Source organism: Aquella oligotrophica (assembly GCF_002892535.1).
Classification (GTDB): Bacteria; Pseudomonadota; Gammaproteobacteria; order Burkholderiales; family UBA11063; genus Aquella; species Aquella oligotrophica.
Genome location: NZ_CP024847.1, coordinates 173,015 through 403,700, shown reverse-complemented (window position 1 = coordinate 403,700; position 230,686 = coordinate 173,015). Strand labels below are relative to the sequence as shown.

The following is a 230,686-nucleotide window of genomic DNA, read 5'->3' as shown; positions in this document are numbered from 1 at the left end:
GGTTTATTCCGATACTGATAATCAGCCTGCAAAATAACCCACCATAAATCTTCCCACTTAGTAAAGTAATTAATATAGTAATTACCAAAAACAGCCTGCATTGAATTAAATATATCCGCATATTTAACGCCATATAGATATGCTTTCTGCGGGTCAATATCAATATACATTTCTGGTGTATCTACATTATAAAACTGTGCTGCACTTGACACCGCAGGATAATTATTCTGCAAATATTGCACTAACTTCACTGAATCATCATGAATCTGCTGTACAGACACTGGCTGAGTAGCTTGAAGATAAAAAGTTACACCACCCGTAGGACTCATTCCCCGGATTGGCGGTTGGTTAAAGGCAAATCCAGTGACATCTTTGATACTCTTATCAATCGCATTAACTTTTGCAATTAATGGATTAATCTGTGTTTCTGGTGTAGTTCGATCTTCATAGGGGTCAGTAATAATACTCAACGTTGAAGTATTTGTTTTAGTTGAACTATTATCAACCACGTCATTTCCACCAAGAATGGCAACTTTGTTAATTCCGGGAATTTTCATCGCTGCACTTGCTATTCTTTCGGTTTGCTCAAGATTGTAATTCATTGAACCAGCTGGCGCAACATGGGTGGTATTATAAAAATAGCCCATATCTTCCAGCGGAACTAACCCTGTAGGAATATGCATAAATAAACCAATTACCAAAGCCAAAACAACACCCCAAATAGCCATTGCAATCTTAGCATTGTCCATAATCTTGGTAACTATATGCATATAGCCATCACGCAACTTGTCAAAAGCCCGATTGAACCAGTCAAAAAACTGCTCCAGCCATTTAGCAAGTATAAAGGTTGGTTCTTTTTTATGTCCATGACTTACACCACGCAGGAAAATAGCACACAACGTAGGTGTTAACGTCAAGGCAACAGTCCCAGATAATAATACGGATATGGCAATAGTCACTGCAAACTGTTGCATTAATACCCCGCTAAACCCACCGAGAAAGGCTACAGGAACAAATACAGCATTTAACACTAAAACAATAGCAATTACTGGCGCAGCAACCTCTTCCATTGCCTTAATTGATGCCTCGACCGAACCAAGCTTCTCTTCGGTCATCAGACGCTCAACATTTTCCAAAACGACAATTGCATCATCAACTACAATACCAATCGCAAGTACCATCCCAAAGAGGGTTAGCGTATTAATCGAAAATCCAAGCGCAAATGTTCCTGCAAATGTTCCTATGATTGACACGGGAATCGCAATCACCGGGATAATCGTACCCTTAATGTTCTGAATAAATAACATTACAACAAAAAACACTAGGATAAATGCAGTAATCAAGGTAGAAATTACTGCCTCAACCGACAAAATTACAAATTCAGACGAATCATAATGATAGTAATATTTCATCCCAGCAGGCATGTGTTTACTTATATCAGTCAACACCTGATTAATAGCTTTTTTCACCTGAATCTGATTTGCACCCGGTACCAGATAAATGGATATAGCAGTTGCTTCAAGGCGTTTTACCTTGCCTGTTGCTGGATCTTTAATATAAGTATAAAAATACGTATAATACTGTTCTGCATCAAGCTTAACTTGTGCTACATCTTTAAGTTTAACGACTTGAGCGTTACTTTCATTTGTTCGTAACACTATATTCTGGAATTGCGACTCATCGGTAAAATACCCAGGAGAGTTAATCATGAAATTATACTTTTCATTACCACTCATCGGTGCCATGGCATTCATACCAATTGCATATGGCCAGTTTTGATCATTGACTGCGTTTGCAATGTCTTTTATTGAGATTTTATAATATTGCAACTTATTAGGATCTAGCAATGCTCTCATTGCATACTGACGTTGCCCAATAATACCAACCACTCCAACACCGGGAATCTGTTCTAGTACTGGATAAATATAGCGTTGTACATAGTTACTGATATAGAGCTTGCTTGGATTACCATCGTCTGAATAAAATGGAATAACCATAAATAGATCTGGATTCTTCATGCGCATCACAATACCTTGCGCCTGAACTTGCGATGGCAGCTGAGGTAGTGCAGTATTAATCCGATTTAAGGCATCCGCTTCAACTGCTTCAAGATTAGTTCCTGTTTGGAAATAGACATTTAGTGCCATCTGGCTACTACCATTAGCACTAGAAGACTGCATGTAAATCATGCCAGGGACACCTGACATCTGATCTTCAATCGGTGCAGCAACAGCATTAGCGATAGTTTCGGAATTAGCGCCCGGAAAGTTGGCAGTAATATTCAAAACCGGAGGAACAATATTTGGGTACTGCTCAATTGGCGATACCATCATGGAAACCAGTCCAGCAAGAACAATAATGATGGAAATAACCATCGAAAGAACTGGACGCAAGATAAAAAATCTACAAAACATTATTCATACCCTAACCGCTAATGCACAACTTATTCAACACTGTTAACTTAAACCATACGCCCAATGATTAATATGTTTATATGGTTTATTATACCTACAACACTTAAGCAAGGATTTCAAGTCCAATTACTAAAACTTGATACCCAAAGCTTAAAGATTCTAGTATGACTAATATCAATATTTATCTTTGTAGATATTTGCAGATTCATATATTTGCACAGGCTGATGCTTATTAGCCTTAAATGCTGAAGCATTATCCTTATTCGGCGTTACTTGCGCAGGCACAGATTTAACTAAACCTGATTCACTATCTTTAATCATCTCAGACTGATCTATAGTTTTATCAATTTTAGCCTCATCGCCAGCTAACACCTTAACTCCACCTGCAGTCACAACTTGCATACCATCTTCAAGCCCAGAGCGAATAATCCATAAAGTGCCCGTCATTAAACCAGGTGTAACATACTGTTTAGCAATCTTGCCATTTTTAACGAGATAGACATAAGCACCCTTATCATCCCTAAACACGGACTCTTGTGGTACAGCATATGAATTTTTATACGCTACACCATGTAAATAGATATGAACAAACTGTCCAGCAAGAAGCTGACTCTTAAGCTGTTTATTATCTACATAGGCTCGCATATTCCAAACACCATTTTGCAAACTAATTCTGGTATCTGTAAATTGTACATATCCAGAGTTTGGCATAGTAGTGCCATCAGCAAGCTGTAGATCAACGCGGAATTTGTATGAAGGAGGCACCGACATTGCGCCCTGCTGGATTGCATTTTGAATAGTCAAGCGGTCATTTTCAGGCATTGAAAACATGATGTACATATCATTTACCGAATTAATCTGATTTAATACCGTTTGATAAGCATTAACCATATCACCCACAGTAACTTGGCGTTCTGCAATATAACCATCTGCCGGTGAACGTACTACTGCATACTCAAGATTCAATTTTGCCTGATTAATATTTGCTTTATCTGCATCCACTAGACCAACTGCACCTTGCCAATTAATTGTTGCTGTCTCTAAGTCCTGCTTAGACACAGCATTAATTGCATATAATTTTACATAACGGTCATAAATTGATTTGTAATTTACCATCGCTGCATAATCTTTGGTAAGCTGTCCCTGATAGTTTTGTAGGTCCAGCTCAAATGGACGTGGATCAATTTGATACAAAGGCGTATCTTTCTTCACATAAGTACCCTCGGTATAGTACTGTTTGTAAATTGCACCACTAACTCGTGGAATAACCTGAAAATCAACAACCCCTTGCACCATTGCTGGGTAATCGTACACATAAGGCACATCATAAGCCTTTACTACTTGTACATCAACATGCTTTGCTACTTCAGGTTTTGCGGTTTCTTTTTTTGAGCAGCCACCTAAAACAACTCCTGCTAACATCATTGGGATAACTATTTTCTTCATGTATTTACATTCCAACAAAAATGACAATTGACACGTCTAAATAAAACTATTGTAAATCAAATATTTGACTCAAGGCACCACCAGATAAGATAAGTCTGCAACACTTTTTCAAGACAGAAACAATCACAATTCTATCATAACTTATGCGCTATGTTACAATAATCGACTAGAAAATTCTTTTATTTACGGGAAAAAATGTCAAAAATTCAAACTTTAGATAAATTTGCAATTATTGCAGGGTTAGCCGGAATATTTATTTTACCCCAATTAAATAATGTTCATTATGATCCACAACCTCAATTTTGGGCTGAAATTACTGCAGCATGGGCAATGTTAGGCATGTTTATTATCATGCTATACAGCTTCAAAAAAATTTCTATTCCAACCATAACAGTACCTCTCGCATTATTTGGAATTTACCTTGCTAGTCAATCTTTCTTTGTAACAATTGATTTTCCGGGTCTTAGTTATGTAACTGCCTTAGAGATGTTTATCTGCATCTTATTCGCTATTGCCATTAGTAGTTATAAAAATCGCTACAGCCTGAGTCATTTAATGCAAATCTTCTGCTATATAATGCTAATCGGCTGTATTCTCCAAACCTTAATAGGATTTATTCAATATACTGGTAGTGCTGCACACTTTGGTGATTTGATTTTTTATGATTCTGATCACCCAACTACTAATATTTTTGGGCATTTCGGGCAAAGAAATCATTATGCTCACTACCTAACCTGGGGTACTTTTGCAATTATTTACCTATACATACAAAAAAAACTACCTACAAACGTATTTTATACGCTAATCACTTGGTTGACCTTTAGCATAACCATAGCAGCATCCAGAAGTGTACTTATTTACTTTCCCGCCGCAGTAATGATTTGCTTTATTTACTTTTGTCTAAAGCGCGACCTTCCAAGCAAAAAGTTGTTAGTTACAATTATAGCAACAACTATAATCTTATTTGCAATGGAATACTTATATCCACTGATACACCATGTTTTTACAAGTCAAAATAATATAAGTTCTGGTCTGGAGAGAATAAGTGCGGACAGCGGAACAGGACGAAGGGGTGTAGAATGGGCTAAAGCATGGCTAGTATTTACCGACCATCCTTTCTGGGGCATAGGCTGGAATGAATATGCCAAAGAAGGTGTATTATTACATCATTTATTTCCCAAAGCCCCACCCAACGATGGATTATTTACCAACTGCCATAATCTAATATTACAGCTTCTAGCCGAAACTGGCATAATAGGAACGGCAATTACCATCTTAGGAATTATAATAATCATTTATCGAAGTATCAAAAATGAGGCTTCAATTGCTATGATAGTCCTTATGTGCATGTTATCAACTACTCTAATTCATAGTTTAAATGAATATCCACTATGGTATATGTATTTTCTTGCCGGATTTATCATGTTTTTATCAATGGATAAACCATTATTTTCAATTAATAGTAATCTAGTTGCTGGTATAAGCGCACTCCCATTATTATTTACAATTTATATCATGATTAAGGGTAGCTTTATTTTTGATAGAATGGTTAATTATTATGATACCCCTGATAACCAAAAAGACTTTATCAGTAATGCGGAATATCTGCAAAATCTGGTTGATCACAATATTTTTTGGTCGTATTTTGCAATTTATACACTAGATAACTACATCAACGTGGATACAGCATTCAGCAATGCTTTGTTTCCAACATCAATACAACTTAAATACACCACCCGGTTTGATCAGTTTCATCCCTACCCGGATACACTCATCAAGGAAGCCATGTTACAATGGAATATTGGAAATAAAGAGAAGGCAAAACAACTGGTAAATTTAGCAGTACTAGCCTTTCCTGTTTATAAAAAAAGCTTTCAAGAAACTTTAAAAGCCAAGAAATATTTACCACTAAGAGAATTAGTTAAGCCATAAAGAACAAAAGAGCCCCAGATTTTCTGTGGCTCTTTTTCTTAGAAAGTGTGTGAAAAACCTACCGCACTAGTACCATTATTAATCCATTTAGAGCCATTTTGGGCAATTGCATTTGGTCCGGGATTAGTGCCAGAACTTGACATAGTTGTATTCTGAGCAGCACTACCATACCATAATTGACCATAATTGACAAAAGCAATCGTCCGAGGGGTTATATTCCAGTCAAGCTCAGCTATTACTTGCTGATAACCAGTACCACCAATTTGATTATTGCCGCTAATAATATCCCATGCAGAACCACCAGCCATCATATTATTACCCATAACATAACCTATTTTTGGCGTCCAATTATCCAAGTGCCAACCAAAGCTGATACCCATTTCTGCTGTAGATAAAACTGCTTGGTTTAAAGCACAATAACCATTAGCACAACTTGCCTGATTGATATAATTAGAATTAACCCCATTTGCGGAAGGATTCTGAATCCAGAAGTTATTCATATTACCCTGACCAGGAATAGACCACCAACCGATACCTTGGGTAATTTGCCCACCGATACCGACAAACATATTATCCGGATCATTATACATAAGCTCAAGCCTGCTTACATAGGAATTTACTCCCTGTGAAACTTGGTTTGCACCAATATAACCAGCCTGGCTTCCACCCATTGTTTGGTAAATCCCCGAATTTGTCCAAAGCTGATTATTCCAAGTAAGAGAAAAATAGCCTGGAGTATAAAATATACCACCACCGATAATTGGTGAATTATTAAAGCCATTCATATCGCCAGCATAAATTCCATTTGCATTGGCACCACCAGTATTAAAATTACCATCTAGATTGGCACTATAATATACTGAAAACTTGGTTGATGCCCATGTTGGTGAATCATAACGAACTGTCTCAGGTAATACCTTTAATACCCGATCATAAGTACCCATAACGTTGGCATTAGCACCGTTATAGATATCTATGGCACCAGTATTGGTACGGAAAGTATTGGAAAGATTTCCAATACGGATTCTACCCCATCCACCCTGTAGCCCAATGTATGAGTCAGAAGATGCCAGTGTATTTTTAGCGCTAGTAATAGTTGCAGAACCCAAATTCGGATTGTTTGGATTTTTAGTACCCCACCCCGAACCAGTAGTATTTTGATAGGCTTCCCCGGTAGTTATATTTAAAAACTGCTCTACCTGCCATACTGCCGCCGTTTGTCCATATACATTATCCGTTCCACGGATTCCAAAATATGAGCCATAATCCTGCACCGACGTAGTACTCGGCTGCACCTGATTACTGCTTGGGAATGTATCATTTTCCAACGCTGCGGCAACCCTACCATATAAAGAAACATCAGCAAAAGTCGAAAAAGGGCAGCAAACCCCCAATAAGAAATAATATCTTAACTTCATTGACTCCCCCTCAAACACTGTGAAACATAAAGAGTCATCTATATCACAGTAAAATTATTAATCAAAATTATAATTATTATTTATTATTATATCATTAAATTTTAAAATAGTATTAGGCAAAAATAAAGCTTATTATCTATGAGAATAATTTGTTCAACCTGATGGCAAAATGGCAGAATCAATAAAAATAGCTGCATATATATGCAGCTATTTTTATTATAATAATCTAAAAAATTACATTCCAATTCCATGGCTAACAAGCAGTGTTTGACCAGTAAGTGCATTTGTTTCAAAGCCAGCAAGGAATAATGCTGTATTAGCAATATCATCAACGGTAGTAAATTCACCATCAACGGTATCACCAAGCATTACTTTTTTGACTACCTCATCCTCACTAATCCCAAGTGTAGCAGCTTGCTCTGGAATCTGTTTCTGAACTAGTGGTGTCAATACAAACCCAGGAGCTATCAGATTAGAACTAATTCCATGTTCTGCACCTTCTTTAGCAATAGAGCGAACAAAACCAAGTAAAGCATGTTTAGCCGCCACATAGGCAGATTTATTTTTAGAAGCTTCAATTGAATGAATTGAACCCATTACGATAATTCTACCACCAGTTTTTTTCTCAATCATCTTTTGCATACATGCTTTTGACGTCAAAAAAGTCCCATTCAAGTGAATATCCAATAACTTCTTCCATTTGCCAAAATCAAAATCAACAATTGGAGCAATGGTCTGAATACCAGCATTACTAACTAAAACATCTACTTTACCAAATTTAGCAACTGTAGCGTCAACTCCTGCATTCACCTGTTCTTCACTGGTAACATCCATTGCCACAGCCAAAGTTTCAGTATTATATTTTGCTTTGATTTCGTCAGCCACAGCCTGCGCTTGAGACAAATTCAAATCAGCGATGACAACCTGAGCGCCATGTTCCGCAAATTTTTCTGCTACACCCTTGCCTAAACCAGATGCCGCACCCGTTACTATTGCGACTTTACCTTTAACATTTCCAATCATAATTTGCCTTTCTTAAATGTTAATTGCTAATGGCTTACCACCATCTACAGTATATACTGTAGTTCCCTCACGATGTGTTTTTTCCCATTCATGAGCCTTCTCTTGGATAAGCTTCATTGTATTTTCATAACCCTGCTCCCAATGCAGGTGCGCTGTCTCCGCACTAAAATTATAATCTTTGCTATTTAACTCGGTTCCTTTAGGTGAGTGATAAATCACATGTACCAAATCGAGCCTATGTGCGAGTCCAAGCTTCAAAATTTCTCTAATTTTTGTCTCTTTTTTCACTTCTGGTGGTAATTTCTTACCCAGAAAATTTATTGCATGCGAAAGATTTTGCGTTGTTGCATGTAATGCACTTGTACGTTTAGAATGAGAAGAAAATTGGATATCCTTGATTCTTTCAAGCATTCCATCCATCGTATGTGGTAATGGTCCATGTGCTGAAAACAAATCAAACATAAAACAAAGCACATTTTTCATGCTTTCTTCATTATGAGCAAACTCATCCAGTACCAAAGATAATGGCGTATTTGCATAAACTCCGCCATCAACATAATAGCGGCCATCAATTTCAACTGCCGGAAACCCAGGGGGTAATGCCCCTGATGCCATAATGTGTTCAACCGTTATTTTCTCTTTAGCATTATCAAAAAAAACGAAATCTCCAGAGGCCAAATCAGTTGCACCCAAGCAGAGGCGTACATGCCCTTGATTTAAATATTCAAAATCAATAAGCTCATTTAATGACTCTCTTAAAGGTGTAGTATCATAAAAACTCAACTGATCTGGAGTCTGATTAGATAATAAAAAAGGATTAATTAGCCTTGGTGTATAAAAACCAGGACGACCAATTAAAGAAACCATTGCGCCCCAAAAGTTATGAACTTTAGCAACTCCAGCAAATGGAAAATTCGGAACCGGAACACTGCTAGTTACTCTATTCCAAAACTCCTTTAATCGTTCAATTCTTTTCTCGGGTGGGTTACCCGCCATTATTGACGCATTTATCCCCCAATTGAGATACCCACGATCATATCAGCCCGATAACCGCATTCATATAATGCTTCTACTCCCCCAACCTGAAAAGTTCCAAGTGCTCCGCCACCCTGAAAGACATAGACAATTTTCCGATTATTATGATTTTGCTGATTATAGTTCATGACACTTCTTTACTTTGAAAGGAATTATTATTTTCTTACATAAGTATTATACTACTAAGAAAATTTCATTACATAAATTTCATTACAATTATAAACTTATACTTCAATCAAGAATAACTAATTAATAAAAGGATTACTTTTCAGTACCGGCGATAGTAAGCTCGAAAGCCTGCATTACTCTAGCGACTTCAATTTCATTTAACTCATAATAATTACCACGCTTTAGTCTAGGCGGTAAATCAATTACACCAAAGCGGGTACGAATCAAACGGCTAACAGTTAGTTCAAAATGCTGGAACATTCTTCTAACTTCACGATTACGCCCTTCAAGTAAAACCACTTTATACCAGTGATTTTTAGCATCACTATCCTGACGCTCCATTTTTATAACTTCCTTGAATTTAGCCTTTCCATCATCAAGCTCAATCCCACTCTTTAATTCACTAATTTGCTCATTAGTTAACGGATCACCATAAATCCGTACCGCATACTCACGCTCAACTTCGTAGCGTGGATGCATAAAATGATTAGCCAATTCACCAGAAGTAGTAAAAATCAACAATCCGCTGGTATTATAATCTAACCGCCCGATTGCCATAAAGCGACGATTATTTAAAAGTGGGATTCGATCATAAACAGTTTGCCGACCTTCAGGATCATCTCTAGAAACTAATTCCCCTTCAGGTTTATGATAGATTATTATCCGCGCAAGCCTATCTTGCCATTTAATGCGTACAGGTTTACCAAGTACTTCCACCCGGTCTTTTTGAGTAATTTGCTGCCCAAGTTCAGCAGTTTTACCATTAACTAATACTTTTCCGGATGCAATTAGTGCATCACAATCACGCCTAGAAGCAACACCCGACATAGCAAGGGCTTTACCAAGCCTTTCACTATACACCTCTTTTGATTCAACCCGCTCATCACGAATCCGCTGTGAAGTAATTTTTTCCTGCTGATTCTGACGATATAGTTTCACCCGTTTCGCATTTCTGCGCTGCGGATTAGCATCATTATCAAAAGATTTACTTTCAGTAGTTACTGGCTTACGGCGTTTACCTTGCCTTTCCTGAGTTTTTTTTGCTTCTCGCGAAGCAGTTGCCAGATCTTTTACTTCAGTTTTTTCCCGGCTTACTTTTGCACCTTTAGGTTTAAAAGATTCCTTCATCATTTCCTGAAGTCTTTGTTTAAGATTTAATTTCATTAGATTCCTTTTTCGTAACTACTTAGCCATAAATGCCATGCAACTGCCAAAATATGAGGGAAGAACAAGACACAAAGCGCCGCCGTGTACATAAGAAGTACACAAGAAGCTTTGTACCGCAGTTATTACCTTATAGTGAGAGCAGTTGCTTTGTTGACTATTTGCCAAATATATTCTGTATAACTCCGGTAACCGCCTTGCTGGCACCATCAATAACTTGATCACCACCCTGTTGCCCAACAGATTGCCGGATTTGATTACCTACCGCCTGATTAATTCCTTGACTAACCGCATTTTTAATCTGGTCACCACCATTGGTAATTGCATATTTTATCAACTGCTGGGTAATTGAACTCCAGTCAACCGATAGACTTGGATCTTTAAATGACCCTTTAACCGTTGCCGGGAAGGTAAGTTTCTTAAATACAGGGTTAATCCCTGATACTAACAACTGCGAGCTTACATTGTAATTAAGCGTTTTAGTAGCCAAATTCACTGAACCACCACCGTTGGCGCTTAGACTTGGTCCGCTTAATTTAAATGCTGAAGGATTAACTAGCCCATTTTTGATTACAGCAATGGTCACAAAACTACCAAGATCGGTTTTCTTGCTATAATCTTTAGGTCCCGGCGAAGTTGCCTTAACTACTTCAGCCTTAACCTTATCCATAGCCTGATTAATCTGCACGGCATTGCCAAGTTGACGTAAAACATCACCATTTGGGTTGCTACCACTAATGGTACGATCCATATAATGAACCTGTTCATCAACACTAAAGCCAAGTAAGGTAACATTTCCGACCTGTACTGACTGGCGACCATTTAAGGTCGACATTTCCCCATTTGCGGCAATGCTTGAATTACCCTGAATCTGGATATTCTTCAATGGTACCTTAAACCCATTTACATCACTAAAATCAGAAACATCGAGTGCATCAATAGTTATATTTTCAGTTACCGCAAGGGGCTTAAATGAAGTAACATTTACATTGCCACTAATATTGGTATTAGATACTTTCAGTAACATCTGACTAAGATTCATGGCTGTTTGGCTACCAGCAAAATTAGTCCGTAAAGCCACCTGATTAAGCCTAGCTTTATTTGGAATATCCGGCGGTGTCATTCCCATTTGCTGCATAACCTGATTTGCTGAGAAAGTAGGTAGATTAATATCACCAGAGACTTTTGGATTGGCAAAATTTTGAACCTGAACCCCATTACCTGAACCAGCAAAAATTCCACCTGCTTTGAAATTATAGCCACTTAAGGTCATATTATTCATATCACCCTTAAATCTGCTATGAAAAGCAAATTTATTTAGTAGCGGCTTATTCTTACGATCAGCTGCTGCAATATTTAAACCATCAAGTGTCTGATTGAGGTTGAATTCTGGCAGATTAATATCACCTGTAATTGCCGGATTACTAAAATTCTGGATTTGCACGCTACTACCAGAACCACTAACTAAGCCACCAACCTTGAAACTATAGCCACTCAACGTCATACTATTTAAACCACCATTAAATTTACTACTAAACGCAAATTTATTCAATAATGGCTTGTCTTTACGTTCTTTAGTAGCTACATTCAGGCTATCCAGTACTTGATTAAGGTTAAATTCAGGTAAACTAACATCACCCACAATCGCTGGATTTTTGAAATTTTTCACCTGTAAATTACCACTTGCCTGCATAATATCCGCAAGTTTAAAATGATAACCATTCAAACGCAGATTATTCATATCACCACTAAATTTGGCACTAAACGCAGCACGGTTTTTTAAAAGTTTATTATTCTCAAGCTCACGTACCTGAACTGGCGATTGATTCATTAGAGCTTTCAAATCCATTTCACTAAGATTTACATCACCACTAAAGCTAGGTGATTTATCTAAACCTTTGGCTACCAGACTAACTTTACCTTTTAACGCATCGCTTAGATTAAAACTAAAATTATCCAGTTCCAGATTCTGCTTAGTACCAGAAACTTTACCATCAAAGGTAATATTATTTAGAATGCTTTTACCTTTACGCTCTTTAACTGCTATATTTAAATCATTCAATAATTTATTCGCAGCTAGCTTACTTACTTTAAAGTCACCACTAAATTTGGGATTACCAAAGTTAGCAGCGGTAAATGTCATTTCACCGATAGCATCATCATTATAATTAAACTTAACTTTTGATAGATCAATTAATTCAGCCTTAGAATCATACTCAATGCCACCACCAAAACCACTATCAACCATTAGGTTTGCTTGCTTGATACTTTGGTGAATTTTGCCATCATAATCATCATAACTAACTGTCAAATTAGACAGCTTCATGCCACTCAATGAAACATGAATTGCTTGCGACTCGCCGCCACCAGTACCACCAGCTGTGCTTGGTTCGCTAACAGGAGTAAATGTCCAGTTATTTTTTCCATTTTGCTGAGCTAATGACATAGTGAGACCATCAACCACTAAATTTTTCACCACCAAATGATTATAAAGTAAAGGAAATAAACCGACGGCCACATCGGCTGATTTAACCTGAAGCATATTTGCCGGACTAAAACCACTTTCATTAGATAGGCTAACATCATTCAACTTTAACCCCAAATTTGGATAAACTGTCCAGCTAATATCACCAGCCAAAGTCAGTTTTCGTCCAGTTGCTTCATGGGCTGCCTTCTCAATAAGTGGTTTAAAGCGGTTTGGATTTACAAGAGTAACAACACTTACAACCGTAAGAACTCCAACCCCAACTATACTTACAACACTAATTAGGGAAATTCTTATAATTTTTTTATAATTCATAATAATCTGCTTCGTCTTTCAAATCTTTAATAGTAACTGCTCTTGCTGCATATTCTCTCAGTTACAGGAGTTTACATAGCATGAGTAGTAACCTTTAATATTACTGGAAATCAGTTACCAACTGTTTATAATTACCCTTTTTCCAGAATTTATATAAGCTCAATTTATTTAGATGCAAAACAATAGTCTTATCCTTTTGTGGCACCCAAAGCTTTAAATACCGAATTTTACCACTTTGCAGTAAGCCAAGTACAGTACCTAAATGTCTATCTAATAGATTAAGGTTCTCAACCCACGCAAAACTATCCTGATAACAAAGCGGGAAGTACGCTTTATCAATTAGGATTGCAGCATTAGAATTGATAAAGTCAGTCTCGACAAAAAAACTTCCACGTTCCGGCTTGATAATTTGATTAATTTCCGAAGGTAACTGCTTATATTTTTTATCCCAGAACCAAACACTATTTACTGCTACTAAGCCTTCTTCCTCACGTTTAGCCTCTAGCTCAAAATTATGAAATAGCATCTGGACTTCGTTTAAAATACGATGCAATAACAAATAATTATCACCACTAGGCAAATATTCATCAATATTGCAACCGATTATATCAACTATCGGACAAGTTTTAAAATGTTTCACCGAAAATGGTAATTGGGCCAACCATAAATGCTCATTAATATAGCTAAAATAAACATCATCCTGATTAAAATGTTGGTTCAATATACTAAGCAGATTAAGACTCTCCACTTCATTTAGCTGGAGGATATCACTTTCAGCAATTAATAAGCGGTCACGATCGGCACGAAGATTAGTTGGCTCAAGGAGGATATAATTGCACCCAACCGGCAGACCTAACTTTTTAGCATAGTTTTCTGCAAGCGAGAGTTTGTTATCAGAAAAATCATGCCCATAAATCAAATCACTATAGCTAAAATCATAATCAGTCTTTTTTGATTTAGCAATGATTTTAGTGATTGCATCGAATTTTGCCCCATGAAGTATATATTCAAGGTCGTCAACTTCGCCCCAGATCAGTCCGGGAATGATTAGATTAAGCTCGCTCATATTTCAATCTCACCATCAAAAACATGAATCGCTTCTCCTGTCATCAATAGACCAGCATCCGTCCAGTTAATCTCTAATTCCCCACCCGGCATAATAACCTTCACTTTTTGTCGAACTAAGCCATCGCGAACCGCAACTGCCGCAGTGGCGCATGCACCACTACCACAGGCAAGGGTTAGTCCACTACCGCGTTCATAAGTACATAACCTTAGCTGCCCCTCGTTTTCAACAAACATAAAATTAACGTTAACACTTTCCGGGAAAATTGGGCTTTGTTGAAGCATGCTACCAATTTTAGTCAAGTATTCATTATCTACAAGTATTTCCGGCGTAGCAATACGAATGACCGCATGCGGGTTACCCATAGAAGCGGCAGTAAACTGGATTAATTGATTATCAAATTTAAACTCATAATTACTGGCTTCGAATAGATTTAGTGGTATATTCTCGGGCTTAAAGTCTGGATTCCCCATATTAACTTCTACTACCGACGGATTAATTATCTGCCCATCAATTACTCGTGTATTTGTTTGTAATTTCACCTTACTTTTATTAGATAAACCTTGCAAATGAAGAAAACTAATAAAGCAACGTGCACCATTTCCACATTGACCAGCTTCACTACCATCACTATTATAAATTCGATAAAAAAAATCACTTTGCCCATCGCTTGCAGGCTCAACAACTAATAATTGATCGCAACCAATCCCAAATTTACGATCTGAAAGTTTTTGAATAATTTCTGTTGTTAGTTCCAAACTCAAATCAATGTTATTAAGAATAATGAAGTCATTCCCTAAACCATGCATTTTGCTAAATTTTATCTTCATATTTTACTACCCCTGACAATTTTTTGTAACGCAATCGGGGTTACTAGCGAAGTAATTATCACCATGATCAGGATGGCTGCAAATATTTCTGGAGAAAATACCCCTAGTTCTTTTCCGGTCAAGGCAAAAATCAAACCAATCTCACCACGTGGAACCATTCCAAAACCAACCAATAGACGATTAATTGACTTGGGGAGAAGAAACCCACTTGCAACTTTGCCAAATATTGCAACAATACTGATAGCCAGCCCATAGAGGATAATCTGTAGATTTGCTACAGCAATAATATCAACTTGCATCCCCGCATACACAAAAAATATTGGCACAAACGCATGGTTTAGCGGCTTTACCAGATTACTTAGGCGTTCTTTATGATAATGGCTAAAAATATCAGTCTTGAAATCGCGATAACTACCATCGTGGTCGTCCATTTCCAGAAGGCGGTTATACCAGTATGGATGCTGGCTGCGGCGAAAGGTTATCTCATCTATTATCAAACCAGCTACAAATGCACCAATAATCGAGGCCAAGCCGATAAGAGAGGCTGTCCACGCCCAGAATAAGCAAAAGGATAATAAAATTGCCAGAACCATTGGCTCATCATTACTAATCCGTAAAATCTGGTTAATAATATGGGGCGTAATTTTCCGTGCCAATACCAAAGTCATGAAGAAAAATGCAGTAACATTTAAAAGGATTAGACCAATTGAAGAATAGCTAGCTTCTCCAGCGATAACCAAACCTGAAACAAAGGCTAATATTATCAAGCCAAGAATATCATCAATTATTGAAGCGGCTAGAACAATTTGACAAGCCGGGTTATTGATGATACCCAAATCTTTGAATACCCGAACAGAAATCCCGGTAGATGTAGCAGCCAAGGTTGCAGCAAGAAAAAGATTCAGCTTTATATCATGGCTAGACAATAATAAATCCCCTAATAACCAGTAGCCTAAACCAAAAGGAAGTAAAATCCCAATGATAGCAGTTAGCAGCCCATGCTTACCAACCTTAAAAAGATCAGAAACACTTGACTCTAAACCAATTTCAAACAACAACAGAATACTACCAATATCAGCAAAAAAAGCAATTAACTGACTATTAACTACCTGCGGCCAAAATCCAAAACCATAATGAGCAAAAATAGCAAATATCATCCCCAAGCCAAGCTCACCAGTAACTGCTGGCAAACCAACTTTGCGCACAATCCACGAAAGTGAGGCTCCACCAATAATCAGGGACAAGACTAACAACATCTGACTTTGATTGCCATGGGATGGAGAAGATGTCGAATTTGCATAAACACTCCACACACTAGCCAGGATTAAAAAAAGTAATATTTTGAATTTTTGCATATTAATAATAAGTTCTCCATTTCAGAGAGTTATTATACTAAATAATTATAATACCCCATACTTACAAAACAAAAATGTAGCTCTATAACGTCAAATTGAGGTACTAAACGCCCTGCATCAATACGTTTGATATACCACATAGTTCTGGCATATTCACTGCCAATTATGGAGTTTTCATTTATTTAAACATACCCATCAATTGACTGCCTAAATGATACAAAAATATTATCTTTGAATAAGTAATAAGTGCTAGAATAATGGAATCAATTTTAATGAATAAAAAACAGGGGCTTTATATGTTTAATCCTGGTAAAAATTTCGATGAATTTTTCACCAATCTGGCAACTGCCAATCAAACTTGGTTTCAAAACCTTCTAAATATGTCTGCACAAAAAACTACTGAAACACCACCAAATCCATTCTTGGATATGTATCAAAAATTTTTTGACAATACGCGCTCATATCTTGAGTCTCAGAATAAGTTTTATCAAGAACAACTATGCTTGTGGGGAAACTTCTGTGATCAAAATCAAGCTGCGGTAGAAAAAGAACATAAGAAACCAGCAGATCGTAGATTTGCAGACCCAGACTGGGAAAATAACCCCTTCTTTTCATATTTAAAACAAAGCTACCTAAGTATTTCACAGAAGTTGTTTGACTTTGTCAGTAATTCAGAAATGGATGAAGAGACTAAATTTCGGATGCAATTTTTTATGCGTCAATATATCGATGCCATTTCACCATCTAACTTTGCTTTAACCAATCCTGAAGTAATCAAAACAATGATTGACACGCATGGCAAATCACTAGCTGATGGTATGCGTAACATGATGGATGACATCAAAAATGGTTATATTTCAATGACTGATGAGTCATACTTTGAAGTTGGAGTAAATCTAGCAACAACACCTGGTAAAGTAATTTTCAGAAATAGCCTAATTGAGTTAATCCAGTATACCCCGACAACTGAAAAAGTATATGAAACACCATTGTTAATTGTTCCTCCATGTATTAATAAATATTATATCCTTGATTTACAAGAAAGTAATTCAATGGTTAAATACATGGTTGATCAGGGCTATACCGTATTTTTGGTATCATGGAAATCAGCTGATGCCTCAATAAAAACTTACCGTTGGGAAGAATACATCGAGCACGGTATAATCGCAGCTTTGGATACGATTAGAAAAATTTCTGGCAAAGAAAAAATAAACACCCTAGGTTATTGTGTTGGTGGGATTATCCTTACAACTGCAGCAATTGTCCTTAAAAATCGTGGTCTAGACTGGATTAATAGCATGGGACATATGACAACTATGCTTGATCATACTGAACCGGGTGATATTAAAGCCTTCTTGGATCGTGATTTGATGAAATTACGTGAAGCCAAGAAACAAGTTGGTGGCGTAATGTCAGGACGAATTATTTCACAAACCTTCTCAGCATTACGTGCCAATGAACTAATCTGGAATTACTGGGTAAATAATTACTTATTAGGTAAAACGCCGCAAAAATTCGACTTATTATACTGGAATAACGACACCGTTGATTTATCATTACCAATGCATTCATGCCTAATGGAAAGACTATATATTGATAATGCACTTGTGAAAGATGAATTTGAGGTTGGTGGTACGATTATGGATCTTGACGTAATTGACTATCCTGTCTATCTATTTGCTGCACAAAAAGACCATATTGTGCCATGGACTTCGGCTTATAAGACTGTATGGTATATGAAAAATGCCAAAATTCGCTTTGTACTAGGAGCTTCAGGTCATACAGCTGGAGTAGTAAATCCGGTAACTACTGACAAGCGTAATTATTGGGTAAATGATAATCTAGACAAAGATCCGGCAGCATGGTTCCATAATGCTTCTGAAATGCCAGGTAGCTGGTGGAAAGACATGAACCAATGGTACGCGGCATTATCTGGCAAACAGGTAAAAGCATCAAAAACCTTAGGTAGTAAAGAATTCCCAGCAGTAACTGATGCGCCTGGCGAATTTGTAACTGCAAAAGCATTAAGCATTATTGAAGCAGAAACAGCCTAATAATAGCATAAAAATATTTTATTCATTGTTTTAAAGGAAATTTACTTATGACAAATGTAGTAATCGTAGCCGCTAAACGTACAGCAATTGGCAATTTCAATGGCACATTAGCAAAAGTTCCTGCTTCTGACCTAGGAGCAGCAGTAATCAAATCTTTACTTGAAGAAACAGGCGTAAAACCTGAGCAAATCAGCGAAGTTATTTTAGGTCAAGTATTAGCAGCCGGAACTGGTCAATGCCCTGCACGCCAAGCAGTTATCAAAGCTGGTCTACCAAAAGAAGTCCCAGCAATGACTATTAATAAAGTATGTGGCTCTGGTCTTAAAGCAACTCATTTGGCAGCTCAAGCAATTATGGCTGGTGATGCAGAAATCGTTATTGCTGGTGGTCAAGAAAATATGTCATTATCACCACATTTATTACTTGGTTCACGTGATGGTTTCCGCATGGGCGACGCTAAATTAGTTGACAGTATGATCTTTGATGCATTAACTGATTCTTACCAACATTACCACATGGGTATTACTGCTGAAAATATTGCAGAAAAATATAATATCAGCCGTGAAGCACAAGATGCTTTAGCTACAGCTTCACAAAATAAAGCTGAAGCAGCTCAAAAAGCAGGTAAATTTGATGCAGAAATCGCACCAGTTACGATTCCACAACGTAAAGGTGATCCAGTTGTATTTGCTAAAGACGAATTTATCAAACCTGGTGTAACTGTTGATGCTCTAGCTAAATTAAAACCAGCATTTAAAAAAGAAGGTGGTACAGTAACGGCAGGTAATGCATCAGGAATTAATGATGGTGCTGCTGCAGTTATGATGATGAGTGAAGCTAAAGCTAAAGAATTAGGCTTAAAACCACTAGCATATATTAAAGCTTATGCTTCTGCTGGTTTAGACCCTGCGATCATGGGTATGGGACCATACTACGCGACACAAAAAACTCTTGCTAAAGCAGGCTGGAGTGTTGCTGATCTTGATTTAATCGAGGCAAATGAAGCTTTTGCTGCTCAAGCTGCTGCAGTTAATCAGGAATTGGGTCTTGATCCTGCAAAAGTAAACGTTAATGGTGGTGCAATTGCTCTTGGTCATCCAGTTGGAGCCTCTGGTGCACGTGTATTAGTTACCTTACTCCATGAAATGAATCGCAGTGATGCTAAAAAAGGCCTAGCAACATTATGTATCGGTGGCGGCATGGGTGTTGCTCTTGCTGTAGAAAGAAAATAAGGACACTTAAATGGCATATGTTATTACTGAATCATGCATCAAATGCAAATATACTGATTGCGTTGATGTATGCCCGGTTGATTGTTTCCGTGAAGGTCCAAATTTTTTGGTAATTGAGCCTGATGAATGTATTGACTGCACGCTTTGTGTTGCTGAGTGTCCGGTAAATGCGATTTATCCGGAAGATGAAGTACCTGAAGATCAGCAGCATTTTATCGCGCTAAACGCTGAATTATCTCAAAATCCAGCATGGAAACCAATCACTGCCAAGAAAGCAGCGCCTGCTGATGCTGATGAATGGAAAGACGTAAAAGAAAAATTCCATCTTCTAGATCGTAATGGTGCATGATTTTAAAAAACCCTCAAACTGAGGGTTTTTTATTTTTGCCTATTGTTTTTTATGCAAAAGCTTATGAATTGACGGGTTTAATATCCAAAGAGTTATTGCAACCGTAATAACCCCAAGTAGAGTATCAATCAAACGGTGAGTAGCGATTAAATACCCATCAGGTATCATCAAATTCATCATAACCGTAACCATAACAGTTAATATAGCGGTATATGCACCATAATGCCGCGCCATAGATATAACTATAAAAAACATTATTGGCAACATCATAAGCGCAAGTATCAATTTATCACTAATAAGTAAGGCAACTAAAACTGCCAATAAACTACCAAACAAAGTCCCTGTCAAACGATGACTCATTCTAGACTTAGTAAAATCATGATCCGCTTTCAGGATTAATAATGCCGTCATTGGAATCCAGAAACCTTGCGGCATTTTAAATAAGTAAGAAATGGCATTTGCAATTGATACCGCTATAGTTAAAATCAGGCTAAAAACAAGATTACTTTGATAGTTAATAAACACCCCTTTAAAACTAAATTTATATTTAGTCACTATCGGTGTAATCTGACCAAATGGTCTGGCATATATAAGAGCAATAATAGCTAGAGATAGGCTACCAATCGCTAGTGAGCAACCATTTAAAGCCGCAAGATGCAGTGAATTACTGGGTGCTCCGCTACCAATTATAAATAAATCAACAGTAAATAAGATTATTGCAGCAGATAAGTGCTCAGCCGAACTAGTAAGTCCAACTAGAGGGACTAAAAGAAGGATTCCAATTGCAGTAGCAATAAACGAATTCCCAACATAACAACCAATAGCAGTTGTAAAACCAGCACCAATTGATAAGATCAAACTAGCCTTTACCCGGTTTAGAATATTTACCCGAATGCCAACCGTTTGAACCAACGCAGCAATAAAAACACCAATCATCGCAAAAATTGCGGCATCATTCTCAGGTTTAAATATAACTTGCATGAGACTAAAGACAACTGCAAGAATACCAGCTTGCGTTGCTAGAATTATTACATCTTTGTCCCAAGCCAAAAATTTACTTTGATAATTAATTATTTTTCGCATGATCTAATCCAATTCAGATATTCAAGCCAGTATTCTACCCGAATTAAACAATTAATAAGTTAAAGTTCGGAATAAAACCAATGCGATTGTACTATTCTTTACTACAAGTTAGACTAAAATCAATTATAATATATATGTTTTTGGGGATAAACATGACTCTACATATATCAGATAAAGAAATCAAAGATTATTTTAATAAAATTATCATTCCAAGCTTCTTGCCACTAGTAGAATCAACTATTGTTGCAGTGATCTGGGATATTAGCGGAGAGCTGGTTGTAGCAACGAATCGCTATGCAGAGAAATTTGGCTTTAAAAACTGGGAGGAGATGAAAGGGCGGAATATTCATAACCCGCAAGCACAAGAGTTTCCAATTCTAAATTCTAGCAGCATTGAAAATACCCAATATGCATTAGATATTATTCAGCAAATTGTCAACTTGCGCGAACGAGTATTTGTAGAAAAAATGCCCGTAAGTGCTGTAATAATTCACCCGTTTACACGAGTCTTTAGTACCACAATTATAATCTACCAAACTCCTGTTTTTCATTACAGTGGAGAAATCGTTGGCGCACAAATGACTATTACCGACTTTAATATGTTTGGTGTTAATGATTATCTCTCGGGCTATCAGGATAAAGCGCTGGATGTACCATCCATAATAAAAAAATCTGATGAATTAAAAATTCCTTTGAGCCGCCGTCAGCATGAAATTCTATTTTTATTGACTATTGGACTCTCACAACGTGAAGCAGCTGCCATTTTAAATATCAGCCGTAGTTCAATAGCTAAAACCCTAACTGAATCAATCTGCCCAAAATTTGATATCTACGATGCCAATACCAACACGCTGATTGAGAAAGCACGTAAAATGAATATACATAAATTTATCCCGAGTAGTTTATGTAAACCATGGGTAATTGTACTTGGTGAAATGCACGCAGAATAAATAGCCACTACAGCTACTAGTGTAAAAACGCTATTTTATAAATTTTCAACTTCTGAAATAATAATGCCATACAATGAATTTCAGGAGAGAAAAATGAAAAAATTACTAATCGGAATCCTTTTTGCTAGCAGTCTAAGTTCAGCTGCTTTTGCTGCTGACTATTATAGAGATGGTGGGCAAGACGACTATCATTATGTTAATCAGTATGAGGCACGTGGTCGTGCTGAAGGTCGTTACTGGGAAAATCAAGGACGTAATGAAGGGCAATATTGGCAAGCGCATAACTATCAGCATCAACATTACTATCAGAATGATGAACATAATCATTACTTTGACTGATATTTACGAGATAAACATCCAGAAATTAGTTCCTAGATGTCGAGCTAGTATAACTTTCCTGCCCTTTACGTTGCTGGACAAAATTATAAACCTGCTGAAGCATCTGGTAACGCTGCCATTTTGCCTGACAACGATATGATTTATCTGATGCATTACAACTTGGTACTAATTTATAATTACTTACTTGCTCAACATATTTAATCAGCTCATCAAATGGCATTAATGATTGGGTAGATTTCTGTTTTAGCATAATCAAGATTGCTGTAGCGGTAGTAGTTCGCCCTGCCCCACCCTGACAATGCAGATATACCCACTGCGAAGGATTTGATTTTAGACGCTCATCGTATAAGGCAAGTAAGCGATCAACATTATCAGGAGACATAGCTAAATGATCTGTTGCGGTTATCCGATAATACTCTTGATTATATTTAGCAACAAGATCTGACTCACTTTTTATATTACTAGTTAGGCACATAGTTGGACTATTCATATCGGGAACATGCTTCAGATTATTACGATAGAACTTGATATATTTATCATTTGCTAAGTCATTATATAAAATCTGATGCTCATCTTTAAGAATTGTATCTTGTGATTTACCAAAATTCACATTATCATACGGCAATGCAATGTAAGAAAAAGGAATCCCGTCATTAAAGCCATGATATTCAGCCCGTAAATCTACATCAATGACTTTTCCTTTATTTTGGATCGCATTTATAAACTGAGATTCGCTAAACTGGGCACTCGCAATAATTTTATAGTTATCCAGATAACGTAACTTTGGTGGTAATTTCTGATTTAGGTATTTATAGTTATTTAATTGAAGATATGCTGGATTGGCAGCATTTAGATAACTTTCACCCAGAAGAGGAACTTTACAATCCTGAGTTTCTCGAGCAAAACTCGGGTAACTAAAGATTATTGACAATAAGATAAAAACTAATTTGCTTTTCATATTAACTTTACACTAAAAATTATCATACCCGTTCTTTGTTGGCATCAATATTAATTGATTTATTTAAACCAGAAGTTGAGGCCTTTGCAGAATTACTTGCATTTATTATTTGCTGAAGAGAGTTTACATTACTATCCGTACAAGCAATAAGAGTTGTTATTGAAATTACCAAACTGATTATTACGCCAAATGTTTTCATTACTGTTCTCACTATTAATCTGTTTATAATATTTATTTGTGTTAATAAACATTATAATAGCATTATGCTAGGCAAGAAATCGTTCCAAATTTGCATAAGTTATTCCCATTTTTGCAAAACCTCCAAAACCATTGTGAGTAATGATTTTATTATTGGAACATCACTAGTTAAATCATGTAAGGGAGGCATCACATATAGCGTATTATTAATTGGGCGTAAATATATTCCACACTGAATACCAAGATTAAATATTTGTGAAATAGCGGAAGCAGGAAGATTTAAATCACAAGCAGCTACTCCACCAATTGCCCGCGGATTGATGATAAAATCATATTTATTGCTGAAATCCTGCATCATTTTTAGCAACCCTAATTCATTCTGTTTAATCTCTATTAACATATCCGAATTAGCTAGATGATTTAAATAAGCATTGGCAACACTAGCGCCAAGCGTATTACAGCTATGAGTATGCGAATGTGGGAATAGCTTACGATAGTACCTAAAAATATCGGTAATTTTTTTATTAATCACTACCGCACTCATTGGAATAACTCCAGCGGTGAGATTCTTGGCAAAACAAACTATATCCGGCTCAAACCCAAGATAGCTAACACAAACTGAGTAGCAGGCAAGGCGCCCAAGTCCAACCATGATCTCGTCAGCAATAATATAAAGCCCATACTCGCGAGCCAAATGAATAAGTCTTGATAAAAAATCCTTACTAATAATTTTTAATCCATTAGCACCCTGAATAATTGGCTCAATAATTAGTGCACAGCATTTACTAGCATGCAAATTAAAAAACTCGCGATATAACGCCTCATCAAAATCTGATTCATGCCATAAGTCATCATCACAGGAACTAACATAAGTGAGATTTGGAATAAAGAAATTTTGCGTAAGTAAACCCTGATAATTCTTTTTATAAGCATCTATCCCACAAACGGAAAGAGTTAGCGCTGTTTCCCCATGATAGGCACCGGATAAAGCGATAAAATGATTTTTAGCTTGTTCACCATTTAATAACCGGGCTTCATATGCCAATTTCATGGCAATTTCTATTGCTGAGCTACCATCCGAGGCATACATTACCTTATCCATCTGTGTAAATATACCTAGAAGACGACTGGATAATTCCTCGATTACTGAATTAGTTGCGTTTGCCGGAATATGATGTTCAAATAAACTAGCTTGATGAGCTAAAGCATTAGTTACAATTGGATGGCAATGCCCTAACGGTTTACACCACCAACTCGAAACCCCATCATAAAGTTCTCTCCCATCTACAGTATATAAATATGAGCCTTTGGCACGAGTGATATTTAATAAGTTTGTTTCATCTGGAATAGATGCGGGTAACCAAGTACTTAGCATAATTACTGTAGCCCAAAAACTTGATTAAATTTTGCAGTGGGTTCAATACCCCCACCATAGTTTATTGTTGCTAACAAATCACAACTAAGCATTTTTTCGAGTGTTGCGATATTTTCTACCAGATATGGCATTGCCTCATCAAGACAATTAGCTATAAATCCTACGGGTTTTAAGCCATGATTAAGTAGGACATGATTAGTTAATAATACATGATTTAAACAACCAAGCTTTACTCCAACTACCAAAATTATTGGTAGTCCTAATCTTTTTAATAAATCAAGATACGTTTCCTGATAATTTAATGGAACCATTAGCCCACCTACCCCTTCAACGATAATAATCTCAGCCTCACTTGCTGCAATTGAAAAATTTATTTTGTCCGCAATAATCGCTGAATTTAAATCCACATCTTCATTTATTGCCGCAATATGTGGTGCAATTGCCTCCTTAAAGCAAAATGGAGTAATTTTATCAATTGTCAATTTAACATTACTTGCCTGATAATGAGCATAACTATCGGAATTAACTACTCCTAGTGGCGTTTCTAAAACACCTGATGCAATTGGCTTCAGTCCAGTTACCTTTTTCTCGACTGTTACCAGATATTCAAGTATCCGACAACAACTATAAGTTTTACCAATTTCGGTATCAGTTCCAATTACTGCAAAAACCTGTTTATTCATAAGTTTTCCTTGCTACAATTAATAAATAATAATAACTTAAACGAAATTTCCCGCCATCTCTCATATCTGGATAATTTATGGCAAGCTTTGCCAGACGCTCTTTACCGCCAATACCTCGTTGCTGCGATTTTTGTGGCAAGGTTGTTCCGGTTAATCGAAAATGACGGAATAATTCCAGCATGCTTGCAAATTCATAATCATCAGACCAAATAATACTCTCTAAAACCTCAAAACCATTGCTCCGACATAACTCAAAATAGTCATCTTCATGGCAAAAATGGCGGATATGTTGATAGTCATCAATCTGTTTGTATGCCAGATCAAGCTGCCATAAGGAGGGATTAATTAAGGTTGTAAATAATAAATGACCGTCAGATTTAATTATCCGACTTAATTCGCTAAATGCCTTATTTTTATCATCAAGCCACTGCAACATCAAGCTTGAAATTACTATTGAATATGCCGAGTTGGCAAAAGGCAGGTTGGCTACATCAGCACAAACGAGATCGTTATGGTTACACGTACTTTGTTTTAGCATATTTAGACTAAGATCAACATTAACTAGATTATCTGGTAGCTGGCATTTGTCATGGCTAAATGTCCCCGGTCCGCTGCCAAGATCAAGCACTCGCCCAGAAGTATGATATTTACTAAATTTATCAATAAGTAATAGTGCTGGCTTTTGCTGAATGATTGCATGATCAAGGTAGCTACTGGCAGCTTTATTGAAATTAGCTTTTAAGCGTTGCTGAGTCTGTAGATTCTGAATTTGCTTAGCCATTACTACCTTCCAGACTCAGGATATGATTATTAAAAAGCTGATTAAGTTGATGCTTATCGAATAGCAAATGACTTGAGTTAGCTAAGGTAAATGAATTATGGCGTGATTGATTCATTTTTACCAGAATATCCTCGCTAGAGTTTATCCAAATAATTTGGTCAATAAACTTTGCACATCCCTCACGTAAATCAGTTGCCAGAAATATTGATAGCAGATTCAATAAGCGCTTATGATTGGTATTTGCCCACCATTTCTTGTAATCCACTTCCTTGCTAATTGGGTATGGATAAGCAAAAAACCTTGATAAATAAGTCATAAAACTATCAAATGAAGAGCTAGATAAACGAGTAAGTAGCGATTCATAATCTTGGTGACTAACTCCCTGCCAATTTTCTTTTGTCATGAAGCAAGGAGTACTATTAAACAAAATCACTTTATCGGCTAACGGTATCGCAGATAATTCCATTGCTTTTAATACTAGCAGTCCACCCATTGAAAAAGCAACGATATAATTTGCCATATATTGTGATTGAATTTGAATTAGTTTATCCGCCATCATCTCAAGAGTATAGTCTTCGCCAAACTGATTAATGTCAATAAACCTATATTCGCCAAATAATCCGCTAATTCCCTTTAATGGTAGCTCATTAAAGCCAAATCCACCGATCAAAAGTAATTTCAAGTTATTAGCTGACATATGACAAGCCTTGCTGTATTTCATAACATAAGTTAGATATATCATCGTAAGTATGAGTAGCAAGTAAAGATAGTCGGATACGTGGACTATTTTTTGCTACTGTCGGATAACGGATAAATCCAGCAAGAATCTTTTTATCCTGCAAATACTTTGCCAGATAAGATAATTGCGCAAGTGAATAGCCATCGATCAATTGGATTGGCGAATAATTTATGTCACGATACATTAATTGGATATTCAGATTTTTTACTTGGGCTTTGAAAAAATCAATATTTGCCAATAATTGCTGGCGTAATTTAAACCCTTCTCCACTCTTTATGATAGTAAGTGCTGCATTACTTGCAGCATGAATAGCCGGAGGCAAGCAAGTAGTATAAATCTGGGCACGAATACTTTGCCGGAGATACTCAATAATCCATTTATTTCCACCAATAAATCCCCCATGTGAAGCAAAAGTTTTACCTAATGTCCCAATGTATAAATCAATATCTTTTGGTAAAAAACCTATTTTCTCAATCTGCCCAAAACCATTTTTACCAATAACACCAACCCCATGTGCATCATCGACCACTAAAAGCAGCTGATCTTGAAAGTCTTTCCGAAGTTGAATCAATCCCGCCAAATAGTCTGAGCTACCATCCATACTAAAGACACCCTCACTAATCACCAAATGAAGTAAATCCGGCAACCTAGAAATTTTACTCCGTAAATCAGTAATATTATTGCCATCAAAGCGTGCAAAACGTGATTTACTAGCAAGTACACCATCAATATGGGAAGCATGACAATTTTTATCAAGCCAGATCATCGTATTAGCATTAGACAATGACTTATATAATGAACTATTCAGGCTAAAGCCACTATTCATAACTAAAACATCTTCCAATTGCAGCCATTGCGCGAGATTCTGTTCTAGAATATATTGAGCTTCAGTATAACCACTAAGGCTAGCGGCACCAGTACTCCCAATACCATAATCATCACAAGCTATTTTGAATGCTTGCTTTAATTCTGGATGCGTACTTAAACCAAGATAATCATTGCTAATAAAATTATGATAGCTTTGCCCTTCGCGAACTATAACTTTACTAGAGCTTGAACCGCTACGTGGATAACGGTTACGAATCAATGGCAATTTATTGATTGCCTCGTCTATCTGTCTATTCCACGCTGGTGCTAGCATTATTTAACCCAAGTTTGGCAAAAAGCAGCTGGTCTTTACTCTGGCTAATATTTGGGGTAGTCAACAATTTCTCGCCACAGAAAATTGAATTAGCACCAGCCATAAAACAAAATGCCTGCTCAGCATCAGAAAGTTTATTGCGCCCAGCAGATAAACGGATTCGGGTTAGCGGAAAGTAAATTCTAAGCGTAGCAATCAGGCGAATTAGCTCAATCTTATCAAGATTTGCTTTGGAAGCTAATGGCGTACCATCAACTGGGACCAAACAATTTACCGGAATCGAATCGGGTAACGCAGGCATATTTAATAATGCAGCAATAAAGCTAATTCGATCTGCGCGCGATTCGCCCATGCCGATTATCCCACCACAACAAACTTTAAGCCCGGCTTTAGCAACATTCTCTATGGTCGCCAAACGATCATTAAAGCTTCGGGTAGTAATCACTTCAGAATAATACTCTGGTGAAGTATCGATATTATGATTATAATAGTCAAGCCCTGCTTGTTTCAGTTCTTGCGCCTGAATCTCACTAAGCCCACCAAGAGTAGCACAAGCTTCAAGCCCACTTTCCTTAATAAGCTTTACGTATTCAATAACTGTATCAAGCACGCGCTGATTCGGACTCCGATAACCCGCCCCAAGGCAAACCCGGCTAGCACCATTAGCTTTTGCCTCTTCAATCTTGCTTCTAACTATTTCCAATGGTAATAGTGGGTTATTTTCGACTGCCGTTGAATATTTGATGCTTTGCGCACAATAACCGCAATCTTCCGGACAACCACCAGTTTTGACGCTTATCAATTTACACATTTCGATATCAGCAGCAAAATTTTCACTATGAATTTTATAGGCTGTAGCTACCAGTTCAAGTAATGGCTTAGTATAGACTAGAGTTATTTCATCTTTTAATTTTTTCATCAAACAATAAACCTCATAAATTTTCGAATATTCATTATTTTTTATAAAATATTAGCAATATAATTTTTATTAACTCGCCATATTACGCTAAAAATAGTACAATAATGCGAAATCATTAACGAAAATAAATAATTTTAGCGACAAAACTATAAATTTTATAAAATTTAACAATGACCAAACAAATCACTCTTGCCAGCAACTGTTTTAATCAAATTCGCCATTTGATCATAAGTGGACAATTAAAGCCAGGTGAAAAACTAAAAGGCGAATATCTAAAGGAATTACTTGGAGTCGGGATGAGTCCAATCCGGGAAGCTTTGGCAAGGCTTGCTAATACCTATTTAGTAGAATTAAAAGATAAAACAGGATTCAGGGTTAGTTCCTTATCGATAGAAGAAGTTAGAGACGGTCTTATGGCCCATGCCAAAATTGAATGTTTACTCTTAAAAGATGCTATCAATTTCGGTACTACCGAATGGGAAGCTCAGATAATGGCTAGCTTATATAGCCTATCTAAGGTTGAGAGCAATGATATGCTAGTACAATATGAATACTGGGCACAACTAAATAGTGAATTTCATAATAAACTTTTGGCAACAGCCAACTCACCTGCGCTTTGGAAAATAAGAAATGAATGTGAGGAATTTAAAGACTGGCTAACTAACCTAGCTAATATTGGAAATTTAAATCGGCAAATTAAGCCAAGCCATGCCGAACATGCAGCTCTTGCCAAATTATGTATTAACCGAAAAATAGATCAGGCAACTGAATTATTATATCGACATTTGACTAAAGGGATTGAACAGATTACAAAAACTCTATCCAATAACAAGATTATCAGTTAGAATCTGATTTATCTATTGATTATAAAACGCATATAAAATGCTTCTTTCCAAACTCAGAAATGTCCCAGTTGCCTATAATGGCATTGCAATCAGCTGCATTACACTTGCTAGTTTTTATCAACTACAATACTTAAACCGACTTAGTAATTTGTTCCTAATCACCGGAGTTGTTATATTTTTGATAGAAACCACAAAATATTTGATCCATTTTGATCTACTTAAGACTGAACTAGACAATTATCTGTCTGGCGGCTATCTACCACTATTCAGTATGTTTCTGGCAATATTGGCGAATAAACTACATAGCCATTATGAAGTCGCCATCTCCTCTATACTCTGGTATAGTTCATTTATCCTACACCTAAGTTTGCTAATGTATTTTGCAACACAAGAAATTAGAAACAAACAGTTAAGCTTAATTTTACCCAGCTGGTTTATTCCACCAATTGGTTTTATTGCAATTGGGCTTTCAGCATGGACTGATACACAAATAATAATTAGCCATTATATCTATATTTTCGCACTAATTCTAATCGTCCCTATAAGCTTAGCAATTATCTTACGGCAGGTTATAACTCCACTATCTCCCGCTGAATTATATTCAACTGGGATTTATGCTGCACCACTGAGCTTATTATTACTAGCATTGAGTAAATACACTATAGTTAGCTATCAAATATTACTTATCACTAGTTTATTCTACCTAAATCTATTATTTAATGTATTTAGCGTTATTGGTTTAGTTATATGTCTTAGACGTAAGTTTTCAGTAGGATTAGCAGCATTTACTTTTCCTTTTGCAGTTTCCGGGATGGCAAATTTACAGTTAACTAGCAAATTTGGTTTATCTGCTCTAATTAGTGAATGGTTGTCCATAGCAGTTGCGACAATAATGACTTGTTATATAATAATTAGAGAGATTTATTTTAGCGTACAAACAAAAAAGGCAGCCTAAAAGGCTACCAATTTACGTGCTATAATAAAATATCACTAATTACCGTAATAAGCTCCCGGAATGGCTGCGACGTAACCCGACTGCCCACTCACACCAGACTCTTGATAAACTCCAAGAACATAGTTCTGATAAACTGTATCACTCGTTGTAACACTGGAACCCGGATACCAGACATTAGTCCAAGTTGAAGTTGGATTAAACGTTCCATTTGCATTACGTTTTACATTAATTAATGAAACATATAAAGCCCCATTAGCTAAACCACTTCCTGCAAGATTGTAACCACCATTACCATCAGAAGTAATACCTTCAAAATGTGCTACTGCAGATGGCTGATTAGCATAAGTATAGGAAGTCCAATTACTAAATGTTTTGGTTGCACGATTATAATCAGCAACAAAAGCATATGTTCCAGGAGCATTGCCTTTTATATCCGGACTACCATTACCATAACCTCCGGCAACAGTATAGCTTTCACCACCATTCCACCAGATACCATATAAAGAAGTATATCTAGAACCAGGGTAGTTTACTGACTGGTATGACTCGGTTTTTATATCATAAATAAAAGCATTTCCTGCCGTCGCTAGAGAAATATAATTTCCTACAATCAAGCCTCCCATAATACTGTGAGGAACTGTACTTAACACTGTAGAGTTTTGTGGATCCTGAGCAGAAGGAAACATTAAAGTTTGCCAGTTTGATGAAGATTGAGTATTAGAAACTGGACCATTATAATAGAAACCATATTGAGTACTCGAACTCTCTATGGTATATGTACCAGTAAGTTGAACATTACCATTAAGTCCATTATCTGCACTGTAAACATTCGTTCCTGCTGTAGGTGATTCAGTAGATCCCGGGTAATCATATACATAATAGCTTCCTCCACCAGTCACTGGACCTACATAAAGAGTACCATGATTAAAACTCTCGATATCATAGCTACCCGTAATATAAACATTATTACTAGTACCAACCTGACGAATCCCAGTTAGTCCAACAAAACCACCCGGAGGGAGGCTACCTGAATAATTTAAAGTTGCATATTGAATGCCTGAGCCAGAAGATGAGCTTCCACTACTACATGCTACCAATAACCCCGCGGCAAGGGTAGATAATAACCCCAAATTTTTTAGTTTCATATAAAAGCCTCCAATAAATTGTACAACTGAAATTGTAGCATAATTCATAAAAATAAAATTCTGCCAAAATGGATAATTTTCTATTTTTATCCAATGAAAACCAACAAATACAACGATTAGCACAAAGTCATTCACTGCAAATGCTGCAATATTACCACAATTTTAGACTAGTTCAATTCGTTTAGAGTAAAATAATAAACTGATCAAACCAATTATAAATGCAAATAATAATACAAAAGGAGGTCCATTATCATAATATGCATGACGGATGAAATGGGACAAATCCAGCATTAGAACAGATAAAGGACCTAAGACCGAATAAGTAAAAATATATGCAAGATAACGGCTAATTAGCCAACGCCGCTGCTTTATATCCTTTACATGATAAAGATACAATGGAGTCACGCGAATAAATACCCCATAAATATAAGCCATTGTATATGCAGTAAGCGAATACATATAATGATCCTGATTATTTCCTAGAAATAACCAGAGTATAGCTACAACGATACCTACCAAAAAAAATGCACGAATTATCTGAAATGGCTCAATAAAACGGATAACAAGCGTGACTGTATTTGTTCCAAGAAAAGCAAAGCCTGCCATAAAAAGCACAAGATGATTTACTTCACTAATTGACCAACCAAGTCCTAGATGTAACAAAGTAGGCACACGGAAAATTACTACAAATATCAATAAAACATGACATAGTACTATTGTTGAACGCAATAAAATATTTACTCCGTCATGTTTTATTGTTTCCACAAAATTCCATACCGTAAAACTATAAAATGATTTCTGTTTTAATGGATACATAAAACGTGCAAAAGCAAGCATCATAGCAAAGCCAGCTCCAATTATCGTCTGTAATTCCCAAGACTTGTCATTCACTACAAACCCAATATCGTGTGTTACCAAAAGGCGATTAAAAAAGATGCAAACTAGCGTACCAAGCTCACTAGAAAACACTATAAAATAGTATAAAAAACTATGATATTTACGCGACAGAGAAAGACTTGCAAAATTCACAATTGATGCAATCTCCAGCCCCATAAAATAGCCCTGTAATACCCGCACCAATACAAATATGACGATAGCATATTTAGACGGAATTGCTCCTGAAATTGCTATAAAAATAAGCAAATAGCCTGCCCCAATAAATAATAACCTTCTATAGGGATGAAAGCCATTTTTTTTAGTCGCCATATTAAAATGAATAAAACCAAGAACTTTAGCTAGTTGACTAAAAAATAATATAATTGAGAAAACTAACCCAGCCTGATAAAAGTGAATGCTAGGTAGTAGAGTGGGAGTTAAATAGATGGCGTAGCCCATATACAAAGCCATATCATACATATCAAGATATATCGTTGAGAAAACTATCCAGAGACTTTGCTTCTCAAATTCTCGAAATGGTGCTTTACGTAACAATGATAAGGTATAGCTTAACATAAATCAATTGACTCATTAATATCAAGATAGCCATTATAGCCTGAACTATCTCATTATTGAAATGTTGTTTTGATTTAGATTCCATTTGGTCGCGATAATCAAATTTGCCACCAATAAAACCAAATAAATGATAATATACTTATGTTCAAATTTTTATAAGCTATGGATAGCATCCGAATCAAAATGGAATGTAAAAATGATAAAATCAACACAATCAAAATTAGCGGGACTCCTCTTTGGGATAATTCAAATAATAATGGCTCAAGATTTATATAGCAATTTAATCAACATTAATGGGCATCAAATCCACTACTACCAAACTGGAACTAGAGGTGAACCAATAGTATTATTGACTGGCTATGCCACAACAAGCAACTTCTGGAGCAAAGAGTTTATTAGTTGCCTAGCAACTAATCACAAAGTGTATTTATTCGATTATCAAGGAATAAACACAGCGAGCACGTATGATGTAAGCAAACTTTCAATTAAATCAATGGCTAGTGACGTAAACCAGCTAGTTAGTAAACTTAATCTAAAAAATGCCCAACTTCTTGGTTGGTCAATGGGTGGAGCAATCGCACTAGAAGCAAGCTTTCAATCTCCAAATCTATATCAAAATTTAATTTTACTAGCGCCAGTACTGCCTACAGGTGGGAAAACAAAATTAATTCAACCGATGCCTGAACATGCACCATTTAAAACAGACAGTGATGTTCTAAACTATGTACTTAATAATAATCTATATAATTACCAGACCGATAACCTAAAGTATTATAAGTCACAATTCATTCAAAGTAAACTCGAAGAAATTTTCCCTGAAAAGCTGGTGCGCGATGCTCAAGGTAAAGCAATGGGTGAATGGGTAGTTAATTTGGCTGTGGGAGAACAATTTAAAATTGCAACCACACCTGCCACATTTTATTTGCCAACAAATGACACAATTATTAATCAAGATACTGCACTAGCCATAGCTAAAGAATATCCAAATGGAACCATTATCAAAGTCAAAAATAGCGGTCATGCAATAGCATTACAAACCCCAGATACTTTATGTACAAATATTAAGGAGTATTAATTCAAAAAATTCAGAGTTCAGGACTAAAAACAATAATACTAAATAAGACTACACTTTTTCCTGATAGGGATAATACTCTTTTTGATTCGCAGAGTTTCTCTACTGCGAATTATGCTATGAAAATTTACTTAACAATGGGTTTAGCTAAGTTTATGAATAAGAACCTGACATCATTAAACTAATTCTGTAAAGGAGTCTACCATAAAGGTGAGATATAAATCAGTTCAGCGGTTTTATCAACAGTCATATTTCTGGTAGCTTCATTTAAACTACTCTCGACCAAAACGGATGGTTGGCAGGTGGCAATAATTTTGTTATACTACAGCGAATAAAACTAAATTTTGCCGTGGAGAAATAAATGATTAAGCAAATGATAATTAGTAAAATGAAGCGTAATGAAATTGATTTTGCAATTGATTGGGCAGCCAAAGAAGGATGGAATCCCGGATTACATGATGCTGAATGTTTTTATCTTGCCGACTCAGATGGTTTTTTTGTGGGAAAAATTGATAATCAAATTATAGCCATTGGCTCAGCAGTAGCATATGATGAGAATTTTGCTTTTTGTGGCTTATATATCGTAAAAGAAGAATATCGTGGGTTTAATTACGGTATGGATTTGACGCTTGTCAGACTTAAGTACCTTGGAAATCGAATAACTGGAATTGATGGGGTTTTAAACATGGTAGATAAATATAGCCAAATTGGTTATAGGACAGTTTATGAGAATGCTCGTTATCATCTGCTAAAAACTACTGATTACCCCATCAATCCAAAAGTGATTGAACTGAATCAACTTGATTTTCAAGTGATTGCTGATTATGATCGACAATATTTCCCCGCGCCTAGAAATAATTTTTTACAGGCATGGATTAGTCAGTCAGGTGCAATAGCCCTTGGCTTTATTGAAAATGGTAAATTACTTGGCTATGGTGTATTACGTAAATGTATTGAAGGCGCCAAAATTGGTCCATTATTTGCTGAAAATGAGAAAATCGCCCATTATTTATTGCAAGCACTCGTAACAAAGTCAGATGTTACTAATATCTATATTGATATACCAGAGCCAAATAGTGCAATCAAACAGTTTATCACTGAATATAATCTTAATCAAGTATTTGCAACTGCGAGAATGTATCGAAATGGGAAACCAGAATTAGAACTGGATAAAATATTTGGAATTACAACGTTTGAATTGGGCTAATCATACTTAACTCTAAATTAGATCGGATTATAAATATCTATAAACTCAGCATCAAGTAGTAGTTCATCTTGTATGTATTTAGTTAAGGCTTTAATACCATACCGCTCAGTCACATAGTGTCCGCCAGCAACAAACAAAGTATTACTTTCTTCCGCCAAATGTTTTATTGGTTCTTTTACTTCACCAGTAAGATAAAGGTCAACTCCAAGATTTAATACTGTTTCAAACATTGAGTCTGCTCCACCTGTGCACCAAGCAATTTTATTTATTCTCTTTTCGGAATTGCCAAACCATAAAGGTTGATGTCCAGTTTGTAGCTGGTACAATTGGATAAATTCAGTAATAGATTGCTCGGTAGATAATTCACCAACCCATATTAACCCCTGCTCGCCAGCAGTAAAAAGTGGTTTAATTCCCAATAGCTGTCCCAATTGAGCATTATTACCATATTGTGCATGATTGTCTAGTGGTAAATGATAGGCAATCAGATTTATATTGTTTTTGATTAATTTGGAGATTCTTTGATATTTTATTCCAGTTATTGGATAAGGAGACTTATTCCAAAATATCCCGTGATGAACAAGAATTGCATGAGCTTTTTTTTCAATGGCATAGTCAATCAACTCCTGACAAATAGAAACACCAGTAACAATCTTTGAACTAGTATTAATCCCCTCAATCTGTAAGCCATTTGGGCAATAGTCACTATAGCGTTCAATTGACAATAACTGATCCAGTTTAAGAACTAGTTCTTTGGTATGCATAAATAACTCTATAAAAATAAAAACCCCACCGAGGTGGGATCTTTATATGAAGAAAGTAATTTTTTAGATCTATCTAATTACAGATCTTTTGCATGATTAGCTAGGTAATCAGCAACCCCTTGAGTTGATGCTTTCATACCTGCTTTACCTTTATTCCAACCTGCTGGGCAAACCTCACCATGCTCTTCGGTAAACTGAAGCGCATCAACCATACGCAACATTTCATCAACATTACGCCCTAGTGGAAGATCATTTACAACCATATGGCGTACAACACCATTTTTGTCAATCAAGAATGACCCGCGGTATGCAACGCCACCAGCTGCTTCAACCCCAAAACTCTGGCAAATTTCGTGTTTGATATCGGCAACAAGTGTATAACCTACTTGACCAATACCACCCTGGTTAACAGGTGTATTACGCCATGCTGCATGAGTAAAATGTGAGTCAATAGAAACACCGATTACTTCAACATTTTTAGATTTGAATTCAGCCAATCTGTGATCAAACGCGATTAATTCAGAAGGGCAAACAAACGTAAAATCAAGAGGATAAAAGAAAACTACTGCATATTTACCTTTGGTAGCTTCTTTAAAATTAAAATTATCAACTATCTCTCCAGAACCAAGAACTGCAGCTGCAGTAAAATCTGGTGCTTCTTGACCCACTAAAACTTGTGGAAAATAGAAATTTGTATCGCAACAATCCATTTTATGAACTCCTTCACATAATATCCGATAATTAAACTCGGACATTATTCTATCACTTTTAATAAAGGCATTATCCAATTAATCATTTTGCAGCGCAACATAAAATAATTACCAAATCCATTCTTACACAGCATTTTCAGCGCCTCTACCACTATTTTCGCACCATATTTTGAAGAATAAAAATCAAATATATATTGCAAATCTAGAAAATGTAATGTATAATACTGCCACGTGTTATTGATCGTTTAATACAACAAGCGATATTTTATATATAAAAAATTGTTTTCTAAGGAAATTTCATGAAAAAACTATTGGCTATTTTGATTGCTGGTGCTTTCGCTACTTCTGCTTTTGCTGCTGAGGCTTCTGCTCCTGAAGCTGCTGCTAAACCAGCTGCATCTAAAGCTCACAAAAAATCACACAAATCTAAAAAATCACACAAAAAAGCAGCATCAAAAGAAGCAGCTTCTAAATAATTAATATTTTCTTAAGGTAAATTGAATGAAAAAATTACTAGTTACTCTAATCGCTGGTGCGGTTGCTGTGTCTGCATGTTCATCTGATAAAGCTCCTGCTTCTAACAACGATTTAGTTGTTGTACAACACAAAGCATCTTCTGGTCCTGCTAAAAAACATCACCATAAGAAAAATGCTTCTATGAATTCATCTAAAGTTGGTAATTAATCTACTTTAAATCATGGATTAAAAACCGAGAGTTTATGCTCTCGGTTTTTTAATTTCATAAAGTGATATTGAATATTTTATTTATAAATTATAAATTTGGAAAAACATATGCAACGGATTCCAATGACCCAAAATGGGGCAAAACTACTCGAAGAAGAGTTGATTCGTTTAAAAGGTGCAGAACGAAGTGCTGTTATTCAGGCTATTGCTGAAGCTAGAAGTCATGGCGATATATCCGAGAATGCTGAATATGACGCAGCTAAAGAAAAACAAGCATTTATTGAAGCCAGAATCGCAGAAATTGAAGCAAAATTGTCCAGAGCAGAAATTATTACACCAAGTCAATTAAATAGTGATGGTCGGGTAGTTTTTGGTGCAATAATTGATTTGCTAGACATGGAAAGTGAAGAAGAGGTAGAGTATCAAATAGTTGGTGATGACGAGGCGGATATTAAACACAAAAAAATTTCGGTAAATACCCCTGTAGCAAGAAGCCTAATTGGTAAAATCTGTGGTGATGTAGTTGAGGTAAAAGTTCCAAACGGAATTAAAGAATATGAAATACTAAACATCAGGTTTGAATAGTTGTAGAAATACAACACCTCCATAAAAAAACAGCTTTTTTTCGCCTTAAATGGGCCTAAAAGGTGAAAAATTCAGAAAGTATATGTTATATTATTGTCTATGAGGGTAACTCGATCAAAGTTACCATGTTATGTAGCAGGGACTATAACCCAGTTGATTGTAAATGAAGGAATTAAATATGAAAAAGATTTTAGGTTTGTTACTAGGTTTGACGGCAGCTTCAGCTTTCGCTGACAATGGTTTATATGTTGGCGTTGGTGCAGGTTTGGGTTGGAATGATATAGCTTCTCCTGCAATGGCTTTTCGTTTAGATGGTGGCTATCAAATTACTCCAGGTTTTGCAATTGAAGTTGGTACCACAGGGATTACTCAATCTGGTGGTGCTATCAATGAAAATGTTCAGATGTATGATTTATCACTTAAAGGTATTTTACCTCTTGGCGATATGTTTGACTTATTTGGTCAAGTCGGTGGTGCTTACCAAACACCAGGTGCAATGAGTTATGGTTCTGGTAATTTGACAACAAATTACCCTATTAATAATGCTACATCAGCTGGATGGCAAGTATTGGTAGGTGGTGGTTTTGATATCAATCTTACTAAATCTGTAGCATTCAATGTAACTGATCTATACTATTTTGGTTCTAATAATGCTCTTGGAAACTCAAATGCATTGCTTGCTGGTATGAAGTTTGCATTCTAAGCATAAAAGCATAATAAAAAAAGATGAGTTTTATTACTCATCTTTTTTTATATCTATATCACTGTTGATTGACGTACCAAATTTATTCATATAAAGATTTATTATCTTTACCTCTAGTTCTTGTTGAAGAAGATATTTTTGTAATAGTGCAGAATGAGTAGTAATTATCACTTGCGAATTTAAGCTGGCTTCAGTGATTAATAATGCCAAGGGCTCAATTAATTCCGGATGAAGACTCATTTCTGGTTCATTTAATACCATAACACTTGGCGGTCTTGGGCTTAGTAATGCAGCTAAAAGACATAAATAACGAATTGTCCCATCAGAGAACTCCCTTATTGTAAGAGGACGCAAAATTCCATGCATTTCAAATAATACATCAAAATTAGCATTTCCATAAGAGTCTCGAATAATTAATCTAGAACCGGGAAATGCCATCTCTATAAAATAATGAAGTCTTTCCTCATCTCCAATTTCAAGTATTGTCTGTAATGCTGCAGCAAGATCATTACCATCATCGGCAATCACCGGGGTTCTGGTACAAACTTGTGGATAACGAATAATAGAATCTTCATTTGTATTAAAATTATGATAAAAACGCCAGTTAGATAACTCCAATGCCAAAGACATAATCTCTGGATATTTATGTGGATCTTTCAATTGAGATAAAACTGATTCAGAAAAATTAAGGCAAAATGGGTAGCTCTGTCTATTTCCTTCCACATCAGTTATAAATGCAGTATTTTGCTTACGCTCAAGGACTGTTGTAGAGGGTCTACGTTTTTGCCCAAGCCAGACAAACTCTTCCTTAATTTCTGGGTCGAGAGCAAACATGCTTGGTGGAATATTGGGAGGAAAGCCACAAGCAAGAGAATATGAAAAAGCATCGGTTTCAACAGCAAGCTGAAGCCTAGTTTCTTCCTTGTTAAAATTAGCTCTTCGTCGCTCACCTGCCCACATTATAGATGGCATACCACCCTCCTTAGCCAAGGATTCAGCAAAGCGTCCTCGAGGTGTTTGAGCAATTAGTCGAATTGCCTTGTAAATATTACTCTTGCCAGAACCATTTGGTCCTGTAATCAAATTAATTTGTGAAGATAATTCCAGCTCTACCTTTTGAAGAGAACGATACCCCTCAATACTTATTTGTCGGATTGCCATGAATCTAACCATCCCGACAGAAATCTACGAGTTGCTTTTTCTAAAGCAGGCGAATACTGTCTGGTTTGCATCCTTAAGCTTTGCAAAGTTACATTATTAATACCATCTAATTCATGTGCATTACCAATAAACCAGCGCTCCATACCTCTTGCATTTACTTCAGGGTGAAATTGAAGCCCAAGGATATTATTTCCAACAGTAAAAGCTTGATTTTTACAAATACTAGTTGAAGCGTGTAAAATAGCTCTATCTGGTAAATCAAACGTATCTTGATGCCAATGGAGAACCTCAATATCTTCAAGATGACGAAAATAATCATGTTCAGGATGTGACAAAATCTTTACTCTACTCCACCCCAACTCAGGGCGAGTATTCATCTTAACTTTAGCACCCAATGCAGTTGCCAGCATCTGTGCACCCAGACATACAGCTAAAATAGGTAGTCTTAGTGCTAGTCTATACCTTAAAACTGAAAGCTCATCCCGAATAAAAGGAAAATCAGCATCTTCATAAACACCAATAGGCCCCCCATCAATACCAATAAATCAGCTGGATTATCACTTAACTGAAGAAAGTCGTCATAGCCCGCATCAAAGTATTTAATTTTATAGCCATAATCAAGCAGGACTGGTTCAAAAGTACCCAAATCTTCATAAGTTATATGTCGTATAACATGTGCAGTTTTAGTCATGTGCTTTTCCCGAAAAAGGCATCATCTTAAAATAGTAGAAGCAGGCGTAAAAGCCTGCTATCTATTATACTTGATTATAAAAAGAAAGTTGAATTATTTTTTCTTTTTTGGCATATATAAATCAGTTATCGAACCATCAACAATCTCACAAGCAAAGGCTACTGACTCGGATAAAGTCGGATGAGCATGTACAGTCAAGGCAACATCATGGATATCACAATCCATTTCAATTGCAAGACAGGTCTCAGCCAATAATTCACCAGCTCCAGCACCGACAATTGCAGCTCCAATTATCTTATGCGTATTTTTGTCTGTAATGATTTTTGTAAAACCATCATCACGACCATTACCAAGTGCGCGTCCAGATGCAGCCCATGGGAATTTGCCAACCTCAATTTCTAACCCCTGAGCTTTCGCCTCAGTTTCAGTTACTCCAACCCATGCCACTTCAGGATCAGTATAAGCAATTCCAGGAATAACTCTGGCATCAAAGAATGATTTCATACCCGCGCAGTTCTCAGCTGCAACGCGTCCTTCATGAACGGCTTTATGGGCAAGCATTGGTTGACCAATTACGTCTCCAATTGCATAAATATGAGAAACGTTGGTACGCTGTTGTTTATCGGCAGGAATAAAGCCATTATCTTGTACAATTACTCCAGCTGCTTCAGCTCCAATAGTTTTTCCATTTGGTCTGCGTCCCGCTGCAACAAGAATTTTATCAAATTTCTGAGGCTCCGTTGGTGCTCCCGGACCCTCAAAAGTAACCCAGATTCCATCAATTTTTGGTTCAACTTTAGCGCACTTAGTTTTCGTAAGAATAGCTTCATAGCGTTTTTTAACTCGATTTTCAAGGACTTTCACTACATCTCGATCAGCACCTGGGATCAAGCCATCGCCAAGTTCAACTACAGTAATTTTACTGCCTAGTGTAGAATATACCTCTGCCATTTCAAGCCCGATAATACCACCACCGACAACCAACATTCTTTCTGGAATATTTTCTAATGTCAATGCTCCGGTAGAATCAATCACTCGTGGATCATCGAATGGGAATCCCGGTACTTTGAAAGAATGTGAGCCAGCTGCAATGATTGCATTTTTAAAGCGCACAGTTTTTTTACCTTCTGCGGTATCTACTTCAATGGTGTATGGTGAAGTAAATTTCGCTAGCCCCTGAACCTTCTGAACTTTACGTTGTTTTGCTAATCCATCAAGACCCTTAGTCAATTTGCCGACTACACCAGATTTAAAATCGCGAATCTTATCAATATCAAGTGCTGGTTTACCAAAAGAAACTCCGTGATGACTCATTTCATCTGCTTCATTTATTACTTTTGCAACATGCAATAAAGCTTTTGATGGAATACAACCAACATTGAGACAAACGCCACCTAATGTAGGGTGCTTCTCGATTAATACTGTATTTAAGCCTAGATCAGCTGAGCGGAACGCAGCAGTGTAACCGCCTGGACCTGCACCAAGCACTACAACATCACAGCTAATTTCACCAGCAACAGGAGCTGGGGCAGTAGCAGCTTGTGGAGCTGTGATTTCTTTAGCTGGCACTTCTTTTGTTGCCGGAGCAGGATCAGCTGATTTAGTCTCACCAGCAGCTTCGACTTTAATAATTACATCACCTTCATTTATTTTTGACCCGACTTTAACTAGGACTTCAGTTATTGTTCCTGCTTTATCTGCAGGGACTTCCATTGTTGCCTTGTCTGTTTCAAGCATAATCAGATTATCATCAATGTTTATTTTATCGCCAATTTTTACATATACTTCAGCAACATTTACATCACTGTGTCCACCAATATCAGGAACTCTGATTTCCAAGATGCTCATATAAAACCCTTAATTTAAAATAAATAATTAAAATGAAAAACTATGCTAAGTTATATACTAACCGCAGGACTTAATAAATCATTACCGGTAAAAAGTTTCCAAGCCCATAAAAAGCTAACACCAGACAAAAAGTCAGGCTAATTGCAAAATGCATCAAGATAGCCACCTCGATTTTACCTGATTTTCTATATATATATCCATATGCACCGCCCACAAAGCAGCTAAAAAACCCAATAAAAACCCCAAATTTAACATGGAATAAGCCATAGACTATACTCACTATCAGAATTGCTACCCACCCCAAACTTGGTCCAATTTTGATACGAATAACTTGAATTAGCCAGTTTTGTAAAATACCGCGAAATAGTACCTCTTCTGCAAAGGCAATTAAAAAAGCGTTTAAAACCAAAGTACTTAGATGTAAGCTATCTATATTAAAATCCATAAAAAAGTATAGTAATATAATCAAAGGAATTAATAATACGATATAAACAAGGAATAAAATTGACCAAGCAGAAGTAAATACTTCTTTCCAATATTTTAAGGATAGTTTAGGGTTAAACTGATACGCAGCCAGCAGAATCGCTGCTAAAATCTTTTCAAAATTAAGGTTTATGACAAAGCGCTGCTGAGATTTTAATAGTTCTAATTGTCCAGACCAGCTTAATATTCGCCCGTCATAATCTTCACTAAATAATGCCCAGAATACAAGCATAAGTAAAATTATTCTTAGTACGGTACTTTTGTCGCCATCCCTCTGAATAAAATGATAACCCGCAAAAGTTAAAATCATGATAATAATTACAGAAGAAAAGCTGATTTCATTTAGATAACTAGCATAAACTGCAAGCAATAAAGTACCAGCTACTGCATATACATTTGGCAATATCCAGAGGCTTAATATTAAAATGGCAAGAAATAAGGAAAGTAAAAAATTATCCATAGCTTCTAAGACTGAATAACTTTCTCAATTTTTTTATCAGTAAGCATATGCCCGATTGCAAAAGCTATGCATAGTCCGATTACCCACCAGAATAAAATTACCGGATTCATTTCTTGTGTCCAAGCGCCAAATTCACCACCAATCCACGCTCCAATCGCCCAAGAAATTCCCATGTTTAACGATACCAATGTTGCTGAATAACCATGTGGAGCAAAAGTTGTTGCTGCGGCTAGCAATACTGGTAAAGTTAGCAACTCACTTAATGAGAAGAATGTATAAAAACCTATAATATAACCTGAGCTACCAATATAATGGGGATTTGCTCCGATTGCCTTTACAAGCGGCAATAAAACTAGACTCCCGGCAGCAACCAACACATAACCGATTGCCAATTTACGACTAAGGGTCAAGTCACTACCTGTCTTATTTTTAAACCATTGGTAAAAAGTTGCCACAATTGGTGAATAGATGATAATCAATAAACCATACATTCCATAGTACCATGTAGATGGAATGGTAAAACTTCCAATTGCTCGATCAATATTTTTATCTGCATATAATGTAAGCAATCCATACGGCAACACATAAATAACATTCCAGAATATATTGCTCACACAAAGACCAAGGTATACTGCAACTTTTTTCTTTTCTACTACTGTCCAAGGCACTTTTACATGCTCAGACTTATGTAGTAAATTTCCAACATCTTTTAGGCTTCGGTTTTTTGCTACCTGAAAATTAAGAATGCCAATTAACAAACCAAATGCAGCCATTGCAAATGCATAATCATAGCCATATTTTTCCTGAACTACCCCGCCAATCATTGGCCCCAAAAAGCCACCAATATTAATCGACATATAAAATATTGCAAAGGATGATTCTTTGCGGGAGGTTTCACTCGGTTTGAAGAATTCTCCAACCATAGCACTGATGGCTGGTTTCATCAAACCACAGCCAACGATTAGTAAAGCCAACCCAAGGTACATCGCTTTTACGCCGGGAAAGGCCAGCGAAGCATGTCCACACATCATAATGAAAGAACCCAGCAAAACAGCCAGCTTTCTACCGATAACTTTATCTGCTATAACACCACCAATTATCGGTGATACATATACCAATGCACCATAATATCCCACTAACCGCAAAGCATCTGCCTGGCTCCAACCAAGACCGCCTTCGGTTACTTTTGCTGCAGCATATAGTACAAGTAAGCTTTGCATTGTATAAAAGCTAAATCGCTCCCACATTTCTACTGAAGATAGAGCAATAACACCACGAGGGTAACTAAACTTTGCCATAATCAAGACCTTCCAAATAAAACAAGAAAGCTAGATTCCCACATACAACTTTGTATCGCAGCTAATCTATCAATAAATCTGTTCAAATAACAAAAATGTAAAGCCAAGTATTGCCACCCTAGGGTAGCAATTCAGAACTTTAAATGGTTCGAACAGAGTAATTTGGAATTATAATACATCTGATGAGCTCACATAATAACATTTTACCACTCAGGGCTGGTATATTAAATTAGGTATGATAATCCTGAAATATTTGACACGACTTTACGCTTAAAAAGTACTATTAACTTAGATATAAGACTTATCCATTAAAACTGCTACAATATGTTTGCAAGGATTGAAAGTAAGATACGCGGTTTACATTAAAAGTAAGTAAGGACATTATGACAAAGTTATTGCGGCATAGAGCAAGCAGTTATACTTAAATAAAATTAAGGGATTGCTTCAATTTCATAACTTTATCTTCAAGTAATAAGCGATCTTTACCAGTTAAAGATAAATGCCCCATCTTGCGGGCTTTTTTAGCTTCCAACTTCTCATACCAATGAAATTTGGCATTACTATCGGCACATAGCTTAGCAAAAGCATCTCTATTATCAAGCCAAACATCGCCCAAGAGATTTAGCATCGCACCAGGAATCTTAACCTCGGTATCGCCTAGAGGTAGCCCACAAATCGCTCTTAGTTGTTGTTCAAACTGTGAAGTTATGCACGATTCAATAGTAATATGCCCCGAATTATGTGGTCTTGGAGCAATCTCATTTACCAGTATCCGGTTATCGATAGTTATAAAAAACTCGATTGTCAGTATGCCAATATAATCAAGTGCTTCAACCATTGAAATTGCAGCATTATTTGCCCGACTCAGAATATCTGCACTTAAATTTGCGGGGATGTAGCTAATATCAAGGATTCCATCACGATGATAGTTTTCAATGAGTGGAAAGCATTTTGCACCAGTCTGATTCCGCGCAACAATAACTGAACATTCATACGCCAGATCAACCAATTTTTCCAAAATACATTCACCACCAAGCTGTTGATAAGCCACCACTAACTCTGCTAAATCCTTCACACGAATTTGACCTTTGCCATCATAACCAAGTGTAGTTGTTTTTAAAATAGCTGGAAACATATCTGTTCCAATTAATTCTATATCATCTTGATTATTTATAATCTTAAATTCGGCAGTTTCCAAGCCAATTGAACGGAAGAATGATTTTTCGTTACCTCGATTCTGAGCAATTCTAATCGAATTTTCATCCGGATAAACCTGACAACCAAAATCTTTGAGTAGCCTAATTGACGCTGCGGGTACGTTCTCAAATTCAGTGGTAACCACTCGACTAAGTTTAGCTAGCTCTAGTAATCCATCCTGACTATCATAAGGCTTAGTTATATGGTGATTGGCAAATGGAGCTGCTGGACAATCTTTACTAGGCTCAAGAATAGCAACCTGATAACCCATTTGCCTTGCTACCATCGCAAGCATCCGTCCTAACTGCCCACCACCAAGGATACCAATACACTCCGTTGGTAATATTGTCTGTTGTCTAGCTACCATTTATTCAACTTCCGGCAATGTCATATTAAGCACTGTTTGTGCTTGCATTTTACGAAATTCATGTAATTTTACGGCAAGTTCTGGTTTATAACAAGCAAGAATCTGCACCGCTAAAAGCCCGGCATTAGTTGCACCAGCTTCACCAATTGCCAACGTCCCAACAGGGATTCCTTTTGGCATTTGTACGATAGAATATAATGAATCCTGCCCTTTCAAGTATTTAGAAGGAACTGGAACCCCAAGTACTGGAACAATAGTCTTCGCAGCAAGCATTCCTGGCAAATGAGCGGCTCCACCAGCTCCAGCAATAATCACTTTTAAGCCATGGGTTTCAGCTGCTTCAGCATATTCAAAAAGCAAATCTGGCGTGCGGTGTGCCGAGACCACCAATGCTTCATAATTAACCCCAAAATCTTTTAAAACTTTGACTGCATGCTCCATCACATCCCAGTCAGAGTTACTTCCCATAACAACACCAACTTCTATCATTGATTTTCTCCTTTAGCCTTTAGCTAGGTTTTGCAACCATTGTGGTACTACCACTACCTTTTTATTTCTATCCAAAAATGCAAGGCGTATTATAGCATTGGCAGCTACCTCACCCTCGTTTTTAGTAACCTGATAGTTTAAGCGCAATTTCATCGGACTTAAGAGTTCAAGATTCATCTTAACTGTAATTTTTTCACCATAAAAGCATTCTTTACGATAATTACATTGTAATTCAGCAACAACTAACCCAGTTCCTAAACCATCGACATCAATTTCACTATAACCGCTTTTACGTAAAAATCTTACTCGGGTTTCATGTAGATAATTAAGTAATGCCAGATGATCCATATGATTACCATAATTAATATCACGAATTGTCAGAAAATATTGCTCCTGATACACTTTTTACTCCAAATAATTAAACAACTACGCGTGAAATCCGCTCATTAAACCCAACTAAAACCTCATAAATTATCGTATCAAGCTTACTGGCTAGTTCTTCTATTTTTAATTCTTGATCACCTTGTTTACCGATCAAAACTACTTCATCACCAACATAGGCTTCACCATTAGAACCAATATCGACCATAAACATATCCATACAGATAGTCCCAGAAATCCGATAACGCTTATTCCGAATTATTACTTCGCCAGAATTAGATAGTCCACGTCGATAACCATCACCATAACCAATAGGAATGGTAATAATCCGTGTCATTTCAGAAGTATGATAACGGTGATTATAACTGATTCCAACCCCTTTATTTACTACCTTAAAATAACTAACTCGACTTTTCAGACTAAAACAGGGGCTAATTTCGGCTAGATTACCTGTAATTAAATTTTCACCCGGAAAATAGCCGTAACTAAGAAGCCCCGGACGCACCATATCAAAATAGCTGGAAGGATGATAACATACGCCACCAGAATTAGCTAAGTGGCAGATTACTGATGGTTTTCTGACTTTTACCGTTTCTACAATTGCACTAAATGAAGTAATTTGAGCCTCAGTTACCCATTTATCTGTGGCTTCACTCATTGCTAGATGCGAATAAACGCCAGTTAATATCAATACGCTACTAGCTAAGACAAAATCAAGCAAAGGATTAAAACTCTCCGGGCGAATACCAACCCGATTCATACCAGTATCTACCTTTATCTGAACCTTACATTTTTTATCATATTTAAGACAATATTCATGCACTAGTGTGGCTTTATACATTGAAGAAATAGTAATTTCAAGATTATTCTCAACTAACCCACGAATCTGTTCTTCATCTATCGCACCAAAAACCAAAATCGGCTTACTAACCCCGCTTTGCCGTAAACTAATCCCCTCATCAAGACAGGCAACTCCAAAGTAATCAACCAAAGGTTCTGCAAGCTGTGCCACAGATATTAATCCATGACCATAAGCATTTGCCTTAATAGGTAATAATAATCTAACCCCCACTCCAATTTGCTTACGAATCTGGACTAGATTATTCTCAAATATTTTCTTATTTATCTCAATCACTGTAGGATGCATCTGACTACCCAATAAAAAAGGCGAGTTATAATTTTAACTCACCTTTAGTAATTCTACAAGCTAATTAGATTGAAGTACATTTAGCCAAAGTAATATTTCCAACTGAGTCAACTTTACAATCAACCATTTTTTTAGAACGATCATCAACAAACACTACATCTGTTTTTTTGTCTTGATATTTTTTACAGTGCATATCTTTAACTTTATCTTTGCTAATACCATCATCAATATGCTGACCATGGCATTCCATTTTTGTGCTATCAAAATCAACTGTAGTTACTTTTTCAGCAAATGCAGTAGAAATACAAGAAACCGCAGCTAAAGCAATCAATAATTTTTTCATAATTTTCCTCTAGGTAAAAATGTTAATAGTATAATATTTGAAGGCTAACATTATATACTATTTTACACATTCATTTTCGGCAAAAAAATGCCAACTATAATTTTTATTTTCTGATGCTAATACAATGGATAACACTCAAATATTTTTTCAAGCATTCATCTACCTTCTTGCCGCGGTTATAACTGTACCGATTATTAAACGCCTCGGACTTGGCTCGGTATTGGGTTATCTTCTAGCCGGAATCATAATTGGACCTTACGTATTTGGTTTAGTTGGCAATCATACCGAAACCATCATGCATTTTGCCGAATTTGGTGTCGTTATGATGTTATTTTTGGTTGGACTAGAATTACGCCCATCAATGCTTTGGGAATTAAGAAAACCCCTCCTCGTAACCGGGGGCTACAGGTTATAGTTACAACTCTAGTAATCACAATTCTTGCCATTTTATGTGGCTTACCATTAAATTCAGCATTTGCTCTAGGAATGATATTTACCTCCTCGTCAACTGCAATAGTTCTCCAAATGCTACAAGAAAAAGGCTGGATAAAACTCGATGCAGGCAACACAATTTTTGCAGTACTACTTTTTCAGGATATTGCAGTAATCCCAATGTTAGCAATATTCCCCTTACTTGGTAATCAGGTAGCAACTACAACACCAGATAAACTTTCTCATCTACAACAAGCACTATTGATAACCATAATTTTATTTGCCCTTATCCTAGGCAGTAAATATCTATTAAGACCAGTTTTTAAATTCATTGCAACTTCAAAACTAAATGAAGCGTTTACTGCCCTGGCACTTCTTCTGATTATTGGAATTACACTTGCAATGAACTACGTAGGGTTATCACCAGCCATGGGGGCATTTATAGCTGGAGTAGTCCTTGCTGAGAGCGAATATCGGCACGAACTGGAAGCTGATATTGAGCCATTTAAGGGCTTACTACTGGGGTTATTTTTCATCTCTGTTGGAACCAATATTGACTTTACAATAATTGCCAATCACCTAGTTTTAATATTTATCCTTGTTGTGGCATTGATGGTAATAAAATTCTTAGTGTTATTTATCCTAACTAAACTAATCTGTAAACAAGGTAAAGATGTCTGGCTGATTGCCTTAACATTGGCACAAGGTGGCGAATTTTGTTTTGTACTAATTTCATACGCTAGCCAAAATAATATATTTGCAACTGAGTTAGCCCGAGAACTGGTTGCTGTTGTAGCAATATCAATGCTATTAACACCATTAATCATGATTATTTATGAAAAATATATTACTCGATTACTAGCACCAGCAAATCAAGAATTGGCGCCAGATGTAATTAATCAGGAAAATCCAGTAATTATTGCTGGTTTTGGCCGCTTTGGACAAATCATTGGACGTTTTTTGCTGGCAAATAAAGTAAAAAGCACCATATTAGATATTGATCCAAATCAGGTAGATACGGTACGTAAATTTGGACATAAAGTTTTCTATGGTGATGCAGAGCGGCTTGATCTACTCGAAATAGCAGGTTTGGCTACTGCAAAGCTACTAGTTATTGCAATTGATGATAGCATTAAGGCTCTAAAAATAGCAACACTGGTAAGACAAAGTTATCCTAATGTCAAAATAATATTAAGAGTTAGAAGCCGAACTGATGTATATGAGGCGCTAAATCAGGGATTTAAACCTGAAGAAATTTACCGTGAAACTTTTGATAGTGCATTAAATACTGCTATTGCCAGCTTTAAATTTCTTGGAGCAAGTAACAAGCAAGCAGAATTAGCTGCGAATGACTTTAGACAGCTAGATATGGAGCAATTACTAAAAATGCAACCTTACTATACTGGAAAAATGAATGACGACTACATCACTCAAGCCAGATTAAATAGTGAACAATTGGAAAATATTCTGACCTTAGACAATGAAGAAATCAATGATCCAAATATAGAGCCAATTTTAGCAAATAAGTCATCTGGAGAATAAAGCATGATTAAGAAACTACTCCCTTTTTGCCTATTGATAAGTGTTTTCAATACATATGCTGAATGCAATTATCAGGCTAGTGTAACTAGCGATTTTGCTTGGCGTGATAGCTTATCCGAATATAAAAGTCCAAACTACCGTGATAGCTGGGGACCCAAGCCAGCTAGTTATCCAGCACCACAAATCCCAGCCGATTGTGACCCTGTCAAATGGCAGCAACAAAGAATTGTTGCCGTTGCCGAAAAATATATTGGCCTACCTTATAAACATCATCATATCCCCGAATTTGACAATGGAAGTGGTGCTGGACTTGATTGTTCCAATTTTACCTCATGGGTATATAATTATGGTCTTGGCATAAAGATAAATAGTGATATTTCAAAACAGGCAGATACCGCAGGTCGGATACTATCTCCGAACGAGCCGCTACAACCTGGGGATTTATTATTTATTCGCACCATTGATGATAGCCGAATTTCCCATGTTGTGATTTATATTGATCCAAACCATATTATTGATGATCATGGTAGTGGCGTTAAAATCCGTGAATTTAAAGGCTGGTATAAAAATCATTTTGCCTATGCCCGTAGAATTATAAATTAGCCTATATTTTAAGAAAGAATTTTGATGAAAAAGATTGTATTATCTTTGTTATGTTTTAGCTTACTTGGATGTATTCAGACAGAAAGTGGCGAGAAGGTTGGAATCCCAACCAAGCTTGGCAAAGAAGGCTTTTGGTGTCGGAATATAGTTGGGAGTATAGTTCGTGGTGGACTCTCTAATGGCGATGGCGCAATGGCAGGTAGTTTTGATTTTTATGTAACTAACTCTAGTGCAAGAGAAGTTATTGAAGAAGCAATGAATACCCGCCAAGAAGTTAAAATTCATTATCATAAAGATAAATTTTTGATTTCATTCTGCCTTGATAAATCAAAATATCTAGTTGATGATGCTGAATTATTAAAAAAATAAGCACAAATCTATCTACCTCAAAATTGAAAGATCTTGAGGTATGCTACAATCTTGCCATAAAATAAAATGGATAATATATTCTATGCTTTCGGTAAAAAATCTTACTTTGGCCTATGGCAATAAAAAACTTCTTGATAATTCTAGCCTACAATTATATAAGAACCAGATCGTTGGACTGGTCGGACAAAATGGAACAGGGAAAACCTCGTTTTTTAAACTGATTCTCGGGGAAAATCATCCTGAATCTGGTGACTGCACAATTCCTGCTGGCACGTTAATCAGCTACATTGAGCAAGAAATAGAAGATGTTAATATTGCGATTATAGAATATGTATTAAATGCCCACCATATTTATCGCGAAGATCATACCGATCTACCCGAATATTACCAGCTAAGGCCACGAGCAGAAAAACTATTGGTAAATCTTGGATTCAAACCAGAAGATGCCGAACGTCCACTAAATGAATTTTCGGGTGGTTGGCAGATGCGGGTAAATCTTGCCAAAGCGCTATTTTGCCCAAGCGATTTGCTATTACTTGATGAGCCAACCAACCATTTGGATATTGAAACGGTAATCTGGCTTGAAAATTGGCTAAAAAGCTATCAAGGCTTAGCAATTATCATTTCTCATGATAGAGAGTTTCTTGATAATGTTACCCAATACACTGTCCATGTTGCCAATCAAAAATTAACCCTCTATAATGGCAATTATTCAACTTTTGAACGTACTCGCGCCGAACAGCTGGAGCTAGAACAAAAAACTGCTGCCAAAACCCAAGCGAGAATAGATCATTTGCAGAGTTTTGTTGACCGCTTTAAAGCCAAAGCAACCAAAGCCAAACAGGCGCAAAGTCGAATGAAAATGATAGAAAAGCTGCGTTTCTCGCCAACCTTTAATAGTGAACGTAATTATTCCATCGATTTTTTCACTCCCGAATATACCTCTGACCTTCTTTTAACAGTTATTGATGCAAAAATTGGCTATCCGGATAAGACTTTAATAGATAAAGTAAATTTGCAAATCTTTACTAGTGACCGGATCGGGTTACTTGGGCGTAACGGCAAAGGGAAAACTAGTCTTATCAAGGCTATTATCGAAGGTGGTAGCCTACTATCCGGTGATGTCGAGATGAATAGCAAAATCAGGATTGGTTATTTTGCCCAACAAACCATCGAAGTACTAACAGATAATGATACTCCGTTTAGTATTATCCATAATACCAATAAAACGATGCGCGAACAGGAAATTTATAATTATCTCGGACGCTTCGGTTTTAACGCTGATAAAAGTAAAGAATCTGTTGGCAAATTCTCTGGTGGTGAAAAAGCCCGTTTGATTCTGGCGTCAATAATCTTGACTAAGCCAAATATATTATTTCTGGATGAGCCAACCAATCATTTAGACATGCAAATGCGCGAGGAGTTAGCAACCAGCTTACAGGAATTTGAAGGAGCAGTAATACTGGTATCACATGATAAATTTTTGCTACAAGGTGTTGCCGATGATTTTTATCTGATAGAAGATAATAAATTGCTGCCATTTTCTGGTAGCTTGGATGATTATGAAAGCTATCTACTAAAAAAAGAAGAATCGCAAACTAGCAATAAACTCAAGCCATCAATGGAGAAAGAAAAGCCTAGCGATGTAGCGGCTACATTTAAGCAAGCCAATAAATTACGTCATGATATTCTACAGACCGAGAAACTCATGGAAAAATTACAAGGTCAGCTAGATAAGCTAACTACCGAGTTGGAGCAGGCGAATCAGAATGGTAATTTAGAAGAGTTAGTTACGATTAATAGCAAGCAGGAACAAGTGAACCTTGAATTAAATAAGGCTGAAGAGGAATGGCTTGACCTTCAATCTCAACTGGAAAATTTATAGACCATTAATGTATTCCAGATACTTATGCTGTAACTCTACTATCAATTTATCAGTTTCAATAAACTGATACTTATCATGCTGACCAAGCCAAATGCCAGCCCATTCAAAGTTACCACTATTTTTTGCCATTGCACGTAGTCTTGAACTGGCATAATGCTGTGCTGGATAATTAAAATCTGGAAAATCAAGGTAGTTAAATAGCTCATTCTTAATACTTCTTACCCATTTGCCAGTAATTCCTTTGGTTAATTCAGTTGCCAAGCTCGGTTTATTCAAGATAAAACTTTGCTGTTCATAGCTTATCCCAGCACAATCACTTAGCATAAATAACGTTCCTAACTGAAGAAAATCAGCTCCAGCATTCCAGTATTGATAAATATTTTGTAGATTTATACCGCCAGCAGCGACTAAAGGAAGCCCAAGATTAGATTCTCGAATTTGCTTAGTTAGCTCTAGCGTAGTAAACTGATTTGCATTTGTAGTTGATAAAAAACTCCCTTGATGACCACCAGCCTCACTACCTTGTATGATCAAGGCATCAACATTATGTTTTTTAGCTAGATACGCCTCTTCAAGATTTGTAACAGTTGCTAATACAGATATACCATTTTGTTGAAATGATGCAGTTACTTCTGGTGAAAATAGACCAAAAGTTGTACTAACTGCTGGAATTGCGTACTTTATCGCCAGTTCAAGATAATCATTAACATGAAGCGTTGGTGGAATAATAAAAGACTCTTCTAATGATAAACCTAGCCTATTCTCTGCCTCAATGATCCTTTGTGGCTTTGGAGAAATAATAGAAGTCTCACGATAATCTTCAACAAAAACATTTAATATTACTGGAGCAGAAGTTAAATTACGGGTTTTGATTATAAAGTCTTCTAGACTCTCCTTACTAAGATAACCCGCGGGAATACTTCCCAGAAGTCCGCTATTTGATACTCTAGCGACCAATTCAGCTGTAACAACTCCACCTGCCATTGGTGCCTGAATAATTGGATACTTAACTTTAATCAACTTTGTACGCCCTCTAATATTTTCAAAACTTCTAGAACTCATCACAAAAGAGCCTGTTTTATAGGGATATAAGCATGGATAAAATCATCATTCTATGCTAAAATACCGGGTTTGAATTTGAGAATATTTACTAATGCTGCGATTATTAATCAGGATACTTATCACTTTATTTGTAATTTCTATTGCAAATAATGCATATGCTTGTGGTACTGGGACACAATGGCTATGCGAAATAGGTCATGGATTAGTCATGGCTGAAAGTCAGGGTAAAAATGCCATTTTGGTAAGTGGCTATGCTTACCATACTTCTATTGCCGCTCATTGGCCGATTGGGGTATCAGAACAAACGCCTCAAGACCCGCAAGGACTTAATGAAATTCCTTATGGTCTAGGTTATGGTCGCTCTTGGTATAATACAGACACACATGAAGAATACACCCTTTTTGCAATCGCTTTTTCTGACTCTTACTGGAAACCAGAAGCCCATGTTGGTTATATGTATCAAAAATTCCATCCAATAATGGATAGTGATAATTTTGAATGGGGCTTGGGATATAGCCCACAAATTCTGGTTAAACCATCTTGGACTGGCGACTCACCAATTATTTTGCCATTTATTGGATTAACAACTTCTTTACGTTATAAGAACTTTGAAACCAATGTAACTTGGGCAAATGTGATTTTTATGAATCTAATGTTTAAATTTGATTAAATTCTGCTCGTTCAATAGTATAGACTGAAATTGGATCAGTACGCCCACGAAGAACATGCGCACCAAGATCGGTAAAATTAAACTGATCTCTGACAGCAGCAACTGTAGCCTCGCTAATTAACAATGGAACTTTCAACTGCTTCGTAAATTGCTCAAGCCGCGAAGCAACATTAACCGTATCACCAATTGCTGTATAATCAATTCGCTTCTCCGAACCAATGTTTCCAATTACCGCCAGCCCCGTATGAATCCCAATCCCAATATCAATTTGGGGCTTCCCTTCCAGTAACCACCGTTTCTTGAGTGTAGCTAATTCATCCTGCATTTCTAGTGCCGCTTTGACAGCATGGTATTCCTGCAAAGGGTCATCTAATGGAGCACCAAACTCAACCATGATGCCATCACCAAGAAATTTGTCTAACATTCCATGATTTCTAAAAATCACATCAACCATCACTGAAAAATACTCATTTAGTAATGAAACAACCTGCTCTGGATTTGACTTCTCAGATAGCTTAGTAAACTGTCGGATATCCGAAAATAGCAGAGTGATTTTTCTACGTTCCCCACTTAGTTTCACACTATCCTCAGACTTTATTATTGATTCCATAATATGTTGCGAGACATAGCGAGTAAAGCTTAGCCTAAGTCGTTCACGCTCCTGTAACCCCTGTGCCATATTATTAATTTCCCTTGCAAGCTCTGAGAATTCATCATCTCCGGAAATATTTATTTTCTGGCTAAGGTCACCTTTGTCGATTGCTTTTACTCCCCGATGCAACTGGTCCAATGACTCCGTTTCATGTCGCGAAAGAAACCAGCCCACAACTAAAGCTAAAACAAGAGTTATTCCAAAAGAAAATAAACCAAAAATAAATAATCTATTAAGCTTTGCTGTTATCATTGATGCATAAATATTAACCCCAACCGTAGCAAGATAGTTACCCTTACTATCTAAAATCGGAGCATACCCCATCAGCCAGTCACCCCACTCATCAGTAATAAATCGCGATGGAGAATATAATTGTTTCACATGTTTATTTAATTTTGCTTTAACCACTTCACTGGCGATCTCGCCCGGTGGCGAAAAATCTTTGCTATTACTTTCCTCTGCATCTACCAGATAGGAAAATTCATCACTTTTTAAATCTACAGGTTGTAGGATATAGACATATTTGACGTAAATATCATCTCTTCGATTTATATCACGAACCGCCCTAAGCTCCTTCTGAATTTCAAGATAGCCACTGGAGTATTGGCTAGGATTTTTCTTTAGCTGAAGTAGTGAATTAAGATCAACAGATGCAGCACCTGTAGCCGCAATAGACGTAGCTTTACTATGTAGCTCTTTTAATATGAGCTTTTTTACATGAAAATAGGTAATACTTAATCCAACCGCAGTACTTACAACTGCAGTTCCCACTAAAGAAATATATAGCTTACTTCTATACTTCATGCTTATCTGGTTCTAATTTGAATTGATATTTGAATATTGTATCATAAAAGATTAATGTAACAACTGACATTATATGGCAATATTTAAAAACCTGGAGGTCAAATGAATTCTTATCTTGAGAGTCGTATATTGACCAAGAACCAAGATTAGAGAAGAGTGTATCAATTATCTAATAAAAAAACCTACAGCATTTTACTGTAGGTTTTTTGGTGTGATTTACATACCCTAAAAAGAATAACTGAGTTTATATAATCAAAAGATTACTTTTTAACAGCAGTTTTTTTAGCAGCTTCAACAGTTGCTTTAGTTGCAGCATTGATATTATTATTTGCAAACTCACTAACTTGAGCAGCAACTTTATTCATCGCAGCTAAAGCCTGATTTGCATTATTAATCCAGCCTTTAAGAGCATCTGCGGCAAAATTTGAACCATTAGGATTTAATTGTGATGCACCTTCAACAGAGCTAATAACCGCTTGTTGCATATTATGCATGCTATCTTCAGCTGCTTTGCTGATTTTAGCTTTAACTTCATTTACAACTTCATAAACATCACGAGCAGAAGCAAGATTTTTTTCTACTGCTTGAGTAGCCATAGCATTAATACGACTAAACATTTCTTTAGGATCGCTTACACTAGTCAAACCTTTAATTGCTTTTGAAGTTTCTTCAAGAATTTGACGTGAAGTTTCCAATTGTATGTGTGTTAATTTTTCTACACTTGTAATTGAAGCAGATACTAAATCCATTGCAGTATCGATAGCTTTTTGAGTTTCAGCTGTAAATTGTTCATTTTTTTTCAACATTTTTATATCCTCCAGAATTTGAAATTACTTTCGGGTAATACGCATTATTATGCTATAATCCAAATATATAATGTATATTACTCTCCTACAGGCAGTATTATTGTGCACCGCAACATAATTTGTCAAGTTATTTTTTTATTAATATTTTTCGGCTATATGAATCAGTTATGAAAAAACCTAGTGAGACAAGGATTATTAAGAAATATCAGAATCGCAGATTATATGATACTGCGACCAGTACCTATATTGTATTGGAAGATATTAAGCAAATGATTATTGATGGTGATACCGTCATCGTTACCGATGTAAAAACTGGAATTGATGTTACGCGCAGTGTATTGTTACAAATAATTCTAGATGAAGAGGCAAACCGAACTCCGATTTTTTCAAATGACTTTCTGGTGCAAATAATCCGCTTTTACGGTAAATCATTTCAGTCAGCAATTAGCCCATTTCTTGAACAAAGTATTGACCTATTAAGGCAAACCCAGAAACGATTTTACACACAACTAAAGGCAACCTACCCTAAAGAATCACTGCCATCAAGTATGGAGTTGTGGAAGACATTTCTGCATGATCATGGTCCGCAACTACAACAGAACATTTTTGACTACATAAGTAATAGCACAAGTAATTTTCTTCAAATGCAAGAACAGGTACATGAGCAATTTAGTACCCAAGCAGAAAAATTCATCAACATGATGCAATTTCCGTTTAATAAAGGAAGCAAATAAATAAATGGCACGCATTGGTTTTGTATCTTTAGGATGTCCCAAAGCACTGGTTGACTCGGAAAATATCCTGACCTCACTAAAAGCTGAGGGTTATGACATTGTTAATAGTTATGAAAATGCAGATCTAGTAGTTGTCAATACATGTGGATTTATTGATTCAGCAGTAGAAGAATCTATGAATGCGATTGGCGAAGCATTAAATGAAAATGGCAAAGTGGTTGTTACTGGCTGCTTGGGTGCCAAAGAAGGCATTATTGAAACTCAGTATCCAAATGTATTAGGTGTAACTGGTCCTCATGCCACACAAGAAGTATTGAATCTTATACATAAATACGTACCAAGACCTCATGATCCCTTTACTGACCTCGTTCCACCACAAGGTGTAAAACTAACTCCAAAACATTATGCCTATCTGAAAATTTCAGAAGGGTGCAATAATACTTGCACCTTTTGTATTATCCCAACCATGCGGGGAAAGCTCGACTCATATCCGATTGGGGATGTTCTTTCCCAAGCTGAAAAGCTGGTAGCTGCCGGAGTAAAAGAACTACTAGTAGTATCACAAGATACTGGCGCATACGGAGTGGATAAGAAATATATTACAGGTTTTTATAATGGCAAACCTGTAAAAACTAAATTTTTAGACCTCTGCAAAGAACTTAGCAATTTAGGTGTTTGGGTGCGTCTTCACTATGTATATCCATATCCACACATTGATGAAGTTATTCCATTAATGGCTGAAGGCAAGTTACTACCCTATCTTGATATTCCTTTTCAGCATGCAAGTCCAAAAGTTCTGAAAGCAATGAAACGTCCAGGTAATGTAGATGGATTGCTGGAGCGGATAGCTGCATGGCGTACGGTATGTCCTGAACTTGCAATCAGAAGTACTTTCATCGTTGGGTTTCCCGGTGAAACAGAAGAAGATTTTCAGATGCTACTTGATTTTCTGGATAAAGCCCAGCTTGAAAAAGTTGGCTGTTTTAAATATTCAGAAGTCGAAGGTGCCCCTGCCAATCAATTAGAAAGCCATGTTCCGGAAGAAGTGAAGGAAGATCGCTATCAAAGGTTTATGCAACATCAACAAAAAATCAGCTTTGGGAAACTCCAGGCAAAAGTAGGGCAAATCATGCCTATGATTATTGATGAGGTTAGCCGAAAATTAATTACAGGACGAAGTAAATATGATGCCCCAGAAATTGATGGACTAATTTATATTAAAAATCTTGGTCAATATCCAGATATTCAGCCAGGTGATATTATTGATGTGGAAATTCTGGCAGCACAAGATTATGATCTTTTTGCCAAACCAGTCTAACTTCTGGAAATATTAATTGAACAAATAAGTTTGGAATAGATGCGCATGCAAACCAATTTTATTGAGCGGCAAAATATTTACGCTGAATCATACCGGATTAGTTATTCAAGCTGGGGAAATCCTGATGCAAAAAAAACACTTTTATGTCTGCATGGGCTTAACCGGAATGGGCGTGACTTTGATTATGTTGCGGAATACTTTCTAAAATTTGATTACTATATTGTTGCACCCGATTTACCAGGTCGCGGAAATAGTAGCTATTTGCAAGATGGTCGAGGTTATAATTTAGACAGTACCATCGCTGATTTAACGGCACTAATCGAACAACTTGAATTAAAAAACATTGATTGCATCGGCACTTCTCTTGGCGGAGCCATGGGTTTGATGCTTGCAAGTATGCCTCAAAATAAATTCAACAAGCTAATTTTAAATGACATCGGCGCAGAAGTTGAACTCGCAGGAATTATCCGCATTGCTACTTATAGCGGTGAAGATCTTGATTTCAGCAGCTTTGAAGAGGCTTGTAATTATTATCGTCAATATTCGTTAAATGATGGCATTTATGATGATAGTGTATGGCTTCACATGTTTAGTCATTCATTCCAAAAAAATAGCAACCGTCGCTGGGAGTTAAAGCGAGATCGAAAAGTAGCAGCAAGTTTGGCAGAGGGAATGCTTAGCAATGGGAATATTGATCTTTGGGAGTTCTGGAAAAGAATAAGCCATCCAACGCTGATTATTCATGGTATTAACTCTGACTTATTACTTGAATCAACCATTGAAAAAATGCAGCATCTCCAACCGCAAACAAAGGTTCTGACTATTGAAGATGCTGGACATTCACCATACCTATATCGACAAGAACATCTTAAACGTATTGCCCAATTTTTAATGAGTTAGAAAATGCCAGCATGGTTTTATGATTTACCCGTACTAGCTGCTTTATTTCTTATTTACATAATCTTTGGCTGCATCAGTATATTCGGCTTCTGGATTCGCCGAAAATTCCTAACTAAACGAAAATCTTTCAAAATAATCAGTATTGCTCAACAAACTAGTCTAACCTTTGGTACACTATTTATGGCATTCTGGATTGCAATTAATTGGCAAACTCTGGATGAACTAGCTCTTGCCAGTGAAAATGAAGCACACGCAATATTAAACATCTATAGCATTAGCAAAACTATCCATGATGAAAACTCACGTTACGAAGTACGCCAATCCATCATCAATTATCTAGATTCGGTTATAAATGATGAATATAAGTTCCTTGAACATGGACAGATTAGCAATCAAACCGAAGCCCAGTTTGGCAAACTAATGCAAACCGTATATAGGGACATCCCTACCGAAACCATCCAAGATCAAATGTCCTACCAGCAAATGTCAAATGCATTGAATCAACTGGTTGGCTATCGCACAGAACGGCTTGATTTTGTAAATGGTGAACTAAATGGAGTCTTATTAATTTTTTTCATTATTCTACTAATACTAATCTGTTTCTGGAATGGATGTGTCAGCAATCGTAGTAATCGTAATTTTAGACTGACTATTCTCGCTTTATTTAGTCAAAATTTGATCATCCTATCATCAGCATGGCTTATTCTAGAGATTGATCGCCCATTCCAAGGACACTTCCATATAGGGAATACATCGTTTGTCTCGGTTGCAAATGAAATCCGTAAATTAAACTTTTAGCACTTAATTAACAATTCTAGACGTAAAAAAGTGCTACTTGCATAATTTACCATGAATAATGCTTTCTATGTAGCAGAATCAAAAATAACTACAAGAAGATAATTCATATTTTGCACACCATTTAAGCTTGGCAGGCAACTTAATATTACCAAATAAAAGATAAATAACAGTAGCTACAAATAGGAGGGAAGTAGGTGGATTTACAAAAATATAAGAAAAATTTAATTTGGCTACTCATTGCTTTATTATTCATAACTCAGGCATGTACCGATATTTATTTACCAGCCTTACCAGATATGGCTCGTGAATTTGGCGTCAACCCAGATAAGATGAATCTGAGTATTACTGTTTATGTTTATACCCAAGCATTTTTATTTCTTATTATGGGTGTTATCAGTAATCTATTTGGACGTAAGAAGACAATAATTTACTCCTTGATCGTATCTATCGTAGCTTCTTTTCTTATTGCAATTAGTAGCAATCTATACCTAATCGTACTCTTAAGAGCATTGCAGGCAATTGGTAGTGGTGCGGTATATGTAGTTTCACGCCTGATTATCAAAGAAGTTTATGATCGCGAAGAACAGATTCATATTACCGGATTATTTGTATTGGGGTTAGTTATTTCACCTGCGATAGCTCCAGTACTTGGTTCCTTGATTATCGGTATTTTTAACTGGCGCAGTTGTTTTATTGCGATTGGGTTAAGTTTAGTAATCCTTGTGCTCATAAGTTTAAGACTAATTCGTGAGAGCAATTTACACATGGAAGAAAACCGGAAAAACTTTCATATCAGCAAAATAATTAATTCATATATCTGCGTGCTAAAGAGTCAGGTATTTATTAAATTTGCTATCGTAATTGGTGGCGCATTTGCCTCATTTTATGCGTTTATTTCTATGTCAAGCTATATGTATATCAACGAATACCATGTTAATCATACTTATTATTCCTTTATATTTACCGCAATTGCTATGGGATATTTATTAGGAAATAAGATAATGCTCTACTTAAATAAACGCGGAGTGTCACCAAGAAAAATTGTTCAAGCTGGAATAGTTATTGCACTTATTGCTAGTTTAATCATGATAGTTAGCCTTATTTCCGATACCAAGCTAATGGTTTTAGCTATTATTTCAATGGGTGGATTAATTACGCGAATCTCAACTGCATTTATAAATCCGCCGATTCAGGTAGAGGTTACCCACTATTTCAAAGAAGAGAGCGCAATGGCTATCGGACTACTCAGCTTCTTACAGTATATTTTTGCTGGTTTTGGTTCATGGTTTGTAGGTAAATTACCATTAAATCCAAGCCATAGCATTGTAGTTAGTTCAATATTTTTTGCATCTATGTCTTTGCTAGCATTTATATCTATTGCCCATAAAGATTTTAAATAATTCCAGTCATCTAGGCTGGATCACCATATATAACTCTATTTTAAAGGTAGTTCAATGAATAAATTAGTTATTGCAATTATAGTAAGTCTGGGTCTTGCCAGCAGTGGTTATTTCGTTGGTAATGGAATAAAGTATTTCCGTAATTTTGATCGTTCGGTAGAAGTAAAAGGTCTTGCCGAACAAACTGTAAAATCAGATTTGGCAACTTGGAGTATCAATTTTGCGGTCAGTGGTGATACTTTGGCACCATTAAATAAAACCATTAGCCAGAATCAGAAACTAGTTACTGATTTCTTGCTGCAAAATGGTTTTAAGCAGCAGGATATCCAGCAAGGAACTATTAGCGTTATCGATAATTGGGCAAATCAATACGGAAACAATAATGAGAAACTTCCGCATTACCAAATAAGTAATAGCGTTAGCGTTACTACCAGCAATGTTGATTTGGTAGCAAAAGTCAGTCAGAATGCGGGTGAACTGGTAAATCAAGGAGTAATCGTAAATAATAATAGTATCAGTTATTTCTATAATAGTCTTAATACCATCAAGGCTACGATGCTCGATCAAGCGACCCAGAATGCCAAACAGGCAGCAGAAACTTTTGCTAAAAATACCGGTAGTCAGGTTGGTAAGATTAAATCTGCATCCCAAGGCGTATTTACCATTTCTTCCCCAGATGGTGCGATTGTCAATGATACTCAGAATATTAGCAAAAAAGTACGGATTGTAACCTCAATCCAGTTTTTCTTAAATTAAGCCATGCGTAAGATAATTATATTTTTGATGGTACTATATAGTATTAATACTGAAGCTTTAGGTCGTGAATTTCCAGCAAACACTATTTACGCTATCTTAAAATCCGTTAATTATCCACAAATTACAATTCAGGAGATCCCTAGTAATTGGGGTAGCTCTATGTTAGGATTATTCTTCTTATCATCGGCAACGATGCAAATGACCCCAGCCTCAGTTTTAAGAGATCAGGATAATAATAATCAAGTACAAAATTACATTTATAATATCATAAATCAGCCTGTTGCCATCCAACCAGACTATCAAGGTCGGGTTTGGTTAATTTGGTATCTTACGGATAATGAAACCCAATGGGTGATTAATAACAAGTATAATATCTGGAAATAAACTATCCTTGTAGGAATATACATGCAAATCAAAAAATACATGTCAATATTAGGACAATTAACAGCCCTTTCAATTCCTTTAATCGCCTGTTCTCAGGGAGGAAGTAGCAGTTCCACTATAGCACAAATTAATTATCCGCTTGTAACTATAGCTAACCCGAATAATCCAAATGACCCACTAACTGGGATTGGTTCGATTGACTATATATATCAAATTGGAAAATATGATGTAACGATTAGCCAGTATGCAACATTTCTAAATGCTGTTGCCAAAACTGACAAGTATTTTCTCTACGATGAAAGAATGGCAACCGATCTTAATTCAGCCGGAATAACGAGAAGTGGTAGCGAAGGTAACTATAGTTATACAGTGATGGATAATGGCGGCTATAGTGGTAATCGCCCGATCACGTATATCACGTGGTTTAATGCTGCGCGTTTTGCTAACTGGATGGCTAATGGTCAGCCAGTCGGAGTAGAAGATAGTACGACTACTGAAAATGGTGCATATAATCTCAATGGTGCAATTACGGGTGATGCTATTGCTAAAAACGTAATTAATCCCAATACTGGTAAAGCTCCAAGTTATTATATCCCAAAATACAATGAGTGGTATAAAGCAGCTTACTATAGCCCCAAACTCAATAATGGTGCTGGTGGCTATTATCTTTATGCAACTGAAAGTAATGCTGCACCGGGAAATGTAATTGGCGATAAACCAAATCAGGCAAATAATTTTCCGTCCTCAACATTTAGTGTTACGCAATCACCAACTTATTTATATGCAACTCAAAACTATCTAACTGATGTTGGAGCATTTACTAATAGTAGTAGCTATTATGGTACCTTTGATCAAAATGGCAATGTTTATCAATGGAATGATCTAGATGGTAATCCCGCGCCATATCGGGGACTTGCTGGTGGCTACTGGTTTTCCGGTGCTTATTCAATGCAAGCTACGATATATAATACCAATGTGCCAGATAAAACCGATAATGGTGTTGGCTTTCGTCTTGCCAGTCCAGCACAATAACTATTTATGTTGAGAGTTCAAATGAAAATATCCAGATTTTTTAATCGCTATAATTCCAGTAAAAAGGCTATTTTGCTGACATTAGTCGGATTTTGTCTTGTTCCAGTCCAAGCACAGGTTATTTATGATATGGTTGTCATTGGTAATCCTGGAAATAGCAATGATAAAACAGGTTTTGGAGGGGTTGCCTATACCTATCAAATTGGCAAATATGAAGTAACTATTGGACAATATACTGAATTTTTAAATGCTGTAGCAAGCGAATCTGACCCCTATGGACTATGGAATTCAAGTATGACTATCCCAAATATTCAGGGAATCGGTCGTAGCGGTAGTAGTGGCAATTATTCATATAGCGTTATGAACACAAGTAGTGAAAGTGACATTAGCAGTAACAATATGCCTGTTACTGGAGTAAGCTGGTTTAGTGCCGCTAGATTTGCTAACTGGATGGCTAACGGACAACCCAATGGTAATGAAAGCGCTGGTACAACCGAAAATGGGGCATATACGCTAAATGGTAAAAAATCTGGTACTACAGTTATTAGAAATACAATTAATCCAAATACCAATGCAGCCCCAACATACTATATCCCAACTGAAAATGAATGGTATAAAGCGGCATTTTTTAATGGTCGGGATTACTATGTTTTTGCGACCCAACATAATACTACACCGTCAAATATAATCGGAGATAGCTCAAATGCAGCAAATTTTCTCTCCGATGCCACAACTGGCTATTCAGTACCGCAATCAATGTTATATTCTTCAAGCCAAACTTATCTGACTAATGTCGGTACTTTCATAAATAGCATCAGCTATTATGGTACTTTTGACCAAAATGGTAGTGTTTGGGAATGGACAGACATGGATGGTAGTGTTTCTTATTATCGCAGCATTAAGGGCGGAGCATGGACATCAACACCACCATATTTGCAATCATCATATCGTTTAGTGACAGTACCCTCAACAATAAGTGTAAATTCTGGCTTTCGTTTGGCTGGTTCAATCTAGGTTTTCTAAGGAAATTTTATGAAAAAAATACTAATATTAATTTGTACAAGCCTAATAATCTCGGCAAATGTTTCTGCCAAAGAACTAACGCCGCAACAAAATCAGAAAATTCAAAGCGAGATCACTGCCGCAATGACTAAATCAGTAAAATGTTGGAATAATGGCGATCTAGAATGTTTTATGGATGGCTATGTACATAGTGATAAAACCCTGTTTATTTCTGGTGATAAATTTATTTATGGTTGGCAAAATTCTTATGATCACTATAAGAAAAAATATGGTGATGATAAAAAAGGGATGGGGCATCTGCAAATTACGGTAGAAGATATTAACCCAATTGATAGTACTCACGCTTATTTAACTGGTAAGTGGCATCTAACAACTGAGAGTAAAGAATATAACGGCGTTACCTCGTTGATTTTTGAGAAAATTGGTAATAAATGGCAGATTATTCTGGATCATTCCAACTAAGGAAAATTATTCATGATTCAAGGCATAAATCATATAACTCTAAGCGTAACAAATATCACACGTTCTTTTGACTTCTATCGCAATATAATTGGACTCAAGCCTCTTTGCCGTTGGCATCAGGGCGCATACTTTCTCGCTGGAGAAACATGGTTCTGCCTTAATCAGGAAATGGAAAAAAAGCATATTCGCGAGGATTATACACATTTTGCTTTTGATGTAAAAGAAGAGGATTTCAATAATCTAAGTCAGCGAATTATTGATTCTGGCGCGCATATCTTTAAATCAAATAAATCTGAAGGTGCATCACTATATTTTTGTGATCCCGATGGGCATAAGCTAGAACTACATGTTGGCTCATGGCAAACTCGACTTGCCAGCAAAAGAAATTCTGTCGGTAGTTGGGAACAAGTTGAATTTTTTATCGATGAATAAATGCCTCAAATAAGTAGGAGTTTACAAACTAAGCTTGGTCAGATTGGGATTAATAATCTTGATGAATTAATGGCTATCGGTTATTTGGAGGCTTTTAGCCGATTAAGATTATTTTTATCTGGAATAAGCTTTAAGGAATTATTTATACTTTATTCGCTTATTAAGCAGATTGAATATAAAGATCTGACTGAAGATTTAAAGTCAGATTTGATTAAAGAATTTAGAAAATTACCTCCACGCCATAAACCACTATCCCCTGAAACAATTAATAACTATCTTACAATAGCCGAAGAATTGGCACATCAGGCAAAAAGTGCGAGTGAAATTCCGATTGGTGCGATTATTGTTGAGAATAATCAGATTATCGGAAGGGGCTTTAACCAGACCCGTAGTCATAATGATATTCTTGCTCACGCAGAAATTCAGGCTATCCGCGAAGCACAAGATTTTAAACAGAATTTTCGTCTGAATGATTGTGATCTATATGTAACTATTGAGCCGTGTCTAATGTGTAGTGGCGCAATAATTAATAGCCGAATCTGTCGTTTGATATTTGGGGCGAGAGAACCTAAAACTGGCGCATGTATAAGCCAGTTTCAAATATTTAATAATTCCAATGTAAACCATCACTGTGAAATAATTGGTCCAGTTGATCAGGATAAATATAGCCAGCTATTAGTAGATTTCTTTCAATAATAACTAATTATTTGATTCGTTCAATACTTAGTTCTGCAATATGAAATAAAACATCACGATAGTTATTATCTGGCAAATCTTTTAATGCATCTTTTGCCTTCAATACATAATCATGCGCTAGCTTCCGACAATAATCAAGACTATTACTATCAAGCACCAAATTAACTATTTTCGCAATATCTGCTTCTTTTGGCTTATCGATTGCCGCGGTAATTAATGATTTAGTATTTGCATCCCCAGTTGCTAATAAAAATATCAGTGGCAAGGTTACTTTACCTTCAAGTAAATCATCACCAACATTTTTACCCATTACTTCCGAGCTACTATTATAATCGAGAATATCATCAACTATCTGGAACGCTGTGCCAAGGCAGATGGCATAATCGGCCAATTTATCTTCAATGTCTACCGTCGCGCCGCTAACAATTGCGGCTACACGTGCTCCAGCTTCAAATAATCGCGCGGTTTTACTTTCGATTACCTTAAAATACTCCACCTCAGTTAAATCACTACGCCCAATATTTAATAACTGTAATACTTCGCCCTCAGAAATAACATTAGTGCTATCTGCCATGATTTTAAGCACTTTAAGTGAATTACTTTCAACCATTAACTGAAATGCGCGAGTATAAATAAAATCACCCACGAGAACACTGGCTGCATTACCAAACATCGCATTTGCGGTTGCACGTCCACGGCGTAAACCAGACTCATCAACTACATCATCATGTAATAGAGTTGCAGTATGAATGTACTCTATCATTGCCGCCATTTTATAGATTAATTCAGAAGAATTGCCAAGCATTCTGCCACACATTACTGTAAGTAACGGGCGAATCCGTTTGCCACCAGCCGAAATAATATACTCACCAACCGTATTAATTAGAGGAACTTGTGATCCCAAATCCTTTCTGATTACTTTATCAACAAATTCCAGCTCTGATTTTACTAACTCTTCAAACATTCTTTATGCACTTTGTAACTGATTAAAATCTAATTCCTGATTATGCCACTGTTTTAACGTACTCCGATGACCAACGCTAATTACCACGCTTGCTGGTAATTTATCTTGAAGTAGCTGATATAGGTGCTGCTCCATTTCTTCATCCAGTGCTGAGGTAGATTCATCGAGATAAATTACGGTTGGAGCATTTATTAAGATCCGAGCAAAAGCCAGGCGCTGCTGTTCGCCTAATGATAGTATTTTACCCCAATCACTGATTTCATCGAGGCGACTGGCAAGATAGGCAATACCACACTCACGTAGGACTACTTTTAACGCTTCATCATTCGGTAAATTCTCAATTAATGGATAACAAATGGCTTCACGCAATCTGATTGCTGGTACATATGGACGTTGCCCAACAAATAACTCATTGCTAGCTACATCTGCAACCCTTATTTCACCGGTAGAATACGGCCATAATCCAGCTAGTGAGCGTAGCAAAGTGGTTTTTCCACTACCTGAACGCCCGCGTATCAATAAGCGATCGCCAGCAGATAATTTAAAATTTATGCCTTGCACTAGATTTTTACCATTCGGTAAATTAATACTTAAATTACTTACCAGTAATAATCCATTCTGGTCCGGTAATTTCTCTAGCCCATGCAAATTTGTAGCATTAACTACTGATTCTTCAAAACCGTATAAACGATCCATTACCGCACGCCAACCAGCAAGTGAACCGTATGCATCTAAGAAATAGGATAACGCATCTTGTACCCGACCAAAAGCCGACATAGTTTGCATCAAATCACCAAGAGTCATCCCTTTGGCAAGATAGCGTGGTACATTCACCAAAAGAGGAAATAAAACTGAGGTTTGCCCATAAGCGAAATTAAAACCATTAATTTTTAGTGTTCGTTTAACTACGCGCATAAAGTTATCAACAACATTATGAAATTTCCCAGTTAAGCCAGTCTTTTCCTGTTGCTCACCGTTATAAAAGGCAATTTCTTCACTATATTCACGAATCCGCAATAAACCAAAACGAAAGTCCGCCTCATATACTTGTTGACGAAAATTAAGCTTAATTAATGGTTTACCAATTTTAAATGTGATGTACGTGCCTAATCCAGCATAAAGAACAGCTAACCAAACCATATAGCCCGGAATATATAATTTATGCCCCAATAGAGTAAAATTAAAATTACCCGATAAATGCCACAAAATACCAACAAAAGAAAACAAGCTTACTATCGATGTTAATAGCCCAAGGCTCAAATCTAAGGATGAACCAATAAAACTACCAATATCCTCACTAATACGCTGATCTGGGTTATCAACCTTCTCGGTAAATCTACTCTTATAATATGCTTGATTAGATAACCAATTATTCAAGTAGCGATCTGTCATCCAACGACGCCAACCAATTTCCAGATGTTTACGAATGTAAAACGATATTAATTGTACCACTACGTTGAAGAAAGCAATCCAGCCAAATTTTATTACTAGAGGTGTAAAGAGCTTTTTATCATAACGCTGTAATGCATCATAAAATGAGTTATACCAACTATTTGCAACTACTGTAATATAAACATAAGCCAAATTTAATGCAATAACTGCAATAATTTGTGCATAAGCTTTATATTTTTGCTCGCTAGTCCAATATGGTTTTGCCAGATGCCATGCGTCTTTGATCCAGTCAATTGCTTTTCGATTGTATCCACTACGTCCATTACTTGGTTGCATATATCGGTCCTGATCCTATAGAAACACCATCTGCTGAATATAAATAATATGTTGCCTGAAAAACATAGATACTACCTTGCAATGTCACACTACAAGCATTAAAAGTAATTGTACCTGACTGTGCTGCCGCACAGGTAGAATAGCTAACTACCCCATTGAAACAAGGATTATTCTGGTTAACATTTTGCCCACCATTGACAAAACTTCCTTGAATTATTGGTATTTGACCAGAACCTATATTCAAATCATAAAAGACAGTAGTTGATTCCTGAACAATAAAGGTTAGCTGTTCAGGACCATTACTGATGCAAGCATTGGCGCCACCATTAGATAAATTGCCAATCCCTGGCGTAAAGGTCCCAGTAAAAGCCGTGCCACCAATAGGCATATTTTGTCCATCCGTACCAGCACCACACGCAATTAATACTATTGCAGTTGTCAGATAAAATAGTTTAACCATTGCTGATTTCATTTTATATTCCCCTTATTAATTAATTTGAAAGTCGCCAAAATGACAATGCAATAATGAAATTGCCGTAATTGCTGCTGTCTCCGCCCGTAAGATTCTTTTACCCAAGTTAAGATTATGAAACCCAGCTTCATTAGCAAGCCTGATTTCACTCTCAGTAAATCCCCCCTCTGGACCAATAAGCAAGGAAATTGATTGCGGATTATTAACTTTAGCCAACTTACTTGCAGCGTGATGTGGTGATAAAATATAATTTATCTCACTTTTATCTTCATCTATAACAGTAGCAAATTCCTTTATTTCAGAGACTGTTGCTAACTTAGCTCTTCCGCACTGTTCACTAGCTGCAATTATTATTTTCCGCCAATGCTCAAGTTTACTTGCTTCGCGTTCAGCCTTGATTCGCTGAGTTTTCTCGGTAATTACAGGAATTATTTTTTGCACACCGAGTTCAACAGCTTTTTGAATAACCAGCTCTAGTTTATCATTGGAAATCAGGCTAATCATAAGCGTAATTATAAAATTAGCTTCAGTCTGATTTTTAACTTTATTGTTAATCACCACCGAAGCCTCACGCCGACCTAATTCCACGATCTTAGCGTGGTAATCATGTCCATCATTATTAAATAAAGTAATCTCTTGCTGTAGCTTCAGACGTAACACAGTAATATGTCGAACCACATCAGGAGGTAGCGAGACTTCATCTCCGACATTTAATAAAGTATCAACATAAAAACGCGGCATCTGACTAACTACCCATATGATCCAATTGTTCCGTTATCCAGCTTCTAACCTTTGAAGTAAGATCGGTTGGGTCATTATCATCTGGATAAATAGGCTTGCCAATTTTTACCGTTACGATTCCGGGATAAAACCAAAAACTATTTTTTGGTAGGCAATAACCAGCATTATGAGCAACAGGAATTATAGGAACCTCCATCTTGATTGCCAATTTAGCAGCACCATATTTAAATGGTTTACGTGCTTTTGGCTTAACTCTGGTACCTTCTGGAAAGATACAGATCCAAAATCCTTGCCGAAAACGCTCATTACCCTGCTCAATTACCTGCTGTAAAGCATCTTCTCCTCGACTGCGATCTATTGCAATTGGCGAACACATCCGTGCCCCCCAACCAAAAAGCGGTATTGATAAAATCTCTTTTTTCATAATCCACACTATCGGCGGAAAAATGCAATTAAACGTAATAGTTTCCCAAGCAGATTGATGATTTGAGACAATAAGTGCAGGTTTATCTGGAATATTCTCTAAACCGCTTACCTGATGTTTGACTCCAGCAACATGCTGTAATAAAAAAGAGAAATAACGGACAGAGCTATTAATTATTCGATGCTTCTGCTGTCGGTTTAATGGCCAGATAAATAACATCACCACATTATAAACTGGAAGTGCTGCTACCGCTAGAAGCCAGAATATACATGAACGAATTACAATAAATGGGGTCAGCTTATTCTTCTGCATTTTCACGCTGCTCTTTTTCAATAATATATTCACTAGCTTCAAGCAAATTTTCAAATACCAGAGTACCCAAAGGTAATTTTTCTTTCATTAGCGTTTTTTTACCATTGCCAGTTTTGACAAGTAATGGAATACCTCCAGCATTACTGATTGCCTCAAGATCACGAATACTATCACCGATCATCATTATATTGGAGATATTATCGACATTAAACCGTTCACAAATATCAAGTATCATTCCCGGCTTAGGCTTACGGCAATTACAATTATCTTCTGGAACATGTGGACAAAAAATAATCGCACTAATGCTACCACCTGCTTGATCTACCAGCTGATGCAATTTAATATGAATTTCATTCAGTTCTTCCATACTAAAAAGCCCACGTCCAACACCGGATTGATTGGTACAAACAATCACATTAAAGCCAGCCTGACTTAAATTGGCAATTGCCTCAATACTACCAGGCAAAAGCTCAAATTCATCAACATTTTTGATGTATGCTTCACTATCGTGGTTTATTACACCATCACGATCAAGAAAGATTAATTTCATTTAATGGTCACTTTCTGGAAAATTCCGGACATAATTACGATAATTCAGCAAAGTTGCAGATATAATTAAAGCGAACTTGTGCAGCTTGTAATAAAGCCAAACGGTTGTTTCTTATATCTGAGTTCTCATCCATTACCATTACATTTTCAAAGAAAGCGGCAAGTATTGGTCCAGCCTTTAGCAACCCATTGAAATAATTTTTATATTCCTCATCAATTGCTGCATTTTGATTAAATTTAAATAAAAATTCAAATAACTTCTCATCATACTGATTTTTTTCAGATATACTGGAACTAGGCTCACCTAATTCAGTGCTAACATTTTTCTCAAGAATATTCTTAATCCGTTTATTTGCCTGAATTAGTTCGGTTGCTTTAGTATCTTGACCTAAATCACTCAGATAAGGTAAAAGCTTATCTAGTCTTGTCAATGATTTATCAATACCTAAATCGTCGCGTTTAAATTGATAAGATAATGATTTTAACGCGGCTCTAACAACTGGAGTTGAATAACCACCTACGCTAGTTAAATAATTCTCTGCTCGTTGGAGAATAAACTCATACAATTCAGCAATAATTTTAGCATCAAAATTTTTATCTTTAAATGCACTAAATGTAATCTCAAGTAGAGATTTCAAGTCAATTTTATGTTTAAGTAAAATCCGTACGATACCCAAAGCTGCCCGTCGTAAAGCATACGGATCTTTATCTCCGGTTGGAATCAGCCCAATTCCCCAGATCCCAACTAGGGTTTCTAGTTTATCGGCTAATGACATAACTATTGCCAAGTTACTGTCTGGCAAATCATCGCCACTAAAGCGTGGGTAATAGTGTTTTTCTATCGCATTCGCAACTTCTTGGGTTTCTCGATTAAATTCGGCATAATACTTACCCATTATACCTTGAAGCTCTGGAAATTCACCAACCATTTCTGTTGCCAGATCAGCCTTTAACAAGTATGCAGTGTGCGATGCCAGATTTTCATCTACACCTAACGATGATGCAATCCCAGCAGCTATCTGTTGCAAGCGCTTAATGCGTTCAAGCTGACTACCCAATTTATTATGATAAACGACCTTTGCCATCTTACTGACAAACTCTTTTAATGGTGTGCGCTTATCAAATTCAAAGAAGAACTCAGCATCAGCCAGACGCGCCGATAAGACTTTCTGATTACCTTCGATAATCACCTGTGGATCTTTAGAGATTAGATTGCTAACAAAAAGAAATTTATTAGTTAGCTTGCCATTATTATCAAGTAAAGCAAAATACTTCTGATTTTTTGCCATCGATAAAATCAAGCACTCTTGCGGTACGTTAAGAAATTTCTTATCAAATTCACCAACTAAAATTTCTGGCCACTCGACTAATGCCGTTACCTCATCAATTAAGCCATCTATTGGACTAATGGTAAAGCCTAGCTCACTAGCTTTAGCAGTTAACCCTTCGCTAATCAATTTTTTACGTGCATTAAATTCAGCAATTACCTTACCACTCGCTTCAAGCTTAGTAAAATACTCGCTGGCATCAGCAAAAATCACTGATTCCTTAGACATAAAACGATGACCATTAGTCTCATTATGGCTTTTAACACCAAGAGCGGCACAATCAATAACCTTGTCATTAAACATTACAGTAAGTCCATGCACAGGTCTGACAAAGGTAAAATCATTATCTCCCCAACGCATCCCTTTAGCAATCTGAACCTTTTTTAAGCCATTTAAGATTGTTTCCGGTAAAACCTCATCCAGAGATTTGCCTTTAACTAGCGAAGTAAAATAGAAGTAACCATCATCACGTTGCTCCAGATTTTGCCAATCGGTGCCACATGATTTCGCAAAACCAAGTAATGCTGGCTGTGGATTACCATCTTTTAGCCCCATACTAATTGCTGGACCTTTACGGAGTAAAGTCTGATCTTTTTGTATCGAATTAACCCCATTTATAACGCAACCAAAACGGCGTGGAGCTACAATTACCTTTAAGCTACTATCATCATGTAAAAAACCAGCAATCTGCTCGCGAATACTCTCGGCAAATGGATTACCAATATTTTGTTCAAGATTTATCGGAGGTAACTCCTCAGTTAAAAACTCAATTAATAAAGTACCGCTTAAATTTGTCATCTTAGATCTAATTCCTTTATTTGATATCAGCTTGCTGATTAAAGCATTTTTATAATTGCATAATTTTACACTATTCAATGACTATACGCTTAACCTTAGAATCAGTATTGTAGTTTTATGTATAGTTATTTGTTTAATACGAAGATAGAATGGAAGAAATGAACTTTGAAAATAAATCCATAGGTTAGGATTGCCAAATTAACGTATTAGTCTGTTTGCTAAGGGAGAGAAAAGCAGGTGGCTTTCAACCACTCAGCTTTTCCGAATAAAGGCAAGATTATGTCAATTAATCCTTTAAATAATCATAAACTACTTCACCAAACCCTAAAGTTAAATCAGCAATTAAATGTGTTCCACTAATAACTTTTCGCACTGGCAACTTCGCAACAGGTGCTAAAGCATGTTCAAATAGCTGTAGTGCAGCAGGTCCAGTCCAAGCACCATGCACCGTTACATCTTTTAGGAAATAACGAACCAGTTGACACAAGCTTGCTTCCTTACCATTTGCATGTGGAATTATTTTTATCAGATAATTTGGTATTTCGGTCAGATTTTTATGCATTTTAGCAATATCAAGCGGCTGGTATTTGAACCCCATTGTCCCAACAGCAACAGTAACACTGTTATAGTGCAAAGTTCCAAGCAGAGTATCCACATCAATTTCCAACTTTGGACTAGCATATTTCTTTGGAAAACCCCAGATCTCACGACCTGCTGCAATTGGTGCTAAATCATCTAAAAACATCATGTGAGAATAAGTACCAGGCTTACCATCAAACTCTACCTCAATAACTTGCCCAGCTTCGGTAAAACTACCAAACCCATGAGCATCTGGCATTTTCATAAATTCAAATTTGACTATATTACTCGTTACCTTTAATGGCTCAGGAACAACTGCTTGAAGTGCATCAAGGTCTGTCTCATAAGCAATAATCAGATATTCGCGATTCCCAAAAGAGTAATCAATCTGCAATGCACTTGGTGAAGTAAGTGGCATAGCAAAAGCATTTTTTTTAATATCAGCAATTTTCATCTAATTTCCTTTAGTACGTAATGTAATACAGATAATCTAAAAGCATTTTAACATATTTCACAATCTTCATTCCTATATAAAAAGCCGTTGCAACAAAAGCTACCCATGATTGTGATATTCGTTATAAACGCATAATTTCTATTGACAATTTTCAGATAGATGCCTCAAGTGCAATTTGTAGCATTTTGGTAAAAGAATTTTGCCGCTCCTCACTAGTAGTAGCTTCATGTGTTACCAAAGAATCTGAAATAGTTAATAAACACGCGGCATGTTTATTCAATGCCTTAGCATTAGCAAATAAAGCAAATGCTTCCATCTCTACGCAAGCGCAACCATATTCCCGGTTAATGTCAATATAATCTTCAAAACGCTCACGATAAAATACATCTGAACTGTGAATGCGAAGCTCTCTTACAGGAGTATTAATACTAGATGCAGCAGCTAAAATTCGTGCATTCAGTGCATCTGATGGCTCAATAAATGGTTTATCATACCCACCTTGTACTTTAGCGTAGCTTGATTCACTCCAAGCGTCTTTAGCCAAAACCACCTCATATAATCCAAGATCGGCACTATATGAACCAGCTGAACCAACTCGTATTATGTTTTCAACCCCATAAAAGGAATATAACTCATAAGAATAAATCCCCATGCTAGGCATGCCCATACCACTACCCATTACTGAAACTTTATGTCCTTTGTACTCTCCAGTATAACCGAGCATATTACGTACACTATTAATCTGTATAACATTACTTAGATAACTATCAGCAATCAATTTGGCTCTTAGCGGATCACCCGGCATGATAACTGTTTTGGCAATTTGACTAATATCAGATAACTCAATGTGTGGGGTAGGTATTGGCATTTAAATTGCTCCAAAAATATATTGTTTTATTCAAGCAGTTTATTATACTACCATCGCTAATTTCCCTGGAAATAATTCATCTACTATGCATGACCAAAAAACTCACGTTTTTTGTATAAATGTTATACGTTTTTATTAATTGACGATTCCACTACCAATATAGCAAAATACTGTGGATAAAAACTAAAACACTAAAATAAACAACTAAAATATAAAATAACGAGGGAGTGAATAATGAAAAAAAGAATCATAGCGGTATGTGTATCATCAGCAATAAGCACGCAAGTTTTTGCGCATGGCTGGCAAACATTACCCTTAACCCGAGTAGATTATCTATACCAAACTGATCGTGGAGCTGTTGGATATGAACCACAATCAGTTGCTAGTAACCTCATAGCTGGCGGTAGTTCTACTTATGCGCAAATAACTGGGTTTAGTGGCGGACCACTAGGCTTCTTCAAGAAAAATCATGCGATACAAAACGGTAATCTATGCTCAAATGGACACGCAGCATGGTCAAGACTCCTTGAGCCACTTCCTGCTAATAAAATAACTAAAGTAAGTAATGGACAAACAGTAAATTTTGCGTGGACGAAAACGGCAGCGCACACGCCAAGTAATCACTTTACTTTTATTACCAATTATAAAGCTGGCGAGTATAACCCAACACCAAGCTGGCAAGACCTACATTATCTATCAGGTTGTGATGCGGCTGGAACCAGTAAGGGAACGGATAATTACAATTGTAAATTACAGCTTGCCAATCAACAATTACAAGGCAAACAGGTAATTGTCAGTATCTGGCAACGTGTTGATCCGGTCGGGGAAAACTTTGTTTCATGTGCAGATGTCGAATTTGATGGAGGTGGAGTAGTAGTTACACCTAGCTGGAATGCAATTGATAGCAAGTCATGGATTTCTTCAATCAGTCAGCCTAAGGCAAATGAGCTAGTAACGTTCAAGCTAACTAAAAATAATAGCGTAATTGCAAGCTACTCCCTATCAATAACTGCGAATAACCTTTCAAAATGGGATAGCATCCTTGCTGCAAAAGTTAATAATGATACTAGCTTAAACGCCTTGGCTGCCATTGGTGTACTAAACACAACTACTGGCGCAGTTACTTATGATGAAGCAAATCAAAGCAAAGATTATGTTTACATCAATAAGGGTGTCGCGGAATCAAATGCGGTTTATGGCTATACTTTAACTAAACAAAATGATCCAAATCCGGTAACAGTCTCATGGTCAGCAGTTGGCTATAAATTGACAGACTGGTTACAAACAGTTAAGGCTGGTGACAAATTAAGTTTTGCACTTAACAAGAATGGTGTAGAAACAGATACGATTAGTAATATTAGTGTTACTAGCGTAGCCAATGCTGAACAAAACCTAGCTACTGCAATCAATAATTACACTTTCAAAAATAGTGTCCAGGTGAAAGCTGGTATATTAAGTAATGGTACAGTTGTCTTTAATAGTGGTGGTCAGAATCAGGTATATGTCTATAAATCATCGGATAGCACAGATGAATGGTCATATGTAGTCAGAAATACCCCGGCAAGTAGTGAATGTAGCACAGTATCAACATGGAGTAGTACCAGTGTATATACAGCCGGTAATCAGGTTTCTTATGACGGCGTAATTTATAAAGCCAGATGGTGGACTAGTGGAAACAATCCTGCCGAAAATAATGGGGTTGACGGTTCTGGTAAAGTTTGGGGTGTAGTTAGTAATTGCTCTGGGACTACCCCAACGCCCACTCCTACCCCAACACCTAGTCCGACTCCGGCGCCAACTCCAACGCCTACACCAAGCCCTACACCAGCCCCAGGTAACTACCCAGTATATCCGAGTGGAACAGGCTCCTATGCTGCTGGCAGTATTGTTCAAGGAGCTGATGGTAACATTTATGAATGTAAACCATGGCCTTATACTGCATGGTGTAATGGTGCTAGTTGGGCATATGCACCAGGAACTGGTTCAGCATGGCAATCAGCATGGACAAAACGCTAAGAAATATTTAGCTCAACTCTTAAATACCGGATTAATTAGTCCGGTATTTTTTATTGAAAATAAATAATTCAAACTTGTTATAATCTGTAGTTAAAATTAAATTGTCTTAAATATCCAAACTCATTTATTAAGAAAGAAATGCATATGAATAAATATCTTACAATGCTGATTGCTACTTCAGCGATACTAAGTGCAAATAGCTATGCAGCTCCTGCAAGTAAACCAGTTCAAGCTTGCCTTACTACTAATTATGGGAAAATAGAGCTACAATTAGATCAGGCTAAAGCTCCTCTATCTGTGGCTAATTTCGATCAATATGTAGAATCTGGGTTCTATAAAAATAAGATTTTCCATCGTGTAATTCCTAATTTCATGATTCAAGGTGGTGGTTTTGATAAAGATATGAATCAGGCTGCAACCAGAGCGCCAATCAAGAATGAAGCTAATAATGGTCTTAAAAATGATAAATATACCATTGCTATGGCACGTACTAATGATCCAGATTCAGCAACTGCACAATTTTTTATCAATGTTAAAGATAATGATTTTCTAAATTACACTCCAAGTAACCCAGGCTATGCAGTTTTTGGTAAAGTTACTAAAGGTCAGGATGTAGTTGATAAAATTGCTTCGGTTAAAACTGGCTCAAAAGGAATGTATCAGGATGTACCAAATAGCCCAGTTACGATTACCAATGCCACATTAAGTGCATGTAAATAAAAGTTGGGTTATCACCCAGCTTTTTTTGATTAAATTTAGATATGAATGGTTTTTTACTAGTACTGTGTAATACCCCAAATAAAGAAACAGCGCATAAGCTAGCCAAACTTTTACTAGTAGAAAAGCTCTGCGCCTGTGTCAACATTCTGCCGCAAGTTGAATCACTATATCTTTGGGATAATAAACTTGAAGAAACAACTGAAGTTAGCATGCTAATTAAAACCACTAAAGATTGTTATCCAGAACTCGAAAAAGCAATAAAAGAAAATCACCCATATGATGTCCCAGAAATTATTACTCTGGATATTGCAGCAGGATTACCGGAGTATTTAGGCTGGATAAATCAATCAACCACAAAGTTACAATAAATAAGGATTAATCAGTGCATCAATCACCAATAATAAATGAATTAAAGCAAATCTTAAATCAACGCATTGTTTATCTTGATGGTGCAATGGGTACCATGATCCAAAGCTATAAGTTGACTGAAGCTGACTTTCGTGGTGAACAGTTTTTAAATCACTCGCATGACCTAAAAGGCAATAATGATCTACTAGTACTAACCCGCCCGGAAATAATTAAGGAAATTCATAAGAATTATCTATTAGCTGGTAGTGATATTATTGAAACTAATACTTTTTCGGCTAATCGAATCTCACAAAAGGATTATGGGCTTGAAAATCTGGTAACTGAAATCAATACTGCTGCGGTTAAAGTAGCCCGTGAAGCTTGTGATGAGGTAATGGCAGAAAACCCAGCGCGTAGATGTTATGTAGCTGGCGCAATTGGTCCAACTAATGTGACGCTCTCGATTTCACCGGATGTTAATCGTCCCGAATTTCGTACCCATACCTTTAATCAATTAAAAGAAGTTTACTATCAGCAAACTCGCGCATTAATCGATGCTGGTGCAGATATTTTATTACCTGAGACTTCTTTTGATACATTAAATATGAAAGCCTGTCTGGCAGCTATCCAGCAAGTAGAAAGAGAAAATGACTGTAAATACCCGGTGATAATTTCGGTTACCATTACCGATCTATCAGGTAGAACCTTATCCGGGCAAACTATCGAAGCTTTTTGGTATTCAGTTGCTCATGCTAAGCCACTTGCTGTTGGAATAAACTGTGCACTAGGTGCTAAAGATATGGCTCCATATGTAGCCGCTTTAGCTAAAGTCTGTGATTGCTATGTCAGCTGCTACCCCAATGCAGGCTTACCAAACCCATTAGCACCAACAGGTTATGATGAAACTCCAGAAATGACATCCGAATATGTTTACGATATTGCTAAACATGGCGTACTGAATATCCTAGGTGGCTGCTGTGGAACAACGCCAGAACATATTGCCGCCATTGTTGCCAGAACCAAAGCCTGTGAAGCACATAAATTAAATACCCCAGCGAGTTATACAACATTGTCTGGCTTAGAGCCATTGATAATCAATAATAGCGAAATCCATCAATTCTATATGGTGGGTGAGCGAACCAATGTTGCTGGTTCACCAAAATTTGCCCGACTAGTGCGTGAAGGCAATTTTAGTGAGGCATTGGAAATTGCCAAACAGCAGGTACAAAATGGGGCTAATGCAATTGATATTAACTTTGATGATGGTATGCTGGATGCTATCGAATGTATGACCAAATTCCTCAACCTAGTAGCTTGTGAGCCAGAAATTTGCCGGGTACCGATTATGATTGACTCGTCAAAATTTGAGGTAATCGAAGCCGGCTTGCAATGTGTACAAGGTAAAGCAATTGTAAATTCAATTTCACTAAAAGAGGGCGAAACAGAGTTTCTACGTCAAGCCAAGATTATCCAAAGCTATGGTGCAGCTGTTGTTATTATGGCTTTTGATGAAGAAGGACAGGCAGTTAGTCAGGAGCATAAGGTAGCAATTAGTCAAAGAGCTTATAATTTACTCATCAAAGAATTAGACTTTAATCCAGCCGATATTATTTTTGATGTAAATATCCTGACCGTTGCAACCGGAATCGAGGAACATAATAGTTATGGTGTGAGCTTTATCGAGGCAGTTCGCGAAATTAAACAAACCTGTCCGCATGCGCTAACTTCTGGAGGTGTTTCCAATCTGTCTTTCTCGTTTCGTGGTAATAATGTAGTTCGGGAAGCGATGCATGCGGTATTTTTATATCATGCAATCAAAGCTGGTCTGGATATGGGGATTGTCAATGCCGGAATGCTAACCATTTATGATGAAATTGATCCGCCACTACGTGAAGCATGTGAGCGGGTGATTCTAAATCTGGATGATAGCGCAACTGAGGATTTGCTTGACTTGGCAGAAAAGTATAAAGGGCAAGCCACCGAAACGGTACAGATTGATGCATGGCGAAGTGATCCACTTGAGGAGCGGATTAGTCATGCTTTAGTAAAAGGTATTGATACTTATATTATCGAGGATACTGCCGAAGCACTCACCAAATATGGCACTCCACTGAATGTAATTGAACAGCCGCTAATGAATGGCATGAAAATTGTTGGACAACTCTTTGGCGATGGTAAGATGTTTTTGCCACAAGTAGTTAAATCCGCACGAGTGATGAAACGAGCAGTTGCCTATCTTGAGCCGTTTATGGAAGAGATTGCCAAAGCTAGTGAAGCCGGGGTGCAGGAGAAAAAAACTATCATCATGGCAACAGTCAAGGGTGATGTTCATGATATTGGTAAAAATATTGTGTCACTCGTACTACGTTGTAATGGTTATGAAGTGGTTGATCTCGGCGTAATGGTAAGCTGTCAGGCAATCATGGATGCGGCGCGTAAACATAATGCGGTAATTATCGGCATGAGTGGACTGATTACCCCATCACTGGATGAGATGATTTATAATGCCCAGCAATTTGAAGAAAATGGCTTTACCATTCCGGTACTTATCGGCGGAGCAACTACTTCTAAACTCCACACTGCTGTGAAAATCATGCAGCATTATAGCGGTGCAATTGTCCACATCAATGATGCTTCCCTTGTTGCCGAAGCCTGTAGCAAACTACTTAATCCAGCAACTTATGATAGCTACATTAACGATGTGCGTGCGCAATATGCCAAACTTCGGGATGATCATTATACTTTGCAGCGTAAGACCGAATTACCCTCATTTGCTGAAGCATGCAATAAAAAATACCGTTGTGATTGGTCGCAAACAGATATTGCAATTCCCAAACAATTAGGCGTACATCCAGTTAGTATTGAGCTAGCAGAGATTGCTGAGTATATCGATTGGTCGCCTTTATTCTGGGCTTGGGGCTTTAAAGGCACGTATCCGAAAATCATGGATAATGAAAAATATGGTACTGAATGCCATAAAATCTACGATGATGCGCAAAAAATGCTTTCAACAATTATTACTAATCGACTATTTGAGCCAAAAGCAGTAATCGGCTGGTGGCAGGCAAACAGTATTGATCAGGATGTAATCCTTTATAATACAGATAGTAGCATAGCTGATAAATTATGTTTCCTCCGTCAGCAAAACGATAAGGAAGTAAATTATTCGCTGGCAGATTATATTGCCCCTTTTGATTCTGGCTATAAAGACTATCTCGGTGCGTTTGTCGTAACTATGCATGATGTTGAAAAATTAGCTGATCAATACGAAAAGGCTAATGATGATTATCATGCAATCATGGCAAAAGTGCTGGGCGATCGACTAGTTGAAGCATTAGCTGAATGCCTGCATAAAAAAATGCGTGAATATTGTGGTTACGGAATTGGTGAAAATCTATCCAATGAAGATTTGATTTATGAGCGTTATCGTGGTATTCGCCCCGCACCCGGTTATCCTGCTTGCCCAGAACATACTGAGAAAGCCAAAATTTGGCAGCTACTTGATGCCGAAACCCACACGGGTGCAAAACTTACTGAAAATTTTGCCATGTATCCGGCTAGTAGTGTGTCTGGTTATTACTTCAATCATCAGGAATCAAAATATTTTGCAATTGGTAAGATCTCACGTGATCAGGTTGAAGATTATGCTACTCGTAAACAAATGCCAATTGAAGAAGCTGAGAAATGGTTAGCCCCAAATCTTGGTTATTAACGCTAGCAGTCTTTCCTTTCTATTAACATCGTTTATATCAACGAGTATATTAAAAAAGCATCAGATAAATTCTGATGCTTTTTCCGAAAATTATTATTAATTATTGTATTTTTGAATAATTTTCTGTCGTATATACCGGAGTTGGCGTTGAGCTAGTGATGTTCCACAAACCAATTCCATTTAATCCCCAATCATAAGGCTTATCATTTAATTCATTTTCTTTAAATATTAAGCCACTAATTTGAAGATAATTTCCACTATTAAAGGTAATATTCTTATTATCCACTCTTAATGAATTATTCCCAACTCCATGAATTCCAAATTCGGTCTTAACAGAATCATTATTATTATAATGATAGGCAATCATATTTACACAGAAAGCTTTCCCATTTGCCAGTCCTAGATAGCTGGTATTATAAGTATCCATATCAGGTTTTTTAACCCAGTTAACTTTATGTAACCCAGCCTTGATCTCAGCTGAATAAGTACCTCTAACCCTCGTCCAATCTTTAGAGGGTAAACCAGTATCCTTTTTATCTGTAGCATCTTTTACTGGGTATATAAAGACATTGGTATCAGCTTTAATTCCAAATTCCTGATAAAATCTAGCACCTTCACGGCTTACGTACTTATTATCAGCCAAATCAACAACATTTCTATTGCGCCCAATATCATTTCCACTAGCACATAATTTATTTACATCATCAGAATTCAAGTCAGTGGCAGTATTTCCGGTTTGATCTGCGGTTTTTAGCTGCTGCGATTGTTGATCAAAATAAATTCCAGAGACGGCATAACGTTTAATAACTCCACCTGACATGACATATGGGATATCAATTGAGGTATTAATATAAGTAGCTTCGTGGCGTTGCGAATCATACTTAACCACGCATCTTGCACCTAGTGTGGCTACTCCGGCATTATTACCAGAAGATCGATTTACTTCATTAAATGTAAGGTTATTTATAATGCAGCTTCCCGGATGAATAGTTCCCTGATTATTAAGCACAAAAGTATTTTTATCTAGTAAAGGACGCTCAGAATTAAAAACCACATTAACAAAACTATATAGTTCAGCATCATTTATTGGTGAAAAATTAGTTTTAATTTCGCTAGTTAGCTGAGCAAAGAGTCGGTTATAGGTTTCATTTAATACTAGCACTGCCTGTTTAAAGCCCTCAAACCCAGTTGCCTTGACATCATGTAAATCAAGATTACTTAACTGAATGTTAGCACCACTAGCATAACGATAAGCAAGTTGAGCTAGCTGGATGTTATAAAGTTTCTGGTATGAGCCAAATATCTTGCTTTGGTATAATAAAATTTGACCGTTAAAATCGTGAATTTTAGCCATAAAATCAGGATGCGCTGCAATATTCACAAGAGCATTAAGATAATTTTGTTTTCCCTTATTTAGCTTAACCATTATTTCCCCACTACCACCACTACTTTTAAAATTCGTGCTAAAGGCATTGAATAAATCAGAAGAAGTTCCCACCTTGCTAGTTCTATAATTAATCATGGCATCAAGTGCGAGCAAGGTATCTTTACTTTTCCCTTGTTGTTGTGCATACGCATAGAGCTTTTCAAGTTGTCCAGAAGTTATAGAGTTCCCAAATACCCGTTGCGTTGCAAGATTACTATATTTACTTGTAACCTCGTTGGCTAGATTGTCAATTTTTGATAAACCGTTTGCCCAATCATTCATCATATTACTAGCATAAAACTGTGACAGTGTAGTCGCTGTTGTTTCAGAAATTCCGATTGCAGTTTCAAGATTGGTATAAATTTTATCCAATTTTTTATTCATCTGCTCTAGCGTCTCAAGCGTTTGATCTTTTTGCTCACCAAAAATCGCAGTGATTATTCCATCAATTGCAAAATTTGAGATAAATTTTAAAGGACCAAAAGGCAAATCAAGAGCTGCACTGGCAATTCCTTTAGCAACATAGTCAACAGTTTCTCTAGCATCCGTAGGTAAACCATTTTTCGAAGCAACATTGCTTTCAGTATGAGCACTTTCAGATGTAACCGAAGCATTATTAGCCCCTCCCACATTACTTGGCATACATGCAGTTAATGAAGTAGACCCGATAATCATTAGTGAGCAGATTAATTTATTCAGTTTCATAATGTTTCCCTTGTTTACAATTAAACTCTAGCGATTTGCTATAGGAGTTATTTTATTGGTTTGCCATTTTTTCTGGTATCGTCAAATTTGACTAGGTACTTCACCTTGACGAATACAACCGATAACTAATAGGTTATTTTTAGATTTTGCTGAATTAGTCGCTTAAAATGAAAAATTTGAAGTATAATATAAAGTATTACAAATCATTTGAGGGGGCATATTTATGCAACAATTAACCGCCATTGAAAGACGGGATTATATAAATAATGTCTTGATCCCATGGTTTAAGCCATTAATTGAACAGCCGATATATTCATGTATTTATAATGACAATCTAGAAGTAGTAATTTGTACCCAAAAATCGGCACAGGGCTTAGGCTTCTCACAGTGGGAAGAAGTCGTGGGGCTTGGCTACAAACAATCAAGTGAATTAGCGAGAAAGATTTGTGGCGATAAGTACACCGACGAGAATCAACAGGAAATTATCAAATACGCACAGCTGATACTAGATTTACAGGCAAAAGTCTTTCAGGAACGGCAAGTTGTCACATTTTTTGACTTACTTCCATATAATAGTACATTCCAATCACATATCGTTATTTACACCCCAATTTTTCATCCCAATGGCGAAGTAGTCGCGCTTCAAAGTTTCTCGCATGAATCAAAGTTTTTTGGTTTTCAGGAGCACTTTTTTAAAATGGCAAGTGAACCTCTTGCAAAAGAATATCCGCTACATAAAGATTTGTCAAGACGGGAACAGGAAATAATGTTTTTACTGGCAAACGGACTTTCACAAGAACAAATTGCAAAAACGCTTAGCTTAAGTCGAAGTACTATCGCATCAATAATCGCAAATCAGCTAAGTGAGAAATTTAATATACCGGGAGCAAATACTCAATTATTGAGTAAAATAGCTATTGAGGCGGGTTATTTTCAGTACATTCCAGAATCATTATATCGCCCGTTTGTTGTCTCGCTACTACCAGAATAAGTAACTCTAATAACTGGGATACTAATATTAACTTTTAAGGATAAAACTATGCCATACATTAATCTGCAAATAACCAAAGGTGCGACTAAAGATCAGAAAAAGCAAATTGTTGCCGAATTTAGCCAAACACTGGTTAATGTCTTGGGTAAGAAGCCGGAACATATCCATATAGTGATACAGGAGATCGAGCTAGATGACTGGGGTTATGCCGGGCAGCTAACTAGTGAACTACGGAAAACGGAATAAAGCTATCGACTAATTATATTTGCGCTAAAAGGATTAAGAAACTATGACTAAACAGGTAAAATTTTACACTAAAGATGTTGCTGGGAATATTATCCCAATAGAAACCAACAAAATTTATGCTGAATTTTCAACTGGCGAAACCCTCACTATCGAAGTTCCTAAAGAGCATAAAATTAATGATCTAGTATTACGCAGCTATTATGGCAATGATGAGTTATCTAGTCCTAAACCGGGCGAAAAATGGATAAGCTCACGGATAGTAATTGCACCGGGCGCAACAAATGTAGTCGGTATCTCGGTGGTTACTGAGGAGGTAACCTGTTGTGATGATAAACCGAAATGATAAAGCAAATTTACGAAATGCCATATTCCCACGATCTAGTAAGCAAGTATTATAATTCATAAATTAAATTTTTATGAATTTTATTAAAAAATGCGCTATAAGCAAGTTAGTATGAGTTATAATGAAATAGATAACCAAATATCATGAACATCCACAAGTAATTATTGGTAATATATTATGATTAAGAGAATAAGCTCCATTCTATTTATTTTTTGCATTAACTTTGCTTGGTCTGTAACGATAGAAAGCAATAGCAATAATCAGAAAATAATATCATCAACTCCTAAATTAACGGTGGCGAAAACTAAAATACAACAAGCAACACCAATCCTTAATAGCTACAAATATGACCTCAAATTTACTTTCTTAAATCCAACGCCACCAAATGAAGCAATAAAGACTGATTTATTAAACTTAATTAAATCTGTATTTAATAACGTTTTTTATTTTTGGGGTATTTTCTCATTCCTAACATTAGCTACTTTATATTTTCTACGTGATTGTCAAAGCAGAAAATTGATAGATAAAATCCGGTTAAGTCAGTTAAACAATGAAAAAGCAGGCTTTATATACAAATCACTTCTTGAATCTAAAAATAGTATTGTTTTACTTAACGGTAAATGGGGTGCTGGCAAAACTACTTTTATTAAAGAAAATCTGATTAATTGCCAATTATCCCAGTCAGTCCCTTTTGTATATCTAAACTGTTCTGAATTTGAAAACTATCGTAACCTAGTTGAACATATAATTATAGAAAGCCAACCAAACAGTTTAATAAAATTTTTGTTTAAAATAAATCTTATTTCCCTATTAATAAAACTATCTTCAGTTACCCTGAAAGATTTTATTTGGTCTGGCAGAGTGATAATTTTTGATGATGTTGAACGGATTGTCAAATTAAATAATATCCATGTAGAGGCTATAATCAGCTTAATCTTCTACCTACAGGAACATAAAAAATGTAAAATTATTTTGACAGCGAATGAAGATGAATTAGCTGAGAATAAAGCTTTTGCAAGTCTGAGGGAAAAGATTATTTGTGATACCTATAATATTTCTAAGAAATTTGATGTAATATATCCTGACATAATTCGTGAAATACTAAGTAATGATCAAAATCAAGAAATAGAAGCAATCTTACAAGCAAATGATAAAAATGATAATATTAAAGCAGGAATAAAATTCATTTATGATATTACTTCTAATATCAGAATAATTAAACATCAAATCAATAACATAATCAAAGGACTAAAATGGTGGAATGAAAAATCTTTTGCAGAAGAGTATCGCCCTAAATACGTCAAACATCTCTTTGGTAAAGATGGATATTATACTGAATTATTTTATTTATATATCAAAAACCCTCATTATTTGGATATGCTTGCTAAATTAGGATGCGTATATCTGGAAATAAAAAAATCTAAAAAAATAGAAACTATTCAAAATAACAATTATATTTCACCTTATCCAAAGAATAGTATTCATGATTTAATTGCGCAATTAAATTTTCCTAATTCAAATAATGAGTTACAAGGAAATGAAAAATCTGAAAAACAGGAAGCCTACGTTAATAAATATACACAGGAAAGAATTGATGAATTATTTAATGACATGCTGACCATTTTTGATTTTGGACTAGTTAGTAAAACCCTTATTACTGACAAATTTGGTAATGAAGACTTTCTTTAAAAGACTTTAGCAACAGAATGTTGTACAAAATAGCAGAAGATCAAGATGCAGCACAGCTGTCTTTGAAAGCTGTTACTATTATCAAAGAGCTGTTTGAGTCTAAAGATAAAGGCAATTTACTTGATTTTATTGAGCATTACTTTATACTTGAAGAGGAGCTAAATGATCTTATGATAAATAAAATCATAATAAATGCAAACCAAACAGAGAAAAATAGTAATCAAAACATAACAGAAAAAGACTTCACAGAAAATCTAACAAATTATATAGCCTACTATCAAGATAAATCAAAATTTAAAATTCCACAGAAATCTTGTTTAGGCTATGTAGTACTCAATACTTTAATTTTAAGATATTTAATTAACTCATCACCTTCTGATATTGAATTAATAAAAAAGATGATTAGAGATAGGTTGAAAGATTCATATAAATATGATAACCTCTTAGCTTGGCTCAAAAATAATATAAAAAATAATGAAAAATATTTTGATAATTTATTGAAGCTGTTTGACGAAATTTCTAAAGATTTAAGTGATAATTCAGAATTATTAGAACATTTTTATAATCTTTATTTTAATTTTGCAAAAAAAATTGATTCAGAGATTAACTTTACTCAAAAAGAAAAAATTATTGATAATCTAATTCGTCTTATTGATTTTAATAAGCCGGAAACAGCAGCGTCAAAGATTACTCAGATATATGATAAATACAACTCAATAAGTTTAAAATTGTTAAGAAACAAAATTCAGCCGTTAAATCATAGTCAATTGAAAAACCACTTAGCTACAGATTTGCAAGAACTTCTATTTGATAAAAAACCAGATTAAAAGATTCATGATAGGAATTCTAAGTCTGAAAATGTAAGCTGGAGTTCTTTCAATAGTTTATTCAAGGTCGAAAATTTTAAATCAATTTCTGCACGCTCGATTCTACCCAAAGTATTAACATTAATCTGACAACGCCAAGCTAACTCTTCCTGAGTAATGCTTTTCTTCATCCTAGTTAATTTTATAAATTGCCCTAATTTAACACTTATATCATCAGCCATTATTATATTTCTTGAGAGATATTATATAGCTAATAAATGTAACCATATTATCAATCAATATCAAAACACTAAAATGGTGAATACAATTATATTTAAAATGTTATTAACCATTAAAATGGTGTAAAATAATATCTGTACCAATTATAAGACAAATAATAAGAGAAGAAAATTATGAATACTCGATTCCTATACATAACCACAATTTCAACTATAATACTACTAGCTTGTAATGGCGGTAGTAATAACCAAAGTTCGGCTCCAGCACCAACTCCAAACCCATCACCTACACCAACTCCGGTTCCTACCCCTGCACCCGCACCAGTACCGAGCCCAGTCTCGCCGACGCCTAGTCCAACACCACCATCGATGGCTACATATTCATATATGATTTCATCAAATGGTAGGGCTACAACAACAAAAATGAACTCAGATGGAAGCTTTACTAATGAATATAATTGGAGTACTTTTTTTGATTTACCAACCGCAATTACCTTTATCAATGGATATGCATATGTAGTTAATTCTGCTAATAGCGGCAGTTTGTTGATAAATTCCGTTTCACGATGCAATACGAATGGGCCAATGCATACACTCTCAGGATGTGAAACCGTTGCCAATGGATTTAACTGGCCACATGGGCTAGCCTTTACTAAAGATTATAACTATGCTTATATTACCAATATAAATAATAGCACTACTTCTTTAAACAGTGGCTATATTTCAAAATGTAGAGTAAATAAATTAACTGCTTCTTTAGAAGAATGTTCTACCACTGCCACCGGGTTCAATTTCCCATGGAATATCACCACCGTAGAAAACAACGCATATATTAGTAGTCCATATACGCGTTCATCATATACTAACACTGGTTCAATTTCAAAATGTCAAATCAACACTAATGGAAATTTAATCCAGTGCGCAAATCTCCTAAGCAATCTTAATCAGTCCACAGGTATTTCTATTTATAATAACTACCTCTATTATACAAGTATAGTTAATAATTCAACGGGAGAAGGAAAGATAACCTCTTGCCAGATTCTGGGAGATGGTTCTTTAAATGCATGTAAAACGGCAGTAAGTAATCTCTATACGCCAATAAATATTGTCTTCAACAATAATCACGCATACATAATAACAAATAAAAACAATTTGTATCCCAGTATTTATATTTGTGACGTGAATATTGACCAAACACTATCCAATTGTAGTGGTTTTTCATCGTCGGATCAATATCAGGCAATCGCTTTTAAACAAATAATCGGATTATAAAGGTATAACAAATACCTATTTAAATAATACTTTCACCTAGTTTATACGCAAAAGCCCGATCATACAATCGGGCAAATATTCTCTAAAGAGCAATAATCATCATAGCGTAAGCTATTAATTCCAAAGATAAAGATATTCAGGATTTGCTTCCAAATTATCGCTTAGCGTACCATTATTATTTACTATTTTTAACCAGCCATTATCAGTTTTACCCGGTACAATTGGATTATTATTGATATGTACAAAGTGAATTCCCTGACTAGCTGGAGATTGGGCATTCGGTGTCTGAGTGTAGGTAATCCCACAAGCTTCTATTGTAGTTCCCGGGGTTAATGTATTTAGCGGATTTGGTACTTCCTGCAATGGCTGTGCCTGGTCATAGCCTGTAGCAAAGACATTATCAGCTGCAATATCATAAAGACTTTTACTACCAGCCTCAGCTAATGGCAGTACCAGTATATGGGTATGTGATAACTCTACACCCTGCATAATATCATTACTACTTTCATACCATGGAGTATCAGTAACTACACCAACTAACAATTTACCACCATTAGCAGTACAGCTCGCTGCATCAGTTTCAAATCCGGCAGGTACGACCGGAGTTGGTGTTGCTGGCGTAGATTCAACAGCAGCTATTGTATCTGTTGTCATTGGATGGTTTTGCTGATTAAATCCTTGGTTACCAACATTATTATTACATGCAACTAAAGTTAAAACTGAAGTAAGAAGAATCGTGATTTGTGCGAATTTTTTCATATGAAACCCCTTGAGTTAAAATTTATTTTTTGCTTACACCGATATTTTACTAAACCAACACCTGTGTGTAAATAACCAATGTCACACATATATTTGTGTAATTTTGCACATATGAAAATTTTTATGATAGATAAAGCCAAAGGGGAACTACCAGACTTCTTTTATAACGTATTCTTTTATACTTAGGCAGGAAAAATTCCCTTTCATATCTGAAGCAACCATGATAAACAGACGTATAGATTATTGCATTTAGCTCAGGTTTAAAGTATAATTCTGTAATAATATAAGAGGAAAGCAATCATGAGTGATTTAATTTATGCAGCCATCTATGGCTCAGTGGTTCTGGTATTATTTGGCGTAACGGGAACTTTTCTATACTTAGCCCAAAAACAAAAATAAGACAATACCAAGCTAGAAGATAATAATAAACCCGGTAAAACTTTACCGGGTTTATTATTTCTAGTCCACATCATGATTCTTTATTTTTGTTATTAATTGCTGATTCAGCCACTGCTGGGGTAGATTCAGCTTTTATTGGAACCGAAGTAGCTGCCGATGGCGGATTATTATTTTTCTTAGGTAAATACAATGGTCCTTTATAACCACAGGCAACTAAAATACCAAGCGAAGAAATTATAACAACAAATAAACGTATCATATACTAATATTAAAGTCAAATACTGTCAGGAGAAGGCGTAAAAGCATCAGAATAGAAATCTGTCTTACCCAATTGCAATTGTGAGCGGGCAACAACATAAAGATTTTCTATCATCGCAACATTTCCGCAGGCGTATATTTCATAGTCACTAAGATCTGTAAAATTCTCCACAATATAATCTGTAACCATACCAGTATAATATTCAGAATGATTACCTTCATTTATACATAGTTTAGCTGTGAAGTTCAATTCTTTTGCCCACTTTTCAAGGAATTCAGTATGATAAAAATCTTCAGCTGTATAATTACCCCAAATCAACTCTATCGGTCGTTGATTGTTAGTAGCTACCATATACTCCAAAATTGATTTTATCGGAGCAAAGCCAGTACCAGTACAGACCATCATTATTTTCTTGTCGCTATTTTTCAGTGTAAAGCTGCCTAGAGGTCCGGTGAAACGCAATATCTGCCCGACTTTTAACTCATTCCATACAGCTTCGGAGAATGCCCCACCTGGGCGAAACCGAATGTGCAATTCTACGCCCCCAGATTCGCTTGGGCTATTAGCCAAAGAATAGCTGCGGTTTTTACCGTTATACATAATATCAATGTATTGTCCGGCATAAAAATTAAACTGCTGATTAGCTGGTAGCTTTAATTTTAAAATCGCAACGGTACCAATTTTATCAATAGCTTCAATTTTTGCAGGCAAGGTACGGATTGGAAAGCCATTAACAAACCCAGGCAGATCTATAATAATATCGCTTTCTGCATGAGACTTACATAATAAAGTATAACCTTCAGCAATTTCTTCATCGGTCAATACTGCTTTATTATATTCAGCTAGACTTATTTCGCCACTAGTTATTTTGCATTTACATGCAGCACACGCACCATTTTTACAGCCATGTGGAAAATTAACCTTAGCCGCCAATGCTGCATCTAAAATAAAATCCTCTGCTTCTGCATTAAACTCAATATTGCTGGGAGTAATTGTTACTTTGAACCCCATTTTAAATACCTTACAAAATTAATAGACTATTGCCGATATTTTAGCATAATTTAATACATTCAACCTGAGCATTGATTTATGTTTTGAATCAATCAGAGCTTTTGCGCTATAATACAACTTTCCAATAACCATAAAATACAGAATAAAATGGACTTCTGTATTAATATAATTTTAAATTGATTAATAATATGCCAAAACTACTTATCATTTCCGACCCAATAGACAAGTTTAATATCAATGGTGATACAACCTATCTCCTCATGTTAACGGCAAAAGATCTTGGCTATGAAATTTATAATTGTCAACCGAAAGAATTATTTCTGGAAAATAATAAGCCCTATGCAAGCGTCAGAACCTTAGAAATAAATCATGGTACAAGTTTAATTCACAGCACATTAGACTGGGTAAATGTAATTGAGGCTAATGAGCATGTGAATTTACAGAACTTCGATATTATCATGGTACGCAATGACCCACCATTTGATATGGAATATTATTACCTAACCCAAATACTTGAATTTGCAGAAAAAGCTGGTGTTAAAGTGGTAAATCCTGCTGCATGTCTGCGTAATTTCAATGAAAAACTAGCTATCCTTAACTTTCCGGAGTTGATCACTCCAACACTAGTTAGTAGAGATAAAAAAGTTATTTTTGACTTCATTGCCAAATATGGTAATTGTGTTGCAAAACCAATAGATATGATGGCAGGACGGGGCGTATTTAAAATTAGTCCAGAAGATCCCAATCAGGCAGCAATTTTAGAAAACCTTACTGACTACTACTCTCAAAGCATAATGGTGCAGAAATTTATCCCCGAAGTAGTACTCGGAGACAAACGAATATTTATCGTTAATGGAAAAATCATTGATTACTGTCTATACCGGATACCTCAAAATGGTCAAATTCGCGGCAATCTGGCTGTTGGTGGCAGAGGAGAAGTACACCGACTTGTCGAAAGTGACTATGAAATAGCTATGCCAGTTGCAAAATGGTTATCGGCACACAATATCTCTTTTGTGGGAATAGATGTAATTGGCAAATGCCTGACTGAAATAAATATAACCAGCCCAACAGGAGCCCAGCAAATCTTTCGTGATACAGGAATCAATGTTACCCGTATCCTACTGGAAGGATTAGCTAAAATAAATTAAATCTTTTCTTACCTGAGTATAATTTAAAGCTAATAAAACCAGTAACGTTAATGGTATCAGAATATCGCTAATTAGAATTGTGCCAGCATTTCCCGGGTTATAATTGTGCAAGAGAATAATTTGCCTAATATGCCCAAATGCTGCGCCCCATAAGAAAATAGCTGTAGCAGTAGTGACTGCAGCACGATAACTCCAAGAGGCAAATGCCGCAATTATTCCTGTAACCCCTAATGCAAGATTAGCAAGCCCAACTTCAAATTCAAAGGAATTAGCCTGCCAACCAATCTGCTGTGAGGCAATGGCCGGGAAAAAAGCATGCATAATAAAGCCCCAAACCCCAGATAATCCTACTGCCATAAAAAGCATTAGTGTAAACAAGCGCTTATGGGTTTGCCCACCACTGAATAATGACAATACAATAGCGGAAATATACATTATGATCGGAAAATTTTCGAGAAAAAGCTTAATTGTCTGTTCAAGCATGATAACCTCCATGCCATTTACTTCAGGACTTTGAGTAGATAAATTCCAAATTGACAATGTTATTTTATGTAAATTTGAAACTTATTGATAAACATATTGTATAATAATTGAAGCAACTTAGTTAAATTATTGATTATTTTATGTAAATTTATATTTATTTAATTCAAAAAATTTATAACATGTAACTGTTTAATATTGAACTATAATTATTTTTTAACATACGTGTAAATTTACAACATATACTATGGAAAAACCCTTGTTTAATCTGCCCGCGTATTATTATTCCCGATTCTATCACTGTTTATTACCTATATTATCCAAATTACCTGTATCCCAGCAAATCAAAATTGCTTCGCGCGGACGTTTGTTTTTTATGCAACAATTTAGTAAACAGAAATTTATACAAACCGATACATTCTCCGAGAATAATCGGTTAAGCAAAACATTATGGGGAATTAAATTTCGCACACCATTAGGTAATTCGGCAGGCATGTTTAAAAACGGTGAAGGTTACGACACAGTTGCCAAATTAGGTGCTGGATTCTACATCGGTGGTACATCGACAGCTAACCCTCGAAATGGTAATAGTAAGAATGGCATTGACTTACCATTTATTAGCCTGCCAAAATCTGGTGCAGCAATCAACTGGCTTGGATTACCTAATCTCGGTGATGATAAACTACATAAAAAAATCATCACAGAGAGTAAGCTCGCTGATTGTCCAATTGGTTGGAGCGTAATGCGTTCACCAGATTACGCTGAAAGCGAAGGAATCGAGCATTTAATAAATAGTCTCTGGCTTTATCATGACAACCCACAAATTGATTTTCTTGAATTAAATGAAAGCTGTCCAAATATAAAAGCTGGCGGCGGAAATATAATTCCCAGAATAGAGCAAATTAGTATTGCTTTCCTACAAAAAAGACAGCGTAAATTACCGATTATTTTGAAAATCTCGAATGATATTGATGAGAATGCCTTAGTCGAAATCATTCATAGTGCAATCAATTTAGGTTTTGATGGGATAAATCTTGGAAATACATCAACAAACTATGTGGATTTAAGACACTGGATTGATTTAGATGATCGTAAATTATTTGATTATTTTACCCAAACGTTTGGTGGTGGAGTAAGCGGTAAAGTCTTAGGTAATAACTCCCTAACTTTATGTGCAACGGCGGTAAATGAAGTTAGGAGAATTAAGCCGCAGCAAGAATTTCACGTTATTCGTAGTGGTGGCATTAACTCCCCAGAAGATATAGTAGCGTCAGAAAAAATCGGTGTCTCATTAAACCAATGGTACACCGGATTCTTTGATAACTATACTCGATATGGTAATAATGTTTACAAAAATTTATATGCAGGCAAATAACTCTAAATAGTGTGAATGAGTTATGCCTTCGGTATTAATTCATCATCAAGTTTTTGTGCACGTAAATAAGCCGGACGTTGACTGATTCGCTCCCAATACTCTACAAATTCTGAACGTTTCTCTATCATGCCAAATTGCATTCCCCATCCAATACTTAACCCGACATAAACATCAGCAGCAGTGAATCTGTTACCAGCTATATATGGGTTATCCATAAGTGCCTTAGAAAGAGCATTTAGGGTAATCTCAAAATTCCCAAAGCCAAGCATTCCTTGTTTTTCAGCAGGGATATTGATATCCAATCCTTTTAATGCAGTAGCTTGCTCCAGTGGACCAGCCGCAAAAAATAACCAGCGATAATAATTCCCCTTCTCTTCAGGTAGCGGTGCCAAACCTGCATCAGGAAAGGTTTCCGCTAGATAAGTACATATTGCAGCACTTTCGGTTACAACCTCTTCTCCATACTGAATAGCCGGGACTTTACCCATTGGATTAATAGCAAGGTATTCTGGAGACTTCATTGCAGCACCATACTCAATCACCTTAGTTTCATAATTAATACCCAATTCTTCAAGCATCCAGCGGACAATCCGACCTCGAGACCTTGGATTTGTATAAAACACCAATTTCTTTGACATAATTTTCTCCAATAAAAATTCAAGTAGAATAATCTATTTTGCAGCTATCCAGCTACCATGCAAACCATGTGGTACTCTCCGTGGCAATTTAACTCTAGCAATTTCCTGCATATTTTTTGCATTTAAAACTACGAAATCACTACAATCGCTAGATTTACAATAAACAAATAATACCAAATAACCATCATCTTCATCATTCGAGCTATCTCTCGCGGTGACAAACGTTGCCTCGCCAATCTCAGTATCAGCTCCAAAATCCGTATAGATAAACTTATTATTAACCAGATCATATTTTATCAGCAAATTAAATCCACCTGCATTATCAGGTTTCTTAGCAACCAGATAAGCAAACTGATACTTTTGTGCACAATAATCAAGATTATAACTAGGAAATTCAACTATCAGACTATCACACAAACATTTATGCTGATAGTGTAAAGTTTCAAGATCAATACTTCCACGATATAATGCTGGTGGTATGTTATTTTCATTTAATGCTGGATTTAAATTTAATTTCTTATGTAACACCATATCAAAGATGATCTTATTATCTTCCTCATAGGCATTAACAAAGTGATAAACAAAGAAACTTGGAATGTTTTCTATTCTGGAGATAGAATAATCACTGCGCTTAACTAAAATAATAGTTACTGACTTATCTGGATAAAAGGCAAAGAACGGCTCGGAACCATCATTCCCCGCAACATTAAAAATTGCTGGCATATCAAAGATAATGATATAGTTTTCAGTAATTAGAAAATCATGAATCATGGTATTCTGAGGCTTCTCAACATCGACCGATTTTATTAGCTGGTAATCTTGATTAAACTCATAGAGCGTCAGAGGAACTCCATAAGTATTGTAAATAAACATATAAATTTGCCCGGTCTTAGGGTCTACCCGGTGATGCGCATTCACATTAAATGGCGAATCTCTACCATCGGGCTGGAATTCGCCGATAGTTGCAAGGTTATTATCTAAAAGGTATGCTGGCGTTGTCTCATACAAAGCAAGTAAATTATTGCCCCACTTTACTATATGAATGCTAGCACTACTTTTACCTGTCTCATCAGTTTTTACATATTTGGGATCAGGAGGGATCGGTAATGCAATGCCACCATAAAGTGCTTTACCAGCCTTCAATTCTGCTTGTAACCCATTCGTCTTGACAAATGCATTCTTATAGCTAACTTTGCCATCTTTAATGCTAATTCGATGTATCATACCATCACCATCAATTGGATAAGTATAAGTATATGGAGTAAAGTATGGGTTTGGTCCATTACGTAAATATTGACCATTTAACTGTGTAGGAATTTCTCCTATCACCTGAGGATCATGAAGTTCAACCTCATCAAGTACTGGCTTATGCCCACCTTCCAAATACGGAGAATTAACTGGGGGTAATTTACGGACATTGGACCAAAAATTCCAGCCCATAATCCAGCCCTGCATTTTTTTATTAAGGAAGAAAGCCAATCCAAGACAAGCTGTATTGAAAACATACCCCAAAACCACGAATTAGCATAAATTTTCTCGGGGATAAATACGGAGGGCAATGCAGAAACTGTCATCATTATTGCCCACATAAGAGTCAGATAATAATTGGTTTTAATAAATAACGGACTTTTCCAAAAAGCGACCTCAACTTCTTCCCTAGCATACTGCAATGTAAAGGGACGTTTCATAATTAAAGACAACCAGACTATTATAGCCAATGCAAGATTAATCACGGCTGCCGGATGAGTTATAGCCCAAGGGAAAAAATCAAAAATACCATTTAATGCAACCAAGATAAAATAAATCGCTGAAGCTAATGGTAACCAAAATCCTTTTTTTAATTGATGCCAGTCAAGAATAACCATCGTTGCTAATGCAGCCAAAGATGCCTCAATTATTTCTTTTGTCGTTGATGCATATAACTCTGAAAATACCACCCATGGAATAAAGCCAAATAATACGGCCAATTTTTTATGCATTCTTTACCCCTCTAAAAAAAGTAGTGTTTTTCGAGATTTATAAGCCAATCATTTTGAGTTAATAAACAGGTATGATCAGGATTATGCTTACTACTTGGTTCCCCTATTCCAACGATATTTAATCCAGCAGCCCTAGCTGCCGTTATTCCAGAACCGCTATCCTCAAATGCAAGGGCTTTATCTGAGTCAACCTCATGCAATCGAATTGCATTCAGATATAAAGATGGATCTGGTTTTCCATATTGAACGCTATCACGACTAAATAAGTAACGACATTTATCTCTGATTTTTAGGGTACTAACCGTATGTTCTACCAATTTACTAGGAGAATTACTCACTATACTTTGGGAAATACCTTTCTGATGAAAATACTCAAATAACTTCAATGACTGAGCGATGCCATGATCAGTGGTGATTCGTTCAATTACATAATTAACCGCCAATTGTTCCCACTCTTTAAATATATGTGATTCAACCTTTTGTTCCTCAGTTTCAAAAAGCAATGAAAATACAGTTTCATTACTTAAACCAGTTGGGTCAATCCTAATTGAGCTAACAACTAATGGATACTTGCTAACAATCATTTTTGTAGCATACTCTGAAGATTCATTATGAAGAGCTTCACTATCGACAAGTGTTCCATCCATATCCCAAAAAATTGCAGATATCTTTTTTCTCATACACTCTTTCTTCTTAAATTCAGAAATTCAGGATTAACCCGATTAATATCAAGCCAATGCACATCAAAAGAAACATTGATCCATAACAATATGATAAATATTATCGCTTACCAAAAAATTGATACAAATACAGCAAGTTATTATAGCTTAATTTGTAGATAAAGACAGGTTTCAATAAATCATTTCCCCTTATCGTGAGTTGCAAATTATCTTCCTAAAAAACCCAAAGAACACCCAAATGCTGACTTTTAGGGCGATAGTTTTAATTTAAATTTCTTATTAATCTGCGTATTTGCAATTAATAATCTGCTATGATAGAATTACGAATTAGATAATTGTAAAAAGATATATAGAAGATGAAAAGATTTATTATGATGCTTAGTTTATTAGGTGGGTATGCCTATGATATACAAGCAGATGAAATTAACAGTCCAACGGTTAATTCAAGATTAGCCTCAAGCTCTGAATTTCCCGAAGAAAACTCTTTCAATAATGATGGCAAGGGTATTAATAGTAGTAAGCCAAAAACACAAAAAAATAACAATAACTAAAAGTTATTACCTACCCTGATAAATAATCCCACCACCTACATTCTAAAGCTATAAAAAAACAATCATAATTTTAGTTTAATATATGTTTTAAGACATAAAATGAAAAAAGACCACTCTGAAGGAGAAGTGATCTTTTTATAAAATAAACCTGGTTTATTAGAAACCGAATTTAACACCACCTTGAATGTTTCCGCTAGAGAAAGCAGTGCTACCAGTAGCGCCCCAATATTCAAGAGAAAGAGCCCACTGTTTAGACAAATTCCACTCAGCACCCATACCATATAAAGCGCCTAAGTTTTGAACAGAGATTGCAGTTCCGCTAGGATTATTATCATAACCAGCGATACCAATACGACCATAAAGATCAAAAGTTTCACCTAGAGGAATAGTACCACGTACAGCAAAATCAGTCAAACCATATTGAGCAACACCAAATGGAACGCTAGAACCAGCTGGAGTAGCACCACCATAGTTAATCCATGCATTAGTGTAACCAACTTCAAGACCAAGGTAACGATTAACGTTCACACCGAAGTTAGCACCAAGGAAATAACCACCACTTTGACCTACTGTACCGTTAGATGCACCAGTGCTGCTGCTGTATGAAGTATTCATACCAATGTTACCAGTAAGGTAAACTGCATTATCAGCGTTACCTGCGAAAGCAGCAAAAGAAGCCAAACCTAATATCGCGCCTAAAATTTTTTTCATAATTCTATTTCCTTTTTGTATTTTGTTCAGACTAATTTATACAATTAGACAACCATTCATTTTTGCTTTGTTTGCCACATCCCTTGCTGTGACTTGACAATAATAGCCAAAAACTACAATTGCCGTTTCCTCTGACGATATTATAAAATAATCACTGACTTAAAACCAAGTCTAGCCATCAAATCTACTGACACTTCATAAATATTTTTTTAAATTTAAATAAATAAATTGAATCAAATTAGTATATTACACAACAAAAACTCGCTGTTGCGTTTTACTACATAATAGCGCAGTTTATTAATCAAATAGCCAATACTTCATGCTTTCCAACCGTTTTCGCCACCATTAAACCATAAAAGCTCTTAGCTAAAACGGCTCCAGATTAGAGATAATAATCAAAAATCTCAATATGCTATAATCACGAGCTAATATTTTTTGTTACGAGTTGTACTTCAGATGATTTTTGATAAACAGTTTGACATAATTGTGGTTGGCGGAGGACATGCTGGAACTGAGGCTGCTCTAGCAACCAGCAGGATGGGCTTAGAGACTCTTCTCATTACACACAATATTGAAACCCTTGGTCAAATGTCATGTAACCCATCAATTGGTGGAATAGGTAAAGGACATCTGGTAAAAGAAGTTGATGCCTTGGGTGGTGTAATGGCCATCGCCACAGACCATGCCGGAATCCAATTTAGAATATTAAATTCAAGCAAGGGACCCGCTGTCCGAGCAACTCGCGCTCAAGCTGACCGAATACTATATAAGGCATATGTAAGAAGTACTCTTGAAAATCAAGCAAATCTGACCTTATTCCAACAAGCAGTCGATGATTTATTGATCGAAAAAGATCAGATAACTGGTATTATGACCCAGAGCGGAATCATTTTCAAGTCCAAAGCAGTAGTATTAACTTCAGGAACTTTCCTTGGTGGGCGAATTCATATCGGGCTTCAGAACTATACTGGAGGAAGAGCTGGCGATCCGGCTGCAGTACGCTTGTCAGAACGGTTACGTGATTATGAACTGCCTGTTGGAAGACTAAAAACAGGAACTCCACCGCGGATTGATGGCAGAACCATTGATTTTAGCAAACTTGAAGAACAGCCAGGAGATACACCCACGCCCATATTTTCTTTTCTAGGTAATCAGGAGATGCATCCAAAGCAGATTCCGTGCTGGATTACTCACACCAACCCACAAACACATGAAATCATTCGTAGTGGCTTTGATCGCTCACCAATGTTTACTGGTGTAATTGAAGGTGTTGGTCCACGTTATTGCCCATCAATAGAAGATAAAGTAAACCGTTTTGCGGATAAGGAATCGCATCAGATCTTTCTTGAACCAGAAGGGTTAACTACCAACGAATACTACCCTAATGGTATTTCAACATCGTTACCGTTTGATATTCAACTAAAACTGGTTCGCTCAATGAATGGACTCGAAAATGCACATATATTAAGACCTGGTTATGCAATTGAATATGATTACTTCAATCCAACATATCTAAAATCAAGCCTTGAATCAAAGCTCATTTCTGGATTATTTTTTGCTGGGCAAATAAATGGTACTACCGGATATGAAGAAGCGGCGGCACAAGGCTTATTGGCAGGTATAAATGCAGGGCTAATGGTGAAAGAACAAGAAAGCTGGTGTCCAATGCGAAATGAAGCTTATCTTGGGGTTTTAGTTGATGATTTGATAACCAAAGGAGTTAACGAACCATATCGTATGTTTACTTCACGTGCTGAATACCGCTTACAGCTACGTGAAGACAATGCTGATTTCCGGTTAACAGAAATCGGACGAAAACTCGGAGTAATCACAGATCAGCAATGGAATACCTTTTGCTATAAACAAGAAACTATCGGAAAAGAAACTGAGCGATTAAAGAAAATTTTTGTTTATCCTGAAAACATTAATGGTACCGAATATGAAGCATTATTCGGCAAACGGATTGATAGAGAATACTCAATGCATGATATGCTAAAACGTCCAGAATTTGACTATCAAGATTTATCAAAGCTACCGGGGTTTATTCCACTAGAATGCAATGATACTCGCATAACTGAACAAGTAGCAATCCAGATAAAATATGCAGGCTATATCGCCCGCCAGAATGATGAGGTAGGTAAAAACCTCCAGCTTGACCAACAAAAGATTCCTTCTAATGTTGATTATGATAAAATAAGTGGGCTTTCCGCAGAAGTTGTACAAAAACTCAAACATCATCAGCCGGAAACATTAGGACAGGCATCACGAATCTCAGGAATTACGCCTGCAGCTATCTCACTCTTACAAGTTTTTGCCAAAAAAGGTTTCCCACGCTTATGATACACCAACACGTGAAAAAAATAAAACGTAAACACATTCGAGAAATTGCGATATATGGGATTGTCGGACTTACAGCTCTCTTTTTTCAAGATTTTGCTTATTGGATTTTACACCGTTATTTCCACGTCTTTCCTTCTGTTTCAATGATTTTAGGAAGTGCAGTGGGAATGTTTATCGCCTACTATGGGCATATTAAATATACTTTTAAAAAGCATCGCTTTTCGAAACGTGAATTTACCAAATTTATGATTACATCAATAATTGGCATGTGTATAAATGTTGGTGGAGTCCGGATCCTAACTAAGATATTCATGTTAGCTCCAGAATATGGCGTGATTCCAACGTTTATCACACCATTTATCAGCTTTTTAATCAGTAAGTTCTGGGCATTCCGTTAAAATTAATCTTTAGGCTTTATCCGCTCAAAGCACTCTTCAATAAATTTAATTAAAGCCTCTAAATTTGCAGATTTATTTTCGGCATCCCGAATCAGAAAATATGGAATTTCACTAAAGGTATACTCTGGAAAAACTTTTACTAACCCTTGACTGGCGGTATCATTTAATAGTAATGTATCCCATAATCCGCCAATCGCATAACCACTATTTACAATCTGGTGGATATTAAGCCCTTCATTACTAAGAATTCTACAGCTATGATTATCAAGCGCAATCTGTTCACCTGTTTTTATATGATTGGCATATAAAACTTTTGTGACAGTGTCATCGCTATTTATCATACCTATAACCGTGTGCGAAGCTAACTCTGCCATTGATTTTGGTAACCCATAACGCTTCACGTAGTCCTTGCTCGCATAAAGCTGAAAATGCGCTTTATGAAGTAACTTTATTTTTACTACTTGTGAAGTTGGTGGATTAGCATTAACTGCCAAATCAAGATTTTGAGTTACCAAATCAACTGCTGAACGTTGATAGATAATATCTAAGGAAATATCGGGATTTTTTGCCATAAATTCACCAATATAAGGGGAAATTACATAAAAAGACATCGCTGGTGGCAAGGCAATCCGGATTCGCTCTTTCAAATTTCCTTCACTAGTACGTAAATTTCTGATTATATTATCAATTGAAAATTTATAACCTCTAACACTTTCATATAACTTATGCCCGGCAACAGTTAATTCAATATTTCGAGTGTTACGCTTTAACAACTGCATACCTAAGGCCTGCTCTAATGCCTGTATTCTCCTTGTTATCGTAGGCTGAGAAGTATTATAGTCCTTTGCGGTCTGGCTAAAGCTACCTAAAGCAACAAGTTTCACAAACATTAATAAGTCATCATACATTATTCTGCCTCTTTGAGTAAATAATAAAGGTTACAAATATAAACAGATTTAAACTGATTAATTTATTCGCACCAAGGTTACCATTATGGCTTTAATTATTATTTTTAATAGTATTATAGCATTAAGCAGCAAGCACTAGCAGCCTCAAGTATTATTCATACATTTTGCGCAGATAAGATGCTTAAAACAGGGTATAATATACAGCTATGAAAAAAAAACTTCTACTAAGTATTCTCTATTTTTCTCCAATCTTTACGACATATGCTGTTGACTTATTTGAAGCATATCAGAAGGCTTTGGTTTTTAATGCAGACTATTTAAAAGCTGTTGCAACTAATGACGCTGGACAAGAAAACCCAAATATTTCGCGTGCGGCAATATTACCACAAGTAAATGCAAATGTTACTTTAAGTGAAAACTATGTCTCAGGTGCAGGGATGTACGCTTTCTACCATCAACCAATATACGGAGCACAATTAAATCAAGTTGTCTTTGATTTTAGTAAATTTTCTACATATACACGCAGTAAATTTTCTGCCCAATTATCAACGTTACAGTTAGAAAATGCCCGACAACAATTAATGGTTGATGTTGCCCAAGCTTATTTTGATGTTCTTTATGCAGAAGATGTTTTATTAGCGACTCAGATGACGGCAAAAGCATTAGAGCAACAATTAATTCAAGCAAAAGAAGCATTTCAGGTTGGCACCGTACCTGTGGTTGATGTTAATGATGCTCAAGCAGCATATGATGCCTCTATGGCACAGGAGCTTCAGGATGAAAACAATTTAATTTACAAGAAAAATATTTTTCGCAATCTCACCGGGCTTAACCCAGATTTGATTCAACCATTGCAAACTGATATTGAGCTGAAATTACCAGTTCCACAAGATTCAAACCTCTGGGCACAAATGGCAGAAAGTGGCAATTTAAACGTAAAAATAGCCAATAAACAACTAGTCATGGCAAAACAGGATATTAGTATTGCCAGATCAGGTCACTTGCCAACAATAAATCTTCTAGCACAATACATGTATCAAGATACTGGTTCTATAGATAATACAAATGCAACCAGCAATCAATTGCAATCAATAATAAATGTTGCCGGAAGCCCTATTTCGAGCTATACTGTTGGCTACGTTGGCTTACAGTTAAGTGTACCAATTTATTCAGGTGGTGAAGTAAACGCAAAAACTAGACAAGCTGCGGCAATATTTGAATCATCGCAGGAACAATTAACCAGCGTTCAGCGTCAAACAGATCAGAATATTCGGAATGCATACTGGAACGTCGCAAATGGGGTAAGCTTTGTGCAGGCGCAAAAAGCAGCCTTAAAATCCGCAAAAACCAAAGTTGACTCAGATAAACTTGGCTATCAAGTTGGTATTCGGAACAGTGTGAATCTAGTTAACGCACAAAAAGACTACTTTCAAACATTCAAGGAATATCAACAATCCAGGTATAAATATCTGTTATCTGAAGTTCAACTACAGTATTTAAGTGGCATGATAGACGAAAGATTTCTTCAACAGATAAATGCAAATATTAAACAATAGATGCAAATTAAGTAAGGCGGTATTAACCCGCCTTACTTAATTTTGATAGCTTTTCTGATTTATCAGAAAATAATACAAAATACTGACTAGAATAACAAAACCAACTAGATTACCTGGTTGCTGCTCTAAAATACCCTGATCCTGCATGTAGCCAAATACTGTCAACAACGCCATATAAGCAAACATCGACCATGATGAAAGTGCCGCCATCACAGATTTTGAAAATCCCCGATAATAAACCGAACAATAAATTACAAAAAATACAACATGAAGAACTAGTGACAATACTAGAGGCAAAAGTCCACACTGTACCAGCAAATAACTTACTGCAATATATGCGATATAGCTACACACAACTCCACCAGGCATACGAAAAGGTCTGACTTCTTCAGGATACATCTTTCTAAGCTTACAAAAAGCAATCGGAACAGCCAAGCATGAAATTAACTGAAAGACAGAGACAACAATCATAATTTTGTCCCAATTATCAAAGAAAACCACTAGTATCATACAGAAAATTAAAGTTGCTGCAATAGAAAGGCGTGAAATGCCATGAATAGGATGCTCTTTGGCAAATACTGAAGGCATTTGTCTGTCTTCCGCCATTCCAGTAAAAATCCGAGCACTAGACCCGACAAAAACAATACCAGTTCCTGATGGACTAATTGCAGCATCAACATACAATATAATTGCAATCCAATTAATGCCTAGTATAATTGCTAATTGGGCTAATGGAGAATTAAAGTCAAGCACATGCCAGCCACTGATAATACTTGCTGGTACTACTGCTCCTATAAAAGATATCTGTAGCATTAGATAAATAACTAGGCAAATTATAACTGAGCCAGCCAATGCAAGAGGTATATTGCGCTGGGGGTTTTTTAATTCCTTAGAAAAAACAGTGATCATGCTAAAGCCATAAAACGAATAAAATATCCCACACGTTACAACAGCCGTAAACATTTTGTCATAACCATATGGTGCAATAGTACCTTTATAGGAGCTAAAGTTACCGGGGTGAAATGCAGCTGCCATAAAAATGATCGCAGTTAAGGCAGGAACAGTCAGCTTAATTACCGTAATGGTATTATTAGCCTTCGTTAGAAGCTTAATTCCCCAATAATTAAGTAAGCCATAAATAAGCATTAGGAGGCAAACTAAAGCAATACCAAACATCGTAAAATGATTATTATTAAATACATTCTCACTCATCGAGGGAAAAGCTTGAGCCAGATACTGAATAGAAGCTTCAGCTTCTGCCGGAATAGTAATGATGGTGGCAAACCAGTTTGAAGATGAAATTATAAAACCGTAATCACTATTATGGGTTAAAGTAAGCAAGCGTGCAAATAACCCAGTTTCTTTTGAATAAAAAGTAGCAATTTCCGCAAGTAATAGTGCTATTAAAAGAGCAAGAAATGCACCAATGATCCACGAACCGATGGCAACTGGACCAGCAAACTTTGCTGCCTTATAACTGGCAAAAAGCCAGCCACTTCCGACAATACAACCAACGCCAATGGCAATTGCCGAAAACAGACTTGGCTGCTTTCCTGAAGATTCAATATAAGCCATCTAATTTTCCTAATAAATATGGTTAAGCTAATAATTGTAACTTAAAATGGTTTTTAACTTCGGAATAGCTATAAAATAAGTACACTATATCAGATAAATTAAATCATATTTTGTTGTTAATCCACTACAAAAATAGTATATTACATTTTAAGAAATTGGATGACATATATAGTCATAGCAAATAAAATTGATCATTAGGATTTGTTAATTCTACAGGAGGTTGCACATCGTAGCATGCTTACATTTAAAAGAGTAAGATCATATTTAAAATTAAAAAGCAAGAGCTAAATCGATATTAATTTATATTTTAGAATTACTCTAGTTTAAATTATATTTATTTGATACTATTTTAAGATAAAACCCAATCTAATCTTTACCAGTGGAAGTTATGAAAAAAATTATCATCTTAATTCTAATTATTAGCACATTGGCATTAATGACTATTAGTATTAATAAAAAAGTACCTAAAGCTAAGCTTGCAACAATAGAAAATTCTGAATCAGAAGGAATTGCCAAGGAACCAGAACTACTATCTTCGATAGAGTGGTTGAAGCGTTATCCACAGCTAAAAAATGTGCCGACAAATAGCCAGACAGCGGTAATTGATAAACTGCGCGTATCTGAATCAATATCAGAGCTTATCGGTCCAATTGATAATCCATACGGGGTAAGGAATGATATATTGGCAGCGATTCTTGAGATAGTACCAGAAAGTAATCCAAAAATGCTTAAAGCTGCAATAAAAACCGCATATTATGAAAACTTATTATTTTATTCTACTACAGATAGTCAACGATTAAATCACTTAAAGCAATGGTCTTTGGCAAGTACATGTATGTCTTATTACGACAATAGTGGTGATATACAAGACTCTTTAAAGATTGGGAGCACCATTTCGGATCTTATGAGAAATCAATTCATTAGAAAAAAATATATTTCAAATCTAGAACAGACTACTTTTGCTTGGAAGCCATTAGGAACTGGTTTAGGTGGGAGTGTTGAAGATGAACGTTGCCAAAATGAGGAGTATTAAAATGAAAACATTATATAAAGTGATTCTTTGTTTGGTTTTTAGTTTTTGTATGTCAGGTGGTTATGCTGATAAAGTTCCCCAATTATATATATTACATATTAATGGGGTTGATACTACGCTAGATAATACAAAAAATAACATTAAAGCATTAAAAAATACTAGCAAAGTAAAAGACGTTAATAATGCCATTGTATGGGACGTGGTATATAACCCAACCAGAAGTACCGACATTGAGTCCGGCACAATTAAATGGGCATTAAACCTGTTTAATAATGTTCTGGATGTTTTTTATCAAAAGCAGCATCAGGGTGAATTAAAAAATATAAGCCTTGAGATCTATACCAAAATGTATATGGCACTGGTGGGATTAAATTATACAAAAGACAGTAAACAGTATATTAAACTACAAAATACTTTGCAGCCTTCATATGCAGCTTATCTTGATAAAATAGGTGGCAGCAACAGTGAACAGATTAGACAGAGTTTTCATAATATTGTATCGCCACCACTACCTGTGGCACAAAGCCTTATCCGACTAATTAATAAAGATGCCAATAACAATTATGACTATAGTAAAAGCCTGGATTCAGTACTTTTAATCCCACATAGCCAAGGTAATTTATACGCTAATTATCTTTATCAATACTTAACCGAAGTTGAACATATGAATTCAAAACGTATTGCCATTTATGGTATCGCTAGTCCTGCCAGCTATAATCTTGGAGATTGGCCAGTTAAGGATGAAGAGTGGGAGGCTCAGGATTTGATGGAGGTTATTCAGCCAGTAGATTCTTATATAACAAGTTGCAGCGATAAGGTAATTAACTCCTTAGCTGCCGAACAGGTGTTTAATAATTACACTGACGTATTAAGTTTTATACGTAACCTTGATTTTGAACCCGCTCTGAAGTGCAACTATTCCGGTCAGGTAACTCAGGCAAATAACAGTAATCTGGGACATCTACTAACTGGATATTATCTCAAAGATCCTGGAATGAAGACTCAAATAGCCAAAATGCTCAATTATTATGCCTATCAGCTTAATTTTTATATGCTGAAAGATGTCATTGCCAATATGGAGGAAAGCTCAGGCAAGTATAATCAATTTCCACATACAACAACTCTTGTGGCTGGATTTATTCGTGATTCATTGCAAAAATTGACCGATACAAGTGGCAAACAGATTTGTAATAATGATCGTTGTCGTCCTGATGTCAGCAGAATTATGACACCTATCCTTGATAGCTATGTGGAAAGTTATGGTTTCAGCTTTGGTAATTTCCCAGCTAGGCTTACTCACTACGCATTACTTCCAAACCAGATCGCAAACCCAGAGTCTGCTTATAGTGATACTGCCAAATATCTGGTACTAGAGTCTAAAAACCCAATTAATGCTGTTTTCTGGCCATATTTAATTTATCCCGCGAGTAATGTACAAGGACTTGGAGTGATTAATATTTACCAAGATGGCATATTGATTGGTTGCGATTACAAATATATCAGTTTAAATAGTCAAATTGATAACCGATTTGATGGCTTATACAAAGTATTTACCAGCAACAATCCACTGATTGCTGACTTTCAATATTGTGCCTCAACTTTTTCAAACCTGTGGCTTGGTAAAAATTGGTTAATAAATGGTATATATCAGAAGCAAGCTACGGTTTCCAAAAGTCTAGAGTTAAAGTCAATGAAACTGACTCCGATCGAATATGATAAAGCTGACACTACATTTAGGCAAGAGGTTAGTGGCACTGGCATACCGAATAAATTGATACAAATAAAAGCTTATGGAGCTATGTAGCAGTTAATTTTGATGTTGTTTATTGATTGGGTGAAGCAAGGCTGTAATCCTACAAATAGCTGCTATATGTAACATTTTAACCGGTTGGTGTAATTAATACTATTCCAAAGTCAACTAGATTGCTAGAAATCTATGCTCTGCTAGCGTATTGCGCCAGTAATTAGCAAGCACAGAACACAAAACTTCAATATATCATTGGTATTTTTCAATAAATAAAACCGTTACTATATAAATCATATTTATTACAAGCTAATTTTATTGTAAGGCAGATGATTGATAATGTTAAAATTCTGATTAACAAGGTTAGCAAAATTTTTCGGGAATAAGTATGCAGTATTGGTTAATGAAATCAGAGCCGGGTGAAGTTAGTATTGATGATCTACAAAATATGCCTGAGCAAAAAGTAGAATGGTTTGGAATCAGGAATTATCAAGCACGTAACTTTATGCGCGACCAGATGAAAATTGGAGATTTGGCAATTTTCTGGCATTCATCGTGTAAAGAACCAGGTATTTATGGAATAGTCGAAATTTGTTCTGATGCTCATCCAGATAGCCTGCAATTTGATCCAAATAGTGACTATTATGAACCGAAATCTACCACAGATAAAGCTGTATGGTGGTGTGTGGATGTTAAATTTATCAAAAAAACTAGATATATTTCGATACAAGAACTACGAACTTATCCAGAATTAGAGGAAATGCGAGTATTGCAAAAAGGTAATCGACTGTCAATTACACCAGTAACTGATAAAGAATGGCAATTTATTGGTAAATTACTTGATCAAAAAATTAAATCTTAGTCTTAACAAGGGATATTTATGTTTATTGATAAAGTAATATCAAGGTTTATTATCTGCTTCCTATTTTTCTGCCTGATAATAGTAAAAGCGGAGGCGGCAAACTACAATAAACTCCAGCAAATTATTTCACTGCAACAACAAGCAATTGCAGATTATAATGCAGGCGGAAATTTTAAAATATTTGAAAGTCAGGTTTACAATGGAATAACCGTCAAAGGAAATCTTGATCAAGCAATTCGCTATTTTAACAAGGCATATGAAATTGCCCCTGAGCGACTTGACTTCCTTTACTCAATCGCCTCATTGCAGGTTTTATCCGGACAACTTGATGCTGCGGAAAACACCTATCGAAGCATAGAAGAGAAAGCCCCAGCCGACTTAGCAGTACTTACTTTTGAAACTGGCTATGCGCTTGCTTGGGGAGAGAGTGCAGAATACACTTATTATGCTCAAAAATTAGCACAATTAAATAACCCTGATGTCAATAAAATGCAATCAGCAATCAAAATTGCAGAAAGTAGCTTCAGTCTCAAAATTAACCGTAAACTACCAGTAATCCCGCAAAATGAATCAGGAGTAGCAATTGTTATCTTGGGATATGCACTTAACCCAGATGGGAGCATGGATAAGAAACTAATTGAGCGGCTAAAGGCTGGATTATCTGCTGCAAAAACATACCCTACTGCTCCAATAATCATTAGTGGCGGCGTAGCACAAGGTGGGGTTACCGAGGCATATACTATGCAAAAATGGTTAAAAATAAATGGCATTAGTCAGAATAGAATAATCCTCGAGGATAAATCAATTGATACCCTAACTAATGCAATTAACACCATGCAAATATTACAACAAAAACAGCTAAATAGAATAATTTTAGTCTCTTCAGCAAATCATATCCGGAGAGCCACCGCAGTATTTCAGGAGGTATCGACAATTAATAATCTAAATATTAAAGTGATTGATAATATTGTATCTGAAGATAAGGAAGACTTAACTGGCATGGCTCCAAATGAGACAGAAAAAGCTCTAATTGTTAGGGATACTTTACGTGCAGCTGGTTTATGGGCATTGCCAGGTATGGTACGTTAGATAATGGAAAGATGAATATGCATAAAATGGATACTTTGAAAATAGCTTCTTATCAGATGAACGCAATTGTTGGTGATTTGATTCGGAATACAGATAAGCTAATTAATCAAATAAATCTGGCAATAGAGCAAAAAGCAGATGTTTTTATTGCGCCTGAATTGGCCATTAGTGGCTATCCACCAGAAGACCTGCTCTTACGAGAGGGTTTTTATCGGCGCTGCCATAAACAGCTGGAGCGGATTCTTCAAATTGATGGGATAACCATGCTTATTGGTTGCCCATATCGGATTGGTGCTGATAACTTCAATAGCCTATTTGTTATACGTGATGGTAATATAATTGGACGTTATGACAAAATGTTATTGCCTAATTATGGTGTTTTTGATGAGTGTCGCTATTTTACTCCTGGAGTTAGTCCGCTGGTATTTGAAGTTAATCAAGTCAAGTGTGGGGTAGTGATTTGCGAAGATATGTGGGATAGCGTTCCCATCGCCGAAGCCAAAGAAAATGGAGCAGAACTGGTTCTAATTGCAAATGCATCTCCTTTTGAAACTGGCAAACATCAAGAACGTTTGCAGATTGCCAAATATCGAGTTGAAGAAAACCAAATTCCGTTAGTGTATGTTAATCAAGTTGGCGGACAGGATGAGTTGATATTTGATGGTGCTTCATTTGCCATGAATAAAAATGGTAATGTAGTTTATCAAGAAACCGCATTTGCTGAAAATTTAGCTTTCCTAAATTTTATTGATGGTGATATTCAGAGTGCTGAAATAAATCAGTATCCAGAAAATGAGGCAGCAATTTATAATGGTCTAAAGCTTGCTTTGGGTGATTATATTAATAAAAATGGTTTTAAAGGAGTGGTGTTAGGGTTATCTGGTGGAATTGACTCCGCATTAACTTTGGCAATTGCGGTTGATACATTGGGAGCTGATCGGGTAATGGCGGTGATGATGCCATCTCAATATACTGCGGGAATAAGTGTTGATGATTCGCGGGAAATGGTAGATATTCTAAAGGTAAGATATGAAGAAATAGCTATCAAGCCCTTATTTGATGGTTTTTGTAATTCCCTTGAAACAATATTTGAAGGTCTAGCTACTGATACAACAGAAGAAAACCTTCAGGCTAGGATTCGTGGGAATCTTCTAATGGCAATTTCCAATAAATTTGGTTATCTGGTTGTAACGACTGGTAATAAATCTGAAATGACAACAGGTTATGCGACTTTGTATGGTGATATGGCTGGTGGTTTTGCTTTACTCAAGGATATTACAAAGACTCAGGTATATCAATTATCACGCTGGCGTAATACGCAGGGTTATGTTATTCCTGAACGAATTATTACTCGTGCGCCTAGTGCAGAGCTTCGTGATAATCAATGCGATCAGGATTCCTTACCTGAATATGATATTTTGGACAAGATATTGGTTGATCTAGTTGAAAACAGATTATCAACTGAGGAAATAATTGCTAAAGCTTACGCTAATACTGATGATGTGCATAAAGTAGCCCATTTGTTAAAAATTAATGAATACAAACGACGGCAAGCGGCAGTAGGTCCAAAAGTGTCACGAAGTGCCTTTGCCAAGGATTGGCGCTATCCAAATACGAATAAGTTTCGGTTCTAAAAGAATTTTTACTGGTGGTTGAATTTTTATTTTAAATCCCTATCTATTTTCAAGTATTATTTTTTAGTTAAAGTAGGTTGATAAAGCCTTAATGCTTAATATTAATTGTGACGGAGTTAACTATGAAAAAATTTCTTGTTCTTGCTATTCTTGCTGGGGTAGTCTCATTTACTCCAGAGTATTCATTTGCGGCAACCAGCTCGCTTAGTCAAAGTATGCCAGATTTTTCTGGAATCTATGATAGTGTTGGCAAATCAGTTGTTAATATTAATGTAACCCAAGTTGTTCAACCACAAAATTCATTTGGCAGTACTGGGGATCCAATGTTTGATTATTTTTTCAAGCGTATGTTACCACCCCAGCAGCAAAAATATAAGCAGCGCGGCTTAGGTTCAGGATTTGTAATTTCCTCGGATGGATATATCTTAACTAATGCACATGTGGTTGCTAATGCGGATATGGTAACAGTTAAATTAAGTGATAAGCGTGAATTTAAGGCAAAAGTAGTTGGTTATGACTTATCAACAGACGTTGCCGTTGTGAAAATAGCAGCAAGTGGATTACCAGCGGTGAAGATTGGTGATCCAAATCAGCTAAAACCAGGGAACTGGGTACTTGCGATTGGTTCGCCTTTTGGACTTGAAAATACCATTACTCAAGGTATAGTTTCTGCGCTTTCGCGGAATTTACCGGATGATAGTACCGTCCCATTTATCCAGTCTGATGTACCGATAAATCCGGGCAACTCTGGTGGACCATTGATTAATCTAGATGGTGAAGTAGTCGGTATCAATTCGCAAATCTATAGTAAAAGCGGCGGCTATATGGGAATCTCTTTCTCAATTCCAATTGACTATGCGATGAGAATTGCTAATCAATTAAAAGCAACTGGTAAAGTCGTACATGGACGCTTGGGTATTGCGGTACAGCCAGTTACCGATGAATTGGCGGCTTCATTTGGTTTAAGTAAGGCAACTGGTGCATTGGTAAATGGAGTTGATGCTGGGTCAGCCGCGGAGAAAGCCGGCATTCAAGTTGGCGATGTAATTCTTAAAGTTAATGGTCAGGATGTTACTGATACGGCGATATTGCCGCAGGTGGTTAGTAATCTTGGTCCAGATAAGCAGGTTGATCTTGTAGTATGGCGTAATAATAAAACGATCAATATCACGGCAACAACTATGGCAGCTCCAGATGCGAATAATGGCAGTGCTCCAGTTGCTAATAATTCAAAACAGCCAAAGCAAATTGATAAATTAGGGCTTGTTGTAAGTCAGTTATCAAGTAGTCAATTAAAGCAGTTAGGAAATAAATTATCTGGTGGGGTGGTGGTTCAATCAGTAAATGGCGATGCTCAATTTGCCGGGGTTTCACCTGGTGATATCATTATTGGGGTAGCGAATGCTCCAGTTATTTCAGTTGAGCAGTTATTAAAAATTGTTGCTCGCTATCAAGGTGGACAAACAATTGCACTAAAAATTTTGCGTACCGACGGGCAACAATGGGCAACAATATTTGTTCCTCTTACGGTAAAATAAAACCACATAAAAGTATCTGATACCATCAAAACTATTTTGATAAATTAATCTAGCGTACCAATATATTTCAAATCAACAAACAATTATTGGTACGCAATATAAGCTAGAAAATAATGAAAAACAGTTATTCAAAAATATAAAACTGGCTCAAAATCCTTGTAATCCCTAACAAGTTATCCACCGAAATAAAGTCAAGAAAAAAATTAAATTATTTTCTCTATTGACTTCATTTAACATACTGTATTAATTATGAATTACACGCACAATTCGGCGTTGAAATATCTACAAAAACCACTTACCCCAATGGTTTTAGAGTATTGTTTAAAAAGTTATCCACAAACATATCCACAGCTTTTGTGAGTAAGTAAAAAATCACTAATAATAGCGCCACTTAGGACATTTGTATAATCCACTGAAGCAGAGAAGTTATTAACTAATCGAAAAAAGTATAACCATCCCAAGCTAACCTCCTAGTAAAATTTTACCTTTACCTATGCTATAATCGCGATTATTTATTATCTAGATTACTATTATGTTAAAGAAACGTATTATTCCCTGTCTTGACGTTAGAGATGGGCAAGTAGTTAAAGGTGTTCAGTTCCGCAATCATGAAGTTGTTGGTGATATTCTTGAATTAGCCAAACGCTATTCAGATGCTGGTGCTGATGAGTTGGTGTTTTATGCGATTACTGCTAGTAGTGATGATAAAAATACTGATCGGCAGTGGGTAAAAGAAGTTGCCAATCAGATAAATATTCCATTTTGTGTAGCTGGTGGGATTCGTTCCTTGGCAATGGCTGAAGAAGTACTTGCGAATGGTGCGGATAAAGTCTCGATTAATTCTCCAGCTTTGGAAAATCCTCAATTAATTGAAGAACTAGCAAAAAGATTTGGCTCACAATGTGTGGTTATCGGAATTGATAGCTGGGAAACAGAGGGAGAATATCAGGTTTTGCAGTATACAGGTGATGAAAAAAAGACGGTTAAGTCAAGACGCAGTACTCTTGAGTGGGCGCGTGAAGTAGTTCATCGGGGAGCGGGTGAAATAGTTCTTAATTGCATGAATCAAGATGGAGTTCGCAAAGGTTATGATTTAGTGCAGACAAAGCTACTTGCGGAAACAGTAAACGTGCCAGTGGTTGCATCCGGTGGTGCTGGAGAAATGTCTCATTTTCTTGATCTATTTACACAAACACGTGCAACTGGTGGTCTTGCTGCATCAGTATTTCATAAAGGAATGATGACGATTCCTGAACTTAAAGATTATTTGGCACAGAATGATATTGAGGTACGACAATGATTGAAAATCTGGATAGTATAGATTTTTCAAAATCGGCAGATGGACTTATCCCGGCAGTTATTCAAGATAATGCTACGCTACAGGTATTGATGCTTGGCTATATGAATAAAGAATCCCTGCAAGAAACCTTAACGACCAAGAAAGTAACTTTCTATAGCCGCAGTAAAGAACGGCTATGGGTAAAAGGTGAAACTAGCGAGAATTATCTTTTACTTGATGATATATTTATTGATTGTGATAATGATACTATACTAGTAATGGCGACTCCTTGTGGTCCAACTTGTCATACTGGAAGTGTTTCATGCTTTAATAGCCAGAAAACTCCGGGATTATCATACCTAGGCTTGCTAGATAAGGTAATTCAGGAACGAATAAAAAATCCAAGCGAGAATAGCTATACGCATAAGTTAATTAGTCGTGGACTGAATAAAGTCGCTCAGAAAGTTGGTGAAGAAGCGGTGGAAGTGGTAATTGCTGCTTTGGCAGAAAGCCGGGAAGAATATCTTGGTGAGATGACAGATCTTTTATACCACTCTTTGATCCTATTGCATGCACAAGGATTGTCGCTTGATGATGTTGCTGAGGTTATTGCCAAACGACATCAGGAAAAAACAGATAAAAAATCTAGCCATTAACTCTTTTAACCAATTATCTAATCCTTGATGCTAAGGATTAGATAATTATATTCTAATTGACAATAAAATTTTTACCTAAGCCTACCAAAGAAAATTTTTCTTCACTAAAAAACTTCTTATCATAAAATCTGACTTAGCCATTACTCTTATGGTGCGGCGCAGCTTGGTATCAAATCAGTAAAACTAGTATAATTTTGGGGTTATTTATTTTTTACCAGAAAGGGCTAGAATGAATCACAAATATTATGAGCATATTGATAATCAAATCCAAGAAATCACTGAAAACAAGCTTTTTAAACATGAGCGTATTATTGTAAATCCGCAAAACCCTCGTGTGATACTCAAAGATGGTAAAGAATTATTGAATTTCTGTGCCAATAACTATCTTGGTTTGGCTGACGATGCTGATGTTATTGCTAGCTCAAAAAAAGCTCTTGATAAATATGGCTATGGAATGGCATCAGTTCGCTTTATTTGCGGTACTAATCAGATTCATAAAGACTTGGAAGCAGCAATTAGTAAGTTTCTTGGCTTTGAAGATACAATTTTATTTAGCTCATGCTTTGATGCCAATGGTGGCGTTTTTGAAACTATGCTTGGGGCTGAAGATGCGATTATTTCTGATGAATTAAATCATGCTTCAATTATCGATGGTGTGCGCTTATGTAAGGCTAAGCGTTTCCGTTATAAAAACAACAACATGCAAGATCTGGAAGAACAATTGAAAGCTGCCGATGCTGCCGGTGCTAGATTTAAAATGATTGCTACCGATGGTGTTTTCTCAATGGATGGTATCATTGCCGACCTTAAATCAATCTGTGATTTGGCTGATAAATATAACGCTTTAGTATTGGTTGATGATTCACATGCAACTGGATTCACGGGCAAGAATGGGCGTGGCACACCAGAATACTGTGGGGTTGAAGGTCGAATTGATGTTATGACTGGTACTCTTGGTAAGGCACTTGGTGGTGCTTCTGGTGGTTATATTTCAGCTAAAAAATCTGTGATTGATCTTTTACGTAACCGTGCCCGTCCTTATCTTTTCTCTAATTCATTAGCGCCAGTTATCACGGCTGCAACCATAACCGTATTAGAAAAAGTTGTTGCTGCCAATGAATTACGCGAACAATTAGAAAGAAATAAAAAACAATTCCGCGATGGGATGGCAAAAGCTGGTTTTGACCTGGTTCCGGGCGAACATGCAATTATTCCAGTGATGCTTTATGATGAAAAATTAGCTGTGGAGTTTGCCCAAAAGCTTCTTGATCACGGTATTTATGTAATTCCATTCTCGTTCCCGGTAGTACCTAAAGGTAAAGCGCGGATTCGTACTCAAATGTCAGCCAAACATTCTCCAGAGCAAATTGATAAAGCTATTGCCGCATTTACTGCCGTTGGTAAAGAACTAAATATTATTAAATAATAGGAATATATAGAATGACAACAACAATGAAAGCACTGATTAAAGAGCGTCCAGAGCCGGGTATTTGGATGGGAGAGGTTGAGAAACCTACCATTCGTGAAGATGAGGTTTTGATTAAGATTAAAAAAACTGCTATTTGTGGTACTGATTTACATATTTATAAATGGGATGCTTGGGCTCAGGCAACTATTCCGACTCCAATGCATGTTGGACATGAGTTTGTTGGTGAGATCGTCGAAATTGGTAAGAATGTTCGTCAAAGAAATCTTCAAATCGGTGATCGGGTATCCGGTGAGGGGCATATTGTTTGCGGAACTTGTCGTAACTGTCGTGCTGGACATTTCCATCTTTGCCCAAATACTATTGGTGTAGGTGTAAATCGTCCCGGTTGTTTTGGTGAGTATCTTGCTATTCCTGCATTTAATGTATTTAAATTGCCAGATTATGTTTCTGATGATATCGCAAGTATGCTTGACCCATTTGGTAATGCGGCCCATACAGCGCTTTCTTTTGATCTGATTGGTGAAGATGTCTTAATTACCGGTGCAGGTCCGATTGGTTGTATGGCGGTCGCAATTTGTAAAAAAGTTGGTGCTAAAAACGTAGTGATTACCGATGTTAACGACTACCGTCTTGAATTAGCTAAAAAAATGGGAGCAGATGCTGCGGTTAATGTTAGCGATTGTAAAAATGCAGAACAGATTGATGCTAAACTGCGTGGTGTAATGCGAGATCTTAATATGGAAGAAGGTTTTGATGTCGGTCTTGAAATGTCTGGGATTGAAGATGCCATTCACTCAATGATTGATTTAATGATTAATGGCGGTAAAATTGCCATGCTTGGGATCTCTTCCAAGCCAGTAGCACTTGACTGGAATAAGGTTGTATTCAAAAGCCTATACTTGAAAGGTGTTTATGGACGTGAAATGTTTGAAACCTGGTATAAAATGGTCTCACTAGTTAAGTCAGGACTTGATGTAACTCCAGTAATTACTCACGTAATGCCGATTCAGGAGTACTCTAAAGGCTTTGAATTAATGAAATCTGGGAATTGTGGAAAAGTTATCCTTGATTGGACTACTCTGTAATTCTCAAATCTAGCTGATGTATAAAAAACCTGAGATTTTTCTCAGGTTTTTTATACATCATAACAAAACTATGCGTTATAAAATATAAAATTCTTGGTTTTATATGCAACTTGCATACGTTGTGCCCATTTTGGCTGGGAAATAGACTTATCATAATAATGTGTCATACTATCAGATATCTTAAGTTTACTACTATTATCTTCAGATTTATTTACATTATCAAAAGCACGAATCAGCTGTGCTGTATCATTTAATTTATAATAAGCAATCATATCGCTATAATTCTTAAATTTCAATTTTTTAGGAGTTGTATTTGTCCAGCTAAACTGGTTTTTTGCAAAAATAACATTACACGCATCCTGATTGGTATCGTGCATGCGGTTAACAACAACTCTATTAATTAGTTGACATTCTGTATCAGAGGCACTACGGCACTCTTTATATAAGTTAATTGCCATGCATAAACTCGCCGTGACTACTAACATAAACTTTCTCCTTTTAAGGGATAGACTAAGATTGAATTCCTTTTTTTAACAGTCTATACGTTTTTGCTTTACAAACAGTGTAAGCTTTCTGGTAAGGGCGTATTATTACACAAGTAATTTTATTTGTCAACCGCACCATTACACATAACATATTGATTTGATTTATTTAAAATTAGGTTTTTGCAAACAAAAAATCATTTTTTCTGGCTTTTTAGTTGTATCATTTATTTTCAACCGTTTCATTAATTCAAATAATTAATCATTAACGCAGTATAAAACAACAAATAAAGTGCGCAAAAATATTTTTTTGCGATTTTTTAACATCCCCTACTCTTTAAGCTTGTTAATAAAGGACTGTAGCGTATCTGGCAATGGGGAGTTAATTTCGATAATTTTTTCTTCTATAGGGTGCGTAAATTTAATATGATAGGCATGAAGAAACATTCTTTTCAAACCTCGCTTAGAAAATAAATCATTTGCTGAAAAATCGCCATACTTCTCGTCCCCCGCTATAGGAAATCCAATTGACTGCAAATGTAGTCTGATTTGATGAGTTTTTCCAGTTTGTAGGCTAGCACTAACTAAAGTAAACCCATCAAACCTTTCCTTAACTGTAAAAATTGTATGTGCAAATTGACCATTTTCATGATCAACCCGGACTTTTCGCTCCCCCGTCTTAGTTGTATATTTATATATTGGTAATTTCACATTTCTTTTATTATCTGGAATAACACCTACACTTAAAGCATAATACTCCTTCAACATCAAATTATTTTTCATAAGCTCTTGTAGCTTTACTAGTGCAGTTCTTTTCTTTGCTAAAATCAGAATCCCGGAAGTCCCCCTATCTAACCGATGTGCCAATTCAAGGAACTTATAGTTTAGATTTTGTCTAAGCTGTTCAATTACACCAAATGAAACACCACTTCCACCATGACAGGCAGTTCCTGCGGGTTTATCAATTATCAGATAGTAGTCATCTTCAAATAAAGCAGGGAAAGTGGTTTTTGGAATATTAATCTTTTCTTCAATACTGGCAACTCTAATTGGTGGAATCCTTACGATATCACCTATTTTTACCTTTGAACTTACTTCAGCTCTAGATTTATTTAATCTCACTTCGCCACTTCTAATTATTCTATAAATATGACTTTTAGGAACTCCTTTTAATATCTTGATCAACAAATTATCTAGTCGCTGATTATCCTCATTCTCGGTAACATTATAAAAATTTACCTGATTTGTGCTTATTTCATTCATTAGAAAGTCCATTTTAGTTTATAATTATAGATTGATTTATACTTGGCGTAATTGTAACTTATTTTTAACCTAAAAGTAGTCATGTTCCAGTTAGACCCAACTGGTTGTTATCAATAAGAGTTAGAGCTTCAATGCGGTGGAGATATGCAATTGTACATTGGCAAGATTACAAATTACCAGTTTAAATCATCTGAATTAAATTTTATTAAATATGTTAACTGATAAGCCATTAAGCTTGTTTATTATTTTAATCATATGTCAAACTGATAAATATGATTGGCAGCGAAGTTGAATATTATCAACCAGCCGCTATTATGTATAACTAATTTATTAAGTGATTTAAATATGAAATATAAAACCAAATACATTTTTACGACAAACATGATTGTCCGTTAGAAAGTAAATTTGATTAGCTGTTAATCCAGCTACATCGCTAACATACGGAAGATTCCAGTATGATTTGAGAATCAGAGGATAGTTGTTACCTATTAAACTACCCCCTGTAATCAAGCGCTTTGGTCTAGTATGTTTAAAATAGACAAGTGAAATGGCTTAATTGGTAAAAGGATCTAATTAAGCATGAAAAGGATGTTATTTAATGCGACTTATGCTGAAGAGCTTAGGGTCGCAACTGTCGATGGACAGCGATTAATCAATTTTGATATTGAAACAAGCAGCAAGGAGCAGCGACGTGGAAATATCTATAAAGGCGTTGTGACCCGTGTTGAACCTTCACTTGAAGCGTGTTTCGTTGACTATGGTACGGAAAAGCAAGGGTTTTTGCCGTTTAAGGAAATTGATTTCCGCTATTTACCAGAAGTAAATGGACAGCGCGGACGCGACTTTACCAAACTGCCAGAAGGAACAGAACTAATTGTTCAGGTAGAAAAAGATGAACGCGGTAATAAAGGGGCGGCCCTAACCAGCTATATTACTTTACCTGGACGTTATTTGGTATTAATGCCAAATAATTCACGTGCAGGTGGTATTTCTAGACGAATTGAGGGCGATGATCGAGACGAATTAAAATCCTTAATGAGCCAACTTGAAGTCCCACAAGGAATGAGCGTTATTCTTCGAACTGCTGCACTAGGAAGAGTGGTAGAAGAGCTGCAATGGGACTTAAGCTATCTGCTCAAATTGTGGAGTGCAATAAAAACAGCGGCCACAGAACAAAAAGGATCATTTCTGATATATCAGGAAAGCAGTCTAGTAATTCGTTCTATCCGTGATCACTTTAGCCCAGATATAACTGAAGTCTTGATTGATACAGAGGAAGTCTATAACCAGGCACGCCAATTCATGGCTCATGTAATGCCAAATTATGCTGAGCGTATTAAATTTTATCGTGATGATGTACCATTGTTTTCAAGATTCCAAATTGAACATCAAATTGAGTCTGTCTATTCACGGGCTGTACATTTACCATCTGGCGGCTCAATAGTTATTGACCATACTGAAGCGTTAACTGCTGTTGATGTAAATTCGGCAAAAGCGAATAAGGGTGCAGACATTGAAACTACGGCACTAATGACTAATCTTGAGGCAGCGGAAGAGGTTGCCAGACAATTACGCTTGCGTGACTTAGGAGGGCTGGTTGTAGTTGACTTTATTGATATGGAAAACCCGCGCAATCAGCGAGATCTGGAAAACCATTTCAAACTGCAACTAGGGTTAGACCGGGCACGTATTCAAATGGGTAAACTATCCAAATTCGGTTTACTTGAATTATCACGACAACGCCTACAATCCTCACTTGACGAATCAAGCTCAATTGCTTGTCCACGTTGTGCTGGAGTTGGAACAATACGTGGGATTGAGTCAAGCTCACTACATATTTTGCGAATTATTCAGGAAGAAGCTGTAAAGAATGGTAATCACCTATCCGCATTACATGTTCAATTACCTGTAGATGTAGCAACTTATCTTTTAAACGAACGTCGGGATGATGTTGCAAAAATAGAAGCTCGAATGAAAGTCAAAATCGTACTTATTCCAAATGTACATCTTAATTCGCCTCACTACCGGATTAAAAAACTTTCTCATGATGGCTATGACAGTAACTTCAATAAGTCCAGCTATAATCTGGTGGAAGTACCAGAAGAAACCCCAAGTTACAAGGCTGCTAGTAATCGATTAGATGCCAATGCAAGTAAACAACCAGTGGTACAAGGCATTCAGCAAACATTACCAGCTCCGGTTATTGAACCACGTAAGTCAAAATCTCTTTTTGGTCACCTAGTTAAGAAAATTGGTGAATTATTTGCAGCTAAACCAGAAACCGCTAAAACTACAGCAAATAAATCTCCGCGGAATCGCACATCAGCAAGTACCCAAAGAAATAATAATTACCGCCAACGCGATGGAGCACGGGGCGAAAAAAACTCAAATACTCAACGTGAGCCTCGGACTGAACAAATAACAATTGATGGTCAAAAGGTTCGTCCAGTTGCAGTAAATAAAAGTAATGATAAGATACAAACTGTGCGCCCGTCACAGCCAAATGCGTTTGTAAAAGCTGAAAATAAGATGGAAATTTCGATCAAACCAGAACGAAATACAGAGAAAACAGCTCGCCCGGAAAAAACTGAGCGAAACCGTAATAATCAGCGGAATAATACAAAGCAAAATAATATCGAAAGAAAAGAGATAGTCGCGCAGTCTGCATATAGCCCTAAAGCTTCTGCAAGTCAGCCGATAAAGGCTAAGTTAGTTCCGGAAGAGGGATTAAATATTGCCAATAAAACTTCTTCACCTCAAACAATTTTTGCGGCAAGTGCATCTGGCGCGGTAGTTGCTACCGTCATTGCAAGCCCAATAATTGCTGATTTAAAAGAGGCTAAAGACGCAATTAAAATAGAAATAAATTCTGAGCCAATTAAAGTTGATCCGCCAATTTATACTCTGGAGCCAGTTGAACTTGGAGGTTTAGAGTTAGTTTCTACCAAAGAAGAGTTACTCACGGTTGAAACACCACAAATTGCTGAAATAAAGGTTACCCGTTTTAGTGACATTGTAATTGAAGAAAAAGTTGTAGATCCCAATATAGTCTATCAACAGGTTGAAACTCGTTCATCATAATTTGGAAGGCACCAGTAATGGTGCCATTTTTTATGCTGCATAGCACAAGGGGAGATCATTATGTTAAGTCCATTAGATATGTTCGCAATAGGAGTAGGTCCATCCAGTTCTCACACGGTAGGCCCAATGAAGGCCGGGCTAGAATTTGCCCAAAGCCTTGAAAAAAACAAAGTATTACATCAAGTTGCCAGCTTGAAAGCTCATTTATATGGTTCACTTGCATTAACTGGAGAAGGACACGGTACTTTTCTTGCTGTTCTAAATGGTTTATCTGGACAACATCCTAAAACTATTGATCCAGATACCATCTATTCTAGAGTCGATGAAATAAAAAGAAATAATCAATTAAATCTTAATGATAAACATAGGATTACATTTAATTATGATAATGATTTACTAATTCACAAAGATCAATTTTTACCTGAACATGCCAATGGTATGAAATTTATTGCATTGGATGCAAACGGGAATTTAATTCTTGAGGAAGAGTATTTCTCAATTGGTGGTGGTTTTATCCTTAATAAGGAACAAATTAAAAATCGCAAAGAGAGTGAAGGTAATAGCGATGAAGTGGCTCAAGTGCCCTACCCATTTCATAATGCGCAAGAATTATTTACCCATTGCCAAAAAAACAATCTTAGCGTAGCCGATGTTGTATTAGCAAATGAGATAATTAATAAATCAAAGGAGCAAGTTTATGCTGAAGCTCTTGAAATTGCAGAAGTAATGCGCTATTCAATAAAAAGAGGAATTTTACATGATGGTATTTTGCCCGGCGGACTTAATGTTAAAAGAAGAGCTCCTCAACTATATTCTAAACTAATAAAAAATGATCTTAACCTAGTCTCTGATCAAGATCGCCGACTCCTTGCTATGACTTATGCCATAGCAGTAAATGAGGAAAATGCATCATTTAGTCGAGTGGTTACCGCTCCAACCAATGGTTCTGCAGGAACAATTCCCGGAGTATTGGAATATTACCGAAACTTCTATCTTGGAGTTACTGATGATAAAATTGTTGAATTTATATTAACTGCTGGAGCAATTGGGAATTTGTATAAATATGGTGCTTCAATTTCTGCCGCTGAGGTTGGATGCCAAGGCGAAATAGGCGTCGCCTGCTCAATGGCAGCTGGAGCACTAACTGCTGTATTGGGGGGTAACTGTTTGCAAGTAGAAAAGGCTGCAGAAATTGCAATGGAACACTGCCTAGGAATGACTTGTGACCCAATCAATGGATTAGTTCAGATTCCTTGTATTGAACGAAATGGGGTTGCCGCCAGTAAAGCCATAGATATCGCAAAATTATCACTACTTGAAAATGAACCAGGTAAAGTTAGTCTAGATGCAGTTATTCATACAATGATGCAAACTGGGCGGGATATGAGTACCCGCTATAAAGAAACAGCATTGGCTGGATTAGCAGTAAATGTGGTAGAGTGCTAATTATACTAATACAAAATCTTGAAGCCTTGATTACCAAAGTTAAACCAAGGCTCTATTCTAATAATTATACCTCCAACGATCTGAAAGAAGCTCAAAGTACTACGACTTCATTTGTGGTTGACTACTACGAATCTTAAGTACCTGATTAAGCTTTACAGTGTTATCGGTTAACTGATTATCAGACTTTATATTTTCTACAGGTATTGAAAATTTCCTAGCAATTGAATATAGTGTATCTCCTGAGACAACGGTATAATTAATAAAGTTAGAGTTATTAGTTTCTCCTGCGGCAACTGCTGTATTGGCAACTTTTACCGTGTTCATTTGATTGTTATCATTTAATAAATCATTGATTTGTACTTGAGGTTCTTTAATGGTAGAAGTATTTGATTTGCTATTGTCGTTATTGCTAATGGCAACAGTAGCAGTAGTAGTTGCTCCTACTGCGGCAGTTGTACTATTATTTACGGTAGTATTTGTAGCTGCTGATGTGGTGCTATTGTCGCTAAAGTTATTTGCGAGCTGATTTATACCATCTGGCTGTGAAGGAGTAGCGTTTATATTATTTGCAGGTGCTTGATTTAAATCAATTGCTGCCATTTGTGCCGCATTATCATCTACTACTGGTGGAACAACTGACTGTTGCGGATTTTTCCCAATGCTTGCTAGATAAGTATTCTGATTATTTAAAGGTAATAACACACGTTGACTTTGATTTGCTACATAGCTATTGGAGGCAAATTGCGGATTAAGTTTTTTAAATTGATCGGGTGAAACACTTGCCGTCGAGATAATATCATTTAATGAGGTTGGTACTGGTGGCTGGATAATCCCAAAGTAAGGGGAGTTGTTTAGATTGGTTAATTTAATGCCAAACTTATCTGGATTCTGAATAATGTTTGCTAAAGCAATTACTTTTGGCACGTATTGTCTCGTTACATCGCGGACATCAAGATCATAGAAGTTTTTGCTACCACTACTGGTCATGGCATTATAAATATTCCCTTCACCCCAGTTATAAGCAGCAATAGCCAATTCCCAACTACCAAACATATCGTGTAGATAGATTAGATAAGTAATCGCGGCCCGTGTTGATTTAACAATATCTTTGCGCTCATCAATATCGGAGTTTTGGGTCATACCAAAGCGTTTTCCTGAGCTAGATACAAACTGCCACATACCTGTTGAGATCGCCGCTGGAGATACTGCCTGTGGGTTATAGGTACTTTCGACAATAGGTATTAACGCCAACTCGGTAGGAACACCACGCCGCTCCATTTCACTAACAACGAAATAAAGATAGGGTGCTGCATTCTGCATGATTATATTGAAATATTTAGGGCTACCATAACGTTTCTCCCAGTATTTTACCTCCTTAGTTTCGGTGTGATCTAATTTAAAACCATCACGCATCCGATCCCATAGATTGGCTTCATTCCGTGCGGAAAGATTATTTTGTTGCTGTAGCTGATCTTGTGTTAGTGCATCATCTGCATTTACCTGAACAAATCCACAACCAGCAAACATAAGGTATAAGGCAAGTTTTTTCATAAGTAAATAAATACATCTCATTGCTGGCTTTCAGTTATATAAGCTGAAAGCATTCAATTTTTTGGTATAATAACGATCTTAATATTGTAACTCAACTGTCACTAAGTTGGCAAGTAAATTAATAGAAATTAGTATGAATAAAGAGATTTTGGTCTTATATTATAGCCGTTACGGGGCAACAAAACAACTTGCAACACTAATTGCACGTGGTATCGAGAGTGTAGCTGGGATTAGTGCCAGAATCCGCACTGTCCCGGCAGTATCAAGAGTTTGTGAGAAGGTTGCCGATGAGATTCCTGAGTCTGGTCATCCATATGTCGAAAATAAAGATTTGCAGGAATGTATCGGTCTAGCTCTTGGTTCTCCGGTTCGTTTTGGTAATATGTCTGCTAATATGAAACATTTCTGGGATGGGACGTCTCCTGAATGGCTTGCTGGTGTATTATCTGGTAAACCAGCTTGTGTTTTTACTTCTAGTAGTTCGCTACATGGTGGGCAGGAAGCTTGCTTATTATCAATGATGATTCCGCTAATGCATCATGGGATGATTATTGTGGGCTTACCATACTCAAATCAGGAACTATTGACAACCAAAACTGGAGGTACTCCGTATGGAGTAAGTCATCTTGCTGGGATTAATTCAGATTTACAGTTAAGTGAAGAAGAAAGTAAGCTTGCGTTTGCCCAAGGCAAACATTTGGCAGAAATAGCCCTCAAGCTTACGACAAATTAGAAGGATTATTGATGAAGATATTAGTATGCGCAAAGCGAGTGGTTGATCCGAATGTAAAGGTTCGAGTCAAAGCTGATCATAGTGATGTAGATATTGAACATAGCAAGATGTCACTAAACCCATTTGACGAAAATGCGATTGAAGAAGCTGTTAAAATGAAAGAAGCGGGCAAGGCAAGTGAAATTATCGCAGTTTCAATTGGTTCTCTTAAATGTGAAGATACCTTAAGAACGGCACTTGCGCGCGGTTGCGATCGAGCAATTTTGGTTGAAACGGCTGAAAATTATGAGCCAGTTAATATTGCTAAGATATTAAAAGCAATTTATCAGAAAGAGCAGCCAAATCTTATCATGCTTGGTAAGCAGGCAATTGATGATGATGCGAATCAGGTTACACAGATGCTTGCTGGGATGCTTGATTTACCACAAGCAACCTTTGCATCTAAAGTTGAAATAGCGGATAATGCACTAGTAATCCGCCGTGAAGTTGATGGTGGTACTGAAACTGTTAAGGTTAATCTACCTGCGGTAGTAAGTGCCGACTTATACTTAAATGAACCACGATTCATCAAATTACCACAACTTATGCAGGCTAAGAAAAAGCCAATCGAAAAAGTTGCAGTGACAGAGCTTGGCTTAGAACTTACCCGTCGTAGTCGTCTAATTAAAGTATATGATGGTGAAGTCAAGAAACAATGTAAACAGCTAGCTTCTATCGATGAATTGATAAATGTAATAAAAGCTGGGCAGGAGGCGTAAATGAGGGTTTTAGTCATAGGTCATGCGACGGCTAATCAGCTTAGTGATAGTATTTTAAATGTTTTAGGTGCTGCGACTAATTTAAACACTAAAGTAGATGTGTTAATCATTGGTAAAGCGGATATTACTGAAATAGCAAGTCTTGCCTGTATCGCAAAAATTATTCATCTTTCCGATGTCTCAGTAGAGCAGATGCAATCAGCATTTTTGGCAAAATCATTAGCTCAGATTATTAAGTCTTATACACATGTTTTAACTGCTGCTGATAGTGCAGGTAAAGATTTATTGCCGAGGATTGCCGGGATTCTTGAATTAAGCCAGATCAGTGAGGTTATCGGCATTATTTCACCAAATATGTTTAAACGCCCAATGTATGCAGGGAATGTTGTAGCTGAAGTTGAGTCATTTGAAGATATAAAATTACTTACAATTCGGACAACAAGCTTTGCTAAATATACTGAAACAGGAGCGGGTGCGAGTATTGAAGAAAAATCGGGTTTAGTCGAAATTAATCCTACAACTAGTTTCATTAGTCAGGATATAATTCATAGTGATACTATTGATTTGGCTCATGCCAAAATAGTTGTAACTGGTGGTCGCTCGCTTGGTTCAAAAGAAAATTTTGATGACTTAATACACACTCTTGCGCTAAAACTTGGCGCTGCTGTTGGTGCATCGCGAGCTGCTGTTGAGGCAGGTTATGCTCCGAATGACTGTCAGGTTGGGCAAACTGGTAAAGTAGTTGCGCCGACATTATATCTGGCAATTGGTATTTCTGGCGCGGTACAGCATATTGCCGGGATGAAGGATTCTAAGACTGTAGTAGCAATTAATCTTGATCCAAACGCACAGATTTTTGAGTATTCAGATTATGGATTGGTTGCTGACTTATTTGAAGTTGTTCCGCAACTAGTAGCTGCTTTATCATAAATTTTGAGGATAATTAAATGTTACATGAAAACACAAAAAAACATATCGAGATAGCGGAAAAAGATTTGCCATTACATTGTCCAATGCCGGATATGGTTAGCTGGAATTCTCATCCGCGAGTATTTCTTGAAATAGAAAAAGAACCAAATCAAGAGATTATTTGCCCTTATTGTTCAACCAAATATAAATTAGTAAAATAAAATTGTGGCACGAAAACCGCTGAAAGTACTGATTATTGCGCCTTCTTGGGTCGGCGATATGGTAATGAGCCAGACATTACTTAAACAGCTAAAGTCTAAATACGGAGACGAGACAGTAATTGATGTTTTGGTAAACTCTTGGGCAAAAGATGTTGTTAAACGAATGCCTGAAGTAAATCAGGTACATTGCAATCCATTTGCCCATGGTGAACTTGGCTTATTAAAGCGGTTTCAACTTGGGCGGCAATTAGCATCTTTTGCTTATGATCAAGCATATGTTTTACCTAATTCCTTAAAGTCAGCATTAATTCCTTTTTTTGCTAGAATTAGTGAGCGGATTGGCTTTATTGGTGAAATGCGTTATGGTTTATTAAATACCGCCTATAAGCTCGATAAAACCAAGCTACCCTTGATGATAGATCGTTTCTGCGCTCTAGCAAATAATGGACAAAAGCCAGTACAGATAGACTATCCTAACTTTACAGCGGATTTAAATAATCAGGCTAATGTTCTGAAGTCACTTGCACTTGGTCTTGAAAAACCAGTAATTTGTCTTTGCCCAGCAGCCGAATATGGTCCAGCAAAACGTTGGCCTACTGAGCATTTTGCTAGCCTTGCTGATCTGCTACAAACAGCTGGTTATCAGGTGTGGGTAATGGGTTCGGCAAAAGATGCTGATATCTCAGCAAAAATTATGGAAGAAGCTAAACTAAAAGCCAATTTGCATGATTTATGTGGCAAGACCAATCTGGTTGATGTTATTGACTTACTTGCTGCGGCTAAAGTTGTAGTAAGTAATGATTCAGGTCTAATGCATGTAGCATGTGCTGTAAATGTCCCTGTTATTGCAATTTATGGTTCTTCTTCACCCGGATTTACTCCGCCTTTATCAGATAAAGCTCAAATCATAAAACTTGATCTGGAATGTTCGCCATGTTTTGAACGTACCTGTAAGTTTAATCATTATAATTGTTTACAGGAAATAACCCCCTCCCAAATATTTGATGCTATAGTACTTCCAAACAGCTAATTAAAAACTGTGCTATTAAACCTTATGAAGCTAGATTTTTAATTAATTGTGATTAGCTGACTTCAAAATACGATAAAATATACCAATAAGCTTTTAAGAAAGTAGTAGTTACTTATAAAAGTTCAAATAATTCATTTTTTATACAGGTAATGGGTATGATTAAGTCATGTTTATTGATTACTATGTTAATAACTTACGGAATACTAACGACTGGGTGTGCAAGTAGCAAAAATCCAGATGGTGGTTTTATTCCCGCTAGTTATGACGTCCCCATCGATCTTGATGTACAAAATCAGCAAAATTCTCCAAATTTATAATATCAATTACTAATATTTCAGGAAACTACCATGGCAATTACCTATCGGATTACTCCTCAGATAAATAATCATGTCTATAAAGTACACTTGAGTTTCACTGCTACCAGTGGACATCAGGAACTTAAACTTCCAGTTTGGATACCCGGCAGTTATATGGTAAGAGAATTTAGTAAGCAGATAATTAATGTTAATCCTATTAATACCAATCATGTTGTTAATCAGATAAATAAAAATACTTGGAATATCACTGGTCTTAATATTGGTTCTCTGGTTGAGCTTGAGTATCTGGTTTATGCTTATGAGTATGGTATAAGAACAGCATTTCTTGATTTTAATCGTGGCTATTTTAATCCAACCAGTGTTTGTCTAGCTGTTGCAGGAAATGAGGCATCTCCTCATACAGTAACCTTTGAGGAATTACCTGCTAATTGGCAAGTTGCAACTGGACTTAAAAATATTGCTGATACTAGTTATGTTGCTGCTAATTATGATGAATTGATTGATTCTCCATTTGAATTAGGTAAATTTGAGAGAATTACTTTCAATGTCGCTGGAGTTCCACATTATTTGGTACTTTCCGGGGTAATTCCCGAATTTGATCGTGAGCGCATAATTACAGATATGACAAAAGTTTGCGAATTTCAAATTAAAATGTTTGGTGGCGTTGCTCCATACGATGACTATACATTCATCTTAAACCTTAGTGGTGAAATCTATACTGGACTTGAACATCGTAATTCAACCCTCTTGATGGCACCATATTACGCGCTTCCTAACCTAGCAAAAACTAATGATACTGATTATCATAAATTAATGGGCTTAATTAGTCATGAGTTTTTTCACACGTGGAATGTCAAAAGAATCAAGCCCAAGGTATTTACTCCTTATGATTTAGATCAGGAAAATTATACCAAACTACTTTGGTGGTTTGAAGGTGTGACGTCATATTATGATGATTTAGTTCTTTATCGTACTGGAGTTATTACACAGGAACAGTATTTACAATTGATTGTTGATGCACTTAATAATGTGTATAAATTTGCTGGGGTTAAGTTACAGAGTCTTGCTAATAGCAGTCTTACCAGCTGGATCAAATATTATCGACAAGATGAAAATAGCCCCAATAGCATAGTTAGTTATTATGTTAAAGGATCGTTGGTTGCTTTATGTTTGGATCTGCTGATTCGTAAAGATTCTGCCCATAGCCTTGATGATGTCATGCTACATTTATATAAAGAATGGTGCGCTAATCCAATTGGCGTTGGTGAAAATGAGATTCCGCATTTGATTAAGGCTGCAACAGGCATTGATTTAAGTGATTTTATTCATTTAGCTACGGAAACGGTAGCTGATATTCCTTTTGCAGAAATATTTGCTGAATATGGTCTTGACTTGATTTCACTTCAGGCAGGTAGTCATCAAGATAGTGGAAAATATACTAAAGATAAACTGGAACAGAGTAACAGCAGTTTTAAAGCTGATTTAGGAATGAAGCTGGAGAAACAGGCTCATGGCTATCTAGTAAAAAATGTTTATAAAGACGCTAGCGGTGAGAAAAATGGCTTTGCGGCGGGAGATTTATTAATCGCTATTAATAATGTTAAATTAAGCAATTTAGAGCGGCAACTAGCATTTTATTCTTCTGGTGAAGTAGTGAAGATTAGTCTTTTCCGTCAGGAACAACTCCTTGAGATTAATCTGAAGCTTGAAGCGAGTAATGTTGGATTAATTAATCTGCGACTTATTAATAGCGAAAAACTTCTTAATTGGCTATGATTTATAGAGGAATCAAAAATGAGTAATCCAGATGTTTTAATTGTTGGTGCAGGTCCAGTTGGGCTTAATCTTGGTTTATGTCTTCTAAAGCAAGGCTTATCTTTTAGAATAATTGACAAAAAATCTGGACCAACAACCAGCTCCAATGCAGTTGGGGTTAATTGTCGAACGATGGAAGTCTGGGAAAGCCTTGGCTTTATTGATGAAGCAATCAAGCGAGGTTTGAAGGTTCATGGAACTTCATTATATAGTGATAGTGAGCTTTTAAATCAGGTTAAATTTGATCTGATTGAAAGTAAACATGATTTTATGTTGGCACTTCCTCAGGCGCATACCGAGAAATTATTATTGGAAGAGCTAGCAAAAAATGGGATAACCGTTGATTGGGAACATGAACTTACTAGTATAAATCAATCTCCAGAAGGTGTGACTGTAGCTATCAAGCATAATGAGAAAGATGATGAATTTTCTTATCGCTGGGTAGTTGGCTGTGATGGTTATCGGAGTTCAGTACGCGATTTAAGTGGTTTAACTCGTGCGTGTCATGATTTACCTTTGCATTTTCTAATGGTTGATGCTGAAGTTAGTGGTGAAATCAGTACTTCAACGGTGAATATTTTATTTCATGATAAAGGCATGATTTTTATGATTCCAATGCGTGATAGCATCCGGGTGGTTGTGGAAATTAGCACTGATGAAGAATATAAACATCTGAAAACCTGTGAACCGGATATTTTTCGAGAAATAGTTGCTAAACGTTATCCAAAAATTAATATTGGGCGAGTTGATTGGAGTTCAGCCTTTTATATTCATGAGTGTCTTGCAGATAATTATCGGAATGGCAGAATTTTTATTACGGGTGATGCTTCTCATACCCATTCGCCAATGGGTGGGCAGGGCATGAATACAGGGATACAAGATACTTGGAACCTTGCTTGGAAACTAGGGCAAGTTAAGCGCGGGGAAGCGGCAGATACTTTTCTTGATAGCTATAGTCTTGAAAGGCGCGCAATTGGGCATGATGTACTTGAACGCTCCGGTAAATTAACGACTATGGCAACAACTACTAATCCAATTCTAAAACGACTACGTAATTTTGGTATCCATCATCTGGCAGATTGGGATATTGTTCGCAGTAAGGTTGCAAATGGTCTTTCACAGTCAAATATTTGTTATGAAAATAGCCCGCTTGTCAAGCATGACCAAGTAAGAAAATCAGGGCAATTAAAATATCCTGAATATCAGGGTAATAAATGGACATTATTGGCACTTAATGATAGTAAAGATCAGTTACCTTCTTATGTCCAGATAGTTAGCGTTAAACAGCTACCGTTACACGCACACTATTGTTTGATTCGCCCTGATGGCTACACAGCAATGTATGCGAATGATATTACAGAGATTTTAGAGTACTTTAGAAAAAATCATTTTAATTTAAAATAATTTAGCGTGAATAATCAAGAAACCAAAGCTTTTTTCATTTTATTAACAATTCCGGTAATGTGGGGAATCACTTTCCCCTTAATCCATGAAATTGTCTATAACTATAGTCCATCTTTATTCGTATTATGGCGTTTTTGGCTGGCTGCGATTGTTATGCTATTGCCATTTATTGATGCATGGCGCAGACGACAATTTAGCCGAATTGATATCCTTTATGGCTTGGCAATTGGCTTAGTGAATAGTGGTGCCTTTGTTTTACAGGCACAGTCTCTACTTTATATTGATTCTGCTCGTGCGGCTTTTCTCACGGGTATGAATGTAGTAATGGTTCCTCTTTTATTACCATTTTTTGCAATGGGGCGACCAAGATTGATTGATCTAATGGCTGCCGGAGTTTGCCTTGCTGGGATTTATCTGATTAGTGGTGCAGATTTCCGTAATTTTGATGATGGTGATTGGCTAGTTATTGCTTCAGCTTTATGTATTGCGATAGGGATTATAATTACCGAAAAAGCTAGTTTAGTTAGTAATAATCTCAAACTACTAACATTTTATCAGATAATCTTTACTACTTTAGTTCCGATGGGAGTACTAGGGACACAGATTACAGTTATTCCGCATAGTCAGTTATTTTGGTGGGGCGCAATTTATTGTGCGGTGATTGCAACTGCGTTACCGTTATTTCTACAATTAAAATATCAGAAATATGTTGGCTCGAGTAAAGTAGCGATTATTTTTAGTCTAGAATCTGTCACAGCTACCTTTTGTGCTTGGTTGGCTGGTGAGAAAATCACTGCTAATATTATTTTTGGTGGCTTGATAATACTATTAAGTACTATTTTGGGCAATTTGATTGAACTGGTAAAGGCATTATTAATAGCAAAAAAGACTGTAATCTAAACCTATTTAATTTAGAGGATTACATTATAATCAGTAGTAGGATATAAGGAATCAGTTATAGCTAGCAAAAAATGACTCCAGAATAGAACAAGCAGCTAATTGATCCAGCATGATTTTTTGTGATTTACCATGAATACCTTGCTCGTTTAAAAGACTACTGGCATGGCTTGAACTATAATCCTCATTAACTAAATTAACTGGCAAATCAAATCTAGCCGCTAAACGCTTACCAAAATTTTTGATAGTATTAATTAACTGTATTTTTTGTGGATTATCGCTAAATTCAGGCACGCCAACTACAAGTACCGCTGGCTGCCATTTAGTAATAATTGGCTCAATCGCTGCAATTTTTGCGTTCAAGCTTTCACCACCAATAGTCATTAATGGATGTGGAATTTTAAGCAAACTATTACCTACTGCAACGCCAATTCGAACATTTCCGTAGTCAAAAGCTAGAATGTTATACTCTTTTGGTAAATCAGGCATTTCCTGCACCACTAAAATCAAAAGTAGCAATATTTCTAACTCCTGCAAGTTTTAATGCTTCACGATAACGATCTTGTGGATGTATTTCTTGGAAAAAATGTTGCGGAGAGCTATCAACAATCAGCCAGCTATTATGACGAATTTCTCGCTCTAGCTGGAAGCTATCCCAAAGACAGTATCCGGCAGTCAATATCCAAGGCTTTACTGAACCAGAACTAGCCAGTTGATGAATTTTGCGGCGATCTCCGGTTAAAACAAGTTCATCGGCATCCGGAGCAGAATCATGTAAGATAAAACCGCTACTCAACTCTACTGGACCACCAAAATAAAACGGAATATTTGACCACTCTTTAGTGTATTTGGAAAAATCAAAATTGGTTGATATTGCAGCAGGCTTACTATCAGGAAGACTCTTATTAATAATTACACCAATTGCACCACTTACTGAATTATGTTCTGTTATGTAAACCACTGTATTCGAGAACACATCATCTCTCATACCCGGAACAGCAATCAGGCACTTACCTTTATAATTCGTAGTTAATTCTATCTGCATATAATATATCCTTAATCCAAAAAGTCTATTCTAGGCACTTTGCTCAGCATTAATCTGGTTAACAGCATCAATCAGGCTAACACTTACGACCGTTGACACTCCTTTTTCCTGCATCGTAACTCCCACTAATTGATCCGCCATTTCCATCGCTAACCTGTTATGTGAAATATATACAAACTGAGTCTTATCGGAAAGATCTTTTACCAGATTACAAAATCTGGAAGTATTTGCATCATCTAACGGAGCATCTACTTCATCCAAAAGGCAGAAAGGTGCCGGATTCAGGCTAAATAAAGCAAAGATAAAACTCATTGCGGCTAATGCCTTTTCACCGCCAGAAAGCAAATGAATGGTAGAATTTTTTTTGCCCGGCGGTTCGGCAAAAATTTGCACTCCAGCATTCAGGATATCCTTCTCCGTAAGAGCAAGTTTAGCATTTCCACCGCCAAAAAGCGCTTTGAAATAAACCTGTATTGCAGCATTTAGCTTATCAAAAGTAGCTTGCAATAGAATTCTAGTTTCATTATCAATATGTTCTATTGCAGCTTCAAGATTAATTATTGCCTGACGTAAATCATCAAGCTGAAAAATTAACTCTTCTTCCTTGACACTTGCAACTTCAAGATCTTCAATCGCTTTCAGATTAACTAACCCCAACCCTGCTATCCTAGCTTCAAGAGCTTTTGTTTCCTCTAAAATACTGTTTAATTCCTTAGGTGCATTAGTTGTCAGCTCTGCTAATAAATCTTCGTTAAGTCCGCGTTCTTCACAACTTTCACGATAGGTAGATAACAAAATTTGTTGTTCCTGAAGCTTGAATTTAGTCTGGTTAATTTTTTCCAGATTCCGCTGATAATTACTATTTAGGGATGATGCTTTATTTTTCAAGCTCACAACTTTATTTGAAAGCTCATTTAGCTCCCCTTGTACACTCTGCATCTTACCTGCAATATCAGCAATATTTTGCTGTAGCCCATTAATCTCCTCGGCTTCAGTACTATTACTAAAACTATCCTTCTCATCTGCCAACTTTGCCAGATTTGATCTTACAGCAGCAAGTTGTAACTCTTTATCTTTTTTTATCTGTTCACTATGATTTTTTTGCTGGCGCAACATTTGAAGGTCAATAATCAACTGATTAATTTTACCATTTATATCATTAAGTTTATTCTCTGCAAGTTTATGAGCCGTTTCACTTTCCAAGCGCTCAAGCTCAATATTCTGACTTTCGACTTCATACTCAGATAAAGTTAGGCGTTTTTCCTCTAGGTTTATTTGCAAATCAGAAATCTCATTAGTCAAATGGTTAATTTCCTGGGTAATAAGCTGAATTTCCTCTGTTGTGCGCTCAAGATGCCGCTGATTCTGGATAAACATCTGCTCCTGCTTGGTTAACTCAACCTCAAGATCATGTTTCTTCTGCATCAATCTTCTATTTGTAGCCTGCAAACTGCTTGAATCGTTTTTTAATCCATTTTCACGCCGAATAAGTTCCTGCACTTCTTCTTCCAGTTCGGCTATTTTCTGCTCAAACCCAATATTAAGTTGGGCCAAACTTTCTAGCTCCTGCTGATGAAGTAGAATATTGTCACTATCATTATTCGCATTATAGATTGCATAATAACTAGTAAATAAATGCCCATCCCTTGTTATATAAAAATAATTTTCCTCTAACGTACTAATTGTTCCAATATTATCAATCAGAATAAACTGGTTTAAATAACTATATAATGAAGAAATTCCCTGATCCTTGATTGCCACGTATTGACTTAGGCTCTTTGGATTTATCTTTACATTAATGGAGCTATCTTTAAACCATAGTGCTATTTTATGTTGATCAATATCGTCTTTTGATGGGATATTTTCAATAATTTTGGCTTTTAATAGCGAGGCAATGGCTACTTCAACAGCTAGTTCATACCCATCACTTACTTTAATCATTTGCCATAACTCACTGGCATCACTGGCAAAGCCCGAATCATTAAGAATTGATTTCTGGATGAGTTTATTCAATGTGTCAATTTTAGCCGCTGTTGCAGACTGCTGATTACTTAGTAACTGTTTCTCCTGCTGAATTAACTGTAATTTCCCACTGATTTCTTCATGAAGAACGGCTACTTTTTCAAGACTCAATTCAGAAGAGATGAGATCTTCCTTTACGAGTTCAACTTCTTCCTTGATAAAATGATAATTTTGATCTAGATCTAAGGTATTAGTTTCTTCAACAAGACGCTGTTTACGTGTCAGCAAATTTGCATGCTGCTGCTCTTTATGTCTGCAACTATTAGTAAGCAAATCACAATCATGCTTTAATTGATTTAATTTTGATTGTCGCATCTGGCTCTTAGCCTGTATTTCCTGATAGCTAGCTTCACCAGCAAATACTGATTCTTGAAACTGGTCGCGAATTATTTCTTCTTCATTCAATTGAAGCTGTTTATCTTCAATTGTAAGATCTATTTCTTCAATTCGTAACCCATATTCAGTAATTTCTTCAGCTAGAGTATTAAGCCGCTCATTCAAATCACCAGTTTCAGTTTCAAAACGCTGTAGTAACTCAGTATAATGTTTATAACGCTCTTCTACCCGAGCTAACTGAGTTCGATATTCATTAAAGCTTTGCATCAAATCTTGAAAATGCTGCTCCTTGGTAACCTTTAATTCCTGCTCGCGGGTTAATTGTTCATTTACTTCTTCAAGCTGGTAACCAATCGTTCTTAGCTCATCTTCACAGTTTTGGATAAATTGACTGGCTTCGGCTTGGATTTTTTTTGCATCACGAACCTTCACAGCCAAAACCAATCCCTGTTTGAGTTTGAGCTCCTGATTAAGCTCCTGATACAATTTTGCAATTTCAGCCTGTTCTTTAAGCGTTGCCAGCTGTTTGATTATTTCACCATGAATATCTTCTAGGCGCAGTAAATTATCTCGCGTATCATTAAGGCGCATAACCGTTTCTTTACGCCGCTCACGATATTTTGACACTCCCGCAGCCTCTTCAATAAAAAGACGCATATCCTCGGGGCGTGATTCAATAATTCGGCTAATCATTCCCTGTTCAATAACGGCATAACCTTTACTACCAACCCCAGTTCCAAGAAATAGATCCGTAATATCTTTACGCCGTACCTGCTGATTATTTATCAGATAGCTTGATTCACCCTGCCTAGAAATAACCCGCTTAATAGCAACCTCATCATAAGTATTCCAAAGACCACTCAATGATTTTAAAGTATTATCAAATACTAATTCTACACTAGCCCTGGAAACTGGCTTTCTTTTTAATGAACCATTAAAAATAACGTCTGCCATCGATTCACCACGTAGCTGTTTTGCGGAAGATTCGCCCAGTACCCAACGCACAGCATCAATAACATTTGATTTCCCACAGCCATTAGGTCCAACTATTCCCACCAATTGCCCTACTACTTCAATAGCAGTATTATCGACAAAAGATTTGAAACCGGATAATCTAATCTGTTTTAGACGCATAATTAAAAACTCTATTTGCCTACGGCTTCAATTATCTTGAAGCTTTTAAAATGGAGAAAAAAGAATAGCGCGGCAAAAATAGTCAGAATTGCCCCAACCAAAACTGGTAGCCTAGCATGACTGGCTGCGACATAGCCAGCAAGCAAATAAGGAATTGCCTGCCCTAAAGCATTAGCACTTGAATTTATTCCCATTGCCTCACCAAGTTTGTCTGGCTCACTAACTTTAGTAATCAAGGCCGAACCAAAGGCCTTACATAATGCAGCACATACCGCAATAAATGGTGGCACATAATAGATTAGATTTGGCTGATTTGATGGAATAATATAATTGACAAACAGACAGGCAGCCATACCAGTCATGGCAATAGGCAAAACCTTATATTCAGCAATTTTGCCAGACAATCGCCTAACTAGTCCACCTTGTGCCAAAATTATCATAACACCGATATAGGCAAAGTAATTTCCAACTTGCCCCTGCTTAAACTCAAAAACTTCTTGTAATACAACACCCCAAAAAGAAGAAAAGAATGTAAATCCAGCATTAAATAAGAATAAGGAAAAAATAAGCTTACGTAACTGTAGGTTAGCACTTAACCCAATGATATTATGAATGGAACGTAGGTAATCAATCGTTCTTGTATTCCTTATTTGCAGAGTTTCTGGCAATAAGTATAATACCAACAAGGCATTTACAAAGCTTAATAAGGTAGTAAATTCAAAGGGTGTTGCTGCACCAAACCATGAAATAAGCTCAGGATCTGATAATTTCCCGCCAATAAAAGGACCAAACACAAAGCCAATCCCGATGGAAACTCCAATTAATCCAAAATTCCTAGCCCTTTTGTCTGGCTTACTAATATCACCAATTACTGCCTGTGCAATTGAAATATTTCCACCAGACGCACCGTCTATAAAACGCGAAAAAAACATTAGTGGCAGATTTTTGCTATGAATCGCAATAGCAAATAATAGATAGGAAATTGAAGTACCAAAAATTGATAATGCCAGAAGCTTACGTCTTCCATAGTGATCAGACAACTGTCCAAGAATGGGCGTAAAAATAAATTGGCTTAGCGGATAGATGGCAAGTAACCACCCCGCCATTATCATTGCCTGTGCATTGCTCCAGCCTATTGGAACAATATTAAACTCTGAACCTTGAATTATTAGAAGTGGAAAAACCGGGATTAACACCCCAACCCCAAGCATATCAATAAATATAGTTAGAAAAACTAAACTAAGTAGCTTTCCCGATGATTTCTGATGATTTATCTGATTCATAATACTTAATTCAGGAAGATAAGGGAGTTCAGTGGCATAGATTTCAAATATTTAGCGAACTACATCTAAAGCAAGCATAGCTGAGAAAATTATTATAATTATTATGGAATAAAGAAACATTTTCCTTGCCCATTTTCTATCGTCTTGAGCTGATAAACCTTTAAAAGCTAATCTAACCCAAAGTGCAGCACTACCTCCAACTATAATTAAATAACTAAATCCGGTATAACCAAAAATTGTCATACCACATACGGCAATAGCAAAAGCTACAGTATACGCAATCATTTGTATTTTAGTCGCAGCAATTCCTTTTTTAACTGGTAAAATTGAAATAGATGCCGCGGTATAATCTTTGAGTCTAAAAATTGCAATAGCAAAAGAATGAGGCATTTGCCACAAACTCAGAATTACAAAAAGTATTATAGCACCAAGATCAAAGCGATTAGTAGCAGCACAGTAACCAACTACGGGTGGAACAGCACCAGAAATACTACCTATCAATGTGCCATAAATTGAATGCCTTTTGAACCACATGCTATAAACTATAACATAAACAAATAAACCAATCAAGGCAACTATAACAGTTAATCGATTAGTCTGCCAGTATAATAATAATGTGCCCAAAAACCCAAGTATAGTTGCATAAATTAACGCAGTAGTTCCTGACATCAAGCCTTTTACTAGAACTCGATTACGGGTTCTTTCCATTATGCTATCAATATCGCGATCGATGTAGTTATTAAAAACACAACCAGAAGCAATAACTAATGCGATACCAATTAAAGTAGCTAGAAATAAACCAAAGTCATGTGTACCTCTAGCTCCAAGACAAAAACCACCAGCAACTGTAATAACATTACCAAATATGATTCCAGGCTTTGTTACAGAGAAAAATTTTTTTATCAATCTAAAAGACCTTTAATAGGGGAAAGTCCCCTAAGCTTGGTATCTTATAAAGATAGCCACCAGAAAACTACTCTTAATCTATCTTCAGCTAAAAAATACCAGATAATAAACTGCTTGGATATAAAACTTAATCAATTAATTACTAGATTTTAAATCCAGAATCATAACACTTAATACTCTGAAATCGTTAGTATAGATTTTAGAGTCTTCAGCATATAAGCAAAAATGGCTAACTACCAAAGTTAGCCATTATCATTAAAATAATTCTGGTTAATGATCCATCATATTGTAATTAAGATTCCACATAACCCACAATGAACCACCAGCAATTAAAACAACCACTATCACTGTAAAAATAAATGATAATGTATTATTTCGCTGCTCGGGAGCAGTTCCCAAATGTAAAAAGAAAATTAACTGCACCAGTAGCTGGGCAATGGCAAATAATACCACAGCAAAAACTAGCGAATCACCAGTCATAACATGACCAACAACCAGCCAGTAAGGAATTATAGTCAAAACAATAGATAAGATAAAACCAACAATATATGACTTTACTGATCCATGACTAGAATCATGTGTACTATGCGACATCACATAACTCCCATTAAATATACTATTGTAAACACAAAAATCCACACGATATCAAGGAAATGCCAGAATAAGCTAAGGCAGCCAAGTTTGCGGCTCGTTACAGCCGTGATACCATGTTTATTTAACTGAAGCATCAGCATAATCATCCAAACTAGACCACAGGTAACATGTAATCCATGTGTACCAACCAGTGTAAAAAAGGCTGACAAAAATGCACTGCGACTAGGACCATTACCTTCAAGAATTAAATGATGAAATTCATTTATTTCCATACAGATGAAGCCAAAACCAAGTAGGAAAGTAATACTCAACCATAGCATCACTTGTGATTTATTGGCTTTATACATTGCTTGCATTGCCAAACCATAGGTAAAACTACTGATCAAAAGCAAAAAAGTTTCAATCAGCACATATGGCATTTCAAATAACTCTTTACCACTTGGACCACCAAAGGTATTACCATGTAAGACTATATATGTCGCAAAAATAGATGCAAAAAGTATACAGTCACTCATTATGTAAATCCAGAAGCCAAAGAGTACCTTGGAGGTAGCTTCAGCATCATGATCATGATGATGATTATTGTGTAAAACTTCTGTTGACATTATGCTATTTTCCTATTTGAAATTTCATTTTCGATTCGCTCAACCTCTTCGGCTTTCACGTAGTAATCAATATCATAATCAAATGAACGATATGCTACTCCAGCAAACATTCCTATAGCAGAAACAATTGCCAGCCACCAGATATCCCAAATCATACCAAAACTAAAAGTAAAGGCTAATATACCAATTACAAAACCAACGCCTGTATTTTTTGGCATATGAATATCTTCATATTTACGTTTAGGTTGTTCAGCATGATTTTTAGCTGCCTGTTTGTTATCCCAATGAGGTTCCAAACTATTGACATGTGGTACAAAAGCAAAGTTATAGAACGGTGGCGGCGAAGCAGTATCCCACTCCAGCGTACGACCATCCCATGGATCGCCAGTTACATCCATATTTTGCTTGCGTTGCAAGAAACTAACAAACAATTGTAACAATTGGAAACCAATCCCAGCAAAAATAATTAGTGCACCAACAAGCGCGATTACAAATAATGGATGCCAACCAGTAGCAGCATCATAATGACTTAAACGACGAGTTGCACCCATAAAGCCAAGTACATACAATGGCATAAACGCAACATAGAACCCAACTAACCAGCACCAGAAAGCACATTTACCAAGCTTCTCATTTAGTTTAAAACCAAATGCTTTTGGAAACCAGTAATTAAATCCAGCTACATAGCCAAATACCACACCACCAATAATCACATTATGGAAGTGAGCAATTAAGAATAAGCTATTGTGTAATAGGAAATCAGCGCCAGGTACAGCCAATAACACCCCAGTCATACCACCAATTGAGAAGGTAATCATGAAACCAATTGTCCAGTACATTGGAGCATTAAAGCTAATTTTCCCTTTATACATGGTAAATAGCCAATTGAATATCTTAACCCCAGTAGGAATCGAAATAATCATCGTTGCAATACCGAAGAAGGCATTTACGTTTGCACCTGCACCCATGGTAAAGAAATGATGTAGCCAAACTATGAAAGATAACAAGGTAATACATGCTGTTGCATATACCATCATATTATAACCAAATAGTCTTTTCCGCGAGAAAGTTGATACGACCTCAGAGAAAATACCAAATGCTGGCAACACCAGAATATATACTTCAGGATGCCCCAGATCCAGATAAGATTGACGTACATCATTGCATTTCCACCGCCACTATTCGTGAAGAAATGGAAATCAAGATAACGATCTAGCGTAAGCATAGATAAAGTTACTGTCAATACTGGGAAGGCAATAATAATCAAGATATTTGCACAAAGTGCAGTCCAAGTAAATACTGGCATTTTCATTAATGTCATACCAGGGCAACGCATTTTAAGAATTGTCACAAAGAAATTAATCCCGGAAATCAATGTTCCAATCCCGGATATCTGCAATGACCAGATATAATAATCCACCCCTACTCCAGGGCTAAATTCCTTCTCTGATAATGGAGGGTAAGCTAACCAACCTGTTTGTCCAAATTCACCCACAATAAGGCAAAGCATCACCAAAACGACACCAACCATAAATAGCCAAAAGCTAAGCGAATTTAGGAATGGGAAGGCAACATCACGCGCACCAATCTGTAATGGCACCACAATATTCATCAAACCAACCATAAATGGCATTGCCATGAAGAAAATCATGATCACGCCATGTGCAGTAAAGATTTGATCATAGTGATGTGGAGGCAAAAAGCCGTGGTTTGCACCAACAGACATTGCTTGCTGGGTACGCATTAATAGCGCATCAGCAAAACCACGCAGTAGCATAACTAATGCCACGATTATGTACATAATACCAATTTTTTTATGATCAACCGATGTCAACCATTCCGTCCAAAGCCATTTCCATTTACCAAGATAAGTGATTAATAGCACTAATGCAATAAAACCACCAACCATGGCACCACCAGCAAGCATTGCTGGCAGTTCATCAAATGGAATTGCTGCTAAGCTTAATTTTCCAAATAAATGATCCATTTTTTATTTCCTACTATATACTTTACTTAATGAGACATCACCATTGAACCATGATCCACACTAAGATCTTCCATACCTGGCATCATGAATTTCATTATAATATTATTGAATAAATTTGGCTGCACTGAAGCGTACAACTTCACTGGATCATCTTCACTTGGTTTGACCAGTTGATAGTACTCGTTTGCACTAAGATTATTTGGCTCTTGCTTAACCTGCTGTACCCATTTATCAAAGTCTTCTTGCGCTACCGCCCTAGCTACAAACTGCATCCCAGAGAAACCGCGACCACTAATATTTACTGAGCGACCGAAGTAATCACCTGCTTCATTGGCAATTAAGTGTAGCTTAGTCTGCATTCCAGCCATGGCATATATTTGACCACCTAATTGAGGAATCTGGAAGGCATTCATAGGAGCATCAGAAGTAACCCTAAATTCAACAGGTCTATCAACCGGAAACTCTACTAAGTTTACAGTTGCAATATTTTGCTCAGGATAAATAAACAGCCATTTCCAATCAAGTGCTACAACCTGAATGGTTATTGGCTTACCTGGCTCATCAAGTGGACGATACGGATCAAGCGAATGAGTAGTATGCCACGTAATTGTTGCCAAAATTGAAATAATTATGATAGGAATTGTCCATACCACAACCTCAATTTTATTGCTATGATGGAACTCTGGGTCATAGTCCAGGTTCGGATTTGATGCACGATATTTAAAGGCAAACACCAATGTCATTATAATGACAGGTATTACCACAATCAGCATTAATCCAATTGCCGTCAATATCAGCTTCTTCTCTTCTGCACCAACTGCACCTTTTGGATTAAGTACTATCAAATGATCACAACCACTCAATAGCAACATAGCTCCAATAAGCAGGAAGACAGATTTTAATTTATTACTCATCTTGCCAAGAATCCCTTATTAGGTTAAGTAGATATGCAATGCCAGCTAATGAAAACCGTATAACTGACACATAAAACACCAGCAAGTATATCATAGTTGACCTATAGCCCGCAATCAACCTAATGTTTATTCTATGATTGGGTTTGATATTAAATACCCTTACATTATGACCATAATAAACTGTTTAAATTATTATTTTCCAAAATTTTCCAAATTAAACCAACTATAGAGTAATAATATTTTTTAAAAACCTTGTTTTTTGTGTTGTAAAATATCTCTTTATAAACAATTATTGACTAAAGAATGCAAAATTTCTATCAAGAATGCTTACAAATCTTAACTGATTGCAATATATTCTCAAAAATATCTGCAACAAATAAACTTTTTAGCTTATTAAATGAAAAGCACTCTCTATGCTTTGATAAAACAAATGAAATAATTAGCCTAATAACACCTGGCAGACCAGAAAAGCCGGAACTGGTTCATCCAACAAAAGTGCCAAAACGGAAGCTTGGCAGTAAAGAAGGTCATGCAGGACTTATCCACGCACTAACCCACATAGAATTTAATGCAATCAATCTTGCTCTAGACGCATGCTATCGATTTCAGGATATGCCAGAAGGCTACTATCAAGACTGGATAGAAGTAGCTAAAGATGAAGCATATCATTTTACCTTATTAAATAATCACTTGCTTACACTTGGCTATACCTATGGGGACTTTAGCGCACATAATGGCTTATGGGATATGGCATTAAAAACTGAACATGACTGCATGATTCGTATGGCTCTGGTACCAAGGGTTCTAGAAGCACGAGGAATTGATGCCGTACCAGAAATGCAATCTAAAATTAAAAACATTGGTGATGAAAAAGCTAATGAAATACTTGATATCATCCACAGAGATGAAATAAAGCATGTACAATATGGAGATAAGTGGTTTAAATTTCTATGTCAAAAAAGAGATTTAAATCCTGAGAATATTTTTTTTGAGCTAATGGCAAATTACGATGCCCCTAAAATACGAGGGGCATTTAATAGAGCTGACAGGCTAAAAGCTGGCTTTAGCAATTCTGAACTAGATAAGCTATTTAATCATTGAGATAAAGATGAATTTGAATTATTTGTACAAAAAATTGCTTTTAATGATTGTGATTCAATCAGCATATGCAGACTGTGATTTTATTATTACCAACTACACCAACTACCCATTAACTGCCAAGGTTGGTATTTTTGCGAGTCTAGACAAAAATATTGAAAGCACCGTTAGAGTTAAACCAAATTCATCCACCGCAACTAGGGTTAAGAGTGACTACAATTGCACTGATAGCAATAACCTAGGAATGGGCTTATCTTACCTGCGGTTCCCCAATGACCCAAATGGTGCGGGGGCAAATTATTCCCCAGAAAAGGGCGTCATTAATCTCATGGGAAAGGCAACTGGAGAAAAATCTGGACGACCGCTGGTTACTGATAACGGAATGCCTGTTTGGTTAAGTGTAGCAACCAGTCGAGCCGTAAATAATAAAACCTTTGAAGTAGAAATTAATTATGTCGGAAGACCAAACCGCTTTTCTGCAGGTACCGATTAATTTGCGGCACCCACTTCAAATTCAATTAACCCCACACAGGTTTAACACAACTCAAATACCGCAATCGATTCAACATGCGAGGTATGTGGAAACATATTCATTATCCCGGCTTTTTGCAGCTTATAGCCATGCACCTGAACCAAAATACCAGCGTCTCGCGCAAGCGTTGCCGGATTACATGAAACATAAACGATACGTTTGGGTGCAATTTCGGGTGTGATTGCCTTAATTAGCTCAACAGCACCATCACGTGGGGGATCTATCAACCATTTATCAAATTTCCCCAAGTTTTGTAACCATTTTTCATCAACTGTGAATAAATTACAAACCTGATAGCTTACTTTATTGCCTAATCCATTAAAATTAGCATTTTCTTTGGCTCGCTTAACCAAAGCATCGGCACCTTCAATCCCAATTACCTGTTTTGCAGTTCGTGCAATTGGCAAAGTGAAATTACCTATTCCACAAAAGAAATCGGCAATAGTTTCATTTTCTTCTGCTTTAAGTAGTTCCATTGCAAGACTAACCATCTGCTGGTTAATATATGGATTAACTTGAGTAAATTCAGTTGGGTAATACGGCATCTCGAGATTAAATTCTGGTAGCGAATAACTTAAACGTGGTGACTCCTGTGGGTAGAGTGGATAGCAACTATCAGGGCCTTTAGGCTGAAGCCAGATTTGTAGGGAATTATTTTCTTTTGAATGCTTATCAACAAATTCTCTTAGCTTAGTTTCATCGCTATCAGCTAATTCAAGCATATTTCTGATCACAAGTATAACCAGATTATCGCCAACCGCAACCTCTATCTGTGGAATCCGTTCTCGAATACTTAGGCTAGCAACGAGTTCACGCAAGTATGGAATTAAGTCCGAAACATATTTGGGTAGAATTTTACATTCAAGCATGTCAGCTACGTATGAAGAGGCTTTTTCGCGAAAGCCAACTAACGCACCACCCTTTTTAATTACAAACCGTGCTGATAACCTTGCCCGATGACGATATTCCCAAGGCTTACCTTTTACTGGCGGCAATATTTCTCCAGCCTCGACCTTACCAATATGTTTCAGATTATCAATCAGTACCTGCTGCTTAATCTGAATTTGGGCGTCAAAACTGATATGTTGTAGGGAGCAACCACCACACATGCCAAAATTTGGGCATTCTGGGGTAACACGATCTTTGCTTGGAGTAATGATTTCGACTATTTTAGCTTTATCAAAACTAGGTTTACGCTTGGTAATTTCAGCCAAAACTTCTTCGCCAGCTAAAGCACCATCGATAAATACGGTTTTACCATCTAAACGAGCAACCCCTTTACCTTCATAATCCACTGATTCAATTATTAATCTATACTGTTCTGTCATTCTCTAACCTAATATAATCTAAATTTTACAAGCACAACCACCACAATAATTCTCATTATTGCTGATATCTGTACCATTTATGCGTAAAAAGCCGTTAAATTCATTTTGATTACAGCCGCTTGGATGAACAAAATGAATACCCAATTTACCATTTGACTTGAATAGCTTGCCACAGGCTTCCACATTACTACCAATCGGATAATTTTGGCTAAAATCAGAAATTATCCCAACATCGCGTAGCGAGCTAACCTGAGCCACACTAATATTTCGGTAATACAGATTATCAACTACGACCTTATAGGTTTCACCATTTCCATCTTTGATAAAAAACTGGGTATGCGTCATTGGATAGCCGTTATTACTATAATTTCGGGCAGAATTAAATTTAAATACTGGTTTTCCCGGCAGTTGAATGATAGTTCCACTGATTAACGTGCATTGTTGTGGTGTTTTCTGGGCATTTGCCAGTAAAAAGCTGCCTGAGATTACGGCAGCTAAAAATAATTTTTTTAGAATACTCATATCTATCCTAGTATTCAACTCCAGCGCTATGCGCTTGCTCATCCGCATGATAGCTCGAACGAACCAGAGCACCAACTGCAGCATGTTTAAAGCCGATTTGATAAGCAAAATCTTCCAATTCTTTAAATTCATCTGGAGTTACATATCGTAAAACAGGCGAATGATGTTTGGATGGTTGCAAATATTGCCCAATAGTTATCATCTCAATATTATGCTCGCGCATTAATACCATTAAGTCTTTGATTTCTTCTTTAGTTTCACCTAAGCCAACCATGATTCCAGATTTTGTTGGGACATCTGGACAACGAGCCTTAAATTCTTTAAGTAGATTTAAGGAATGCTGAAGATCAGATCCTGGACGTTGTGCTTTATATAAGCGTGGCACAGTTTCTAGATTGTGATTTAAAACATCTGGTGGATTGGCCGTTAAAATATCTAATGCCTTATCCAAACGACCACGGAAATCAGGGACAAGAGTTTCAATCTTGGTCTGTGGACGTACTTCACGGATAGCATTGATACAATCAACAAAATGCTGTGCGCCACCATCACGTAAATCATCGCGATCAACACTAGTCACAACTACATATTTAAGTTTCAAAATATCCACCGAGCGGGCTAATTCTTTTGGCTCATCCGGATTCAACGGGTTTGGTCTACCATGCCCGACATCACAAAACGGACAACGCCGAGTACAAATATCACCCATAATCATAAAGGTAGCAGTACCTTTATTAAAACATTCGCCGATATTTGGACAACTAGCTTCTTCGCAAACCGTATGTAGTTTATGTTCTCTTAGAAGATTTTTTACTCTGTTAAAATTTTCTCCAGTTGGTAGTTTTACCTTGATCCATTCCGGTTTTTTTAATGGTTCGGTAAGAGGAACTACCTTGATTGGAATTCGGGCTAACTTTTTCTCGTCGCGTAGCTTGATTCCCTGAGTATTTTCTTCACTCATTATCTATCCTTAATTATGGCATATAAACATTTAATTATAACAGACAAGCTATTATGACGCTCATTTTTTTAGCGCATTGGAACATCGTCAAAATTGACTATGTTCGGGATTCATAGTGTCAGATATAATGACTTCTGAAGAAATAAATATTCTTAATATATCATTTTCAAGGGAAATATAATGAAATTAAATAAACTAATTTGTTCACTAATAATCGGTGGTAGTGTAAGCTTATCTGTAACTGGATGCATACCAAATGCAGGTGATGATAATGATCCTAGTCGCCTTGGTAACAATGCAATGCAAGCCAACAATACAGTAGCAACCGCAAAAAGCTTTCCAACAGATGCCAAAACAGCCTCTAACTATGTAGTAAAAGGAATTATTGGCGCAGCATTTGATATGCCTCTTGGATTTAAAAAATTAGCAGTAAATACAGGGATAGACTTCCTGATGTTTTTAATATTTGGTCCTGCGACTGACCCAAATAAGCCAATTTTGGATAAATTGGACTCAATGGATAAAAAATTGGATGATATTATTGGTAAGGTTGACGTAGCATTGGCTATTGGTAGTATAAGTAAACAGACGCTAGATAGCTTTTATAAAGCCCAGATGACAGCCAATGTTCAGAATACTTTAGCTGAGATTGTAAATGATAATAATGCGGTTAAAGCCAAATACCTGCAATATAAAGATCAGAAAATCTTTGGTGATTTTACTGCAACACAACCAGAAGAACTGTTTAATTATGCTAAAAACAACTGTCATTACAGTGCATTAATGGCAATAGATGCAATGAATGCAAAAGAAATTGCCACAGATAAAGCATCAACATCACAGTTAAAATCAATTAATTCATCGATGAATACATATGAGCTGTATTCAAACTATAAGACAAAATATAAAGATAGCCAAAATGCAGGCAGTATATTTAATCGACTATTGGCACGTAAGAAAGATTATATGAAATCATTAAATTCAATATCATCTAATGGTGATTTGATGGATTTTGTGAGTTATTATAATCAGCAAATTTTGATTAATCAAGCGGAGCTATTTACTGCATATCAGGAAATGTATAATATGCAGTTAGCCCAGCTAACCTATAAATATGCCTGTGGTGCAGATATTCGTATGGATAATATCAATCTAAGAGACATAAAAGCAACAGGGGTGGAAGGTTTTTTACAAGCAGAAATAGAGCTGAATAAAACTTACGACAAGCAATTTGAAGAAATGCTAACTGCTACCAAGAGTGGTTTATCAGTAATTGATAATCAGGATTTATATGAAATAATTAATAATAATATTTTTAAATCAGAGCGACCATTTTTGTCAGAAGATAGCTTTGCTATTAAAGACAATAAAATCAACCAATGCTCAGTAACTAGCTTGAAGTTTATACCAGTTAGTACAGGCAATAATCAAGATGGTACAGGGCTTGCCAAGCTAGCAGCAAATTGTATCATTATTGATAATGATAAACAAACCACCGCAGTTAAGGTATATCAAGAAGTTCCCTATTATCAGGCAGCTAATAGTATTCAACGCTATGCTATGTCTGGGATATATTTTGATAAAGAAAAGTTAAGTCTGCAAGTTAAAGATAAAGATTCTACTGGTAATACAATATTTTCTAAAGATGATGTAGGAGATATGTGTAAAGCCAAAGATTTTTCAAATAGAGAAGACTTAGGTAATATGGTAGATATGGCTAACACTTCGACTTATAGAAGTGGAGGTTCGGCATACTTATATTGGTTTGGATCCAATATTGACCTTGCTTCTGATCTTTATTTACTATCTAACATGTATACTCCAGAATTAAAACATGATGATCAAAGTGATTATTGGTGGAATTATCGTGATTTTCCTCGTCCTAAAGATTTTTTTCTACAATCTGGATATAAGGGAAAAATTAGTTATCCTACTTCACAAACATATAGTTTTGGTCAATCAGGAAATGAAACAGACAATATCTTTGCCCGTTGGAACTGGTATATTGCAAACTATGATGAGAAAACTTTTTGTATCAAAACTGGTTTTGTCTATACTAATGAGAAAATTTACTTACCAGGTGAAAGAACTGGATGGGCAATAGATACCCTTAAATCTAGAGCTGTTTTAGGAATAGGCTGCCTTGATAGTAACTGTAAGCGTGCAAGTCCCTCACAACTACAGTGGGGTGATGGAACTATCGTAAAACTTGATGGCTCTATCAAATCAGATAGTAAAGGAAGCTGGAAAATTAATGGTACTAACTTGAATCCAGATAGCATAGTAGTGAAGAAATTTAAGTTTACTGAACCACAAGACTATAAAAACTGGCAACAAAATGGTACTATTGGCTCTAATTACATCTATCTAGATGGTAAGATTTCTCTTAATGAGAAACAGATTGATGAAGGGTTAACTAAAGGAAATGGTAAATTTGTGCTATTAAGCTCTCCTACGGGTAAAGAAAGGATGCTTCTTCGAGATTTAGGATCGCGAGGGATTGAACTGATCACTGGTGCCACGGTTCTATATAGCAGCTCTGGAGCGGACAAGCTGATTGAAATAAAATTTATTAATGGAGATATTCGCCTAACACTCAAAAACAAATTAGGAGCGATAACAACCCAAAACCTCTTTGAATCAGCATATAAGCAAAGGAAAATTAAATGGATAACTGATCCATATGCTAAGATAGAAATGCAGGATGATCGTAACTTAGTAATATATAGCTCAGATAGCTCTGGTCAAATTGGATATGCGGCTACTACTAGTAAAGGTAGAGTAATTTGGGCTTCAGGTACTGGTACTGGTACAACTACGAGTAGTAGTGGTACAACTGAGTGGGGTAAGATTGATAATGGTACATTCCTTAACTAAATCATAAGATAATGCTGGCAATATGCCAGCATTATCTCTAGAATCACATTGACATAAAAATCAAAACCCTGTACAATAAGCGTATCATAATTCTATACTTTAAATTGTATTTCAAGTCAACCCAAAAATCTAAACTGCTAGCTAAATGAAAAAATTAACTTTCAACGAAGAACAGGCATATCTGAATCAAAATATTATCCCTAACTTTACCCCACTAATAAATGAACATATCTTTTCCGCTATATATAACAGCAACCATGAAGTAGTCATTTGTACGAATAAAACTGCAGAATCAGTTGGCTGCAATAACTGGCAGGAGGTAGTCGGTGCTGGCTATAAAGATACAAATAATGAAGAACTAATTATTAAAGTCTTTGGAGATACATACTATAAAGAGCACCAAGATGAAATTCAGCGTTATGCAAAGGCAATTTTTGGTATCCAACAAAGTGTATTTCTCAACAAACAAGTCATTAGTTTTTTTGATCTTTTGCCCTATAATGGACAATTTAAGTCCTATCTGGTAACCTATTTTCCTATTATCCACCCTTGCGGTGAAGTAATTGCTATTCAAAGCTTTGCCCATGAGTCAAAATTTTTTGGCTTTCAGGAACATTTTTACCATCTAGCTTCTGACCCATTAAATAAAAACTACCCAGCAAAAAAAGATCTTACACGGCGAGAAATTGAAGTAATGTTTTTATTAGCAAATGGACTTACTCAGGAACAAATTGCAAAAACTTTAAACCTTAGTCGCAGTACTATAGCAAATATAATTGGCAATCAGTTAAGTGAGAAGTTTAATATCCATGGTGCAAATACTGCATTATTAACCAAAATTGCTATTGAATGCGGTTATTTTGAAAGCATCCCAGAATCATTATACCGTCCATTTGTAGTTTCATTACATCCAAATCACAAAATTTAAATAGGCTAGCTGCTAATTTAACTGCAACATCCCCGCAAAATTATTTCCCCTCTACCCTTTCTAAGATACAACTAAAATTATCTGACTCTTGATACAATTATCTTGAATCCTGATACCATGCAAAAACGCGGTTTTAAAAAATTTTGCCTTCATTTATACTCTCGCCGTGTAAAACAAATTCAAGGGAGACTTTAATGAAACATTCAAAATTACCTCTATTAGTTGCTTTAGTTGCTGGCTTAGCTGCATGTAATAGTGGCGGCGGAAATAATAACTCAAATACCAATCAAATGCAGAGTACAGGAAGTAGTAATGTATTATCTTCTAAATCTGCCTTTAGCTCAGATTCAAATAATATTCTTTTACCATATGTGCAATTAAATGTTGATGAACAGGATCGCTTTTATTGGTATAAAGGGGTACCTTCACCAGACACCAATAATGCTGTTGCAACTTTTGGTAGTTATTTCCCTGAAAGTAGTGATGCTACCCCGGCAAGTTCTTTTACTGTTAGTGGGGATAATAATTTACAAGCTTTTTTCAATAGCGCAGAAAGCATGTCACTTTATCAAACTAAGCCATTGATGAAGGCTGATTTTACTAATTTTGCCAAAGACTCTAACTGTCAAATATTAGATAATGACCCAAATAAATTAGCCTGTAATCTTACGATAAATGCTAATGCGGGACTTTTTGGTACAACTGGAAATCTTCCAGTAATTCTTTATGCTGGGTTACGTGCCTATAATGTAGAAGAAATGATTCGTGATTTTTCCGGGTCTGCCGATACTAATGGTAAATTTGATGGTAATCCGATTCGTCAAGGTAGATGGGATAAAGATAATAATGCAGATAATACCAACCAGCCTTACTATATGGAAATCTCGGCGACTCCTGCTGATTTTTCGACAAAAACAACTATTGTTGATTTGCATAAGTATTTTTACAGTCCAGATAATCAGGAAGTATTTTCATTTGATGCTAGTAAATTAAATGCTGGGGTAGCAACTAGCTGTAATATTGTTAAAATTACTGGTGTTGATTCACAGGCTAAAGCTAATCCGGTACACTGCTCAGATAGCTCATTTAGCATCGATGGTAGCGGTAATTTACAGGCGAGTAACCTAACCACAGGTGTTTATCAGATTAATGTCAAAGCAAGCGAGAAGAATGAACAAGACTGGCAAACATTTTATCTGAATGTAGCGAATACTAATCCTAGTCTTAACGATTGGAAAAATGGTAAGGTTGCAACATCAAATCTAGTTGGCGATTTTCCATCAATTTATGTTTATTCAAGCCAAGATCCAGATAAAAAAGGTGCAAATGCACAAACCACTTGGCCAAGTGACTATCAAACCTATGGTTCAGACTTACAGAAAATAAATTCAACTGCGATGACTACCCATCCGATTAAAACTGCTTTAGCTGAGATTATCAGTATGACCTATACTTTTAGTCCCGCAGAATCTTCTGAATATAAAATAAGCTTCTGGAAACTTAGCCCAAATAGTAATCCTGAAAGCCAGATTACTGCAACAGGTGTTGGTACTAATCGTTCGGATAGTGATTTTGCTAGATGGATTGGTGATCTTGTTGACCCAACAAAAGGCGCTTTTGCTAGTAAAGGGGTTGGCTTAACACTTAATTATGATTTTGATAATCAGGTAAAAGCAGACTTGGTTGGATTTAATCCAGAGCAGCAGGATATAGTTGCGGATACCATTGTTCATCCAATTGTTTATGCCTCACAAGTTAACCCAAGTTATAAAATTGATGGCTTGGCTATGGATCTTGAAGCTGGTTTTAACCAGATTAATGCTGCAGTAACATTTAAGAAAGTTGCTGATCGTTTGGCATATCATGGCAAATGGTTTAATTATTTTTACTTTTCCGATGTATTTAACCCATTACTGGTGTCATCATTTGGACCGCTTGGAGTTGCAAATTTCTCAACTTATGATGTTGGACAATATCGTGCACCACAATCAACAGGTGATCAAACAGGAATGGTTCCCTATACAGCTGATACCTATCAAGGTGCATTTAATATAGCTGAAGCAGCCGGTATTTATAGTGCTTTCTCTACCGATGCCAATGGTGGTTTATGCGATCAATTAAAAAGTGGAGATATGTTGCCAGTAGGTTATTGTAGCCTTAGTCTAAATGATTCTATCTCCGAAAATAATCGTAGATTCAATGGAAACTATCATACAGTATCAACTGAGCAGGCAATGACTGATTTTGATGGTAAATATTCACCAATTCTGCCATTAGCTGCTTCAGCAACCGAATGGAATAATGTTGAAATGTGGAATCCTGATTTTACAATTCCAGCTGGTAGCGAACATGTTTCGGGTGTTTTAATAAATAATAACGCTTGTGTTGGGATTAATAATCAGTTTTTACAGGCACATGAGAGCGATTTGAATAATCAATCATCCCCTGCCTATGGTCAATTGGCAAAATGTTTAATGGCTGATACTATGGTTGGTTCTGTACCAGTACAAACTTTCAGTCATTGTGGTACAGAGATGGGAAGTAGCGAATCAATTCCATACGCTCAATGTATTTTGGTATCAAATATTCCAGGTAAAGGGATAGGAGATCAAGATGTTAAACACCCAGTATCAATTGATTATGCTAAAAATAACCTGCAAGTGTATGCAAGCACTATCCAGCATCAAACTGGTTACTCAGTATTTGCACTGGAAACCCCAGCAGCTGCCACTTCTGGAGCATTTGGTTCAGCAACGATACCAAACAAAAATGTTCAGGAACCTTGGTATATTGGTTATAATTATACGCCATCTACAAACCCGAAAGATGGCGAACCATATGATCCAGAATATAGCCCACAAGCTAGTGATCAGGAATGGCAAGCATTTGCAACTGTAATCAATAACTACTATAACAATAAATAATCATCCCAAAAACAGCTCTAAACGAGCTGTTTTTTCTAGGTAACAGCTACTCTCATTGAAAGATTTATATTCCCCAGAAGTAAATCTATAAAATTCTTTTTATAATCATTAACTACCCGTTCTGGCATGATAATCTGATAACTTATGCTTTTAGCATAAGTGTTTCGCATAACCGGTATAAAAAAGCCACTTGATAGTTGTTCCTGAATTAAGCTTTCGTATGTAACTGATATAAAATTATTATCTGCATTCATTATTTGCTGTGCTGTTACATAATCAGATAATATAAGGTCAGCTGAAATATTCATAGTTTCTAAATGCTGATCATTCGTATGCAAATAACGACTTTGTGGGATTTGATTATCTTTTAATTCAAGAATTGGATCTTGATTAACTGCAAGAAATTTATGCTCCAAACCCAGTTTCTCAAGACTTTCTGGAAGGCCGTCCTTCTTTATATAATCGTGGCGGCAATAATAGATAATTTTTCCCGCATCAAGAAATTTTGCTATCTGAAAGCTTTGTTTTGGCTGAACACTTGTAATTGCAAAATCAAGATTTTCTTTTATAAAGTCAACCCGTCTATCACCATATTTTATATTAAGCCGAATATTTGGATAGTTTTTCAGAAAAGGTAATATTCCATTTTTGACAACTGTTTGCCCCATCCACTCTGGCAGTAAGATATTAATCTGATTACGCTCAGCATCATTGAAATTTCTAAACCAATTATTAATATTTTGTTTTAGTTCAAGGGATTTATTGTAGAATTTATTACCGTTATCGGTTAATCTTATCCCATGAGAAGTCCGGATCAGAAGTGTTCCATATTCTTCCTCCAGAGCCTGAATTTTACGACTAATAGTTGGTTGACTAATCCCAGACTTGTCGGATAACTTAATAAATGAACCCACATTTATCAGATCACTGAATAGCAAAATTTCTTCAATCATTTTCATAATATTACCCTCCGTAGGCTGGTATATTAATTGATAATTGAATAGTTTGAGAATAGTACTTTTACACTAGAATTTGCGAATTGCTAACAATTATGCAGGATAGCAACATTTTAGCTTTAGAATAAACCAGAACATATCTAATATTGATATTTATTTGCCCTGATGTCAATAGGGAAATTATAAATTTTGTTATAATTTAGTATTTGCTAGCCGATTGATAATATGAAACATACCATAGCCCAGCAACGTGACTGGATTTACCGTGCAGTAGGACTTCTTTCTTTTAATGGCGGACTAGTTAGCATGGTTACATTTGTCAGTTTTATCCATAACTCGGTTGGCTATGTAACTGGAAATATTTCTTTTGCTGCCGACGCATTTGCCAATGGTAATATTCTAGCTTTTAAGAGCTTCATGTTAGCTTTGCTAGCATTTTTATTTGGCTCGATAGTTAGTGGAGTTATTATTCCGATAGATAATGCTGAACGAGGTAGTAACTATAATATTGCTTTAATCTTTGAGATAATTTGTATTATTTGTGGTGGAATTGGGCTTAAAGCTGGTTTTGATTCAGCACGCTATTTTTTAGCAATTGCAATGGGTATTCAGAATGCACTTACCACCTATTATGGCAAGTCAATCATCCGTACGACACATATGACTGGTACTATGACAGATCTCGGGATTATCCTTGGGCACTGGATCCGGGGAAATGCAGTTGAAAAGTGGCGAATAGTTGTTTATTTAAGTCTTCTGACAGGCTTCTTTGTTGGTAGTGTGGTGGGTGCAATTGCCTACAAATTTATTGGTTATGGAACATTAATAATTTCTGTGTTACTATGTATGATAATGCTACGCTTTAGTCATGCTGACATCTTAAAAAATACTTAGGCATAAAGAATGATAATGATGAAAAAGCTCTGGTTAATTTCTCCTCTAGCCCTAATGATTGGCTGTTCCTATTTTTCACCAGACTATCATAAGCCCGATGTTGCTATTCCACAATCATGGTCAGCACAAAATCCTAATCTATCAAAGATAAGTGAAAGCCTACCCTACCTGGCTTGGTGGCAAAAATTTAATGATCCCTTATTAAATAATTACATTGAAAGTGGCTTAAAAAATAATCTGACGATTGAAATGGCAAAAGCTAATTTGGAAGCAGCGCAAGGGCAATTATTGACCGTTAAATTAAACTGGATTCCGATGCTAAACCTTTTTGGTGGCTATATTAATGGAACTACGCAAAATAATTTTGCCCCAATCGGTAATCTTGGACTTGTCAATAATACTGGTGCTTTTTTTGCAGTACTACCAGCTTATACGATAAATCTCTTTACCAATTACACTTTACAAAAACAGGCTGGATATAATGTTGAAGTTGCCCAAAATGCAGAATTGAGTATTCGCCTTGCAGTGATCGGGCAAGTCGCTGCTGCTTATTTTACGATCCTAGCACAGCGACAACTTCTGGTACAATTTAATCAGCTTGAGAACGATGCCAAAGAACTAGTTACTATCACCGAAGCAATGGATAAACAAGGATTAGCCAATAGCATTAGTATTGACGAATTACGGAGTAAACAGCAGTTAGTCAGTGGGCAACTAGCAATAATCAATAAAAACCTGATTGCTGCGGAAAATGCCCTTCGCTATCTAATTAATCAACCGCCCGGTAAAACAGTCACAGCAGCTAATTTTGATAATATTAATCCAACGCAAGTTATTCCGGGCAATCTCCCAGTAGCGGTGATTGCGTCGAGACCGGATGTAATGAAAGCCGAAGCACAGCTAAAAGCTGCCAATGAAGGTATCAGCGTAGCTTCGAGTGCGCTATTGCCCGGAATAAATCTTAATTATTTCTTTGCCCAAGGTGCCGGCTCACAAACCTTTAATAATCCAGATCCAGTACCAACGGTTAGTAGCACGAATAGTAATCAACAAAGTTATTATGCTGCTTATGCCAATTGGACTATTTCGCCTAGTGTCTTTGGTCAGATTGATACCAATACCGCAGTATTTAAATCTGCGCTCGCCAATTATAAGCAGGTGGTAAACACTGCTTTACATGAAGTTGATAATGCATTGGCAAATAATAATGGTTATAATCTAAAGATGGTAGCCGATACTCTTGTCTATAAAAATCTGGAAAGTGTAGTAGCTACCAAAAAAGCTATGTATAATAAGGGGCTTACAACCTATATGTTGGTATTGACTAGTAAAATTGAAAAAGATATTATGGCAATCGATATTACTCAGACTAGACTACAACAGATGCTTTCGCTGGTAGTATTATATCAGGGGCTTGGTGGTGGCTACATGCTTAAATCTGAGGCAGTTATCAAAAAACCAGTAGTGGGAAAAATTAATGAAAATTAAAAGACGCAAGCTTAATTTTGCGATGATTATATTTATGCTAGGTGGATTGATTGCGCTTGGCTATTTTACGACATATCTATTTACTGTGACGGATGAGGCTTTTGTTGTGGAAAACATGACCCCAATTTCATCTTCAGTTGGTGGACATATTGAGAAAATCTTTGTCGAAAATGGGCAAGTCCTCAAAAAAGGTGATCCAATATTACAAATTAGTCCAGAGAAATACGATCTTGAATACGCTGGAGTTAAGGCACAGTACGAGCAGGCAAAAGTTGGTATAGAAGTTATCAAAAAGAGAATCGAGGTTACTACTCTTGATCTCAAGGCAGCACAGGATCAGTTAGCTCGCATGCGTTATGAATATCAACAAAAAAGTGATAAATCAGTAACTAAGGGAGTTCCCGGACTTGAACTAAAGATGCTTGAATATAATATCAAATCACAAGAAAATGTTGTTGCCGGACTTAAAAAGCAAATAGAACTAGAGGCGGTTGAGCTAAAACAGGCAAATGTTGGGATTGAAACATTGAAAGTTGCCAGCGAAAAAGCCGCAATGGATGTTGCCAATACCATCGTAAAAGCTCCAGCCGATGGCTATATTCAGAACCTGTATATTGGTGTTGGAACGTCTGCTTTACCCCATGAGGGACTATTTAATTTCATTGATACTGCTAATACTTACATTCAGGCAAATTTTAATGAAACAGATCTGGCAGGGGTACATGCTGGTGATAAAGTTCTGATTTTCCCACGCGCATATCTTGGACGCAAGGTATTTCATGGCATAGTTATGTCGGATAACTGGTCTGTTGATAGACAGCATGTTATTCCATTAAAAGAAACCCAGATAGTCTTTTCAGCCAATCACTGGTTAAATTTACCACAGCGGATGCCGGTGCAGATTAAAGTGGTAGATACTGATTCCAGCTATCCACTTCGTCCTGGTATGAGTACCTACGTTTATATAAAAAGTAAATAAAAAATCAAAAATCACCGTCAAGATGGTTTTTTTAAACTCGCTTCATTTTAATCAACCAACAAAAGTGATGATTAAAATCCAGAAAAAAGCTATCAAGAGATTATTGGGCAGTATATGGGTAAGAAAGAACGAAGGATTATCAAAGCATTTAAATTCTATTAGGAATAAAAAAATCTCCCTAAAAAAGGGAGATTTTGATTTAGCTAGTAAGCAAATCTTACCAACGTCTAGCAGTATTACTACTACCAGCTGGTTTATCTTCTTTAAATTTTACAGCAATCTGACGACCATTTACTGATGCATTATTTAAAACACGAATGCATTCTTCAGCCTCTTCTTGGCTTGACATTTCAACAAATCCAAAACCACGACTTCTACCCGAGAATTTATCAGTAATGATTTTTGCTGATTCAACTGTACCATATTTTTCAAATACACCTTTAACTTGAGCATCTGTCAAATTAAAATCCAAACCAGCAACAAATAATGTTTTTTTCATATAAATATACCTTGTAAAAATTAATATAATAACTAAAACGATCTAAAAATAAATATGACAAGGTATTGACTGAACAAAACGATGAGATAAATAGAATAGAGTACTTTTAATCAGTAACAATTTTATCATCATTAAATAAAATTGTCAAATAATAATCAACTATGTACTACTATTGATGGTTATTAGGTTCAATCAAATTAAACTATTTATCATAAAAAGGCAACTATCACTAAATACTATAGGTTAACAGTAAAGAGTTAAATTTCATTACGAACAAAATATAAGCTTTGGTGAATCATTAGCACTACATAATATCGATCAGATTTTAAAAATTAATGCCAGCATAATTCTAAGCAGAAGCTTTTTAGGCATAGACATTCGAATGTTTGCCAGCACAAAACTCTCACGAGAACTCATTCTCTGCCAATAGTTATTTAAATTTTTCCGGCTTGTAATCATATTATCAAATTTTATCATAAAGAGGCGAGCAATGAACACCGTCCAAACAATATCGGCAAGACTATAACTATTACTTGCTGCATACTCATGCTTAGCCAAAGAGCTCTCAAGAAAATCACAAATCTCAGTAGCCTCTTTCAACATTTGTTCATAATTATTTTCACTGGAGAGAATCAGCTTGCGTCGTTCTTTTTCAAGCTCAAGTTTTTTTTGACAGGCAACGGTAAATTCAGGATGTTTCTTCATTAATTCAAGGCATTTTGCTGTTCCTCGATCTAATCCTCTACCAAGAGCAAATTTAGCTATCGGCGACTTTCTCATTGCATTACCCATTGTTAAGTCTTCAATTGAAAATGCATAATGCCGCTTTAATGAATCGTCAATAGCCACCTGATCTTCTTCTGGATATAAATTCACTCCAGTAAAATGCTCATTTACATAGCGGAGTATCTTCTCACTACCATCTAAAACATCATTACCAGAAACAAGCGCAGGCACCGTCATGTTTGGCTGAATACGAACATATTCAGGATTAAACTGCTCCATCTTGATATGAATATCAATTTGATTAAGATTATATCTGACACCTTTCTCAACCAGTACTAGCCGAGCTATCATGCTATAGTAAGAGGAATCATTGCTATAAAGTTCAAGTGTCATGATATACCTTCCTGATAAATTTCTGAATTATTGATTATCTGCAGCAAGTTAAAAAATCATGGAAATACCTAAATGTGCATAACAACTAATAATAGCCTAGCGCAATAGTAGGATCAAGAATTGTTAATCTAGATAATACATCATTTATGGCAGCTTCACTTAATTTTATCGCTTTTTTCTGTTTTGACATATTCAGAATCAGCTTATAGGCATTTGCCGCCATAACAGGATCCCAGCTCTCTAGCTGATGCGCATCTATAATTGAGAGAATTTCATTTACATAACCACTAGCAAGCTGCCCATTCCCAGTTGATAAGCTATATTGGCAAAATTGAAGTATCCGGATAAACCGAGCTTGAATCGAAGAAGAGGTTATTATCTTTTGATGTAGAAACGCTATTGCGGCCAACTCTTTACCTGATTTAGCTAACTCACTCGCCTCATGTAGTTCAAGTGCTAACTCCTCATTACCTTGTAGAGCAGTGCTATAAGAATTAACACCTCCACCCACATCACCAAGAATACTATTTATCCATTCCTGTGTTTCATTTGTTGCAAACGGCATACCATCAGAAAAACATAATTTCTCTACGCCCTTCAATCGCTTGATTAGCAATAAGACTGCATAGCTGACTTCATTTGCCGCATGTTGCTGATTTATACCAATCAGAGAACGATGAACATAATAAGACAAATCAAACCAGAACCTGAAATCAACAACTCTGGTTTCGGCAACTTTCAGTAGTTCAAGCCAGTTCTGCTCCTGGTAATACCCAATTATTAATTGCTGTAAGTGCTCATCCGGCGGTGGTAACATAGTCTTTAACTCAGTATCTGCGGGAGGAATTATATCCACATCAAACCAAGCAATAAAGCGATTGATTTTATATAATTTATATGATAGGGGCTGTTCATTAGCTATTAATGCACTAACCTTATTCAATGCCATAAGCACAGAATCAAGCGATCTTTCAAGATTATCATCAATATTAAGTACAATATCAGAACTAACAGACCTTAAAATGGAAGTAGCTTGCTGCTGCGATGTAACAGTAGCTTCTTGATTTCCATTAGCAAAAGAAGATCTTTCAGCAATTGGTATGGTAGTAGTTTCTGAATTTGAGGAAGTTAATTCTTCTTCATTCGTAGCCTCAAGAATTAAAGACATATTAGCATGTCTTAACATATAAATCTGATCAAGATCTTCAACACCATTTTCAGATAAAAAATCAATTAATTCAGTATAATTTTTCTCAAGTTGAAGTTTATCAGTGGCTAACCATTTCTCAGTGGGCATTTTATGAAGTTGTTCACTGATATTATCTGCCCACCAGCTAATAGCGTTTAATCGCCCATTGATTCTCGGAGGGAATAAGCCATTATTCCAATAGGTTATGACAAGATCACGATAAATTTGTACTCCATCAGCCAAGCCACGTAATCCAGAAATATTAAGTAAGCCAACGTTTAAGTAGCTACAAACCAATATATCCTTAGAATGCTCACTTAAAATATTTTGCGCTACCGCAATTACCTTATTCCAATCTGTAGTACCTGTTGAAGTTAACGCAGTTCTTTTATCTATTTCCTCGGTTATCTGTTCAAAAAGCGAACTTGAACGAATATCTGTCCCGGCAGGATGATCACCAGGGATTGGTGCTGCCCCTACTATTAAATTTTCCATTTATCTTTTTTGAGAATTGTTACAATTAGTTGCATCCTGCGGAATATTAGAACTAATATTTCTCAATAAACCGATTGCTGCAACATTCTGATTTATCTTATATTTAACTGTTATTCTATTAACCTTATAGTTATCCTCCAATACATCGGATTCTGCAAAATCACTATTACTGAATTCGTGTGCACCCGTTTTGAAATCAGCCAAAAATTTTGCAAATCCCATACCACCAGAGTAAACCTTATTAAGGGTCAAATTCGAAAATAATATAGTTAATGTTGTGTCGCCACACTTATCAGGAGACCAATTTACTGTAAGCTGATTTGGATAATTGAAATTTTTCAAAGTCTGTTCGCCATCAGCGCATTGAACAGTAAGTATTACCCCATAAGGTTTAGTAGTCGCCTCAGGATTCACGGTCACTGGAACCGTAGCAATGTTAACCGAATACTGATTTTGATAATCAATCATTGCCGGACGGGCATTATTTATATAGGAAATAAACTCTTGGTTAAAGCTTACTGATTGGGCAAATATAGTTTTATCATAAATACTACGAGAAGAATATCCCCATTGATCAAGAGTTAAGAATGGACCCAATGTATCTCCAACAAACTTCCATAATAAACCAGTATTTTTATCGAGTAAAATCTTGGGAATTTCAGAACTTTTTACGGTACTTATTTTTCCAACGACTTCACTATCCCATTTATTTTCAATGGCACAAGCTGTTTTAGTCATTAAATACTGTAATAAAAAATCTAGTGGACCAGCTTCTATCTGCCATACCATTGAAATTTCATCACTGTTACCAATACTTAAAGCCTGACGTAACTGATTAAATTTAAGTAAAGCAATACTTACTGGCGATTTTGGCTCTGTTTTACCATTATATTCAGCAAAAATATTTCCAGTATAAAGTAAATAGCTATCATCAGAGATTTGCGCAGGCGAAATCTGTGATAATGCCGCATTATAATCACCGATCAGCCCAGCAATTTTAATTTGCTGATTAAATAATTCCGATTTTTGCGCAAGTGTATTGTTATTTACTAATTTATTAACGCCCTGAAAAACTCGCTGCTGCAAATTAACAATCGTTGATTCACCATTTGAAAGATTTTGTAAGCTATCTAACTGCATGATAAGGTTTGCCCAATCCGGTGGATTAGCCAAATGCTTGTTTGGAACCAGTTCGCGGGCTGCAAAATTGAGAAATCTATAATAAGGGTTGCTTTCGCCCGTCATTTTCAAAGCCAAATTTTTTTTTTCATCATCATTGAAAGAAGAAATCTGCACCTGACTGAATGCAACCACAAATTTGCGCCATGCTTCATAATATTCAACCTGATACCAATTCCAGAATGCCTGTAAAGATGGATCATTGCCACCCTGAATTACACCAGCTTTGGTTACAAGCCCAATAAAATGATCAATACGACTCATTCCCTCTTTAGTAAATATTCCAGGAACAACGACTTTTTTGGCAGAGTCACCTAAAGCTCCACCCCAGAAATCACTCAAGTCTACCTGAAAGGGAAGAAACGCCTTTTGATTTCTTATAACATGCCAGTCTGGATCATTTATTAACAATCCCCGTAAGGTATTTAACATTGCCTTCAAATTACGCTGAATTGCAACCTTATCCTTACTCCAAACTAGATATGGAACATATAAATCATCTGTTAAGTTGGCAATTGCTAACGGCAATTGTGGATAAATTATCATTGCCACATTCGGAAATACCATCTGCAAATTACGATCAGCCAAGGTATTAGTGTCAATTTTATTACTAGTAATATGTGCATCAATTGAGTCAATCCGAGCAGTCAAAAACTCAATATAAATCGAAGCTTCTTCTGTATTGGTTGATTCATTAAGTTTTACAATGTTTTGATATAACTGCTTATCAAAATCAATTAGAAAACCTTTTTTATACATGTCCACATACTGTAGCTTTAGTTTATCTATTAAATTACTGCTCGCAGTTAAACCAAAAGAAGGTAAGAACCACTGCTTATCCGCACTATCTATTTTGCGAATGGTGCGCTGAAAATTATCCAGAGTAACAATATTTGTTGCAACATCATTGCCCAAATAGGGTGCAGTCTTATATTCATTAAAGAAAATATTCATTACATTACGATTATGAAGATATGTACCTGTAAGCAGGCTGCCTAACGCAACCGTAACAGATAAAATAGATAAAATGCCAAGGCTGCTGGCAAGATATCTCCAACGCAGCGCATTATATGCCGGAACAACCATTTCACTATCAGCAGGCAAAATCTTATCAAAAAAGTCGCGCAAAAATACACCCTGCCGACCAGAATCAGATTCCTGACTAGAAACATACTCCCCTTGATATTTAAGAATTGAAGACTTGGCACTTGCTTCCTGCTTTGAACTCGAAAGGTATATTCCGCGACAAATTGGTTGTTCCTGATAGGAGTTGCTTTCAAAAACAGGTTGAATAAACTCATTGAAAGCAGCTCTTATCTCAATAAACTCTTGTGGCAGTATGAGCATACCTGATGACGGGGTTTCATCTGAATTATTTACCGCATTATTCCTTAATTGGCTAAATTTGGCAAAAACAGAATCAAAAAAATCATCCACCATCTTTTGCCAGGTCTCATTAGCATTGTTCAGGAATCCTGCCGCCTCGTTTATTTTATTCCCATCTAGTGTTTGAGCCACCTCATTAAACCCAAAAACATAGTCCATTTTGGTAATCATCACATAAACAGGAAACTTTGCCCAGCTAATACGCATCAGATTGTCGATTCGTTTACGTAAATTCTGTCCTTCATCGCGTAAACTCATATGGTCTGCGGTTAGTAAGCGCTCTGCAGATATAGTTACTACAACACCATTTATTGGCTTTCTTTTGCGATATTTAAGAAACAGATGTAAAAACTCTTTCCACTCTTCGGTATCATCTAATTCATTTTCTGGAATCACATACTTGCTTGAAGTATCTAATATAATTGATTTTTCAAGAAACCACCACTCACAATTTTCGGTTTTATTTATACCTAGGTTTTTTACAGTCGTAGATAAGGCAGTACTTAGTTTGGCATGTTTTATTGCTGTAGTTTTTCCTGACTCAGTACCACCTAACATTACAAACCATGGAATATCCTGCGCTTTAGAAAGGCGAATCAAATTGGTTGCTTCAAGCCAGCGATTTCTAAGCATTTGGATTGAATTTGCACGACTCCCCGGCAAATCAATCGAAGGAATATCCTGTTCAACAATGCGCGAGACAAACTCCTGCATCTTGCGTTTTGCCAGAAATTTTCTGAAAAATATAATTCCCAGCCAAACACCCACAACACCAAAAAAGATGGTTAGACCTACCCACCATTGCCAACCCTCCTGAAGGACAAACCAAGCAATAGCTCCGATGATAATTAACAGTAATAATATGCTAAAGAAAATTTTTAAAAATTTCTTCATTTAAAATATCCTGCAAGCTGTTCATTTAGCGATACGTTATAAACCGCATCCAACATACCCAAGCCAAGTAATGCAATTAAAGAGGTTACCAACAATACTGCCTTAAATCCAAAACGATGGCTCTTTTTCGGTGAAACTGAACTAACACTTCGATAAGCGGTAGGAAAAATGAGATCATCTCCATTTAAATTTGACTCGGCATAATTAATCAGTAAATTTTGTTGGCTAGCGAGTTGTAGTTTCTGCCCGCTATTAAAATTCTTACCCTGAAATCCAAGCTTAATACAATAATTAAAAACTTCAATTACTTGCCTATCTACGGCTGGGTCAAACCGCTCCAATACCTCATAAAATTTCTCACCTGCTTGAGTGGTTCTAAAGTACTGCTTCTGCAAAGGATTTAATTGCCAAACTTCTTTATCTTGCCAATTTGAAAATAGCACTTTCTCATCAATCCAAGCACATACGGCAAACAATGAGCGCTCCCAATCATTATAAAGAAGTTTATCATTATTAATCAAAGATCGAGAATTAACAATTAATTGATTATATTTTTCAAAGATATCATCATATTTTGGCTGTGTTTGCTCAACCTTTGTCATAAAATGCAATGTAAATGCCATAGTCTCTGTAAAACAATCAATTATATTCATGTCAACAGATCCCTTCCTTTTAATACCAGTAAATCAATTTCTATATTTTCTAATGGCTCGCCAAGAAAAACACTTAAATTGGCATATTCTTTTACACTTAGCCATGAAAAATGATGATGATCCAAAATAAAATAAGTAATATTCTTCTTATGTGCCAGTCCAACTGGTGGCTCTTTCAAACCAGTGATAGGAACACCAGATAAAGCACGCTTTATCAATATTGGCACATCTTCAGAGCTGCCAATCTTAGCAGAATTATATATAATACGCGATAGTTCACTACTATCTAGATTAGATTTGATGCATAGATAAAAATTATTGGTGTCTTTTAGTAAATCAACCGGAATATTTCCAGCAAAATAATTACCATCCCGCACCAGATGCACAATACTTTCCATACTACTGACAAGACCATCAACAATTTCATCAATTAGCACACATACTTGCTTAAAACAATAACCAAGATTCGTATGATCATATGGAGGTATCAACAACTCACCACGCGGTGATAAACCCAGAGCATCAATATTTTCATTTATCATACTTAACTCGCCCAATAACTGGCGGAAAACCCCATATAGTACCCATGGCGAAACATTTGGTGATTCTACAAAATGATTCAATAAAGGAACAAAATGGCTAATTGTTTTCAATCCAAGCAAGAATAGTAATGAAGTTGGCTGATACTCTCCACCCAGAGATTTCCGTAAGCTTTTATAACTACTTAATGTTATTGAACGAGCATACAACATCTCTTTGGTATTTCTAAGATAACTATACAATACCGGAGAATTTACCAGATTAATAATGGGTGGAGCAAATTCTTTACTACATAAAGCATCCTGCCCATTGTATTCAACTCTGGCTATCGGAATAAGCTCATATTCTGGATAATAATCTACTTCTTTATCCCAGACTAGTTTGAGAACATATTTAAGGCTATCCACAGATGCTGTATGTGTATGGTTATATAAATCATTTACCTCATTATTTTCACTATCAAGGATAAATCTTGATTTCGGTAATATTCCAGAACCATCTTCTTTCTGATTATATTTATCAACCTCTTCATTAGAGTTACTTAGTTGCTTGAGAGCTAAATAGACCGTAAATGGTTCACGCAATTTTTCCCAAAGTTGTTTAAAAGAGCGAGGTTCAAGAATAGCATTATGATGAATCGAAATCCAAGTACCATCTCTGAAAATAAATTCTCCGCTAATTAAGTCAAACTTTAACTCTTTTAATGAACCTTGATCGACTTCAAGCTGACATACACCCCAAAAATAAGGGTTTAAATAATTTTTCAACGGCATCAGCATTGATTCATGATATAAATCTAACTGCTGTAAATGTTGTGGCTGCAGGAATAACCCCTGATACCAGTAAACTGGACGATGAGGATTCATCATTTTGCAGGAACCTCCTGAAGCGAATCTGGACTAAGAACCAGATTAATTTTAAGTATTTTATTCGAATTTGCAGGAATCTGGAACTCTTTTGTAACCTGCCCAGCAGTTAGGTTATAATAACCAGCAACAACCCCAATCCACTCGGTATCTTGCAATCGATCAAGCTTAATTGTACCAGACTCAGCTGCATTAACAAAAATACTATCAACTCCCAATACGCTTGAATCAAACTTGGTCAAACCCAGAAGCTTTTGAGTTCCCGTCAAATCCTTCGCCAGCTGATGAAAACCATTAATGTTGTTCAGTTGGTAAACTGCAAGCATCACTGAATGTGAACTATCATCGTAGGTATTCAAATCATCATCTGTTGCATAACTTATAACTATCCCACCTGGTTTATAAGGTGGGGGAGATTTATCAGAAGAGCATCCATTCATATAAATAACTGCAAATGCAATCAACAGCTTAAACAATCTACGCATTATTTTCCCTAAAATTTACGCTTCAAGCGTTCATAATTATACAATTTAAGCAAAGAGCATTGTAGCACAATTATATAGTTAATTAATCTAAAACTTAAATCACTAGACTCAAGAACATAACTTCTTATAAACTTCCCCATAAAAGATAAGCCAGCAAATTTTTTCGTTAATAACTACTAATATCAACAAAAGCTGATTATATATGCCTCAGTTTCATCATCTTGAGTATAGGGAGTAAATAAAAGTTGCTCAGGTAACTCGGTAAGTCTTGCAAAATATGAACTCTCATGATTAATCTGATTTTGCACACCCCAAGCAATAAATTTCTTATCCGAAAGAGCTATTTCTAATCCCTGCTGCGGATATTCAAGTACACTTTTTTCAGGAAGAGTACCGCGTTGGCCTACTGCCTGAAAGTTTATTTCACCACTATCCACACCTAAAATCATACCACTCCATACTTGAGAGGGGCTAAGCTCCACCCATAAGCCAAGCTCATTTAATGGATGAAAATCAATAGAATAATCATTAGCAGTATAGGAAAAAGGTGAATTCAACAAGGCTAAAATTTTGACACCAAGATTTTGGATTAAGATCGGCAATAATTTTGCCTGTATCAATGGAGTTGGTAAAGTATCAGTTGCCACTTCAAAACCGTCACCAAGAATCAAAATTGGCAAAGCTGTTTTTCTTCTAGCCTTAACCATACTAGCTAATGCCGACAGACCTTTCAGAATTGACTTATTTTCCCAGCTATCCTTATTGGCAATAATTACCCATAAACCAACTTCTGGATTAAGTAACGAATCTTTTATTCCTGCCCAAGCCATTTTAGGCAAATCATCAACCCAAAAACCTCCATCTACAGGAATATGATACGGCTTTAAAGCAGTCATTAAATTTTTAACGCTATTTTCATTGTGCGCTAGAGAAGTAATCCAAATTTTTTTCATATTAACTCATTATCATCACTTTTTCTTGGCTTGGCATGGTATCTGCACCTACTGCATTTCCATCATTCTGCTTGGTCGTATTACCCATAAAAACTGCAGGATTACCCTCAAATTTAACTTTGGTACTTCCCATTACAAACTCTACAGGTCCCATAATTTTACCAGAAACAAGACCACCAGCAACCCCCGGCTGATCACCCTGGCTTGGGTTTATTTTGGATGCTTTGGTAAGTGCCGGAGCTCCAGCTATCATTATTTTTTGTGTAACTGGATTAGCACTGGGTGTCATACCTATGTTTGAAAATGGAGTCGGAATTGGTGGACCTGGAGGTGCCGGAACTTTACAAACATCAGGCATTGCCATAGCTTGTCCAGTTTGTTTTGTTATTGCAAACATTTTGTTCTCGATTATTATAAAATGATAGGAATAAAACAGTAACAATAATTCTCAAGCCTCCATCAACTCAGATAAACGTCTGATTAGATGGAAACCTAAACTTATTATGCTACTAACCCATATTAATCTTTTTACCATCAATACCAACCTCTTCTTCAGCATTGAGGGTAACATGTCTTGCCTTATAAAATAATCTACCAGTAACTAGGGTTCGAATTCGGTTAGCTTTAGTAAATTCAACTCCTTCAATTGTTTTAAATATATTTACTATTTTTTCTGTAACGGTATTGATAATTTTTTCCGCACTTTCAGCAATGAATAAGCTTTTACCAGTACGGATTTCACTCCAATTACTTAATAATTTACTATGACTAAATTTTGCGGTTCCCGTTAGCCCTGTCAAATTAACTTCCGGAGCTTCGACATTAATAGCTTTTTGTGCCTCAAGTTTTAAATTATTCGCACGTAAAGATACTTCTTGCCCCAAATCAACCACATTTTCACTAGCTGTTCGATTTAATATCTGTAGTATATATGCCAATTCACCATTTATTTCACTACTCAGCAAAATTAAATCATCAATCGCTGGAAGCAAAAAACAGCTTTCAGCCTTTAATGCATTCACAACGCTATTATCACTAAGCTGGACTGAATAATGCAATTGGTTAGCAATCTCTTCCAGCGCAATTACTTTACCGCAATAAAGCTCCGCTGGTATTGGCGCAGACACCTTTTTAACCAGTTGTAAGTTATTTTTCATTTCATATCATCCTTTAAAATCTCTCTTTTTGGCAGGTAATTCTTTGATTGGTTGCCAATCCTCTGCTTCTTTTAATTTTTTATTAGTGCCAAAAGCAGTATTTAACTGTAATGCATCCTCCAGTTTAGCACCACGAATACCATGTATATTAGCATAGTAAAGTGAAGCTTGGTTAAAATCTGCTTGCTCAGTAGAAGCATTTGAAAAATTTGTATAATCTAGTCGACTAGAATAAAAACTGGCATAATCTAGTCTTGCATTTTCAAATAAACTATTTGTAATTTCTGAATTTGCTAAACTAGCAGTTATTAAGTTTGAATTACTGAAATTAACCATATCAAATTTTACACCAGTAAAGTTACTTTGTCTAGCCTCAGCTTTAATAAAAGCAATATAACTACCAGAACAACCAGTAAATATTGCTCCCCCCAACTTGGCATCATTGAAGCTGGACTGACTAATATCATGATAAGTGAAATCAGCATTTGATAAGTCACAGCCATCAAAAATAGCCATAACTAAAACGCAGTTAGAGAATTTTTGCCGAACCAGACTACATTCATTAAATAGCGCACTTGTTAAGTTAGTATTTTCAAAAATTGCCTTATTAAAAATAGTTTTCTGGACAATTAACCGATATAGATCTGAATTGGTAAACCTTGTACCATCAACTACTACTGAAGACCAAATAGACATTGGTAATTTGGCTCCAAACATTTTTGCCTGCCGAAAATTACAATCACTAAAATGTGTACTTTCTCCATTAATCGAAGTCAGATCTGTATTGGTAAAGTCACACTGTGAAAACCCGCTATTTTGAATTGAAGCACCTTGCAAAATTGAGCCGGCAAAATTAGTATTGTTGACACTACTTTGATTTAATTGTAAACCTTTTAAAATTGATGACTCAAATGTCACATTAGCAATCAGAGAATTATCAAAATTAGCCCCGGTAAGGTTACTTTTAGAAAAAGTTATGCCTTCAACCCTCAAATTTGAGAAATCAAGTCCAACCAGATTTAAATTACTCAAATCAAGAGAAGAAAGAACTCCAGTTTTTCTGCTTTCTGCCAAGATTTCTTGAATATTCATTAATTCTGACTTTCTATTATTAATATTTCTTGATTAAGTAATTGAGCATTGATCCCAAAATGCTTTACATTTTACAGATCAGAAATCTCTAGCTACCCCTTAGAGCCTTCTAGGATAATTTTCCTCATTTAACAATAATTCTACACTAAACAAAATTTAACTGCACTAAAAGGAGCTAGTAACAATTACTTTTTCCCAAGCCCCGTTATGTTTATCAAAAGGTTAATTATTATTGCAAAAAGACAGGCTAAGCCCATTCCCTTTAACTGTAATGTTCCAATCTGTAAACTAACCCCAGAAACACCAATAACGAGAATTACTGCAGCAACAGTTAAATTATGTGTATTATTAAAATCAGCCTTTTTTTCCACCAGCATTCGAATACCAGATACAGCAATAACACCAAAAAGCAGCATGGAAACTCCGCCAATGACACTTGTTGGAATGGACATAATTAAAGCGGATAACTTACCACAAAAAGAAAGCAAAATTGCAATTATGGCAGCCAAGCGTATAACATAGGTACTATAAACTCTGGTCATGGCTAATACGCCAATATTTTCGCCATATGTAGTGTTCGGTGTCGAACCCATCAAAGCTGAGACGCAAGTAGAAGCACCATTACTAAATAAAGAAAGGTTCATCCACGGACGCTTAACCAAATTATCATTCACAATATTACCTGTTACATATAAATGTCCAATATGTTCGGCAAATACCACCAAAACTGCGGGTATAATCATTCCAATCGCATTAATATTAAAATGTAAGCTATACCAATGAGGCAATTTCACCCAAGGAGTAGTATAAACGTCCTGAAAATTGACAACTCCCATTAAAAAAGCCATAATGTAACCAGTAAACATACCAAGTAAGATTGCTATCACACGAATAAAACCGCGAAAAAATAGACTAAAAATGATTGTGGCAGTTAAAGTTATAAAGCCGATTAAAGTATTTTTATCATACACTGGACCAAGAAAATTTGCCATCTTCGCAGCTACGGGCGCTAATTCCAGACCAATTACGATAACAATTGCTCCAATTGAAGCACTTGGTAGAATTTTTTCAATCCAGTTAACGCCATATCTCTGGATAACCCCTGCTAATATAATTAAGATGATACCACTGACCCAGAAACCAGATAATGCTGCCGAGTAACCATATTTGCTGATGACCAGCATTACTGGTGCAATAAAGGCAAAGCTTGAACCAAGATATGCAGGTATTCTATTCCTAGTTATAAAAAGATACAAAAGGGTTCCAAAACCATTACATAAAAGACACAGTGAAGGATCAATATGAAAAAGCATTGGCACTAATATTGTTGAACCAAACATAGCAAAAACATGCTGCAAGCTTAAAGGCAGTTTTTGATAAAATGGTAGATTCTGATTAATTTTTATTACTGGCTGCATAATCGTAAAATAGATTTCCTCATATTAATTTTCTAATACCTATAAGAGTCCAAGCAGATTAAACCATTATGCTAAGGAACTAAATAATACACCTTAAGTTTTAATCTAGTTAAATTTGTGCCGCAATGAACTTTATTAATTCCGCACAACATAATCTACAGGTGTACCATTAATGACATTATTAATCCAGCTATTATAATAGCTAACCGAAGTATCAACACCATATGCTGTTGGTAATGGACCATATGTACCCGGATTTAGCAAAGACCAAGAGTGTACTCCAACTATGCTGAATTTGTTGTTAGCATAGATAAAATCACCACCACCAGAATCACCAGGTCCAACAAATTTCCAGACATAATCATCAACCGGAATTGATCCAACTGTATATAGTTCACCCACATTTGGGTTTCCTGCAACAAATGGGGAAAGATTGGTTGAATAGTATATCTGACGATAGAACAAAATTCCAGACATATTTTTATATTCAGTAGTCCCAAATCCAGTAAGCCAAAGCATGGTATATTGCGCCAGTCCAGAATTAGTGTTTAATAGCGCAGTTAGTGGATAAGTATTATTTACTTTCAAAATGGCAATATCAGCTGGAGGTGTTATACCGGAACCCATTGACTGAGGGGAGTATGCACTATGGACATAGACAGCTGCCACAGACACTGGGTTACCGGAAGGTTTCTTCAAATTAGACCCCTGCCATAAATAAATATCCGCTGGATTAGTTATATCATTGGACAGCCATCCCAGTGCGGGTTTGGCATCTCCGGTAATTAAACAATGTGCCGCAGTTAAGACCCAAGTACCATCACCGATCGGTGTCCCGGTACAATAAGTACTTTTTTGTGCACTTTCTGGATTACTGGTTCCACTAATCCCAACAACCAATTGAGTTATCAAGCTACTTTCCGGAGGATTGCAGCCATTAGCGACCTTCAAAGCTGACTTACTAGAATTAGCAGAACTATCAGAATAAGTTGAACCACCAAAATTACAGATGGGTGCTGGCTGCTCATATACCGTAGTTGTAGTGTTAGAGCCACTATTACAAGCAATTATACCAATACCAACAAATGGCATCATCATCAAATTTTTTTTAATTTTCATGATATTTTTCATGATATTTTATCACTCCAAAATAAATAGATTTATATACACTTTTCTTAATTTATCCGCGAGACTTTTATCCGCATTAATGGTTTTATATTTTTAAGCTCTAGCGGGATAAAAATACTGCTACAAGCATGAATATCACTGGTTAAGCCTAATGTAATATTTATTGTACCATCACTATTTAATTTATCGATCGTAAACCCGGTATTATCACCATTAATGGTACCAGCAATACAGCCAAGTTGGCTATCTCTACTCGCCGCCATTGCACCGCTAAGTTCATCATAAGTTAGAATTTTGCCTGATGGTATCTTGGTTTTAGCCAAACCTTTTTTTATCAGATCAGTTTGTAATAGCTTACTTACCATCTGTTTTTCATCTGCAATCTGGCTGATTTTTAGCGTATCGGAAGAATCTCCAGCCTTTGAACATAACAGCTCATTAACCGTATATGGATGCGCCATTCCAGTTGCCATTGAGAATTGCTGATGATAATAGCATGCATATTGATTATTAATAATTGAAACAGGTTTATATAGTGCCTGATTATCAACCATATAACTTTTAAAGTCGGTATTTTTTAATAAATCATCATTATCCGCCCGAATTTTGTCTGGGCTAATATCAGCCATGAAATCATAAACTACTTTGTTATTTAATGAAAGATAATTCCAACCAATTATCACTGAAGACTCGCCTGTAGGCTGCCTTCTATAGTTTTTATCGAGATACTGAGTTAATTTCTGGTATGTTGTTGAACATAATTTACTCTCATCATCTGTTGCAATTCCAATCATATATTTGTCAGGAGCATTACTAGTATAGGCAAGCATTATTTTTTTATCATCAAGCTGTGCTTTATATTTGGTAAAGCAATCTTCTGCATTTGCAGCTACATTAATTGAAACTGCTGAAAGTAGAAATAATAACCTATAATTGCACATACTTATTCCTCTGTGATTTTAAATCTAGCTATCAGGGATTATAATACAATTTATATTTGATTATTGCCCTAAACTCATTTATTATAACGGAATCAAGACTAATCTAAAAAGAAAAGGTAAGCATGGAATATCGTGATTTACGGGAATTTATAACCAAACTAGAATTAATCGGTGAATTAAAAAGAATTGACACACCAGTTTCACCTCATCTGGAAATGACTAGCTTCTGTGATAAAGTATTAAAAAATGCTGGTCCGGCAATATTATTTGAAAAACCAACTGGGTATAATATGCCTGTTCTGGGTAATTTATTTGGAACTACGCGCAGAGTTGCACTCGGCATGGGTAAAGAAAATATCACCGAACTACGCAAAGTTGGTGAATACTTGGCAGAACTAAAGGAGCCTCAGCCACCCAAAGGAATCAAGGATGCCTTTTCCAAATTACCGATGCTAAAGCAATTGTATAATATGATGCCAAAAACGATATCCAAAGCACCTGTTCATCAAATTATAATTGATGCACCGGATATTGATCTGAGTACTCTACCGATCTGGCATTGTCATAAAGGGGATATTGCACCTTTAATTACTTGGGGATTGGTAGTTACGCGTGGTCCATACAAAAAACGTCAAAATCTAGGAATCTACCGCCAACAGGTAATTGCCAAAAATAAAGTTATTATGCGCTGGCTCTCTCACCGCGGTGGAGCACTTGATTATCTCGAACACTGCAAAGCAAATCCAGATAAACCATATCCGGTAGCAGTTGTTTTAGGCTGTGATCCCGCAACTATTCTTGGCGCGGTTACACCAGTACCGGATACATTATCCGAATACCAGTTTGCTGGCTTGTTACGCGGTAGTCGCACAGAATTAACCTCCTGCCTATTATCAGACTTACAAGTCCCTGCTTATGCCGAGATTGTCCTCGAAGGCTTTATCTATCCCAATGAAACAGCCCTAGAAGGTCCTTATGGTGATCATACTGGCTATTATAATGAGCAAGAACAATTCCCAGTATTCACCATTGAAAAAATCACCATGCGTGAAAACGCCATTTATCATAGTACTTATACTGGGAAACCGATTGATGAACCAGCTGTTTTGGGTGAAGCACTAAATGAAGTATTTATTCCATTATTGCAAAAACAGTTCCCAGAGATTGTCGACTTCTATTTACCCCCTGAAGGCTGTAGTTATCGTCTAGCAGTTGTTTCGATCAAGAAACGCTATGCCGGGCATTCCAAACGTGTAATGCTTGGTATCTGGAGTTTCTTGCGTCAGTTTATGTATACCAAATTCATCATTGTTGTAGATGATGACGTTAATATTCGTGACTGGAAAGACGTTATCTGGGCGGTTACGACCCGGGTTGATCCATTACGTGATACTACGATGATAGACCGTACGCCAATCGATTACCTAGATTTTGCCTCGCCAATTGCAGGATTAGGCAGTAAAATGGGAATTGATGCAACCAATAAAATTCATGGTGAAACCACTCGCGAATGGGGTGAAATTATATTACCTGAACCACAGGTTAATGCTAAAATGGAGGAACTATATAACCAGATATTTAGCAGGTAATAACAAATGTTTAATGATATCTTCATCTTTATCGCAATTGTTGAAACCGGAAGTCTCATTAGTGCCGCAAAAAGGCTAAATATGTCTCAGGCAACTGTTAGTAGGCGCTTACAGGCTCTTGAAGAAGAGTTGGGGATAAAGCTAATTATGCGTAGTACACGTAATTTTGAACTTACAAACGCAGGAAAAACACTGTACGAAGGCGTTAAGGACCAACAAAAATACCTTGATGAACTTGTTACCAATTTGAGTGCTAAATCACAAAAAACTACAGGTACGCTAAAGGTAGTTTTGCCAACAGTAATGTCCTATCACGTTATTTCACCATATTTGCCAGATTTTCTAATAAATCATCCCGAAGCAAGGCTAGAAATATGTTATCAAAATCGGGATATTGATCTATTCAGAGACCGGATTGATTTAGCAGTTATTAACCATCGCCCAACTCAACAAACCCTAAAAATCAGACATCTAGCAAGCGTAGCCGGATATTTTTACTGTACACCAGAATATGCCGATAAATATGGATTACCCGAGACTCTTGAAGAGTTGGAACAGAAACACGTATATGCGGGAATATTATCTAATAGTCTAAAACCAATATTTGAACATGAAGTTACAAACCTAAAAACTGGCAAGGTAACGACAATAGTAATGAAGAATGCCAGTATTTACAATAATAATGCTCTACACTGTAAACCAATGGTTCTTAGTAATAAACTAATTTGTGGCGGCTGGGATTATCTGTTTCAAGAAGAACTAAAATCCGGCAAAATAATAAAAGTACTCCCAAATTACTCTTTTGGCGAATTACCTTTCTATTTGGTAAGGATTCAGGAACATAATACTCAACTAATCAAAACCTTCATTGACTTTATTGATGAATGTTTTGGGAGGATAGTCGAGAAAAAATGAATCTAAATATCTACATTAGAAAAACAGAACCGAAAGATCTTCCCTTTGTTATAACAGCGGAGCGCCATCCTGATAATTCACCATACGTTTATCAATGGTCAGACGAAGAACATCTAGCTGCCCTCGCTAATCCTAATCTGAGACATTATGTTATAGCAGATAAACCAACTGAAACATTAATGGGGTATGTAATCCTTGATGATGTATTAAATACCAGCCACACTATTAATCTACGTCGAATTGTTATCACCCAAAAAGGGCAGGGAATAGGAAAAATTGTCCTTGAGCTAATAAAAGAGCTTGCCTTCAAAGAGTTAAACGCACATCGCTTGTGGCTTGATGTTTTTACTGATAATGAAAAAGCCTATCAGATGTATCTGAAGTCAGGATTTAAACAAGAAGGATTATTGCGCGAATCATATCTAAGAAAGGGGCAATATACATCCCAGTACATAATGTCAATATTAAAAACCGAGTGGAAATAAATCCACCCGGCTGAATATATCAATTACTACAACTATTTACGCCAGTTATCTTTTAAACCCACCGTTTTATTAAATACTGGCTTATCCGGCGAATAATCATAACGATCAGCAACAAAATAACCAACTCGCTCAAATTGGAAACGATCTTCATTTCTGGCTGTTTTTATCGCTGGCTCAATATATGCAGTAATAGTTTTTAATGACTCTGGATTGATAAACTCCTTAAAGTCATGTCCATCTACATTATCTGGTTCTTCTACCGTAAATAAACGATCATAGAGACGAATCTCGGCAGGTACTGATTTCTCAACACTTACCCAGTGTATCACCCCTTTTACCTTACGACCTTCAGGATTTTTACCGAGTGTATCGTGATCAATCGAACAATGTAACTCTTTAATCATTCCATCAGGATTTTTGATTAGCTCGTCACATTTGATAACATAACTATGCCGTAAACGAACCTCGCCACCTATAGTTAAACGCTGAAAGCCTTTTTCTGGAATCTCCTGAAAATCATCAGCATCGATATAAATTTCTTTACTTAATTCACATAAGCGGCTGCCAAATTCAGGATGTTGCGGATGAAAATCTGCTTCGCGTGAACCAGTCTTATCGCTGGCAAAATTAGTCAATACCACTTTCAATGGATTTAACACTGCCATTACCCGCGGCACAGCACCTTCAAGATCATCACGAATTGCTGTTTCAAGAAAACCAAGATCAACAATATTTGGTGACTTGGAAATTCCACAACGAGTAGCAAAGAGGCGAATCCCTGCTGGAGTATAGCCACGTCTACGCATCCCGGAAATTGTTGGCATCCTAGGATCATCCCAACCACTGACCAAGCCTTCAGTCACGAGTTGATTAAGCTTACGTTTACTAGTAACTGTATAATGTAATTCTAAGCGCGAGAACTCAATCTGACGTGGTCTGGCTGGCAATAACTCAGCGAGATAAAGTTTATCCACTACCCAATCATAAAGTGGACGATGATCTTCAAACTCAAGAGAACAGCATGAATGTGTAATTGACTCCAAAGCATCCGAAATACAGTGAGTATAATCATACATCGGATAAATACACCATTTATCTCCAGTACGAATATGATGAAACCGTTTAATCCGGTAAATTGCTGGATCGCGTAGATTCATATTTGGCGAAGTCATATCGATTTTTAGCCGTAGGACTTTGGCACCATCGGCAAATTCACCAGCTTTCATGCGACGGAATAATTCAAGATTCTCAGCTATTGTCCGCTCACGATATGGGCTATTTTTCCCGGGGCTAGTCAAAGTTCCACGATATTCACGCATTTCTTCGGCGGTCAAATCATCAACATATGCCAAGCCTTGATTAATAAACCACTCAGCAAATTCATAGAGTTTATCAAAATAGTCTGATGCGTATTTTGCTTCACCATTCCAATCAAAGCCTAGCCAGCTAATATCTTCCTGAATAGATCGAACATATTCGTCATTTTCTTTTTCCGGATTAGTATCATCAAAACGCAGATTACACAATCCGGCATAGTCTTTGGCTAAACCAAAATTATGACAAACCGCCTTAGCATGCCCAACATGCAAGTAACCATTTGGTTCTGGCGGAAAGCGGGTAATTATTTGGGAATGTTTGCCGCTTTTTAAATCTTCTTCTACGATATTTCGAATAAAATTGCTCACAGTCGGAGCGATATTGTCAATTTTCTCTGTCATTCAACTTCCTAATTATACTTCTAATAAAAAATAACTATCCAACTCTTAATTGCTCTCAGCATTTGCATCAATTACTGCCGTATCAAGAACATCACCAACCAGACTTGTATAAAACGCAGCTGCTAGGCTATGTGCTGTTTCTTTAAGCTTTTTACTGATAAAACTTAACTTAGCCAATTCCAATTGTTGCAATTTATCCCCATGGATATGACTAATTTCAGTTTTTATATCATTTACCTGCGAGGTAATCGATGTAATTTGTTGATTAAAAGCAGTTACTTCCTGATTATGTTGGTATTTAAGTTCTCTAGCAGCAATACTAAGTAGTTTAAGATTCCGCTTTATCTCTTTTGGATTACTACTAACTGAATTTAAGAGTGTAATGGCACTTTCAAATTTTGCTTTAGTTGCTGGGTTATAGTCAATTTGGCTAACCAGACTACTTAGTTGCCCTTGATTTGCCATATACGTATCCGGCGCAATCTGTTTTACCTTACTAATAATTTGATCATTCAAGGATTTATGTGCAATAATAGTTTGTGCAGATTCTTTTAATGAATCCAATTGACCATCAATTGTTAGCATCTGATTATATACTTGATTAGCCAGCTGCTTGTCATGCTCCTGACTGTAATAGTAGTAAGCACCAAAAATGGCAACACCAAACAAAACTATTAATAACCCGAGTCCCCGACTCATTCCAGAATTACTTTTCATAAGTTACCTTAATCCAATCCGTAATTTTAACCAGTTACAAAAACGGTTTTCGATTAAATAAAAATTTAGCTGTGCAATAATTGTTACAGCAAACAAAGTGATTAATTTTACTGCAATTAATCCAATTTTCTCAGCATAAAGATAACTAACTGCATATAAAACTGGCAAATGAAAAAGATACAAAGAATAAGATATTCGTCCATAAAACCTAATTACAGAATTCGCCAGAATCACTTTAATTTTGTTATTTTTGATGACATTAATGATAATTAACGAGCTTCCTGCTGCAACAATAATCTCATGTAACAATCTGGACGTTATTTTACCAAAAAACAGATAGTTACTGAAATATAAAGTCAAAGCAACTATCCACCACCAGATGTTAGAAAATTTTTCACAAAAAGCAAGGTTTTGATAGATTAGCATTCCAACGATAAAAAACCATAAATAATATACAATGCCAGACCAATCATTTTGCAGCAATAATCCAAGTGACCACAAATAATAATTTATAACGCCAAAAATAAGCAATAGTAATAGCTTAGGTAATTTTAATTGCAGACATGAAATATACCAAACAAAAGGGAATAATAAAGAAATCCACACTTCATAAAATAATGTCCAAACAGATAGATTTAGGCTACTCCCACAATGCCCAATAATAGTAGTAAGCCCACGCCAGAGTGTGCTATCAAAAGTCGTTTGTGACCAGATATAGAACCAATCTTGTAGTCCAAGCCCTGATAATGATGAGCGATAGAAATTACTCATTAAGAGCAATACCGCAATCGAGAAAATCATTGCTAGATAATAAGGTGGGTAAATCCGGATAATCCGTTTTAAAATAAACTGAGGATACTCTTGCCAGCAAAAATTACGTAATTGATGCGATAAAACAAAACCGCTCATAACAAAAAATAAGATAACCGCTTCATGCCCTGCGCAATAAAAAAACCAAGGCCGCAGCCTGTCATCTGAGATATGATTCATTTCCCAAAAGTGCTGAAAGACTACCATAAGTGCAGCTATCCCTCGCAATGAATCCAAACCAACAAATTTATGTCTATCCACAAGTTCTTGTCATGAAAATAGCCTGACAAAATTTGTCAGGCATCTATTAGATTGATATATAGATAAGTTACTGGGCATTATTATTTTTTGCCGGAGTTAATTGATCTTCGGAAGGAAACTCGGCATCACTTGCCTGAGTTGAGCCAACCATAGGATTATCCGGTGGCGGACTCTTATTCCCATTATTAAATGCAGCACAGCTTTCCAAACTAAGACCAATTAAAAACACAAATAACAATTTTTTTAACATTACTTTCTCCGATAGATTAAATTAATTCAGGCTCAACCCTGCTAGTCCAAGTTGATAAATGCCAAGGTACTCATATCTTTCATCCGCATAGGATATAAAATCCCCTGCAAATGATCACACTCATGTTGCATCACCCGAGCAAGAAACCCGTTATCTGCCCCTTTATGCAAATTACCATTTTCATCAAAATATTCATATTCAATTGACTTGGGACGACTCACCTCACCTCTTAAACCAGGAACAGAAAGACAACCTTCAAAAAAGGGCTCCTCCTCTTCTGTTACCGCTTTAATAACTGGGTTAATTATAACCTTACGTGGACAATCACCAACATCCTGATAACGTGTAATATCCTTTTGATAATATTCGATAATTACCACCTGTTTATTAACACCAATTTGTGGCGCAGCAATGCCAACGCCACCAAGATGACGCATCGTATCTTCCATATCAGTCAAAAGATCAAATAATCCCTGCGAACCAAACTCTTCTGTAGTCACCAGATCAGAAACTTTTAGCAGACAAGGATCTCCCATCTTGCGAATAGGCTTAATCATAGAGCCAAACCTTTTAAGATTACAGATAACATAAATGATATAATTACTGAATTATAACAAATGCAAATATATCCAGACAATGAAATTAATATTTATTTCCGATTTACATCTAAAACCAGAATCTAAAGATAAAAACCAACTCTTTTATAAGCTACTGCAAGAATGGAAGAATAATATAACAGCATTATATATCCTTGGTGATTTTTTTGATTACTGGCTAGGTGATGACGATAGCAACAGCTTCATTGAAGAAATGAAATCAAACCTGAAAGCTTTTACCAGCGCAACTCCTATTTATTTTAAAGGGGGCAATCATGACTTTGCCGTTGGTAAAAGATTTGCTCGTGAAACAGGAATTAAACTGATAAAAGATTTATCCGTAGTTGAAATTGGCAATAGAAGAATACTGTTAAGTCATGGGGATACTTTCTGTACCCTAGACATTGGTTACCAAAAAATGAAGCGAATTTTACAAAACCCATTATTAATGTTTATCTTATTGAAATTCCCATTAAGCTTCAGATATAAAATCAAGGAGAAGCTCGAAAATAAGTCTGGCGAGCATACGAATACCAAACCACCAGAGACGTATGAAGTCGTAGATAAAAGCATCCTAGAGTTTGTCAAAAAAAACAATGCAAATACAGTAATTCATGGACATACCCACCATCCCGGAGCATATCTGATCAAAGACGCAATTAGACAGATCGAGCGCTACGAAATTCCAGATTGGGAAGATCATATCCCAGGCGGTTATATTGAGGTTGCTGAAAACAAAATCGAAATAATTACCAAATAAAATTGATTTTTAAAATTACTGTGGTATAATAGTATTTAAATAAGATAAATCTGAAAATTGATTATCATTATTATGGAGAGAGATTCAGACGTTTTCAATTACGTAAATGTCTGGTGTAGTCATTTTGACTACTTCAAATCAGCTGCCTTCAGGCAACAAATATTATCATAGCAAAACCCCTTCCGTGCTTTAGCTTCTTGTGTTTGTGTGACCTGTAAATAAAATCGCAGCTACATTGTTTATTTAGGGTTATTATCATGAGTATTTTAAATTATTTTCTAAACTGGCTTGGACATGGATTCTTCGATCTTCCATGGTGGGGCTATATACTGGTTACATTGGGTTTAACACACATAACCATCTTGACAGTTACCATTTTTCTGCATAGATGTCAGGCACACCGTGCAATTGAATTACACGCGATACCTAGCCACTTTTTCCGCCTTTGGGCATGGATGACAACAGGAATGGTAACCAAAGAGTGGGCAGCAATTCATCGTAAGCATCATGCATACGCAGATAGAGAAGGTGATCCGCACTCTCCACACATTTATGGGCTTAAAGAATTAATGCTACGTGGCGCAGAATTATACAAGGAAGAAGCCAAAAATAAGGAAACCGCAATAAAATATGGTAATGGTACTCCAGATGACTGGTTGGAGCGTAATGTTTACTCGAAATATGACTCCCTTGGAATATGGTTAATGCTGGCTATTAATGTAATGTTATTTGGTGTAATCGGAATAACAATCTGGGCAGTGCAAATGATATGGATTCCTTTCTTTGCAGCTGGTGTTATTAATGGATTGGGACACTGGTTTGGCTACCGTAATTTTGAGAACCCGGATAAAGCAACTAATCTTGTGCCATGGGGTATCTTTATCGGTGGTGAAGAATTACATAATAACCATCATACCTTTGCTACTAGTGCCAAATTTTCTGCTAAATGGTATGAATTTGATCTAGGATGGATGTGGATTCGCATTATGGAAATGTGCAAATTAGCTAAGGTGAAGAAAACTATTCCTGAAATGTACACGACTAAAGCTCCCAAAATGCTACCAGACATGCAAAATCTTGAAGCAATTGTAACTAATCGTTATGAATTAGCCGTTAAATTTGCCCGTGATCTAAAAGCTGATTACAAGACGGAAGTTGCTAAATTAAAAAGTTCTGTAGCAGATAAGCTATCATGGAGCAAGGCAAAAACTCTTTTAATTAAAGATAAAGAGTTGCTTACCCCTAGTGAACAATCTACGGTTGAACAAGCTTGTAAGCAAAGTCCGGTTTTACAGAAAATTTTCGCGATGCGTGAAGAACTAAGTAAATTATGGGCACGCTCTACCTTAACTAAAGAAGAGCTAGTTAAAGCCCTACAAGACTGGTGTAAGAGAGCTGAAGAAAGTGGAATTGAAAGTTTACGTAATTTTTCGTTGAGACTACGCTCAGTCCATTGTTAATTAAAAAGCTGGCTTTTAAAGCCAGCTTTTTAAAATTCACTATTAAAAGCAAATGGTAGCAAATCCGCTACTGAATCCACAATGTGTACCGCGCCACTCATACCAGACATTATTATCCGGATATTTTGTTTTTGCCTAGTTTCAAACTCAAATAAGAACTGTCTACATTTTCCACAAGGGGAAGCAGGTATATCTGTTCGTCCATTTTGGGTATTATAACTAACGGCAATGGTCTCAATTTTATTTCCAGCATTTAATTCATTTACTAGACCTAGAACTAATGTTTGCTCAGCACACATACATACTGGATAACTAACATTTTCCTGATTTGATCCTTTAGCGATATATCCATTGGTTAATTTAGCTATAGCACCAACATGAAATTTAGAGTAGGGCGCATAAGCACTGTTTGTAGTTTCTCTAGCTAATTCGACAAGCATTTTATCAGCTGCTGTTAGTTCATGTATTGAATCAAAACAAGTATAATTAATAGTAATTTGCTTATTCATAAAACTATTTTTTTCTTCGTAAATATTTTACTATACTATGAAGACTAATTAATGTCCAAGATCCTTCAAGTACGATAAAGCCATATTGATGTTCAATATAAGCTGTAATTGTTAAGATAAATGCACCAACAAAGTTAAGCCATAATGCACGATCTTTATTTTTAATTACTTCTGTATTATTTATGAAGAAGGCACTTAGTAATGCAAATGCACCAATTAATGAGAATAATTGAACAATCATGCTACTTCCTCAGCTGCCATATTTTTTATTAACCTGACCCCAAAATCTACTGCATTTTGAATAGCAAGATCTTGTGCTTCTTTATCATTAGAGAATGGATCATCGTCGCCAATAACACCAAGAACACAGCCACTTTTTATACTATAGCCTAATAGTTTGGCATAAATTTTTGATAATACAAAAATATGTGAGCTTTCCATCTCTGTAGCCATTACCCCATAAGCTTTCATTTTATTTACAAAGGAGATACTATCCTGACCTGAAGGCCCGCATAGAAACTCTCTAGCAAATAAAGAGTCTTTAGTATGTACAACTCCCATTCTCACGCGGTAGTCTACTTCTTTACGTACATTATTTGCTACGCAAGTAAAATCGAGTGAGGCAACAGCAGGGAATTGATATGGTACATAATTTACGCTGGTAGATTCATCACGAACTGAGGCTGTAGCAAAAACAACATCTCCAACGCGGACATCTGGTTGCATGGAGCCAGCAGTTCCTACCCGCAAAAATCTTTTTGCACCAAGGATAATCAGTTCACTTAAAATCAAATCAACACTAGGTGTGCCCATCCCGGTGGAAATAGATGCAACTTTAAAGGTTTTTCCGTTGATTTCCATATCACCCAAATAAAGATGATGTCCCCGTTTACTTTGACGGACAACCACATTGGTAAAGTATTTATCAGCAATACTTTGCGCTCTATCATTAGAACCTGGGATAAAAACATAGCGCCCAACATCGCCATTACCAAGAAAATCTTCACGGCAGGCATGAATATGGTGGGGTTCAAATGTCGCGAAATCAATAGTTTGCATTTTTGGTTCCTAAAATATTGGGTTAAATATCAACATTTCTTGCCATCAGGGCATTACTTTCAATGAAATTACGCCGTGGCTCAACCTCATCACCCATCAAGGTACTAAATATATTATCTGCGGCAATAGCGTCTTCAATAGTAACTTTTAGAAGGCGACGTACACTTGGATCCATTGTCGTTTCCCATAGTTGTTCCGCATTCATCTCTCCCAGACCTTTGTAACGCTGAATATTCATGCCTTTCTTGACTTCACCCATCAGCCATTCAAGACCTTCAGCAAAGCTATTTACCTGCTTACCATTCTCACCTCTGCTTATCATTAGATTAGCACCACTAATTGTAGCGACCATTTCCGCAGCTTTAACAATTCGCGAATAATCGCCACTTTCGACAAAATACCCATCTAAATTGGTAATGATATAATTACCATGCTCAATTCGAACGATTTTTAAACGATAAGTTTGTTTTATATCATCAAACATAGCTTCAAAGCTTACCTTGTGCCCGCTTAATGCACTTGCTAGTAATTCGCATGCTTTGTCTGCTGATTCTTGCGTTGTTAGACTTAATCTTGGTAGGTGTAGTAGTGCACCTAATACTACTTTATCCATAAATCTGCCATGAGATTCAATTATTTGTTGCGCTTTTAGAAATACTTTGGCACAGTTTGCAAGAGACTCTTTTTCAAGTAGGGTTTGTCCATCTGCCGTGAATTTGGCTTCTGTCAGAGCTAATTCAAGAAGGTATTGATTTAATTCGTCTTCATCTTTTACATAACGTTCATTTTTACCCTGTTTAACTTTGAATAATGGTGGTTGGGCAATATAAATATGTCCACGTTCAACCAATTCAGGCATTTGACGATAAAAGAAAGTTAATAATAGTGTCCGGATATGTGCACCATCGACATCGGCATCCGTCATGATAATAATGCGATGATAACGTAGTTTATCTGCATTATATTCATCTTTACCTATCCCGGTACCAAGAGCTGTAATTAGGGTTGCAACTTCTTGTGATGATAACATTTTATCAAAGCGAGCTTTCTCTACATTGAGAATCTTACCTTTTAACGGCAAGATTGCTTGATTTTTCCGGTCCCGTCCTTGCTTAGCAGAGCCACCCGCAGAGTCCCCCTCGACTAGGTATAGTTCGCTATTTGCCGGATCTTTTTCTTGGCAATCAGCAAGTTTACCCGGTAATCCCATACCATCAAGAATACCCTTACGCCGAGTTAATTCACGCGCCTTACGTGCCGCCTCACGCGCTCTAGCGGCTTCAACGATCTTGCCACAAATAATTTTGGCATCAATCGGATTTTCTAATAAATATGTTTTTAAAGCTTCATTAACTATCTCTTGAACTACAGGAGAGATTTCTGATGAAACTAGCTTGTCTTTAGTTTGAGAAGAAAATTTCGGATCTGGCAATTTAACCGATACAACACAGGTTAGCCCTTCGCGCATATCATCACCACTGGTTGTTACCTTGGCTTTTTTGGCAAGTTCCGTTTCTTCGATATATTGATTAAGTGTCCGCGTCATTACTGTACGTAAGGCAGATAAATGTGAACCACCATCGCGTTGCGGAATATTATTGGTAAAACACTGGATATTTTCTGCATATGAATCATTCCATTGCATGGCAACTTCGACACCCATACCCTCTTTTTCACCATTACAATGAAAAATCTTTTGATGAAGTACACTTTTACTGCGGTTCATATAGGCAACAAAGCCTGAAACCCCACCCGAATAGGCAAAATTCTCTTCTTTACCAGTCCGTAAATCTGCCAAAATAATATTTACGCCATTATTAAGAAATGAAAGTTCGCGAATCCGTTTTGCTAGAATATCATAATGATATTCAACCACACCAAAAGTCTCGCTACTCGCCATAAACTGGACTCGAGTACCTTTTTTACCACTAGGAGCATCACCTTGTAATTTTAATGGGGCAACGGCATCACCATGATTAAATTCCATCCAATGTTCTTTACCATCACGCCAGATAGTCAGGCGTAACCAGTCAGATAAGGCATTAACTACTGATACCCCAACCCCATGTAAACCACCTGATATTTTGTATGAATTACTATCAAATTTACCACCAGCATGGAGGACAGTCATGATTACTTCTGCAGCCGAGCGCCCCTCTTCTGGATGGATATCAGTTGGAATACCACGTCCATTATCTTCAACTGAAATTGAGTTATCTTCATGGATGATTACTTTAATCGCATTACAGTGCCCAGCAAGAGCTTCATCAATTGCATTATCCAGTACCTCAAAAACCATATGGTGTAAACCAGTCCCATCTTGTGTATCACCAATATACATTCCTGGGCGTTTACGTACTGCATCAAGACCTTTTAGGACTTTAATACTGCTACTATCGTAATTTTGCTGATTAATTTCTGTCATTTTTCATCCTTTTAGAAAACCACTTGGGTTCAGTCTAAAGCTTATTTAGTATTATTTATTAAGCACCCATTTAGGCACGTAATGGCATGATTACATATTTGAAATCAACTTGATTAGGTACTGTTACAAGCACACTACGCTGATTATCAAAAAATGCCCACTGTAAATTTTCTTCATCAATATTATTTAAAACATCAAGAATATAGCTAATATTAAAATTTAGGCGCAATTCAGCATCATTGCCGTACTGAATACTTAATTCATCACGGGACTCTTCCTGATCTTCGTTACGGCAACTAACTGTTATTAAGTTTGGTTTTAATTCCAAAACAATAGTTTTTAATTTATCTATTCCGATTACAGCTACTCGCTGGACAACCCGCAGCAACTCCTGCCGATTAATCAGACATAACTTATCATTGGTTAATGGTATAACCCGTTCATAATCAGGATACTTGCCATCAATAACCTTAGTAATCAGTTGTTTGTCTTCAGTCTCAAACATTACTTGGTTATTATAAACCTTGATAGTTACCGGATTATCGCTATCTTCCAAAAGGCGAGCGAGCTCCATAACCGTTTTACGAGGAACTATTGAACTAATATCTGGCAACATATCTGCCAACGGAAAATTAACATAACTCAAGCGATGTGCATCTGTAGCAACTAGGCTTAACTGATTATTTTTCACTTCCAGAAGCATACCATTCAAAAATACACGACTGTCATTTACTGCCATTGAATATTGAACTTTACTAATTAGCTCACGTAAGTTGCGTTGGGAAATCACTAACTGTCCAATACAGTCCTCATTTACGCGTAGCAATGGATAATGATCCGCTGGCAAGCTCTGTAGCGTAAATTTAGCGCGACCAGACTTAACTGTAACCTTATTATCTGTAATGCTTAGAACAACCTCTGTTTCAGGCAAAGCTTTCAATACATCCTGTAATTTCTTGGCAGGAACAGTTATCGCCAAATCATCACCCTCAATCCCAGACTTGACCAGCAAAGTTGCTTGAATTTCCATGTCATTGGCAATGATTGTCACCAAATCGCCCTGTTTTCTTAGGTAAACATTTGACAGAATCGGCATGGTCTGTTTTTTTTCGACAAAGCCGGTTGTCAAAGCCAGTGGTTTAAGTAGTGCATCTCTTTGAAACTTTAACTGCATGATATACCCCAAAAATTAATTTTGCAACATCTGAATTAATAATTTGTATTCGCGCTCGATTTTCTCATCCTTTTCACGCAACTGAGAAATTGTTTTCTGCGCGTGAAGAACAGTGGTATGATCGCGTCCACCAAAAGCCTCTCCAATAGCAGGTAAACTGTGCTGGGTAAGCTCTTTGGAAAGCGTCATTGCTATTTGCCTTGGTCTGGCAATCAGCTGTGTCCGCTTACTAGAAAGTAAATCCGAAATTTTAATTTTATAAAAATCACACACAACCTTCTGAATATCATCAATTGACACAGTACGCACTTCACTGGCAATAATATCGATCAATGCTTCCTTCGCTATGGCTATACTAAGCCCCTTACGTGAGAATTTAGCATGATAAATCACCTTATTCAGTGCTCCCTCAAGCTCTCGCACATTGGATTTGATATTTTGTCCGATAAAAAAAGCCACTTCGTCATCAAGATCTATATTGCTGCGCAAAGCTTTATTTTTAAGAATCGCGACTCGCATTTCCAGCTCTGGTGGCTGAATTTCTACGGTTAGTCCCGAGGCAAATCTTGAAATTAGACGCTCATTTAAGTTGTTGATATTTTTTGGAAAAGTATCGCAGGTCATTATAACTTGTTTACCTTTATCTAAAAGGTTATTAAAAGTATAAAAAAATTCTTCCTGCGTTTTAGTCTTATCTCCGGCAATGAATTGAATATCATCCATTAGAAGTAAATCAAGACCATTATAATAACGTTTTAATTCATCAAACCCCTGTCGCATTGATGCCTTCACGACATCCTGAATATAATCATTTGCATGTAAATAGCGGATCTTAGCATTGGGGTTTTTGCGATAGATCTCATTTCCTATTGCCTGCATCAAGTGAGTTTTCCCAAGCCCAACCCCACCATAAACAAACAGAGGATTATGATTCCTATTTCCCGGGTCTTGGGTAATATGCATGCCAATAGCATAGGCAAGTTGATTCGAATTACCACGAATAAGACTATCAAAAGTAAAATCTTTATTCAATTTTGTTGACTGATGCAGCTGTGTCAAAACCTCTTTTTCAACCTTTGGTTTAATAGAGTTTTTGCTTCTTGAAATCGCAACACTTTCAATTTCAAGCACAGGCTCAGCTTTGACTAAAAGATTCGAGCTATTTCCTATTTCCTGAGTTATTTTAGCAGCAACAGGCTTATCTACAATGAAATCTACCTCTGTGCCATTATTAAGCTCCTGAAGAATGGAACTAACTTTTGCCCAATACTTTTTGTTGATAAAATCATGAATTAGGCGATTTCCGGCAACCACTTCCATTTTTGAATTATTTGCACGCGGAATAAGATTTCTGAACCAAGTATTATATTCTGCATCTGAAATAATTCCCTGTTCTTTAATCAGCATAACACATTGCTGCCACACAATTTCAAATTCTGTCATTTTTTTCTCAATAATTCATTATACCCACAGCAATAAAAGAAGCTTTTAATCTATTACAAAACCGAATCATTACAAATAAACAAATATACAAGACAAGTTCAGATTTTTGTTGAACCAGGCAATCTTCATGCTGTGGCAGATAGGTGATCAGGAATTAACCCAACCTTATGTATCCGAAATATCACATTATTTTACCAGAAGCAGGCTTCCCTCATCGCTAATTCTTAAAAACGACTAACAACAAAGCAAAATGACTGGTTTTATTTTAAAATTCATCGCGATATATCAAGCAGTTTAATAGTTATTCATCATATTTGATTTTGAATAGATCAGCTAAGCTCAATTAGCCTTAATAACAGACAAGACAGCATGCTAAAATAATGGGTTATAACTAATTTCTCTATTCAGGACAAGTATGCAAGTTAATCAGATTCGTAATAAATTTATCGATTTTTTCAGAAGCAAAGGGCACGAAGCAGTAAAATCAAGCTCGTTGATCCCTCATGATGACCCTACTCTTTTATTTACTAATGCTGGGATGAACCAGTTCAAAGATACATTTCTTGGTTTAGAAAAACGTGATTATACTCGAGCTGTTACGGCACAAAAATGTGTTCGTGCTGGTGGTAAACATAATGACTTAGAAAATGTTGGTTATACTGCGCGCCATCATACGTTTTTTGAAATGCTTGGCAATTTCAGCTTTGGTGATTATTTTAAAACTGATGCAATTAAATACGCGTGGGAATTTTTAACTTCTCCAGAATGGCTTAATTTACCCAAAGATAAACTGTATGTAACCGTTTATCATACTGATGATGAAGCATTTGCTATCTGGAATAAAGAAATTGGAATTGATGCTAAGCGAATTATCCGGATTTGTGATAAACCGGGTGGTGGTTCAGATAATTTCTGGCAAATGGGTGAAACTGGTCCTTGTGGTCCATGTACTGAGATTTTTTATGATCACGGTGAAGGTATCTGGGGTGGCTTACCGGGAACTCCTGAAGAAGATGGCGATCGTTATATCGAAATCTGGAATAATGTCTTTATGCAGTTTAACCGTGATGAACAGGGTAATTTACATCCACTACCTAAGCCATCGGTTGATACTGGTATGGGAATAGAACGAATTTCAGCAGTTCTACAGCATGTGCATAGCAATTATGAGATTGATCTTTTTGTAAATTTAATCAACAGTGCTAGTGCAATTACTAATTGTACCGATAAAAACAACGCATCGTTAAAAGTACTAGCTGATCATATCCGTTCGGTATCTTTCTTAATTGCTGATGGAGCTTTGCCGTCGAATGATGGACGTGGTTATGTACTGCGTCGTATTATCCGGCGTGCAATTCGGCATGGGTACAAGCTTGGACGCCGTGAACCATTTTTCTATAAACTAGTGGCAACATTGGTCACCGAGATGGGTGATGCTTATCCTGAGTTGATTCTTAATCAAGAGTTGATTGAGAAGACTATTCAGCAGGAAGAGGAGCGTTTCTTCCAAACGATTGAACATGGAATGACTCTTTTGCATGAACAATTACAATCTAATATCAAGCAGTTATCTGGTGAAATTGCATTCAAACTCTATGATACATATGGTTTTCCTCTAGATCTAACACAAGATGTTTGTCGCGAACATGAAATTACTGTTGATATCGAAGGCTTTGAAAAACACATGGCACATCAGCGGGAAATGGCAAAAGCAGCAGGTAAATTCAAAATGAGCGATGCACTAGAATATAGCGGCTGTGAAACTATCTTTGCTGGCTATGCAGCTACCTCGTGCGAGGCTAAAGTTACGGCTCTTTATTATGATGGTCTTGCTGTTAATGAGCTAGTTGCAGGGCAGGACGGAATTATTGTTCTTGATAATACAGTATTTTATGCCGAATCCGGTGGACAGGTTGGTGATAGCGGAACAATTGCCATTAATGGTGGCGCTAGCTGCTTGTTTGAAGTTAGCGATACGCAAAAGATTCGTGCAGCAGTACATGGGCATAGCGGAAAATTATCTATTGGTAGCGTAAAAGTTGGCGATAAGGTAGTTGCAACGATAGATCTACATAAACGGATGGCAACGGCGCGTAATCATTCGGTGACACATCTATTACATAAGGCACTACACGAAGTAGTTGGAGCACATGCTACGCAAAAAGGTTCATTGGTTAATTCTGATTATACCCGTTTTGATTTTGCTAATGATAAAGGGCTAAGTCAGGAACAGGTTGAAGAGATTGAACGAATTGTTAATCATGTAATTATGCAGAATTATCAAGTTCAAGTTGCCGAAATGAGCTATGATGATGCGATCAAAAATGGCGCAATGGCATTATTTGGTGAGAAATACGGCGACAAGGTGCGAGTGGTTAAAATGGGTGATTTTTCAACTGAGCTTTGTGGCGGAACCCATATCAGTCAGACTGGCGATATTGGCTTTTTTACCATTACTAGTGAAGGTGGTGTTGCCAATGGCGTACGCCGGATTGAAGCTATAACTGGTGAAGCGGCACTAAAACGGATGCAAGCAAATATGGCGATTTTGGATAAAGCTCGTGATCAGCTAAAAGCGCAAAGTAATGATATTGTAAATAATAAGATTGAAAGTCTAATTGCGGATAACAAAACATTAGCCAAAGAGATTGCCGAATTGAAGGCCAAACTGGCAAGTAGCCAGGCAGATAAACTTCTTGATCAGGCAACCGCAATCGCGAATAATGCCAAGCTTCTAGTATTACGTATGGATAATACCGAAAGTAAAACCATTGTTGAATTAATTGATAAATTCAAAGATAAACTAGGTAGCGGTGTTGTTGTGATCGGTGCAGTTAATGGTGAACGCGTTAATCTGGCAGTTGGGGTTACCAAAGATTTGACTAATCAGTATAAAGCCGGTGAAATCGTTGGTAAACTGGCAACTATTGTCGGTGGTAAGGGCGGTGGACGTCCTGATCTGGCACAAGCTGGTGGTACTGATATAACTAAAATTGATCAGGTACTTGCCGAAGCAAAGGCAATTGTTAAATAAAAAGACAGCATTAGCTGTCTTTTTATTTTGAATAGCCGCAAAAAGCCCTAAAAACTAGGGCTAAGATTGGAAAATTTTATTGTAACCCAGAAGCAAATGCGTTTAAGTACTGAAGAGGAGCAGTTTGCATTGCAACACCACCAACTGAACTACTACATGTTATGGTGGCATTATCATTGATACATGATGCATCACGATCAAATGACCAGTAATGAACACCTGCAAGACCATTAGCTTTTGACCAAGCCGCAATATTTTTTGCATCATTCAAACTAACGATATTATCTTTTGAGTCATTAACACCAATCATTGGCGTCAATTCAATTTTACTAAACGGAATCCCAAAAGCCTTGCTTACATTTTTTGCTGCCTGCTGCGCTGACAAATTCATATCGCAATTAGTTCCTGCGGTATTCATGATACATACAGCTGAAGAAGAAGGTCCATAATCCATAACCATCAAATTGACTGAGAAATTAATTCCCTCTTTCTTTGCTTGTGTAACAACTTCTTTACCAAGTGCATTTAAATTGCCGCCATCAGCAGAAGCCAAGGTTGCTAAGGTAAAACTAATTCGTAAAGAAGGATCTTTTTTTTGTGCGTAAGCTATCATTTTTATCAGCTGAGTTAAGTCTGTTCCATGTGGACCAGCTTCAATATCAAAATCTAGACCGACAAAATTAGCTGATTTATAACGATTAATAAATTTATCCATACCAGCTTCAGTTGAACAGGTAAAAGCTCCTACTGCACCACCAGTTGAAACAACATAATTCAGCCCTTTTGCCTTAAATGCATCAATATTTGGCTGGGCAAAAGAAGTAGCCGACATCCCACCCCAATTTTCATTACCACATTCACCAGTTGCAAATGCCCATGAAACTGTCTTCATTGCTGTAGTCGCAATTACATCACTCAACGGTGTAGGTGATGCGGCTGAATTATTCATAACTTTAGTTGCCATAAGATTAGCACTACCCCAAATAGCATTAATTCCTACGTCTTTATATGCACTAAAAAGTATCCCTTCAACTGGTACTGGAACCGGAGCTGGGGTAGGCACTGGAGTTGGAGATGGAACTGGTGCAGGACTTGGCGTTGGGGTTGGAGATGGAGAATCTGCCAATTCCCATGCCTGTTGCCATGCACTTCCAGCACCTGGTGCATATGCCCATTCCGCAGTATTATTACACCAAGGAGCTACCTGTTCGGATAAACATTTATATAGCTTACCATCTGAGCCTTCAACTACTGTTCCTGCAATATATGAACCACGTTCTGCTGGATAAAGTGGATAATTGCCACTTGGTTCTGGCGTTGGGGTAGGAGCTGGAGCCGGAGCCGGGGATGGAGAAGGTGTTGGCTCTGGGGTAGGAGCTGGTGCAGGAGTCGGTATAGAGCCACATTCTGTAATTCTTGTCCATACTTTACCAGAACCAGTAATACCACTATTATCAGCTGGATTTTCTCCTTGAGTCCACCAATTATTTTTGTATTCAATACCCTGATAAATAACCAATGCACCAGCTTGAGTATAAGCCTTGGTACTATCCCAAACATCAACGCCAGCACAAATATCAGCTGAACGCCCACTTAAACTAGAATTATTCATAGTAGCTCCGTTAGCAGCAGATACTCCACTGTTACAACCTGCAAGTAATGCAGCTACCATTGATGATGTCAAGATATTTTTTTGAATTTTAGTAAAATTTCTCATGATTTCCCTCTTTTCAATTACTATTTACCAATTACAGGAGTGATTATATAAACTGTTAGTCTATGAAGTAAATAGCGAAATCATGATAACTACTTATCGGATTTTGGATAACTGAATTTGACAAATATAGAAACTTAGATTAAAGTAATGCTTATTCTAATTAATCAGGAATTGATACTATCATAAGGAAGGAATGACAGGCAAGAAAAAACCACCTGAATAATTTTCAGATGGTTTCTTTAGTTCTTTAGCTAGTTGTCGCTTGACTGTGGCTCGTTTTGCCTTATTGGTTTTGACATGTGCGCCAGCTCCACTACGTTTCATTAATGCTAACGCAATATAGTTGCGCGGTTTTGATTGCTTCATATATTACCTTTCTTTAATTGTTACTGTAACTCATTATAAACATCATCATTCTCTCGTTTGCCTACCCCAATAACTACAAGGGTAACAAGATCTCTTTCTACGGCATATACTAACCTTATGCCTTGGCTACGTAGTTTGGTCTTGTAGCATTCTTTGCTATCCGTACCATGTAATCTATCTTTGGGTACTATGGGATTATCCAAATGTTCATTAAAGGCTTTTGATTACCTTAATGTTTTTTAGCTTAACAAAACCCTAGTCTCTAATTAGAAAAATGGGGGCTTGACACGCCGAATAAAGACGGCTGGATATATTCATCTTACGACTTATTAGATTTCCGCTTTTCGGAGTGGGGTTTTCAGAACCATATAGTTACGATACAATTAAATTGATGACTTTGTTAAAATATTTTAAAGGGAATAAACTAACATATATAGTTTAAAATTTATTTTTAAGATAATAATGTAATAATTCTTCCAAACCAAAAACTGGCTCTTTCAATTTATCTAAATCCCACTTTGTTAATTTTCCTTTAAAACCAGAGCTTGGTTCGTTAAGCTTGGCTAATGAATTTATTCCTTTTAGATATTTTGCTTTTATTTTCAAAATATGCCAGTTTATTCTCTTTAGTTCATCTCTCATTTGATTAATTTTTTCTTCTGTATGTATATGAATTTTATTTTCTTCTCCAAGAACACACGTACTCAAGCTATCAAGAAAAAGTAGTTTTCCACGCCATTCCGGGATCGTTAAATTTATAAATTTATGTATTTCTTCTCGCATAATATCAGCTTCAGCTATCAAAGAATTTCCATATTCTTTTGTGAATTTAATGGAAATATTTCCACTATTAAAATTTACATATTGTTTTTTCAAATAAGATGTGATTTTTAAATATATTCTGACTGCATCATTTGTAAATAAATTGCTTGCTTCGATTAAGAATGTAAATAACTGCTCTTTCTTTTTTTGTTTCCAATACTCCTTATACGCCATCCAAGCGAATACAGCTACAGCCAATGAACTTAATGCGGTTATCCAATTCGTAATAATATCGGACATATCCTTACTAAACCAATGCTTAATAAAGATAGTTGTAATAATGCTACCAGTTGCACCGCTGATTACAGCAATTAGCCAGTTTTTCTTTATAAATTCAATCATTGTATTCCAAATAAAAACCACCAATCAAATCAGTGGCTAGTTATTAATGTTTTAGGCGCTTATATTGATGTACCAGCATTAATAATGCTTCGTTGATTTTAACCTGATACTTTTTGCTGTGTTGCTTAAAAAAGTCCACAACCTCACGATTAAGGCGAATATTCACCGATACCATTTCAGGCTCATTAGATTCCATTAGTTCCATAAACTCATCAAACGGTAACATGCTGTTAATAAATTTGTTAAATTGTTTATTTGATACTCGTTTAAAACTGTCTCGATTACTGACTTCGGGAATATCGCTATAATCAATCTCTTCATCTTTGATGTTTTTAAGAGCTTCCAACTCTGCAAGCTCTTTTTTATTTAGCTTTCTCATACAATAGTCTTTCTTTTTTATTTGCTGGGCGGGCTGATATTATTCTAATATTTCCATTGCGCGGTGTAAATACAACCATGATAATAATAATCTCTCCAATTTTACCTATTACCTTGATAACGATCTTCACCGTCAACTATGCGATTATGCGCAACCAATTTATTATCATCCATAAATGCATGTTTAGCCGTTTCAAAGCTAAGATTATGTTTGGCTTTATTAGCCTGATTTTTGTTTTCATCCCATTCAAATTGCATTTACTAGCTTTCTGTTTATATGCTAAATATCATATCATAATGTAGATAATTATATATATATTTATATAGATATGGATTTGTTAGTTATTAAAATAACAAATTGTTGTATTTAGCTAAGTTAATTTTAGTATATACCCTTAGCCATAAGTTAGATATTTTTTAGAGATGTTTTTGCGCATGTCGGATGTAGGCTTGGATTGATTTATTGGTTATGTTCATAATTGACTCTTAACTGGTTTGTATAGTGGCGCGTATAAAGCCCCGCTTTTTTTTATACCCCAATTAAGAGCTAATTATGCCAATATTTATAGATTTCTATGGTTATTCTTCTTCGAAAAACATGTCATGATTAAGATTAATCTTGTGTCCATTGATAACCGTCTGGATTCGCGAAACAATCATTTCTAATGCAGCTTTATTTGAGCCATGCGGAATTATTATATGTGCAGCTTCCTTGGTTGGCTCGACAAATTTTTTATGCATTGGGCGGACAAATTTAGAATATTGTTCCATAACACTATCTAGCGTCCGTGCTCGTTCACCAATATCGCGTTTCATTCTACGCATTAGGCGAATATCGGCAGCAGTATCCACAAAAATTCGCAACGCCATATGATTACACATTGTTTCATCATAAAGCCCAAAAATTCCCTCGACAACAATAATCTGTGCCGGGGCAATCGTAACTGTTTCGGCTTTTCTGGTATGGGTAGTAAAATCATATTGTGGCATTTGGATTGGAACACCATTAGCCAAGTCATCAAAGAGTTTACGCATTAATTCCCAGTCAAGAGCTGCTGGATGATCGAAGTTTACCCGGTTTCTTTCTTCCATTGTTAGGTTCGAGCGATCCAGATAGAAATTATCCTGAATAAAAATAGTAACATTTTCGCTACCAACGGCATGAATTATCTGTTCAGTTACAGTTGATTTACCTGAGCCAGACCCACCAGCTACCCCAATAATGAATGGTTTCATGTTAGACCTCATCAAAATAGCTGCTTACGTCCAGCTCTTCTTTGTTAATTGCAGCGCGAACTCTGGCAACAATCATTTCCAGCGCAGCTTTATTTGCCCCGTGTGGAATTATAATATGCGCATTGCGTTTGGTTGGTTCGATAAATTGTTTATGCATCGGACGAACAGATTCCAGATATTGTTTGATTACTGAATCAGTACTACGACCACGCTCATGAATATCGCGCTCAAGCCTACGGATAAAACGGATATCATCTGCCGTATCGACATATATTCTAAGTGTCATATATTTGCGGATTTTGGCATCAAGAAGGGCGAATAATCCCTCAACCACGATTATTGGCGCAGGCATTACAGTTAGAGTTTCAGTCTTTCTGATATCAAGAGTATAATCATAAGTAGGCATCTCAATTGGTAAACCATTTGCCAGACAATCGATATGCTTTAACATCAATTCCCAATCAAAGGCATCAGGATGGTCAAAATTTACTTTCCTTCGCTGTTCGTGGGTAAGGTGTACCAGATCCAGATAATAATTATCCTGAACTAAAATGGCTACATTTTCTTCACCAATTGCGTTGACGATATGATCGGTTACCGTTGATTTACCCGAGCCAGATCCGCCAGCTACTCCAATAATAAAACTACTCATTAATAATTAACCCCTAACTAGTTCTTAAATAATAGTTCTTTTAATACTTTCAATTCATCGCGACATTTTGCCGCTTCTTCAAACTCCAGATTCATAGAGTGTTCTTTCATGCGTTTTTCTACCTGTTTTACCAGCTTAGTCAATTCTTTATCGCTTAAACCTTTTGGTAATTTGATTTCAAACTTCTGCTTTTTCTCTTCACGATACACGCCATCAATAATATCATTAATTGGTTTGACTACTGTTAATGGAGTAATTCCAAATTTCTCATTATGACTAAGCTGTTTTTCACGCCGGCGTTTTGTTTCATCAAGCGCAACTTGCATTGCTTTGGTAATTTTATCTGCATAAAATATCGCACGCCCCTCACTATTTCTAGCAGCCCGTCCGACAGTTTGGATTAATGAACGCTCAGAACGCAAGAAGCCTTCTTTATCCGCATCAAAGATTGCCACCAGACTTACTTCTGGCATATCAAGCCCTTCACGCAGTAGATTTACTCCGACTAACACATCAAAAACACCTAAGCGTAAATCGCGGATAATTTCGACTCGTTCAACAGTATCAATATCTGAATGCAGGTAACGAACCCGAATGCCATTTTCAGCATAGTATTCACTTAGTTTTTCAGACATTTTCTTGGTAAGCGTAGTAACTAAGACACGCTGATTAAGTTCTTTGCGAATTTTAATTTCATGAAGTAGATCATCAACCTGAAATTCAACTGGACGAACTTCAATAATCGGATCAAGAAGCCCGGTTGGGCGAACTACCTGTTCAACCAGATTATCCTGATGCTCTGCTTCATATTTACCTGGTGTCGCTGATACCATTATGGTTTGTGGCATTCTTTGCTCAAACTCTTCAAAGCGAAGTGGACGATTATCCATTGCAGAAGGGAGCCTGAAGCCATAGTCTACCAGATTTTGCTTACGTGCCCGATCACCATTATACATCCCACCGATTTGCGAAATTGTAACATGTGATTCATCGACAAACAAAATTGAATTAGCCGGCAAATAATCAATCAATGTCGGTGGTGGTTCGCCGGGTGCACGTCCAGTTAGATGGCGGGAATAGTTTTCAATTCCTTTACAAAATCCAATCTCAGTTAGCATTTCCAGATCAAACTCTGTGCGCTGTTTTATTCGATATGCTTCGATAGTTTTGCCATTCGCTTCATACTCACGGATTCTTTTTTCTAGTTCAACTTTGATTGTCTCGGTAGCAGACATGATTGTTTCACGGGGCGTGACGTAGTGTGAAGATGGGAATACCGTAAATCTGCCGATTCTTTGCTCAATCTTGCCAGTTAATGGATCAAAGAGAAATAATCCGTCAATTTCATCATCAAAAAGGCTAATTCTAATTGCTTTATCATAATACTCAGCCGGGAATACATCAATGGTATCACCACGAATACGGAATGTACCCCGTTTAAATTCAATATCTTCACGCTGGTATTGCATATTTACTAGCTGTTTGATTATTTCCTGCTGAGTTAGCGTATTACCCTCTTTCAGATGCAGAATCATTTGCCGATAAGCTGCCTCATCACCAATCCCGTAAATTGCTGAAACCGTTGCAACGATTATTGTATCATCGCGCTCAAGAAGTGATTTAGTTGCCGACAAACGCATCTGTTCGATATGTTCATTGATTGAAGAATCTTTTTCAATAAATAGATCCTTATGTGGAACATAAGCTTCTGGCTGATAGTAATCATAATAAGAGACAAAATATTCAACCGCATTTTCTGGGAAGAAATCACGAAATTCGGCATAAAGCTGTGCTGCCAATGTTTTATTATGCACCATGATTAATGCTGGACGACCAGTTTCCGCGATTATATTTGCCATGGTATAGGTTTTTCCACTACCAGTTACACCAAGTAAGGTTTGGTATTGTAAACCATCTTTTAGGCCTTCGACTAGCCCACTAATTGCAGTTGGCTGATCTCCTGCTGGAGGAAATGGTTGGTGGAGTCGAAATGAACTACCGGGATATTGAATAATTTTCATGACAAACTATACTCGATAAAATTGCTATTTATGATCGTTACTAACTATATAAACAGAAATTATAACTGAATTTATTCTAGACATAAAAAAAGACCGCCACATAAATGGCGATCTTTGTTATATTAACTAATTAACGTCTGTCATTACCAGATAATGCAATGATAATCTGTAATAAACTCGTAAACAGATTATACAGACTAACATATAGACTTAAAGTTGCTGAAATGTAATTGGTTTCTCCACCAGTGATAATCTGGTTAACTTGCCAAAGTATCATTAATGAAGAGAAGATTACAAATGCACCACACAACATTAAATGAAACATTGGTAAGTGTAGGAAGATATTAGCTATAACCCCAACCATAATTACAATCCCGCCAATTGCAAGGAAATTAGTCAAAAATGGTGTTTCTCTTTTTATGGTATAAGCAATTGCGCTCATCGCAAAAAATACTGCTGAAGTTAAGACTGCGGCAAGTAAAATTAGCTGACTACCATTTGGCAGACGTAATGCGACTTGAAATAATGGACCAAGCAGTAAGCCCATCAAAAACGTAAACGCCATCATCCAGACGATTCCGGCAAAGCTATATTTATTCTTTTCAATCATGAACATTAGGAAGTACATAGCACCGATAAGTAGCAAGCTACCCATGATTGGACTACCCATTAGGAACATGAAAGACATATTAACACCAATTAGCGCGCCAATTGCTGTTGGAATTAGAGATAGAGCAAGCAGCAAATAAGTATTGCGCATTACCTGCGAGCGAATTTCTGCAGAGGGCGCCGCCATTGCGTATTGTTGCTGTTGATAATTATAGTTCATTGTTTCACCTTTTATTAAAATCACAGTTTACCACTCTTATTATATAGCATCTAATATATAAAAATCAAGATTCTCAATTGATTATTCTATGCCCCTAGCATTAATCAATATGAGGTTAAATCAGTAATTGGTAGCTTGATGTTAATAAATAAGTCCTTAGGAATATAACGATCGAATCCAGATTCCATCAATTTCTCAAATAAACCCTGTCTGGTATAGGCATCAAACTTTAAACGCAGCTGTTTGGTAAAAAGACTATCAATTGTACTTTTGGTGACAGTTTTGTTTTCAATTTGTGATAGTACTTCCGCTATTTCTTGACTACTTAAACCCGAGAGAAAGAGGAAAATTACCTGCTTTTCACGTTTGGTAAGTTTGTAACGCTCTAGATCAGTCTTCTGACTTGCTTTTCGATAGATATTATATGCTCTTAAGATCTGATGATGAACTCCACTAAGTGGAATTTTCTGAAAAACACAATAAATAGCAATAACCTCATTATTTGTAGGATTTACTACTGGATACTTGGTACATAGATAGGGTTGAACTTGCCCATCGAATAAATGGATATTAAAAGATATGCGTTTAGTTCTGGCATTTATTACTTCTTGCTCTTCGATAACAGACTGACTATGTTTGTAATTATCGGCTTCAAGGGGGAAAACATAGTTATTAAGAATGCTATTATCACAATTAAATACTCGATTATGTGTTGCTGTCGCATAAATAGCTTTGGAATCAGTTCCTTTGACCACCACACATAAATCATTTATAACCTGATCGGTAATTTCTAGAGCATTGGTAAATTGTTGTAGATACTCTTGGTTACTTAGCATTTTTGCTTCCTAAGAAAACTTTACATGATTATACGGCTTAGATTAAACCTTTGCCCTATTTTTCATAAATAAGGTAAAATAAGCAGGGGTGAATAAAGTTGCCAAAAAGACCGAACCAATAACGCCACCGATGATTCCGATACCTAACGAGTGTTCAGCATTAGCACCAGCACCGTTAGCAAACACCAGTGGTAAGGTTCCAAAGATAAATGTAACCGAAGTCATTAGAATTGGACGAAAACGGATCTTTAGTGCGTAAATAGCACTAGAAATGCTATTCCCATCCTCCTTATAATGTTGTAAGGCAAATTCAACCAAAAGAATAATATTTTTGGCAGATAAGCCGAGTAGTGTTATCAGGCTAATTTGGAAATATAAGTCATTTGGCATGTTAAAGATAAATAGCACCAAAATAGCACCAAATAATGCAAAAGGAACTCCCATAAGGATTATAAGTGGTAAGCGCCACATTTCATACAATGCAGCCAAAACCAGATAAATCATGACAAAAGCCATGATAAATGCTGTAGCCGAGGTACTTTGCGATTGTTTTAGTTGATAACTAGTGCCGAACCACTCATAACCATAGCCTTTGGGTAATTGGCTAACTTCATTCTGAAGTACCTGCATCACATCACCCATGGTATGTCCTTTTGCGGGGATTACAGTTATTCTAGTCGCAATATAACTATTAAAACGTTGAATTACCTGAGCATTATTACTGTAGTCGATTTTTAGCAAACTACCAACTGGTACCATTTTACCATCAGTGTTTTTCAGATATACATTTTGTAATCCCTCCAAAGTAGCCCGATAACGATAGTCGGCTTCAAGGATAACCCAGATTAACCCCTGCATCAGATAGGCAAAATTAACGTTATTATTGCTATACATTGTTTGTAAAGTAACATACAGGTCGTTGAGGCTTACTTTATAGAATTTGGTCATATCAATATCCGGTAGCAATGATATTTGTAGTGTATTGGTATTTAGCGTCTGATATGCATTGCCAACTTCATGGTGTTTTTTAAGCCTGGCGATTAATTTATCACCAACCTCCTGTAAGTCATGAGCATTACCACCGACCCGATTTTCCAGATAAAATTCAACTCCACCTGTGGTGCTAAGCCCGCGAATTGGTGGTTGATTATAAGCCTTTATGGCAAGTCCCGGAATTTGGCGATTAAATTTGTTAATTTCTTTGATGACTGAATCGGCACTACTATGCTTACCACTTCGCTCTGACCATTCTTTTAATGAGATAGTAAATGAAGCTGCGTATGGTTTTTGCCCGCCAGAATCAAGAAAGTCAGCGCCAATAATGCTTAATACCGAAGAAATATTGGGGTTATTGGTTAGTTTTGCCATTATTTGTCGGGCAGCACTTTCAGTTTCATTCATACTCGCAGAAGAAGGCAGATTCATCGAAGCCATTATTAGCCCCTGATCTTCAAGTGGGACAAAGTCAGTAGAAACCTCCTTAAATAAGCCAATAGTAGCTAAAATTAGCACCAACCAAATCATGAGAATAAATTTGCGCTTGATTATAATCATTTCTGCCAGCCTTACATAGAGCCTAGTCAGCTTACCGATTAAGTTCTCAAAAATAGATGGGGGTTTTCTCTTCAATGGGACTATTTTAAGTATGCGGCTAGTTAATGCTGGTACAAATGTAAGTGCACTTATTCCCGAAATAATAACCGAGCAGGCAATAGTCACTGCAAACTGTTGGTACATTACACCACTTAAACCGCCAAGCTTCATAACTGGGATAAATACGATACTTAAAACCATTACAATCGCAATGACTGCGCTTTTCACTTCGCGCATTGTTTCACTGATAATCTGTGAGAGTTTAGTTTCTGGATTGGCTTCTTTTAGCCGCATCACATTTTCGACAATAATAATCGCATCATCAACAACGATTCCGATTGATAAAATCAGAGCAAAGAGGCTAATGGTATTTAGACTAAACCCAAGAACATCAAGACAAGCAATAGTTCCAAATAATGATACTGGAATAGTCGCTATTACAATTAGGCAGGCACGTAAGTTACGTAAAAATAAAAGAATGATTAGTGTTACGAGTATAATTGCAATAATTAAGGTCTCAACAACATTGTGAATTGAAGCGGCAACAAACCTTGAATTATCATTGCTAATTCGGTAATGAAGCCCAAAAGGAAAGCGTTTGGCATCTTCTTGTAATAAGTCAAGAATCTGTTTTTTTGCTAGTAATTGATTGCTTCCCGGTACAAGATAGACCTGCATAATTGAACAAGGGTAGCTAACAAATTTCCCCTTTTCATCACGGAAATTAATCAGCGCTCTGGAAGTGTAACTATTTGCACCTAATTCAACTCTGGCAATATCCTTTACCCGAATTATCTGGTTGCCATTATTTCTTAGGACTACCTCAGCTAATTGCTTCGGGGAGCTAAACATCTGTGAACCAATCAGATTTAACGCCAGCATGCTTTCTGTCTGCTTATCGCTTATAAAAGGTGGTGCATTTGAGCGCCCGATCACATACTCCTGATTTTGATCTTTTATAGCATTTTGGATATCATTAACGGTAATGCTATAACGTTGCATAAGATTTGGATCTAACCATGCCCGGATTGCATAAGTTCCAGTACCAAAGACGCCTATATTGCCAACAGTTGGTAATAATAGCAAATCATTTTGGACAGTTCGCTCGAGATAATTGCTGATAAATTTTGGGTCGATATAGGGATTGGCATAGAAAGCAATACTAAGTAATTGATCGGGAGAACTTTTGCGTGCAGTTACCCCTAGTTGCTGAACCACAGGTGGTAAAAGTGACATTGCGGCATAAATCCGGTTTAAGATTTCGTTGATAGCAATATTTAAATCAGTTCCGATTTCAAAGGTAAGATTAATCGAAATAGAGCCAGTTGCCGAAGTAGTAGTTGCCATATAAAGCATATTGCTAGTACCATTTAACTGGTTTTCTATTTGTGCAGCAACGACTTTAGCCGCAGTTTCGGCATTTGCTCCCGGGAATTGGGCACGAACCATGACTACTGGTGGCGAAATATTGGGAAATTGGCTAACCGGTATGTTAAATGTAGCTACTAACCCAACGCAAATAATAATAAGCGCGATTACAATAGCTAGAATCGGACGTTTAATGAAATAGTACGGCTTCACCCTAGAACCTAAAATTGGATTTCCCCAGATTATAACTCAATCTTCAGGTGTGCTAAGATACTTACTTGACAGAATATAAGTAATCAAATTAAACCATAAATAGTATAGTTCATAATGCAGATTTTGGAACAAATAAGCGATAAAGCGCAATTAAATAATAAGCTCCTGAAATTAGGGCTTTCTAGCTGGTGGGATCTTGCCTTACATATTCCATTGCGTTATGAAGATCTGACTCGAGTTTACCCAATTGCTGAGGCTAGAGCTGGGCAACAAGTAATGGTCGAAGGTGAGATTATTAGTTGTGAGGTAATCCAGCGTAAAAATCGTCAGTTAATCGTTAAAATTGCCGATGGTGATGGATTTATCTCGCTATTATTTTTCCATTTTTTCCCGAATTATTCTAGCCAATATAAAATAGGCAAACGGATAAGGGCTTTTGGTGAAGTTAAGCAAGATCATTTTGGCAATAAGACTATTATTCATCCGAAAATCCAGACCGTAAATGAAGAAGTCAAATTAAGTAATACTTTTACACCGATCTATCCGACAACCAATGGTTTAAATAATCAGACAATTATTCAGCTAGTAGAAGATTTATTTAATGCAAATATTATTGGCGAAACTTTACCGCAAAATATCATTGATCGATATAAGTTATTGGGCTTAGCACAGGCACTATTAGCATTACATAAACTAACCCCACTCCAGTTTAAACAAAAATACCAAGAAAAAGCCCTAGCTCGCCTCAAATTTGATGAATTATTGGCTCAGCAACTATTGATGCATAAAGTTTATGTTAAAAAGCATGCTAACCCAGCCCCACAATTAAAAACTAATAATAAATATCTGATTCCCCTATTAGCCAAATTACCATTCAAACTAACCAAAGCTCAACAGAAAGTCTTACGTGAAACTCTTCAGGATATGCTTCTAGATAAACAAATGAATCGCCTGTTACAAGGTGATGTTGGTAGTGGTAAAACGATTGTTGCAACTATCGCAGCAGTAGTTGCGATTGAAAATGGTTTTCAGGCGTGTATTATGGCACCGACCGAAATTTTGGCAGAACAGCATTATCTAAAAATTTCTTCTTTATGTGAAGAGATTGGGATTAAGACTGGCTGGTTATCGGGCAGTCAGACTAAAAAGCAAAAACAAGAAACTTACACTGCAATTGCGGAGGGGACGATCCAACTTATTGTTGGAACCCATGCCGTTTTTCAGAAAGATGTTGAATTTCATAACCTTGGACTTGCCGTTATTGATGAACAACATCGTTTTGGAGTTGAGCAGCGGTTGGCATTGATTAATAAGAATAAGCAACAGCTGCATCCGCATCAGCTTATGATGTCGGCTACACCGATTCCGCGTTCACTAGCAATGAGCTATTATGCCGATCTTGATGTTTCAGTTATTGATGAATTGCCACCCGGAAGAACGCCAATTAGCACCTTACTAATTAATAATAATCGTCGTCATGAAGTAATTGAATTTGTCAGAAATAAGATTGATTCAGGTGCCCAAGTTTACTGGGTCTGTCCGTTAATTGAAGAGTCTGAAAAGCTTGAACTTGAAAATGCTCTTAATACTTATCAGGAATTGGCAAATCATCTGGCACCAATTAAGGTTGGTCTTATTCATGGTAAGCTAAAAGCACGTGAAAAAGCTCAGGTTATGGAAGAATTTAGTCAGAATCAACTACAACTACTGGTTGCAACTACTGTGATTGAGGTTGGTGTTGATGTTCCAAATGCCAGTATTATAGTTATTGAACATAGTGAACGGATGGGGCTTGCGCAATTACATCAGCTGCGTGGTCGGGTTGGGCGTGGGAATCTGCAAAGTGAATGTATCTTACTTTATGAGCCAGGACTTAGCGAGGTAGCTAGACAACGCTTACAGGTGATTTCATCCTCAACTGATGGATTTGAAATTGCGCGCCAAGATCTACTAATACGTGGTCCGGGTGAGCTTCTTGGTCAACGCCAAAGCGGCTTACCAGCATTACGATTTGCTAATCTTGAAGAAGACCTTGATATTTTGCAACAGATAAAGCCTCTTGCCCGGGAAATAGCTGAGAAATATCCTTCTCATGCTAAATTATTAACCGATTTATGGTTTCATAATAAAAGTATTTACACTCAAAGTTAAAATGATTTTTTCAAAATTAATCTGGCTCATGATACAATCCTGAATATCAGTTTTTTGAACTCGACTTTAATAAGATAGGTTATTTAGATGCAAAGAATTGCCCAATATTTTTTCTTATGTGGGTGTTTCATATTTATGGTTGCCTGCAGTAATTCACATCAGCCAACTAACACACCAAAGACTTCTACTACAGATGTCAATAAATCAGCTTCTCAATCTGAAGCTATAGGCGGCTGGGCACCTGTTTTTCTTACTAATATGGATGAGTCGCAATTGGATGACATTGCTGATGGAATAAAATCCGACCGAATAAAACGAGTCGTGATTAGTTATCCAACTAAGATGGAGCCTCTAGCGCAAGAAGTTCACGATTATCTGCTAAAAAAGACAAATGTAGATATTCCCTTAAAATCAATTGAATTAAAAGATACTGATCAAGTTAAATATAACTTGACTCAGGTTATTCTGACGCTTTATTTCAATTGACAATGCCAGCTTGGTTTTATTCTTTACCCATCTACTTTGCTCTAGTTTGTACTTTTGTTTTTTGTAATCTGATTAGTCTGATTGGGCATTTCTTTTCACAAAGATTCCTCTTCAAAGTTGATAATAATGATGTAGTGAATAAAGTTGTCTGGCAAACAATTCTTTTCTTTACAACCATTTTTATTACATTTTGGATTGCTACTAATTGGAGTAATCTCGGACAGCTTGAATTAACAAGTATTCGTGAAGCTACAACTATTGAGCAGCTATATAATGATGTGGATTCATTAGAAAGCGATCAACGCAAATCAATAGAGCAAAATCTGTTTGATTATCTTAATTCAGTTATTGAAGATGAATATCCAAACCTTTCTACTGGCAAACTTAACCAGAAAACCACTGCCATGTATCGGACATTAGTTTTATCAATTTACGAGTACACTCCCGCTAAAAATATGGCGGAAGAAATGCGCTATCATCGTATTTTAGAACAGCTCTCACAGTTATCAAACTACCGTGAGGATCGCCTTAATTACCTTGAGGGAAATCTTCGCGGACCTCTATTAGTGTTTTTTCTGGTAATGATTATAATCGGCTGTTTTTGGACTGGGTTTGTAAAAACGAAAAGTATGGCATTCACGCTCTTCATTATAATGAGTCAAAATTTAATCATCAGCTCCTCTTGTTGGTTGATTCTTGAGATGGATAAACCATTTCAGGGTGAGCTTAGAGCTGATAGTTCAGCATTTGTTACTGTCCATCAAGAACTTAGGTATTTTACCAAGGTTCATTTACAAAATAACTAATCAATTTGGATCTATTTATCTAAAAAACGTATAAGTGTTATCGAAAAATGGATTATTTTCTTGAGCTACTACTTGTTACAATAACTACTTTGTTTTCAAGGAGTTATTATGTTAACAAGGTTAAATAAACAAGCTAATGGTAAATTTAAAATGGGGTTGTTGCTTGGTGTGTTGACAGCTACTATATATGCCGAAACCGGGACATCTAACAATCAGATTATTCTTCGTTATGAACCAACTGCTGAGCAGCAGAAATTCATCAATTCAGCTAAGAATCTGCAAGAAAAGAATCAGGATATCAAACAAGTAAAAGCAAAGCTAATGGAAAAGCTTTCTACTGCAAAGCTTCAGGCATTATCAGCAGTAGCTGGGCAACAAGTGGTTGATTTTGGTCCTTATGCTTTAGGGGGTAGAGTCCTAACTTTCAAAAAGAATTTGACGCCAACCGAAATGGCACAAGTAATCAGTCGCTTGAAAAAAATTCCAGGGGTTGCTAACGTTGAAGAAAATGTGATCCTTTCAGCCGATGAAGTTGTTTCACTTAATCGTGAGCAATGGGAGCTTTTTGATGTAAGCGCTTATGATGGCGCTAAAAGTATCGTTCGCCCTTTTGGTACAAAGCTTTATGGAGCTGGTTTCTATAGCGATGGGAGTTTTCATGGTAGCGGTAGTGGTGTTACTGTTGCGGTGGTGGATTCTGGTTATACGCCGCACCCTAATTTCATCAGTCACTTGCAGCCATTACCAGACAATAAGGGCTATGGTTATACATTTATTTCTGATTGTAGTAATGCAGGAACATGCCCTGCTACACAAACCGAAAGTTTGGCAATTTTGCCTTATCCAGATGCATTGGATCTTGGGGGTGCAACTAAAAATAAATGGCATGGTACTGGCGTAATTGGTACAATTATTGGGCAGCATATTAATGCCGAAGCTAATCGTGGTGGTGCTCCTGCCAGTAGGGTAGTTCCAGTTCGGGTGCTTGGGAAAAATGGAGGTACCATGTCTGATTTGTTAGCTGCTATCGAATGGGCTGGTGGAATTCACCCAATTCCTAATTCAAATCCGGCAAAAGTTATAAATGTAAGTATGAGTGGACCTGCAACAGTTTGTTCTACAGAATTGCAAAGAGTTTTTAATGAATTGGATGAGGCTAAAGTCACTGTCGTAGTTACTGCCGGGAATACTAGCGAAAATTACACAACTAGAGAACCGGCAAATTGTAAAGATACAAACCGCAATGTTATCACGGTAGCAGCTCTTGGTTCTGTTGATTATCTGGTGGATTATAGTAGTGCGGGTAAGGTAACCATTGCTGCTCCAGGTGGTGATGACTCTACTGATATAGTTCATGGATTGGGTATATTAAGCACAAGCTATTCAGGTAATAAATATGGAGACTGTAATGGTAATCAGTGCTTTATATACAAACCTTATAAAGGAACTTCCTTTGCAGCACCGCTGGTTACCGCTGCTATTGCAGATATTTTGGCTATCAAGCCTAATTTGACTCCAGAGCAAATTGTAAAAATATTGAGAGATAGTGCATCCCCAATTCAAGAGAATGGAAAATGTACTAAAAAAATATGTGTAGTTGATGCCGGGCGCTTAAATGTAGCTGCAGCACTAAAGTTAGCTGAAACATATAATAACTGATATGAAATGGCAAGTTGAAATTGTTTAAGTATTGGTATTTGTTAATGGTTATCAGTATCATTGCTGGGTGCAGTAAAGATACTGATAATTCTGCCACTCCAAATACCACTAACCTGAAAGTTAATGGTAGCAGCACTCCTATTACTTTAAAATTAACCATTGCTCCTCGTATTTTTAAAGGGATCAATGGTGATTTTACTAACGTATCCTTTTCAATCCAAGAAAAGCCATGGCATCGTTTTATTAATGGCAAACTTGAGTGTACATTAAACTCTGACTCTTCGGTCATATGTAGCACAAAAGACGATTTACAGCGTCTGATTGGCAGTAAAACCTACCGTATAATCATTTTTAGTCAGAAAAATCAAGCAATTGACAAGAGTAATGATGAAATTGCCTGCGATTACTTTGTTTATAATCCAAAGCAAACTCCTAATTTAAAAATAACTCCAACTAGTTCTGGGGAATGCCTGATATGGCAGTTAAAAAATGATACTGGATTCTCAGAAGAAGAAATTCGCACTAGAGTTCGTCATATTTTAAATGATAGCGACTTACCAGAAAATTATGATTTAGCACTTACACTTTACAATTTGTATAAAAGCTATGATAGTGAATATGATTGGCGTCAGGCATTAAATAAGTTAACTGAATTAATAAAAACAAATAAACCTCTTCCTCCTGCAAATAAATCCAAGATTCAAGGTAGCGCTAGGGTATTCTGATTCTTTGTCTTTTAATTTTTATTACACCCTCAATGTTGCATGAGTATGTTAAAATAATGCGATTTTATTTAATCAGTACTTAATTCGATTGTTATAAGGACATAAGATGAATTTACATGAGTACCAAGCCAAGGAGTTATTGGCTCGTTATGGATTACGTGTGCAAACCGGAATTTTGGCAACAAACGGACATGAGGCGGCGAATGCATTTGATTCTTTGGGCGGCAAATTTGCTGTAGTTAAAGCCCAAGTACATGCTGGTGGACGTGGTAAAGCTGGCGGGGTAAAAGTAGTTAAATCACGTGACGAAGCTACCGAAGTAGCTAATAGCTTGATTGGTAAAAATCTGGTAACTTATCAGACCGATGCTAATGGTCAGCCAGTAAATTCAGTTTATGTATCTGAAGATTTATACCCAGTTGCTCGTGAATTATATCTTGGTGCTGTTGTTGATCGTTCAAGCCGCCGAGTTACATTCATGGCTTCAACTGAAGGTGGTGTTGAGATTGAAAAAGTTGCTCACGAAACTCCAGAAAAAATTCTTAAAGTTGTGGTTGATCCTTTAGTTGGATTACAACCATGCCATGCTCGTGAAGTTGCATTCCAGCTTGGTTTAACTGGTGATCAAATCGCTAATTTTGTAAAAATGATGCTTGGTGCTTACAAAGCTTTTGTAGAAAATGATTTCGCATTATTTGAAATCAATCCACTAGCTGTTCGTGAAAACGGTGAACTAGTATGTGTAGATGCCAAAATTAATCTTGATTCAAATGCATTATTCCGTCATCCTAACCTAGTTGAATTACGTGATAAATCGCAAGAAAATGCTCTTGAACTTAAAGCATCTGAATTTGACCTAAATTATGTAGCTCTTGAAGGTAATATTGGTTGTATGGTTAATGGTGCTGGTCTAGCAATGGCGACTATGGATATTATTAAGCTATACGGCGGACAACCAGCTAACTTCCTAGATGTAGGTGGTGGTGCGACTAAAGAGCGTGTTATTGAAGCCTTTAAACTGATTCTTGCCGATACTCAGGTAAAAGCAATTTTGATTAATATTTTTGGTGGTATTGTACGCTGTGACATGATTGCTGAAGCAATTATTGCTGCGGTTAAAGAAGTTAACGTTACAGTTCCAGTGGTGGTTCGTCTAGAAGGTAATAATGCTGAACTGGGTTCTAAATTATTACAGGAATCTGGTTTGAAATTGACCCCAGCTGATGGCTTAGCTGATGCAGCACAAAAAGTTGTTGCTACTTTAAAATAATACCAAACAAGAAGGATATATAATGAGTGTTTTAGTTAATAAAAATACCAAAGTTTTGGTACAAGGTTTTACTGGTAAAAATGGTACCTTCCATTCAGAACAAGCTATTGCTTATGGAACAAAAGTAGTTGGTGGGGTTACTCCGGGTAAAGGTGGTACAAAACATCTTAATCTACCAGTATTTAATACTATGAAAGAAGCAGTTCGTGAAACACAAGCAAATGCGTCTGTAATTTATGTTCCAGCTCCATTTGTGCTTGATTCAGCTGTTGAAGCGATTGATGCTGGCGTACCATTAGTAGTAATCATTACTGAAGGTGTACCAACACTTGATATGCTTAAAGTTAAGCGTTATGCTGAATCAACTGGTACGCGCATCATCGGACCAAACTGTCCGGGAATTATTACTCCAGGTGAATGTAAAATCGGTATTATGCCAGGTCATATTCATTTACCAGGTAAAATCGGTATCGTATCACGTTCTGGTACTTTGACTTATGAAGCAGTTGCGCAAACAACCAAACTTGGCCTTGGTCAATCAACTTGTATCGGTATCGGTGGTGATCCAATTCCAGGAACTTCACATATTGATTCATTAAAATTATTCCAAGAAGATCCGCAAACAGAAGCAATCATCATGATTGGTGAAATTGGTGGAACTGCCGAAGAAGAAGCTGCTGAATACGTTAAATCAAATGTAACTAAACCTGTAGTTGGTTATATTGCTGGGGTTACAGCTCCTGCTGGTAAACGTATGGGTCATGCTGGTGCAATTATTTCTGGTGGTAAAGGTACTGCTGAAGAAAAATTTGCTGCATTTGAAAAAGCTGGTATTGCTTATACCCGTTCACCTGCTGAATTAGGTAGCACTCTTTTAGAAGTATTAAAATCTAAAGGTATGATCTAATCCTTTGTTAAGTATCATCTAAAACCTGTCATTTATGGCAGGTTTTTTTATGCCAATTAAATTTTTACTTGTAGCTCTCTAAAAATGCGAAAATATTTGATTAATTTATGATATCAAGGATCTGCTCATGACAAAAGCTTCCAGATTGCTTACACTTCTTGCTATTAGTCTATCTTATTTTAGTTCCAGCTTTGCAGCAACTACAGATACCAACAAAATTCTTTTTGTTTGTGGGGGCAATACTGGTCGTAGCCCGATGGCAGAGTATCTAGCAAATGATTATTTTCATTTTGCAAAAAATGGTTATATTGCTGACTCACGCGGTGCTAATGTTAATCCCAAAGAATTAACTCCCGAATCGTATGCGATTGTTGCTATGAAAGAACTTGGTATTAAAGATATTTCAAATCATCGAGCTACCCCAGTAACTAAAACAGATATTGATTCTGCCAAGCTTGTTTTGGTGATGACTGAAGCTCATAAAGAAAAGTTATTAAAAATTGATCCCACTGCGAAAAATATTTACCTACTTTCAGAATGTGCTACTGGGAAAAAGGAAGATGTCGCGGATGCATATGGACATGATTTGAAATTTTATGAAAATACCCGCAATACTATAGCTAGATACATCGAACTTATCCAAAAAAATAAAATGCAATGTGTCGGTAGTAAAATCAAATAGCTTTTCAAATAAATACTAAAAAGGGAGTAAACTAACTCCCTGATTAAATTTAGTTTGACGCAGGAGGGGGACTTGCTGGCATTGCCATCGCCTGTAATTGACTATATGGCAATTTGACACCAATTGCAGGGGCTGACTGAGTAACGATACTTGCCATATTTCCCTTATACAAATACTGAACATTATAACCAGCCTGGGTTTGTACTGTTTTATAGCGGGTTGCACATTGGGTTGTCGAGCCTTTTTGGGCTACATAATCTGGCTGGTTAGAACGCTGAACCTCACGCCCAACCAAAGCACCAGTTGCTCCACCAACCACTGCACCAACCGCAGTCCCTCCGCCACCTTGTTTTACCTGATTACCAATGATACCTCCTGCAACAGCACCAGTTGCCCCACCGATCAAAGCACCTTCTGTACCATTCTTCTGATTACGTACATAACGGGTTGTACCAACACGATGACAATCCTGATATGGCTGCTGCGTTGAAACATAATTTGGTGACACTGATACGATTTGGGCGGTACTACTACCACTCAAAAAGCTAAATAAACCAGCCGCAACTGCTACCGCTCCCAATGCACCCAAACCAATCAGTAATGGTTTTTTACTGCTAGATTGGCGGTATTGTGGTTGATAATCATCGTAGTCATCATCGTAACGACGTTGGCGTGACTGTTGATTTGGATTGCCTCTTTGCTGGCGATTGCGTGGGGAACGTTCCATTTGTCGCTGATCATCGCGATAATCATCATCGTAGTCATCCTGATAATTATTACCTCTGCGATCTTCTTCATAAACACGCTGACGGCGCTGTTGTTGATTATTATTGCGGTTACGATTGTTATAATTACGATTATTATTGTCTGCCACAACTATATCCTTAATTTATTTTATTTGCATAATTTTAGCATAAAACGTTGTTTTTTTACTTATGCTTTTCTTTATGCCATAAAGATAATATCAGCATGATAATCGTAAGCGGAATCATTACATGATTCAAGATCGCACCTGGTGGAGTATGGGCAAAATGAACCGGCTTGATATGTCCGATAAACATCCGCATTAATGTCTCACACAGCATTAAAATATACATAAATGGAACTAGGGTTCTATAGCGAAAAAATACAACTAATTGAATAATTGCATATAAAAGTTGTGAGCTACCCCATAGTGAAAAGCCAAAAATTATTCCTGCTGCTCCTGCTACCGATAGATCCATCCCAGCAATAGTTCCTGCCCCGCCATCTGGTGCTAGAAAATGAATACAACTACGAACTGTCCCCATCGCTGCAAGCAAAAAGAACACGTAAGCTGCAAGCTTATGTCCTTTGTAGTCATTATTTGCATTTTTGGGAAAAATTTTCTCAAATAGACTAGCCATTGGTATTCTACCTCTTATTATTAACAACAGGATTTTAGTTTACCACTTTTCTGATTGATTATGTTTATCCATTTTGGTATTGATGGAGATAGGTTGGCTATTTTTTTACATTCTGAAGAAGAAATCAAGTTAGGCTGGAAAATATGTTTTTTATCTGTGGATAAGTTAGTTTTGAGGGTATAATAAAGAATTATTTTCAAGGGGTAATTATGGGCGTAACCTTAAAAAAGAAATTAAAGCGATATTATATTTTTAATAACTGGATACTTTTTATTACCTTACTTCCTGTTGCTGTATGGTTAGCGTATGTCGCTGCAAATTGGCAATTATCTAGTTCGATTAAAAATTATAGCACAAAAACCCATGTGGAAACTAGGATTGTTAAAGCAGAATTACCAAAATACTTATCTGAATCTTATACTATTTTAAGCTCCTTTGATAACCGGATTGATAAATTAGAAACAGCAATCATAAATCAGCAGAATCTTAGTGAGCAACAGTTTACTGCTTTGTATTCTCTTTATAGTAATTCTTTAACTATTTTTTCAATTATTTTAGGGGTTTTTGGATTAATATCAGCTGTTCTTGGCATATTACTTTCAAATAAAGTTAATGAGAGATATCAAGAAATTAAACAGATTGAGAGAACGATTGAAAATAAAACTTTCGAGGTGGAAAAACTAAAAGCTGATATAGATGCATTGATAAATAATAAGAACACCGAAATTTTTAATAAGTTTATTGAGTATGATAATAGTAGGTTAATAAATGCTTTAAAAGAAAATCCAGACAATATTGGTAACGTTGTTGCAATATTGTCTGTTAGAAATATTAAAGGAGAAAATAACTGGAAAATTATTAGAAATGCATTTTTAGAGCTTTGCTCTCGCTTTAAAGAAAACATGGGTCATCCGGCGATATCTTCATACGCTAGCCTCATTTTTCAATTTTATCCGAACAAGATCAGCTCGGGAAAAGATACGGAATTATTACATGCCCTAATAAATAGACGACCATGGACACAACAAATTGGCTTCTTTTCAAACGAGTTAATTCATTTAGCAAAAGTATTTGCTCTTGCACAAAATGATGATGTCGTAACTATATTTATTGAAATAGTAGTAAAAAGCCCAGGTTGTTCTAGGTGTCTTAATATGGATCAATATAAGGGTGATGTCATCAACGCATTAAAAGAGTGTATCTTAAAGAATAATAAAATTAGAATAGAAATAGAAAAATATAAAGAACTTGTTGACAAGCAAATCGAATTATATGTTAAAAATCCGTCAATATTAGCGGAGCATTATCAAAATATTGCAAAAGGTCTTCAAGAGGCACTATCTAACTAAACTTTATTTTGAAAATAATGTATATCAATCACATAGTACAACTAGATAGTTATGAAAAAAAGCTGGTTAAAATAACCAGCCTTTTGTATTTACTCAACCCTATCATCTATACTCATCAGCTGAACATTACCACCAGTTGCAGTGATATTATTACTAACTGTACGTTCGGTTACTAGTAGATGGATATTGTATCCACCTTGTGGTAATTCTTCAAGTACATGAGTTAATAAACTATCACGTTTGGCTAATTCATTACGGATTTGGGCAAGATTCGGATGTCCTTTACTAATTAGTAAGGCATGAAGCATATCTACTTTAGCAAACTCACTGGTAAAATACGATTGTTTTGGCAAATAGCGACTAAACACATCATTTGTACCATCTTTTACCATAACCACCTGATTACCAGTAGCTAGGGCATGAATAATCTGCTCACAGTAGCCACGTAAACTATCAGCAACACAAGCCACATAGCCACGTGGTGCAAATAACATAAAGTTCCGTTCCCCTGTTGGACCCGGCAATTCAATATGATCGGCTAATGGCGAGTGTTCTTTCAATTTACTTGCTACAGCTAGTAGTTCAGTTATATCCTGTTGACCAAGTTGCAATTGTCCAAGGCTATTTACAAAACGATCAAGAGTTCTAAAATCTACCTCTTTTTTGCTGGCATCTAGTTTTGGCAGAGCTTCTGTATTTACAAGGCGGTATAAATATAATGGTCCACCAGCTTTAGGTCCAGTTCCTGATAGACCTTCACCACCAAATGGCTGAACCCCAACTACAGCACCAACGGTATTACGGTTGATATAAATATTACCAGCTTTGATATTATTATATACTTTGGCAGCAGTATCTTCAAGACGGCTATGTACCCCTTGAGTTAAACCATAACCACTACTGTTAATTTCGGCAATTACTTTGTCTAGATCTTCACCAGCAAAGCGGATAATGTGAATAACCGGACCAAATACTTCGCGTTTTAATTCCTTGATTGAACCAATTTCAAATACTGTTGGCGCAACAAAAATTCCATCTTCACATTCAGGTTGTAGTTTTGCTTGATACATCATCCTTGCCTTATGACGCAATGATTCAATATGATCGAGTAAAACTTTTTGCGCTTTGGTATCAATTACTGGACCTACATCGGTATTTAGACTACTTGGATTACCAACTCGTAATTCATCCATCGCACCTTTTAGCATTTTGATGGTTTTATCTGCAATATCTGCCTGTAGATATAATACCCGAAGGGCAGAGCAACGTTGACCTGCACTATCAAATCCAGATGAAACCACATCAAGAACAACTTGCTCTGGTAGTGCAGTTGAATCAACAATCATCGCATTTTGTCCACCAGTTTCAGCAATCAATACACCCGCATCAGCTTTGGCCGCCAGATTTTGATTGATCGTCTGGGCAACTTCGGTTGAACCAGTAAAAATTACCGCCTTGATGCGTGGATCTTTGGTTAATTCATTACCAATAGTGCTTCCACTACCTGGCATAAACTGGATTGCACCAGTCGGAATACCTGCCTTATGCATTAATTCAACAGCATAAAATGCAATCAGATTAGTCTGTGCCGATGGTTTAGCAATTACTGTATTTCCAGCTGCAAGACTACTTACCACTTCGCCAACAAAAATTGCTAACGGGAAATTCCATGGGCTAATACACACTACTGGGCCTAATGCCTTATGTGTTTCATTGCTAAATTCATTTGTTACTTGGGCTGCGTAATAACGACAGAAATCAACCGCTTCACGAATTTCAGCAATTGCGTTACTTAGTGTTTTCCCAGCCTCACGAATTACAATATTCAGTACTTCGTAGTAATTTTCTTCCATCAGATCAGCAAATTTAGTTATTTTTGCAGCCCGTTCTTGTGGTGATGTAGTTGACCAATTTGGGAAAGCTTTTACTGCATTACTAACTGCAACATCCAGTTCATCACTATTGGCAAGTTTTACTTCGCCGACAATATCCGCTTGTTTAGCTGGGTTACGCACTGTTTTTGTTTCGCGATCGCTGATTTTATAGCCATCAAGTAAAGGATAAGCCTGATATTTGTTGGCAATAAATTTGTTTAATTCTTTATCTAGCGTAGCTAACTGTAGCTCATCTGAAAGATCCAATCCTTTAGAATTAATTCTTCCGCCAGGGTAAATATCAGCAGGTTTTTTAAAGAATGGATTTGATTCTTTGTGTGCTTTAAGTGTCAGATCAAGAGGATTTACTACTAATTCACTAACTGGAATCGATGGATCAACTAATTGATGTACAAATGATGAGTTAGCACCATTTTCAAGTAAGCGGCGTACCAGATATGCAAGTAGCGTTTCATAAGTTCCAACTGGTGCATAGACACGACAAATTACACCCAAATTATCCTTACCAACTACATTGTCGTAAAGTGTCTCACCCATTCCATATAAACACTGGAATTCAAACTCACGACCTTCCGCTATAGTGTGTATTGCTGCTAGGCTATAAGCATTATGCGTAGCAAATGCTGGATAAATCGCATCTTGAGCTGACAAAAGTTTTTTGGCACAAGCAAGATAAGAAAGATCGGTATAGAATTTACGCGTATAAACCGGATAATCTGCCTGACCATCTACTTGAGCGCGTTTTACTTCACTATCCCAGTAAGCACCTTTAACTAGACGAACCATAATGCGTGCATTGGCACGGCGAGCAAGATCAATTACATAATCAATAACATGCGGCGCGCGGCGCTGATATGCCTGAATTACAAAACCAATTCCTTTAAATCCAGCCATATCTGGATCGGTAACCAATTTTTCTAATAAATCTAGGGAAATTTCTAGTCGATCAGTTTCTTCGGCATCAATGAATAGAGCGATTTGATATTGTTTGGCTAATAAATATAAGTGTTTTAGGCGTGGAAATAATTCACTCATTACACGTTCACGCTGCGCACGAACATAACGTGGATGAATTGCCGATAATTTAACCGAAATCCCAGGACCTTCTTTGATCCCACGTCCAGCATTTGCCTTACCTACTGAGTGAATGGCATCAATGTAGCTTTGCATGTATTTTTGTGCATCTTCATCGGTAAGCGCTGCTTCACCAAGCATATCAAATGAAAACTGATATCCTTTAGCTTCTTTGGCTGTAGCTGCTTTAAGTGCAGATTCAATTGTCTCACCCATAACAAATTGATTACCCATGAAGCGAACTGCTGTTCCCATTGCTTTACGAATAATAGGCTCACCCCATTTGCCAACCACTTTCACCAAAGCTGCAGTTAGTTTTGCATCACTATCAGCTTTAACCAGTTTACCAGTGAGGGTTAAGCCCCAACTTGCAGCATTTACAAAAAAACTGCCACTCTTGGTATGACTTTTCCAGTCTCCGGTGGCAATTTTATCTTTAATTAACTTATTTTGAGTATATGTATCCGGAATGCGTAATAGGCTTTCTGCCAGACACATAAGCGCAATACCTTCGGCGGTTGATAGCTTAAATTCCTGCATTAGGGCGTCAACACCATTACCTTTAATCCGGTTATTCCGAACTTTTTCTATCATACTTGTAGCAAGTTGTCTTATTTGCTCTTCTTTATTTACATCCCAATCCAGAATTTCAATCAAATTGTCCAAGCATTTTTGTTCATTATCGCGATATTTCTCTGTGATCTTTGTCTTAAGGTCGGTTTGTGGTCTAACTGCTAGATTAAACATAAATTACCCTTCATTTATAGTTACACACATAACAGATTATTATACTACGGGTGGCAGAATTGGATTACAACAAATTACAAAAGACTTGAGCGTAGAAGAGATTTGAAATTAACTAGCAAATGAACTCTTATACTAGTATTAGAAACTACAAAAAATCACACCCTCAGTCAATATATTTGAGTGCTCTTGACCATTTTCTTATCTAAATCTAGGCTTATTATATAATCTATCCAGCGATTATTATGGCACTGCAACAACATATTATTTAATTTTGGACTTATAATATCTACATCACTGGTACTATTTCTATCTAATTCTTAAAACATATACACAACATCAGTGATTTATAATTAACCCGGTTTAACCGCCGGGTTTTTTATTAGCAAAGCTAAAAAAATACCCCAGAATAGAAATAAAAGCGAAAGACACAGAATACTACAAAAACTACTGTTGCAAAGCATAGTGTTAGCCAGTCACTATGTGATATTTGAGTCTGATTAAACCATGTCCGCTTGCGGTACTTGCCAAACCCGCGCAACTCCATGGCATTGCTTATTTTGTCCACCCGTACCAAAGCAGAATTTATCAAAGGAACAGTTATATTAAATAGATTCCGTATTCGCTTTATTCTGGATGGCTCATCACGACCAAAGCTTAACCCGCGAAGTGCTTGCGCATTAGCAATATTTTTAAATTCCTGCTGAATATCAGGAAAATAACGAAGAATAATGCTCACTGTGTAGGCAAATTTATACGGAATGCCTATTTGATTCAGGCTAGCAGCAAATTTACTTGGATGAGTAGTAAAAATACAAATCATAGTTAACGGTAATAGAGATAAATACTTTAAAGAGATTACCAAAATATACATTAAAGTAGAACTATAAAGTCTAAATCCAGCAATATTGAACAATATATGCGAATTTCCAGTCAAAGTTACCCCATAATCTGGAGTAATCAGTAAAATAAAGATAGCATTAATGAAATTAAAACTTAGCACAGCAATAAAAAGATTTCTTGATACGGTATAGGGGATTGTTGCAAATTTAAGTAATACAAAACCAGTAACAAGCAAACCAATACTTACCCTAAGATCAAAAAACATAAATACCACTATTAGCCAGAAGATAAAAATGATAAGTTTAATTCCCGGGTTCATACGATGAAAAAAAGAATCCGCTTCAAAATACAAGGAACCAAATTTATTCATTAGTACCTCTTTCCCTACTGGCAATGAATTTGTACAAAAATTCTATCGGATTAAGCCCCAATTTTCTAGCAATAGTAACTAGGGATAATTCATATAATCCTGCCGAATTAATAACCTCCTCATCAACAAGAATCCTCGCGGGATGTTCATCAGCAATTAATCGTCCATTTGCAAGCACTAAACTACGAGAAGAATATTCAATTGCAAGATATAAATCATGAGTAACAATAAGAATAGATAAACCAGATTGAGTAAGCTCCTGAAGAAATCTCATAAATTCACGATAAGTCTTTAAATCCTGCCCAGCAGTTGGTTCATCCAAAATCAATATTTGTGGCTCAAGTACTAACATTGCAGCAATGGTTACACGCTTTTTTTGCCCATAACTAAGTGCAGAAATAGGCCAGTTCCGATAACCCCACAAACCACAAACTCTAAGTACTGTTTCAACACGACGTTGAATCTCATCTGAATCGACACCTTCATTTAGCAAACAAAACGCAACTTCATCCCAAACTGTCATTTTTATAATCATCTGATTTGGATTTTGCATTATCAAAGCAATATGTTGCCCACGTTTTTTGATCTTCCACGATGAAATATCTATACCATTTAAAGTCATGATTCCGGTATCTGAAGAATAAATACCACTCATAATACCAGTTAGAGTAGATTTACCAGCTCCATTATTTCCTAAAATGCTAACTATTTCACCAGGGTATAAATCAAAAGAAATATCCTTCAGCACAAGTTTATTTTCCAAATAGGCAAAGGATATATTTTGCGCGGAAAAAACAGCAGTCCGGGTATTAGGTTTTTCAAATGGTTTTAAAGTATGGATTTGATGAAACCAGTTAATTATTTTTTGATTTTTTGCTGTATCAAATTCAAGTATATCACCAAGTTTAGCTGCAACCGTATCCAGCTTGGAGAACCCTAACAGCTCACAATATAATGGTTCACGAATACCAATTTCATTTAGAATCCCCATTGAAAGAATCTCTGCTGGTGTACCAACTGCAAGTATTCTGCCCGCTGCCATAACAATAATACGATCCGGCTCAATCTCAAGGCATTCTTCCAAACGATGTTCTGCGATTAGAATAGTTTTAGCAGATTCATCATTAAGCTTTTTGATTAAATCAGTTATTTTCACTGCCGAAGCAGGATCAAGATTAGCAAGAGGCTCATCAAATAATAATATCTGTGGTGATGATGCCAAAACACCAGCAAGTGAAACTCTCTGCTTTTGTCCACCAGACAATTCATATGGACTATTATCAAAAAATTCAAGCATATCAACTTGAGTAAGGCTCCTTGTAACCTTATCTAGCATGTTATGGCTATGCACACCCTCATTTTCAAGACTAAAAGCAACATCTTCTCCAACGCTTAACCCAATAAATTGGCTATCCATATCCTGCAAAATGGTTCCAATCTCTTTGCTTCTGGTAAATATATTTTTCTGAATCGCATCATTACCACCTATTAGCAATTCACCTGTAGTTATCCCATAACTTGCAAATGGAATAACTCCATTTATTGCGTGAAGTAACGTGCTTTTACCAGAGCCACTTCTTCCTAGTATCAGGATTTTTTCCCCATCCTGAATTTCCAAATTAATATTTTCTAGAGTAGGATTTTCCAGATTATGATAGCGAAAACTAAAATCAGCAAATTTGATGACTATATTCTTATTCATCACTCTTCAACTTTCAGCCTTGAGTATCTATTATTTGCCTTGATAAATCCAAATATGACTGGTAAAGCAAGAAAAATAAACACCAAAGAATTGGTTATGAAAATAACTATAATCTGGAAAAATACCTTACGTGGAGGTTCATTCATTATAATAATATCACTAATTCCAGCAAATGTATAACCCGCAAGAAATCCACCAACAGCTGAGACTATAAGGAAAGCTAGATGAATTTTCGAATATAAACCGTAGCGAACATTAAATCCAGGAAAAAGGTAAACCAGCCCACAAAATAAACCAAATATCCCTGACGCCATTTCCCACGTCCACCAAATACCCCAACCAGCAAGTAAATCTGTTAGCATATTGCCAAGAAACCCGCCTAGAAAACCGACCACCGGACCAAAATACACTGAAAAAAGGCTAAGAATAATGATAGATGGTCTTAGCTGAACATTTGGCCCAACAGGAATTCCAACTAACCCAACAACTCCATATAAAGCTGCCACAATACTTATTGTAACAACAGTCCTAGTATTAAAATCAAAAATAGATGGCTTCACATAACCGACCTTGTCATAGATTTAACACATCATTTTACTGCATTTCAAAGTAATCCCATCGGGGATCTGAGGAAAAAGATTTATCTTAAAGCATTTGTGCAGGCGGTAAATAATGACTATCACCGCAGTGCTTATGCTAAAATAATGGCAACTTTTTTATGCGTATTTCTGAGGAACTAAATGATAGATAAAGATGGATACCGTCCCAACGTAGGCATCATCTTACTAAATAAACAAAATTTAGTATTTTGGGGTCGGCGTAAAGGTGAATATTCATGGCAGTTTCCTCAAGGCGGTCTAGCTGAAAATGAAACTCTTGATGAGTGTATGTACCGGGAATTAAATGAAGAATTAGGTCTTTTACAACAACATGTTAGCATCATAGACCGAACTAGTGATTGGCTATACTACGACGTTCCAGGCAGCTGGTCAAAACAAAACTCTAATTATCGTGGACAAAAACAAATTTGGTATTTACTGGATTTTCTTGGTTCTGATCACCATATCAATGTTCGTAGCCATCATGAACCTGAATTTGATGCGTGGCGCTGGATTCCCTACTGGGATCCGATTGATTTTGTAGTAAAATTCAAACAAGATGTATATCGTAAGGCATTAAATTATTTTGCCCCCATAATAAAAAATAAATCCAATGAACAGTAACTTTCTTAATATCTTACGTAATCAATCTGCGACCTATACACCATTATGGTTAATGCGCCAAGCTGGTCGCTACCTGCCAGAGTATCGTCAAACACGCGCTAAAGCAGGAAGTTTTTTAAGTTTATGTAAAAATCCTGATCTGGCAACAGAAGTTACACTTCAGCCAATAAGACGCTTTAATCTTGATGCTTCAATTATGTTTAGCGATATTCTTGTTGTTCCTGAAGCTATGGGTTTGAACCTTCATTTTACAGAAGGTGAAGGACCAAAATTTGATAATCCAATAAATAATCAGGCTGACATACTTAATCTAAAAACCATATATCCTGCACATGATTTAGGTTATGTAATGCAAACGATTAAGAACCTAAAACAGGAACTGCCTAAAAATATTCCTCTTATTGGTTTTAGCGGTTCGCCATGGACATTAGCCTGCTATATGCTGGAAGGTGGAGCAAGCAAAAATTATGAAAAAATAAAAGCATTGCTATATCAATCTCCAGATACTTTGCACCTATTACTTAACAAGATTGCGATTGCAGTAGCTGACTACCTAATTGAACAGATTAAATCTG

At 36.5% G+C, this 230,686-nt stretch carries 211 protein-coding genes and 2 pseudogenes (2 of these 213 cut by a window edge); 94 read left to right on the top strand and 119 right to left on the bottom strand.

The genetic code is table 11. The annotated features are described in order from the left end of the window. Together CUN60_RS01875 and CUN60_RS01870 are read right to left on the bottom strand one after the other, a co-directional pair. Positions 1-2,414, bottom strand: the 5' portion of a protein-coding gene (locus tag CUN60_RS01875) for an efflux RND transporter permease subunit (RefSeq protein WP_102950405.1). Its footprint begins 781 nt before the window's first position; 2,414 of the gene's 3,195 nt are visible here — the first part of the coding sequence; it begins with the start codon at positions 2,412-2,414; its stop codon lies off the left edge, out of view. Positions 2,415-2,588: 174 nt separating this feature from the next. Then, positions 2,589-3,860: an efflux RND transporter periplasmic adaptor subunit gene (locus CUN60_RS01870; protein ID WP_102950404.1), complete on the bottom strand. Its 1,272-nt coding sequence runs from the start codon at positions 3,858-3,860 to the stop codon at positions 2,589-2,591. 195 nt (positions 3,861-4,055) lie between these two features. Here CUN60_RS01870 and CUN60_RS01865 point away from each other — a divergent pair, with 195 nt between their 5' ends. After that, a complete protein-coding gene (locus CUN60_RS01865) occupies positions 4,056-5,792 on the top strand; it encodes a PglL family O-oligosaccharyltransferase (protein ID WP_102950403.1) in 1,737 nt (578 codons plus the stop codon). A 38-nt stretch (positions 5,793-5,830) separates the two neighbouring features. Here the strand turns inward: CUN60_RS01865 and CUN60_RS01860 are convergent, their stop codons facing one another. From CUN60_RS01860 to CUN60_RS01825, 9 genes and pseudogenes are all read right to left on the bottom strand, one after another. Further along, complete coding sequence (locus CUN60_RS01860) at positions 5,831-7,210, bottom strand: porin (protein ID WP_102950402.1); 1,380 nt, start codon at positions 7,208-7,210, stop codon at positions 5,831-5,833. A gap of 234 nt (positions 7,211-7,444) precedes the next feature. Beyond that, positions 7,445-8,233, bottom strand: a complete 789-nt coding sequence (locus CUN60_RS01855; RefSeq protein ID WP_102950401.1) for a 3-hydroxybutyrate dehydrogenase — start codon at positions 8,231-8,233, stop codon at positions 7,445-7,447. 12 nt (positions 8,234-8,245) lie between these two features. Then, positions 8,246-8,644: a DUF3734 domain-containing protein gene (locus CUN60_RS13390; RefSeq protein ID WP_341866050.1), complete on the bottom strand. Its 399-nt coding sequence runs from the start codon at positions 8,642-8,644 to the stop codon at positions 8,246-8,248. Positions 8,645-8,809: 165 nt separating this feature from the next. Beyond that, positions 8,810-9,396 (bottom strand): annotated as a pseudogene (locus tag CUN60_RS13385) (patatin-like phospholipase family protein); the annotation flags it as partial. Positions 9,397-9,529: 133 nt separating this feature from the next. Beyond that, a complete protein-coding gene (locus CUN60_RS01845; RefSeq protein ID WP_102950399.1) occupies positions 9,530-10,600 on the bottom strand; it encodes a pseudouridine synthase in 1,071 nt (356 codons plus the stop codon). A gap of 157 nt (positions 10,601-10,757) precedes the next feature. Beyond that, a complete protein-coding gene (locus CUN60_RS01840; protein WP_102950398.1) occupies positions 10,758-13,400 on the bottom strand; it encodes an AsmA family protein in 2,643 nt (880 codons plus the stop codon). Between the two features lie 100 nt (positions 13,401-13,500). Continuing rightward, positions 13,501-14,466 carry a hypothetical protein gene (locus CUN60_RS01835; RefSeq protein WP_102950397.1) on the bottom strand — a complete coding sequence of 322 codons (966 nt, stop codon included), beginning with the start codon at positions 14,464-14,466 and terminating at the stop codon, positions 13,501-13,503. Then, positions 14,463-15,296, bottom strand: coding sequence for a diaminopimelate epimerase (dapF, locus tag CUN60_RS01830; protein WP_102950396.1), 834 nt, complete (start codon positions 15,294-15,296; stop codon positions 14,463-14,465). Before dapF ends, CUN60_RS01835 begins: the two co-directional genes overlap by 4 nt. Further along, complete coding sequence (locus tag CUN60_RS01825) at positions 15,293-16,651, bottom strand: cation:proton antiporter (RefSeq protein ID WP_102950395.1); 1,359 nt, start codon at positions 16,649-16,651, stop codon at positions 15,293-15,295. Before CUN60_RS01825 ends, dapF begins: the two co-directional genes overlap by 4 nt. Before the next feature lie 272 nt (positions 16,652-16,923). Here CUN60_RS01825 and CUN60_RS01820 point away from each other — a divergent pair, with 272 nt between their 5' ends. From CUN60_RS01820 to fdxA, 3 genes are read left to right on the top strand one after another with little or no spacing between them, the layout of a single operon-like run. Then, positions 16,924-18,705 (top strand): PHA/PHB synthase family protein, encoded by a 1,782-nt coding sequence (locus CUN60_RS01820; protein WP_245866362.1) that lies wholly within the window; start codon positions 16,924-16,926, stop codon positions 18,703-18,705. 47 nt (positions 18,706-18,752) lie between these two features. Further along, the gene (locus tag CUN60_RS01815) at positions 18,753-19,937 is read left to right on the top strand and encodes an acetyl-CoA C-acetyltransferase (RefSeq protein ID WP_102950394.1); all 1,185 of its coding nucleotides are present in this window, start codon (positions 18,753-18,755) and stop codon (positions 19,935-19,937) included. Between the two features lie 10 nt (positions 19,938-19,947). After that, the gene (fdxA, locus tag CUN60_RS01810) at positions 19,948-20,286 is read left to right on the top strand and encodes a ferredoxin FdxA (RefSeq protein ID WP_102950393.1); all 339 of its coding nucleotides are present in this window, start codon (positions 19,948-19,950) and stop codon (positions 20,284-20,286) included. 39 nt (positions 20,287-20,325) lie between these two features. Here the strand turns inward: fdxA and CUN60_RS01805 are convergent, their stop codons facing one another. Beyond that, positions 20,326-21,369 carry an FUSC family protein gene (locus CUN60_RS01805; protein WP_102950392.1) on the bottom strand — a complete coding sequence of 348 codons (1,044 nt, stop codon included), beginning with the start codon at positions 21,367-21,369 and terminating at the stop codon, positions 20,326-20,328. 152 nt (positions 21,370-21,521) lie between these two features. On the opposite strand from CUN60_RS01805, the gene CUN60_RS01800 reads away from it, so the two are divergent. Further along, entirely contained in the window at positions 21,522-22,319 is a 798-nt protein-coding gene (locus tag CUN60_RS01800) for a helix-turn-helix transcriptional regulator (protein WP_102950391.1), read from the top strand. 93 nt (positions 22,320-22,412) lie between these two features. Next, the gene (locus tag CUN60_RS01795; RefSeq protein ID WP_102950390.1) at positions 22,413-22,658 is read left to right on the top strand and encodes a hypothetical protein; all 246 of its coding nucleotides are present in this window, start codon (positions 22,413-22,415) and stop codon (positions 22,656-22,658) included. Between the two features lie 25 nt (positions 22,659-22,683). Here the strand turns inward: CUN60_RS01795 and CUN60_RS01790 are convergent, their stop codons facing one another. The 8 genes from CUN60_RS01790 to bioB form a co-directional block, all read right to left on the bottom strand. Further along, complete coding sequence (locus tag CUN60_RS01790; RefSeq protein ID WP_102950389.1) at positions 22,684-23,616, bottom strand: phosphatase domain-containing protein; 933 nt, start codon at positions 23,614-23,616, stop codon at positions 22,684-22,686. A gap of 22 nt (positions 23,617-23,638) precedes the next feature. Further along, positions 23,639-23,815 carry a hypothetical protein gene (locus CUN60_RS12845; protein WP_158649247.1) on the bottom strand — a complete coding sequence of 59 codons (177 nt, stop codon included), beginning with the start codon at positions 23,813-23,815 and terminating at the stop codon, positions 23,639-23,641. 99 nt (positions 23,816-23,914) lie between these two features. Then, positions 23,915-25,189, bottom strand: a complete 1,275-nt coding sequence (locus tag CUN60_RS01785; protein ID WP_102950388.1) for an aminotransferase class III-fold pyridoxal phosphate-dependent enzyme — start codon at positions 25,187-25,189, stop codon at positions 23,915-23,917. A 2-nt stretch (positions 25,190-25,191) separates the two neighbouring features. Next, the gene (bioD, locus tag CUN60_RS01780) at positions 25,192-25,872 is read right to left on the bottom strand and encodes a dethiobiotin synthase (protein ID WP_102950387.1); all 681 of its coding nucleotides are present in this window, start codon (positions 25,870-25,872) and stop codon (positions 25,192-25,194) included. Continuing rightward, positions 25,865-26,653, bottom strand: a complete 789-nt coding sequence (locus CUN60_RS01775; protein ID WP_102950386.1) for a methyltransferase domain-containing protein — start codon at positions 26,651-26,653, stop codon at positions 25,865-25,867. The genes bioD and CUN60_RS01775 overlap by 8 nt, the downstream gene beginning before the upstream one ends. Next, positions 26,646-27,350 (bottom strand): alpha/beta hydrolase family protein, encoded by a 705-nt coding sequence (locus CUN60_RS01770; RefSeq protein ID WP_102950385.1) that lies wholly within the window; start codon positions 27,348-27,350, stop codon positions 26,646-26,648. Before CUN60_RS01770 ends, CUN60_RS01775 begins: the two co-directional genes overlap by 8 nt. Then, positions 27,340-28,533, bottom strand: coding sequence for an aminotransferase class I/II-fold pyridoxal phosphate-dependent enzyme (locus CUN60_RS01765; RefSeq protein WP_102950384.1), 1,194 nt, complete (start codon positions 28,531-28,533; stop codon positions 27,340-27,342). The genes CUN60_RS01770 and CUN60_RS01765 overlap by 11 nt, the downstream gene beginning before the upstream one ends. Next, positions 28,511-29,452: a biotin synthase BioB gene (bioB, locus tag CUN60_RS01760; protein ID WP_102950383.1), complete on the bottom strand. Its 942-nt coding sequence runs from the start codon at positions 29,450-29,452 to the stop codon at positions 28,511-28,513. The genes CUN60_RS01765 and bioB overlap by 23 nt, the downstream gene beginning before the upstream one ends. A 170-nt stretch (positions 29,453-29,622) precedes the next feature. Between bioB and CUN60_RS01755 the strand changes: the two genes are divergently transcribed. Next, complete coding sequence (locus tag CUN60_RS01755; RefSeq protein WP_102950382.1) at positions 29,623-30,297, top strand: GntR family transcriptional regulator; 675 nt, start codon at positions 29,623-29,625, stop codon at positions 30,295-30,297. 37 nt (positions 30,298-30,334) lie between these two features. Next, positions 30,335-31,252 (top strand): SLAC1 family transporter, encoded by a 918-nt coding sequence (locus CUN60_RS01750; protein WP_102950381.1) that lies wholly within the window; start codon positions 30,335-30,337, stop codon positions 31,250-31,252. A gap of 35 nt (positions 31,253-31,287) precedes the next feature. On the opposite strand, the gene CUN60_RS01745 is transcribed toward CUN60_RS01750, so the two are convergent. Both CUN60_RS01745 and CUN60_RS01740 read right to left on the bottom strand, forming a co-directional pair. Further along, a complete protein-coding gene (locus CUN60_RS01745; RefSeq protein ID WP_158649246.1) occupies positions 31,288-32,397 on the bottom strand; it encodes a hypothetical protein in 1,110 nt (369 codons plus the stop codon). A 162-nt stretch (positions 32,398-32,559) separates the two neighbouring features. Continuing rightward, a complete protein-coding gene (locus tag CUN60_RS01740) occupies positions 32,560-33,849 on the bottom strand; it encodes an MFS transporter (RefSeq protein ID WP_102950379.1) in 1,290 nt (429 codons plus the stop codon). Between the two features lie 196 nt (positions 33,850-34,045). Here CUN60_RS01740 and CUN60_RS01735 point away from each other — a divergent pair, with 196 nt between their 5' ends. Both CUN60_RS01735 and CUN60_RS01730 read left to right on the top strand, forming a co-directional pair. Beyond that, positions 34,046-34,924: an alpha/beta fold hydrolase gene (locus CUN60_RS01735; RefSeq protein ID WP_158649245.1), complete on the top strand. Its 879-nt coding sequence runs from the start codon at positions 34,046-34,048 to the stop codon at positions 34,922-34,924. A 358-nt stretch (positions 34,925-35,282) separates the two neighbouring features. Beyond that, complete coding sequence (locus CUN60_RS01730) at positions 35,283-36,128, top strand: GNAT family N-acetyltransferase (RefSeq protein WP_102950377.1); 846 nt, start codon at positions 35,283-35,285, stop codon at positions 36,126-36,128. 17 nt (positions 36,129-36,145) lie between these two features. Here the strand turns inward: CUN60_RS01730 and CUN60_RS01725 are convergent, their stop codons facing one another. Together CUN60_RS01725 and CUN60_RS01720 are read right to left on the bottom strand one after the other, a co-directional pair. Then, a complete protein-coding gene (locus CUN60_RS01725) occupies positions 36,146-36,892 on the bottom strand; it encodes a Nif3-like dinuclear metal center hexameric protein (RefSeq protein WP_102950376.1) in 747 nt (248 codons plus the stop codon). A gap of 77 nt (positions 36,893-36,969) precedes the next feature. Continuing rightward, positions 36,970-37,602, bottom strand: coding sequence for a peroxiredoxin (locus tag CUN60_RS01720; RefSeq protein ID WP_102950375.1), 633 nt, complete (start codon positions 37,600-37,602; stop codon positions 36,970-36,972). A 299-nt stretch (positions 37,603-37,901) separates the two neighbouring features. Here CUN60_RS01720 and CUN60_RS13050 point away from each other — a divergent pair, with 299 nt between their 5' ends. The 4 genes from CUN60_RS13050 (at position 37,902) to CUN60_RS01705 (ending at position 39,574) form a co-directional block, all read left to right on the top strand. Further along, positions 37,902-38,078, top strand: coding sequence for a hypothetical protein (locus CUN60_RS13050; protein WP_222593284.1), 177 nt, complete (start codon positions 37,902-37,904; stop codon positions 38,076-38,078). A 25-nt stretch (positions 38,079-38,103) separates the two neighbouring features. Continuing rightward, positions 38,104-38,286, top strand: a complete 183-nt coding sequence (locus CUN60_RS01715) for a hypothetical protein (protein WP_102950374.1) — start codon at positions 38,104-38,106, stop codon at positions 38,284-38,286. Between the two features lie 108 nt (positions 38,287-38,394). Beyond that, on the top strand, positions 38,395-38,871 hold the full coding sequence (gene greA / locus CUN60_RS01710; RefSeq protein ID WP_102950373.1) for a transcription elongation factor GreA: 477 nt from the start codon (positions 38,395-38,397) through the stop codon (positions 38,869-38,871). Between the two features lie 178 nt (positions 38,872-39,049). After that, positions 39,050-39,574 carry an outer membrane beta-barrel protein gene (locus CUN60_RS01705; RefSeq protein ID WP_158649244.1) on the top strand — a complete coding sequence of 175 codons (525 nt, stop codon included), beginning with the start codon at positions 39,050-39,052 and terminating at the stop codon, positions 39,572-39,574. Between the two features lie 33 nt (positions 39,575-39,607). Here CUN60_RS01705 and CUN60_RS01700 read toward each other — a convergent pair whose 3' ends face one another. The 11 genes from CUN60_RS01700 to CUN60_RS01650 form a co-directional block, all read right to left on the bottom strand. Then, complete coding sequence (locus CUN60_RS01700) at positions 39,608-40,735, bottom strand: AAA family ATPase (RefSeq protein ID WP_158649243.1); 1,128 nt, start codon at positions 40,733-40,735, stop codon at positions 39,608-39,610. Further along, positions 40,717-41,223, bottom strand: a complete 507-nt coding sequence (locus CUN60_RS01695) for a glutamine amidotransferase-related protein (protein ID WP_245866399.1) — start codon at positions 41,221-41,223, stop codon at positions 40,717-40,719. The genes CUN60_RS01700 and CUN60_RS01695 overlap by 19 nt, the downstream gene beginning before the upstream one ends. After that, positions 41,199-41,426: a type 1 glutamine amidotransferase family protein gene (locus tag CUN60_RS01690; protein WP_102950369.1), complete on the bottom strand. Its 228-nt coding sequence runs from the start codon at positions 41,424-41,426 to the stop codon at positions 41,199-41,201. Before CUN60_RS01690 ends, CUN60_RS01695 begins: the two co-directional genes overlap by 25 nt. A 93-nt stretch (positions 41,427-41,519) precedes the next feature. Next, positions 41,520-43,274: a dihydrolipoyl dehydrogenase gene (gene lpdA, locus CUN60_RS01685; protein WP_102950368.1), complete on the bottom strand. Its 1,755-nt coding sequence runs from the start codon at positions 43,272-43,274 to the stop codon at positions 41,520-41,522. Positions 43,275-43,344: 70 nt separating this feature from the next. Further along, the gene (locus CUN60_RS01680) at positions 43,345-44,217 is read right to left on the bottom strand and encodes a CPBP family intramembrane glutamic endopeptidase (protein WP_102950367.1); all 873 of its coding nucleotides are present in this window, start codon (positions 44,215-44,217) and stop codon (positions 43,345-43,347) included. Positions 44,218-44,222: 5 nt separating this feature from the next. Further along, positions 44,223-45,515, bottom strand: coding sequence for a peptide MFS transporter (locus CUN60_RS01675; protein WP_102950366.1), 1,293 nt, complete (start codon positions 45,513-45,515; stop codon positions 44,223-44,225). Positions 45,516-45,936: 421 nt separating this feature from the next. Then, a complete protein-coding gene (locus CUN60_RS01670; RefSeq protein WP_102950365.1) occupies positions 45,937-47,079 on the bottom strand; it encodes a 5-(carboxyamino)imidazole ribonucleotide synthase in 1,143 nt (380 codons plus the stop codon). Beyond that, positions 47,080-47,568, bottom strand: coding sequence for a 5-(carboxyamino)imidazole ribonucleotide mutase (gene purE, locus CUN60_RS01665; RefSeq protein ID WP_102950364.1), 489 nt, complete (start codon positions 47,566-47,568; stop codon positions 47,080-47,082). A 12-nt stretch (positions 47,569-47,580) separates the two neighbouring features. After that, the gene (locus CUN60_RS01660) at positions 47,581-47,970 is read right to left on the bottom strand and encodes an acyl-CoA thioesterase (RefSeq protein ID WP_102950363.1); all 390 of its coding nucleotides are present in this window, start codon (positions 47,968-47,970) and stop codon (positions 47,581-47,583) included. A 16-nt stretch (positions 47,971-47,986) separates the two neighbouring features. Beyond that, positions 47,987-49,096 carry an alanine racemase gene (gene alr, locus CUN60_RS01655; protein WP_102950362.1) on the bottom strand — a complete coding sequence of 370 codons (1,110 nt, stop codon included), beginning with the start codon at positions 49,094-49,096 and terminating at the stop codon, positions 47,987-47,989. 64 nt (positions 49,097-49,160) lie between these two features. After that, a complete protein-coding gene (locus tag CUN60_RS01650; protein ID WP_102950361.1) occupies positions 49,161-49,439 on the bottom strand; it encodes a hypothetical protein in 279 nt (92 codons plus the stop codon). Positions 49,440-49,563: 124 nt separating this feature from the next. Here CUN60_RS01650 and CUN60_RS13290 point away from each other — a divergent pair, with 124 nt between their 5' ends. The 5 genes from CUN60_RS13290 to CUN60_RS01630 all read left to right on the top strand — a co-directional run bounded on the left by CUN60_RS13290 (position 49,564) and on the right by CUN60_RS01630 (position 54,270). Continuing rightward, on the top strand, positions 49,564-49,854 hold the full coding sequence (locus CUN60_RS13290) for a cation:proton antiporter domain-containing protein (protein WP_222593283.1): 291 nt from the start codon (positions 49,564-49,566) through the stop codon (positions 49,852-49,854). Further along, positions 49,806-51,413, top strand: a complete 1,608-nt coding sequence (locus CUN60_RS13285; protein WP_222593282.1) for a cation:proton antiporter domain-containing protein — start codon at positions 49,806-49,808, stop codon at positions 51,411-51,413. The genes CUN60_RS13290 and CUN60_RS13285 overlap by 49 nt, the downstream gene beginning before the upstream one ends. Positions 51,414-51,416: 3 nt before the next feature. Next, entirely contained in the window at positions 51,417-52,016 is a 600-nt protein-coding gene (locus CUN60_RS01640; RefSeq protein WP_102950360.1) for a C40 family peptidase, read from the top strand. A gap of 24 nt (positions 52,017-52,040) precedes the next feature. Continuing rightward, entirely contained in the window at positions 52,041-52,385 is a 345-nt protein-coding gene (locus tag CUN60_RS01635) for a hypothetical protein (protein WP_102950359.1), read from the top strand. Positions 52,386-52,467: 82 nt separating this feature from the next. Continuing rightward, a complete protein-coding gene (locus CUN60_RS01630) occupies positions 52,468-54,270 on the top strand; it encodes an ABC-F family ATP-binding cassette domain-containing protein (protein WP_158649242.1) in 1,803 nt (600 codons plus the stop codon). Here the strand turns inward: CUN60_RS01630 and CUN60_RS01625 are convergent. Next, a complete protein-coding gene (locus tag CUN60_RS01625) occupies positions 54,265-55,290 on the bottom strand; it encodes an NAD(P)H-dependent flavin oxidoreductase (protein WP_158649241.1) in 1,026 nt (341 codons plus the stop codon). The two genes, CUN60_RS01630 and CUN60_RS01625, sit on opposite strands and share 6 nt — an antisense overlap. 133 nt (positions 55,291-55,423) lie before the next feature. Between CUN60_RS01625 and CUN60_RS01620 the strand changes: the two genes are divergently transcribed. After that, positions 55,424-56,002, top strand: coding sequence for a hypothetical protein (locus tag CUN60_RS01620; protein ID WP_102950356.1), 579 nt, complete (start codon positions 55,424-55,426; stop codon positions 56,000-56,002). Here the strand turns inward: CUN60_RS01620 and CUN60_RS01615 are convergent. Together CUN60_RS01615 and CUN60_RS01610 are read right to left on the bottom strand one after the other, a co-directional pair. Beyond that, entirely contained in the window at positions 55,989-57,458 is a 1,470-nt protein-coding gene (locus CUN60_RS01615) for an adenylate/guanylate cyclase domain-containing protein (RefSeq protein ID WP_102950355.1), read from the bottom strand. The genes CUN60_RS01620 and CUN60_RS01615 overlap by 14 nt on opposite strands. A 260-nt stretch (positions 57,459-57,718) precedes the next feature. Beyond that, a complete protein-coding gene (locus CUN60_RS01610) occupies positions 57,719-58,264 on the bottom strand; it encodes a phasin family protein (RefSeq protein ID WP_102950354.1) in 546 nt (181 codons plus the stop codon). A gap of 167 nt (positions 58,265-58,431) precedes the next feature. On the opposite strand from CUN60_RS01610, the gene phaR reads away from it, so the two are divergent. The 12 genes from phaR (at position 58,432) to CUN60_RS01550 (ending at position 68,199) form a co-directional block, all read left to right on the top strand. Beyond that, positions 58,432-58,998, top strand: a complete 567-nt coding sequence (gene phaR / locus CUN60_RS01605) for a polyhydroxyalkanoate synthesis repressor PhaR (RefSeq protein WP_102950353.1) — start codon at positions 58,432-58,434, stop codon at positions 58,996-58,998. A 4-nt stretch (positions 58,999-59,002) separates the two neighbouring features. Further along, positions 59,003-60,316 carry a 30S ribosomal protein S12 methylthiotransferase RimO gene (gene rimO, locus CUN60_RS01600; RefSeq protein ID WP_102950352.1) on the top strand — a complete coding sequence of 438 codons (1,314 nt, stop codon included), beginning with the start codon at positions 59,003-59,005 and terminating at the stop codon, positions 60,314-60,316. 45 nt (positions 60,317-60,361) lie between these two features. Next, entirely contained in the window at positions 60,362-61,216 is an 855-nt protein-coding gene (locus tag CUN60_RS01595) for an alpha/beta fold hydrolase (RefSeq protein WP_158649240.1), read from the top strand. A 3-nt stretch (positions 61,217-61,219) separates the two neighbouring features. Then, entirely contained in the window at positions 61,220-62,014 is a 795-nt protein-coding gene (locus CUN60_RS01590) for a bestrophin-like domain (RefSeq protein WP_102950350.1), read from the top strand. 194 nt (positions 62,015-62,208) lie between these two features. Continuing rightward, positions 62,209-63,414, top strand: coding sequence for an MFS transporter (locus CUN60_RS01585; RefSeq protein WP_102950349.1), 1,206 nt, complete (start codon positions 62,209-62,211; stop codon positions 63,412-63,414). 54 nt (positions 63,415-63,468) lie between these two features. Continuing rightward, complete coding sequence (locus tag CUN60_RS01580; protein ID WP_102950348.1) at positions 63,469-64,170, top strand: SIMPL domain-containing protein; 702 nt, start codon at positions 63,469-63,471, stop codon at positions 64,168-64,170. A 3-nt stretch (positions 64,171-64,173) separates the two neighbouring features. Continuing rightward, positions 64,174-64,554, top strand: a complete 381-nt coding sequence (locus CUN60_RS01575; protein ID WP_102950347.1) for a hypothetical protein — start codon at positions 64,174-64,176, stop codon at positions 64,552-64,554. Positions 64,555-64,575: 21 nt separating this feature from the next. Next, positions 64,576-65,586, top strand: a complete 1,011-nt coding sequence (locus CUN60_RS01570) for an SUMF1/EgtB/PvdO family nonheme iron enzyme (protein ID WP_102950346.1) — start codon at positions 64,576-64,578, stop codon at positions 65,584-65,586. A 21-nt stretch (positions 65,587-65,607) separates the two neighbouring features. Beyond that, complete coding sequence (locus CUN60_RS01565; protein WP_158649239.1) at positions 65,608-66,600, top strand: formylglycine-generating enzyme family protein; 993 nt, start codon at positions 65,608-65,610, stop codon at positions 66,598-66,600. Positions 66,601-66,618: 18 nt separating this feature from the next. Beyond that, entirely contained in the window at positions 66,619-67,071 is a 453-nt protein-coding gene (locus tag CUN60_RS01560) for a YybH family protein (protein WP_102950344.1), read from the top strand. Between the two features lie 12 nt (positions 67,072-67,083). Then, positions 67,084-67,503: a VOC family protein gene (locus CUN60_RS01555; protein ID WP_102950343.1), complete on the top strand. Its 420-nt coding sequence runs from the start codon at positions 67,084-67,086 to the stop codon at positions 67,501-67,503. Further along, entirely contained in the window at positions 67,504-68,199 is a 696-nt protein-coding gene (locus CUN60_RS01550) for a tRNA-specific adenosine deaminase (RefSeq protein WP_102950342.1), read from the top strand. 7 nt (positions 68,200-68,206) lie between these two features. On the opposite strand, the gene CUN60_RS01545 is transcribed toward CUN60_RS01550, so the two are convergent. From CUN60_RS01545 to deoD, 9 genes are all read right to left on the bottom strand, one after another. Beyond that, complete coding sequence (locus CUN60_RS01545; RefSeq protein WP_102950341.1) at positions 68,207-69,163, bottom strand: polyprenyl synthetase family protein; 957 nt, start codon at positions 69,161-69,163, stop codon at positions 68,207-68,209. Between the two features lie 3 nt (positions 69,164-69,166). After that, on the bottom strand, positions 69,167-70,891 hold the full coding sequence (locus CUN60_RS01540) for an ABC transporter ATP-binding protein/permease (protein ID WP_102950340.1): 1,725 nt from the start codon (positions 70,889-70,891) through the stop codon (positions 69,167-69,169). Further along, positions 70,878-71,363 carry a hypothetical protein gene (locus CUN60_RS01535; RefSeq protein ID WP_102950339.1) on the bottom strand — a complete coding sequence of 162 codons (486 nt, stop codon included), beginning with the start codon at positions 71,361-71,363 and terminating at the stop codon, positions 70,878-70,880. The genes CUN60_RS01540 and CUN60_RS01535 overlap by 14 nt, the downstream gene beginning before the upstream one ends. A gap of 15 nt (positions 71,364-71,378) precedes the next feature. Continuing rightward, positions 71,379-72,104, bottom strand: coding sequence for a 16S rRNA (uracil(1498)-N(3))-methyltransferase (locus CUN60_RS01530; protein ID WP_102950338.1), 726 nt, complete (start codon positions 72,102-72,104; stop codon positions 71,379-71,381). Between the two features lie 4 nt (positions 72,105-72,108). Next, positions 72,109-72,840 (bottom strand): lysophospholipid acyltransferase family protein, encoded by a 732-nt coding sequence (locus CUN60_RS01525; protein WP_102950337.1) that lies wholly within the window; start codon positions 72,838-72,840, stop codon positions 72,109-72,111. Continuing rightward, positions 72,827-73,390: a D-glycero-beta-D-manno-heptose 1,7-bisphosphate 7-phosphatase gene (gene gmhB, locus CUN60_RS01520; protein ID WP_102950336.1), complete on the bottom strand. Its 564-nt coding sequence runs from the start codon at positions 73,388-73,390 to the stop codon at positions 72,827-72,829. Before gmhB ends, CUN60_RS01525 begins: the two co-directional genes overlap by 14 nt. A 34-nt stretch (positions 73,391-73,424) precedes the next feature. Then, positions 73,425-75,515 (bottom strand): glycine--tRNA ligase subunit beta, encoded by a 2,091-nt coding sequence (gene glyS / locus CUN60_RS01515; RefSeq protein ID WP_102950335.1) that lies wholly within the window; start codon positions 75,513-75,515, stop codon positions 73,425-73,427. Positions 75,516-75,801: 286 nt separating this feature from the next. Beyond that, positions 75,802-76,548, bottom strand: coding sequence for an acetoacetate decarboxylase (locus tag CUN60_RS01510; RefSeq protein ID WP_102950334.1), 747 nt, complete (start codon positions 76,546-76,548; stop codon positions 75,802-75,804). A gap of 151 nt (positions 76,549-76,699) precedes the next feature. Next, on the bottom strand, positions 76,700-77,416 hold the full coding sequence (deoD, locus tag CUN60_RS01505; RefSeq protein WP_102950333.1) for a purine-nucleoside phosphorylase: 717 nt from the start codon (positions 77,414-77,416) through the stop codon (positions 76,700-76,702). Positions 77,417-77,650: 234 nt separating this feature from the next. Between deoD and CUN60_RS01500 the strand changes: the two genes are divergently transcribed. From CUN60_RS01500 to metH, 4 genes are all read left to right on the top strand, one after another. After that, a complete protein-coding gene (locus tag CUN60_RS01500) occupies positions 77,651-79,432 on the top strand; it encodes a lytic polysaccharide monooxygenase (protein WP_102950332.1) in 1,782 nt (593 codons plus the stop codon). A 144-nt stretch (positions 79,433-79,576) separates the two neighbouring features. Further along, positions 79,577-80,152 carry a peptidylprolyl isomerase gene (locus CUN60_RS01495; protein ID WP_222593281.1) on the top strand — a complete coding sequence of 192 codons (576 nt, stop codon included), beginning with the start codon at positions 79,577-79,579 and terminating at the stop codon, positions 80,150-80,152. A gap of 41 nt (positions 80,153-80,193) precedes the next feature. After that, positions 80,194-80,520, top strand: a complete 327-nt coding sequence (gene cutA, locus CUN60_RS01490) for a divalent-cation tolerance protein CutA (RefSeq protein ID WP_102950330.1) — start codon at positions 80,194-80,196, stop codon at positions 80,518-80,520. Between the two features lie 14 nt (positions 80,521-80,534). After that, positions 80,535-84,212: a methionine synthase gene (gene metH / locus CUN60_RS01485; protein ID WP_102950329.1), complete on the top strand. Its 3,678-nt coding sequence runs from the start codon at positions 80,535-80,537 to the stop codon at positions 84,210-84,212. Between the two features lie 100 nt (positions 84,213-84,312). Here metH and CUN60_RS01480 read toward each other — a convergent pair whose 3' ends face one another. Continuing rightward, positions 84,313-86,343: a hypothetical protein gene (locus tag CUN60_RS01480; RefSeq protein ID WP_102950328.1), complete on the bottom strand. Its 2,031-nt coding sequence runs from the start codon at positions 86,341-86,343 to the stop codon at positions 84,313-84,315. Positions 86,344-86,566: 223 nt separating this feature from the next. Between CUN60_RS01480 and CUN60_RS01475 the strand changes: the two genes are divergently transcribed. The 5 genes from CUN60_RS01475 to CUN60_RS01455 all read left to right on the top strand — a co-directional run bounded on the left by CUN60_RS01475 (position 86,567) and on the right by CUN60_RS01455 (position 90,439). Continuing rightward, positions 86,567-87,334 (top strand): helix-turn-helix transcriptional regulator, encoded by a 768-nt coding sequence (locus tag CUN60_RS01475; RefSeq protein WP_102950327.1) that lies wholly within the window; start codon positions 86,567-86,569, stop codon positions 87,332-87,334. A gap of 48 nt (positions 87,335-87,382) precedes the next feature. After that, positions 87,383-87,580, top strand: a complete 198-nt coding sequence (locus tag CUN60_RS01470; RefSeq protein WP_102950326.1) for a tautomerase family protein — start codon at positions 87,383-87,385, stop codon at positions 87,578-87,580. Between the two features lie 43 nt (positions 87,581-87,623). Beyond that, positions 87,624-87,923: a hypothetical protein gene (locus tag CUN60_RS01465; protein ID WP_102950325.1), complete on the top strand. Its 300-nt coding sequence runs from the start codon at positions 87,624-87,626 to the stop codon at positions 87,921-87,923. A 177-nt stretch (positions 87,924-88,100) separates the two neighbouring features. Then, entirely contained in the window at positions 88,101-89,612 is a 1,512-nt protein-coding gene (locus tag CUN60_RS01460) for an ATP-binding protein (RefSeq protein ID WP_102950324.1), read from the top strand. Between the two features lie 17 nt (positions 89,613-89,629). Further along, entirely contained in the window at positions 89,630-90,439 is an 810-nt protein-coding gene (locus CUN60_RS01455; RefSeq protein ID WP_102950323.1) for a hypothetical protein, read from the top strand. Between the two features lie 5 nt (positions 90,440-90,444). Here the strand turns inward: CUN60_RS01455 and CUN60_RS01450 are convergent, their stop codons facing one another. Then, complete coding sequence (locus CUN60_RS01450) at positions 90,445-90,660, bottom strand: helix-turn-helix domain-containing protein (RefSeq protein ID WP_102950322.1); 216 nt, start codon at positions 90,658-90,660, stop codon at positions 90,445-90,447. Between the two features lie 171 nt (positions 90,661-90,831). On the opposite strand from CUN60_RS01450, the gene CUN60_RS12840 reads away from it, so the two are divergent. Next, the gene (locus CUN60_RS12840) at positions 90,832-91,929 is read left to right on the top strand and encodes a YncE family protein (RefSeq protein WP_158649238.1); all 1,098 of its coding nucleotides are present in this window, start codon (positions 90,832-90,834) and stop codon (positions 91,927-91,929) included. 114 nt (positions 91,930-92,043) lie between these two features. Here CUN60_RS12840 and CUN60_RS01435 read toward each other — a convergent pair whose 3' ends face one another. The 3 genes from CUN60_RS01435 to CUN60_RS01425 all read right to left on the bottom strand — a co-directional run bounded on the left by CUN60_RS01435 (position 92,044) and on the right by CUN60_RS01425 (position 94,357). Continuing rightward, a complete protein-coding gene (locus CUN60_RS01435; RefSeq protein WP_102950320.1) occupies positions 92,044-92,688 on the bottom strand; it encodes a hypothetical protein in 645 nt (214 codons plus the stop codon). Positions 92,689-93,157: 469 nt separating this feature from the next. Continuing rightward, a complete protein-coding gene (gene lptM, locus CUN60_RS01430; protein WP_102950319.1) occupies positions 93,158-93,346 on the bottom strand; it encodes an LPS translocon maturation chaperone LptM in 189 nt (62 codons plus the stop codon). 15 nt (positions 93,347-93,361) lie between these two features. Next, positions 93,362-94,357, bottom strand: coding sequence for an FAD-binding oxidoreductase (locus CUN60_RS01425; protein WP_102950318.1), 996 nt, complete (start codon positions 94,355-94,357; stop codon positions 93,362-93,364). A 188-nt stretch (positions 94,358-94,545) separates the two neighbouring features. Here CUN60_RS01425 and gshB point away from each other — a divergent pair, with 188 nt between their 5' ends. Continuing rightward, positions 94,546-95,508, top strand: a complete 963-nt coding sequence (gene gshB / locus CUN60_RS01420; RefSeq protein WP_102950317.1) for a glutathione synthase — start codon at positions 94,546-94,548, stop codon at positions 95,506-95,508. Here gshB and CUN60_RS01415 read toward each other — a convergent pair. Further along, the gene (locus CUN60_RS01415) at positions 95,491-95,991 is read right to left on the bottom strand and encodes a DUF6790 family protein (protein WP_102950316.1); all 501 of its coding nucleotides are present in this window, start codon (positions 95,989-95,991) and stop codon (positions 95,491-95,493) included. The genes gshB and CUN60_RS01415 overlap by 18 nt on opposite strands. A 373-nt stretch (positions 95,992-96,364) precedes the next feature. Between CUN60_RS01415 and CUN60_RS01410 the strand changes: the two genes are divergently transcribed. Beyond that, entirely contained in the window at positions 96,365-97,363 is a 999-nt protein-coding gene (locus tag CUN60_RS01410; protein WP_158649237.1) for a beta/alpha barrel domain-containing protein, read from the top strand. Between the two features lie 20 nt (positions 97,364-97,383). Here the strand turns inward: CUN60_RS01410 and CUN60_RS01405 are convergent, their stop codons facing one another. The 4 genes from CUN60_RS01405 to CUN60_RS01395 are packed head-to-tail and all read right to left on the bottom strand — an operon-like array spanning position 97,384 to position 100,660. Beyond that, a complete protein-coding gene (locus CUN60_RS01405) occupies positions 97,384-98,001 on the bottom strand; it encodes a glutathione S-transferase family protein (protein ID WP_102950314.1) in 618 nt (205 codons plus the stop codon). 33 nt (positions 98,002-98,034) lie between these two features. Next, on the bottom strand, positions 98,035-99,441 hold the full coding sequence (locus CUN60_RS01400; RefSeq protein ID WP_158649236.1) for a carotenoid oxygenase family protein: 1,407 nt from the start codon (positions 99,439-99,441) through the stop codon (positions 98,035-98,037). Beyond that, positions 99,327-99,980: a hypothetical protein gene (locus tag CUN60_RS12835; RefSeq protein ID WP_158649235.1), complete on the bottom strand. Its 654-nt coding sequence runs from the start codon at positions 99,978-99,980 to the stop codon at positions 99,327-99,329. Before CUN60_RS12835 ends, CUN60_RS01400 begins: the two co-directional genes overlap by 115 nt. Positions 99,981-99,991: 11 nt before the next feature. After that, complete coding sequence (locus CUN60_RS01395; RefSeq protein WP_102950312.1) at positions 99,992-100,660, bottom strand: HAD family hydrolase; 669 nt, start codon at positions 100,658-100,660, stop codon at positions 99,992-99,994. Positions 100,661-101,016: 356 nt separating this feature from the next. Between CUN60_RS01395 and CUN60_RS01390 the strand changes: the two genes are divergently transcribed. Continuing rightward, entirely contained in the window at positions 101,017-101,211 is a 195-nt protein-coding gene (locus CUN60_RS01390) for a hypothetical protein (RefSeq protein WP_102950311.1), read from the top strand. 156 nt (positions 101,212-101,367) lie between these two features. Here CUN60_RS01390 and CUN60_RS01385 read toward each other — a convergent pair whose 3' ends face one another. Next, on the bottom strand, positions 101,368-101,922 hold the full coding sequence (locus CUN60_RS01385; RefSeq protein WP_102950310.1) for an outer membrane beta-barrel protein: 555 nt from the start codon (positions 101,920-101,922) through the stop codon (positions 101,368-101,370). A gap of 456 nt (positions 101,923-102,378) precedes the next feature. Here CUN60_RS01385 and mnmG point away from each other — a divergent pair, with 456 nt between their 5' ends. Together mnmG and CUN60_RS01375 are read left to right on the top strand one after the other, a co-directional pair. Then, on the top strand, positions 102,379-104,262 hold the full coding sequence (mnmG, locus tag CUN60_RS01380; RefSeq protein WP_102950309.1) for a tRNA uridine-5-carboxymethylaminomethyl(34) synthesis enzyme MnmG: 1,884 nt from the start codon (positions 102,379-102,381) through the stop codon (positions 104,260-104,262). An 11-nt stretch (positions 104,263-104,273) separates the two neighbouring features. Further along, positions 104,274-104,660 carry a GtrA family protein gene (locus CUN60_RS01375; protein WP_158649234.1) on the top strand — a complete coding sequence of 129 codons (387 nt, stop codon included), beginning with the start codon at positions 104,274-104,276 and terminating at the stop codon, positions 104,658-104,660. 2 nt (positions 104,661-104,662) lie between these two features. Here the strand turns inward: CUN60_RS01375 and CUN60_RS01370 are convergent, their stop codons facing one another. After that, positions 104,663-105,568: a LysR family transcriptional regulator gene (locus CUN60_RS01370; RefSeq protein ID WP_102950307.1), complete on the bottom strand. Its 906-nt coding sequence runs from the start codon at positions 105,566-105,568 to the stop codon at positions 104,663-104,665. Between the two features lie 206 nt (positions 105,569-105,774). On the opposite strand from CUN60_RS01370, the gene CUN60_RS01365 reads away from it, so the two are divergent. Then, on the top strand, positions 105,775-107,124 hold the full coding sequence (locus tag CUN60_RS01365; protein ID WP_102950306.1) for a TolC family outer membrane protein: 1,350 nt from the start codon (positions 105,775-105,777) through the stop codon (positions 107,122-107,124). A 36-nt stretch (positions 107,125-107,160) separates the two neighbouring features. Here CUN60_RS01365 and CUN60_RS01360 read toward each other — a convergent pair whose 3' ends face one another. Next, positions 107,161-108,699, bottom strand: a complete 1,539-nt coding sequence (locus CUN60_RS01360) for an APC family permease (RefSeq protein WP_102950305.1) — start codon at positions 108,697-108,699, stop codon at positions 107,161-107,163. Positions 108,700-109,087: 388 nt separating this feature from the next. Between CUN60_RS01360 and CUN60_RS01355 the strand changes: the two genes are divergently transcribed. The 10 genes from CUN60_RS01355 to tdh all read left to right on the top strand — a co-directional run bounded on the left by CUN60_RS01355 (position 109,088) and on the right by tdh (position 121,048). Then, positions 109,088-109,732 (top strand): hypothetical protein, encoded by a 645-nt coding sequence (locus CUN60_RS01355; protein ID WP_102950304.1) that lies wholly within the window; start codon positions 109,088-109,090, stop codon positions 109,730-109,732. Between the two features lies 1 nt (position 109,733). Further along, complete coding sequence (locus tag CUN60_RS01350; RefSeq protein ID WP_102950303.1) at positions 109,734-111,536, top strand: hypothetical protein; 1,803 nt, start codon at positions 109,734-109,736, stop codon at positions 111,534-111,536. 328 nt (positions 111,537-111,864) lie between these two features. Beyond that, a complete protein-coding gene (locus CUN60_RS01345; RefSeq protein ID WP_102950302.1) occupies positions 111,865-112,338 on the top strand; it encodes an EVE domain-containing protein in 474 nt (157 codons plus the stop codon). An 18-nt stretch (positions 112,339-112,356) separates the two neighbouring features. After that, positions 112,357-113,427 (top strand): ElyC/SanA/YdcF family protein, encoded by a 1,071-nt coding sequence (locus CUN60_RS01340; RefSeq protein ID WP_102950301.1) that lies wholly within the window; start codon positions 112,357-112,359, stop codon positions 113,425-113,427. Positions 113,428-113,444: 17 nt separating this feature from the next. Beyond that, positions 113,445-115,061, top strand: coding sequence for an NAD+ synthase (locus CUN60_RS01335; protein WP_245866361.1), 1,617 nt, complete (start codon positions 113,445-113,447; stop codon positions 115,059-115,061). A 122-nt stretch (positions 115,062-115,183) separates the two neighbouring features. Next, complete coding sequence (locus CUN60_RS01330) at positions 115,184-116,599, top strand: Do family serine endopeptidase (RefSeq protein WP_102950300.1); 1,416 nt, start codon at positions 115,184-115,186, stop codon at positions 116,597-116,599. A 532-nt stretch (positions 116,600-117,131) separates the two neighbouring features. Continuing rightward, a complete protein-coding gene (gene hisF, locus CUN60_RS01325; protein WP_102950299.1) occupies positions 117,132-117,899 on the top strand; it encodes an imidazole glycerol phosphate synthase subunit HisF in 768 nt (255 codons plus the stop codon). After that, complete coding sequence (hisIE, locus tag CUN60_RS01320) at positions 117,896-118,534, top strand: bifunctional phosphoribosyl-AMP cyclohydrolase/phosphoribosyl-ATP diphosphatase HisIE (RefSeq protein WP_102950298.1); 639 nt, start codon at positions 117,896-117,898, stop codon at positions 118,532-118,534. Before hisF ends, hisIE begins: the two co-directional genes overlap by 4 nt. A gap of 229 nt (positions 118,535-118,763) precedes the next feature. Beyond that, positions 118,764-119,960, top strand: a complete 1,197-nt coding sequence (locus CUN60_RS01315; RefSeq protein WP_102950297.1) for a glycine C-acetyltransferase — start codon at positions 118,764-118,766, stop codon at positions 119,958-119,960. A 14-nt stretch (positions 119,961-119,974) separates the two neighbouring features. Continuing rightward, positions 119,975-121,048: an L-threonine 3-dehydrogenase gene (tdh, locus tag CUN60_RS01310; protein WP_245866360.1), complete on the top strand. Its 1,074-nt coding sequence runs from the start codon at positions 119,975-119,977 to the stop codon at positions 121,046-121,048. Positions 121,049-121,116: 68 nt separating this feature from the next. Here tdh and CUN60_RS01305 read toward each other — a convergent pair whose 3' ends face one another. Together CUN60_RS01305 and CUN60_RS01300 are read right to left on the bottom strand one after the other, a co-directional pair. After that, complete coding sequence (locus CUN60_RS01305; protein ID WP_102950296.1) at positions 121,117-121,533, bottom strand: cell wall hydrolase; 417 nt, start codon at positions 121,531-121,533, stop codon at positions 121,117-121,119. A 327-nt stretch (positions 121,534-121,860) separates the two neighbouring features. After that, the gene (locus tag CUN60_RS01300) at positions 121,861-122,793 is read right to left on the bottom strand and encodes an RluA family pseudouridine synthase (protein WP_102950295.1); all 933 of its coding nucleotides are present in this window, start codon (positions 122,791-122,793) and stop codon (positions 121,861-121,863) included. Positions 122,794-123,372: 579 nt separating this feature from the next. Between CUN60_RS01300 and CUN60_RS01295 the strand changes: the two genes are divergently transcribed. Together CUN60_RS01295 and CUN60_RS01290 are read left to right on the top strand one after the other, a co-directional pair. After that, positions 123,373-125,874, top strand: coding sequence for an Rne/Rng family ribonuclease (locus CUN60_RS01295; RefSeq protein ID WP_102950294.1), 2,502 nt, complete (start codon positions 123,373-123,375; stop codon positions 125,872-125,874). Between the two features lie 60 nt (positions 125,875-125,934). Then, positions 125,935-127,320, top strand: a complete 1,386-nt coding sequence (locus CUN60_RS01290) for an L-serine ammonia-lyase (protein ID WP_222593280.1) — start codon at positions 125,935-125,937, stop codon at positions 127,318-127,320. Between the two features lie 99 nt (positions 127,321-127,419). On the opposite strand, the gene CUN60_RS01285 is transcribed toward CUN60_RS01290, so the two are convergent. Further along, the gene (locus CUN60_RS01285) at positions 127,420-128,871 is read right to left on the bottom strand and encodes a lytic transglycosylase domain-containing protein (protein ID WP_158649233.1); all 1,452 of its coding nucleotides are present in this window, start codon (positions 128,869-128,871) and stop codon (positions 127,420-127,422) included. A gap of 133 nt (positions 128,872-129,004) precedes the next feature. Between CUN60_RS01285 and wrbA the strand changes: the two genes are divergently transcribed. From wrbA to CUN60_RS01245, 9 genes are all read left to right on the top strand, one after another. Next, a complete protein-coding gene (gene wrbA / locus CUN60_RS01280) occupies positions 129,005-129,604 on the top strand; it encodes an NAD(P)H:quinone oxidoreductase (protein ID WP_102950291.1) in 600 nt (199 codons plus the stop codon). An 11-nt stretch (positions 129,605-129,615) separates the two neighbouring features. Further along, entirely contained in the window at positions 129,616-130,362 is a 747-nt protein-coding gene (locus CUN60_RS01275; protein ID WP_102950290.1) for an electron transfer flavoprotein subunit beta/FixA family protein, read from the top strand. Beyond that, positions 130,363-131,292 carry an electron transfer flavoprotein subunit alpha/FixB family protein gene (locus CUN60_RS01270; protein ID WP_102950289.1) on the top strand — a complete coding sequence of 310 codons (930 nt, stop codon included), beginning with the start codon at positions 130,363-130,365 and terminating at the stop codon, positions 131,290-131,292. It abuts the gene before it with no gap. Between the two features lie 17 nt (positions 131,293-131,309). Beyond that, on the top strand, positions 131,310-131,492 hold the full coding sequence (locus CUN60_RS01265) for a zinc-finger domain-containing protein (protein WP_102950288.1): 183 nt from the start codon (positions 131,310-131,312) through the stop codon (positions 131,490-131,492). Between the two features lie 4 nt (positions 131,493-131,496). After that, complete coding sequence (waaF, locus tag CUN60_RS01260) at positions 131,497-132,522, top strand: lipopolysaccharide heptosyltransferase II (RefSeq protein ID WP_245866359.1); 1,026 nt, start codon at positions 131,497-131,499, stop codon at positions 132,520-132,522. A gap of 155 nt (positions 132,523-132,677) precedes the next feature. After that, complete coding sequence (locus CUN60_RS12830) at positions 132,678-132,839, top strand: hypothetical protein (protein WP_158649232.1); 162 nt, start codon at positions 132,678-132,680, stop codon at positions 132,837-132,839. Positions 132,840-132,869: 30 nt separating this feature from the next. Further along, a complete protein-coding gene (locus CUN60_RS01255) occupies positions 132,870-134,615 on the top strand; it encodes a M61 family metallopeptidase (RefSeq protein ID WP_102950287.1) in 1,746 nt (581 codons plus the stop codon). An 18-nt stretch (positions 134,616-134,633) separates the two neighbouring features. Next, positions 134,634-136,058 carry an FAD-dependent monooxygenase gene (locus CUN60_RS01250; protein ID WP_102950286.1) on the top strand — a complete coding sequence of 475 codons (1,425 nt, stop codon included), beginning with the start codon at positions 134,634-134,636 and terminating at the stop codon, positions 136,056-136,058. A 6-nt stretch (positions 136,059-136,064) separates the two neighbouring features. Continuing rightward, positions 136,065-136,958, top strand: a complete 894-nt coding sequence (locus CUN60_RS01245; protein ID WP_102950285.1) for a DMT family transporter — start codon at positions 136,065-136,067, stop codon at positions 136,956-136,958. Positions 136,959-137,009: 51 nt separating this feature from the next. On the opposite strand, the gene ruvX is transcribed toward CUN60_RS01245, so the two are convergent. From ruvX to cyoA, 9 genes and pseudogenes are all read right to left on the bottom strand, one after another. Beyond that, a complete protein-coding gene (gene ruvX / locus CUN60_RS01240; protein ID WP_102950284.1) occupies positions 137,010-137,444 on the bottom strand; it encodes a Holliday junction resolvase RuvX in 435 nt (144 codons plus the stop codon). Further along, the gene (locus CUN60_RS01235; protein ID WP_102950283.1) at positions 137,437-138,000 is read right to left on the bottom strand and encodes a YqgE/AlgH family protein; all 564 of its coding nucleotides are present in this window, start codon (positions 137,998-138,000) and stop codon (positions 137,437-137,439) included. The genes ruvX and CUN60_RS01235 overlap by 8 nt, the downstream gene beginning before the upstream one ends. A 30-nt stretch (positions 138,001-138,030) precedes the next feature. Further along, positions 138,031-141,492: a chromosome segregation protein SMC gene (gene smc, locus CUN60_RS01230; RefSeq protein ID WP_102950282.1), complete on the bottom strand. Its 3,462-nt coding sequence runs from the start codon at positions 141,490-141,492 to the stop codon at positions 138,031-138,033. An 11-nt stretch (positions 141,493-141,503) separates the two neighbouring features. After that, complete coding sequence (locus CUN60_RS01225) at positions 141,504-142,775, bottom strand: MFS transporter (protein ID WP_102950281.1); 1,272 nt, start codon at positions 142,773-142,775, stop codon at positions 141,504-141,506. Between the two features lie 51 nt (positions 142,776-142,826). Next, positions 142,827-143,681, bottom strand: a complete 855-nt coding sequence (gene cyoE, locus CUN60_RS01220) for a heme o synthase (protein WP_102950280.1) — start codon at positions 143,679-143,681, stop codon at positions 142,827-142,829. Between the two features lie 270 nt (positions 143,682-143,951). Continuing rightward, positions 143,952-144,275 (bottom strand): cytochrome o ubiquinol oxidase subunit IV, encoded by a 324-nt coding sequence (cyoD, locus tag CUN60_RS01215; protein WP_102950279.1) that lies wholly within the window; start codon positions 144,273-144,275, stop codon positions 143,952-143,954. After that, on the bottom strand, positions 144,275-144,880 hold the full coding sequence (gene cyoC / locus CUN60_RS01210) for a cytochrome o ubiquinol oxidase subunit III (protein ID WP_102950278.1): 606 nt from the start codon (positions 144,878-144,880) through the stop codon (positions 144,275-144,277). The genes cyoD and cyoC overlap by 1 nt, the downstream gene beginning before the upstream one ends. Continuing rightward, positions 144,880-146,657, bottom strand: a pseudogene (gene cyoB, locus CUN60_RS01205) (cytochrome o ubiquinol oxidase subunit I). The gene cyoC and the pseudogene cyoB overlap by 1 nt, the downstream one beginning before the upstream one ends. A 236-nt stretch (positions 146,658-146,893) precedes the next feature. Then, the gene (gene cyoA, locus CUN60_RS01200; RefSeq protein ID WP_102950277.1) at positions 146,894-147,781 is read right to left on the bottom strand and encodes a ubiquinol oxidase subunit II; all 888 of its coding nucleotides are present in this window, start codon (positions 147,779-147,781) and stop codon (positions 146,894-146,896) included. 303 nt (positions 147,782-148,084) lie between these two features. Here cyoA and CUN60_RS01195 point away from each other — a divergent pair, with 303 nt between their 5' ends. Together CUN60_RS01195 and CUN60_RS01190 are read left to right on the top strand one after the other, a co-directional pair. Continuing rightward, positions 148,085-148,882: a ferritin-like domain-containing protein gene (locus CUN60_RS01195; RefSeq protein ID WP_102950276.1), complete on the top strand. Its 798-nt coding sequence runs from the start codon at positions 148,085-148,087 to the stop codon at positions 148,880-148,882. 7 nt (positions 148,883-148,889) lie between these two features. Further along, the gene (locus CUN60_RS01190; protein WP_102950275.1) at positions 148,890-149,372 is read left to right on the top strand and encodes a hypothetical protein; all 483 of its coding nucleotides are present in this window, start codon (positions 148,890-148,892) and stop codon (positions 149,370-149,372) included. A gap of 41 nt (positions 149,373-149,413) precedes the next feature. On the opposite strand, the gene rlmD is transcribed toward CUN60_RS01190, so the two are convergent. Genes rlmD through lipA form a run of 3 tightly spaced genes read right to left on the bottom strand, consistent with a single transcriptional unit; the run spans position 149,414 to position 152,222 of the window. After that, positions 149,414-150,739 carry a 23S rRNA (uracil(1939)-C(5))-methyltransferase RlmD gene (rlmD, locus tag CUN60_RS01185; protein ID WP_102950274.1) on the bottom strand — a complete coding sequence of 442 codons (1,326 nt, stop codon included), beginning with the start codon at positions 150,737-150,739 and terminating at the stop codon, positions 149,414-149,416. An 18-nt stretch (positions 150,740-150,757) separates the two neighbouring features. Then, entirely contained in the window at positions 150,758-151,261 is a 504-nt protein-coding gene (locus tag CUN60_RS01180) for a hypothetical protein (RefSeq protein ID WP_102950273.1), read from the bottom strand. Between the two features lie 7 nt (positions 151,262-151,268). Further along, entirely contained in the window at positions 151,269-152,222 is a 954-nt protein-coding gene (lipA, locus tag CUN60_RS01175; RefSeq protein ID WP_102950272.1) for a lipoyl synthase, read from the bottom strand. A gap of 180 nt (positions 152,223-152,402) precedes the next feature. On the opposite strand from lipA, the gene CUN60_RS01170 reads away from it, so the two are divergent. From CUN60_RS01170 to CUN60_RS01160, 3 genes are all read left to right on the top strand, one after another. After that, complete coding sequence (locus CUN60_RS01170; RefSeq protein WP_102950271.1) at positions 152,403-155,099, top strand: hypothetical protein; 2,697 nt, start codon at positions 152,403-152,405, stop codon at positions 155,097-155,099. A 145-nt stretch (positions 155,100-155,244) separates the two neighbouring features. Continuing rightward, positions 155,245-156,027, top strand: a complete 783-nt coding sequence (locus tag CUN60_RS01165) for a response regulator transcription factor (protein ID WP_102950270.1) — start codon at positions 155,245-155,247, stop codon at positions 156,025-156,027. Between the two features lie 194 nt (positions 156,028-156,221). After that, entirely contained in the window at positions 156,222-158,951 is a 2,730-nt protein-coding gene (locus CUN60_RS01160; protein ID WP_102950269.1) for a hypothetical protein, read from the top strand. Positions 158,952-158,986: 35 nt separating this feature from the next. On the opposite strand, the gene CUN60_RS01155 is transcribed toward CUN60_RS01160, so the two are convergent. Further along, the gene (locus tag CUN60_RS01155) at positions 158,987-159,910 is read right to left on the bottom strand and encodes a LysR family transcriptional regulator (RefSeq protein ID WP_102950268.1); all 924 of its coding nucleotides are present in this window, start codon (positions 159,908-159,910) and stop codon (positions 158,987-158,989) included. A 222-nt stretch (positions 159,911-160,132) separates the two neighbouring features. On the opposite strand from CUN60_RS01155, the gene CUN60_RS01150 reads away from it, so the two are divergent. Genes CUN60_RS01150 through CUN60_RS01140 form a run of 3 tightly spaced genes read left to right on the top strand, consistent with a single transcriptional unit; the run spans position 160,133 to position 163,268 of the window. Continuing rightward, a complete protein-coding gene (locus CUN60_RS01150; protein ID WP_102950267.1) occupies positions 160,133-160,801 on the top strand; it encodes a YoaK family protein in 669 nt (222 codons plus the stop codon). 15 nt (positions 160,802-160,816) lie between these two features. Continuing rightward, a complete protein-coding gene (locus tag CUN60_RS01145) occupies positions 160,817-162,289 on the top strand; it encodes a TolC family protein (protein WP_158649231.1) in 1,473 nt (490 codons plus the stop codon). Further along, on the top strand, positions 162,279-163,268 hold the full coding sequence (locus CUN60_RS01140) for an HlyD family secretion protein (protein ID WP_102950265.1): 990 nt from the start codon (positions 162,279-162,281) through the stop codon (positions 163,266-163,268). Before CUN60_RS01145 ends, CUN60_RS01140 begins: the two co-directional genes overlap by 11 nt. Before the next feature lie 217 nt (positions 163,269-163,485). Here CUN60_RS01140 and CUN60_RS01135 read toward each other — a convergent pair whose 3' ends face one another. The 14 genes from CUN60_RS01135 to CUN60_RS01070 form a co-directional block, all read right to left on the bottom strand. Continuing rightward, positions 163,486-163,767 (bottom strand): RNA recognition motif domain-containing protein, encoded by a 282-nt coding sequence (locus CUN60_RS01135; protein ID WP_102950264.1) that lies wholly within the window; start codon positions 163,765-163,767, stop codon positions 163,486-163,488. A gap of 318 nt (positions 163,768-164,085) precedes the next feature. Next, the gene (locus tag CUN60_RS01130) at positions 164,086-164,886 is read right to left on the bottom strand and encodes a glutathione S-transferase family protein (protein ID WP_102950263.1); all 801 of its coding nucleotides are present in this window, start codon (positions 164,884-164,886) and stop codon (positions 164,086-164,088) included. 85 nt (positions 164,887-164,971) lie between these two features. Further along, the gene (tssA, locus tag CUN60_RS01125; RefSeq protein WP_102950262.1) at positions 164,972-166,570 is read right to left on the bottom strand and encodes a type VI secretion system protein TssA; all 1,599 of its coding nucleotides are present in this window, start codon (positions 166,568-166,570) and stop codon (positions 164,972-164,974) included. After that, entirely contained in the window at positions 166,571-170,029 is a 3,459-nt protein-coding gene (locus CUN60_RS01120; RefSeq protein WP_102950261.1) for a type VI secretion protein IcmF/TssM N-terminal domain-containing protein, read from the bottom strand. Beyond that, positions 170,026-170,682, bottom strand: a complete 657-nt coding sequence (locus CUN60_RS01115) for a DotU family type IV/VI secretion system protein (protein WP_102950260.1) — start codon at positions 170,680-170,682, stop codon at positions 170,026-170,028. Before CUN60_RS01115 ends, CUN60_RS01120 begins: the two co-directional genes overlap by 4 nt. Further along, the gene (tssK, locus tag CUN60_RS01110; RefSeq protein ID WP_102950259.1) at positions 170,679-172,091 is read right to left on the bottom strand and encodes a type VI secretion system baseplate subunit TssK; all 1,413 of its coding nucleotides are present in this window, start codon (positions 172,089-172,091) and stop codon (positions 170,679-170,681) included. The genes CUN60_RS01115 and tssK overlap by 4 nt, the downstream gene beginning before the upstream one ends. Further along, positions 172,088-172,573: a type VI secretion system lipoprotein TssJ gene (tssJ, locus tag CUN60_RS01105; protein ID WP_102950258.1), complete on the bottom strand. Its 486-nt coding sequence runs from the start codon at positions 172,571-172,573 to the stop codon at positions 172,088-172,090. The genes tssK and tssJ overlap by 4 nt, the downstream gene beginning before the upstream one ends. 182 nt (positions 172,574-172,755) lie before the next feature. Further along, positions 172,756-173,526: a hypothetical protein gene (locus CUN60_RS01100; protein WP_102950257.1), complete on the bottom strand. Its 771-nt coding sequence runs from the start codon at positions 173,524-173,526 to the stop codon at positions 172,756-172,758. A gap of 1 nt (position 173,527) precedes the next feature. Beyond that, complete coding sequence (locus CUN60_RS01095; protein WP_102950256.1) at positions 173,528-173,923, bottom strand: DUF4150 domain-containing protein; 396 nt, start codon at positions 173,921-173,923, stop codon at positions 173,528-173,530. Between the two features lie 112 nt (positions 173,924-174,035). Beyond that, a complete protein-coding gene (locus CUN60_RS01090; RefSeq protein ID WP_102950255.1) occupies positions 174,036-174,683 on the bottom strand; it encodes a DUF3540 domain-containing protein in 648 nt (215 codons plus the stop codon). 6 nt (positions 174,684-174,689) lie between these two features. Then, positions 174,690-175,775 (bottom strand): pentapeptide repeat-containing protein, encoded by a 1,086-nt coding sequence (locus CUN60_RS01085; protein WP_102950254.1) that lies wholly within the window; start codon positions 175,773-175,775, stop codon positions 174,690-174,692. 185 nt (positions 175,776-175,960) lie between these two features. After that, positions 175,961-177,193, bottom strand: coding sequence for a uracil permease (uraA, locus tag CUN60_RS01080; protein WP_102950253.1), 1,233 nt, complete (start codon positions 177,191-177,193; stop codon positions 175,961-175,963). A gap of 135 nt (positions 177,194-177,328) precedes the next feature. Then, complete coding sequence (locus CUN60_RS01075) at positions 177,329-178,312, bottom strand: trypsin-like serine protease (protein WP_158649230.1); 984 nt, start codon at positions 178,310-178,312, stop codon at positions 177,329-177,331. A 56-nt stretch (positions 178,313-178,368) separates the two neighbouring features. Then, on the bottom strand, positions 178,369-179,262 hold the full coding sequence (locus CUN60_RS01070) for a hypothetical protein (protein ID WP_102950251.1): 894 nt from the start codon (positions 179,260-179,262) through the stop codon (positions 178,369-178,371). A 122-nt stretch (positions 179,263-179,384) separates the two neighbouring features. On the opposite strand from CUN60_RS01070, the gene ubiD reads away from it, so the two are divergent. From ubiD to CUN60_RS01055, 3 genes are read left to right on the top strand one after another with little or no spacing between them, the layout of a single operon-like run. Beyond that, on the top strand, positions 179,385-180,851 hold the full coding sequence (ubiD, locus tag CUN60_RS01065) for a 4-hydroxy-3-polyprenylbenzoate decarboxylase (RefSeq protein ID WP_102950250.1): 1,467 nt from the start codon (positions 179,385-179,387) through the stop codon (positions 180,849-180,851). 6 nt (positions 180,852-180,857) lie between these two features. Then, a complete protein-coding gene (locus tag CUN60_RS01060; RefSeq protein ID WP_102950249.1) occupies positions 180,858-181,766 on the top strand; it encodes a LysR family transcriptional regulator in 909 nt (302 codons plus the stop codon). Further along, positions 181,763-182,251, top strand: coding sequence for a GNAT family N-acetyltransferase (locus CUN60_RS01055; RefSeq protein WP_158649229.1), 489 nt, complete (start codon positions 181,763-181,765; stop codon positions 182,249-182,251). Before CUN60_RS01060 ends, CUN60_RS01055 begins: the two co-directional genes overlap by 4 nt. A gap of 32 nt (positions 182,252-182,283) precedes the next feature. Here the strand turns inward: CUN60_RS01055 and CUN60_RS01050 are convergent, their stop codons facing one another. The 5 genes from CUN60_RS01050 to def all read right to left on the bottom strand — a co-directional run bounded on the left by CUN60_RS01050 (position 182,284) and on the right by def (position 186,564). Beyond that, a complete protein-coding gene (locus CUN60_RS01050; RefSeq protein ID WP_102950247.1) occupies positions 182,284-183,969 on the bottom strand; it encodes a glutamine--tRNA ligase/YqeY domain fusion protein in 1,686 nt (561 codons plus the stop codon). A gap of 45 nt (positions 183,970-184,014) precedes the next feature. Continuing rightward, positions 184,015-184,686, bottom strand: coding sequence for a hypothetical protein (locus CUN60_RS01045; protein ID WP_102950246.1), 672 nt, complete (start codon positions 184,684-184,686; stop codon positions 184,015-184,017). A gap of 3 nt (positions 184,687-184,689) precedes the next feature. Further along, a complete protein-coding gene (locus CUN60_RS01040) occupies positions 184,690-185,757 on the bottom strand; it encodes an acyltransferase family protein (protein ID WP_158649228.1) in 1,068 nt (355 codons plus the stop codon). A gap of 67 nt (positions 185,758-185,824) precedes the next feature. Beyond that, a complete protein-coding gene (locus tag CUN60_RS01035; RefSeq protein WP_102950244.1) occupies positions 185,825-186,007 on the bottom strand; it encodes a hypothetical protein in 183 nt (60 codons plus the stop codon). 41 nt (positions 186,008-186,048) lie between these two features. Further along, positions 186,049-186,564: a peptide deformylase gene (def, locus tag CUN60_RS01030; protein WP_102950243.1), complete on the bottom strand. Its 516-nt coding sequence runs from the start codon at positions 186,562-186,564 to the stop codon at positions 186,049-186,051. 79 nt (positions 186,565-186,643) lie between these two features. On the opposite strand from def, the gene CUN60_RS01025 reads away from it, so the two are divergent. Both CUN60_RS01025 and CUN60_RS01020 read left to right on the top strand, forming a co-directional pair. Beyond that, a complete protein-coding gene (locus tag CUN60_RS01025) occupies positions 186,644-187,363 on the top strand; it encodes a UDP-2,3-diacylglucosamine diphosphatase (RefSeq protein WP_102950242.1) in 720 nt (239 codons plus the stop codon). A 257-nt stretch (positions 187,364-187,620) separates the two neighbouring features. Beyond that, the gene (locus CUN60_RS01020; protein WP_102950241.1) at positions 187,621-188,823 is read left to right on the top strand and encodes a DesA family fatty acid desaturase; all 1,203 of its coding nucleotides are present in this window, start codon (positions 187,621-187,623) and stop codon (positions 188,821-188,823) included. A gap of 29 nt (positions 188,824-188,852) precedes the next feature. On the opposite strand, the gene CUN60_RS01015 is transcribed toward CUN60_RS01020, so the two are convergent. The 6 genes from CUN60_RS01015 to dnaA all read right to left on the bottom strand — a co-directional run bounded on the left by CUN60_RS01015 (position 188,853) and on the right by dnaA (position 195,433). After that, the gene (locus CUN60_RS01015) at positions 188,853-189,332 is read right to left on the bottom strand and encodes a cytidine deaminase (RefSeq protein WP_102950240.1); all 480 of its coding nucleotides are present in this window, start codon (positions 189,330-189,332) and stop codon (positions 188,853-188,855) included. A gap of 4 nt (positions 189,333-189,336) precedes the next feature. After that, positions 189,337-189,573 carry a CBU_0592 family membrane protein gene (locus CUN60_RS01010; RefSeq protein WP_102950239.1) on the bottom strand — a complete coding sequence of 79 codons (237 nt, stop codon included), beginning with the start codon at positions 189,571-189,573 and terminating at the stop codon, positions 189,337-189,339. After that, positions 189,570-190,391: a phosphorylase family protein gene (locus CUN60_RS01005; RefSeq protein ID WP_102950238.1), complete on the bottom strand. Its 822-nt coding sequence runs from the start codon at positions 190,389-190,391 to the stop codon at positions 189,570-189,572. Before CUN60_RS01005 ends, CUN60_RS01010 begins: the two co-directional genes overlap by 4 nt. 22 nt (positions 190,392-190,413) lie before the next feature. Beyond that, positions 190,414-192,816 carry a DNA topoisomerase (ATP-hydrolyzing) subunit B gene (gyrB, locus tag CUN60_RS01000; protein ID WP_102950237.1) on the bottom strand — a complete coding sequence of 801 codons (2,403 nt, stop codon included), beginning with the start codon at positions 192,814-192,816 and terminating at the stop codon, positions 190,414-190,416. A gap of 70 nt (positions 192,817-192,886) precedes the next feature. Next, on the bottom strand, positions 192,887-193,990 hold the full coding sequence (gene dnaN, locus CUN60_RS00995) for a DNA polymerase III subunit beta (RefSeq protein WP_102950236.1): 1,104 nt from the start codon (positions 193,988-193,990) through the stop codon (positions 192,887-192,889). 15 nt (positions 193,991-194,005) lie between these two features. Then, positions 194,006-195,433, bottom strand: a complete 1,428-nt coding sequence (gene dnaA / locus CUN60_RS00990) for a chromosomal replication initiator protein DnaA (RefSeq protein ID WP_102950235.1) — start codon at positions 195,431-195,433, stop codon at positions 194,006-194,008. Positions 195,434-195,848: 415 nt separating this feature from the next. Here dnaA and alaS point away from each other — a divergent pair, with 415 nt between their 5' ends. Further along, complete coding sequence (gene alaS, locus CUN60_RS00985) at positions 195,849-198,467, top strand: alanine--tRNA ligase (protein WP_102950234.1); 2,619 nt, start codon at positions 195,849-195,851, stop codon at positions 198,465-198,467. 76 nt (positions 198,468-198,543) lie between these two features. Here alaS and CUN60_RS00980 read toward each other — a convergent pair whose 3' ends face one another. The 12 genes from CUN60_RS00980 to CUN60_RS00925 form a co-directional block, all read right to left on the bottom strand. Beyond that, positions 198,544-200,184 carry a carbohydrate-binding protein gene (locus tag CUN60_RS00980; RefSeq protein WP_102950233.1) on the bottom strand — a complete coding sequence of 547 codons (1,641 nt, stop codon included), beginning with the start codon at positions 200,182-200,184 and terminating at the stop codon, positions 198,544-198,546. Positions 200,185-200,364: 180 nt separating this feature from the next. After that, positions 200,365-200,550, bottom strand: coding sequence for a hypothetical protein (locus CUN60_RS00975; RefSeq protein WP_102950232.1), 186 nt, complete (start codon positions 200,548-200,550; stop codon positions 200,365-200,367). A gap of 438 nt (positions 200,551-200,988) precedes the next feature. Further along, on the bottom strand, positions 200,989-201,714 hold the full coding sequence (locus tag CUN60_RS00965; RefSeq protein WP_102950230.1) for a hypothetical protein: 726 nt from the start codon (positions 201,712-201,714) through the stop codon (positions 200,989-200,991). A gap of 43 nt (positions 201,715-201,757) precedes the next feature. Continuing rightward, positions 201,758-202,093 carry a BrnA antitoxin family protein gene (locus CUN60_RS00960; RefSeq protein WP_102950229.1) on the bottom strand — a complete coding sequence of 112 codons (336 nt, stop codon included), beginning with the start codon at positions 202,091-202,093 and terminating at the stop codon, positions 201,758-201,760. Beyond that, positions 202,077-202,172: a BrnT family toxin gene (locus CUN60_RS13425; protein WP_222593279.1), complete on the bottom strand. Its 96-nt coding sequence runs from the start codon at positions 202,170-202,172 to the stop codon at positions 202,077-202,079. Before CUN60_RS13425 ends, CUN60_RS00960 begins: the two co-directional genes overlap by 17 nt. Positions 202,173-202,194: 22 nt before the next feature. Further along, complete coding sequence (locus tag CUN60_RS13035) at positions 202,195-202,350, bottom strand: BrnT family toxin (RefSeq protein ID WP_222593278.1); 156 nt, start codon at positions 202,348-202,350, stop codon at positions 202,195-202,197. A 321-nt stretch (positions 202,351-202,671) separates the two neighbouring features. Then, positions 202,672-203,328 (bottom strand): uridine kinase, encoded by a 657-nt coding sequence (udk, locus tag CUN60_RS00950; RefSeq protein WP_102950228.1) that lies wholly within the window; start codon positions 203,326-203,328, stop codon positions 202,672-202,674. Between the two features lies 1 nt (position 203,329). Next, entirely contained in the window at positions 203,330-203,980 is a 651-nt protein-coding gene (gene udk / locus CUN60_RS00945; protein WP_102950227.1) for a uridine kinase, read from the bottom strand. Between the two features lie 17 nt (positions 203,981-203,997). Continuing rightward, a complete protein-coding gene (gene uvrB / locus CUN60_RS00940) occupies positions 203,998-206,001 on the bottom strand; it encodes an excinuclease ABC subunit UvrB (RefSeq protein WP_102950226.1) in 2,004 nt (667 codons plus the stop codon). A 130-nt stretch (positions 206,002-206,131) separates the two neighbouring features. Further along, positions 206,132-206,830, bottom strand: a complete 699-nt coding sequence (locus CUN60_RS00935) for a Bax inhibitor-1/YccA family protein (RefSeq protein ID WP_102950225.1) — start codon at positions 206,828-206,830, stop codon at positions 206,132-206,134. Between the two features lie 104 nt (positions 206,831-206,934). Continuing rightward, the gene (locus CUN60_RS00930; RefSeq protein WP_102950224.1) at positions 206,935-207,666 is read right to left on the bottom strand and encodes a helix-turn-helix transcriptional regulator; all 732 of its coding nucleotides are present in this window, start codon (positions 207,664-207,666) and stop codon (positions 206,935-206,937) included. A 42-nt stretch (positions 207,667-207,708) separates the two neighbouring features. Beyond that, positions 207,709-210,840 (bottom strand): efflux RND transporter permease subunit, encoded by a 3,132-nt coding sequence (locus CUN60_RS00925; RefSeq protein WP_158649227.1) that lies wholly within the window; start codon positions 210,838-210,840, stop codon positions 207,709-207,711. Positions 210,841-210,954: 114 nt separating this feature from the next. Between CUN60_RS00925 and recG the strand changes: the two genes are divergently transcribed. From recG to CUN60_RS00885, 8 genes are all read left to right on the top strand, one after another. Then, on the top strand, positions 210,955-212,991 hold the full coding sequence (gene recG, locus CUN60_RS00920; RefSeq protein WP_102950222.1) for an ATP-dependent DNA helicase RecG: 2,037 nt from the start codon (positions 210,955-210,957) through the stop codon (positions 212,989-212,991). Positions 212,992-213,078: 87 nt separating this feature from the next. Continuing rightward, positions 213,079-213,477, top strand: coding sequence for a hypothetical protein (locus tag CUN60_RS00915; RefSeq protein ID WP_102950221.1), 399 nt, complete (start codon positions 213,079-213,081; stop codon positions 213,475-213,477). A 2-nt stretch (positions 213,478-213,479) separates the two neighbouring features. Continuing rightward, positions 213,480-214,283: a bestrophin-like domain gene (locus CUN60_RS00910; RefSeq protein WP_102950220.1), complete on the top strand. Its 804-nt coding sequence runs from the start codon at positions 213,480-213,482 to the stop codon at positions 214,281-214,283. Positions 214,284-214,391: 108 nt separating this feature from the next. After that, complete coding sequence (locus tag CUN60_RS00905; protein WP_102950219.1) at positions 214,392-215,942, top strand: S8 family serine peptidase; 1,551 nt, start codon at positions 214,392-214,394, stop codon at positions 215,940-215,942. Positions 215,943-215,986: 44 nt separating this feature from the next. Further along, positions 215,987-216,667, top strand: coding sequence for a hypothetical protein (locus CUN60_RS00900; RefSeq protein WP_102950218.1), 681 nt, complete (start codon positions 215,987-215,989; stop codon positions 216,665-216,667). A gap of 106 nt (positions 216,668-216,773) precedes the next feature. Beyond that, positions 216,774-217,937 (top strand): ADP-forming succinate--CoA ligase subunit beta, encoded by a 1,164-nt coding sequence (sucC, locus tag CUN60_RS00895; RefSeq protein WP_102950217.1) that lies wholly within the window; start codon positions 216,774-216,776, stop codon positions 217,935-217,937. Positions 217,938-217,959: 22 nt separating this feature from the next. After that, positions 217,960-218,844, top strand: coding sequence for a succinate--CoA ligase subunit alpha (gene sucD, locus CUN60_RS00890; RefSeq protein ID WP_102950216.1), 885 nt, complete (start codon positions 217,960-217,962; stop codon positions 218,842-218,844). Between the two features lie 127 nt (positions 218,845-218,971). After that, positions 218,972-219,526 carry an arsenate reductase/protein-tyrosine-phosphatase family protein gene (locus CUN60_RS00885; RefSeq protein ID WP_102950215.1) on the top strand — a complete coding sequence of 185 codons (555 nt, stop codon included), beginning with the start codon at positions 218,972-218,974 and terminating at the stop codon, positions 219,524-219,526. A gap of 49 nt (positions 219,527-219,575) precedes the next feature. Here CUN60_RS00885 and CUN60_RS00880 read toward each other — a convergent pair whose 3' ends face one another. Together CUN60_RS00880 and CUN60_RS00875 are read right to left on the bottom strand one after the other, a co-directional pair. Beyond that, positions 219,576-220,400 carry a glycine zipper 2TM domain-containing protein gene (locus CUN60_RS00880; RefSeq protein ID WP_102950214.1) on the bottom strand — a complete coding sequence of 275 codons (825 nt, stop codon included), beginning with the start codon at positions 220,398-220,400 and terminating at the stop codon, positions 219,576-219,578. A gap of 55 nt (positions 220,401-220,455) precedes the next feature. Further along, entirely contained in the window at positions 220,456-220,911 is a 456-nt protein-coding gene (locus tag CUN60_RS00875) for a hypothetical protein (protein WP_102950213.1), read from the bottom strand. 209 nt (positions 220,912-221,120) lie between these two features. Between CUN60_RS00875 and CUN60_RS00870 the strand changes: the two genes are divergently transcribed. Then, positions 221,121-222,260 carry a hypothetical protein gene (locus CUN60_RS00870; RefSeq protein WP_102950212.1) on the top strand — a complete coding sequence of 380 codons (1,140 nt, stop codon included), beginning with the start codon at positions 221,121-221,123 and terminating at the stop codon, positions 222,258-222,260. An 89-nt stretch (positions 222,261-222,349) separates the two neighbouring features. Here the strand turns inward: CUN60_RS00870 and putA are convergent, their stop codons facing one another. From putA to CUN60_RS00850, 4 genes are all read right to left on the bottom strand, one after another. Then, complete coding sequence (gene putA, locus CUN60_RS00865; RefSeq protein ID WP_102950211.1) at positions 222,350-225,976, bottom strand: bifunctional proline dehydrogenase/L-glutamate gamma-semialdehyde dehydrogenase PutA; 3,627 nt, start codon at positions 225,974-225,976, stop codon at positions 222,350-222,352. 388 nt (positions 225,977-226,364) lie between these two features. Beyond that, positions 226,365-227,186, bottom strand: coding sequence for an energy-coupling factor transporter transmembrane component T family protein (locus tag CUN60_RS00860; RefSeq protein ID WP_102950210.1), 822 nt, complete (start codon positions 227,184-227,186; stop codon positions 226,365-226,367). Continuing rightward, the gene (locus CUN60_RS00855; RefSeq protein ID WP_102950209.1) at positions 227,179-228,888 is read right to left on the bottom strand and encodes an ABC transporter ATP-binding protein; all 1,710 of its coding nucleotides are present in this window, start codon (positions 228,886-228,888) and stop codon (positions 227,179-227,181) included. Before CUN60_RS00855 ends, CUN60_RS00860 begins: the two co-directional genes overlap by 8 nt. Then, positions 228,888-229,448: an ECF-type riboflavin transporter substrate-binding protein gene (locus tag CUN60_RS00850; protein WP_158649226.1), complete on the bottom strand. Its 561-nt coding sequence runs from the start codon at positions 229,446-229,448 to the stop codon at positions 228,888-228,890. Before CUN60_RS00850 ends, CUN60_RS00855 begins: the two co-directional genes overlap by 1 nt. A 180-nt stretch (positions 229,449-229,628) precedes the next feature. Between CUN60_RS00850 and CUN60_RS00845 the strand changes: the two genes are divergently transcribed. Both CUN60_RS00845 and hemE read left to right on the top strand, forming a co-directional pair. Continuing rightward, positions 229,629-230,111, top strand: coding sequence for an RNA pyrophosphohydrolase (locus CUN60_RS00845; protein WP_102950207.1), 483 nt, complete (start codon positions 229,629-229,631; stop codon positions 230,109-230,111). Next, on the top strand, positions 230,101-230,686 hold the 5' portion of the coding sequence (hemE, locus tag CUN60_RS00840; RefSeq protein ID WP_102950206.1) for a uroporphyrinogen decarboxylase. 467 nt of this gene lie beyond the right edge of the window; the window shows 586 of its 1,053 coding nt (coding positions 1-586); it begins with the start codon at positions 230,101-230,103; the stop codon falls past the right edge of the window. The genes CUN60_RS00845 and hemE overlap by 11 nt, the downstream gene beginning before the upstream one ends.

What these genes read in the sequence shown, in the direction of transcription:
- CUN60_RS01870 (WP_102950404.1), bottom strand. Translation starts at nt 3,860, where the DNA reads ATGAAGAAAATAGTTATCCCAATGATGTTAGCAGGAGTTGTTTTAGGT.
- CUN60_RS01865 (WP_102950403.1), top strand. Translation starts at nt 4,056, where the DNA reads ATGTCAAAAATTCAAACTTTAGATAAATTTGCAATTATTGCAGGGTTA.
- CUN60_RS01860 (WP_102950402.1), bottom strand. Translation starts at nt 7,210, where the DNA reads ATGAAGTTAAGATATTATTTCTTATTGGGGGTTTGCTGCCCTTTTTCG.
- CUN60_RS01855 (WP_102950401.1), bottom strand. Translation starts at nt 8,233, where the DNA reads ATGATTGGAAATGTTAAAGGTAAAGTCGCAATAGTAACGGGTGCGGCA.
- CUN60_RS13390 (WP_341866050.1), bottom strand. Translation starts at nt 8,644, where the DNA reads ATGCTTGAAAGAATCAAGGATATCCAATTTTCTTCTCATTCTAAACGT.
- CUN60_RS01845 (WP_102950399.1), bottom strand. Translation starts at nt 10,600, where the DNA reads ATGAAATTAAATCTTAAACAAAGACTTCAGGAAATGATGAAGGAATCT.
- CUN60_RS01840 (WP_102950398.1), bottom strand. Translation starts at nt 13,400, where the DNA reads ATGAATTATAAAAAAATTATAAGAATTTCCCTAATTAGTGTTGTAAGT.
- CUN60_RS01835 (WP_102950397.1), bottom strand. Translation starts at nt 14,466, where the DNA reads ATGAGCGAGCTTAATCTAATCATTCCCGGACTGATCTGGGGCGAAGTT.
- dapF (WP_102950396.1), bottom strand. Translation starts at nt 15,296, where the DNA reads ATGAAGATAAAATTTAGCAAAATGCATGGTTTAGGGAATGACTTCATT.
- CUN60_RS01825 (WP_102950395.1), bottom strand. Translation starts at nt 16,651, where the DNA reads ATGCAAAAATTCAAAATATTACTTTTTTTAATCCTGGCTAGTGTGTGG.
- CUN60_RS01820 (WP_245866362.1), top strand. Translation starts at nt 16,924, where the DNA reads ATGAATAAAAAACAGGGGCTTTATATGTTTAATCCTGGTAAAAATTTC.
- CUN60_RS01815 (WP_102950394.1), top strand. Translation starts at nt 18,753, where the DNA reads ATGACAAATGTAGTAATCGTAGCCGCTAAACGTACAGCAATTGGCAAT.
- fdxA (WP_102950393.1), top strand. Translation starts at nt 19,948, where the DNA reads ATGGCATATGTTATTACTGAATCATGCATCAAATGCAAATATACTGAT.
- CUN60_RS01805 (WP_102950392.1), bottom strand. Translation starts at nt 21,369, where the DNA reads ATGCGAAAAATAATTAATTATCAAAGTAAATTTTTGGCTTGGGACAAA.
- CUN60_RS01800 (WP_102950391.1), top strand. Translation starts at nt 21,522, where the DNA reads ATGACTCTACATATATCAGATAAAGAAATCAAAGATTATTTTAATAAA.
- CUN60_RS01795 (WP_102950390.1), top strand. Translation starts at nt 22,413, where the DNA reads ATGAAAAAATTACTAATCGGAATCCTTTTTGCTAGCAGTCTAAGTTCA.
- CUN60_RS01790 (WP_102950389.1), bottom strand. Translation starts at nt 23,616, where the DNA reads ATGAAAAGCAAATTAGTTTTTATCTTATTGTCAATAATCTTTAGTTAC.
- CUN60_RS12845 (WP_158649247.1), bottom strand. Translation starts at nt 23,815, where the DNA reads ATGAAAACATTTGGCGTAATAATCAGTTTGGTAATTTCAATAACAACT.
- CUN60_RS01785 (WP_102950388.1), bottom strand. Translation starts at nt 25,189, where the DNA reads ATGCTAAGTACTTGGTTACCCGCATCTATTCCAGATGAAACAAACTTA.
- bioD (WP_102950387.1), bottom strand. Translation starts at nt 25,872, where the DNA reads ATGAATAAACAGGTTTTTGCAGTAATTGGAACTGATACCGAAATTGGT.
- CUN60_RS01775 (WP_102950386.1), bottom strand. Translation starts at nt 26,653, where the DNA reads ATGGCTAAGCAAATTCAGAATCTACAGACTCAGCAACGCTTAAAAGCT.
- CUN60_RS01770 (WP_102950385.1), bottom strand. Translation starts at nt 27,350, where the DNA reads ATGTCAGCTAATAACTTGAAATTACTTTTGATCGGTGGATTTGGCTTT.
- CUN60_RS01765 (WP_102950384.1), bottom strand. Translation starts at nt 28,533, where the DNA reads ATGCTAGCACCAGCGTGGAATAGACAGATAGACGAGGCAATCAATAAA.
- bioB (WP_102950383.1), bottom strand. Translation starts at nt 29,452, where the DNA reads ATGAAAAAATTAAAAGATGAAATAACTCTAGTCTATACTAAGCCATTA.
- CUN60_RS01755 (WP_102950382.1), top strand. Translation starts at nt 29,623, where the DNA reads ATGACCAAACAAATCACTCTTGCCAGCAACTGTTTTAATCAAATTCGC.
- CUN60_RS01750 (WP_102950381.1), top strand. Translation starts at nt 30,335, where the DNA reads ATGCTTCTTTCCAAACTCAGAAATGTCCCAGTTGCCTATAATGGCATT.
- CUN60_RS01745 (WP_158649246.1), bottom strand. Translation starts at nt 32,397, where the DNA reads ATGAAACTAAAAAATTTGGGGTTATTATCTACCCTTGCCGCGGGGTTA.
- CUN60_RS01740 (WP_102950379.1), bottom strand. Translation starts at nt 33,849, where the DNA reads ATGTTAAGCTATACCTTATCATTGTTACGTAAAGCACCATTTCGAGAA.
- CUN60_RS01735 (WP_158649245.1), top strand. Translation starts at nt 34,046, where the DNA reads ATGATAAAATCAACACAATCAAAATTAGCGGGACTCCTCTTTGGGATA.
- CUN60_RS01730 (WP_102950377.1), top strand. Translation starts at nt 35,283, where the DNA reads ATGATTAAGCAAATGATAATTAGTAAAATGAAGCGTAATGAAATTGAT.
- CUN60_RS01725 (WP_102950376.1), bottom strand. Translation starts at nt 36,892, where the DNA reads ATGCATACCAAAGAACTAGTTCTTAAACTGGATCAGTTATTGTCAATT.
- CUN60_RS01720 (WP_102950375.1), bottom strand. Translation starts at nt 37,602, where the DNA reads ATGGATTGTTGCGATACAAATTTCTATTTTCCACAAGTTTTAGTGGGT.
- CUN60_RS13050 (WP_222593284.1), top strand. Translation starts at nt 37,902, where the DNA reads ATGAAAAAACTATTGGCTATTTTGATTGCTGGTGCTTTCGCTACTTCT.
- CUN60_RS01715 (WP_102950374.1), top strand. Translation starts at nt 38,104, where the DNA reads ATGAAAAAATTACTAGTTACTCTAATCGCTGGTGCGGTTGCTGTGTCT.
- greA (WP_102950373.1), top strand. Translation starts at nt 38,395, where the DNA reads ATGCAACGGATTCCAATGACCCAAAATGGGGCAAAACTACTCGAAGAA.
- CUN60_RS01705 (WP_158649244.1), top strand. Translation starts at nt 39,050, where the DNA reads ATGAAAAAGATTTTAGGTTTGTTACTAGGTTTGACGGCAGCTTCAGCT.
- CUN60_RS01700 (WP_158649243.1), bottom strand. Translation starts at nt 40,735, where the DNA reads ATGGCAATCCGACAAATAAGTATTGAGGGGTATCGTTCTCTTCAAAAG.
- CUN60_RS01690 (WP_102950369.1), bottom strand. Translation starts at nt 41,426, where the DNA reads ATGACTAAAACTGCACATGTTATACGACATATAACTTATGAAGATTTG.
- lpdA (WP_102950368.1), bottom strand. Translation starts at nt 43,274, where the DNA reads ATGAGCATCTTGGAAATCAGAGTTCCTGATATTGGTGGACACAGTGAT.
- CUN60_RS01680 (WP_102950367.1), bottom strand. Translation starts at nt 44,217, where the DNA reads ATGGATAATTTTTTACTTTCCTTATTTCTTGCCATTTTAATATTAAGC.
- CUN60_RS01675 (WP_102950366.1), bottom strand. Translation starts at nt 45,515, where the DNA reads ATGGCAAAGTTTAGTTACCCTCGTGGTGTTATTGCTCTATCTTCAGTA.
- CUN60_RS01670 (WP_102950365.1), bottom strand. Translation starts at nt 47,079, where the DNA reads ATGGTAGCTAGACAACAGACAATATTACCAACGGAGTGTATTGGTATC.
- purE (WP_102950364.1), bottom strand. Translation starts at nt 47,568, where the DNA reads ATGATAGAAGTTGGTGTTGTTATGGGAAGTAACTCTGACTGGGATGTG.
- alr (WP_102950362.1), bottom strand. Translation starts at nt 49,096, where the DNA reads ATGCATCCTACAGTGATTGAGATAAATAAGAAAATATTTGAGAATAAT.
- CUN60_RS01650 (WP_102950361.1), bottom strand. Translation starts at nt 49,439, where the DNA reads ATGAAAAAATTATTGATTGCTTTAGCTGCGGTTTCTTGTATTTCTACT.
- CUN60_RS13290 (WP_222593283.1), top strand. Translation starts at nt 49,564, where the DNA reads ATGGATAACACTCAAATATTTTTTCAAGCATTCATCTACCTTCTTGCC.
- CUN60_RS01640 (WP_102950360.1), top strand. Translation starts at nt 51,417, where the DNA reads ATGATTAAGAAACTACTCCCTTTTTGCCTATTGATAAGTGTTTTCAAT.
- CUN60_RS01635 (WP_102950359.1), top strand. Translation starts at nt 52,041, where the DNA reads ATGAAAAAGATTGTATTATCTTTGTTATGTTTTAGCTTACTTGGATGT.
- CUN60_RS01630 (WP_158649242.1), top strand. Translation starts at nt 52,468, where the DNA reads ATGCTTTCGGTAAAAAATCTTACTTTGGCCTATGGCAATAAAAAACTT.
- CUN60_RS01620 (WP_102950356.1), top strand. Translation starts at nt 55,424, where the DNA reads ATGCTGCGATTATTAATCAGGATACTTATCACTTTATTTGTAATTTCT.
- CUN60_RS01615 (WP_102950355.1), bottom strand. Translation starts at nt 57,458, where the DNA reads ATGAAGTATAGAAGTAAGCTATATATTTCTTTAGTGGGAACTGCAGTT.
- CUN60_RS01610 (WP_102950354.1), bottom strand. Translation starts at nt 58,264, where the DNA reads ATGTTGAAAAAAAATGAACAATTTACAGCTGAAACTCAAAAAGCTATC.
- phaR (WP_102950353.1), top strand. Translation starts at nt 58,432, where the DNA reads ATGAAAAAACCTAGTGAGACAAGGATTATTAAGAAATATCAGAATCGC.
- rimO (WP_102950352.1), top strand. Translation starts at nt 59,003, where the DNA reads ATGGCACGCATTGGTTTTGTATCTTTAGGATGTCCCAAAGCACTGGTT.
- CUN60_RS01595 (WP_158649240.1), top strand. Translation starts at nt 60,362, where the DNA reads ATGCAAACCAATTTTATTGAGCGGCAAAATATTTACGCTGAATCATAC.
- CUN60_RS01590 (WP_102950350.1), top strand. Translation starts at nt 61,220, where the DNA reads ATGCCAGCATGGTTTTATGATTTACCCGTACTAGCTGCTTTATTTCTT.
- CUN60_RS01580 (WP_102950348.1), top strand. Translation starts at nt 63,469, where the DNA reads ATGAATAAATTAGTTATTGCAATTATAGTAAGTCTGGGTCTTGCCAGC.
- CUN60_RS01575 (WP_102950347.1), top strand. Translation starts at nt 64,174, where the DNA reads ATGCGTAAGATAATTATATTTTTGATGGTACTATATAGTATTAATACT.
- CUN60_RS01570 (WP_102950346.1), top strand. Translation starts at nt 64,576, where the DNA reads ATGCAAATCAAAAAATACATGTCAATATTAGGACAATTAACAGCCCTT.
- CUN60_RS01565 (WP_158649239.1), top strand. Translation starts at nt 65,608, where the DNA reads ATGAAAATATCCAGATTTTTTAATCGCTATAATTCCAGTAAAAAGGCT.
- CUN60_RS01560 (WP_102950344.1), top strand. Translation starts at nt 66,619, where the DNA reads ATGAAAAAAATACTAATATTAATTTGTACAAGCCTAATAATCTCGGCA.
- CUN60_RS01555 (WP_102950343.1), top strand. Translation starts at nt 67,084, where the DNA reads ATGATTCAAGGCATAAATCATATAACTCTAAGCGTAACAAATATCACA.
- CUN60_RS01550 (WP_102950342.1), top strand. Translation starts at nt 67,504, where the DNA reads ATGCCTCAAATAAGTAGGAGTTTACAAACTAAGCTTGGTCAGATTGGG.
- CUN60_RS01545 (WP_102950341.1), bottom strand. Translation starts at nt 69,163, where the DNA reads ATGTTTGAAGAGTTAGTAAAATCAGAGCTGGAATTTGTTGATAAAGTA.
- CUN60_RS01540 (WP_102950340.1), bottom strand. Translation starts at nt 70,891, where the DNA reads ATGCAACCAAGTAATGGACGTAGTGGATACAATCGAAAAGCAATTGAC.
- CUN60_RS01535 (WP_102950339.1), bottom strand. Translation starts at nt 71,363, where the DNA reads ATGAAATCAGCAATGGTTAAACTATTTTATCTGACAACTGCAATAGTA.
- CUN60_RS01530 (WP_102950338.1), bottom strand. Translation starts at nt 72,104, where the DNA reads ATGCCGCGTTTTTATGTTGATACTTTATTAAATGTCGGAGATGAAGTC.
- CUN60_RS01525 (WP_102950337.1), bottom strand. Translation starts at nt 72,840, where the DNA reads ATGCAGAAGAATAAGCTGACCCCATTTATTGTAATTCGTTCATGTATA.
- gmhB (WP_102950336.1), bottom strand. Translation starts at nt 73,390, where the DNA reads ATGAAATTAATCTTTCTTGATCGTGATGGTGTAATAAACCACGATAGT.
- glyS (WP_102950335.1), bottom strand. Translation starts at nt 75,515, where the DNA reads ATGACAAATTTAAGCGGTACTTTATTAATTGAGTTTTTAACTGAGGAG.
- CUN60_RS01510 (WP_102950334.1), bottom strand. Translation starts at nt 76,548, where the DNA reads ATGAAAATTGCTGATATTAAAAAAAATGCTTTTGCTATGCCACTTACT.
- deoD (WP_102950333.1), bottom strand. Translation starts at nt 77,416, where the DNA reads ATGCCAATACCTACCCCACACATTGAGTTATCTGATATTAGTCAAATT.
- CUN60_RS01500 (WP_102950332.1), top strand. Translation starts at nt 77,651, where the DNA reads ATGAAAAAAAGAATCATAGCGGTATGTGTATCATCAGCAATAAGCACG.
- CUN60_RS01495 (WP_222593281.1), top strand. Translation starts at nt 79,577, where the DNA reads ATGAATAAATATCTTACAATGCTGATTGCTACTTCAGCGATACTAAGT.
- cutA (WP_102950330.1), top strand. Translation starts at nt 80,194, where the DNA reads ATGAATGGTTTTTTACTAGTACTGTGTAATACCCCAAATAAAGAAACA.
- CUN60_RS01480 (WP_102950328.1), bottom strand. Translation starts at nt 86,343, where the DNA reads ATGAAACTGAATAAATTAATCTGCTCACTAATGATTATCGGGTCTACT.
- CUN60_RS01475 (WP_102950327.1), top strand. Translation starts at nt 86,567, where the DNA reads ATGCAACAATTAACCGCCATTGAAAGACGGGATTATATAAATAATGTC.
- CUN60_RS01470 (WP_102950326.1), top strand. Translation starts at nt 87,383, where the DNA reads ATGCCATACATTAATCTGCAAATAACCAAAGGTGCGACTAAAGATCAG.
- CUN60_RS01465 (WP_102950325.1), top strand. Translation starts at nt 87,624, where the DNA reads ATGACTAAACAGGTAAAATTTTACACTAAAGATGTTGCTGGGAATATT.
- CUN60_RS01460 (WP_102950324.1), top strand. Translation starts at nt 88,101, where the DNA reads ATGATTAAGAGAATAAGCTCCATTCTATTTATTTTTTGCATTAACTTT.
- CUN60_RS01455 (WP_102950323.1), top strand. Translation starts at nt 89,630, where the DNA reads ATGTTGTACAAAATAGCAGAAGATCAAGATGCAGCACAGCTGTCTTTG.
- CUN60_RS01450 (WP_102950322.1), bottom strand. Translation starts at nt 90,660, where the DNA reads ATGGCTGATGATATAAGTGTTAAATTAGGGCAATTTATAAAATTAACT.
- CUN60_RS12840 (WP_158649238.1), top strand. Translation starts at nt 90,832, where the DNA reads ATGAATACTCGATTCCTATACATAACCACAATTTCAACTATAATACTA.
- CUN60_RS01435 (WP_102950320.1), bottom strand. Translation starts at nt 92,688, where the DNA reads ATGAAAAAATTCGCACAAATCACGATTCTTCTTACTTCAGTTTTAACT.
- lptM (WP_102950319.1), bottom strand. Translation starts at nt 93,346, where the DNA reads ATGATACGTTTATTTGTTGTTATAATTTCTTCGCTTGGTATTTTAGTT.
- CUN60_RS01425 (WP_102950318.1), bottom strand. Translation starts at nt 94,357, where the DNA reads ATGGGGTTCAAAGTAACAATTACTCCCAGCAATATTGAGTTTAATGCA.
- gshB (WP_102950317.1), top strand. Translation starts at nt 94,546, where the DNA reads ATGCCAAAACTACTTATCATTTCCGACCCAATAGACAAGTTTAATATC.
- CUN60_RS01415 (WP_102950316.1), bottom strand. Translation starts at nt 95,991, where the DNA reads ATGCTTGAACAGACAATTAAGCTTTTTCTCGAAAATTTTCCGATCATA.
- CUN60_RS01410 (WP_158649237.1), top strand. Translation starts at nt 96,365, where the DNA reads ATGCAACAATTTAGTAAACAGAAATTTATACAAACCGATACATTCTCC.
- CUN60_RS01405 (WP_102950314.1), bottom strand. Translation starts at nt 98,001, where the DNA reads ATGTCAAAGAAATTGGTGTTTTATACAAATCCAAGGTCTCGAGGTCGG.
- CUN60_RS01400 (WP_158649236.1), bottom strand. Translation starts at nt 99,441, where the DNA reads ATGGGCTGGAATTTTTGGTCCAATGTCCGTAAATTACCCCCAGTTAAT.
- CUN60_RS12835 (WP_158649235.1), bottom strand. Translation starts at nt 99,980, where the DNA reads ATGCATAAAAAATTGGCCGTATTATTTGGCTTTATTCCATGGGTGGTA.
- CUN60_RS01395 (WP_102950312.1), bottom strand. Translation starts at nt 100,660, where the DNA reads ATGAGAAAAAAGATATCTGCAATTTTTTGGGATATGGATGGAACACTT.
- CUN60_RS01390 (WP_102950311.1), top strand. Translation starts at nt 101,017, where the DNA reads ATGAAAAGATTTATTATGATGCTTAGTTTATTAGGTGGGTATGCCTAT.
- CUN60_RS01385 (WP_102950310.1), bottom strand. Translation starts at nt 101,922, where the DNA reads ATGAAAAAAATTTTAGGCGCGATATTAGGTTTGGCTTCTTTTGCTGCT.
- mnmG (WP_102950309.1), top strand. Translation starts at nt 102,379, where the DNA reads ATGATTTTTGATAAACAGTTTGACATAATTGTGGTTGGCGGAGGACAT.
- CUN60_RS01370 (WP_102950307.1), bottom strand. Translation starts at nt 105,568, where the DNA reads ATGTATGATGACTTATTAATGTTTGTGAAACTTGTTGCTTTAGGTAGC.
- CUN60_RS01365 (WP_102950306.1), top strand. Translation starts at nt 105,775, where the DNA reads ATGAAAAAAAAACTTCTACTAAGTATTCTCTATTTTTCTCCAATCTTT.
- CUN60_RS01360 (WP_102950305.1), bottom strand. Translation starts at nt 108,699, where the DNA reads ATGGCTTATATTGAATCTTCAGGAAAGCAGCCAAGTCTGTTTTCGGCA.
- CUN60_RS01355 (WP_102950304.1), top strand. Translation starts at nt 109,088, where the DNA reads ATGAAAAAAATTATCATCTTAATTCTAATTATTAGCACATTGGCATTA.
- CUN60_RS01350 (WP_102950303.1), top strand. Translation starts at nt 109,734, where the DNA reads ATGAAAACATTATATAAAGTGATTCTTTGTTTGGTTTTTAGTTTTTGT.
- CUN60_RS01345 (WP_102950302.1), top strand. Translation starts at nt 111,865, where the DNA reads ATGCAGTATTGGTTAATGAAATCAGAGCCGGGTGAAGTTAGTATTGAT.
- CUN60_RS01340 (WP_102950301.1), top strand. Translation starts at nt 112,357, where the DNA reads ATGTTTATTGATAAAGTAATATCAAGGTTTATTATCTGCTTCCTATTT.
- CUN60_RS01335 (WP_245866361.1), top strand. Translation starts at nt 113,445, where the DNA reads ATGCATAAAATGGATACTTTGAAAATAGCTTCTTATCAGATGAACGCA.
- CUN60_RS01330 (WP_102950300.1), top strand. Translation starts at nt 115,184, where the DNA reads ATGAAAAAATTTCTTGTTCTTGCTATTCTTGCTGGGGTAGTCTCATTT.
- hisF (WP_102950299.1), top strand. Translation starts at nt 117,132, where the DNA reads ATGTTAAAGAAACGTATTATTCCCTGTCTTGACGTTAGAGATGGGCAA.
- hisIE (WP_102950298.1), top strand. Translation starts at nt 117,896, where the DNA reads ATGATTGAAAATCTGGATAGTATAGATTTTTCAAAATCGGCAGATGGA.
- CUN60_RS01315 (WP_102950297.1), top strand. Translation starts at nt 118,764, where the DNA reads ATGAATCACAAATATTATGAGCATATTGATAATCAAATCCAAGAAATC.
- tdh (WP_245866360.1), top strand. Translation starts at nt 119,975, where the DNA reads ATGACAACAACAATGAAAGCACTGATTAAAGAGCGTCCAGAGCCGGGT.
- CUN60_RS01305 (WP_102950296.1), bottom strand. Translation starts at nt 121,533, where the DNA reads ATGTTAGTAGTCACGGCGAGTTTATGCATGGCAATTAACTTATATAAA.
- CUN60_RS01300 (WP_102950295.1), bottom strand. Translation starts at nt 122,793, where the DNA reads ATGAATGAAATAAGCACAAATCAGGTAAATTTTTATAATGTTACCGAG.
- CUN60_RS01295 (WP_102950294.1), top strand. Translation starts at nt 123,373, where the DNA reads ATGAAAAGGATGTTATTTAATGCGACTTATGCTGAAGAGCTTAGGGTC.
- CUN60_RS01290 (WP_222593280.1), top strand. Translation starts at nt 125,935, where the DNA reads ATGTTAAGTCCATTAGATATGTTCGCAATAGGAGTAGGTCCATCCAGT.
- CUN60_RS01285 (WP_158649233.1), bottom strand. Translation starts at nt 128,871, where the DNA reads ATGAAAAAACTTGCCTTATACCTTATGTTTGCTGGTTGTGGATTTGTT.
- wrbA (WP_102950291.1), top strand. Translation starts at nt 129,005, where the DNA reads ATGAATAAAGAGATTTTGGTCTTATATTATAGCCGTTACGGGGCAACA.
- CUN60_RS01275 (WP_102950290.1), top strand. Translation starts at nt 129,616, where the DNA reads ATGAAGATATTAGTATGCGCAAAGCGAGTGGTTGATCCGAATGTAAAG.
- CUN60_RS01270 (WP_102950289.1), top strand. Translation starts at nt 130,363, where the DNA reads ATGAGGGTTTTAGTCATAGGTCATGCGACGGCTAATCAGCTTAGTGAT.
- CUN60_RS01265 (WP_102950288.1), top strand. Translation starts at nt 131,310, where the DNA reads ATGTTACATGAAAACACAAAAAAACATATCGAGATAGCGGAAAAAGAT.
- CUN60_RS12830 (WP_158649232.1), top strand. Translation starts at nt 132,678, where the DNA reads ATGATTAAGTCATGTTTATTGATTACTATGTTAATAACTTACGGAATA.
- CUN60_RS01255 (WP_102950287.1), top strand. Translation starts at nt 132,870, where the DNA reads ATGGCAATTACCTATCGGATTACTCCTCAGATAAATAATCATGTCTAT.
- CUN60_RS01250 (WP_102950286.1), top strand. Translation starts at nt 134,634, where the DNA reads ATGAGTAATCCAGATGTTTTAATTGTTGGTGCAGGTCCAGTTGGGCTT.
- ruvX (WP_102950284.1), bottom strand. Translation starts at nt 137,444, where the DNA reads ATGCCTGATTTACCAAAAGAGTATAACATTCTAGCTTTTGACTACGGA.
- CUN60_RS01235 (WP_102950283.1), bottom strand. Translation starts at nt 138,000, where the DNA reads ATGCAGATAGAATTAACTACGAATTATAAAGGTAAGTGCCTGATTGCT.
- smc (WP_102950282.1), bottom strand. Translation starts at nt 141,492, where the DNA reads ATGCGTCTAAAACAGATTAGATTATCCGGTTTCAAATCTTTTGTCGAT.
- CUN60_RS01225 (WP_102950281.1), bottom strand. Translation starts at nt 142,775, where the DNA reads ATGAATCAGATAAATCATCAGAAATCATCGGGAAAGCTACTTAGTTTA.
- cyoD (WP_102950279.1), bottom strand. Translation starts at nt 144,275, where the DNA reads ATGTCGCATAGTACACATGATTCTAGTCATGGATCAGTAAAGTCATAT.
- cyoC (WP_102950278.1), bottom strand. Translation starts at nt 144,880, where the DNA reads ATGTCAACAGAAGTTTTACACAATAATCATCATCATGATCATGATGCT.
- cyoA (WP_102950277.1), bottom strand. Translation starts at nt 147,781, where the DNA reads ATGAGTAATAAATTAAAATCTGTCTTCCTGCTTATTGGAGCTATGTTG.
- CUN60_RS01195 (WP_102950276.1), top strand. Translation starts at nt 148,085, where the DNA reads ATGCAAAATTTCTATCAAGAATGCTTACAAATCTTAACTGATTGCAAT.
- CUN60_RS01190 (WP_102950275.1), top strand. Translation starts at nt 148,890, where the DNA reads ATGAATTTGAATTATTTGTACAAAAAATTGCTTTTAATGATTGTGATT.
- rlmD (WP_102950274.1), bottom strand. Translation starts at nt 150,739, where the DNA reads ATGACAGAACAGTATAGATTAATAATTGAATCAGTGGATTATGAAGGT.
- CUN60_RS01180 (WP_102950273.1), bottom strand. Translation starts at nt 151,261, where the DNA reads ATGAGTATTCTAAAAAAATTATTTTTAGCTGCCGTAATCTCAGGCAGC.
- lipA (WP_102950272.1), bottom strand. Translation starts at nt 152,222, where the DNA reads ATGAGTGAAGAAAATACTCAGGGAATCAAGCTACGCGACGAGAAAAAG.
- CUN60_RS01170 (WP_102950271.1), top strand. Translation starts at nt 152,403, where the DNA reads ATGAAATTAAATAAACTAATTTGTTCACTAATAATCGGTGGTAGTGTA.
- CUN60_RS01165 (WP_102950270.1), top strand. Translation starts at nt 155,245, where the DNA reads ATGAAAAAATTAACTTTCAACGAAGAACAGGCATATCTGAATCAAAAT.
- CUN60_RS01160 (WP_102950269.1), top strand. Translation starts at nt 156,222, where the DNA reads ATGAAACATTCAAAATTACCTCTATTAGTTGCTTTAGTTGCTGGCTTA.
- CUN60_RS01155 (WP_102950268.1), bottom strand. Translation starts at nt 159,910, where the DNA reads ATGAAAATGATTGAAGAAATTTTGCTATTCAGTGATCTGATAAATGTG.
- CUN60_RS01150 (WP_102950267.1), top strand. Translation starts at nt 160,133, where the DNA reads ATGAAACATACCATAGCCCAGCAACGTGACTGGATTTACCGTGCAGTA.
- CUN60_RS01145 (WP_158649231.1), top strand. Translation starts at nt 160,817, where the DNA reads ATGATGAAAAAGCTCTGGTTAATTTCTCCTCTAGCCCTAATGATTGGC.
- CUN60_RS01140 (WP_102950265.1), top strand. Translation starts at nt 162,279, where the DNA reads ATGAAAATTAAAAGACGCAAGCTTAATTTTGCGATGATTATATTTATG.
- CUN60_RS01135 (WP_102950264.1), bottom strand. Translation starts at nt 163,767, where the DNA reads ATGAAAAAAACATTATTTGTTGCTGGTTTGGATTTTAATTTGACAGAT.
- CUN60_RS01130 (WP_102950263.1), bottom strand. Translation starts at nt 164,886, where the DNA reads ATGACACTTGAACTTTATAGCAATGATTCCTCTTACTATAGCATGATA.
- tssA (WP_102950262.1), bottom strand. Translation starts at nt 166,570, where the DNA reads ATGGAAAATTTAATAGTAGGGGCAGCACCAATCCCTGGTGATCATCCT.
- CUN60_RS01120 (WP_102950261.1), bottom strand. Translation starts at nt 170,029, where the DNA reads ATGAAGAAATTTTTAAAAATTTTCTTTAGCATATTATTACTGTTAATT.
- CUN60_RS01115 (WP_102950260.1), bottom strand. Translation starts at nt 170,682, where the DNA reads ATGAATATAATTGATTGTTTTACAGAGACTATGGCATTTACATTGCAT.
- tssK (WP_102950259.1), bottom strand. Translation starts at nt 172,091, where the DNA reads ATGATGAATCCTCATCGTCCAGTTTACTGGTATCAGGGGTTATTCCTG.
- tssJ (WP_102950258.1), bottom strand. Translation starts at nt 172,573, where the DNA reads ATGCGTAGATTGTTTAAGCTGTTGATTGCATTTGCAGTTATTTATATG.
- CUN60_RS01100 (WP_102950257.1), bottom strand. Translation starts at nt 173,526, where the DNA reads ATGAAAAAAATTTGGATTACTTCTCTAGCGCACAATGAAAATAGCGTT.
- CUN60_RS01095 (WP_102950256.1), bottom strand. Translation starts at nt 173,923, where the DNA reads ATGTTTGCAATAACAAAACAAACTGGACAAGCTATGGCAATGCCTGAT.
- CUN60_RS01090 (WP_102950255.1), bottom strand. Translation starts at nt 174,683, where the DNA reads ATGAAAAATAACTTACAACTGGTTAAAAAGGTGTCTGCGCCAATACCA.
- CUN60_RS01085 (WP_102950254.1), bottom strand. Translation starts at nt 175,775, where the DNA reads ATGAATATTCAAGAAATCTTGGCAGAAAGCAGAAAAACTGGAGTTCTT.
- uraA (WP_102950253.1), bottom strand. Translation starts at nt 177,193, where the DNA reads ATGCAGCCAGTAATAAAAATTAATCAGAATCTACCATTTTATCAAAAA.
- CUN60_RS01075 (WP_158649230.1), bottom strand. Translation starts at nt 178,312, where the DNA reads ATGAAAATTAAAAAAAATTTGATGATGATGCCATTTGTTGGTATTGGT.
- CUN60_RS01070 (WP_102950251.1), bottom strand. Translation starts at nt 179,262, where the DNA reads ATGTGCAATTATAGGTTATTATTTCTACTTTCAGCAGTTTCAATTAAT.
- ubiD (WP_102950250.1), top strand. Translation starts at nt 179,385, where the DNA reads ATGGAATATCGTGATTTACGGGAATTTATAACCAAACTAGAATTAATC.
- CUN60_RS01060 (WP_102950249.1), top strand. Translation starts at nt 180,858, where the DNA reads ATGTTTAATGATATCTTCATCTTTATCGCAATTGTTGAAACCGGAAGT.
- CUN60_RS01055 (WP_158649229.1), top strand. Translation starts at nt 181,763, where the DNA reads ATGAATCTAAATATCTACATTAGAAAAACAGAACCGAAAGATCTTCCC.
- CUN60_RS01050 (WP_102950247.1), bottom strand. Translation starts at nt 183,969, where the DNA reads ATGACAGAGAAAATTGACAATATCGCTCCGACTGTGAGCAATTTTATT.
- CUN60_RS01045 (WP_102950246.1), bottom strand. Translation starts at nt 184,686, where the DNA reads ATGAAAAGTAATTCTGGAATGAGTCGGGGACTCGGGTTATTAATAGTT.
- CUN60_RS01035 (WP_102950244.1), bottom strand. Translation starts at nt 186,007, where the DNA reads ATGTTAAAAAAATTGTTATTTGTGTTTTTAATTGGTCTTAGTTTGGAA.
- def (WP_102950243.1), bottom strand. Translation starts at nt 186,564, where the DNA reads ATGATTAAGCCTATTCGCAAGATGGGAGATCCTTGTCTGCTAAAAGTT.
- CUN60_RS01025 (WP_102950242.1), top strand. Translation starts at nt 186,644, where the DNA reads ATGAAATTAATATTTATTTCCGATTTACATCTAAAACCAGAATCTAAA.
- CUN60_RS01020 (WP_102950241.1), top strand. Translation starts at nt 187,621, where the DNA reads ATGAGTATTTTAAATTATTTTCTAAACTGGCTTGGACATGGATTCTTC.
- CUN60_RS01015 (WP_102950240.1), bottom strand. Translation starts at nt 189,332, where the DNA reads ATGAATAAGCAAATTACTATTAATTATACTTGTTTTGATTCAATACAT.
- CUN60_RS01010 (WP_102950239.1), bottom strand. Translation starts at nt 189,573, where the DNA reads ATGATTGTTCAATTATTCTCATTAATTGGTGCATTTGCATTACTAAGT.
- CUN60_RS01005 (WP_102950238.1), bottom strand. Translation starts at nt 190,391, where the DNA reads ATGCAAACTATTGATTTCGCGACATTTGAACCCCACCATATTCATGCC.
- gyrB (WP_102950237.1), bottom strand. Translation starts at nt 192,816, where the DNA reads ATGACAGAAATTAATCAGCAAAATTACGATAGTAGCAGTATTAAAGTC.
- dnaN (WP_102950236.1), bottom strand. Translation starts at nt 193,990, where the DNA reads ATGCAGTTAAAGTTTCAAAGAGATGCACTACTTAAACCACTGGCTTTG.
- dnaA (WP_102950235.1), bottom strand. Translation starts at nt 195,433, where the DNA reads ATGACAGAATTTGAAATTGTGTGGCAGCAATGTGTTATGCTGATTAAA.
- alaS (WP_102950234.1), top strand. Translation starts at nt 195,849, where the DNA reads ATGCAAGTTAATCAGATTCGTAATAAATTTATCGATTTTTTCAGAAGC.
- CUN60_RS00980 (WP_102950233.1), bottom strand. Translation starts at nt 200,184, where the DNA reads ATGAGAAATTTTACTAAAATTCAAAAAAATATCTTGACATCATCAATG.
- CUN60_RS00975 (WP_102950232.1), bottom strand. Translation starts at nt 200,550, where the DNA reads ATGAAGCAATCAAAACCGCGCAACTATATTGCGTTAGCATTAATGAAA.
- CUN60_RS00965 (WP_102950230.1), bottom strand. Translation starts at nt 201,714, where the DNA reads ATGATTGAATTTATAAAGAAAAACTGGCTAATTGCTGTAATCAGCGGT.
- CUN60_RS00960 (WP_102950229.1), bottom strand. Translation starts at nt 202,093, where the DNA reads ATGAGAAAGCTAAATAAAAAAGAGCTTGCAGAGTTGGAAGCTCTTAAA.
- CUN60_RS13425 (WP_222593279.1), bottom strand. Translation starts at nt 202,172, where the DNA reads ATGGTTGTATTTACACCGCGCAATGGAAATATTAGAATAATATCAGCC.
- CUN60_RS13035 (WP_222593278.1), bottom strand. Translation starts at nt 202,350, where the DNA reads ATGCAATTTGAATGGGATGAAAACAAAAATCAGGCTAATAAAGCCAAA.
- udk (WP_102950228.1), bottom strand. Translation starts at nt 203,328, where the DNA reads ATGAAACCATTCATTATTGGGGTAGCTGGTGGGTCTGGCTCAGGTAAA.
- udk (WP_102950227.1), bottom strand. Translation starts at nt 203,980, where the DNA reads ATGAGTAGTTTTATTATTGGAGTAGCTGGCGGATCTGGCTCGGGTAAA.
- uvrB (WP_102950226.1), bottom strand. Translation starts at nt 206,001, where the DNA reads ATGAAAATTATTCAATATCCCGGTAGTTCATTTCGACTCCACCAACCA.
- CUN60_RS00935 (WP_102950225.1), bottom strand. Translation starts at nt 206,830, where the DNA reads ATGAACTATAATTATCAACAGCAACAATACGCAATGGCGGCGCCCTCT.
- CUN60_RS00930 (WP_102950224.1), bottom strand. Translation starts at nt 207,666, where the DNA reads ATGCTAAGTAACCAAGAGTATCTACAACAATTTACCAATGCTCTAGAA.
- recG (WP_102950222.1), top strand. Translation starts at nt 210,955, where the DNA reads ATGCAGATTTTGGAACAAATAAGCGATAAAGCGCAATTAAATAATAAG.
- CUN60_RS00915 (WP_102950221.1), top strand. Translation starts at nt 213,079, where the DNA reads ATGCAAAGAATTGCCCAATATTTTTTCTTATGTGGGTGTTTCATATTT.
- CUN60_RS00910 (WP_102950220.1), top strand. Translation starts at nt 213,480, where the DNA reads ATGCCAGCTTGGTTTTATTCTTTACCCATCTACTTTGCTCTAGTTTGT.
- CUN60_RS00905 (WP_102950219.1), top strand. Translation starts at nt 214,392, where the DNA reads ATGTTAACAAGGTTAAATAAACAAGCTAATGGTAAATTTAAAATGGGG.
- CUN60_RS00900 (WP_102950218.1), top strand. Translation starts at nt 215,987, where the DNA reads ATGGTTATCAGTATCATTGCTGGGTGCAGTAAAGATACTGATAATTCT.
- sucC (WP_102950217.1), top strand. Translation starts at nt 216,774, where the DNA reads ATGAATTTACATGAGTACCAAGCCAAGGAGTTATTGGCTCGTTATGGA.
- sucD (WP_102950216.1), top strand. Translation starts at nt 217,960, where the DNA reads ATGAGTGTTTTAGTTAATAAAAATACCAAAGTTTTGGTACAAGGTTTT.
- CUN60_RS00885 (WP_102950215.1), top strand. Translation starts at nt 218,972, where the DNA reads ATGACAAAAGCTTCCAGATTGCTTACACTTCTTGCTATTAGTCTATCT.
- CUN60_RS00875 (WP_102950213.1), bottom strand. Translation starts at nt 220,911, where the DNA reads ATGGCTAGTCTATTTGAGAAAATTTTTCCCAAAAATGCAAATAATGAC.
- CUN60_RS00870 (WP_102950212.1), top strand. Translation starts at nt 221,121, where the DNA reads ATGGGCGTAACCTTAAAAAAGAAATTAAAGCGATATTATATTTTTAAT.
- putA (WP_102950211.1), bottom strand. Translation starts at nt 225,976, where the DNA reads ATGTTTAATCTAGCAGTTAGACCACAAACCGACCTTAAGACAAAGATC.
- CUN60_RS00860 (WP_102950210.1), bottom strand. Translation starts at nt 227,186, where the DNA reads ATGAATAAATTTGGTTCCTTGTATTTTGAAGCGGATTCTTTTTTTCAT.
- CUN60_RS00855 (WP_102950209.1), bottom strand. Translation starts at nt 228,888, where the DNA reads ATGAATAAGAATATAGTCATCAAATTTGCTGATTTTAGTTTTCGCTAT.
- CUN60_RS00845 (WP_102950207.1), top strand. Translation starts at nt 229,629, where the DNA reads ATGATAGATAAAGATGGATACCGTCCCAACGTAGGCATCATCTTACTA.